This is a genomic window from Sulfitobacter sp. S190 (assembly GCF_025141935.1).
Taxonomy (GTDB): Bacteria; Pseudomonadota; Alphaproteobacteria; order Rhodobacterales; family Rhodobacteraceae; genus Sulfitobacter.
Genome location: NZ_CP081120.1, coordinates 3,217,501 through 3,443,339 on the forward strand (window position 1 = coordinate 3,217,501; position 225,839 = coordinate 3,443,339).

At 61.8% G+C, this 225,839-nt stretch carries 225 protein-coding genes, 1 tRNA gene and 1 riboswitch (1 of these 227 running past the window's edge); of the genes, 105 read left to right on the forward strand and 121 right to left on the reverse strand.

Translation table 11 applies throughout. The features are described from left to right. Nucleotides 1–423: 423 nt before the first annotated feature. The 3 genes from msrQ to K3756_RS16000 all read right to left on the reverse strand — a co-directional run bounded on the left by msrQ (nt 424) and on the right by K3756_RS16000 (nt 2,787). Complete coding sequence (gene msrQ / locus K3756_RS15990; protein WP_259989118.1) at nt 424–1,032, reverse strand: protein-methionine-sulfoxide reductase heme-binding subunit MsrQ; 609 nt, start codon at nt 1,030–1,032, stop codon at nt 424–426. Between the two features lie 84 nt (nt 1,033–1,116). After that, a complete protein-coding gene (gene msrP / locus K3756_RS15995; RefSeq protein WP_259989119.1) occupies nt 1,117–2,025 on the reverse strand; it encodes a protein-methionine-sulfoxide reductase catalytic subunit MsrP in 909 nt (302 codons plus the stop codon). A 114-nt stretch (nt 2,026–2,139) separates the two neighbouring features. Continuing rightward, nucleotides 2,140–2,787 (reverse strand): HAD family phosphatase, encoded by a 648-nt coding sequence (locus K3756_RS16000; protein WP_259989121.1) that lies wholly within the window; start codon nt 2,785–2,787, stop codon nt 2,140–2,142. Between the two features lie 242 nt (nt 2,788–3,029). On the opposite strand from K3756_RS16000, the gene K3756_RS16005 reads away from it, so the two are divergent. After that, entirely contained in the window at nt 3,030–3,509 is a 480-nt protein-coding gene (locus tag K3756_RS16005) for a fasciclin domain-containing protein (RefSeq protein ID WP_259989122.1), read from the forward strand. A 139-nt stretch (nt 3,510–3,648) separates the two neighbouring features. On the opposite strand, the gene clpB is transcribed toward K3756_RS16005, so the two are convergent. Further along, on the reverse strand, nt 3,649–6,264 hold the full coding sequence (gene clpB / locus K3756_RS16010; protein ID WP_259989124.1) for an ATP-dependent chaperone ClpB: 2,616 nt from the start codon (nt 6,262–6,264) through the stop codon (nt 3,649–3,651). Between the two features lie 371 nt (nt 6,265–6,635). On the opposite strand from clpB, the gene K3756_RS16015 reads away from it, so the two are divergent. Together K3756_RS16015 and pyrF are read left to right on the forward strand one after the other, a co-directional pair. Continuing rightward, entirely contained in the window at nt 6,636–6,950 is a 315-nt protein-coding gene (locus K3756_RS16015) for an orotidine 5-phosphate decarboxylase (RefSeq protein ID WP_259989126.1), read from the forward strand. Nucleotides 6,951–7,182: 232 nt separating this feature from the next. Continuing rightward, complete coding sequence (pyrF, locus tag K3756_RS16020) at nt 7,183–7,878, forward strand: orotidine-5'-phosphate decarboxylase (protein WP_259989128.1); 696 nt, start codon at nt 7,183–7,185, stop codon at nt 7,876–7,878. A 158-nt stretch (nt 7,879–8,036) separates the two neighbouring features. Here the strand turns inward: pyrF and K3756_RS16025 are convergent, their stop codons facing one another. Beyond that, nucleotides 8,037–8,474, reverse strand: a complete 438-nt coding sequence (locus K3756_RS16025; RefSeq protein WP_259989130.1) for an NUDIX hydrolase — start codon at nt 8,472–8,474, stop codon at nt 8,037–8,039. 62 nt (nt 8,475–8,536) lie between these two features. On the opposite strand from K3756_RS16025, the gene K3756_RS16030 reads away from it, so the two are divergent. Next, nucleotides 8,537–9,790, forward strand: coding sequence for a DNA polymerase IV (locus tag K3756_RS16030; protein WP_259993582.1), 1,254 nt, complete (start codon nt 8,537–8,539; stop codon nt 9,788–9,790). A 6-nt stretch (nt 9,791–9,796) separates the two neighbouring features. Here K3756_RS16030 and K3756_RS16035 read toward each other — a convergent pair whose 3' ends face one another. Beyond that, nucleotides 9,797–10,657 carry an N-formylglutamate amidohydrolase gene (locus K3756_RS16035; RefSeq protein ID WP_259989132.1) on the reverse strand — a complete coding sequence of 287 codons (861 nt, stop codon included), beginning with the start codon at nt 10,655–10,657 and terminating at the stop codon, nt 9,797–9,799. A gap of 152 nt (nt 10,658–10,809) precedes the next feature. On the opposite strand from K3756_RS16035, the gene K3756_RS16040 reads away from it, so the two are divergent. Both K3756_RS16040 and ykgO read left to right on the forward strand, forming a co-directional pair. Continuing rightward, nucleotides 10,810–10,884: transfer RNA gene (locus K3756_RS16040), tRNA-Val, on the forward strand. 72 nt (nt 10,885–10,956) lie between these two features. Further along, complete coding sequence (ykgO, locus tag K3756_RS16045; RefSeq protein ID WP_005850168.1) at nt 10,957–11,082, forward strand: type B 50S ribosomal protein L36; 126 nt, start codon at nt 10,957–10,959, stop codon at nt 11,080–11,082. Between the two features lie 78 nt (nt 11,083–11,160). Here the strand turns inward: ykgO and K3756_RS16050 are convergent, their stop codons facing one another. After that, the gene (locus K3756_RS16050; protein ID WP_259989134.1) at nt 11,161–11,874 is read right to left on the reverse strand and encodes a hypothetical protein; all 714 of its coding nucleotides are present in this window, start codon (nt 11,872–11,874) and stop codon (nt 11,161–11,163) included. A gap of 147 nt (nt 11,875–12,021) precedes the next feature. On the opposite strand from K3756_RS16050, the gene yghU reads away from it, so the two are divergent. Next, complete coding sequence (gene yghU, locus K3756_RS16055) at nt 12,022–12,882, forward strand: glutathione-dependent disulfide-bond oxidoreductase (RefSeq protein WP_259989136.1); 861 nt, start codon at nt 12,022–12,024, stop codon at nt 12,880–12,882. A gap of 103 nt (nt 12,883–12,985) precedes the next feature. Here the strand turns inward: yghU and K3756_RS16060 are convergent, their stop codons facing one another. The 8 genes from K3756_RS16060 to K3756_RS16095 form a co-directional block, all read right to left on the reverse strand. Then, the gene (locus K3756_RS16060) at nt 12,986–14,650 is read right to left on the reverse strand and encodes an iron ABC transporter permease (protein ID WP_259989138.1); all 1,665 of its coding nucleotides are present in this window, start codon (nt 14,648–14,650) and stop codon (nt 12,986–12,988) included. A gap of 46 nt (nt 14,651–14,696) precedes the next feature. Continuing rightward, on the reverse strand, nt 14,697–15,917 hold the full coding sequence (locus K3756_RS16065) for a phenylacetate--CoA ligase family protein (protein ID WP_259989141.1): 1,221 nt from the start codon (nt 15,915–15,917) through the stop codon (nt 14,697–14,699). Nucleotides 15,918–15,965: 48 nt separating this feature from the next. Further along, nucleotides 15,966–16,802: an ABC transporter ATP-binding protein gene (locus K3756_RS16070; protein WP_259989143.1), complete on the reverse strand. Its 837-nt coding sequence runs from the start codon at nt 16,800–16,802 to the stop codon at nt 15,966–15,968. A gap of 73 nt (nt 16,803–16,875) precedes the next feature. After that, nucleotides 16,876–18,159 (reverse strand): ABC transporter substrate-binding protein, encoded by a 1,284-nt coding sequence (locus tag K3756_RS16075; protein WP_259989144.1) that lies wholly within the window; start codon nt 18,157–18,159, stop codon nt 16,876–16,878. A 96-nt stretch (nt 18,160–18,255) separates the two neighbouring features. Next, nucleotides 18,256–19,368, reverse strand: coding sequence for a branched-chain amino acid ABC transporter permease (locus tag K3756_RS16080; protein ID WP_259989146.1), 1,113 nt, complete (start codon nt 19,366–19,368; stop codon nt 18,256–18,258). 75 nt (nt 19,369–19,443) lie between these two features. Beyond that, nucleotides 19,444–20,451: a branched-chain amino acid ABC transporter permease gene (locus K3756_RS16085; protein ID WP_259989147.1), complete on the reverse strand. Its 1,008-nt coding sequence runs from the start codon at nt 20,449–20,451 to the stop codon at nt 19,444–19,446. A gap of 185 nt (nt 20,452–20,636) precedes the next feature. Further along, on the reverse strand, nt 20,637–21,455 hold the full coding sequence (locus K3756_RS16090; protein ID WP_259989148.1) for an ABC transporter ATP-binding protein: 819 nt from the start codon (nt 21,453–21,455) through the stop codon (nt 20,637–20,639). Between the two features lie 84 nt (nt 21,456–21,539). Further along, nucleotides 21,540–23,528, reverse strand: a complete 1,989-nt coding sequence (locus K3756_RS16095) for an AMP-binding protein (RefSeq protein WP_259989149.1) — start codon at nt 23,526–23,528, stop codon at nt 21,540–21,542. A gap of 191 nt (nt 23,529–23,719) precedes the next feature. On the opposite strand from K3756_RS16095, the gene K3756_RS16100 reads away from it, so the two are divergent. Genes K3756_RS16100 through K3756_RS16110 form a run of 3 tightly spaced genes read left to right on the forward strand, consistent with a single transcriptional unit; the run spans nt 23,720 to nt 26,615 of the window. Next, entirely contained in the window at nt 23,720–25,630 is a 1,911-nt protein-coding gene (locus tag K3756_RS16100; RefSeq protein ID WP_259989151.1) for a PAS-domain containing protein, read from the forward strand. Beyond that, entirely contained in the window at nt 25,627–26,328 is a 702-nt protein-coding gene (locus K3756_RS16105; RefSeq protein WP_259989153.1) for a response regulator transcription factor, read from the forward strand. The genes K3756_RS16100 and K3756_RS16105 overlap by 4 nt, the downstream gene beginning before the upstream one ends. 41 nt (nt 26,329–26,369) lie before the next feature. Continuing rightward, entirely contained in the window at nt 26,370–26,615 is a 246-nt protein-coding gene (locus K3756_RS16110; RefSeq protein WP_409202406.1) for a WGR domain-containing protein, read from the forward strand. Nucleotides 26,616–26,676: 61 nt separating this feature from the next. Here K3756_RS16110 and fdhF read toward each other — a convergent pair whose 3' ends face one another. Continuing rightward, a complete protein-coding gene (fdhF, locus tag K3756_RS16115; protein WP_259989155.1) occupies nt 26,677–29,445 on the reverse strand; it encodes a formate dehydrogenase subunit alpha in 2,769 nt (922 codons plus the stop codon). Between the two features lie 186 nt (nt 29,446–29,631). On the opposite strand from fdhF, the gene K3756_RS16120 reads away from it, so the two are divergent. Both K3756_RS16120 and K3756_RS16125 read left to right on the forward strand, forming a co-directional pair. Then, nucleotides 29,632–30,285 carry a histidine phosphatase family protein gene (locus tag K3756_RS16120; protein ID WP_259989156.1) on the forward strand — a complete coding sequence of 218 codons (654 nt, stop codon included), beginning with the start codon at nt 29,632–29,634 and terminating at the stop codon, nt 30,283–30,285. An 11-nt stretch (nt 30,286–30,296) separates the two neighbouring features. Beyond that, nucleotides 30,297–30,914 (forward strand): glutathione S-transferase family protein, encoded by a 618-nt coding sequence (locus K3756_RS16125; protein WP_259989157.1) that lies wholly within the window; start codon nt 30,297–30,299, stop codon nt 30,912–30,914. Between the two features lie 83 nt (nt 30,915–30,997). Here K3756_RS16125 and K3756_RS16130 read toward each other — a convergent pair whose 3' ends face one another. From K3756_RS16130 to K3756_RS16150, 5 genes are read right to left on the reverse strand one after another with little or no spacing between them, the layout of a single operon-like run. Then, on the reverse strand, nt 30,998–31,729 hold the full coding sequence (locus K3756_RS16130; RefSeq protein ID WP_259989158.1) for an SDR family oxidoreductase: 732 nt from the start codon (nt 31,727–31,729) through the stop codon (nt 30,998–31,000). After that, nucleotides 31,726–32,292 carry a DUF3833 domain-containing protein gene (locus tag K3756_RS16135; protein ID WP_259989159.1) on the reverse strand — a complete coding sequence of 189 codons (567 nt, stop codon included), beginning with the start codon at nt 32,290–32,292 and terminating at the stop codon, nt 31,726–31,728. Before K3756_RS16135 ends, K3756_RS16130 begins: the two co-directional genes overlap by 4 nt. Beyond that, nucleotides 32,292–33,530 (reverse strand): MFS transporter, encoded by a 1,239-nt coding sequence (locus tag K3756_RS16140; RefSeq protein ID WP_259989161.1) that lies wholly within the window; start codon nt 33,528–33,530, stop codon nt 32,292–32,294. Before K3756_RS16140 ends, K3756_RS16135 begins: the two co-directional genes overlap by 1 nt. Next, complete coding sequence (locus K3756_RS16145) at nt 33,527–34,288, reverse strand: DUF1365 domain-containing protein (protein WP_259989162.1); 762 nt, start codon at nt 34,286–34,288, stop codon at nt 33,527–33,529. Before K3756_RS16145 ends, K3756_RS16140 begins: the two co-directional genes overlap by 4 nt. Further along, nucleotides 34,285–35,604 (reverse strand): NAD(P)/FAD-dependent oxidoreductase, encoded by a 1,320-nt coding sequence (locus K3756_RS16150; RefSeq protein ID WP_259989164.1) that lies wholly within the window; start codon nt 35,602–35,604, stop codon nt 34,285–34,287. Before K3756_RS16150 ends, K3756_RS16145 begins: the two co-directional genes overlap by 4 nt. A 276-nt stretch (nt 35,605–35,880) precedes the next feature. Here K3756_RS16150 and K3756_RS16155 point away from each other — a divergent pair, with 276 nt between their 5' ends. Then, entirely contained in the window at nt 35,881–36,387 is a 507-nt protein-coding gene (locus K3756_RS16155) for a sigma-70 family RNA polymerase sigma factor (protein ID WP_259993586.1), read from the forward strand. An 8-nt stretch (nt 36,388–36,395) separates the two neighbouring features. Next, the gene (locus tag K3756_RS16160) at nt 36,396–37,049 is read left to right on the forward strand and encodes a ChrR family anti-sigma-E factor (RefSeq protein WP_259989166.1); all 654 of its coding nucleotides are present in this window, start codon (nt 36,396–36,398) and stop codon (nt 37,047–37,049) included. On the opposite strand, the gene K3756_RS16165 is transcribed toward K3756_RS16160, so the two are convergent. From K3756_RS16165 to K3756_RS16210, 10 genes are all read right to left on the reverse strand, one after another. Next, nucleotides 37,050–38,066, reverse strand: coding sequence for a threonine/serine dehydratase (locus K3756_RS16165; RefSeq protein ID WP_259989168.1), 1,017 nt, complete (start codon nt 38,064–38,066; stop codon nt 37,050–37,052). After that, nucleotides 38,063–39,232 carry a DNA recombination protein RmuC gene (locus K3756_RS16170; protein WP_259989170.1) on the reverse strand — a complete coding sequence of 390 codons (1,170 nt, stop codon included), beginning with the start codon at nt 39,230–39,232 and terminating at the stop codon, nt 38,063–38,065. Before K3756_RS16170 ends, K3756_RS16165 begins: the two co-directional genes overlap by 4 nt. Beyond that, complete coding sequence (gene mutL / locus K3756_RS16175) at nt 39,229–41,088, reverse strand: DNA mismatch repair endonuclease MutL (RefSeq protein ID WP_259989172.1); 1,860 nt, start codon at nt 41,086–41,088, stop codon at nt 39,229–39,231. Before mutL ends, K3756_RS16170 begins: the two co-directional genes overlap by 4 nt. 61 nt (nt 41,089–41,149) lie before the next feature. After that, entirely contained in the window at nt 41,150–42,373 is a 1,224-nt protein-coding gene (locus tag K3756_RS16180; protein ID WP_259989174.1) for a urate hydroxylase PuuD, read from the reverse strand. A 155-nt stretch (nt 42,374–42,528) separates the two neighbouring features. Then, the gene (locus K3756_RS16185; RefSeq protein WP_409202407.1) at nt 42,529–43,851 is read right to left on the reverse strand and encodes a uracil-xanthine permease family protein; all 1,323 of its coding nucleotides are present in this window, start codon (nt 43,849–43,851) and stop codon (nt 42,529–42,531) included. 50 nt (nt 43,852–43,901) lie between these two features. Next, nucleotides 43,902–44,390, reverse strand: a complete 489-nt coding sequence (locus tag K3756_RS16190) for an ureidoglycolate lyase (protein ID WP_259989176.1) — start codon at nt 44,388–44,390, stop codon at nt 43,902–43,904. Further along, nucleotides 44,387–45,199, reverse strand: a complete 813-nt coding sequence (locus K3756_RS16195; protein WP_259989178.1) for a bifunctional allantoicase/(S)-ureidoglycine aminohydrolase — start codon at nt 45,197–45,199, stop codon at nt 44,387–44,389. Before K3756_RS16195 ends, K3756_RS16190 begins: the two co-directional genes overlap by 4 nt. Then, entirely contained in the window at nt 45,196–46,611 is a 1,416-nt protein-coding gene (gene puuE / locus K3756_RS16200; RefSeq protein WP_259989180.1) for an allantoinase PuuE, read from the reverse strand. The genes K3756_RS16195 and puuE overlap by 4 nt, the downstream gene beginning before the upstream one ends. A 153-nt stretch (nt 46,612–46,764) precedes the next feature. Further along, a complete protein-coding gene (locus K3756_RS16205) occupies nt 46,765–47,751 on the reverse strand; it encodes a LysM peptidoglycan-binding domain-containing protein (RefSeq protein ID WP_259989182.1) in 987 nt (328 codons plus the stop codon). Further along, nucleotides 47,748–48,368, reverse strand: coding sequence for a rhodanese-like domain-containing protein (locus K3756_RS16210; RefSeq protein ID WP_259989184.1), 621 nt, complete (start codon nt 48,366–48,368; stop codon nt 47,748–47,750). The genes K3756_RS16205 and K3756_RS16210 overlap by 4 nt, the downstream gene beginning before the upstream one ends. A gap of 218 nt (nt 48,369–48,586) precedes the next feature. Between K3756_RS16210 and uraH the strand changes: the two genes are divergently transcribed. Further along, entirely contained in the window at nt 48,587–48,946 is a 360-nt protein-coding gene (gene uraH / locus K3756_RS16215) for a hydroxyisourate hydrolase (RefSeq protein WP_259989186.1), read from the forward strand. Nucleotides 48,947–48,949: 3 nt separating this feature from the next. On the opposite strand, the gene K3756_RS16220 is transcribed toward uraH, so the two are convergent. The 3 genes from K3756_RS16220 to K3756_RS16230 are packed head-to-tail and all read right to left on the reverse strand — an operon-like array spanning nt 48,950 to nt 52,055. Continuing rightward, complete coding sequence (locus K3756_RS16220) at nt 48,950–49,897, reverse strand: ATP-binding protein (RefSeq protein ID WP_259989188.1); 948 nt, start codon at nt 49,895–49,897, stop codon at nt 48,950–48,952. After that, nucleotides 49,885–50,574, reverse strand: coding sequence for a response regulator transcription factor (locus K3756_RS16225; protein WP_259989190.1), 690 nt, complete (start codon nt 50,572–50,574; stop codon nt 49,885–49,887). The genes K3756_RS16220 and K3756_RS16225 overlap by 13 nt, the downstream gene beginning before the upstream one ends. Next, entirely contained in the window at nt 50,571–52,055 is a 1,485-nt protein-coding gene (locus K3756_RS16230) for a DUF4173 domain-containing protein (protein ID WP_259989192.1), read from the reverse strand. The genes K3756_RS16225 and K3756_RS16230 overlap by 4 nt, the downstream gene beginning before the upstream one ends. A gap of 192 nt (nt 52,056–52,247) precedes the next feature. Between K3756_RS16230 and deoC the strand changes: the two genes are divergently transcribed. Together deoC and K3756_RS16240 are read left to right on the forward strand one after the other, a co-directional pair. After that, nucleotides 52,248–53,252, forward strand: coding sequence for a deoxyribose-phosphate aldolase (gene deoC, locus K3756_RS16235; RefSeq protein ID WP_259989194.1), 1,005 nt, complete (start codon nt 52,248–52,250; stop codon nt 53,250–53,252). A gap of 27 nt (nt 53,253–53,279) precedes the next feature. Further along, nucleotides 53,280–55,622, forward strand: coding sequence for an aldehyde dehydrogenase family protein (locus K3756_RS16240; protein ID WP_259989196.1), 2,343 nt, complete (start codon nt 53,280–53,282; stop codon nt 55,620–55,622). A gap of 53 nt (nt 55,623–55,675) precedes the next feature. Here the strand turns inward: K3756_RS16240 and K3756_RS16245 are convergent, their stop codons facing one another. The 6 genes from K3756_RS16245 to K3756_RS16270 all read right to left on the reverse strand — a co-directional run bounded on the left by K3756_RS16245 (nt 55,676) and on the right by K3756_RS16270 (nt 62,921). Continuing rightward, complete coding sequence (locus tag K3756_RS16245; RefSeq protein ID WP_259989198.1) at nt 55,676–57,001, reverse strand: pitrilysin family protein; 1,326 nt, start codon at nt 56,999–57,001, stop codon at nt 55,676–55,678. Continuing rightward, the gene (locus tag K3756_RS16250; protein ID WP_259989200.1) at nt 56,998–58,341 is read right to left on the reverse strand and encodes a pitrilysin family protein; all 1,344 of its coding nucleotides are present in this window, start codon (nt 58,339–58,341) and stop codon (nt 56,998–57,000) included. The genes K3756_RS16245 and K3756_RS16250 overlap by 4 nt, the downstream gene beginning before the upstream one ends. Nucleotides 58,342–58,486: 145 nt before the next feature. Then, nucleotides 58,487–58,990 carry a DUF3035 domain-containing protein gene (locus K3756_RS16255; protein WP_259989202.1) on the reverse strand — a complete coding sequence of 168 codons (504 nt, stop codon included), beginning with the start codon at nt 58,988–58,990 and terminating at the stop codon, nt 58,487–58,489. A 51-nt stretch (nt 58,991–59,041) separates the two neighbouring features. Next, nucleotides 59,042–59,554: a signal peptidase II gene (gene lspA, locus K3756_RS16260; protein ID WP_259989205.1), complete on the reverse strand. Its 513-nt coding sequence runs from the start codon at nt 59,552–59,554 to the stop codon at nt 59,042–59,044. 12 nt (nt 59,555–59,566) lie between these two features. Then, on the reverse strand, nt 59,567–61,153 hold the full coding sequence (purH, locus tag K3756_RS16265) for a bifunctional phosphoribosylaminoimidazolecarboxamide formyltransferase/IMP cyclohydrolase (protein WP_259989207.1): 1,587 nt from the start codon (nt 61,151–61,153) through the stop codon (nt 59,567–59,569). 16 nt (nt 61,154–61,169) lie between these two features. Beyond that, nucleotides 61,170–62,921: a heparinase II/III family protein gene (locus K3756_RS16270; RefSeq protein ID WP_259989209.1), complete on the reverse strand. Its 1,752-nt coding sequence runs from the start codon at nt 62,919–62,921 to the stop codon at nt 61,170–61,172. 126 nt (nt 62,922–63,047) lie between these two features. On the opposite strand from K3756_RS16270, the gene K3756_RS16275 reads away from it, so the two are divergent. Continuing rightward, nucleotides 63,048–63,830: a phosphate/phosphite/phosphonate ABC transporter substrate-binding protein gene (locus K3756_RS16275; RefSeq protein WP_259989210.1), complete on the forward strand. Its 783-nt coding sequence runs from the start codon at nt 63,048–63,050 to the stop codon at nt 63,828–63,830. Here K3756_RS16275 and K3756_RS16280 read toward each other — a convergent pair. After that, nucleotides 63,800–65,074, reverse strand: a complete 1,275-nt coding sequence (locus tag K3756_RS16280) for an RsmB/NOP family class I SAM-dependent RNA methyltransferase (RefSeq protein ID WP_259989212.1) — start codon at nt 65,072–65,074, stop codon at nt 63,800–63,802. The genes K3756_RS16275 and K3756_RS16280 overlap by 31 nt on opposite strands. Nucleotides 65,075–65,225: 151 nt before the next feature. Between K3756_RS16280 and K3756_RS16285 the strand changes: the two genes are divergently transcribed. Next, the gene (locus K3756_RS16285; protein ID WP_259993588.1) at nt 65,226–65,396 is read left to right on the forward strand and encodes a DUF1674 domain-containing protein; all 171 of its coding nucleotides are present in this window, start codon (nt 65,226–65,228) and stop codon (nt 65,394–65,396) included. Between the two features lie 18 nt (nt 65,397–65,414). Here the strand turns inward: K3756_RS16285 and K3756_RS16290 are convergent, their stop codons facing one another. Both K3756_RS16290 and dapB read right to left on the reverse strand, forming a co-directional pair. Beyond that, nucleotides 65,415–65,771, reverse strand: coding sequence for a dihydrodipicolinate reductase (locus K3756_RS16290; RefSeq protein ID WP_259989213.1), 357 nt, complete (start codon nt 65,769–65,771; stop codon nt 65,415–65,417). A gap of 85 nt (nt 65,772–65,856) precedes the next feature. Next, nucleotides 65,857–66,675, reverse strand: coding sequence for a 4-hydroxy-tetrahydrodipicolinate reductase (gene dapB, locus K3756_RS16295; RefSeq protein ID WP_259989216.1), 819 nt, complete (start codon nt 66,673–66,675; stop codon nt 65,857–65,859). A 90-nt stretch (nt 66,676–66,765) separates the two neighbouring features. Here dapB and rbfA point away from each other — a divergent pair, with 90 nt between their 5' ends. The 8 genes from rbfA (at nt 66,766) to K3756_RS16335 (ending at nt 72,986) form a co-directional block, all read left to right on the forward strand. Next, nucleotides 66,766–67,179: a 30S ribosome-binding factor RbfA gene (gene rbfA, locus K3756_RS16300; RefSeq protein WP_259989218.1), complete on the forward strand. Its 414-nt coding sequence runs from the start codon at nt 66,766–66,768 to the stop codon at nt 67,177–67,179. Nucleotides 67,180–67,214: 35 nt separating this feature from the next. After that, a complete protein-coding gene (locus K3756_RS16305) occupies nt 67,215–67,934 on the forward strand; it encodes a phosphodiester glycosidase family protein (RefSeq protein ID WP_259993589.1) in 720 nt (239 codons plus the stop codon). A gap of 81 nt (nt 67,935–68,015) precedes the next feature. Then, the gene (gene truB, locus K3756_RS16310) at nt 68,016–68,927 is read left to right on the forward strand and encodes a tRNA pseudouridine(55) synthase TruB (protein ID WP_259989220.1); all 912 of its coding nucleotides are present in this window, start codon (nt 68,016–68,018) and stop codon (nt 68,925–68,927) included. Between the two features lie 187 nt (nt 68,928–69,114). Continuing rightward, entirely contained in the window at nt 69,115–69,606 is a 492-nt protein-coding gene (locus K3756_RS16315) for a hypothetical protein (protein ID WP_259989222.1), read from the forward strand. Nucleotides 69,607–69,691: 85 nt separating this feature from the next. Continuing rightward, a complete protein-coding gene (locus tag K3756_RS16320; protein WP_259989224.1) occupies nt 69,692–70,201 on the forward strand; it encodes a DUF1643 domain-containing protein in 510 nt (169 codons plus the stop codon). Between the two features lie 102 nt (nt 70,202–70,303). After that, nucleotides 70,304–71,287, forward strand: coding sequence for a calcium-binding protein (locus tag K3756_RS16325; RefSeq protein ID WP_259989226.1), 984 nt, complete (start codon nt 70,304–70,306; stop codon nt 71,285–71,287). Between the two features lie 152 nt (nt 71,288–71,439). Beyond that, nucleotides 71,440–71,709, forward strand: coding sequence for a 30S ribosomal protein S15 (rpsO, locus tag K3756_RS16330; protein WP_259989228.1), 270 nt, complete (start codon nt 71,440–71,442; stop codon nt 71,707–71,709). 161 nt (nt 71,710–71,870) lie between these two features. Beyond that, entirely contained in the window at nt 71,871–72,986 is a 1,116-nt protein-coding gene (locus K3756_RS16335; RefSeq protein ID WP_259989230.1) for a serine/threonine protein kinase, read from the forward strand. Here the strand turns inward: K3756_RS16335 and K3756_RS16340 are convergent. Beyond that, nucleotides 72,983–73,213 carry a hypothetical protein gene (locus K3756_RS16340; protein ID WP_259989231.1) on the reverse strand — a complete coding sequence of 77 codons (231 nt, stop codon included), beginning with the start codon at nt 73,211–73,213 and terminating at the stop codon, nt 72,983–72,985. The two genes, K3756_RS16335 and K3756_RS16340, sit on opposite strands and share 4 nt — an antisense overlap. Nucleotides 73,214–73,374: 161 nt before the next feature. Further along, a complete protein-coding gene (locus K3756_RS16345) occupies nt 73,375–74,541 on the reverse strand; it encodes a sugar-transfer associated ATP-grasp domain-containing protein (protein ID WP_259989232.1) in 1,167 nt (388 codons plus the stop codon). A 319-nt stretch (nt 74,542–74,860) separates the two neighbouring features. On the opposite strand from K3756_RS16345, the gene pnp reads away from it, so the two are divergent. Beyond that, nucleotides 74,861–76,996 (forward strand): polyribonucleotide nucleotidyltransferase, encoded by a 2,136-nt coding sequence (gene pnp, locus K3756_RS16350; RefSeq protein ID WP_259989234.1) that lies wholly within the window; start codon nt 74,861–74,863, stop codon nt 76,994–76,996. Nucleotides 76,997–77,207: 211 nt separating this feature from the next. Continuing rightward, nucleotides 77,208–77,780 carry a L,D-transpeptidase gene (locus K3756_RS16355; RefSeq protein ID WP_259989236.1) on the forward strand — a complete coding sequence of 191 codons (573 nt, stop codon included), beginning with the start codon at nt 77,208–77,210 and terminating at the stop codon, nt 77,778–77,780. Between the two features lie 56 nt (nt 77,781–77,836). On the opposite strand, the gene K3756_RS16360 is transcribed toward K3756_RS16355, so the two are convergent. Next, nucleotides 77,837–78,490, reverse strand: a complete 654-nt coding sequence (locus K3756_RS16360; protein ID WP_259989238.1) for a peroxiredoxin — start codon at nt 78,488–78,490, stop codon at nt 77,837–77,839. A 156-nt stretch (nt 78,491–78,646) separates the two neighbouring features. Here K3756_RS16360 and K3756_RS16365 point away from each other — a divergent pair, with 156 nt between their 5' ends. Then, complete coding sequence (locus K3756_RS16365; protein WP_259989240.1) at nt 78,647–80,074, forward strand: aldehyde dehydrogenase family protein; 1,428 nt, start codon at nt 78,647–78,649, stop codon at nt 80,072–80,074. Between the two features lie 228 nt (nt 80,075–80,302). Here K3756_RS16365 and K3756_RS16370 read toward each other — a convergent pair whose 3' ends face one another. From K3756_RS16370 to K3756_RS16405, 8 genes are all read right to left on the reverse strand, one after another. Further along, nucleotides 80,303–80,950, reverse strand: a complete 648-nt coding sequence (locus K3756_RS16370) for an RluA family pseudouridine synthase (protein WP_259989242.1) — start codon at nt 80,948–80,950, stop codon at nt 80,303–80,305. 42 nt (nt 80,951–80,992) lie between these two features. After that, entirely contained in the window at nt 80,993–81,913 is a 921-nt protein-coding gene (rarD, locus tag K3756_RS16375) for an EamA family transporter RarD (RefSeq protein ID WP_259989244.1), read from the reverse strand. Nucleotides 81,914–81,982: 69 nt separating this feature from the next. Further along, nucleotides 81,983–84,424 (reverse strand): FAD-dependent oxidoreductase, encoded by a 2,442-nt coding sequence (locus K3756_RS16380; protein WP_259989246.1) that lies wholly within the window; start codon nt 84,422–84,424, stop codon nt 81,983–81,985. A gap of 12 nt (nt 84,425–84,436) precedes the next feature. After that, entirely contained in the window at nt 84,437–85,312 is an 876-nt protein-coding gene (locus tag K3756_RS16385; protein WP_259989248.1) for a homocysteine S-methyltransferase family protein, read from the reverse strand. Further along, complete coding sequence (locus K3756_RS16390) at nt 85,309–87,762, reverse strand: FAD-dependent oxidoreductase (RefSeq protein WP_259989250.1); 2,454 nt, start codon at nt 87,760–87,762, stop codon at nt 85,309–85,311. Before K3756_RS16390 ends, K3756_RS16385 begins: the two co-directional genes overlap by 4 nt. Beyond that, the gene (locus K3756_RS16395) at nt 87,759–88,139 is read right to left on the reverse strand and encodes a GFA family protein (RefSeq protein WP_259989252.1); all 381 of its coding nucleotides are present in this window, start codon (nt 88,137–88,139) and stop codon (nt 87,759–87,761) included. The genes K3756_RS16390 and K3756_RS16395 overlap by 4 nt, the downstream gene beginning before the upstream one ends. 1 nt (nt 88,140) lies before the next feature. Further along, nucleotides 88,141–88,761, reverse strand: coding sequence for a LysE family translocator (locus K3756_RS16400; RefSeq protein ID WP_259989254.1), 621 nt, complete (start codon nt 88,759–88,761; stop codon nt 88,141–88,143). Between the two features lies 1 nt (nt 88,762). Continuing rightward, entirely contained in the window at nt 88,763–89,335 is a 573-nt protein-coding gene (locus tag K3756_RS16405; protein ID WP_259989255.1) for a helix-turn-helix domain-containing protein, read from the reverse strand. A gap of 205 nt (nt 89,336–89,540) precedes the next feature. On the opposite strand from K3756_RS16405, the gene K3756_RS16410 reads away from it, so the two are divergent. Beyond that, a complete protein-coding gene (locus tag K3756_RS16410; RefSeq protein WP_259989257.1) occupies nt 89,541–90,116 on the forward strand; it encodes a stealth family protein in 576 nt (191 codons plus the stop codon). A gap of 144 nt (nt 90,117–90,260) precedes the next feature. Then, nucleotides 90,261–90,476, forward strand: a complete 216-nt coding sequence (locus tag K3756_RS16415) for a hypothetical protein (RefSeq protein WP_259989259.1) — start codon at nt 90,261–90,263, stop codon at nt 90,474–90,476. A gap of 9 nt (nt 90,477–90,485) precedes the next feature. On the opposite strand, the gene K3756_RS16420 is transcribed toward K3756_RS16415, so the two are convergent. Both K3756_RS16420 and K3756_RS16425 read right to left on the reverse strand, forming a co-directional pair. Next, complete coding sequence (locus K3756_RS16420; RefSeq protein ID WP_259989261.1) at nt 90,486–90,944, reverse strand: GAF domain-containing protein; 459 nt, start codon at nt 90,942–90,944, stop codon at nt 90,486–90,488. 85 nt (nt 90,945–91,029) lie between these two features. Next, nucleotides 91,030–92,202, reverse strand: a complete 1,173-nt coding sequence (locus K3756_RS16425) for an acetyl-CoA C-acyltransferase (RefSeq protein WP_259989263.1) — start codon at nt 92,200–92,202, stop codon at nt 91,030–91,032. Nucleotides 92,203–92,284: 82 nt separating this feature from the next. Here K3756_RS16425 and K3756_RS16430 point away from each other — a divergent pair, with 82 nt between their 5' ends. From K3756_RS16430 to K3756_RS16440, 3 genes are all read left to right on the forward strand, one after another. Continuing rightward, nucleotides 92,285–92,623 carry an STAS domain-containing protein gene (locus tag K3756_RS16430; RefSeq protein WP_259989265.1) on the forward strand — a complete coding sequence of 113 codons (339 nt, stop codon included), beginning with the start codon at nt 92,285–92,287 and terminating at the stop codon, nt 92,621–92,623. An 8-nt stretch (nt 92,624–92,631) separates the two neighbouring features. After that, the gene (locus K3756_RS16435) at nt 92,632–93,093 is read left to right on the forward strand and encodes an ATP-binding protein (RefSeq protein WP_259989267.1); all 462 of its coding nucleotides are present in this window, start codon (nt 92,632–92,634) and stop codon (nt 93,091–93,093) included. Between the two features lie 218 nt (nt 93,094–93,311). After that, nucleotides 93,312–94,889 (forward strand): gamma-glutamyltransferase family protein, encoded by a 1,578-nt coding sequence (locus K3756_RS16440; RefSeq protein ID WP_259989269.1) that lies wholly within the window; start codon nt 93,312–93,314, stop codon nt 94,887–94,889. Nucleotides 94,890–94,946: 57 nt separating this feature from the next. Here K3756_RS16440 and hspQ read toward each other — a convergent pair whose 3' ends face one another. Then, the gene (gene hspQ / locus K3756_RS16445) at nt 94,947–95,273 is read right to left on the reverse strand and encodes a heat shock protein HspQ (RefSeq protein ID WP_259989271.1); all 327 of its coding nucleotides are present in this window, start codon (nt 95,271–95,273) and stop codon (nt 94,947–94,949) included. A gap of 84 nt (nt 95,274–95,357) precedes the next feature. On the opposite strand from hspQ, the gene K3756_RS16450 reads away from it, so the two are divergent. Both K3756_RS16450 and K3756_RS16455 read left to right on the forward strand, forming a co-directional pair. Continuing rightward, nucleotides 95,358–96,239: an AEC family transporter gene (locus tag K3756_RS16450; protein ID WP_259989273.1), complete on the forward strand. Its 882-nt coding sequence runs from the start codon at nt 95,358–95,360 to the stop codon at nt 96,237–96,239. A 75-nt stretch (nt 96,240–96,314) separates the two neighbouring features. Next, nucleotides 96,315–96,902: a lytic transglycosylase gene (locus K3756_RS16455; protein WP_259989275.1), complete on the forward strand. Its 588-nt coding sequence runs from the start codon at nt 96,315–96,317 to the stop codon at nt 96,900–96,902. A gap of 76 nt (nt 96,903–96,978) precedes the next feature. Here the strand turns inward: K3756_RS16455 and K3756_RS16460 are convergent, their stop codons facing one another. The 4 genes from K3756_RS16460 to K3756_RS16475 all read right to left on the reverse strand — a co-directional run bounded on the left by K3756_RS16460 (nt 96,979) and on the right by K3756_RS16475 (nt 103,453). Continuing rightward, nucleotides 96,979–97,569 carry an outer membrane lipoprotein carrier protein LolA gene (locus K3756_RS16460; RefSeq protein ID WP_259989278.1) on the reverse strand — a complete coding sequence of 197 codons (591 nt, stop codon included), beginning with the start codon at nt 97,567–97,569 and terminating at the stop codon, nt 96,979–96,981. A gap of 185 nt (nt 97,570–97,754) precedes the next feature. Further along, nucleotides 97,755–100,793, reverse strand: coding sequence for a DNA translocase FtsK (locus K3756_RS16465; RefSeq protein ID WP_259989280.1), 3,039 nt, complete (start codon nt 100,791–100,793; stop codon nt 97,755–97,757). Between the two features lie 15 nt (nt 100,794–100,808). After that, nucleotides 100,809–101,996 (reverse strand): aminotransferase class I/II-fold pyridoxal phosphate-dependent enzyme, encoded by a 1,188-nt coding sequence (locus K3756_RS16470; RefSeq protein ID WP_259989282.1) that lies wholly within the window; start codon nt 101,994–101,996, stop codon nt 100,809–100,811. A 122-nt stretch (nt 101,997–102,118) separates the two neighbouring features. Then, complete coding sequence (locus tag K3756_RS16475) at nt 102,119–103,453, reverse strand: amidase (RefSeq protein WP_259989283.1); 1,335 nt, start codon at nt 103,451–103,453, stop codon at nt 102,119–102,121. A gap of 85 nt (nt 103,454–103,538) precedes the next feature. On the opposite strand from K3756_RS16475, the gene K3756_RS16480 reads away from it, so the two are divergent. Continuing rightward, nucleotides 103,539–104,765 (forward strand): FAD-dependent monooxygenase, encoded by a 1,227-nt coding sequence (locus K3756_RS16480; protein WP_259989284.1) that lies wholly within the window; start codon nt 103,539–103,541, stop codon nt 104,763–104,765. Here the strand turns inward: K3756_RS16480 and K3756_RS16485 are convergent. The 5 genes from K3756_RS16485 to K3756_RS16505 all read right to left on the reverse strand — a co-directional run bounded on the left by K3756_RS16485 (nt 104,762) and on the right by K3756_RS16505 (nt 108,304). Further along, nucleotides 104,762–104,947, reverse strand: a complete 186-nt coding sequence (locus tag K3756_RS16485; RefSeq protein WP_259989285.1) for a Trm112 family protein — start codon at nt 104,945–104,947, stop codon at nt 104,762–104,764. The genes K3756_RS16480 and K3756_RS16485 overlap by 4 nt on opposite strands. Then, nucleotides 104,944–105,588 (reverse strand): LON peptidase substrate-binding domain-containing protein, encoded by a 645-nt coding sequence (locus K3756_RS16490; RefSeq protein ID WP_259989287.1) that lies wholly within the window; start codon nt 105,586–105,588, stop codon nt 104,944–104,946. The genes K3756_RS16485 and K3756_RS16490 overlap by 4 nt, the downstream gene beginning before the upstream one ends. Before the next feature lie 26 nt (nt 105,589–105,614). After that, entirely contained in the window at nt 105,615–106,529 is a 915-nt protein-coding gene (locus K3756_RS16495; RefSeq protein WP_259989289.1) for a co-chaperone YbbN, read from the reverse strand. 54 nt (nt 106,530–106,583) lie between these two features. Beyond that, complete coding sequence (locus K3756_RS16500; protein WP_259989291.1) at nt 106,584–107,372, reverse strand: exodeoxyribonuclease III; 789 nt, start codon at nt 107,370–107,372, stop codon at nt 106,584–106,586. A 245-nt stretch (nt 107,373–107,617) separates the two neighbouring features. After that, nucleotides 107,618–108,304 carry a response regulator transcription factor gene (locus K3756_RS16505; protein ID WP_259989292.1) on the reverse strand — a complete coding sequence of 229 codons (687 nt, stop codon included), beginning with the start codon at nt 108,302–108,304 and terminating at the stop codon, nt 107,618–107,620. Nucleotides 108,305–108,463: 159 nt separating this feature from the next. Between K3756_RS16505 and ribA the strand changes: the two genes are divergently transcribed. Together ribA and K3756_RS16515 are read left to right on the forward strand one after the other, a co-directional pair. After that, complete coding sequence (ribA, locus tag K3756_RS16510; RefSeq protein ID WP_259989294.1) at nt 108,464–109,543, forward strand: GTP cyclohydrolase II; 1,080 nt, start codon at nt 108,464–108,466, stop codon at nt 109,541–109,543. Then, nucleotides 109,540–110,034, forward strand: a complete 495-nt coding sequence (locus K3756_RS16515) for a L,D-transpeptidase (RefSeq protein ID WP_259989296.1) — start codon at nt 109,540–109,542, stop codon at nt 110,032–110,034. The genes ribA and K3756_RS16515 overlap by 4 nt, the downstream gene beginning before the upstream one ends. Here the strand turns inward: K3756_RS16515 and K3756_RS16520 are convergent. Beyond that, on the reverse strand, nt 110,031–110,684 hold the full coding sequence (locus K3756_RS16520; RefSeq protein WP_259989299.1) for a YggS family pyridoxal phosphate-dependent enzyme: 654 nt from the start codon (nt 110,682–110,684) through the stop codon (nt 110,031–110,033). The genes K3756_RS16515 and K3756_RS16520 overlap by 4 nt on opposite strands. A gap of 114 nt (nt 110,685–110,798) precedes the next feature. Next, a complete protein-coding gene (locus K3756_RS16525) occupies nt 110,799–111,791 on the reverse strand; it encodes a porin (protein ID WP_259989300.1) in 993 nt (330 codons plus the stop codon). A 270-nt stretch (nt 111,792–112,061) separates the two neighbouring features. Between K3756_RS16525 and K3756_RS16530 the strand changes: the two genes are divergently transcribed. The 5 genes from K3756_RS16530 (at nt 112,062) to K3756_RS16550 (ending at nt 117,271) form a co-directional block, all read left to right on the forward strand. Further along, on the forward strand, nt 112,062–112,547 hold the full coding sequence (locus tag K3756_RS16530) for a DUF3576 domain-containing protein (RefSeq protein WP_259989302.1): 486 nt from the start codon (nt 112,062–112,064) through the stop codon (nt 112,545–112,547). 85 nt (nt 112,548–112,632) lie between these two features. Further along, nucleotides 112,633–115,194 carry a leucine--tRNA ligase gene (gene leuS, locus K3756_RS16535; protein WP_259989304.1) on the forward strand — a complete coding sequence of 854 codons (2,562 nt, stop codon included), beginning with the start codon at nt 112,633–112,635 and terminating at the stop codon, nt 115,192–115,194. Beyond that, nucleotides 115,181–115,666: an LPS assembly lipoprotein LptE gene (lptE, locus tag K3756_RS16540; protein WP_259989306.1), complete on the forward strand. Its 486-nt coding sequence runs from the start codon at nt 115,181–115,183 to the stop codon at nt 115,664–115,666. The genes leuS and lptE overlap by 14 nt, the downstream gene beginning before the upstream one ends. Beyond that, a complete protein-coding gene (locus K3756_RS16545) occupies nt 115,663–116,661 on the forward strand; it encodes a DNA polymerase III subunit delta (RefSeq protein WP_259989308.1) in 999 nt (332 codons plus the stop codon). Before lptE ends, K3756_RS16545 begins: the two co-directional genes overlap by 4 nt. Before the next feature lie 19 nt (nt 116,662–116,680). Next, complete coding sequence (locus tag K3756_RS16550) at nt 116,681–117,271, forward strand: glutathione S-transferase family protein (protein ID WP_259989310.1); 591 nt, start codon at nt 116,681–116,683, stop codon at nt 117,269–117,271. On the opposite strand, the gene K3756_RS16555 is transcribed toward K3756_RS16550, so the two are convergent. Together K3756_RS16555 and K3756_RS16560 are read right to left on the reverse strand one after the other, a co-directional pair. After that, nucleotides 117,268–118,443 carry a TIGR03862 family flavoprotein gene (locus tag K3756_RS16555; RefSeq protein WP_259989311.1) on the reverse strand — a complete coding sequence of 392 codons (1,176 nt, stop codon included), beginning with the start codon at nt 118,441–118,443 and terminating at the stop codon, nt 117,268–117,270. The genes K3756_RS16550 and K3756_RS16555 overlap by 4 nt on opposite strands. Further along, nucleotides 118,440–119,774: a mechanosensitive ion channel family protein gene (locus K3756_RS16560; protein WP_259989312.1), complete on the reverse strand. Its 1,335-nt coding sequence runs from the start codon at nt 119,772–119,774 to the stop codon at nt 118,440–118,442. Before K3756_RS16560 ends, K3756_RS16555 begins: the two co-directional genes overlap by 4 nt. A gap of 74 nt (nt 119,775–119,848) precedes the next feature. Here K3756_RS16560 and K3756_RS16565 point away from each other — a divergent pair, with 74 nt between their 5' ends. Further along, complete coding sequence (locus K3756_RS16565) at nt 119,849–120,166, forward strand: HNH endonuclease (protein WP_259989313.1); 318 nt, start codon at nt 119,849–119,851, stop codon at nt 120,164–120,166. A 9-nt stretch (nt 120,167–120,175) separates the two neighbouring features. On the opposite strand, the gene K3756_RS16570 is transcribed toward K3756_RS16565, so the two are convergent. Both K3756_RS16570 and K3756_RS16575 read right to left on the reverse strand, forming a co-directional pair. Next, a complete protein-coding gene (locus K3756_RS16570) occupies nt 120,176–120,787 on the reverse strand; it encodes an enoyl-CoA hydratase/isomerase family protein (protein ID WP_259989315.1) in 612 nt (203 codons plus the stop codon). Then, complete coding sequence (locus K3756_RS16575) at nt 120,784–121,533, reverse strand: SDR family oxidoreductase (protein ID WP_259989317.1); 750 nt, start codon at nt 121,531–121,533, stop codon at nt 120,784–120,786. The genes K3756_RS16570 and K3756_RS16575 overlap by 4 nt, the downstream gene beginning before the upstream one ends. Before the next feature lie 133 nt (nt 121,534–121,666). Between K3756_RS16575 and K3756_RS16580 the strand changes: the two genes are divergently transcribed. The 6 genes from K3756_RS16580 (at nt 121,667) to lpxK (ending at nt 128,001) form a co-directional block, all read left to right on the forward strand. Next, a complete protein-coding gene (locus K3756_RS16580; protein WP_259989319.1) occupies nt 121,667–123,214 on the forward strand; it encodes a DUF2125 domain-containing protein in 1,548 nt (515 codons plus the stop codon). A gap of 132 nt (nt 123,215–123,346) precedes the next feature. Further along, the gene (locus K3756_RS16585; protein ID WP_259989320.1) at nt 123,347–124,693 is read left to right on the forward strand and encodes a TldD/PmbA family protein; all 1,347 of its coding nucleotides are present in this window, start codon (nt 123,347–123,349) and stop codon (nt 124,691–124,693) included. Then, nucleotides 124,680–125,462 (forward strand): 3'(2'),5'-bisphosphate nucleotidase CysQ, encoded by a 783-nt coding sequence (locus K3756_RS16590; protein WP_259989321.1) that lies wholly within the window; start codon nt 124,680–124,682, stop codon nt 125,460–125,462. The genes K3756_RS16585 and K3756_RS16590 overlap by 14 nt, the downstream gene beginning before the upstream one ends. A 63-nt stretch (nt 125,463–125,525) precedes the next feature. After that, complete coding sequence (locus tag K3756_RS16595; RefSeq protein ID WP_259989322.1) at nt 125,526–125,768, forward strand: DUF4170 domain-containing protein; 243 nt, start codon at nt 125,526–125,528, stop codon at nt 125,766–125,768. 14 nt (nt 125,769–125,782) lie between these two features. After that, the gene (locus K3756_RS16600; RefSeq protein WP_259989324.1) at nt 125,783–127,003 is read left to right on the forward strand and encodes a 3-deoxy-D-manno-octulosonic acid transferase; all 1,221 of its coding nucleotides are present in this window, start codon (nt 125,783–125,785) and stop codon (nt 127,001–127,003) included. Further along, entirely contained in the window at nt 127,000–128,001 is a 1,002-nt protein-coding gene (lpxK, locus tag K3756_RS16605; protein ID WP_259989325.1) for a tetraacyldisaccharide 4'-kinase, read from the forward strand. The genes K3756_RS16600 and lpxK overlap by 4 nt, the downstream gene beginning before the upstream one ends. Here lpxK and K3756_RS16610 read toward each other — a convergent pair. The 3 genes from K3756_RS16610 to K3756_RS16620 are packed head-to-tail and all read right to left on the reverse strand — an operon-like array spanning nt 127,998 to nt 130,346. Continuing rightward, nucleotides 127,998–129,110, reverse strand: a complete 1,113-nt coding sequence (locus K3756_RS16610; protein WP_259989326.1) for a CaiB/BaiF CoA-transferase family protein — start codon at nt 129,108–129,110, stop codon at nt 127,998–128,000. The two genes, lpxK and K3756_RS16610, sit on opposite strands and share 4 nt — an antisense overlap. Then, on the reverse strand, nt 129,110–129,787 hold the full coding sequence (locus K3756_RS16615; RefSeq protein WP_259989327.1) for a DsbA family protein: 678 nt from the start codon (nt 129,785–129,787) through the stop codon (nt 129,110–129,112). The genes K3756_RS16610 and K3756_RS16615 overlap by 1 nt, the downstream gene beginning before the upstream one ends. A 49-nt stretch (nt 129,788–129,836) precedes the next feature. Further along, complete coding sequence (locus K3756_RS16620; protein WP_259989328.1) at nt 129,837–130,346, reverse strand: DUF721 domain-containing protein; 510 nt, start codon at nt 130,344–130,346, stop codon at nt 129,837–129,839. 101 nt (nt 130,347–130,447) lie between these two features. Here K3756_RS16620 and mutY point away from each other — a divergent pair, with 101 nt between their 5' ends. From mutY to K3756_RS16635, 3 genes are all read left to right on the forward strand, one after another. Continuing rightward, nucleotides 130,448–131,554: an A/G-specific adenine glycosylase gene (gene mutY / locus K3756_RS16625; protein ID WP_259989329.1), complete on the forward strand. Its 1,107-nt coding sequence runs from the start codon at nt 130,448–130,450 to the stop codon at nt 131,552–131,554. A 25-nt stretch (nt 131,555–131,579) separates the two neighbouring features. Then, nucleotides 131,580–132,731, forward strand: a complete 1,152-nt coding sequence (locus K3756_RS16630) for an alkane 1-monooxygenase (protein ID WP_259989331.1) — start codon at nt 131,580–131,582, stop codon at nt 132,729–132,731. Nucleotides 132,732–132,797: 66 nt separating this feature from the next. Continuing rightward, entirely contained in the window at nt 132,798–133,223 is a 426-nt protein-coding gene (locus K3756_RS16635; protein ID WP_259989333.1) for a response regulator, read from the forward strand. A gap of 120 nt (nt 133,224–133,343) precedes the next feature. Here the strand turns inward: K3756_RS16635 and K3756_RS16640 are convergent, their stop codons facing one another. The 3 genes from K3756_RS16640 to K3756_RS16650 form a co-directional block, all read right to left on the reverse strand. Further along, the gene (locus K3756_RS16640; RefSeq protein WP_259989334.1) at nt 133,344–134,444 is read right to left on the reverse strand and encodes a site-specific DNA-methyltransferase; all 1,101 of its coding nucleotides are present in this window, start codon (nt 134,442–134,444) and stop codon (nt 133,344–133,346) included. A gap of 107 nt (nt 134,445–134,551) precedes the next feature. Next, nucleotides 134,552–135,166 carry a ribonuclease HII gene (locus tag K3756_RS16645; protein ID WP_259989336.1) on the reverse strand — a complete coding sequence of 205 codons (615 nt, stop codon included), beginning with the start codon at nt 135,164–135,166 and terminating at the stop codon, nt 134,552–134,554. A gap of 162 nt (nt 135,167–135,328) precedes the next feature. Then, complete coding sequence (locus tag K3756_RS16650) at nt 135,329–135,880, reverse strand: hypothetical protein (RefSeq protein ID WP_259989338.1); 552 nt, start codon at nt 135,878–135,880, stop codon at nt 135,329–135,331. Between the two features lie 170 nt (nt 135,881–136,050). Between K3756_RS16650 and K3756_RS16655 the strand changes: the two genes are divergently transcribed. The 5 genes from K3756_RS16655 (at nt 136,051) to K3756_RS16675 (ending at nt 140,768) form a co-directional block, all read left to right on the forward strand. Then, nucleotides 136,051–136,341: a hypothetical protein gene (locus K3756_RS16655; protein ID WP_259993590.1), complete on the forward strand. Its 291-nt coding sequence runs from the start codon at nt 136,051–136,053 to the stop codon at nt 136,339–136,341. A gap of 1 nt (nt 136,342) precedes the next feature. Continuing rightward, nucleotides 136,343–137,017: a transcriptional regulator gene (locus K3756_RS16660; protein WP_409202445.1), complete on the forward strand. Its 675-nt coding sequence runs from the start codon at nt 136,343–136,345 to the stop codon at nt 137,015–137,017. 80 nt (nt 137,018–137,097) lie between these two features. After that, complete coding sequence (locus K3756_RS16665) at nt 137,098–137,874, forward strand: HpcH/HpaI aldolase/citrate lyase family protein (RefSeq protein WP_259993591.1); 777 nt, start codon at nt 137,098–137,100, stop codon at nt 137,872–137,874. A 133-nt stretch (nt 137,875–138,007) separates the two neighbouring features. Next, nucleotides 138,008–139,030 carry an aspartate-semialdehyde dehydrogenase gene (locus K3756_RS16670; RefSeq protein WP_259989341.1) on the forward strand — a complete coding sequence of 341 codons (1,023 nt, stop codon included), beginning with the start codon at nt 138,008–138,010 and terminating at the stop codon, nt 139,028–139,030. Between the two features lie 103 nt (nt 139,031–139,133). Next, nucleotides 139,134–140,768, forward strand: coding sequence for a DUF4139 domain-containing protein (locus K3756_RS16675; RefSeq protein WP_259989343.1), 1,635 nt, complete (start codon nt 139,134–139,136; stop codon nt 140,766–140,768). 183 nt (nt 140,769–140,951) lie between these two features. On the opposite strand, the gene K3756_RS16680 is transcribed toward K3756_RS16675, so the two are convergent. Genes K3756_RS16680 through K3756_RS16690 form a run of 3 tightly spaced genes read right to left on the reverse strand, consistent with a single transcriptional unit; the run spans nt 140,952 to nt 142,907 of the window. Continuing rightward, on the reverse strand, nt 140,952–141,263 hold the full coding sequence (locus tag K3756_RS16680; RefSeq protein WP_259989345.1) for a P-II family nitrogen regulator: 312 nt from the start codon (nt 141,261–141,263) through the stop codon (nt 140,952–140,954). Between the two features lie 3 nt (nt 141,264–141,266). After that, nucleotides 141,267–142,247: a sodium-dependent bicarbonate transport family permease gene (locus K3756_RS16685; protein ID WP_259989347.1), complete on the reverse strand. Its 981-nt coding sequence runs from the start codon at nt 142,245–142,247 to the stop codon at nt 141,267–141,269. A gap of 9 nt (nt 142,248–142,256) precedes the next feature. Then, nucleotides 142,257–142,907, reverse strand: a complete 651-nt coding sequence (locus K3756_RS16690) for a carbonic anhydrase (protein ID WP_259989349.1) — start codon at nt 142,905–142,907, stop codon at nt 142,257–142,259. A gap of 144 nt (nt 142,908–143,051) precedes the next feature. Between K3756_RS16690 and K3756_RS16695 the strand changes: the two genes are divergently transcribed. From K3756_RS16695 to K3756_RS16705, 3 genes are all read left to right on the forward strand, one after another. Beyond that, nucleotides 143,052–143,432, forward strand: a complete 381-nt coding sequence (locus tag K3756_RS16695; protein ID WP_259989351.1) for a hypothetical protein — start codon at nt 143,052–143,054, stop codon at nt 143,430–143,432. Between the two features lie 68 nt (nt 143,433–143,500). Then, on the forward strand, nt 143,501–144,877 hold the full coding sequence (locus K3756_RS16700) for a M17 family metallopeptidase (RefSeq protein ID WP_259989353.1): 1,377 nt from the start codon (nt 143,501–143,503) through the stop codon (nt 144,875–144,877). After that, a complete protein-coding gene (locus tag K3756_RS16705) occupies nt 144,874–145,662 on the forward strand; it encodes an NlpC/P60 family protein (RefSeq protein ID WP_259989354.1) in 789 nt (262 codons plus the stop codon). The genes K3756_RS16700 and K3756_RS16705 overlap by 4 nt, the downstream gene beginning before the upstream one ends. Here the strand turns inward: K3756_RS16705 and K3756_RS16710 are convergent, their stop codons facing one another. Continuing rightward, on the reverse strand, nt 145,663–146,019 hold the full coding sequence (locus K3756_RS16710) for a DUF2794 domain-containing protein (RefSeq protein WP_259989357.1): 357 nt from the start codon (nt 146,017–146,019) through the stop codon (nt 145,663–145,665). It abuts the gene before it with no gap. Between the two features lie 114 nt (nt 146,020–146,133). Here K3756_RS16710 and paaI point away from each other — a divergent pair, with 114 nt between their 5' ends. After that, on the forward strand, nt 146,134–146,571 hold the full coding sequence (gene paaI, locus K3756_RS16715; RefSeq protein ID WP_259989360.1) for a hydroxyphenylacetyl-CoA thioesterase PaaI: 438 nt from the start codon (nt 146,134–146,136) through the stop codon (nt 146,569–146,571). Next, complete coding sequence (paaK, locus tag K3756_RS16720) at nt 146,571–147,884, forward strand: phenylacetate--CoA ligase PaaK (protein ID WP_259989362.1); 1,314 nt, start codon at nt 146,571–146,573, stop codon at nt 147,882–147,884. Before paaI ends, paaK begins: the two co-directional genes overlap by 1 nt. Here the strand turns inward: paaK and K3756_RS16725 are convergent, their stop codons facing one another. Continuing rightward, nucleotides 147,885–148,163 (reverse strand): I78 family peptidase inhibitor, encoded by a 279-nt coding sequence (locus K3756_RS16725; RefSeq protein ID WP_259989364.1) that lies wholly within the window; start codon nt 148,161–148,163, stop codon nt 147,885–147,887. It abuts the gene before it with no gap. Next, nucleotides 148,160–148,786: a TetR/AcrR family transcriptional regulator gene (locus tag K3756_RS16730; protein ID WP_259989366.1), complete on the reverse strand. Its 627-nt coding sequence runs from the start codon at nt 148,784–148,786 to the stop codon at nt 148,160–148,162. The genes K3756_RS16725 and K3756_RS16730 overlap by 4 nt, the downstream gene beginning before the upstream one ends. 147 nt (nt 148,787–148,933) lie before the next feature. Between K3756_RS16730 and K3756_RS16735 the strand changes: the two genes are divergently transcribed. The 6 genes from K3756_RS16735 to K3756_RS16760 all read left to right on the forward strand — a co-directional run bounded on the left by K3756_RS16735 (nt 148,934) and on the right by K3756_RS16760 (nt 153,698). Beyond that, nucleotides 148,934–149,863 carry an AEC family transporter gene (locus tag K3756_RS16735; protein ID WP_259993592.1) on the forward strand — a complete coding sequence of 310 codons (930 nt, stop codon included), beginning with the start codon at nt 148,934–148,936 and terminating at the stop codon, nt 149,861–149,863. Between the two features lie 71 nt (nt 149,864–149,934). Continuing rightward, nucleotides 149,935–150,768, forward strand: a complete 834-nt coding sequence (gene fghA / locus K3756_RS16740) for an S-formylglutathione hydrolase (RefSeq protein ID WP_259989368.1) — start codon at nt 149,935–149,937, stop codon at nt 150,766–150,768. Then, on the forward strand, nt 150,765–151,220 hold the full coding sequence (locus K3756_RS16745) for a YaiI/YqxD family protein (RefSeq protein WP_259989370.1): 456 nt from the start codon (nt 150,765–150,767) through the stop codon (nt 151,218–151,220). The genes fghA and K3756_RS16745 overlap by 4 nt, the downstream gene beginning before the upstream one ends. 29 nt (nt 151,221–151,249) lie before the next feature. Next, entirely contained in the window at nt 151,250–151,870 is a 621-nt protein-coding gene (locus tag K3756_RS16750; protein ID WP_259993593.1) for an HAD family phosphatase, read from the forward strand. Beyond that, nucleotides 151,867–152,787 (forward strand): ornithine cyclodeaminase family protein, encoded by a 921-nt coding sequence (locus tag K3756_RS16755; RefSeq protein WP_259989372.1) that lies wholly within the window; start codon nt 151,867–151,869, stop codon nt 152,785–152,787. The genes K3756_RS16750 and K3756_RS16755 overlap by 4 nt, the downstream gene beginning before the upstream one ends. After that, nucleotides 152,784–153,698 (forward strand): alpha/beta fold hydrolase, encoded by a 915-nt coding sequence (locus tag K3756_RS16760; RefSeq protein ID WP_259989374.1) that lies wholly within the window; start codon nt 152,784–152,786, stop codon nt 153,696–153,698. The genes K3756_RS16755 and K3756_RS16760 overlap by 4 nt, the downstream gene beginning before the upstream one ends. 3 nt (nt 153,699–153,701) lie before the next feature. Here K3756_RS16760 and K3756_RS16765 read toward each other — a convergent pair whose 3' ends face one another. Next, complete coding sequence (locus tag K3756_RS16765) at nt 153,702–154,952, reverse strand: MFS transporter (RefSeq protein WP_259989376.1); 1,251 nt, start codon at nt 154,950–154,952, stop codon at nt 153,702–153,704. 113 nt (nt 154,953–155,065) lie between these two features. Between K3756_RS16765 and zapE the strand changes: the two genes are divergently transcribed. Then, nucleotides 155,066–156,148, forward strand: a complete 1,083-nt coding sequence (zapE, locus tag K3756_RS16770) for a cell division protein ZapE (protein ID WP_259989378.1) — start codon at nt 155,066–155,068, stop codon at nt 156,146–156,148. On the opposite strand, the gene K3756_RS16775 is transcribed toward zapE, so the two are convergent. The 5 genes from K3756_RS16775 to K3756_RS16795 all read right to left on the reverse strand — a co-directional run bounded on the left by K3756_RS16775 (nt 156,145) and on the right by K3756_RS16795 (nt 162,758). Then, entirely contained in the window at nt 156,145–156,366 is a 222-nt protein-coding gene (locus K3756_RS16775) for a hypothetical protein (RefSeq protein WP_259989380.1), read from the reverse strand. The genes zapE and K3756_RS16775 overlap by 4 nt on opposite strands. A gap of 118 nt (nt 156,367–156,484) precedes the next feature. Beyond that, nucleotides 156,485–157,759 (reverse strand): folylpolyglutamate synthase/dihydrofolate synthase family protein, encoded by a 1,275-nt coding sequence (locus tag K3756_RS16780; RefSeq protein WP_259989382.1) that lies wholly within the window; start codon nt 157,757–157,759, stop codon nt 156,485–156,487. Next, nucleotides 157,756–158,697, reverse strand: a complete 942-nt coding sequence (gene accD, locus K3756_RS16785; RefSeq protein ID WP_259989384.1) for an acetyl-CoA carboxylase, carboxyltransferase subunit beta — start codon at nt 158,695–158,697, stop codon at nt 157,756–157,758. Before accD ends, K3756_RS16780 begins: the two co-directional genes overlap by 4 nt. 60 nt (nt 158,698–158,757) lie before the next feature. After that, nucleotides 158,758–159,663: a CPBP family intramembrane glutamic endopeptidase gene (locus K3756_RS16790; protein WP_259989386.1), complete on the reverse strand. Its 906-nt coding sequence runs from the start codon at nt 159,661–159,663 to the stop codon at nt 158,758–158,760. Beyond that, the gene (locus K3756_RS16795) at nt 159,660–162,758 is read right to left on the reverse strand and encodes an ABC transporter transmembrane domain-containing protein (RefSeq protein WP_259989388.1); all 3,099 of its coding nucleotides are present in this window, start codon (nt 162,756–162,758) and stop codon (nt 159,660–159,662) included. Before K3756_RS16795 ends, K3756_RS16790 begins: the two co-directional genes overlap by 4 nt. A gap of 141 nt (nt 162,759–162,899) precedes the next feature. Here K3756_RS16795 and ilvD point away from each other — a divergent pair, with 141 nt between their 5' ends. From ilvD to K3756_RS16820, 5 genes are all read left to right on the forward strand, one after another. Beyond that, nucleotides 162,900–164,666 carry a dihydroxy-acid dehydratase gene (gene ilvD / locus K3756_RS16800; RefSeq protein WP_259989390.1) on the forward strand — a complete coding sequence of 589 codons (1,767 nt, stop codon included), beginning with the start codon at nt 162,900–162,902 and terminating at the stop codon, nt 164,664–164,666. A 139-nt stretch (nt 164,667–164,805) separates the two neighbouring features. Beyond that, nucleotides 164,806–165,255: a hypothetical protein gene (locus tag K3756_RS16805; protein ID WP_259989392.1), complete on the forward strand. Its 450-nt coding sequence runs from the start codon at nt 164,806–164,808 to the stop codon at nt 165,253–165,255. A 123-nt stretch (nt 165,256–165,378) separates the two neighbouring features. Beyond that, complete coding sequence (locus K3756_RS16810) at nt 165,379–166,152, forward strand: DUF6478 family protein (RefSeq protein WP_259989394.1); 774 nt, start codon at nt 165,379–165,381, stop codon at nt 166,150–166,152. A gap of 12 nt (nt 166,153–166,164) precedes the next feature. Beyond that, the gene (locus tag K3756_RS16815; protein ID WP_259989396.1) at nt 166,165–166,533 is read left to right on the forward strand and encodes a hypothetical protein; all 369 of its coding nucleotides are present in this window, start codon (nt 166,165–166,167) and stop codon (nt 166,531–166,533) included. Next, the gene (locus K3756_RS16820) at nt 166,520–167,239 is read left to right on the forward strand and encodes a hypothetical protein (RefSeq protein ID WP_259989398.1); all 720 of its coding nucleotides are present in this window, start codon (nt 166,520–166,522) and stop codon (nt 167,237–167,239) included. The genes K3756_RS16815 and K3756_RS16820 overlap by 14 nt, the downstream gene beginning before the upstream one ends. A 71-nt stretch (nt 167,240–167,310) precedes the next feature. Here K3756_RS16820 and K3756_RS16825 read toward each other — a convergent pair whose 3' ends face one another. Genes K3756_RS16825 through gpmI form a run of 3 tightly spaced genes read right to left on the reverse strand, consistent with a single transcriptional unit; the run spans nt 167,311 to nt 171,296 of the window. Beyond that, nucleotides 167,311–168,645, reverse strand: a complete 1,335-nt coding sequence (locus K3756_RS16825) for a S41 family peptidase (protein ID WP_259989400.1) — start codon at nt 168,643–168,645, stop codon at nt 167,311–167,313. After that, nucleotides 168,646–169,782, reverse strand: a complete 1,137-nt coding sequence (locus tag K3756_RS16830; protein WP_409202408.1) for a murein hydrolase activator EnvC family protein — start codon at nt 169,780–169,782, stop codon at nt 168,646–168,648. Beyond that, the gene (gene gpmI, locus K3756_RS16835) at nt 169,779–171,296 is read right to left on the reverse strand and encodes a 2,3-bisphosphoglycerate-independent phosphoglycerate mutase (RefSeq protein WP_259989402.1); all 1,518 of its coding nucleotides are present in this window, start codon (nt 171,294–171,296) and stop codon (nt 169,779–169,781) included. Before gpmI ends, K3756_RS16830 begins: the two co-directional genes overlap by 4 nt. A 155-nt stretch (nt 171,297–171,451) precedes the next feature. Here gpmI and K3756_RS16840 point away from each other — a divergent pair, with 155 nt between their 5' ends. The 4 genes from K3756_RS16840 to K3756_RS16855 all read left to right on the forward strand — a co-directional run bounded on the left by K3756_RS16840 (nt 171,452) and on the right by K3756_RS16855 (nt 175,760). Next, complete coding sequence (locus K3756_RS16840; protein WP_259989404.1) at nt 171,452–171,631, forward strand: zinc-finger domain-containing protein; 180 nt, start codon at nt 171,452–171,454, stop codon at nt 171,629–171,631. Between the two features lie 53 nt (nt 171,632–171,684). Then, nucleotides 171,685–172,263, forward strand: coding sequence for a DUF2459 domain-containing protein (locus K3756_RS16845; protein ID WP_259989406.1), 579 nt, complete (start codon nt 171,685–171,687; stop codon nt 172,261–172,263). Nucleotides 172,264–172,332: 69 nt separating this feature from the next. Then, a complete protein-coding gene (gene polA / locus K3756_RS16850; protein ID WP_259989409.1) occupies nt 172,333–175,125 on the forward strand; it encodes a DNA polymerase I in 2,793 nt (930 codons plus the stop codon). A gap of 5 nt (nt 175,126–175,130) precedes the next feature. After that, entirely contained in the window at nt 175,131–175,760 is a 630-nt protein-coding gene (locus K3756_RS16855) for a glutathione S-transferase (RefSeq protein WP_259989411.1), read from the forward strand. A gap of 6 nt (nt 175,761–175,766) precedes the next feature. Here the strand turns inward: K3756_RS16855 and K3756_RS16860 are convergent, their stop codons facing one another. Genes K3756_RS16860 through K3756_RS16870 form a run of 3 tightly spaced genes read right to left on the reverse strand, consistent with a single transcriptional unit; the run spans nt 175,767 to nt 177,362 of the window. Beyond that, nucleotides 175,767–175,994: a DUF2798 domain-containing protein gene (locus K3756_RS16860; RefSeq protein ID WP_259989413.1), complete on the reverse strand. Its 228-nt coding sequence runs from the start codon at nt 175,992–175,994 to the stop codon at nt 175,767–175,769. Beyond that, nucleotides 175,991–176,746, reverse strand: coding sequence for a hydroxypyruvate isomerase family protein (locus K3756_RS16865; RefSeq protein ID WP_259989415.1), 756 nt, complete (start codon nt 176,744–176,746; stop codon nt 175,991–175,993). The genes K3756_RS16860 and K3756_RS16865 overlap by 4 nt, the downstream gene beginning before the upstream one ends. A gap of 34 nt (nt 176,747–176,780) precedes the next feature. Further along, nucleotides 176,781–177,362 (reverse strand): DUF1285 domain-containing protein, encoded by a 582-nt coding sequence (locus K3756_RS16870; protein WP_259989417.1) that lies wholly within the window; start codon nt 177,360–177,362, stop codon nt 176,781–176,783. A gap of 69 nt (nt 177,363–177,431) precedes the next feature. On the opposite strand from K3756_RS16870, the gene K3756_RS16875 reads away from it, so the two are divergent. Genes K3756_RS16875 through K3756_RS16890 form a run of 4 tightly spaced genes read left to right on the forward strand, consistent with a single transcriptional unit; the run spans nt 177,432 to nt 184,139 of the window. Next, nucleotides 177,432–178,454, forward strand: coding sequence for a MoxR family ATPase (locus tag K3756_RS16875; protein WP_259989419.1), 1,023 nt, complete (start codon nt 177,432–177,434; stop codon nt 178,452–178,454). After that, complete coding sequence (locus K3756_RS16880) at nt 178,451–179,335, forward strand: DUF58 domain-containing protein (protein WP_259989422.1); 885 nt, start codon at nt 178,451–178,453, stop codon at nt 179,333–179,335. Before K3756_RS16875 ends, K3756_RS16880 begins: the two co-directional genes overlap by 4 nt. Then, the gene (locus K3756_RS16885) at nt 179,332–182,100 is read left to right on the forward strand and encodes a DUF4159 domain-containing protein (protein ID WP_259989424.1); all 2,769 of its coding nucleotides are present in this window, start codon (nt 179,332–179,334) and stop codon (nt 182,098–182,100) included. Before K3756_RS16880 ends, K3756_RS16885 begins: the two co-directional genes overlap by 4 nt. After that, on the forward strand, nt 182,097–184,139 hold the full coding sequence (locus tag K3756_RS16890; protein WP_259989426.1) for a hypothetical protein: 2,043 nt from the start codon (nt 182,097–182,099) through the stop codon (nt 184,137–184,139). Before K3756_RS16885 ends, K3756_RS16890 begins: the two co-directional genes overlap by 4 nt. 10 nt (nt 184,140–184,149) lie before the next feature. On the opposite strand, the gene K3756_RS16895 is transcribed toward K3756_RS16890, so the two are convergent. Beyond that, nucleotides 184,150–185,064 (reverse strand): AEC family transporter, encoded by a 915-nt coding sequence (locus K3756_RS16895; protein WP_259989428.1) that lies wholly within the window; start codon nt 185,062–185,064, stop codon nt 184,150–184,152. Between the two features lie 104 nt (nt 185,065–185,168). Here K3756_RS16895 and K3756_RS16900 point away from each other — a divergent pair, with 104 nt between their 5' ends. Next, nucleotides 185,169–187,322: an ATP-binding protein gene (locus K3756_RS16900; protein WP_259989430.1), complete on the forward strand. Its 2,154-nt coding sequence runs from the start codon at nt 185,169–185,171 to the stop codon at nt 187,320–187,322. Here the strand turns inward: K3756_RS16900 and yaaA are convergent. From yaaA to K3756_RS16915, 3 genes are all read right to left on the reverse strand, one after another. Further along, complete coding sequence (yaaA, locus tag K3756_RS16905; protein ID WP_259989431.1) at nt 187,297–188,076, reverse strand: peroxide stress protein YaaA; 780 nt, start codon at nt 188,074–188,076, stop codon at nt 187,297–187,299. The two genes, K3756_RS16900 and yaaA, sit on opposite strands and share 26 nt — an antisense overlap. A 64-nt stretch (nt 188,077–188,140) precedes the next feature. Next, nucleotides 188,141–190,186, reverse strand: a complete 2,046-nt coding sequence (gene recQ / locus K3756_RS16910; RefSeq protein ID WP_259989433.1) for a DNA helicase RecQ — start codon at nt 190,184–190,186, stop codon at nt 188,141–188,143. Between the two features lie 116 nt (nt 190,187–190,302). After that, nucleotides 190,303–190,590, reverse strand: a complete 288-nt coding sequence (locus tag K3756_RS16915) for a YggT family protein (protein ID WP_259989435.1) — start codon at nt 190,588–190,590, stop codon at nt 190,303–190,305. Between the two features lie 124 nt (nt 190,591–190,714). Between K3756_RS16915 and K3756_RS16920 the strand changes: the two genes are divergently transcribed. After that, on the forward strand, nt 190,715–191,257 hold the full coding sequence (locus K3756_RS16920; RefSeq protein ID WP_259989437.1) for a thioesterase family protein: 543 nt from the start codon (nt 190,715–190,717) through the stop codon (nt 191,255–191,257). A gap of 4 nt (nt 191,258–191,261) precedes the next feature. Here K3756_RS16920 and K3756_RS16925 read toward each other — a convergent pair whose 3' ends face one another. Then, the gene (locus tag K3756_RS16925) at nt 191,262–191,588 is read right to left on the reverse strand and encodes a BLUF domain-containing protein (protein ID WP_259989439.1); all 327 of its coding nucleotides are present in this window, start codon (nt 191,586–191,588) and stop codon (nt 191,262–191,264) included. A 166-nt stretch (nt 191,589–191,754) separates the two neighbouring features. On the opposite strand from K3756_RS16925, the gene K3756_RS16930 reads away from it, so the two are divergent. From K3756_RS16930 to arfB, 5 genes are all read left to right on the forward strand, one after another. Beyond that, on the forward strand, nt 191,755–193,122 hold the full coding sequence (locus tag K3756_RS16930; protein ID WP_259989441.1) for an MFS transporter: 1,368 nt from the start codon (nt 191,755–191,757) through the stop codon (nt 193,120–193,122). Then, entirely contained in the window at nt 193,119–194,066 is a 948-nt protein-coding gene (mepA, locus tag K3756_RS16935; protein WP_259989443.1) for a penicillin-insensitive murein endopeptidase, read from the forward strand. The genes K3756_RS16930 and mepA overlap by 4 nt, the downstream gene beginning before the upstream one ends. Next, complete coding sequence (locus K3756_RS16940; protein ID WP_259989445.1) at nt 194,063–194,938, forward strand: esterase-like activity of phytase family protein; 876 nt, start codon at nt 194,063–194,065, stop codon at nt 194,936–194,938. Before mepA ends, K3756_RS16940 begins: the two co-directional genes overlap by 4 nt. Nucleotides 194,939–195,028: 90 nt before the next feature. Further along, nucleotides 195,029–195,646 carry a queuosine precursor transporter gene (locus K3756_RS16945; RefSeq protein ID WP_259989448.1) on the forward strand — a complete coding sequence of 206 codons (618 nt, stop codon included), beginning with the start codon at nt 195,029–195,031 and terminating at the stop codon, nt 195,644–195,646. A gap of 292 nt (nt 195,647–195,938) precedes the next feature. After that, entirely contained in the window at nt 195,939–196,358 is a 420-nt protein-coding gene (gene arfB, locus K3756_RS16950; protein ID WP_259993595.1) for an alternative ribosome rescue aminoacyl-tRNA hydrolase ArfB, read from the forward strand. Here arfB and cobF read toward each other — a convergent pair. Genes cobF through cbiE form a run of 7 tightly spaced genes read right to left on the reverse strand, consistent with a single transcriptional unit; the run spans nt 196,355 to nt 201,786 of the window. Continuing rightward, a complete protein-coding gene (cobF, locus tag K3756_RS16955; protein ID WP_259989450.1) occupies nt 196,355–197,101 on the reverse strand; it encodes a precorrin-6A synthase (deacetylating) in 747 nt (248 codons plus the stop codon). The genes arfB and cobF overlap by 4 nt on opposite strands. Then, nucleotides 197,098–197,403 (reverse strand): DUF1636 domain-containing protein, encoded by a 306-nt coding sequence (locus K3756_RS16960; RefSeq protein ID WP_259989452.1) that lies wholly within the window; start codon nt 197,401–197,403, stop codon nt 197,098–197,100. The genes cobF and K3756_RS16960 overlap by 4 nt, the downstream gene beginning before the upstream one ends. Continuing rightward, nucleotides 197,400–198,125: a uroporphyrinogen-III C-methyltransferase gene (gene cobA / locus K3756_RS16965; RefSeq protein ID WP_259989454.1), complete on the reverse strand. Its 726-nt coding sequence runs from the start codon at nt 198,123–198,125 to the stop codon at nt 197,400–197,402. Before cobA ends, K3756_RS16960 begins: the two co-directional genes overlap by 4 nt. Then, on the reverse strand, nt 198,122–199,447 hold the full coding sequence (locus tag K3756_RS16970) for a cobyrinate a,c-diamide synthase (protein WP_259989456.1): 1,326 nt from the start codon (nt 199,445–199,447) through the stop codon (nt 198,122–198,124). The genes cobA and K3756_RS16970 overlap by 4 nt, the downstream gene beginning before the upstream one ends. Continuing rightward, entirely contained in the window at nt 199,444–200,229 is a 786-nt protein-coding gene (cobM, locus tag K3756_RS16975; RefSeq protein WP_259989458.1) for a precorrin-4 C(11)-methyltransferase, read from the reverse strand. Before cobM ends, K3756_RS16970 begins: the two co-directional genes overlap by 4 nt. A gap of 1 nt (nt 200,230) precedes the next feature. Then, nucleotides 200,231–200,623 carry a cobalamin biosynthesis protein gene (locus tag K3756_RS16980; protein WP_259989461.1) on the reverse strand — a complete coding sequence of 131 codons (393 nt, stop codon included), beginning with the start codon at nt 200,621–200,623 and terminating at the stop codon, nt 200,231–200,233. Beyond that, nucleotides 200,605–201,786, reverse strand: a complete 1,182-nt coding sequence (gene cbiE, locus K3756_RS16985; protein WP_259993596.1) for a precorrin-6y C5,15-methyltransferase (decarboxylating) subunit CbiE — start codon at nt 201,784–201,786, stop codon at nt 200,605–200,607. The genes K3756_RS16980 and cbiE overlap by 19 nt, the downstream gene beginning before the upstream one ends. A gap of 1 nt (nt 201,787) precedes the next feature. Here cbiE and K3756_RS16990 point away from each other — a divergent pair, with 1 nt between their 5' ends. Further along, nucleotides 201,788–202,534 carry a cobalt-precorrin-6A reductase gene (locus K3756_RS16990; protein ID WP_259989463.1) on the forward strand — a complete coding sequence of 249 codons (747 nt, stop codon included), beginning with the start codon at nt 201,788–201,790 and terminating at the stop codon, nt 202,532–202,534. Here the strand turns inward: K3756_RS16990 and cobJ are convergent. Genes cobJ through K3756_RS17040 form a run of 10 tightly spaced genes read right to left on the reverse strand, consistent with a single transcriptional unit; the run spans nt 202,510 to nt 211,784 of the window. Continuing rightward, nucleotides 202,510–203,244 (reverse strand): precorrin-3B C(17)-methyltransferase, encoded by a 735-nt coding sequence (cobJ, locus tag K3756_RS16995; RefSeq protein ID WP_259989465.1) that lies wholly within the window; start codon nt 203,242–203,244, stop codon nt 202,510–202,512. The two genes, K3756_RS16990 and cobJ, sit on opposite strands and share 25 nt — an antisense overlap. Continuing rightward, nucleotides 203,241–203,972: a precorrin-2 C(20)-methyltransferase gene (gene cobI / locus K3756_RS17000; RefSeq protein WP_259989468.1), complete on the reverse strand. Its 732-nt coding sequence runs from the start codon at nt 203,970–203,972 to the stop codon at nt 203,241–203,243. The genes cobJ and cobI overlap by 4 nt, the downstream gene beginning before the upstream one ends. 1 nt (nt 203,973) lies before the next feature. Beyond that, entirely contained in the window at nt 203,974–204,603 is a 630-nt protein-coding gene (locus tag K3756_RS17005; RefSeq protein ID WP_259989470.1) for a precorrin-8X methylmutase, read from the reverse strand. Then, the gene (gene cobG / locus K3756_RS17010) at nt 204,604–205,731 is read right to left on the reverse strand and encodes a precorrin-3B synthase (RefSeq protein WP_259989471.1); all 1,128 of its coding nucleotides are present in this window, start codon (nt 205,729–205,731) and stop codon (nt 204,604–204,606) included. Next, nucleotides 205,728–208,961 carry a cobaltochelatase subunit CobN gene (gene cobN / locus K3756_RS17015; protein ID WP_259989472.1) on the reverse strand — a complete coding sequence of 1,078 codons (3,234 nt, stop codon included), beginning with the start codon at nt 208,959–208,961 and terminating at the stop codon, nt 205,728–205,730. The genes cobG and cobN overlap by 4 nt, the downstream gene beginning before the upstream one ends. Nucleotide 208,962: 1 nt before the next feature. Next, nucleotides 208,963–209,997 carry a cobalamin biosynthesis protein CobW gene (gene cobW / locus K3756_RS17020; RefSeq protein ID WP_259989473.1) on the reverse strand — a complete coding sequence of 345 codons (1,035 nt, stop codon included), beginning with the start codon at nt 209,995–209,997 and terminating at the stop codon, nt 208,963–208,965. Continuing rightward, on the reverse strand, nt 209,994–210,368 hold the full coding sequence (locus tag K3756_RS17025; protein ID WP_259989475.1) for a DUF1636 domain-containing protein: 375 nt from the start codon (nt 210,366–210,368) through the stop codon (nt 209,994–209,996). Before K3756_RS17025 ends, cobW begins: the two co-directional genes overlap by 4 nt. Before the next feature lie 51 nt (nt 210,369–210,419). Further along, entirely contained in the window at nt 210,420–210,899 is a 480-nt protein-coding gene (locus K3756_RS17030; RefSeq protein ID WP_311201703.1) for a hypothetical protein, read from the reverse strand. Between the two features lie 27 nt (nt 210,900–210,926). Beyond that, entirely contained in the window at nt 210,927–211,610 is a 684-nt protein-coding gene (locus K3756_RS17035) for a CbtA family protein (protein ID WP_259989477.1), read from the reverse strand. 3 nt (nt 211,611–211,613) lie between these two features. After that, nucleotides 211,614–211,784: a CbtB domain-containing protein gene (locus tag K3756_RS17040; protein WP_259989480.1), complete on the reverse strand. Its 171-nt coding sequence runs from the start codon at nt 211,782–211,784 to the stop codon at nt 211,614–211,616. A gap of 35 nt (nt 211,785–211,819) precedes the next feature. After that, nucleotides 211,820–212,019, reverse strand: a riboswitch (cobalamin riboswitch). 78 nt (nt 212,020–212,097) lie between these two features. Between K3756_RS17040 and K3756_RS17045 the strand changes: the two genes are divergently transcribed. Continuing rightward, on the forward strand, nt 212,098–213,003 hold the full coding sequence (locus K3756_RS17045) for a DMT family transporter (RefSeq protein ID WP_259989482.1): 906 nt from the start codon (nt 212,098–212,100) through the stop codon (nt 213,001–213,003). On the opposite strand, the gene K3756_RS17050 is transcribed toward K3756_RS17045, so the two are convergent. Continuing rightward, nucleotides 213,000–213,428, reverse strand: coding sequence for a Fur family transcriptional regulator (locus K3756_RS17050; protein WP_259989484.1), 429 nt, complete (start codon nt 213,426–213,428; stop codon nt 213,000–213,002). The genes K3756_RS17045 and K3756_RS17050 overlap by 4 nt on opposite strands. 157 nt (nt 213,429–213,585) lie before the next feature. On the opposite strand from K3756_RS17050, the gene K3756_RS17055 reads away from it, so the two are divergent. The 4 genes from K3756_RS17055 to K3756_RS17070 are packed head-to-tail and all read left to right on the forward strand — an operon-like array spanning nt 213,586 to nt 217,011. Further along, a complete protein-coding gene (locus K3756_RS17055) occupies nt 213,586–214,476 on the forward strand; it encodes a metal ABC transporter substrate-binding protein (RefSeq protein ID WP_259989487.1) in 891 nt (296 codons plus the stop codon). Continuing rightward, nucleotides 214,473–215,330, forward strand: a complete 858-nt coding sequence (locus tag K3756_RS17060) for a manganese/iron ABC transporter ATP-binding protein (protein ID WP_259989490.1) — start codon at nt 214,473–214,475, stop codon at nt 215,328–215,330. Before K3756_RS17055 ends, K3756_RS17060 begins: the two co-directional genes overlap by 4 nt. Beyond that, on the forward strand, nt 215,327–216,184 hold the full coding sequence (locus K3756_RS17065; protein WP_311201704.1) for a metal ABC transporter permease: 858 nt from the start codon (nt 215,327–215,329) through the stop codon (nt 216,182–216,184). The genes K3756_RS17060 and K3756_RS17065 overlap by 4 nt, the downstream gene beginning before the upstream one ends. After that, the gene (locus tag K3756_RS17070) at nt 216,184–217,011 is read left to right on the forward strand and encodes a metal ABC transporter permease (RefSeq protein WP_311201705.1); all 828 of its coding nucleotides are present in this window, start codon (nt 216,184–216,186) and stop codon (nt 217,009–217,011) included. Before K3756_RS17065 ends, K3756_RS17070 begins: the two co-directional genes overlap by 1 nt. Before the next feature lie 84 nt (nt 217,012–217,095). On the opposite strand, the gene pncB is transcribed toward K3756_RS17070, so the two are convergent. After that, nucleotides 217,096–218,388, reverse strand: a complete 1,293-nt coding sequence (pncB, locus tag K3756_RS17075) for a nicotinate phosphoribosyltransferase (RefSeq protein ID WP_259989492.1) — start codon at nt 218,386–218,388, stop codon at nt 217,096–217,098. 69 nt (nt 218,389–218,457) lie between these two features. Between pncB and K3756_RS17080 the strand changes: the two genes are divergently transcribed. Next, nucleotides 218,458–218,946, forward strand: a complete 489-nt coding sequence (locus K3756_RS17080) for an NYN domain-containing protein (RefSeq protein WP_259989494.1) — start codon at nt 218,458–218,460, stop codon at nt 218,944–218,946. Here K3756_RS17080 and pncA read toward each other — a convergent pair. Next, on the reverse strand, nt 218,943–219,536 hold the full coding sequence (gene pncA, locus K3756_RS17085) for a bifunctional nicotinamidase/pyrazinamidase (RefSeq protein WP_259989496.1): 594 nt from the start codon (nt 219,534–219,536) through the stop codon (nt 218,943–218,945). The genes K3756_RS17080 and pncA overlap by 4 nt on opposite strands. Nucleotides 219,537–219,627: 91 nt before the next feature. Between pncA and K3756_RS17090 the strand changes: the two genes are divergently transcribed. The 6 genes from K3756_RS17090 to K3756_RS17115 form a co-directional block, all read left to right on the forward strand. Then, on the forward strand, nt 219,628–220,515 hold the full coding sequence (locus tag K3756_RS17090) for a rhodanese-related sulfurtransferase (RefSeq protein ID WP_259989498.1): 888 nt from the start codon (nt 219,628–219,630) through the stop codon (nt 220,513–220,515). 121 nt (nt 220,516–220,636) lie between these two features. Further along, nucleotides 220,637–221,482 (forward strand): flagellar motor protein MotB, encoded by an 846-nt coding sequence (locus K3756_RS17095; protein WP_259989500.1) that lies wholly within the window; start codon nt 220,637–220,639, stop codon nt 221,480–221,482. Nucleotides 221,483–221,587: 105 nt separating this feature from the next. Then, nucleotides 221,588–222,889: a flagellar hook protein FlgE gene (locus K3756_RS17100; RefSeq protein ID WP_259989502.1), complete on the forward strand. Its 1,302-nt coding sequence runs from the start codon at nt 221,588–221,590 to the stop codon at nt 222,887–222,889. 46 nt (nt 222,890–222,935) lie between these two features. Then, nucleotides 222,936–224,375, forward strand: a complete 1,440-nt coding sequence (gene flgK, locus K3756_RS17105) for a flagellar hook-associated protein FlgK (protein ID WP_259989504.1) — start codon at nt 222,936–222,938, stop codon at nt 224,373–224,375. Nucleotides 224,376–224,377: 2 nt separating this feature from the next. Beyond that, a complete protein-coding gene (locus K3756_RS17110; protein ID WP_259989506.1) occupies nt 224,378–225,382 on the forward strand; it encodes a flagellin in 1,005 nt (334 codons plus the stop codon). After that, nucleotides 225,379–225,839: the 5' end (the start) of a flagellar basal body P-ring protein FlgI gene (locus tag K3756_RS17115; protein ID WP_259989508.1), read on the forward strand. It continues 652 nt past the right edge of the window; the window shows 461 of its 1,113 coding nt (coding positions 1–461); it begins with the start codon at nt 225,379–225,381; its stop codon lies off the right edge, out of view. Before K3756_RS17110 ends, K3756_RS17115 begins: the two co-directional genes overlap by 4 nt.

Consider the following 225,839-nt stretch of genomic DNA (forward strand, 5'->3'; position numbering starts at 1 on the left):
GAGACAAAAACCAACAAGATGCGCCCTAACTTAACGGCGCGCCTCGCCAACTCTTACTCTGATATTCACCCCGAAGACACTCCGAAGCATCCGCTCCGTCCCGCCTCCGTGGCGCCCCGGTGCGCCTCAGCGCCGCCGGTGAAGGGGGTTCTAAGCCCAACAAACAAAACCCGCAAGCGCTTTTTTAATGGAAAATGCAGTTTTTCCAAACTTTCTGTTTTTCCCATAAAAACAAGGCTTTTCTTGGCGTTGATTGCGCAAACGGGCCTTGAAACGAATGGAATGTTACCCTGACCATGGGTCACTGCTTTTGCCCCATCATCCACATCTGGTGCCGCCGCACCAGCGCGGCACAAAGACATTAGGGTTGAGGATGCAAAAAGGGGCGATTCAGTGTGAATCGCCCCCTCCGAGTCGGACCTGTCAGGCGACTCGCGGCCGCCTTTTGATGACCCGCAGTGCCAACAGCCCCAAGATCACCGCCATATAAAGCATCGGTTCAAGCTGGAAGCCTTTCGAGAGCCACAAGAAGTGCACCCCGCCCAGCAGGACCGCCAGATATGTCAGCTTGTGAAGCTTCCGCCATGCGGCACCGCCCAATTTGCGCACAGAAGCATTATTCGATGTCGCCACCAGCGGCAGCAGCACAACAAACCCCGCCATGCCTACGGTGATGTACGGACGTTTGAGAATATCCGCCCACATCTGGCCCCACAGCAGGCTCATATCGAGAACGACCCAAACAAACAGATGCAGAGCAACGTAGACAAACGCCAGCACACCGAATGCTCTGCGGAACTTCATGAGGTTGAGACCAAGGTATTGGCGCAGGGGCGTGACACACAGCCCGATGATCAGGAGCTGCAACGCAATCTCGCCTAACTCATGCTCCAATGCCTTGATCGGCTCGCGTCCCAGCCCGCCCGTTTGCGCGAGATAGAGTAGGTAGGGCACGGGTAGCAGGTACACACTATATACAACCCACGTCGGGATTCGGCGCAGCACGCCATTCAAGCGGTCTGTAACTGTCATATTATCAGCTCCCGTCGCCATGCCCGGACTGAGTGCGGTCCCGGACAGCAGATCGCCCGGCCCGCACAAAGACCAGATCGGCGACTAGATAAATTTGCTCAGGTCCATACCGTCGTACAGATCGGCAACTTCTTCTTCGTAGCCGTTGAACATCAATGTCGGCTGGCGCTTCGAGAACAAGCCGCCTCCGATGACGCGTTCGCTGGCCTGTGACCAACGCGGGTGATCCACCGTCGGGTTCACGTTGCTATAAAAACCGTATTCCCGTGCGTTGGCTTTATTCCAGCTTGTGGGCGGCTCTTTGTCGGTCAGGGTAATGCGCACGATCGACTTGATCGATTTGAACCCGTATTTCCATGGCACCACCAATCGCAGCGGTGCGCCGTTCTGGTTGGGGATGTCTTTGCCATAGATTCCCGTGGCCATGATCGTCAGCGGATGCACCGCCTCATCAAGCCGGAGACCTTCGACATAGGGCCAGTCCAGCACGGGAAAGCGCACGCCGGGCATTTCATCGGGCCGCAGGGCCGTCTCGAACGCCACGTATTTGGCCCCCGACTGGACGCCGGCCATATCCAGCAGGTCTGCCAGTTCGAAACCGTTCCACGGTATGACCATCGACCACGCCTCCACACAGCGGAAACGGTACAACCTGTCTTCGATGGTCATGGCGGCCATGATGTCTTCAAAGGCGTAATCGCCCGGCTTGTCGACCATCCCGTCGATCTTGACCGACCACGGCTCGGTGGTGAGCGTGTGCGCGTTTTGCGCCGGGTCCGTCTTGCCGGTCCCGAATTCATAGTAGTTGTTGTATTGCGTGATGTCCTCGTAGGGGTTCGGCTCCAGCGTCTCTTGCGCCTGCACGGCACTCCCCATGATCGAGCCGAGGCCAAGACCCGCGGCAGCGCCGCCCATGATCTGGCGCCGGTTGAGATAGACAGCCTCATCCGTGACGTGATGGTCCTTGAGCGTGTTCTTCCAGCGCATAGCCATGGCGCGTCTCCTTCATCTGAGTTGCCTCATAGGTAGGAGTAACGTCGCAACGGACCAAACAGTTTCGCCCGACATTACAGACAAGACACCGCTTTGTCAGAATAGCGACAGGTTTCAGATGCCCCAGCGGTCCGCCAATTCGGCCAGGGTTTCAACCACATCATTGCTGACAGGCATCAGCGCGGCGCGCGTTTCATCCGTGGCCAGCCCGTGGACACGCATGCCCGCGGCCAGACCCGCGCGCGCGCCCGATGGGCTGTCTTCGACCACGGCACACCGCGCAGGAAGCATCGCAGCCTCACGCGCGGCCCAAAGATACACGTCAGGCGCAGGTTTTGGCGCGGCGCAATCGTATGCACTATACACACGGCCCGACAAAGCACCGCTCAACTCGCAGACCCGCAACGTGATATCCATCTTTGCGGTGGGTCCGTTGGAGCATACCGCATACCCGATCCCTGCCCGATCAAGACGGGCCAGCAGATCATGTGCCCCGGCAATCGGCTGACACTCGGTTTCGAGCACGTCAAACATCCGCGCATAGATATGGTCGAGCCATGTATCGGGCAATTGCGCCCCCATCGCCCGCGATTTTTCCATGACGCCTTTCATCGTGCCGCCCACAAACAGCCGGAACATATCTTCGGCGGGCAAGTCCAGACCATGATCGGCCAGATCATCCCGCAGCACAGCATTGGTCAACGGCTCGCTGTCCACCAGCACACCGTCGCAATCAAAACACACAAAGTCAGGCTTCCACATACAGCTTCTCTATACGACAAGGGCAACGGATGAAATGCCGCACCGACCACGTGCGAACTGGCGGGGAGCTGCCAAGACTACGCCCCCGTGCGCGCGATCCCGCCCGTTTCGCACCACTTGGTCGCCAACCCCGCAATTCAAGCCGATTTTTCCAACAAATTCAGTGAACCAAAGCCCGCGGGCGGCGTATCCCCTACGATGCACAAGGACGCATCGGTAAACTTTTCTGAAGGAGTAACACCATGTTCCGCACAACTGTACTGGCACTGACCACAGCAACCGCCTTTGGCACCGCCGCATATGCCGCGTCCGACGCCGACATCGTCGAAACCGCGACAGCCGCAGGCGATTTCGAGACCCTGCTCGCCGCTGCCGCAGCCGCCGATCTTGTCGATACGCTCAAGGGCGATGGTCCGTTCACCGTATTCGCGCCCACGGACGCAGCATTCGCCGCACTGCCGGAAGGCACTGTCGAGGAACTGCTCAAGCCCGAAAACAAGGACCAGCTTGCGGCGATCCTGACATATCACGTCATCCCCGGCAAAGTGATGTCGACCGACCTGCAAGACGATATGGAAGCGGCAACCGTCCAAGGTGACACCGTGATGATCGATCTCGACAGCGGCGTGATGGTTGATGACGCAAACGTCGTCTCTGCCGACATCGAGGCAAGCAATGGCGTCATCCACGTCATCGACAAAGTGATCATGCCGGAAAGCTGAAGATCCGCCAGTTGATTGACCGGATACGCGCCCCGCTGGCGCTTGCGTTGCCAGCGGGACCTATCAGGTCCAGAGCGCTTGGACGCTTCAAGCGAAACGCCAAAAAAAGGCCGGTGCAGTGCACCGGCCTTCCTTGTTTTTAATGGACAGTCGCGTCATCCGGTTTGGGGCGATTACTGGGCGACACGCGATCACCGATGATCAACCCGTCCGCACCCGCACTGACCGGAATAACGGACCCGTCGGCAATATCCCCCGCGAGCAACATCTCGGCCAACGGGTTTTGCAGCGCCGACTGGATGACCCGCTTGAGAGGACGTGCCCCGAACACAGGATCATAGCCTTCGTCCGCCAGCCACTTGCGGGCGCTCTCATCCAGCTCCAGCTCGATCTTCCGGGCGGCCAACCGCTTCAGCAGGCGCGCCATCTGGATGTCGACAATACCGTCCATGTTCTCGCGGTTGAGGCGATCAAAGATGATGGTCTCGTCGAGACGGTTCAGGAACTCGGGCCGGAAATGGGCGCGCACGGCGTCCATCACATCACGGCGTGCGCCAGCCATATCGCCGTTCTCGGGCAACTGGCTCAACGCCTGCGCGCCCAGGTTCGACGTCAGGATAATGAGCGTCTGTTTGAAATCGACGGTACGGCCCTGACCATCGGTCAGCACACCGTCGTCCAGCACCTGCAACAGCACGTTGAACACATCGGGATGCGCCTTTTCGACCTCGTCAAACAGCACCACCTGATAGGGGCGGCGGCGGACGGCTTCGGTCAGCACCCCGCCCTCGTCATATCCGACATAACCCGGAGGGGCACCGATCAGACGCGCCACCGCGTGCTTCTCCATGAACTCCGACATATCGACACGCACCATCGCGCTGTCGTCGTCGAACATGAATTCCGCCACAGCTTTGGTCAGTTCGGTCTTGCCGACACCGGTGGGGCCGAGGAACAGGAAACTGCCCAAGGGGCGGTTTTCGTCGTTCAGACCCGCACGGGCCCGGCGCACGGCGTTGGCCACCGCTTTGACCGCGGCGTCCTGACCGATAACGCGGGCGTGCAGCTGCTCTTCCATCCGAAGCAGTTTGTCCCGCTCGCCTTCCAGCATCTTGCCCGCCGGAATGCCGGTCCAGCGCTCCACCACGGAAGCGATCTGATCCGGGCGCACCGCCTCCTCGACCATCATACTGTCGTCACGGCTTTCGGCTTCCTGAAGGTCGCGCTCCAGTTGCGGGATGACACCATAAGACAGCTCGCCCGCACGGGCCAGATTGCCGTCCCGTTTGGCGATATCCAGATCGGCGCGCGCGCGGTCCAGCTTTTCCTTGATGTCGCGTGCACCGGCCAGCTTGTCCCGCTCGGCCTGCCATGCGGCGGTCATCTCGGCGCTGCGTTCCTGCAGATCCGACAGCTCTTTCTGGAGGGTCTCGAGCCGATCCTTGCTGGCCTGATCATCCTCGAGCTTCAGCGCCTCTTCCTCGATCTGCATTTGCAGAACCTGACGGTCCAGCGCATCGAGTTCTTCGGGCTTGCTGTCTACTTCCATGCGCAGACGACTCGCGGCCTCGTCTACCAGATCGATCGCCTTGTCCGGCAAAAACCGGTCCGTGATATAGCGGTGGGACAACGTAGCCGCCGCCACCAACGCGCTGTCGGAAATACGCACACCGTGGTGCAGCTCGTACTTCTCTTTGATGCCGCGCAGGATGGACACGGTGTCCTCGACCGTAGGCTCCAGCACCATCACCGGCTGGAACCTACGGGCCAGCGCCGCGTCTTTTTCGACGTATTTGCGATATTCGTCCAGAGTAGTGGCACCTACGCAGTGCAACTCACCGCGCGCCAGCGCAGGCTTGATCAGGTTGGCCGCGTCCATCGCGCCATCCGCCTTGCCTGCGCCTACCAGCGTGTGCATCTCATCGATGAAAAGGATGACCTCACCGGCGGCTTCGGTCACCTCCGTCAGAACTGCCTTCAGCCGTTCCTCGAACTCGCCCCGATACTTTGCACCGGCGATCAGCGCGCCCATGTCCAGCGCCAGCAGACGTTTGTTGCGCAGACTTTCGGGCACATCACCGTTGATGATGCGCAGGGCGAGACCCTCGGCAATCGCGGTTTTACCCACGCCCGGTTCCCCGATCAGAACGGGATTGTTCTTGGTGCGGCGGCTGAGCACCTGCATGGTGCGGCGGATTTCCTCGTCGCGGCCGATGATGGGATCAATCTTGCCCGCCTCTGCACGCTCCGTCAGATCCTGCGCATATTTCTTCAGCGCATCATACCCGTCTTCGGCGCTTGCACTGTCAGCCGTCCGGCCTTTGCGCAGATCATTGATCGCACCGTTCAAACCCTGCGCCGACACCTTACCGGCCTCGAGCGCGGTTTTCGCGGCGGATTTGACCAGCGCCAAAGCGGTCAGCAACCGTTCAACGGGCACAAAACTGTCGCCCGCCTTCTTCGCCAGCGCCTCGGCTTCGGTCAGGACACGCGTTGTGCCACCGTCAAGATACGGCTGCGCCCCGTCGCCCGTGACCTTCGGGATTTTTCCAAGCGCCAGATCATTGGCCTGACGCACTTGTGCGGCATTCCCGCCGGATGCAGCGATAAGGTTGCTTGCAAGCCCCTCTTCGTCGTCCAGCAATGCTTTGAGTAGATGTTCGGGTGCCAACCGCTGGTGGCTTTCCCGTGTGGCGATCGTCTGCGCCGCTTGCACAAAACCGCGCGACCGCTCCGTGAACTTGCTCAAGTCCATGGTGTTCTCCTTTATGATAAGCGTTTTGCTGTGACCCCACCCGCCCGGCGGCATGGGATCGTGAAAACCTTGCTTCATATTTGGGAACGGGGTGCCGCCGATCAAGAGGCCGGCGGGTGGATTTCTCTCGGCGGTGTGAAGAAGCGTGAACGCAAAAATCTACGTTTCAGGGGCGATTTTGCGCCCGTCGGCTAAAATATGCCGATATTAACACATTGTTAATGTTCAATTTTCGAGATTTTTTGATTCTACCCGCTGAAAAAAGAAACTATTTTTAACCTCGGGCGTTTAATTTTTGAAAAACGTGGTCAAATAATCACAAGAGCACAATGAAGCCTGGAAAAAAAGTTTAGGCACATGAGGTTAGAGCAATGACGAACACGACGGTACATCTTGGCAACGTGGTCTACAATGCAGCAACGCAATCCTTCGAAGCCGTTGCAACAGTACACGAAGGCGACGTTACCAAAAATTATCCCTGCGCAATTGACGCCCCGATCACCATGAGCTTCGAAGACGCCGCGCGCGGTCTGAAAAAGCATGCCCTGCGTCGGCACACTGCCGGGTCGGGTCTTTATTCGCAGATGCGCCGCCACGCCCCACGCCTACGGGCCGGTCGCGCAACATTCGATCCACGTACCTGGCTTGCACAGCTGGGCCTGATGTCCAACCGCGACGTCGCTTGAAATACCGATATTGTGGCGTGGCCACATGACCTCATGCTTCCTGTCCCCGCATGACGTCGGCCCCACAATGACAGAGACGTTTGCCTGCCTGCACTGTCTCTGATGACTGGCCCGGTCCGCACTTGCTGCGTGATCGGGCTTTTTTTGCGCTGCGCCGAGACACAGCATCGTGGACAGTCCCCCGCCGAGCGCGTATCTGCTGACCTGTTTGTCACATTCGCAGGAGCCCGCCATGCCAGATGATCGCCTCATAGTCGCCCTTGATGTCCCGAACGCAGTCGCGGGATTGGCGCTGGCCGAAAAGCTGGGCGATACGGTCGGGTTTTATAAAATTGGCCTCGGGATGCTGACGGGTGGCGGTCTCGCGTTGGCCAATGAGCTCAAGCAGGAACACGGCAAACGCATCTTCTTGGACATGAAACTGTTCGACATCGGCGCAACCGTCGAAGCAGCCGTGCGTGGCCTCGCCCAGTTCGATCTGGATTTTCTGACGGTCCACGGGGACCCGCACGTCGTGCGCGCCGCCAAGGAAGGTGCCGCCAACAGCGACATGAAAATACTCGCCGTGACCATCCTGACCTCATTGGACCGCGAAGACCTAGACGACAGCCTGATCCGCGAAGGTGACGTAGCCGAACTCGTCGTCAAGCGTGCAATTCACGCTTTTGAAGCTGGCGCCGACGGTGTGATCGCCTCTCCGCAGGAAGCAGCCCTCATCAGGGCGCAACCTGAAGCTGAAAACAGGTTGATCGTGACGCCCGGCGTACGCCCGCAAGGCGCGGCGCTCGGCGACCAAAAGAGAGTGCAAACCCCTGCAAAAGCAATCGAAAATGGCGCGGATCACATCGTGGTCGGACGTCCGGTATGGCAGGCAGAAGATCCTGCCGCCGCGGCATGCGCCATTACGAACGAGCTGATTCAACCATAGCGAATAACCTTGTGATTGTGCCGAAAACACAACACACCGCCGCGATCCCGAAAGGTCAGGTATCCCTTACTATGTCTTTTCAGGCAATCGTGGTACGGTATTTATGGTGATACTCCCCGACGGACCGGACTTCCTGAGGTTCGTCACCTCCCCCCGCATCAAGCTGCGGGGGGCTTTTCTGAGAGCAACTCCTTTTTTCGCAAAACCTGCCAGAGCCTGATCCGGGCCTGAAATGACGCGATCCCCATCGGATGCGCGATATAGGCATCCTCTGACATCAGGCACCATTCCTGCCCTTCCGACCCCAACGTGATTTCTGCCGCCGCGGTCGCTTCGATTTCGGCCACGAAAAACCACCGTACAGTGCTCTTGCGCATGAAAGCCTGTTGCCACCGGATCGCCGACGGCGGCACGTGTAATGCAAGCTCCTCGCGCGTTTCGCGCAGGGCACAGGCAAGCGGCGTCTCGTCACCCTCGCGCCCACCGCCGGGCAAATCCCAATGATCGGGATAAGGCAGGCCGGGAAAAGTGTCGCGCCGGATCACCGCAAGGTTCCCCCCGACATAAAGCGCGATCTTTGACCCGATGAAATGCATGGCCCTCTCCTTTGACCACAGGTATGATGGCTGCATTCCAATCCTACAACCGCGCCTGTCCCATGCCCGCACTCTGCCGTGATTGCCTGACCCAATTCGATGACGCGCGCCGGTGCCCTGCCTGCGCCAGCCCCCGCGTCACGCGCAACGATGAATTGTGGGATCTTTCCATCGCCCACATGGATTGCGATGCCTTCTACGCCTCTGTCGAAAAACGCGACAATCCCGATCTTGCCGGCAAACCGGTTATCATCGGCGGCGGTAGACGCGGTGTGGTGTCAACGGCCTGCTACGTTGCCCGAATCCGCGGCGTGCGCTCGGCCATGCCGATGTTTCAGGCGCTCAAACTCTGCCCCGAAGCGGTTGTGATCAAACCCCGCATGGACGTCTACGTCGAGGCATCCCGCGCCATCCGCGCCATGATGGAAGAACTCACCCCCGCGATCGAGCCGCTGTCGCTGGACGAGGCGTTTCTCGACATGACCGGCACCGCCCGCCTGCACGGTGCCCCACCGGCGGTGATGCTGGCAGGTCTTGTGCGCCGCATGAAAACGGAACTGGGGCTTACCGGATCCATCGGGCTCAGCCACAACAAATTTCTGGCCAAAGTCGCGTCCGATCTGGACAAACCCCACGGGTTCTCGGTCATCAGCAAAGCGGGCACGCCCGCGTTTTTGCGCGACAAACCGGTGCGGATGATCTGGGGCGTCGGCGCCGCAACACAATCCTCTTTGGACAAGGCCGGAATCCGGACCTTCTCGGACCTTTTGCGCTGGGAAAAGACCGATCTGGTGGCGCGGTTCGGTGGCATGGGCGAACGGCTCTATTATCTCGCCCGCGGTCAGGACAGGCGCCGCGTTTCCGCCCACGCCCCGATGAAATCCATCTCGAATGAAACGACATTCGGGGAAGATACCAACGATCCCGATATTCTCGATGGCCACCTGTGGCGCATGGCCGAAAAAGTCGCCGACAGGGCCAAGGCGAAAGGGCTCGCCGGGCGGGTGGTGACGTTGAAACTCAAACGGTCCAACCATTCCCTGTTGTCGCGGCGGGTCGCTCTGACCGACCCTACCCAGTTGGCGGACCGTATTTACCGCACGGCGCGGGGCCTTTTCGATCAGGTCGGCAATCAGGGACCGTATCGTCTTTTGGGGTGCGGCCTGTCCGACATTAGCGCTGCGGTGGACGCGGACAAACTGGGCGATCTGCTGGACCCGCAAGCTGGCCAGCGCAGCAAGGCGGAAAAAGCAACCGATGCCATTCGCGACCGCTTTGGCAGCCGGGCCATCGTGAAAGGGCGCGCCTTGCGTTGATGCGGGCTATTCGGCGGCCAATGGCACGCGCCCTTGCCCGATCTGAGCCACTTCTGCCACCACAGACTGAAGCGCGGCCTGCACTGTTTCGAAATCACCATTTGGCCGGATCAACTGCTCGTTCATGTAAAGAGAGCGATCAATTTCAACTTGTACAGCATGCTGACCCTTTGCGGGTTTGCCATAGGCCTGCGTGATATAGGCCCCGGCAAACGGGGCATTGCGCGTGACCGTAAACCCCGCCGCAGAAAATGCGGCCTCGATCCGGTCGACGACCTCACCGCCCGCTGCGGCCCCAAACCGATCACCAAGCACCACATCAGGCCGTCGCATGCCCTTCCGGACAACACCGTCCATCGCCTCGTGGGGCATGGAATGGCAATCAATCAAAACGGTCTGCCCATGACGCGCGCGCGCCGCATCCAGAAGCGCCTGCAGCTTGTCGTGATAGGGTGTCCAGACCTTCGCAATGCGGTCCTGCGCTTCGTGCAGCGTCATCTTTCCGCGGTAGATCGCACGCCCATTGGCGACAACGCGTGGAATGATACCGAGGCCGGATGCCACACGCGGATTTTGCCCCACGCGGCGCACACCTTCGATCAACGCAGGGTCCAATTCATCTGGCGACCGGTTCAGATCGACAAAGGCACGCGGCGCCCCTGCCTGGATAAACGCCGCCCCGTAAAGCGGAGCACAGGCGTAAAGCTCATCGACAAAAGCATCTTCGGACGACCGGATCGCGTGTTCGTTCAAAACGGTCTTGCGCAGGAAGGACCACGTATAATCGCGCCCCGAATGGGGCGATGCAAACACAACGCATGACGTTGGCTTGGCGGGCAGCGACACATCGTAAGCGGCCGATGGCATAGGACGTCCTCCTGGTTGACAAAAAACATAGCCCGGAAAGATAGAAAGCCAAAAGGCCTTGATCACCGTCGCGACTCCTTTTATACGGCCACGACGGCGCGGCGATGACGCGCCCCATTTTATTTGGGGTGACTGTCTAAGTGCCTGAAAGTGGGTGATTAGCTCAGCGGTAGAGCACTTCGTTGACATCGAAGGGGTCACTGGTTCGATCCCAGTATCGCCCACCACGTATTCACCGGCCCTTCGGGGCTGCCCGTAACCCGGCGCTGGCCCGCGCCACAACTGGAAGGATGGAACTGATGAAAGTTCGCAATTCGCTCCGCTCGCTCAAGAACCGGCACCGCGACTGCCGTGTTGTGCGTCGCAAAGGCCGCGTTTACGTAATCAACAAGACGCAGCGCCGGTTTAAAGCCCGCCAAGGCTGAACCGCACGCACACCAAGTTGCACAAAGGCCGCTCCATTCGGGGCGGCCTTTTTCTGTTGCACGATGGGCGATTGCGTCTCAACAGGGCCGGCTTTGGACCCTGCGGCTCTCGGCCTGACGCAGTCGTTCGATTTCCGCGCCCTGATCAAATCCACCAAACCGCCGGTCGACCCGCGGTGCCCGGCGATAGGTATCCACCCCTCCCGGCCCCCGCCACCCGGGCAAGGCAGCAAAAGGCCGGCGCGGGCCATACCCGTCGGTTTCGCCTAAATAATCGAACCGTTCCAACCGGTTGACATCGGCCTGTGCCCCCGAAAACGCAAACCTTTGGCAATCAAAGGACGGTTTTACATCGACCTGCGCCACCTGTCCCGGCCCTGCGTCCCTGATATCCACCAGATGCCCGCCCTTCACGGCGAACCCGCGCACCGCAAACGTCAGGGGCGCCTCAAGATCGATAACTCCGGTGTCCGGGCCGAAAAACGTGTCTTCGCTCTGCCATTCCTGCCCGTAGTAGAACCGGACCCGGAAAGACCCCGGCGGAACCAGAACCCTGAAAACCGCCCCGCCCTCAAAGAATGCGGCCAGCGCGGGCGCGTCCGTCTCGCTATCACGCAATACCACCATGTAACTCTGACCGAACGCCGACTTGACCAGCAGGGGAAACACGGCAGGCAGACCGGTCCGGTTCCACATCAATCCCGATCGCGGCGCAGTGGTCTCGGCCCGCACGCAAGAGGCACCAAACAACATTCCTGCGCACAGCAGCGCGATATAACCAACCCGTAGCATGGCTTGAACATATGCCGATTTGCCTTGGTGGCAAAGCCACACATTCGTGCGATCACGTGGCGCATTCACCTCCCGCCCCTTGCGGCTGCCCCTAGATGACATACCTGAAACCAATCCGATGCATAACAATCCACAGAAAGTCCGCGTATGACCGAGTACACTCCCCCCAAAGTCTGGACCTGGGACAGCGAAAGCGGCGGTAAATTCGCCTCCATCAACCGCCCCATCGCCGGTGCTACCCATGACAAGGACCTTCCGGTCGGAAAACACCCGCTTCAATTGCACTCGCTTGCAACGCCCAACGGGGTCAAGGTGACGATCCTTCTCGAAGAATTGCTCGCCGCTGGCCACGAAGGGGCGGAATACGACGCATGGCTGATCGACATCGGCGAAGGCGATCAATTCGGCTCCGGCTTTGTGGAGATCAATCCGAATTCGAAAATTCCCGCGCTGCTCGACCGGTCGGGTGATACGCCACAACGGGTATTCGAAAGCGGCGCAATCTTGATGTATCTGGCGGAAAAGTTCGGTGCGTTCATGCCCACCGATCCCTCTAAACGCACCGAAATGCTCAGCTGGCTTTTCTGGCAAATGGGCTCGGCGCCGTATCTCGGCGGCGGATTCGGCCACTTCTACGCCTATGCACCGGAAAAGTTCGAATACCCGATCAATCGTTTCTCAATGGAGGCCAAGCGCCAGCTCGACGTGATGGACAAGCATCTGGCCAGCAACGAATGGTTCGCCGGTGACTATTCCATCGCAGATATCGCGATATGGTCGTGGTATGGCCAACTTGTACTTGGGCGTCTCTACGACGCTGCCGAATTCCTCGACGTGCAAAGCTACATAAACGTAACACGGTGGGCCAAAGAAATTGATGCACGTCCCGCGGTCCTGCGCGGACGTATGGTCAACCGGCCCTTCGGCGAACCCGAAATGCAATTGCATGAACGTCACGACGCATCCGATTTTGAAAACCGGACCCAGGACAAGATCGGCAAATCCTGATCTACCCGCGCGCGGTCGGGCTGACCTCGACCGCGCGCACCCGCTTCATCTTGCTCTTTAAACTCACTGCGCAACCGCAGGGCAAACCCGACGCCTGAGAATGCTAGCGCCGTCCCACCTGGCGGCAAATCAGGATCACCGGCAACAGCCCCATCGCAACGATCACAAGGCTGGGCACCGCGGCACCTTCCAGCCGTTCATCACTGGCCAGCCGGTAGGCCTGCACGGCCAATGTGTCGAAATTGAACGGCCGCATGATCAGCGTCGCGGGCAATTCCTTCATCACATCGACAAAAACAATAAGTAGTGCCGTCAGAAGGCTAGGCGCGAGGATCGGCAAATGCACCCGCCGCAGCGTGCCGATAGGCGTCTGCCCCAATGATCGCGCGGCGGCGTCCATGTTTACATGTACCATCGCCTGTCCGCCTTCATAGGCCCCCAGCGCTGCCGCCAGGAACCTGACCATATAGGCTGCGACCAGCAACCAGATCGACCCGGTGATAAGCAGTCCGGTCGAATAATCGAACGTCTCGCGCATCCACGCATCCAGCGCATTGTCGAAGGCCGCGAACGGCACGATAAGACCCACAGCGATGACGCCGCCCGGCACAGCATAGCCGAGCCGCGCAACATAGGCCGCAGACCTTGCCATGCGCCCCCCGTCCAACCGGCGAAAAAACCCGACAGACACCGCCGCCAGCACGGTGACGACAGCGGCCACTCCGGCCAGCGTGGCGGAATTCTTGATGAAACCCAGATAGCGGGCACTCAGCAGATTTTGCTCCGATCCGAGCCCCATGCTGAACAGGACAACGATTGGCAGCACCGCACCCAGCATCACGGGGATGGCGCATAACGCAAACGCCCCGACCGCGCGCCATCCACGCAACTCGGCGGCCATCACGGACTTCGACTGCCGCGCAGGATCATGGTATTTCGCAGACCCCCGCTGATACCGCTCCAGCATCGCCAGCAACAGAGCAAAGCTCAACAAACACAAGGCCAACTGGGCCGCACCCGCACGATCGTACAACGAGAACCAGCTGGTGTAGATGCCCGTGGCAAAGGTCTGCACCCCGAAATAGGCAACCGTTCCGAAATCGGCGATCGTCTCCATCACCGCGAGCAGAACACCCCCCGCAATCGCCGGGCGCGCCAAAGGCAGGCTCACGCGGAAGAACGCGGCAAGCGGGCTAGAACCAAGAGCCCGCGCCGCGAGAAAAGTCGTACCGCTTTGCTGCAGGAACGCGGCCCGCGCCAGAAGATAAACGTAAGGATACAGCACAAGGATCAGCATGACCGCAGCACCGCCAAGAGACCGGATCTCGGGGAACCAATAATCGCGCGGCCCCCACCCCGTCGCATCACGCAGCAATGTCTGTACGATCCCCGGATGGTCCAGAATATGGGTATAGGCGTACGCTAGGACATAGGCGGGAAACGCCAAGGGCAGAACCAAAGCGATTTCCAAAAGCCGCACCATTGGAAAGCGGGTCATGGTTACCAACCACGCAGCCCCGACACCAACTGCAAAGGTGCCACTGCCGACCAGAAGCACCAGAGCAAGCGTCGCACCCGCGTATCCCGGCAAAACCGTCCCCAGCAAATGGCTGATGGTGTCAGTCCCGCCCGACAGGGCCGCCACCAGTACCGCCAACATCGGCAGCCCGCAGACCGCCGCCACCCCCAAGGCAATACCCGACAGGGCGCGTAGACCGTCACGCGCGGGTTTGCGCGATACCGCAGATGTGGTCGATACGTGGCTCATGCCTCTATTTCGACTATTTCACTCAGAATTGCCAGAGGCGCGTGGCTCAGTCGTAGGACCGCTGATCCTCGATCACCAACCCATCCCGCGGCAGGCTGCCCGGCGCAACCACCTCAATGCGGCCTTTCATCTTGAGCAATTGCTGAACTGACGCGCCATAGGCTTCCTCGTCAGGCGTGTCGCTCTCGATATGGACCGTCATCAAATCCTGCTCGCCCTCGCGACTGGCCACAACACGGGCGCGTGTGATTTCGTCGTGGTGCGCGACCAGCTGGGCCACCTGTTCGGGGCGCACGAACATGCCTTTGATCTTGGTCGTCTGGTCTGCACGGCCCATCCAACCCTTGATGCGCAGGTTGGTCCGACCACACGGCGATGCGCCTTCCATGACAGCACTCAGGTCACCGGTTGCAAAGCGGACAAGCGGATAGTCGGGATTGAGCGTGGTCACGACGACTTCGCCGACCTCGCCCGGGGCAACCGGATCACCCGTACCGGGGGTCACGATCTCGACGATGACGTGCTCATCCACGATCATGCCCTCTGCCGCGGGGCTTTCGTACGCGATATTGCCCAGATCGGCGGTGGCATAGCACTGCAAGCAAACGATGCCGCGGGCCGCATACCATTCGCGCAGCGACGGAAACAGCGCACCGCCCCCCACCGCCGCCCGCGTGATGCCCAGCACGACACCCATTTCATCCGCTTTCTCGAGAATGATCTTTAGGTAATCGGGCGTACCGGCATAGGCGGTTGTCCCGATGTCGCGCGCGGCCATAACCTGCAATTCGGTCTGCCCCGTACCCGCAGGCAAAACGGCGGCCCCCACCGCCCGCGCACCACTTTCGAAAATCATTCCCGCAGGGGTCAGATGATACCCAAAGCAGTTGTGCACGATATCGCCCGAACCGATGCCCAAAGCATGCAGAAAACGGCCCATCCGCCACCAATCCGGATCCGTGCTTGATGGTTCGTAAATCGGACCGGGGGACTGGAACACATGGCTGAATTCGGACGCCGACTTGGTGGTCAGACCGCCAAAGGGTCCGGCTTTGGCCTGCGCGGCGCCCAGATCGGATTTCCGCAAAACCGGCAGACCGGCCAGATCTTCCACACGCGTGATCTTGGCAGCGGCGACCGCGTCCAAAGATCCCGCATAACCCGGCAAAGCCTGCGCGCGTGCAATCTGTTCGGGCAGACGCTCGGCGATATCGGCGGCGCGCGCCTCGGCGCTGCGGGTCTCTAACGCGTCAAAGAACTGGGTCATGGCACACTCACGAAAATCGGGATGGGATTGAAAACAACGCCTGTCGGCTCAGCTCAGCCAACGCTTGCGGCGCCGGTAGCTGCGCACATCGCGGAACGACTTGCGGCCTTCGTCGGACATACCGAGATAGAATTCCTTCACATCCTGATTTTCGCGCAAATCGGCGGCGGGGCCGTCCATGACCACACGCCCTGATTCAAGGATGTAGCCGTAGTGCGCGAATCGCAGGGCCACGTTGGTGTTCTGCTCGGCCAGCAGGAAGGTCACACCTTCCTTCTCGTTGATCGTTTTGACGATCTCGAAAATCTGTTCGACCAGCTGCGGTGCCAGTCCCATCGAAGGCTCGTCCAGCAGGATCGTTTCAGGGCGGCTCATCAAGGCGCGGCCCACGGCGCACATCTGCTGCTCGCCGCCCGAGGTATAGCCAGCCTGGCTCTTGCGGCGTTCGCGCAGACGCGGGAAATAATCGTAAACCATCTCGAGATCCTGCGCGATGGCGGCGGCGCCATCGGTCCGGGTGTAGGCCCCGGTCAACAGGTTTTCCTCGACGGTCAGGTGTTCAAAGCAGTGGCGGCCTTCCATGACCTGCACCACACCCGTTTTCACGGTTTCGGCAGGATCGGCGTGCTGAATCTGCGTCCCGCGGTACTTGATCGACCCTTTGGTGACCTCGCCCCGTTCGGACGCCAGCAATCCCGAAATCGCCTTGAGCGTCGTCGTCTTGCCCGCCCCGTTGCCCCCCAAAAGGGCCGTGATGCCTCCTTTTGGCACATTCAGGCTGACGCCCTTCAACACGAGGATCACATGGTTGTAGATCACTTCGATGTTGTTGACCTCAAGCACGGTATCGGACTGCGTTTGCGGGGTCGTGGCATCATCCAGCATGGCGGGACCTTCATTCATCTATCAAAAGGGTCCGGCCGCCCCACTTCAGCAGGGCGGCCGGGTCGAGCGCTGCTTACTTGCAGCCGACCTCGATGTTGTTTTCCGACGCGTAAGCGGTGGAATCTTCGTCGATCAGCGGCTGGATCACCTCCATATCGGACTCGGAGAAGTCGGAGATCAGGCTCCACTCCTTCGCTTCCGCGTCCCACTGGGTCATCCCGACAAGACCGGCCCCACCGTGGTTCTCACACGACACGTTGAATTCCGGACCAAAGTTCGGCAGGCCCAGATCGGCCATCTTGGCTTCGGTGATTTCCAGCGCTTCCATGCCGTCGCGCATCATCGCGGGCGTGATATCGGCCACACCGTGGATTTCCTGCGCCGTTTTCACAGCCTCGGCCGCCAACATCGCGGCGTAAAGGCCACGGTTGTACAGAACGGTGCCGATCTGGTCACCTGCGCCCGCGGCTTTGCCGGTATCGACGACATGTGTCTTGATGTCATCGAAAACGGGGAAATTGTCACCCACACCGTGGAACGTCAACGCTTTGTAGCCATCAGCCGCAGCACCCGCCGCCAGCACGTCGTTCTCGGAACCGGACCACCAGATGCCGATGAAGTTCTCCATCGGGAACCGGATGTTGGCCGCTTCCTGCACGGCCACCTGGTTCATCACGCCCCAGCCATACATGATCACGTTGTCAGGACGATCGCGGCGGATCTGGAGCCACTGGGACTTTTGTTCCTGACCGGGGTGGTCGACCGGCACGAGGCTCAGCTCGAAGCCGTGCTTCTTCGAAAGCTCTTCCAGCGTGCGGATCGGCTCCTTGCCATAGGCCGAGTTGTGGTAGACCAGCGCGATTTTCTTGCCGTTCAGATCACCGCCGTTCTCGGACAACAGATAGTTGATCGCACCCGACGCACCATTCCAGTAGTTGGCCGGATAGTTGAACGTGTGGCTGAACACTTCGCCATTGGCAGCGGATGTCCGGCCATAACCCATGGTGTGCATCGGAATGCCATCGGCCGTTGTCTTCGGGATCAGCTGGTACGTGATGCCCGTCGACAGCGGTTGATAGACAAGGCTGCCTTCACCCTTCGTGGACTCGTAGCACTCCACACCCTTTTCGGTGTTATAGCCGGTTTCGCATTCGATCACGCGCGCCATTTCACCGCCGATGCCGCCATCGCGCTCATTCAGCATGGTGAAATAATCCTGATAGCCGTCCGCGAACGGGATACCGCCAGCGGCATAAGGCCCGGTGCGATAGCTCAGCGACGGAAACACAAGATCCGCCATCACGGGGCTTGCTGCCATCAGGCCTGCAACGGCCAGTGTACCTAGTTTGTATGTCATCGGTTTTCCTCCCTTGGATATGATCCGACTTGTTACGCTTGGTGTCGGACGGGGTTCGCCCCGTCTCCGTTTGTTGCGTCTTGATGCGTGGCGCCCCTAGTGCGGGAACGGCCACAGTCTCAGTTTCTCCTTCGCGACACGCCACAGCTGGGCAATCCCGTGCGGCTCCGCGATGAGGAATACGATAATGAGCAGGCCCACGATGACCAGCTGCAAATGTGCCACGATATCGGTGGGCCAGCCGAGCCAATCCACACCGACCACCTTCAGCAGGACAGGCAGCAGCACCAGAAACGCGGCCCCCGCAAAGGATCCGAATATGCTGCCCAGCCCGCCGATGATGATCATGAAGAGGACCAGGAATGACTTGGTGATGCCAAACGCCTCGCCGACTTCTACCGCGCCGAGGTACACCGCGAAAAACAACGCCCCCGATATGCCGATGAAGAAAGACGAAACGGCAAAGGCCGTCAGCTTGGCGCGCAGCGGATTGACCCCGATGATCTCGGCCGCGATATCCATGTCACGGATCGCCATCCACTTGCGGCCCGACGCACCCCGCGTGAGGTTGCGCGCAATCACCGCGCTGACAATGGTGAAAAACAGGCAAAACAGATAGGTGGCCCATGGCTCCGTCGAGGGTCCTGTGATCAGAACACCCAGCAAATCACGCTCGGGCGCGTTGATCTGACCCGAAGCGGAGTAGTTGTAGAACCACGACACCCTGTTGAACAGCCACACCAGGAAAAACTGCGCCGCCAACGTGGCAACCGCCAGATAGAACCCCTTGATGCGCAGGCTCGGCAAACCGAACAGCACCCCGACGAGGGCCGTCATGACGCCGCCCATGATGACGGAAAAGAAAATGTTGAATTCCGGCAGCCGGAAGAGCAATTCGCCCCCCCACCAGATGTCGACGCCGGTCATGAACTTGTAACAGGCATAGGCCCCCACAGCCATGAAGCCCCCGGTACCAAGGCTCACCTGACCGCAATACCCCACCAGAATGTTCAGACCGATGGCCGCAATCGCGTAGATCAGGAACGGCAGCAAAAGACTGTTCGCCCAGTAATCATTGATGAAAAAGGGCACCACCACAATCGCGATGAACAACACGACGTAATAGCGCCACCGATCGAACTTGATCGGAAAGGTCTGCTGGTCCTCGGCGTAGGTCGTCGAAAAATCGCCTGCTTCACGGTAGAACATCAGCCGCGGCTCCCTGCTTCATCTTGCTTCAAAAACTCCGGGGTCCGGGGCTGGCCCCGGTCCGGCATCACCACGCTAGACCCGTTCAATGATCTTCTCCCCGAACAACCCCTGCGGGCGGAACACCAGAAACAGCAGCGCCAGCATATAGGCAAACCAGTTCTCCGTGGCCCCGCCAAGGAAAGGCGCACCGATCAGGAACTCAAAGAGCTTCTCCCCCACCCCGATGATCAACCCGCCCACGATGGCCCCCGGGATCGAGGTAAACCCACCCAGCATCAGCACAGGCAAAGCCTTCAGCGCGATAAGAGACAGCGAAAACTGGACCCCCGATTTCGCGCCCCACATGATCCCCGCCACCAAAGCGACAAATCCGGCGAGCGACCAGACCAGGATCCAGATGAAATTCAGCGACACCCCGACGGACAATGCCGCCTGATGGTCATCCGCCACGGCCCGCATCGCGCGGCCCTGTTTGGTGTATTGGGCAAACATCACCAACCCGATCACCAGAAGCGCCGCGATCACGCTGGCAACGATGTCGAGGTTATCGATAAAGATGCCCGTCCCGAATGCCGTAAATGTTGTCTCGTCCAGCCACAGGTTCATGCCCTGCGGCAAACAGGCCCCGTCCGCCGCACATACGTTCAGCGCCTTCAGCTCTGACCCCCACATCAGATCCGCGACACCTTCGAGAAAATAGGCCAGACCGATGGTCGCCATGAACAGGATGATCGGCTCCTGCCCTACCAGATGGCGGAACACGAACCGCTGCACCGCCCAGGCCAGCGCAACCATCACGACAACCGTCAGCGCAATGGCGATAAAGCTATGAACCGACCAGCCGAATTTATGCACATCGGTGCCGAAGATCGCGTTGATGAGATGGGCAAAGGGCACCTGACCGTTCTGGATGCCGACCAGCGTCATCGCCGCAAAAAGCGCCATGACCCCTTGGGCATAGTTGAAAATCCCCGACGCCTTGTAGATCAGGACAAATCCCAGCGCCACAAGCGCGTAAAGCACCCCCGCCATCAACCCGTTCAGAAACACTTCGACCGTAAAAACAAGCTGCTCAGGCATCCGTCAGACCCTCCGAAGGAACGCTAAATGAAAATTTGGGGGCCTTGGAAATCCGGTCGGCTCCATGTTGAAACCCCCCGAAGGTGCCAAAGCGCGCATGCCGCCCGCGGCTCTCCGGCACGCCGATCGTCCCCGCAAATGTACCGTTCAGGAAGCCCGGTATCCCACGCCCGCGTGCGACCGGCCTAGTCATGCGCCACCCCCAGATAGGCGTCGATGACCTCTTGATTGTTGCGCACTTCACTTGGGGTCCCGTCGCCGATCTTGCGGCCGTAATCCATGACAACCACCCGGTCGGACAAATCCATAACGACGCCCATATCATGCTCGATCAGCGCAATGGTGGTCCCGAATTCATCATTCACATCAAGGATAAAGCGGCTCATGTCCTCTTTCTCCTCCACGTTCATGCCCGCCATTGGCTCATCCAGCAGCAAAAGCGACGGCTCCGCAGCCAACGCGCGCGCCAGTTCCACGCGTTTTTTCAACCCATAGGGCAGCCGCGCAACGGGCGTTTTCCGGATGGCCTGGATCTCCAGAAAATCGATGATGCGTTCGGCCACTTCGCGGTTGGCCACTTCCTCGCGCTCCGCAGCGCCCTTCCAGAACGTCTGCGCAAACATCCCCGTCTTCATGTGGGTCAAACGGCCCGTCATGACATTGTCGAGCACACTCATCCCCTCGAAGAGCGCGATGTTCTGAAACGTGCGTGCAATGCCCTGCTGGGCCACCTGGAACGGCTTCATCGGCGGGCGCGGCGCTCCCTTGTACCAGACCTCGCCTTCCTGCGGCACGTAGAACCCCGAAATGACGTTCAGCATCGAGGATTTGCCCGCGCCGTTCGGCCCGATAATCGCGCGGATCTCGCCCTCACGAATATCGAACGAAATATCCTTGATCGCCTCCACCCCGCCAAACCGCAGGGTGATGTTCTTCATCTGCATGACGACCGGACCAATCGTGCGGCCGTCATCCGTGACGTAACTGTCGACGCTATCTTTCACGCACGTCCCCTGTCTTCATCTTGCCAAATAAACTCATTGCACCGCGCTGCCGCCTGCACGACACGGACGTTTGCAAACGCGCTTTCATTCCGCGGCCAACTTCTTGGTGCTGGCCGGTACCACCGCCGCATCCCGCACCTCGAGCGTGGCTTTGATGCTGCCCTTGCGCCCGTCCTCATAGGTCACTTCCGTCTCGGTGCTGACCTGCTTGGACCCGTCGTAGAGGGCCGCGATGATATCGTCGTATTTCTCGCCGATGATCTTGCGGCGCACCTTGCGGGTCCGCGTCAACTCGCCATCATCCGCATCAAGCTCCTTGTGCAGCACGACAAAGCGATGGATCTGGCATCCCGACAGCATCTCGTCCTGCGCAACTGACGCGTTGACCTCCTCCACGTGGGACTGGATCGTGTCCATGACCTGCGGATGACGGGCAAGCTCCTGGTAGGATGCATAGCCGATGTTGTTGCGCTCGGCCCAATTGCCCACGGCCGTCAGGTCGATATTGATAAAGGCCGTACATTCCTCGCGGCCATTGCCGAACACCACTGCCTCGAGAATGTTGGGAAAGAACTTCAGCTTGTTCTCGACGTACTTTGGCGCAAACAACGATCCGTCAGCCATTTGCCCCACGTCCTTGGCGCGGTCGATAATCCGCAAATGACCGGTGTCATCCTCGATAAAGCCCGCATCACCCGTCGCGACCCAGCCTTCGGCGTCCTTGGTGTCGGCCGTGCTTTCGGGGTTCTTGTAGTATTCGACAAACACGCCGGGCGAGCGATAGAAAACCTCGCCGTTTTCGGCAATCTTCAGTTCCACGCCGGGGCATGTGACGCCTACCGTGTCACTGCGCACTTCGCCATCGGGTTGCGCCGTGATGAAAACGGTAGCCTCCGTCTGACCGTAGAGCTGCTTGAGATTGATCCCCAGCGAGCGGTAGAAATCGAAAATCTCCGGGCCGATCGCCTCACCGGCGGTATAGCCCACACGCACACGGCTGAAGCCAAGCGTGTTCTTCAACGGGCCGTAAATGAAATACTCGCCCAACCGGTACTTCAGCCTGTCACCAAAGCTGACGGACTTGCCGTCGAGGATTGCGGGCCCGACCTTGCGGGCATGCGCCATGAAGGTGTCGAACAACCACTTCTTGAAGCGGCTCGCGTCCTCCATACGGATCATCACATTCGTCAGCTGTGTCTCGAACACGCGGGGCGGCGCAAAGTAATACGTCGGCCCGATCTCGCGCAGGTCAACGTGCATCGTGTCCGCGCTCTCGGGGCAATTCGTGCAAAAACCGGTCCACAGGGCCTGCCCCACCGAAAAAATGAAATCCCCCACCCAGGCCATCGGCAGATACGCCAGAATATCGTCGCTCTGGCGCAACCCGTCAAATTCGGACGACGACTTTGCCGTCTCGATGATGTTGCGATTGCTCAGCACCACACCCTTGGGCTTGCCGGTTGTCCCCGATGTGTAGAGCATGACACCGGTTGAATCGTAGTCCAGCTTGGCCTGACGGGCCTCCATCTCCTTGAGATGCGTGTCGCGGGTCGCACGGCCACGCTCCTGAACGTCGGTGTATTTATCCAGATGGCTGTGGTCGTATTTCCGCAATCCCCGCGGATCGAGGTAAATCATCCGCTCGAATTCGGGCAGCTGCTCCTGCACCTCGATGATCTTGTCGACCTGCTCCTGATCGCCCACGACCGCAAAGCGCGCGCCACAGTGGTTCATCACGTAGGCCATCTCTTCGGCATTCGCATCCTGATAAAGCGGCACAGGCACGGCACCACACATCTGCGCCGCCATCATCGCCCAATACAGATACGGACGGTTGCGCCCGATCACGGCAACAAAATCGCCCTCGTTCAGGCCAAGCTCCATCATGCCCAGCGCCAGCGCCTCGACCTCGTCGCGGGTCTGTGACCAACTCCAGCTTTGCCAGATGCCGTATTCTTTTTCGCGGTACGCCGGCGCGTCGGCAAAGCTCTTGGCGTTGCGGTGCAGCAATGCAGGAACGGACGTCGGTTGCCCCGACAGGGCTTCGGTCTTGGCCAAGTTGTATCCTCCCATTGTCCGCTCGCTCCGAGACGGACCCGACCGCGTTAGGCGCGATTCAGTATGCCATTCACCATGGCAGGCTCAGCCTCGGCGTCAACTTTTTCGTAAAGATTGCCTAATCCTTACGAATTGTAACAGCCCGGGGTTTCCGCTTTGACAGCCCCACGGCCCGGTGCAAATGTGACTGTCCAACCGGAGGCGACATGCAGATCAAGGACGACCAGAGCCGGGCCATGACGATCGCGGGGCTGAACCTGATCGCTCAGGCCCTGTCGATCTACAACAACGATTTGCGGTTGGTGATCAGCAACGCGCCCTTCCAGACCATGTTCGATCTGCCGGATGCCCTCGTCACCCCCGGCGCCACTTTCGAAGACACCATTCGCCACCTCGCGACACGCGGCGAATACGGCGATGTCGCCGATATCGAAAGCTTCGTGGCCGAGCGCACTGCGCAAGCCCGCGCGTTCGAGCCGCACTACATGGAACGCACCCGCGCGAACGGCCGCACCATCAGCGTTGAAGGCTCGCCGCTGCCGGGCGGCGGCTGGGTCACGGTCTATACCGATATTTCGGCCACCAAACGACAGGAAACGCTTCTGCGTGCGCGGTCCGACGCGCTCAGCGATCAGGTTCTGGCGCATACCGAAGAGCTCAGCAAAACCAACCGCGAACTGGCCGCAATGATCACAACACTCGAAGCGACCAAGCGCCAGCTTACCGCTTCCGAAGCCCGCACCCGCCTGACCACCGAAATGATGCCCGCGCATATCGCCCATATCGACGGCAACGGAATCTACACCTATTCCAACAGGCAGCTCTCGGCGGTTTTGCCCGATCGCCCCTCCGACATTATCGGGCTGCACATTGCCGACGTACTGGGTGAACAGGTTCACTCAAGGCTCGCCGCGGGGCTTAGTGCCGCCATCGACGGCGCGGGATCGGTTCAGGAATTGACCGATGAAAGGACCGCGCGGCGCATCCGCGTGGCCCTTACCCCCGACATGCAGGGCGGCACCTATATCCTGTCGATGGATGTGACCGAAGAAACGCAGACCCGCGCCGCCTTGCAGCAAACCCGCCGCCGTGCGCTCGCGGCCCAGATGATTTCCGGTCTGGCGCACGACTTCTCGAACTTGCTGACCATCATTCTTGGCCTGCAGTCACGGCTGGGCCGCCTACCGGATACGCCCGCCGCCGCGACCCCCCTGATCGAGGGCACCCTTGCGGCCGCCCGGCGCGGCGGGGCGCTGCTCGACAGCATCGCGCAGGTCACCGATCCACGCACGCTCCGCCCCGTCGCCAGTGACGTCCGCGCGGTGATGCGCGATCTGGCCACGTTGGCCCAGCCCACGTTGCCCCAGGCCGTGACACTCGACATCGACGTCGATGCCGGAATGGGGTCCGTACTGTTGGATCACGGTATGCTGCACGACAGCCTGCTGAACCTCATCCTGAATGCGCGCGACGCCTGCGGCACGGCGGGTCGGATCGGCATAACCGTCCGCCGCGTGCACGACACGTGGATGGAATGGCGGGTAACCGATACCGGTCCGGGGTTTTCCGCAACCGCGCTGGAGCATGGCCTCGATCCGTTCTTCACGACCAAGGGCGCCGAAGGCACCGGCCTCGGGCTGCCCATGGTCTACGACAGCACCAAACTTGCGGGCGGAAGCCTGCGCCTGTCCAATACGGACACCGGCGCCTGCGTCACCCTGCGCCTGCCCTACCGCGCCGCCGTACCCGCCACGACCGGGCTTGCCCTGCTTGTCGAAGACGACGACAATCTGCGCGCCGTGGTGCGTGATATGCTCATGGGTCTTGGCCACTCCGTCATCGAAGCCGCAAGCGCCGACGAAGCGACCGCTTTGCTGGCAGATCTACCCGACATTGCCTTCATCCTCTCCGACATCCAGCTCAAGGGCGAAGCCACCGGCATTGATCTGATAGGCCGTCTTGGCACCGACGGGCCGCCCCTGGTGCTCATGACCTCCCTTCCGGGCGATGCCGCCTTGTTCCTCGAAGCGCAGAAACACGCGCCCGTTCTGCAAAAACCATTCGACCCCGATGCCCTCGCCGCTCTCATCGGCCCCCAGACACAGGCCGCCCAATGACCAGACCGCTCATTTCGATCCTCGACGACGAACCCGAAATCCGCACCCTGCTGGCCGATGTGCTCGAAGAAGCAGGGTTCGATACCCAAAGCTTCGGGCGCGCCAGCGCCTTTGAGGCCGCCCTTGCCAAACGCACGCCAGACGTCTGCCTCGTGGATCTGTCGCTGCCCGATACCGACGGTTTGACGCTGGTGCACCGGCTCGCCCTCGAGCGCGGGGCCGTTGTGATCATCATTTCGGGCCGGGCACAGGTACAGGACCGCGTGACCGGGCTTGAACTGGGGGCTGACGACTACATCTCCAAACCCTTCGATCCCGCCGAAGTGGTCGCCCGCGTGCGCGCCCGCCTGCGCGGCGCACGACCCGCAGCACACCCCGGCAACCGCGCAAACTTCAACGGGTGGACCGCGCATTTCGACCGCTACGTGCTGGAAGATGCCCAAGGAGCCGAAACACCGTTCAGCCACGCAGAAGGCGAAGTGCTGAGGCTCTTTCTCGAAGCCCCCCGCCGCCTGATCAGCCGCGCACAGATGCAGGAGACACTCGGCGGTGCCGCATCGGAAAGCTTTGACCGGGCCATGGATGTCCGGATCAGCCGCTTGCGCACAAAATTGCGCGAAGACCCGAAGAACCCGCAACTGATCAAAACGATCTACGGCGCAGGCTACATCTTTCTGGGGGATGTGGCGTGGGCATGATGCGACCCGCCCCAAGGTAAACCCTTGATACCGGACAGTGTTTGGCACACCATTGCGGTATGCTCGACTGCCTGATGTACCGCACCAGCAGCGCCCAACGCGCTCTTTTCTACCGCGTCGAAATCGCGATGACCCTGTTCTCGGACGTGTCGGTCACGCGCGAATGGGGTGTGGCAGGCGGCAAACCCCGTCGGGTCCTGCACCACTTCAACAATTGGCGCGACGCCTCGCTTGCCGCTGATGCGGCCCGGCAAAGGGCGCAGAAACGCGGCTACGCCAGAAACTGACGGCACCTCTTCATCTTGCCCCAAAACTCTGGGGAGTTTGAGGGGCAAAGCCCCTCATTCTCTACTCCGCCGCAATCTCCGCCCGCGCGGCCTCGACCCGTACGGCCGAAAACTTGAACTCTGGGATCTTCCCGTAGGGGTCCACGGCCGGGTTCGTCAGGATATTCGCCGCCGCCTCGACATAGGCAAAGGGCAGGAACACCATGTCGGGCGATACCGCCCTGTCCTCACGGGCCATGATCTCGATGGTGCCGCGTTTTGTCGTCAGGCGCACGTTCTCTCCCGGTGCCACACCCAGCTTGCGCAACGTGGACGGATGCAGCGAACAATTCGCCTCCGGCTCAACCGCATCCAGCACGGTCGCACGGCGCGTCATGGAACCGGTGTGCCAATGCTCCAACTGGCGCCCCGTGGTCAGGATCATCGGATAGTCGGCATCGGGCGTATCATCGGGGGCGATGATGCTTGCCGGTGTAAACCGCGCCCGTCCGTCGGCGCGGGGGAAACCGTCGGCAAAGACAATCCGCTGGCCGGGGTCCTCGGGCGACAACGACGGATAGGTCACCGCGTTCTGCATCTCCAACCTGTCCCACGTGATGTTGTCGAGCGATTTCATGTTCAGCTTCATCTCGGCAAAAACATCTGCCGGGCTGTCATAGGTCCAATCCAGCCCCAGCCGCTTGGCCAATTCGACCTCTATCCACCAATCCTCTTTCGCGTCACCAGGAGGTGGCACGGCCGGGCGGCCCATCTGGACCTGCCGGTTCGTATTCGTCACCGTTCCGGATTTCTCGGCAAAGGCGCTCGCGGGCAGGATCACGTCGGCGAAATTCGCGGTTTCGGTGATGAAAATATCCTGAACAACCAGATGATCGAGCTTGGCCAGCGCATCGCGGGCGTGGGCGACATCGGGGTCCGACATGGCGGGGTTCTCGCCAAGCACATACATGCCCTTGATGTTGCCCGCATGCACCTCGTCCAATATCTCCGTGACAGTCAGACCGCGCTCGTTGCTGAAATCCTCCGACCCCCAGACCTCGGTGAACGCGGCGCGCACGCCGTCGTCCACAACCGGCTGGTAATCGGGCAGGAACATCGGGATGAGGCCCGCATCAGACGCCCCTTGCACGTTGTTCTGGCCGCGCAGCGGATGCAGTCCCGCCCCGGGACGCCCGACCTGCCCGGTCATCAACGCCAGCGAGATCAGGCAGCGCGCGTTATCGGTCCCGTGGATGTGCTGGCTCACCCCCATGCCCCAGAAAATCATTCCCGCATTGGCACCGGCAAAGGTACGCGCCACATCGCGCAGCGTGTCCGCATCGATCCCGCAAACCTGCGCCATCTTCTCGGGTGTGAAATCCGCCAGATGCGCCTTCTCGGCCTCCCAGTTCTCGGTATAGGCCTCGATATACTGTTTGTCGTAAAGGCCTTCCTCGACGATCACATGCATGATCGCATTGAGCATCGACACGTCCGTACCGGGGCGGAACTGGCACATCTGGTAGGCAAACCGCTTGAGCGCCTGCCCCCGCGGGTCCATCACGATCAGCTTGCCACCCCGTTTGGTGAATTGCTTGAAATAGGTCGCCGCAACGGGATGGTTCTCGATCGGATTGGCCCCAATGACGATCGCGACATCGGCGTTTTCAATCTCGTTGAACGTCGCCGTCACCGCGCCGGAGCCCACATTTTCCATCAACGCAGCCACCGACGACGCATGACACAGGCGGGTACAGTGATCGACGTTGTTGTGGCCAAATCCCTGACGGATCAGCTTCTGGAACAGATAGGCTTCCTCGTTGGTGCATTTGGCCGATCCGAAGCCCGCAACCCCGCGCCCCCCGATCGCACGCAGCCCGTTGGCCGCGGCATCCAGCGCCTCGTCCCAGCTGGCCTCGCGAAAAACATCCTGCCAATTGCCCGGATCGACGTTCATGCCCTTTGCCGGCGCATCCTCGCGCCGGATCAAAGGCTTGGTCAGCCGGTGATTGTGATGGATATAGTCAAAGCCGAACCGCCCTTTGACGCACAGACGCCCTTCATTGGCGGGGCCATTGATGCCCTCAACGTATTTGACCTTGTCGTCCTTGATCTTCATGGAAATCTGGCACCCGACACCGCAGAAGGGGCAAATGCTCTCGACCTCGCGGTCAAAATCGGCACTGTCGCCGCGCTGCTGCGCGTCCACCACCGTGGAGGGCAGCAAAGCGCCAGTGGGGCAGGCCTGCACACATTCGCCACAGGCCACGCATGATGACGCGCCCATCGGATCGGCCATGTCGAATGTCGGATAGCTGTCGGCGCCGCGGCCCGCCATGCCGATCACATCATTAACCTGTACCTCGCGGCACGCCCGCACGCACAGGCCGCACTGGATACACGCGTCCAGATTGACGCTCATGGCGACGTGGCTGTCATCGAGCAGCGGAATACGGCCCTCTTCCAGCTTCGGAAAACGACTTGCGTCAACGCCGTTCATCTCGGCCATGTCCCACATGTGGCTGGACCGGTCATGTGCGTCCGCACGCTCGGGATGATCCGCCATCAAAAGCTCGACCACCATCTTTCGGGCCGATGTAGCGCGCGCGCTGTCGGTTGTGACGACCATGCCGTCGCTCGGCTCGCGGATACACGAAGCCGCCAGCGTGCGCTCGCCCTCGATCTCGACCATACAGGCGCGGCAATTGCCGTCGGGCCGGTACCCCGGGGCCGGTTTGTGGCACAGGTGCGGGATTTTCAGACCGCGGCCGTTGGCCACTTCCCAGATGGTCATGCCGGCATCGGCCGTGACCTCTTTGCCGTCCAACGTGAATGTCACCTGTTGTGCCATGGGGCCCTCCGCCACTGTCTCCCCGCGTTCTTAGCCCTCCGTTCATCGCTCGGAAGGGCGTATTCCGACACGAAGGCCAACATTTCCGCCACTGCGGCCCCTGCGGGTTTCCGATCTGCGCCATCGGGGCTTTTCGTGGCTGGTCCGCTCGCCTATCACTTGGGCCAAAGCACCGCAGGAGCATGCATGACCACCATCACCCTTGTTCGCCACGGACAGGCCAATTCCGGCGCCAAAGACGAGCAAAGCTACGACCGGCTGAGCGATCTTGGTCACCAGCAGGCCCGCTGGCTCGGCGACCACTTCCGCGCGCAGTCCACGCATCATACACGGCTCTACACCGGCACCTTGCGCCGCCATGTCGAAACGGCAAACGGGATCGACTGCGGCCTGACCCCGCACCGTGATGCGCGGCTGAACGAACTGGAGTATTTTACGCTCTCCACACTGCTTGAACAGCAACACAATATCCCCTTTCCCAGCGAACAGGGCGCTTTCGTGACCCACCTGCCGCAGGTTTTCAGCTACTGGCGGGATGGCCGGATCGAAGGCGCTCCCGAATCCTATTCCGATTTCCAGACACGGATCGAAGATGCCATTGCCGAGATTTCGGCGGGAGACGGGCCTGCGCTGGTGGTGACATCCGGCGGGCTGATCGCGCATGTCATGGGCCAGACCCTCGCGCTGGATGTACCGGCCCGCGCGCGCATCGCGATGGCCATTACGCACACGTCGCTGCACCATTTCTTCCCGATCGGCGGCCACCTGTCGCCCGTCGGTTTCAACGCGACGCCACATCTGGACCACCCCGACCGGGCAGCCAGCAAAACACACATCTGATCGGAGCAACCATGCAGCTTTATTACGCCAAGGGCACCATCGCCATCGCCGCCGCCATCGCCTTGCAAGAGGCGGGGCTGGACCACACGACCGCGCGTCTCGATTTCGGCAATGCAGACCAGACCGGCGCGGATTACCTGCGTACGAACCCCAAGGGGCGCGTACCCGCACTGGTGCTCAATGACGGGACGGTCCTGACAGAATGCGGCGCGATCCTCGAATTTATCGCCAGCCAGTCCCCGCGGGCCGATCTCGTTCCCGATGATGCAATTGCCGCGGCGCACATGCGCATGGTGATGTACTACCTTGCGTCCACGATGCACGTCGCCCACGCCCACAAGATGCGCGGCAGCCGCTGGGCCGATGCGCAAAGCAGCTTTGACGACATGAAGAACAAGGTCCCCGAAACGATGCGGGCCTGCGCCCGCTACGTCGAGAATGAATGCCTGCGCGGCGACTATGTGCTGGGCGACAGGTTCAGCATCGCGGATTGCTACCTGTTCATAGCCTGCGGATGGTTGCCCGGTGACGGTGTCGATCTGGCCGAGTTCCCCAAGATCACGGCCTATCTCGACCGTATCAATGCCCGCGACAGCGTTAAGGCCGTGCGCGCCGCGGATATGCTTTGAGGGATGGTGCGGGCCGCGACCCCAGCGTCGCAATGCCAGCGCTAAAAATGTAGCGTCGCCCCGTCAGGGGCGACACCGCAGGATCACGAAAAAATCCGGAAATAGATCGAATCCGGCAGGAATTGTGACAAGCGGAACACCAAAGAGAACATCCACGGAAAGCTCTTTTTGAACTTGTCGTCGTTCATGTGCTCGAACACCTCACGCGCGGCATCTTCGGGCGTCATCAGGAACGGCATCTTGAAATCGTTCTTGTCGGTCAGCTGGGTCTTGATGAAACCGGGGTTGATGACCTGCACCTTGACCCCTGTCTTGCGCAGATCGGCATACATACATTCCGCGAGCGACATGGTTGCCGCCTTGGACGCCGTGTAGCCGATGCTGCCCGGCAACCCGCGAAATCCGGTCAGGCTCGATGTGATGACGATGTGGCCGGCGTCCTTGTCGACCATATTCGGCACAACCTGCCCCATCACCCGCATCAGGCCGGTGAAGTTGATATCCGCCATCGCGTTGGCCTTGTCGGCATCCCATTCCTTGGCGCCAAACGGCCAGTACACGCCTGCGAGAAACACGACCCCGTCGATCTCGCCCACCTTGGCGGCGGCCTCCTTGACGCTGTCGTTGTCGGACACATCCATCGTCACGACATCGGCTTTGCCCGGCAGGCTGTCCGCGACATCGCGCAGCTTGTCTTCAGAGCGCGACGACAGAACCACATCTGCCCCTGCCCGGCTGATTGACGCGGCAAGTGCTGCACCCAGACCATCGCTTGCGCCAACCAACCAGTACCGTTTTCCTTGCCATGTGCTCATGCGGTGTCCGCCTTTCTGATCGTGGCAACCAACTCTGCCACCTTGAACCCGAACTTGCGAAACTGGCTTCGGTTAACCACTGTCCCGTTGGGGGCCAGATACATGCAGTCAAAGGCGTTCAGCGTGAAACCGCCCGCATCCTGCGGCAGCGTGATCGGATACCGGAACAACACCGCGGACCCCGATACATTGCCCTTCCCCTCGCCCGGCACATCGTCGGCCAGCGCCTTGAAGCTGCCGTCGTCGTTCAATTCGATCGTCCAGGCGCGGTTCTGCGTGGATCCATCGTCGTAACGGAACTCTTCGGCAATATGGCCGGTATTGCCGTCCCAACTGACGTTGAAATCGGCGACAAACGTGCTGGTCATCCGGCCCAGCGGGCCAAAGATGACACCTTCGCACACCATCGGGCCAAGCAGGTGCTGGCGCATATCGAAATGCGGATGCGCATCGACATAGTCCTCCGCGCTCTGGCCCCGAAAATCGGCAAACCGCGCACGGACAAAGACCGTGATGATGACCAGCGCCATCCCCAGACAGAAATAGAAGAAAGCATCGCTCATCAGATGTCGTCCTCTTGCAACTCGGTGCGCCACAACAAAAATATCGCAACGCATTTCAAAACACATGGGACGGCCGCGTAAAGCAGCCGTAACAAATCAAGCGCGGATTCGGGATTGTCTCCCGACCCGCTTTCGAAACCGGCCCCCTGCAACATAGGCAGCAACGTCGCAGCGGCGAGGGCCAGCGTAAACTTGGACACGAACGACCACAGCCCGAACCCTTCGGCCGCGGACGGCGAAATCCGCGCCATACGTGTCGCGAACAGCGCAGGCAGCAGCGTCAGATCCGCCCCCATCGCAGCACCCGACGCAATGCAGACAACCGCGAAAATCCACACGTCACCGGGGCCCAGAAAGAGCGCGCCGCCAAAGGCCAGGATGGCAAGCACCATTCCTGCCAGAAGAACACGCTTCGTCCCAAATCGTTCCGCCGCGGCGCCCCAAATCGGCGCAGCACCCGCCGCGCTAAGGAAAAACAGCAGCAAAAGCGGTCCTTCCCAGCCAACCGCATCCAGCGCACTTTCCACGTAATACAGAAACAGGGTCGAGCTCACCGCGACGGGCGCCGCGTTCAAAAGCGCGATAATCAGCAACCGTCGCGCCAAAGTGTCGCGCAGCACGGTCGCAAAGCCGGTGCTTTGCGGCAGGTCCGTGCTCATCCATTCGGGGCGCATCGCCCACGCCGCCGCCAGCGCCAGCACCGCAAACCCGACGGCAAAGCCGGTGAACGGCACCCCCGTCACGGCACCGAGCGCAACCGGCACCACGGACGCCACGCAGACCCCCAGCAAAGCGCCCGTTTCGCGCCACCGCGCCAGCCGCAAGTGTCCCTTGCCCACCATGCGATCGGCCTTGGCCACCCCTTGCGCGTAAAAACAGATGGTGAGAAAGCTGAACGCCGAGAACACCAGCGTCAGCATCAATCCGAACCAGACCAGCGGAGCGACAGGTGGTGTGACGGCAAAAAGGCCGAGCATGGCCGACGCGATCACAGCGCATCCGATGGCCACCGCCGCGCCCCGCCTGTCGCGCAGCCGCTCCGACAGGCGCCCCAGCAGCGGATCCTGCACCACATCAAGCAAACGCAGCCCGCCCAGCACAGCGCCCAGCGCGGCCAGCGACACGCCGAATTCGTCAACGTAGAATTTCGGCGCATGGATATAGATGGGCAGCCCGGCGCAGGCCAGCAACGCGGCAAACAGCGCATAGGACGGCAGACGCTCGGCGCGCCCTGTCATCCCTTGGTGACCTCTTGATCGGGTGGCGTGGGCTGGCTGCGAAACGTCGCCCCCTTGATCCACAACTTCACCGCCTGCCAATGGATCAGCGCCAGCACACGCCGTGCCCCCAGAGGCCTGCGCAGCAGGCTGCGCAGGATGCTGCGATTGCTCAGCGGCTGCCGCTTGCCCGTCAGCGTCGCAATCAACCCGCCTTTTTCACGCCCGTAATCGATCCAGATCCCGATCCTGCTGTCTGTGATGTCGAAGCGGAAGGTATACGTGCCCTCCACCGGCTGGAACGGCGACACATGCAAGATCTTTCTCGCCTTCAACTGGTCACTGGGCAAAATCGCGCGCCCGTCGGAATGGTGGCACAGATAACTGTGGCGATCGCCAAAGGTGTTCGTCACCTCGGCGATGACCGCCAGCAGCCTTTCGTCCCACGCGCGGCACAGCCAAAAGCTGACGGGATTGAATACATGGCCGAACACACGCGGCTGGGTCAGCAGATCAATGCGCTCCACATCGGTGACCTGATGCTGTTGCAACACGTCGCGCACCCATGCCGGGCCGCGCCCCTCACCGGGGGGGCCACCGTGGTCGCGGTCCAGCACCGAGGTCACACCGCGGCCATTGCGCCGGAACAGACGGGGCACCCGAAGCTCCGCTTCCGCGTCCAGCAACAGGTAATCCACCGAGTAGCGGAACGCGTTCTCGACTGCACCCTTGCGGCCGTGGAACGTCTGGCCGACGATATGATCGACGGTGGCCGTCATTCCGCCGCCAGAGCCATCGCGCGTTTCGCTTCAAGCGCCCGGACAACCGACACGGCACTGGCCAGCCCGTCTTCGTGGAAACCGTGGCGCATCCATGCCCCACAGAACCACGTGCCGTTCTCGCCGTTGAACGCGCGCACGTCCTTTTGGGCCGCCAGCGCCGCCAGATCGTAGACCGGATGACGCAGCGTGACCTGATCGTAAATCAACTCCTCGCGGATGGTGCGCTTGGTATTGAGCGTCACGAAATGCGGATCGTCCTGCGGGATCGGCTGCAGCGAATTCATCCAGTAGGTCAGATCGATCCTTTCGGAGCGGTTGTCGCGGTCCTCGGTATAGACCCACGAAGCCCACGTCGCGCGGCGTTTGGGCATGATGTCGGTATCTGCATGCAGGACGATGTCGTTCGGCTGGTACCCGATGGCCCCCAGCGCCGCCGCTTCCTTGGCGGTGGGATCAGCGAGCATCGACAGCGTGTCGTCGGAATGGGTGGCAAAAATGACCTCGTCAAACCGCTCCCAATCGCCCCCCGCGGTGCGCACATCGACGCCGATACCGTCGCGGCGTACCGCAGCGATGGGTGCCTTGACGCGGATGTCGACCCCGTGACGGCGCATCGCCGCCTCCAGACGGGTGACATAGGATGCCGAACCGCCCTCGACGGTGTACCACTGGTGCTGGCCGGAATAATTCAGCAGCGCGTGGTTCTCGAAAAACTGGATCATCGCATGGGCCGGAAAATCCATGATCTTTTCCGTCGGCGTGGACCAGATGGCACCGGAAAGCGGCAACAGGTAATAATCACGGAAATAATCGCCGGTCCCCATCTTCGCCAGAAACTCCGCCGTGCTCAGCGACGTATCCTGCGCCACGTCGAGCGCGGTCTTGTTGAATTTCACGATGTCGCGCAGCATCCCGATAAACTTCGGATTAACGAGGTTGCGCCGCTGTGCGAACATTGCGTTGAAACTGGTCAATGCGTATTCGAGCCGCCCGCCGTCGATCGACGCGCCAAAGCTCATGTTCGACTTCACCACCGGCACGTCCAGCTCGTCGAACAACTCTGCCAGATGCGGATAGTTGGCGTAGTTGAACACGATGAAACCGGTATCGACCGGCTGGTCGCCGTTCTTGCCCGCCACAACGGTGCGGGCGTGCCCGCCGATCCGGTCGCCCGCCTCGAAAAGGGTCACGCGGTTGTGCGGCGCCAACTTGTAGGCCGCGCCCATTCCTGAGATTCCCGCGCCAATCACGGCAATGCGTCTGCTCTTGGGCGCAGAGTTCGGGTCAAACCCGTCGGCGGTTTCAAATGGCATATAAGGGGGGTGTCCTGCGATTTTTATATTCGTTCAGCTATACGGCTCAGAAGCGGCTTTGGATGTAAATGAATTCCATAATTCTTTTTTGATCCAGTCGGGGCCTTGCAGCGTACCTTTTGCATGTTAGCCTTTGATCAATCCTCACCGTCCAGCGCTCCTTTTGACAAACGTCGATTGGTGTCGTTTCAGGCGAGGCCCTGTAACACCAAGAAACGAACTGGCGTGATCAGCTCTAAAGACAACAAAAAGAAACGGGCGTTGTGGGTCGATGAGATGGTCAGGGTACGTGACCAGCGCGACCGGAAGGCGTTTGCGGCCCTGTTCGAGCACTTTGCGCCGCGCATCAAAGGCTTCCTGATAAAGTCGGGATCAGACGCCGCAACCGCCGAGGAATGCGCGCAGGACGTGATGACAACACTTTGGCGCAAGGCCGATCAGTTCGATCCGGCGCGGGCATCGGTCTCCACATGGATATTCACCATTGCGCGCAACCGGCGCATCGACATTTCGCGCCGCGAACGTAGACCCGAGCCCGAAGAACTGACCTGGGGACCAGAACCCGAACCCGAACAATCCGTCGTTGTGGAAATGCAGCAGGAAAGCGCGCGTCTCGTGGACGCCATCGCCGCCTTGCCCAAGCCGCAGCGCGACCTGATCGAACAAGCCTATTTCGGCGATCTCACCCAATCCGAGATCGCGCATATCACCGGTCTGCCACTTGGCACGATCAAATCCCGTATACGTCTGGCGCTGGACCGCTTGCGCCACTCCATGAAGTGACCCGAAACATGACCGACAGAAAGATCAAACACCATCTCGACGATGCCACCTTGCTTGGCTACGCGACGGGCAACCTGCCCGAAGCGTTCAACCTGCTTGTGGCTGCCCATATCTCCATGTGCGACGACTGCCGTGCCGCGGCGGCGTCCTTTGACGCCATCGGTGGTGCGATGATGGGCGATACGGATGCGGCCGCCATGACCGCGGGCAGCTTTGACAAGGTGCTTGCCGGCCTCGATGACGCGCCCTTGCCGGCACCGGCTTCTGCCCCGCGCGTCGCCTCCGCCCTGCCCGCGCCGCTGCAGGACTACGTGGGCGGCGATCTGGACAGCATTCGCTGGCGGACCGTCGGGATGGGGGTGAAACAGGCGATCCTAAAAACCTCCAAGACCGCGACAGCACGGTTGCTCTTTATTCCGGCCGGTGCCGCGATGCCCGACCACGGACACAACGGCAAGGAAATGACGCTGGTTCTGCAAGGCGCGTTCGTGGACGAAGATGATTACTTCGGCCGCGGTGACGTTGAAATCGCGGACGCCGATGTGCAGCACATCCCCGTTGCCGACATCCACGAAGATTGCGTCTGTCTCGCCGTTACCGATGCGCCGTTGCGGTTCGACGGGGTGATCCCGCGCATCTGGCAGAAATTCGCACGTATCTGATCAGTCGCCTGTCAGGGGCTCAAGCGCCGGAAGACCCCGGTGCATCAGCTTCAGATAGGTTTCGGCGTCTATATTGGCGCCACAGACGACCACCCCGACCCGTAGCCCCTGCAGGCGGTGTCGCAACGGCCCCATAACGGCGGCCAACGCGGCACCGGCTGCAGGTTCCACGGCCAGCTTCGCTTCCTGCTGGAAGGCCACCATTCCCGCACAGATCGCGTCATCATCGAGCAACACGATATCGTCCAGATACGTGGCACACAGCGCGTGGCTGAACGGCAGCGACATCGGCGCGCCCAGACTGTCGGCGACCGTATCCACCCGGTCGAGCTGCAGCGGCGTTCCCGCGGCCAGCGATTGCGACATCGACGCCGCGCCTTCGGGCTCCACCCCGTAGACCGCGCAGTTCGGATTGATCTGTTTGACTGCCGCCGCAATCCCGCTGATCAGACCGCCCCCACCGATCGACACGACAACCGCATCCAGATGTCCGGCGTCCTCCAGCATTTCCAGACCGACGCCCGCGGTACCCAGCGACGTGCGCGGCCCTTCAAAGGGATGGATGAAAAACCTGTCCTCCTCGCGCACCAGACGCTCGGCCTCGGCAAATGTTTCCGCCCCCGGCGCCTTCATGACGACCTCGGCCCCTTCGGCGCGCGCCATGGCGACGCGAAACGGATTTGCGTTCGACTGGATCACCACTTTCGCCGATGCGCCAACCTGCCGCGCGGCCCAGGCCGCCGCAATCGCGTGGTTTCCCGCGCTTGCCGCCGTGATGCCCTGCGCCCGCTGGTCCGGCGTCAGATTGCGCGCCACCGACAGCGCGCCGCGGGCTTTGAAGGTGCCGGTATGCTGCAACGATTCCAGCTTCAGAACCACCTCGCCCCCACCCAACAACCGCGTCATCAACGCAGAGCCAAGCGTATACGTCGGTGTGCGCACCACCTGCCCGGCGATGGCCGCGGTGTTGGCCCTGATCGCGTCAAGCGACAGCGCGTTGATATCGGGTGTCGTCATTCCGGAACCGTCCTTGCCGTCGCGCCCAGTGGCAAGGGCGCGGCATTGTCATCCACATCGACTTCTTCGAAATCGAAATTATCCAATCGGGCGGCCCGCTTTCCCGCGCGCTCTGCCGCTGTGCCGATGCCTTCCAGATCGCTGCGGGCCTGCCGGAAATGCGTGTCCAGCTTGCCCACCCGCTCCACGACAAGTTCCACATCGCGGTGCAGCATCGCCAGCGTTTTTCTGATCTCGCCCGCCTGCGCGCGCATTCGCGCATCCTTGAGAATCGCTCGCATGGTATTGAGCGTGGCCATGCAGGTGGTCGGCGACACGATCCAGACTCGACGGTCGAACCCTTCGCGTACCAGTTCGGGGAAATTGGCATGCAGCTCGGCATAGACCGCCTCGGAGGGCAGGAACATCAACGCACCGTCCGCCGTTTCCCCCTCGATGATGTATTTGTCGGCGATATCGCGGATGTGCTTGCGGACCGATGTGCGCATGTTGGCCACCGCCGATTTCAGCGCCCAGTCGGTATCGGCGCGGTGCAGCGCCTCGTAGGCCTCAAGCGGGAATTTACTGTCGATCACGATCGGGCCGGGCGGGTTTGGCAGGTGGATCAAACAATCGGCGCGCCGCCCGTTCGACAGGGTCTGCTGCATTGCATAGCTGTCAGTCGGCAGCGCCTTGGACACAATATCGCGCAGCTGTATCTCGCCGAATGCGCCCCGCGTCTGCTTGTTGCTCAAGATGTCTTGCAGGGACAAAACATCGCCCGACAGTTTGGTGATGTTGTCCTGCGCCTTGTCGATCGCTTTCAACCGCTCCTGAAGCTGCGTCAGGCTCGTCGTGGTGCGCTGGGCGTTGCCGTGCAAACTGGTGTTCAGCCGCTCCTGCATCTCCGCCAGCCTCTGCTGCATTTCCAGCTGCACGGTGTTCAGCCGGATCTCCATCGTCTGCATCAGTTGGTTCTGGGTACTGGCCTGCGTCTCGGACACGGTCTGCAATCCGCCGCGCAGCTGCTGCTGGCCCGCACCAAGATGGCCCAGCTGCGCCACCACCGCCGATGGCAACCGCGCGGGCCGCAGCAAAAGCGCCACCAGCAGCAACACGATCAACACCAGAACACCGCCCGCAATCCACAGGATCTGCTCGGGGTTCAGGCTGTCGAGGGCGCTCATGTGCGGCCGAACAACCGCTCGATGTCGGCCAGCTTCAGCTCGACATAAGTGGGCCGCCCGTGGTTGCACTGGCCTGAATGGGGGGTCGCTTCCATTTCACGCAACAAGGCGTTCATCTCCTCGCCCCGCATCCAGCGGCCCGACCGGATCGATCCGTGGCAGGCAACGCGGCTCAGGATCGCCTCGATCCGCGCTTGCACCAGCAGGCTCTCGCCCTCGCCCTCCAGCTCGTCCAGAATGTCACGGATCAGCGCCTCTGCGTTGACCTCGCCCAGAATAGCGGGCGTTTCACGCACGGCGACGGCATCGCCGCCAAACGGCTCCACCGTCAGACCAAAGCGGGCCAAATCATCGGCCACGGCCAAGAGCGCCGCACGATCATGGGCGGACAGCTCGATGATTTCGGGGATCAGCAACGCCTGCGCCGCGACGCCGTTCTGCGCCATCTGTTTTTTCAGCTTTTCGTACACCAGCCGTTCGTGCGCGGCATGCTGGTCCACAATGACCATGCCCGTTGCGGTCTGCGCGATGATATAATTTTCGTGCACCTGCCCCCGCGCGGTCCCCAGCGGGAAGTCCTGCGGTTCGGGTGCTGCGCTGTGCTCCGGGGATGGCGGCGCGGGGGTTTCCACGCGCCCCCACATCCCGCGCGTTTCGGCGAAACCGGCACCTTGTTGCGGCTCTGCCACCGGTGGCACGGGCCGAGGCGCAAAACCGGCACGGTCCATCTGGTAGATGCGCGCCTCTCCGGCGGGCTCCGCCCGCATCGCGCCCAGCGTGGCATTGGCCACGGTGGTCGACGCGCGGTGCCCTGCTTCGGCCAATCCGTGGCGCAACGCCGACACGATCAGTCCCCGCACGAGCCCTGGATCGCGGAACCGCACTTCGGATTTCGCAGGGTGGACATTCACGTCCACCAATGTCGGGTCGCAATCTACGAACAGGGCCGCCGCCGGATGGCGGTCACGGCTCAGAAAATCGAAATAGGCACCGCGCAGGGCCCCGGTCAGCATCTTGTCCTTCACCGGACGGCCATTCACGAAAAGATACTGCGCAACGGCCGATCCGCGCGAATAGGTCGGCAGTGCGGCAAAGCCCGACAGGTGGAACCCTTCACGCTCGGCATCGATAGGCAGGGCATTCTCGGCAAAGTCGCGGCCCAGAACCTGCCGCAACCGGCCGTGCAGCGCATCGAACAGATCCCCCTGTTCGGCCTCGACGCGAAACACCTCGCGGCCGCCACCGTCACCCGACACGTCGCGCAACACGAAACGCACGAACGGCTCGGCCATGGCCAGACGCTTGATGACATCCCCGATCGCCTGCGATTCGGCGCGGTCGGTGCGCAGGAATTTCAGCCGCGCGGGCGTGGCATAAAACAGATCGCGCAGGGTGACGACCGTACCACCGTTCAGCGCCGCGGGCCGGACGGGCTGCGCCGTGCCGCCTGACACGTTGATTTCCGCACCGTCGTGGCCGCCTGCACGGCTCGTGATGCTCAACCGGCCGACGGCCCCGAGCGATGGCAGCGCCTCGCCACGGAAACCGAAGGAATGAATGTTCAACAGATCGGTGCCGTCAATCTTGGACGTCGCGTGGCGCGACAGCGCCAAGGGCAGATCCTCACCCGCGATGCCGCAGCCGTCGTCCGTCACGCGGATCAGCGTCTTGCCGCCGTCGGCGTACTCCACCGTGATCCGGCGCGCCCCTGCATCGATCGCGTTCTCGACCAGTTCCTTGACCGCAGAGGCAGGACGCTCGACAACCTCACCGGCCGCGATACGGTTGATCGCCGCTTCGTCCAACTGCCGGATGACGGGCTGTGAAGCCTCTATATTGCGGTTTGTCTGTGCCATAGCGCAATACCTAGCATGGGTCGCAGTGATTCCGCTAGCCGCGCAGAGCGCTTATCCCCAGCTAATTCGCGGTGGCGTCGCGGTACCATGCGACGATCTTTGCCCGTTCCGCCGGCTGCATATAGCTCAGGTTTGCGGGCGGCATGGCATAGGTCAGCCCCGCCTGAAGATAGATCTGCGTTGCCGCCTGCGCGATCTGGTATTCCGTCTCGAGACGCACGCCTTTCGGCGCCCACAGCAGCCCGTCCCAAGACGGTTCTGCCGCGTGGCACATCGAACAGCGCCCCAGAACAATGTTGTGCACATCTTCCCACCCTTCGGCCTGTGCAAAACGCACGCCCGCGCCCCGCGCCTCTTCGGGTTCGGCCGCGCGGAACATCGGGGCGGTCGACAGCCAAACAATCGCGACGAAAAGCAGGCTGGTGGCAAGCCACGTCCAGTGTTTCTGACCCGCCCGCGCGTGCATGCTGTTAAAGTAATGCCGGATGGTGACCCCCATCAGGAACACCAGTGCCGCAATGAGCCAGTTCATTTCGGAGGCAAACGCCAACGGATAGTGATTGGACAACATCAGGAAGATCACCGGCAGCGTCAGATAGTTGTTGTGGGTGCTGCGTTGCTTGGCGATCTTGCCGTATTTGGCATCGGGTGTACGCCCCGCCTGAAGGTCCGCCACCACGATACGCTGGTTCGGCATGATGATGAAAAAGACGTTTGCGCTCATGATGGTGGCGGTAAACGCCCCCAGATGCAGAAGTGCCGCGCGCCCCGAAAAGACGGAAGTGTAGAAGTAGGCCATCGCCACAAGGATCACATACAGAAGGATCATCAGGCGTGTGTTGTCATCGCCGAAGCGGCTTTTGCAGATGAGATCATACGCGACCCAGCCAAAGCCCAGCGAGGCGAGTGAGATGGCGACAGCCTGCCAGACCTTCAGATCGGCGACCGCAGGATCGACCAGATAGAATTCCGCGCCGAGGTAATACACCAGGATGAGCATGGCAAAGCCCGAAAGCCAGGTCGAATAGCTTTCCCATTTGAACCACACCAGATCACCGGGCATCTGGTCCGGGGCAACGAGGTATTTCTGCACGTGGTAGAAGCCCCCCCCGTGCACCTGCCATTCCTCGCCATCCGCACCGGACGCAAGGTTGCGGTCACGGTGCAACCCCAGATCAAGCGCGATGAAGTAGAACGAGCTGCCGATCCAAGCGATGGCCGTGATGACATGCACCCAGCGCACTGCGAATTCGAGCCAGGAAGAGAGGGCGGCAAGATCGTACATTCGGGCTCCTGAGAGATGTGGCGTCCGGGGTGACCGGCGGATGTGAGTTTATGGGCAAGATGAAGCCTTGCGCAGTGGCCGAACGCAAGGTCGCACGTGGCGGCATCTGCGCGCATAACCGCGCGGCGACCGGGTGTGGCCGCCGCGCGTGAGGATCAGATTTCGTCAGGCAGGACGAGGTTCAGCACGATCGCCACAAGCGCCGTGGGGGCCACCGCAGATGTCGCCAGCGTTTTGACCACCCCCGGCAGGTATTGCACGGCGGTCGGCACAAGGTTCAGGCCAAGTCCTGCAGCGAGCGAGACCGCGATGATCACCATGTTGCGGCGGTTCATCTTCACTTCGGTCAGCACGTTGAGCCCCGCCGCGGCAACCATGCCGAACATCACGATCACGCCGCCGCCCAGCACAGGCAGGGGCATGGAAGCGATGAGGGCGCCGATTTTTGGCACCAAACCGCACAGGATCAGAACCAGCGCACCGATTGTGACCACGTGGCGGCTCATGATGCCGGTCATGCCGACGATGCCGACATTCTGGCTGAACGATGTGTTGGGCAGGCCGCCGAAAACGCCGGCCACGGCCGTGCCCAGACCATCCGCGTATGTCGCGCCCGCGATTTCCGCATCCGTTGCTTCGCGGTTTGCGCCTGCCTTGGTTGTGGCGGATGTATCGCCGACTGTCTCGATGGCCGAAACGATCGAGACCAGTGTCACTGCGACCACCGCGCCGAGCGAGAATTCAAATCCGTAGGGCAACGGCTGGATCGACGTGATCCATGACGCATTGTCCACGGCGCCGAAGTTCACCATGCCGAAGGCCAGCGCCAGCAGATACCCCACGATCAACCCCACGAGGATTGCCGCGTTGCTGAGCGTGCCCTTGGTAAAGAACTTGAGGACCAGCGCCACGATCACAACCGACAGCGCCACCGACCAATGCATGAGCGACCCGAAGCTTTCGGCTTCCATCTGGAACGATGCCGCGCCACCTGCGGCGTATTTGATCGCAACGGGGATGAGGTACAGGCCGATCGCGAGGATCACCAGACCGGTCACAAGTGGCGGGAACAACCAGCGCAGATGCTGTATCACCGCGCCGAGAAAGAAGTGGATGACCCCCGCCACGATGCAGGCGCTGAGGGCGACGTTGAGGCCCTGGGTCGCGGCGATGCCCGCCAAGACGCCCACAAAAGCAAAGCTGGTGCCTTGCATGATCGGCAATCTTGCCCCGATCGGCCCCACGCCCACCGTCTGGAACAGGGTCGCCACACCGGCAAACAGCATTGCCATCTGGATCAGGTACACCTGTTCGGGGCCCCCGAAGGCAAGCCCCGCAGCACCTGCCACGATGATCGACGGGGTCACGTTGGAGGCAAACATCGCCAATACGTGCTGCAGCCCGAGGGGCACGGCCTGTGCAAGCGGCGGTGTGTCGTTCGGATCGCGAAAATCGTTCGCGCCAGTCATATCTGTCATTTCATTGTCCCTGAAGTCGTTTTGATCCGCTCTGACGGCGGCTTTGCGGACTATGGGACTACAATATATGCCCGATCAAGGAAAAACTCTTCCAGATTTGGTGTTTCCCCGATGCGGTCGACAACTGCGAATATTCCGGGCGCCGCCAGCGGGGTCAGAACGCCGTGCCATACCCCGCAGTGCAGGTTGATGCCCTGATGCGGTCCGGTACGAAACGCCCGCGGTCTGCCCGGCACGCCCCCCTCGTCCGGCGCCACGATCACCAGAAATGGATTGGCCGTCATCGGCACGAAAGCCTGGCTGCCCTCGGGATGGCGTTCCAGCAGATCGAAGGTATAGGGCAAGGTGCGGGCCTGCGCGTTGAAGACCGAGATCCCCGCCCGACCGCCCTCACCGAAATCAAGCCGCGCGCGGTCGTGATGCCGCCCGCACAGGCCCGCATTGATCATCCTGTCCGGTTCTCCCGCAGCGTCCAGCACATCGCCAAAGGGCGCAAATGCTTCTGCGCTCAGGGGCTGGATCGCGATCTCGCGGGTCATAGCGGCATGTGACGGTTCACGTCCTTATACAGCAGATAGCGGAACGGCTCGTCTCCCGTTGCGATACAGGCCTGCGGGCAAAAGGCGCGCAGCCACATGAAATCGCCCGGCTCCACGGACACCCAATCGCGGTTCAGCAGATACTCCGCCGTTCCCTGCAGCACATAGAGCCCGTGTTCCATCACATGCGTTTCGGCAAAGGGAATGCGGCCGCCGGGCTGGAAGGTCACGATGTTGACATGCATGTCGTGGCGCAGGTCAAGCGGGTCGGCAAACCGTTGCGTCGCCCATGCCCCGCCGGTTTCGGGCATCGGCACGGGGCGCACGTCGCGGTCATGCGTGACCATCGGAGGCGGGGGCGTCAGCCCGTCCGCGCCGACCCACCGTTTGCGGATCCAGTGAAAGCCCGCGACCACATCGGCGGTGTTGAAGATCGTCCATTTCGACCCTGCCGGCAGATAGGCATAGCTGCCCGGCTCGAGCGCATGAAGATCCGCGCCGATCTTCAACTGCAACGTCCCGTGGGTGACAAAAATGACGCTTTGCGCGTCGCGATCGGCATCGGGCGCGTTGCTGCCCCCCGCGGGCTGCAACTCCACCGCATACTGGCTGAAGGTTTCCGCAAAACCCGACAGGGGCCGCGCGAGAACCCACATCCGCATGCCCTGCCATCCGGGCAGGAACGACGTCACGATATCGCGCTGGGTACTTGCCGGCAGCACGGCGTAGGCTTCGGTGAAAATCGCAGCACTCGCAGGATCGACATCCTGTGCAGGCAGACCACCGGGCGGAAAAGCGTAGCGGGTCATAGCATCTGTTCCAGTCTCAGGCGGGCGATCCGTTCGACCTGGGCGCAGGCCGTGGCAAATTCGGCATCGGTATCATTGGCGATGCGGGTCTCGAACTGGCGCAGAATACCGTCCTTGCCGTGGTCCTTGACCGCGATGATGAAGGGAAAACCGTGTTTGGCCACATAGTCGGTGTTCAGCTGCGAGAACCGCGCACGTTCCGCATCGGTCAGCGCATCCAACCCCGCGCTTGCCTGCTCCGCGGTGCTGTCTGCGGTGAGCCTCTTGGCTGCGGCCAGCTTGCCTGCCAGATCGGGGTGCGCCGTCAGCACGCCCAGACGCTCTTCCCTGCTCGCCGAGCGGAACATGCGGGCCAGCGCGTTGTGCAGCCCCGCAGGGCTGTCATGCGCGGGGCCCAACTCCAGATCGAACGCCCGCTCCGCGATCCATGCGGAATGCTCGAACACCCCGCCGAAGGCAGCGATGAACTCGTCGCGGTCCATCAGGCTTGGCCGCGGTCCGCGGGCCTGTGGCGGGTGGGTCGTGCGCCAGTGATCGGCAATCTCTATACGCCGCGGCGTCCAGACACCTTCGAACCCCTTGATATAGTCGATGAACCGCGCCAGCGCCTGTATCCGCCCCGGACGCCCAACCAACCGGCAATGCAACCCGACCGACATCATCTTGGCCTGTCCTGCCGCCCCTTCGGCATAAAGCGTGTCGAAGGTATCGCGCAGATAGGCAAAGAACTGGTCGCCCGAATTGAACCCCTGCGGTGTCGCGAACCGCATGTCATTGCAATCCAGCGTGTACGGAATGATCAGCTGGTCGGTCTGGGCGATATTGCTCCAATAGGGCAGATCGTCATCGTAGGTGTCCGAGATGTAATCAAAAACGCCGGTTTGCGCGGCCAAACGGACGGTGTTGGCACTGGTGCGCCCACAGTACCACCCGCGCGGCGGGGTGCCTACCACTTCGGTATGCAGGCGGATCGCTTCGTCCATGTCGGCCTGTTCGGCGTCCGCGTCGTGATCGCGGTAATCGATCCACTTCAATCCGTGACTGGCAATTTCCCAGCCTGCGTCCTTCATCGCCTCGACCTGTTCGGGCGCGCGGGCCAGCGCCGACGCCACGCCATAAACCGTGACCGGAACCCCTGCCCCCGTGAACAACCGGTGCAACCGCCAGAAACCGGCCCGCGCCCCGTAGTCATAAATGCTTTCCATGTTCCAATGGCGCTGGCCGGGCCACGGCGCGGCCCCCACGATTTCGGACAGGAACGCCTCGGATGCGGCATCGCCGTGCAGCAGGCAGTTCTCGCCGCCCTCTTCGTAGTTCAACACGAATTGCACCGCCACACGCGCCCCGCCCGGCCATGCGGCATCGGGGGCGTCGGGTCCGTGGCCGCGAAAATCTCGGGGATAGCGTTGCATGGGTTATGTCCTTTGCGATCGCGCGATTGGGTCGCTTATTCATTGCGGCGACCGGCGGGAAAATGAAAGCCCCCAAATGACAGTCGGGCCAGACATTGCTGTCTGACCCGCTGCTCGACCGACCGTCACTGAGACGTCTATTATTGTTTATTATCAGCTGGGTATCTTTAACCGCTGGCCTATCTGGAGCTTGTCGGGCGATTGTAGCGTGTCACGGTTCGCTTCGAAAATCCGTTGGAATTCGCTGGGCTTGCCGTAAAATTGCAGTGAGATGTAAGCGAGACTGTCGCCCGCTTCGACGGTATAGACGCGCGCGCCTGCCACATCGGTCGTCTTGGCGTTGGAGGCAGCGAAGGCGCGGCGGGACATTTCGCGCGCGGCCTCGGCGCCCTCTGCGGTGCCGTCATTGGCCAGCGACGTCTGCACGAGATTGAACATCATCGTATCCATGTCGATGCCGCCTTCCGACGTGCTGAGCGAGGCCGGAATTTCGATGCGCCCCTCGTCGGATGCCTTTCGAATGATATCGGCCATCAGCTCCGCCGTAACTTCGGCGTTGACCGTATTGAGCTTGATCCGCCGCTGGCCGTTCTCGTTGACCGCCTCGACCGAATAAATACCCGCCAGCACACCTTCACGCAGCATGCGCAGCTTGTTGTTCTGCACGATCGCCTTGGCCTCTGCCGCTTTCTGGGCCAGCTCGTCTTCGGTCAGCTTGCCCACCGTCGGCTGCGGGGTCAGCCCTTCCAGCACCGCGACCGCCAGATCGGCGACCAGCGGGTTCTCTGCGGCAGGCGCCGTTGCTCCGCTGATGTCGGACAGCGCGGGCGCCACCGCACGGGTCACCGTGTCGTCCAGCCCCTTGGCATAGGTCACAGGCGCAGGCGCGGTTGCGGTCTGCCCCGATCCGCCCATGAAAATAACGGCCGTCATGATCCCCAACACGAACGTCAGCACAAAGATGCAGCCCACCGCGAGCGGCAGCGCATTGCGCGTGACAAACCCCGAAACCCCGGCATCGGACGGGGCCGCAGGCGCCGCCGCAACATAGGCAGGCGCTCGCGCCGGCGCGGCCATCGCAGTGGCCGGTGCAGCCTGCTGTTGGGTGGTGAACGTGATGCGGGGTTTTCGGGTCGTCACGACATATCTTCCTGAATGGTGAGGCCCAGAACGGACCAGACTTGCATGCCACCGCGGTAATAGCGGATCTTCTGCGGCGGATAGCCTGCGGCAAGCAGGTTGCCGATCAGCTTTTGTGCATCGTTCTGCGTGGGCCCGGCATCGAATACGACCAGCGCCTGCGCATCGGAAAAGTTGTAGAGGTCCTCGAACACCCGTACGCCCAGCGCCTTGAGGATCTCATCGCGGTAGCGGTTGTCGGCAGCGACTGTCTCGTGGGGCAAGCTGACCGAACCGGGAATGAACCCCGCGGCACGGCCCTGCGGCATCCGTGCGTCCACCATCAACCCGTCGTTCTGGCCGACCACTTCGACCAGAAACGCCAGTACGGCCGCTTCGTCGACGGTCTCGACATCCTTGGCGGCGGGGCCGGTCGACAGGCAGGCGGGCTCACACACCGGCGGCAGGGCCGCAAAGCGCGCAGCATACATGCCGGCCTGCGGATTTCCGGGCGCTATGGTGATCCGCGCCCCGTTGAATATGAAAGACGCCTGCGCCTGCGCATAGCTGTCGGCAGCCCAGCCGAAGGCGGGCAAAAGCGCCATCGTGGCCGCGCAAACTGCTGCTGTCGGTTTCATATCGCCCCCTACCCCGGATACCCTATCTCGTCGTCCGCGGCAGCAAACGTGGCATCTCTTGAGTTGTGATCCAGATATAGGCCGAGAGTGATTCGCGGGTCAAAGCAAAAACGAATCGGTTCGATAAATTTTCCCGAATCGGTTGCAGTCCGCACGAATCGAACGCCAAACTGCGGGCCAGACCCCCGCTGCCGCGCCAGCCCGACAAAGGAATACACATGCCCGAAGGTTTTCTGACGACCCACGTTCTCGACACGGCGCGCGGCGTGCCCGCGGCGGACCTGCACATCACGCTTTACCGGATCGACGGGGCGGACCGCGTCGAATTGGCCCAAATGCGCACCAATGCCGATGGCCGCACCGACAGCCATATCCTGCCCGCCGATCGTTTTGCGCCCGGTGTGTACGAACTGGAATTTGCGGCGGGCGATTATCTCGACGCCATCGGCACCCCGCCCGAAACCCCGCGCTTTCTCGATGTCGTTCCCATCCGTTTCGGGATTTCGGAGGCGGACGCGCATTACCACGTGCCGCTGCTGCTGTCGCCATTCGGCTATTCCACCTATCGCGGCAGCTAGCGCTCAGAACCGGATCTCGAAGGCCGCCCCGCCATCCGTGTCGGCCAGCGCAATCCGCCCCCCGCGCGCCAGCAGCAACGTGCGCACAATGCTCAGACCCATGCCCGTGCCGCCGGTGTCTCGGCGCGTGGTGAAGAACGGATCGAACACGCGGCTGCGGTTGCCCTCGGCGATGCCGCGCCCGTTGTCGCTGATCCGCAAAACGGTTCCGTCGTACTGCACCGTCATCGCATCCGCCCCATGGGCCACTGCGTTCTGCGCCAGTTGTGTCAGCACCAGCAGAAGATCGGCAGCAGGCAACGGCACCGTGCCATCCTGCCTGACATCGATGGCCAAACCGGGCTGCACCACCCGCTGCGCCGCCTCGCCCAGCACACTTTCGGCGGGATCTGCCTGCTGGGCCGCCCGCGCGTGGGCGCGCAGATCGTCCAGCAACCGCTCCATCCGCGCCGACGCTTCGGCCACCGTCGCGGCCAACTGCGCCCTGTCGTTCTGCGGCATGTCGTGCTGCAACAGCTCCGCCGCCCCCGCGATCGCCGTCAGCGGAGATTTCAGCTCGTGGGTCACGTGATCGGCATAGGCCTGAAGACTGTCGGCACGGCTGTGCAAGGTCGCCGCCATATCGCCCACCGCTTCGCCCAATTCACGAAATTCCGGCGTACCGAAATGATCGGGCACCGGCGCATCGCGCATCCCGCGCCGCACCGCACGGGCGTGCGCGGTCAGGGCATAGACAGGCCGCAACACCAGCCGCCACAGCAGAAACCCCAGGATCGCCGTACACAACAACGCCAGCGCAAAAATCAGCATGGTGGTTTCCGCCGCGTTCAGCAGGTTGCCCGCCAGCTTGAAATACCCGACCCCCAAAAGCGGCAGGCAGAACACCCCCGCCAGCGTGCCGCCCACCACCAGCCCCAGCGGCGGACGCCATTTCGACCCTACCCGCCGCATGCGCCCATCCGGATGCCAACGCCGTGCACCGTCTCGATGGCGTTATCGCATCCCGCGTCCGCCAGCTTGGCCCGCAGATTGCGCAAATGACTGTCGAGCGTGCGGTCCGACACCTGTATATGTGCGCCGTAAACCGCATCGGTCAGGGTGGGCCGCGCAATGACCTGTTCGGGGCGGCCCATCAACTGCTGCAATATGGTCATCTCCCGCGCGGTCAGTGCCACGGACACCCCGTCAATCTCGCAGCTGTGCCGCTCCGGGGTCAGCCGCAACCGCCCGTGTTTCAGCTGCGCCGCAGGGGCCGCGCTGCGCCCCGCGGACCGTCTGAGTATCGCGCGGATGCGGGCAATCAACTCTCGCGGCGAAAACGGCTTGGTGACATAATCATCCCCGCCCAGCTCGAACCCCAGTACGCGGTCGATCTCGTCCTCGCGGGCCGTCAGAAACAACACCGGTGTGTCCCGATCGTTGCGCAGCGCGCGGCACATGGCCAGACCGTCCATTTCCGGCAACCCGATGTCCAATACGATCAGGTCGAACCGTCCGGTCTGCGCCTTGCGCAGCCCTTCCGCGCCGTCGCCTGCCTCCTCGACGCGCATACCGGCCTGCGTCAGCGCGATGCGCAGAACGGACCGGATTTGCGGATCATCGTCGGTGATCAGGATTGTCGGCGTCATTGAGGGGCTCCCCGGGGTACCCGCGCCAAGGTATGGCGGGCGCGGAAATTGCGAAAGCCCCATTCGCGCAGATCGCGAGGCGCGGCAATAAACTGGTGCCTCATTCCGCAGGTCAAACCGGCGCCATGCGCGGCGATGACGGGGGTGGCCGCCTCGCCCAGACGGCACAGATAGCGCGGATCAGGCACCACATCCGCCGTCAGATTGTGCCGCGCAATCACCGCATCAAAGCTGACAAAAGCGCACAAATACAACGTCGCGACACCCAGCAAGCCGCACCGCGCCAGCAGCCAGCCAGTGTCACGGTTGGCCCAGATCTGCCACACCGTCAGCCCCAGCCCCGTGGCGACAACCGCCATCCAGATCGCCGCCGACATGCGCAGCCGTGTCAGCCCGTAGATGTCCACATACATCTCCAGCCGCACGAGCGAGCTGATCACCAGCAGCACGTTCTGGACCACGAAAACCACCAGCATTCCGCGCAACAGCGGCGATGCCGCGGCCCACGGCCTGCTTGCCACCGCGAACCCGCCCGCCAACAGGGCCGTCACCAAGAGCGGATAGGCCCCGCGCTGCGCATAGGCGGCATAGCTGATGCCATCGGGCAGCCCGACACCGCCGTACAGATACACCGCATCCATGACCGTCTGCACCGCAAACAGCGCGTTGAAAACCACCAATGCGCGCAGGATCGCGGGCGCGTTCAGCACATTCTGACGCACCGGCCCGATGAACGGACTTGCCTTTTGCGGGGCGGCGCGCAGCCGCTCGACCATCGCGCCCAACCGCACTACGGTCCAGCAGATCGGTGCCAGCACCAGCCACAGAATGATCCGCAACGGCGTTTCCGGCCCCAGCCTGGGCAGCGCGGTAATCGCGGCGTCGATCACCGGATTGGCCACCGCGAGCAGTGCAATGAAAACGCCCCCCAGCCCAAGCGGTAAGACCCAGCCCATAATCAGCCCTTCAAGCGTGGCCCCCCGTGTAAGGGAGCGCGACGCCCGCAAGGGTCCGGCCATATCCCGGCCCGACTGCATCATCCCCAAGGGCCAAAAGCGCAACGCCGCCCGCGCCCACATGGCGGGCGCGATGTTCAGCAAACTGACCAGGGCCACAGACACACCCGCAAGAGCCAGTACGACCGAAATCCCCTGCACCAGCTCCACCAGCGGCAGCACCGCAATCGCCGCTATGGCCATGGCGGTGGCACGGCGGCGCGGCGTCGTGCGGGGCCACGTCATCCAGAGCGCGGCCCCCACAAGCGCCAGCAGGAACACGGCCAGCGACAGACCCGGCACCACGCCCCAGAACATCAGATCGCCCAACACCAAAAGCCCCAGAAGCACCGCGCCACGGGCCCCGCCCGCATCGGCGGCATGGCTACCTCCGCCCCTTGGCGGCGGCGAGGGCGGCCCGCCCGACAGCCACCATCCATCCTGCACCACACTGCGCGGCACGCCCTGCATCAAACACATCTTCATCGCCGTTCTCCTGCCCTGTCATTCATGCTGATCCCGTTATGACGCCGCGATGTGCAGGGCCGCGCGGGCGTTTGTGCAGGTTTTGCGCAGTTGAAGGCGTGCCGCGTTCTTGCTATTGCCTGTGCCTTCGCACGGGTAACACTCCCTGCGGACCCTGATACGTGACCCCCGACCGGAAAGGTGCTGCTGCCCATGTCCATCGACACAACAACATCCACCGCGACGCCGCAGGCATCGCATCTGCCGCAGGTGACCGAACCGCGCAATGACGGCATGCCGCTCGATCTCAACTGGGTGCTTGGGGCGCAGGCCAACACCTCCGCGATCGAACGCCGCGCGGCGAGCCTGCCCGCCCGCCGGTCCGTCAAGAAAGAGTATCAGGCCGCGTGGCTCCTGCGGGCGGTGACCTGCATGGACCTCACAACCCTGTCGGGCGACGACACTAACCGCCGTGTGGCCCGCCTGTGCGCCAAGGCCCGCCAGCCGATCGCCGCGGCCACGCTCGACGCGCTGGGCATGGCACCGATCACCACCGGCGCGGTCTGCGTCTACCACGAAATGATCCCCGCCGCAGTGGAGGCATTGCGCGGCACGTCAATTCCCGTCGCCGCCGTCTCCACCGGCTTTCCGGCGGGTCTGTCGCCCTTCCCGCTTCGCATCGCCGAGATCGAACAAAGCGTGGCCGCCGGCGCCCACGAGATAGACATCGTCATTTCCCGCCGTCACGTGCTGGAGGGCAACTGGCAGGCGCTCTATGACGAGATGAAAGCGATGCGCGAAGCCTGCGGCGATGCGCACGTGAAGGCAATTCTGGCCACCGGCGAATTGGGCAGCCTGCGCAACGTGGCCCGCGCCAGCCTTGTGTGCATGATGGCGGGGGCGGATTTCATCAAGACGTCCACCGGCAAGGAAAGCGTGAATGCGACGCTTCCGGTCAGCCTCGTGATGATCCGCGCGATCCGCGATTACCACGACCGCACCGGCCTGCGCGTGGGCTACAAACCCGCGGGCGGCATTTCCAAGGCGAAGGACGCGGTGACCTATCTGGCGCTGATGAAGGAAGAGCTGGGCGACCGCTGGTTGCAGCCCGACCTGTTCCGCTTTGGCGCGTCATCGCTGCTGGGCGACATCGAACGCCAGCTGGAACACCATGTCACCGGCAGCTATTCCGCCAGCTACCGCCACGCCACAAGCTGATCCGCAGTTTCGCAGAAAGACACCAACATGACCGTATCCGAGATTTTTGACAGCATGGACTATGGCACCGCCCCCGAATCCGCCGCCGAAGCCCTCGCGTGGATCGCGAAAACCGATGGCACCTTCGGCCATTTCATCGACGGCAGCTTTACCCGACCGGGCGAAACCTTCGCGAGCCGCAATCCCGCCACCGGTGACACGCTGGCGCAGATCAGCCAGGGCACACAGTCCGACGTGGACGCCGCCGTCAAAGCGGCCCGCCGCGCACAGCCAAAATGGGAAAGCGCGGGTGGTCACGCGCGGGCAAAGGTGCTCTATGCGCTGGCCCGTCTGCTGCAAAAACACAGCCGTCTCTTTGCCGTGCTCGAATCCCTCGACAACGGCAAACCCATCCGCGAAGCGCGCGACATCGACGTACCGCTGGCCCAGCGGCATTTCTACTATCACGCGGGCATGGCCCAGCTGATGGCGTCCGAACTGCCCGATGCGGCAGCACTTGGCGTGTGCGGTCAGGTCATCCCGTGGAACTTCCCGCTGCTGATGCTGGCGTGGAAAATCGCGCCAGCGCTTGCGATGGGCAATACCGTGGTGCTGAAACCGGCCGAATATACATCGCTGACGGCGCTTTTGTTTGCGGACATCTGCGCGCAGGCAGGCGTGCCCAAGGGGGTCGTGAACATCGTGACCGGTGACGGGAGCACGGGCGAGATGATCGTGGCGGCCGAGGTCGACAAGGTCGCCTTCACCGGCTCCACCGCCGTGGGGCGCCGCATCCGCGAAGCGACCGCAGGCAGCGGCAAGGCACTGACGCTCGAACTGGGCGGCAAATCTCCCTACATCGTGTTCGACGATGCCGATCTGGATTCGGCTGTCGAAGGGCTGGTTGACGCGATCTGGTTCAATCAGGGGCAGGTCTGTTGCGCGGGCTCGCGTTTGCTGGTGCACGAACCCGTCGCGGACGCGTTCCACGCCAAACTGCGCGCGCGGATGGACAAGCTGCGCATCGGATCACCGCTCGACAAATCCATCGACGTGGGCGCCATCGTCGATCCCAAACAGCTCGACACGATCCGGTCGCTCGTCGATGCGAACACCTCCGGCACGACCCATGTGGCCGCCTGCGATCTGCCGACCGAAGGCAGCTTTTATCCCCCCACGCTCATCACCGATCTGCAGCCCGCCGATACGCTGATGCAGGAAGAAATCTTTGGCCCCGTACTGGTCTCCACCACCTTCCGCACACCCGCCGATGCCGTCAGCATCGCCAACAATACCCGCTATGGTCTCGCGGCCACCGTGTGGAGCGAGAACATCAACCTCGCGCTCGACATTGCGCCGAAACTGGCGTCCGGCATTGTCTGGATCAACGGCACCAACATGATGGATGCCGCCGCGGGCTTTGGCGGGGTGCGCGAAAGCGGCTTCGGGCGCGAAGGCGGCTGGGAAGGTCTGGCCGCCTATACCAAACCCAAGGACAGCGGCAAAAAGCTGTCGGTGCCCGCCGCGATGACCGGCGATGGCGGCCCCGCAGACGGGATCGACCGCACCGCCAAACTCTATATCGGTGGCAAGCAGGCACGGCCCGACAGCGGCTATTCCGCGCCGGTCTATGCCAAGAACGGCACGCTGCTGGGCCACGCGAGCCAGGCCAGCCGCAAGGATGTGCGCAACGCGGTCGAAGCGGCGCACGCCGCCAAGGGCTGGAGCAAGACCACCGGTCATTTGCGTGCGCAGATCCTCTACTACATCGCCGAAAACCTCGGCGCGCGGGCAGATGAATTCGCCGCCCGTCTCGACGCGATGCAGGGCGGCAAATCCGGCTCGAAAGAGGTCTCTGCCACGCTCGAGCGGCTGTTCACCTATGCCGCCTGGGCCGACAAATACGACGGGCAGGTGCACGGCGTGCCCATCCGCGGCGTGGCACTGGCGATGAAGGAACCGGTCGGCGTGATCGGCGCGCTTTGCCCGGCCAAAGCGCCGCTGCTGGGGCTGGTGTCGGTGATGGCGCCCGCCATCGCGATGGGCAACCGGACCGTGCTGCACGCCTCCGAACCTTTCCCGCTGGCCGCCACGGATTTCGTGCAGGTGCTTGAAACCTCCGACGTGCCCGCAGGCGTGGTCAACATCCTGACCGGCCCGGTCAAGGACACCGCCGAACACATGGCGCGGCACATGGACATCGACGCGGTATGGTCCTTTGCCGATCCCGCCCATGACGCGGTGATCGAAGCGGCCAGCGCCAGCAACCTCAAACGCACGTGGGTCCAGAACGGCCGCGCCACCGACTGGTCGGGCACACAGGGCGAGGGCCGCCGGTTCCTGCAACAGGCCACCGAAGTGAAAAACATCTGGGTGCCTTACGGCGAATAACGAAAAAGGGCGGGCCACACGGACCCGCCCTTTCCTTTACCTCTACCGCGCGGTCATTCGGTGGCGGGGTTCAAGCCTTCGGGCTTGCCGACCACCACAAAATACAGCCCCTCGGGATCGAGCAGCTCTGCTGCGACGCGCTGCACGTCCTCCAGCGTCACCGCCTCCACCCGTTCGTTGCGGGTGTTGACATAATCAGGCTCCAGCCCGATCTGCTGCATGCCGACGAGAATACCCGCAATCGTACCATTGCCGTCAAAGCGCAGCGGATAGGCACCGGTCAGATACGTCTTGGCGTCCTGCAGTTCTTCGGCGCTGATGCCCTCGGTCGCGGCCTTCGCCCACTCGTCGCGGATCACCTCGATGGCCTCGGCGATCCGGTCATTGGCCGAACTCACTTGCCCCATGTACATATTGGCCAGATTGCGGCTCGCCAGATAGGAATAGACTCCATAGGTCAGGCCACGCTTTTCGCGCACCTCGGTCATCAGACGGCTCTCGAACGATCCACCGCCCAGCACCTGGTTCAACAGAACGGCCGCGAAATAATCGGGATCGTCAAAGGCGATGCCGGTATGACCAAACAGCGCCACGGACTGCGGCGTGTCGAATTCGACAACCTTCACGCCGGTGGGCACGTCCGGCACGATCTCGGGCGGCATCCGCGCGCCCGACTGCGGCAGATCCCCCAGCAACGCATCCAGCATATCGCCCAACTGCTCGGGCGTGATGTCGCCCACGGCCCCAACCATCACACGGTCGCGCACCAGCACATTGGCATGCGCCTCGACAATATCGTCACGGGTCAGCGCGGTGACACTCTCTGTCGTGCCCTCTTCGGGGGTGCCGTAGGGGTGATTGCCATAAACCGACTCCGCGAAACTGCGGCTTGCGATTTCGTTGGGGTCGTTCTGGTCAAAGCGCAAACCGGACAGCACCTGCGCGCGGACCCGCTCAACGTCCTCCTCGGCAAAGCGCGGCTCTTGCAGCGCGGTCCGTAGCAAGGCGACCGATTCGTCGAAGTTCTCGGTCAGGAAACGCGCCGACACGGTGAAACTGTCGGGGCTGGCCGAAAATCCGAACGATGTGGCCAGCTCCTCACTGCGCCGTGCAAAGGCCCGCGCGTCCATGTCGCCCGCCCCTTCCTCCAGCAATCCCGACATCAGGTTGATCGCGCCGCGCTTGCCCTCGACGTCCAGCGATGTGCCGCCCTCGAATGCGATCTCCAGCGCCACAAAGGGCAGCGAATGCTCCTCGACCAACCACGCGTTGATACCACCGGGGGAGGTGATCGCCTGAATGTCGACCTCCGCCTGTGCGGGCAGCACGCATGCCGTCATCAGACCGGCGGACAGGGCGACAGATTTGAAAAGGCTCATTGTGTCTCTCCTTCGGGGCGCATCAGGTAACCGGTCACGGACGCCTCGCGGCGCAGCAGTTTGGCGGCGGCGATCACGTCCTCGCCCGTCACCGCATCCAGAACATCGGGCCAGTTCTGCACATCCTCGATCGTCAACCCCGAGGTCAGCGCACGGCCGTAACGGTTGGCGATCCCGTCCACATTATCCTGCGCATAAATCTCCGAGGCACGGATCTGCAGCTTGATCCGGTCGAGCTGTTCGGGGTCCACACCTTCCTCGATGAAATCGGCCAGCGCCTGATCCATCGCGGCTTCGGCTTCTTCCAACGATACCTCGGGCGCGGGCACCACGATCATCCGGAATGTCGTGTCATCCAGACTGACCGAAGAATAGAACGCGGTCGAATAGGTCACGATCTGGTTTTCGAACTGCAACTTGTCGGCCAGATAGGATGTCGTGCCACCCCCCAGTATCTCGGCCAGCATCGTCAGCGCCGCGGCGGTTTCCTGATCACCGGGGTCGCGCTCGGGCACAAGATAGCTGCGCGAAACATAGGGTTGGGCCACACGGGCGTCGCGGAAAATGACACGCCGTTCGGCGTTCTGGCGGGGTTCTTCCGTGCGCAGCCGCTCCGGCAGATCGGGATTGGCCGGGATCACGCCGTAGTATTTCTCGGCCAGCGTGCGGACCTCTTCGGGCTCCACGTCCCCCGACACCACCAGAATGGCGTTATTGGGCGAATAATACAGCTGGTAGAAATCCAGCGCATCCTCGAGGCTCAGCTCCTCCATCTCGTGCATCCAGCCGATGATCGGGGTGCCGTAACGGTGGTTGAGGTACTGCGCCGCGTTGATCTGCTCGCCAAACAGCGCCTGCGGATTGTTCTCGGTGCGCTGGTTGCGTTCTTCGATGATGACCTGCCGTTCGGTTTCAATGTTCTCGGGCGTGATGCGGATGTTCTTCATCCGGTCGCTTTCCATCGACATCATCAGCTCCAGCCGGTCGGCGGCGATACGCTGGAAATAGGCGGTGTAGTCGTGGCTGGTGAAAGCATTGTCGCGGCCCCCGTTGGCCGCCACGGTTGCCGACAGCTCGCCAGCCTCCAGCTTGTCGGTGGCCTTGAACAACAGGTGTTCGAGGAAATGCGCCACGCCTGACGCGCCCTTGGGCTCATCCGCCGATCCCGCGCGGTACCACACCATATGCTGGACCACCGGTGCGCGGTGATCTTCGACGACCACCACCTGCATCCCGTTATCGAGCGTGAAGTCGGTTACACGGTCGGTGATGTCTGCACTGGCGGCAAACGGGGTGACAAGCGCGGCCAAAGCGGCAAAGCGCCGGGCAAATCGGATCATGAAGGCGGTCCTTTTCATCAGGTCTATCAGCGGAACGGATGTGCAATAGGTACGCCCCGCCCGCGCAGGATCAAGACGCGGGACGCAATATCACACAGATGTAAAGGAACGTGCAGGCAGCCGCCGGTGCGGCGGGCCTGCGGGCTCAGTTTGCGGGGGGGGCCGACGGCACACGCGCGCCCGCCCGTTTCCACCGCTCCAGCTCGTCCTGCGGGTCCAGCGCCAGCGCCTCATAGGCCTGTGCATAGCGGTCGACCGGCAGGATGCGATACTGCGCAAAGCGCGCCTTGCGGCGGCGGAAGTCGGCATCTTCGGCGGCCAGTTCGGCGCGGATACCGGCCTGCACGCCCAGACGGCTGGCGTATTGCACCAGCCCCCCGTCACGGGCCGGGATGGGCCCGTTGGGATCGGTCGCGCGGCCCCCGACGGCGGCAATGCCCTCGGCGCGCGGATCACGATCGGCGCGGTTGGAACGGCCCGGCGTCGGTGGGGGCAGATCGCTGAAGCTGTCGGGCTGTTGCAGGGATTTTACCGGCTGGATGCCGAATTCATCGGGGCCGTCATCGTCACTGCGCAGATCGCGCAAACCGACGTTGGCACACCCCGCCAGAAGCAAAGCAGTCACCACAAGCACACCAGTTGAACGCATCACACCTCTCCCACGCCGTTGCCCTTCAATATCGCAGGGGGCATGGCAATGTCACCCAGCTTTTTTGCGGCCCTTGCGCGCGGCGGCCTTCGGGCCCTTTGCACCGTTGTCATCGGCGAAAAAGATCAGGCCCAGCGCCCCTGCGAAGATAAAGATGTCCGCGATGTTGAAAACGAACGGATTGTTGATCCCGCAGCACGACATATTGAGAAAATCAAGCACGTAGCCATAAAGCAAACGGTCCAGCACATTGGCCAGCGCACCACCCACCAGCATCCCCGCGCTCAACTGCGCAATCCGGCCCGTGGCATTCTTGCGCGCCCAGATCAGCACCGCGGCACTGATGACCACGGCCAGCCCGATCAGAACCCAGCGGCTGGCCTCCGATCCATCACCCAGCAGGCCAAAGTTGATCCCGCGGTTTTCGCCGTAGCGGAAATTCAGCAATGGCGGAAAGACGTCGATGGACCGGATCCGCGCAAGGTCCATGCTGTGGATCACAACATATTTGCTGACCTGATCGATCAAAAAGGCCCCGATGGCCGCGCCGAGAATGATCCGCATTGCCCGATCTCCCTAGTGGCGGAAGTGGCGCATGCCGGTGAATACCATCGCAAGCCCCGCTTCATCCGCGGCGGCAATCACCTCGTCGTCGCGCATCGACCCGCCCGGCTGGATCAGCGCGGAGGCCCCGGCTTCGGCCGCGGTCACAAGCCCGTCGGCAAAGGGGAAGAACGCATCCGACGCCACAACGGATCCTTGGGTCAGCGGCGCGGGCAGCCCCATCGCCTCGGCCATGTCCTGCGCTTTGCGCGCGGCGATACGGGTGCTGTCCACACGGCTCATCTGGCCCGCGCCCACGCCCACGGTGGCGCCGTCCTTGACGTAGATGATGGCGTTGGACTTCACGTGTTTCGCGACGGTCCACGCAAACAGCATATCCGCCATTTCCTGCTCCGACGGCGCACGTTTGGTCACCACCCTCAGGTCATCGCGGCTGATCCGGCCGACGTCGCGGTCCTGCACCAGCCACCCGCCCGACACCTGGCGCGGGGCCAGACGCGCGGCGGTCGGGTCTGCTAATCCGCCAGTGGTCAGAAGCCGCAGGTTTTTCTTCTTCTCGAACATCGCGATGGCCTCGGCGGTCGCATCGGGGGCGATGACAACTTCGGTAAAGATACCCGTGATGGCCTCGGCGGTTTCCGCGTCCAGCGTCTGGTTCAATGCGATGATGCCCCCAAAGGCGGAGGTCCGGTCACAATCGAACGCGCGGGTATAGGCCTGCGCCAGCGTGTCGCCCGTCGCGACACCGCAGGGGTTGGCGTGCTTGATGATCGCCACCGCGGGGCCGTCCGCGGGCGCGAATTCCGACACCAGCTCGAACGCGGCGTCCGTGTCGTTGATGTTGTTGTAGGACAGCTCCTTGCCCTGATGCTGGGTCGCCGTGGCCACGCCCGCGCGGGACGACCCATCGCTGTAGAACGCCGCCGATTGATGCGGGTTCTCGCCATAGCGCAGCGTCTGGGTCAGCGTGCCGCCAAAAGTGCGGCGGCGCGGCGTGCCGCCCACGGCATCGGCCATCCATGTGCTGACGGCGGTGTCATAGGCGGCGGTGCGGGCATAGGCCGTCTGCGCCAGCCGCTGGCGCAGGGCATAGCTGGTCTGCCCGTCGTTGGCCTCCATCTCGGCCAACACCACATCGTAATCCTCTACATCAACGACGATATTGACGAACCCGTGGTTCTTGGCCGCCGACCGGATCATCGCGGGGCCGCCGATGTCGATGTTCTCGATCACCTCGCCATAAGGGGCGCCCTTGGCGACGGTTTCCTCGAACGGGTACAGGTTCACCACCACCAGATCGATCGCGCCGATGCCGTGTTCGTCCATGGACGCCACATGCCCCGCGTCATCGCGCAGCGCCAGCAACCCGCCGTGGACAACGGGGTGCAAAGTCTTGACCCGGCCGTCCATCATCTCGGGAAAGCCGGTCACCTCCGACACGTCGCGCACGTCCAGCCCCGCCGCGCGCAGCGCCTTGGCGGTGCCGCCCGTCGACAGCAGCTCAACCCCCCTTGCCGCCAACGCCTGTCCGAAGTCAACCAGCCCGGTCTTGTCGGAAACCGAAAGCAGCGCGCGTTTAACGGGATAGAGATCAGCCATGAGCAGGGTCCTTTGGTCAGTCGTTCTCGAGGAACGGATCATCCCGTTCCAGATCGCGCACGGCAATCGCAGTTTCCTGCGCTTTTGACAACGACCAACGCACGCGGGTGGCCTGATTAATCACTCTTCCGCTCAAAACGATCTGCTTGGAGGCCCGCGGCTTGAGCCGTGTCGTCTCGAGATAGACACTGCGCTCGAGGCTGAGTTTCTGGGTGCCATCGTGGCGGAACACCCATATCTCGCCGGATTTCAGCGCCATCGACACTGCCGCCCCGCCCAGATCGAGCGTCGCATCGACCTCCGGATGCAGATGCAGCCGTATCTCGAAACCGATGCCGCGCAGCTTGGTGGCATCCAGCGCCTTGTCGAACCGGCGGCGGTCCGCGTCCTCAACGGCCACCAGCATATCCTCGCCCGCCATGGCCCGCCCGTCGTTGGTCAGCTCCAGCGTGCGCGCGTGGGTCAACCCGTGGGTCAGGACAAAACCGTCGTGGCCGCCCTGAAACTTCAATCCGTCGGACACCGGCGTGATTTCCACCGGCACGCGGCTTGGCCCGTCGATCAGCGCCTCGGCACCGGTGCGCCTGTCGGCCGTTTCCAGACGGGCGCTGGAATATCCGCCCAGACACAAGGAAGAATGCGACGGCGTGGCCCGCCCCGCACGGCGCCATTCCAGCCCGAAGCTCGTGCCCGAGCCACAGTTGACGATCAACGGCCTGCGCCCCGATGTCAGCTCGAAGGCAAGCGTGGACGCATGGGCATTGATTGACGCGGCCCCGCCCGGCGGCGGGCTGGCATCGATGATGACGCTGGTGCGCCCCGCCGACAGCCGCGCGTATCCCATCGCCAACCCGTCGGCCTGGCTCGAGCGGACCCGCGCCGACGCCAACGCATGGTCCAGCCACCCTTCCGCCCCGCGCCCGCCACCGTGAAACCGTGCAAGACCGCCGTCGGCATGGCGCAGACTGCGCAGGGTGGGCGCGATCCGCTCGATCGCGGCCAGATGCGGGTTCGGGGTGCCGCGCCCGGCATCCGACAGGGCCGCCGCCGCCCACGTCAGCGACGTGAACACCGCCAGCAATTCTTCTGGGTTGCGAGTGGGCAGCCCGCCCTGCGCGTCGATCTGGGCATCGCATTCGCGCGCCAGCGCACGGATCGCCGGATCGGCCAACGCCTCGAGCCCCTCCAGCGACAGGCCGGCGTAGATCAGGCCGGTCAACGCCTCGAACCGGGGCAACCCCGGCGCCGCCGCATGCCAGCGTCTGGACAGGAACCGCGTTTGCTGGGTCAGAGAGCGGTAGAATAGGGCGCTGTCGGGCGCATCGGTGCTACCTTGCAACATGAACAAGGCGTGGTTGATCCACCGGATCAGTCGCCGGCCCGTCAGATCGGGCGTCCATCCCGGGCCCCGCCCCTGCCCGTATCGCTCGATCCACTCCCACAACCAGCGTTGCGCCGCCTGACGCGCCGCCAGATCGCCCACCGCGGCCAGATCGTCGAGCCAAGAAAACCCGTGCAGCGCCTCGGCAAAGGCGAGGTCGGGCGGGGTCACCTGCCACGGCGACTGCCCGTCGGCGCTGACCAGACTGCCCGCAAACAGGTAATTCCCCGCGATCAACTGGCGGCCCCGCGCAAAGGATCCGATGGTCCGCGGTTCGGGCGAGGATACGAATCCGCGGGCCTCCGCCCTGCCACGGGTCGCAGACCGCGCATGCCAGCGGTTCAACAGATGCGTCTGCCGCGCCTTGAACTGTGGAAATAGGGTCATATGCTCTGCCTATACGCTCTCATGGCGCCTGACGAGGTTCTAACCCGCGCAGGCTCCGGAGTCACCGTTTTTCGCGGCCCATGCCGCCCCGCGCGGCGAAATCCGCCCCCCGAAGGACCACCGCAGATGCCCGCAAGCCTGCCAATGTATGAGCGCCCCGAGGTGCAAGACGCGCATGACCGCTACTGGGCGTTGATCCGTGATGCGCTGGCACTGCGCGGCGTGACGGCACCCGCCCGGCTACAGCGCGGCGGCGATGATGCTGCCATCTGGCGCGACCCGGGGCTGGTGTTGTCACAGACCTGCGGGCTGCCCTACCGCGCGGCGCTGCACGGGCGCGTGCACCTCGTGGGCACGCCTGACTACGGCCTGCCCGATTGTGCGCCGGGCACCTACCGCAGCGCCCTTGTCGTTCACCGCGACAGCACCGCCATCCGGTGTGCCGACCTTCCGGCCCCGCGCTTCGCCTACAACAGCGTGATGTCACAATCGGGCTGGGCGGCCGCACAGACGCATCTGCCCCCCGACGGGCGCGCATTTGCGCAAACCCTTGAAACCGGCAGCCACATCGCTTCCGCCCGCGCGGTCGCACAGGGCGCGGCGGATATTGCCGCGCTGGATGCGCAGACATGGCGGATGATCCGGCGGTATGAACCGTGGTCCGACCGGCTGCGGATGCTGGAGTGGACGGCGCCGACCCCGGGCCTGCCCTATATCACCGGGCCGGAACAGGACGCGGACGCGGTATTCGATGCGGTGCAGACCGCCATCGCCGCGCTCACGACTGCAGACCGGCAGACCCTCGATCTGCGCGGCATCGTGCGGATTCCGGCCGCGAGCTACCTCGCCGTCGGAACACCCGCATCAGACGCCGCCGCTCAGGCCGCCTTGCGCAACAGCGCGATATAGAACCCGTCCATGCCACCGATGTCGGACCAGTAATCGGGCCGCAACCGCAGGCCGCCCTCCGAAGAGATCCACGCCGGATCGATCCCCGGCAGGTCCAGCGCATCCGCATCCACCCGCATGTCCGCGTGCCGCTCCAGCGCCTCGTCAATCTGGACCTCGCCTTCGTCAGGCAGCAGCGAACAGGTGCAAAACACCATCCGCCCGCCGGGCTTGAGCATCGACCACGCATGGTCCAGCAGTTCTTCCTGCAACGCCATCAACCCCGCAAATTCGGACCCGTCCTTGGCAAACGGCAGATCCGGATGGCGCCGGATCGTACCGGTGGCCGAACAGGGGGCATCCAGCAATATCGCGTCAAACTCGCCCTTGAACTGTCGGGCGTCCTTGATGAAGGTCCGCGCGCGCAGCCCCGTGCGGGCCAGATTTTCCTTCACACGTCCCATCCGTGACGGGTTGTCGTCAACCGCACGCACCTCGGCACCCGTGGTGGCCAGCTGCATGGTCTTGCCCCCCGGTGCGGCGCACAGATCGGCGACCAGCTCATCGGGCTGCGCGTCGAGTATCATGGCGGGCAGCGCCGCCGCGGCGTCCTGCACCCACCATGCGCCCTCCTCGAACCCCGGCATCGCAGAGACCTGGCCCGCGTTCGGCACACGGACGCTGCCGGTGGGCAGAACTTCGGCACCGTCCAGCGCCGCGGCCACGGCCTGCGCATCGTCGCGCGCCGTCAGATCCAGCGGCGCGCCGGCAAAATGCACCTTTTCAATCGCGGCAATCGCATCTGCGCCCCATGCCTCGACCAAGGGCCCGCGCAGCCATTTCGGCATCCGCGGCGCACGGCGCGCGACCCAGACATCGGGCGCTTCCGCCGCGACCTTGCGCAACACCGCATTCACCAACCCCTTGATATGCCCCAGACGTTTGTGGCCAGAAACAAACGTGACCATCGCATTGACGACGCCATGCGCCGCCGTGCCGGTGCATAGCTCGACCGTGCCCACCCGCAGCGCATTGCGCACGGTCAGTGGCGGATATTTGGTCAGGTGCTTTTGCAGGATGCGGTCGGCGCGCTCCAGCCCCCGCAGCGTGTCCTGCGCCAGCCGTTGGGCGCGGGCGCGGTCATCCGCGGGCAGATGGTCCAGCGCCCCCGCCCCCAGAAGTTCGGACATCAGTTTGCCTTCGCCCAGCACCTGATCCAACAGATAAACAGCAGATTTGCGGGCATTTACGCCGGTGTCAGACATTGTGTCGCTTCTCCGAATGGGGTCTGGCGGTTGTCTGGGCCATTAGGGGCCGTATATCAAGGGGACACAGCACAGGAGCACTGCAATGGCCAAGGACCCGTCCCCGCGCGAAAAGCCGATCCCCCAAGACGCCCCGCAACCCGATCCGCCAATGCCCGAACCCGATCTGCCGCCCGCCGCCCTGCGCGCGCTGGCCGAAGCCGCCGAACGCCGCGCGGCACGTACAGAACTTGACCTGCCCCCCGAACGGGGCGGCAGGCAGGGGCCGGAGCCCGTCCGCTATGGCGATTGGGAGAAAAAGGGGCTTGCCGTCGATTTTTAGACCGGACCGGCCGCACCATCAGCGCAGGTTGAAATCGGCGCTGCGGCCCGCACCCTGATCCGACGTGAACCGTATTTTCTGACCCGATGCGGTCACTTCCTGACAATTATATCCCAGATCATCGCCCCCCCATTCGAGGCTGCGACAAAAATATCCGTTCTTCCATGTCCAGTTGCCCGAAACGGCCCAGGCCGCTCCGGTGCCGCTGATCGCCCCGCCGGGGCTGACCTCCAGCTTGACGAAGGGGCGCGTCAGCGTCTTGCCGACGACAAGCGATTTGAACGCATCGGCGCTCTGAACCTTCTGGAATTCGGCGAACGCGGGGACGGCGGCTGTCAGGCCGACCGCCACGCTTGCGGCTAGAATGAGCTTCATTGCAAATCTCCCGTGGTCATCTCTTTAGGGATATACGCAGCCTGTCCGCCTTTGGTTCACTTTTCGTCTGTTCCGGTGGCAGGGATCAGCCGTCGGACAGGCCCAGAACATCAAGCATATCGTAGCTGCCCGGCGTTTTGCCCTGCCCCCACAAAGCCGCCTTGATGGCGCCGCGGGCAAAAATGCCGCGGTCCGTCGCCAGATGGCGCAGCACGATACGCTCGCCGGGGGCCGCAAACATCACGTCATGTTCGCCCACGATGTCGCCGCCGCGGATCGCGGTAAAGCCGATGTCCCCGCGGGTTCGCGCCCCGGTGATGCCGTCACGCCCGCTGTCGCGCACGTCCGACAACGCAACACCGCGCCCTTCGGCAGCGGCCTCGCCCAGCATCAGCGCCGTGCCCGAGGGGGCATCGACCTTGTGATGGTGGTGCGCCTCGATGATCTCGATGTCGAAATCCTCGTCCAACGCGGCGGCCACACGTTTGGTCAGCTGGGTCAGCAGATTGACACCAAGGCTCATGTTGCCCGCCCGCACGATCACCGCATGGCGCGATGCCGGCTCCAGCGCGGCAATCTCCGCGTCGCTCATGCCGGTGGTGCCGATCACATGCACGGCGCGGGCCTGTGCGGCAATCTCGGCAAACTCCAGCGTCGCCGCGGGGGCGGTAAAGTCGATGACCGCCTGTGCCTGCGCGATGGCCTCCAGTGCATCGTCGGTCACCGCAACGCCCAACGGTGCGCCGCCCATCATCTCGCCCACGTCCTGCCCGATCCACGCATGGCCCGACCGCTCGATCGCCCCCACCAGACGGGTCTTGGCGTTGGCCTGCACCTCGCGGATCAACATCTGGCCCATACGGCCCGAAGCCCCGGTGACGGCAATAGCGATGGTGTCGGCCATGGAATGGTCCCTTTTGTTGACGCTGCGGCCTTTGGTTTAGCCTGCGCCACCCCGCTTGGCAAAGGCGGATGTAACCCTTAGATGGAGGATATGGGTAAGAACAAATTCCACGAGGGCGCAGGCCCGTCTCAGCGCCAGCTTCGGGTGGGCGAAACCATCCGCCGGGCGCTGTCCGAAGTGCTCGCGCGCGGCGATGTGCACGATCCCGAACTCAACGCCATGTCGATCACAGTGGGCGAAGTGCGCACATCGCCCGATCTCAAAATCGCGACCGCCTATGTGCTGCCCCTCGGCGGCAAGGGGCAGGATGATGTGCTCAAGCTGCTGAGCCGGAACAAGGGCGAGCTGCGGCGCATGACCGCCAAGAAGCTGACGCTCAAATTCGCACCCGACCTGCGCTTCCGGCTGGACGAAACCTTCGACCAGATGGACGATACCCGCCGCATGCTGTCCGAAGACCGGGTCCGCCGGGATGCCGACGCCGCCGGGGAAGGTGACGGGTGAGACCGCTGGCGGCACTCGCGGGGTTGCTGTGTCTGATGGGCCCCGCCGCGGCCAGCGCCGCCGAGTGCCGGACAGACCGCTACGACGGGGCGGAATTCACCATCTGCGAGGTCGATCTGACCCGCGAGGACCTGCGGCTCTTTCTCTACGACGCGGATGACCGCCCCTACGGGTATTTCGGCACGCTCGATCAGGCGCTTGAAGAAACCGGCCAGCGGCTCGGCTTTGCCATGAACGCCGGCATGTACCACGACGACCGCCGCCCCGTCGGCCACTACGTCGAGGACGGCACCGAATTGCAGCGCGTCATCACCAGCGACGGGCCGGGCAACTTCGGGCTGTTGCCCAATGGTGTGCTGTGCCTGCGCGACGGGCGGGCCGACGTGATCGAAACCCGCCGCTTTGTGCAAAGCGCCCCCGCCTGCCGCTCGGCCACGCAATCGGGTCCGATGCTGGTGATCGACGGCGACCTGCATCCGCGCTTTTTGCCCGACAGCACATCGAAATACGTCCGCAACGGCGTCGGCACCTCGCCCGACGGCACCACCGCGACCTTTGCGATCTCCGACCAGCCGGTGAACTTCCACCATTTCGGGCGGTTGTTTCGCGATCATCTGCAGCTCGATCAGGCCCTCTATTTCGACGGCAATATCTCGCGGGTGCGCGCCCCCGATCTGGGCCGGTCCGACATCGGGTTCGGGGCCCTTGGCCCGATCATCGGCGTGGTCGAGCCGATGGCAGAAACACAGAACTGACGAAACCGCTTGGCCCGCAGCCCAAGCAACGGTAGAGAGCGCGCCAATCCGCCTTTCACTCAGCAATTTCAGGGGTCGTGCATGGGACGCAAACGCAAGGGACGTGACATTTCGGGCTGGGTCGTGATCGACAAACCCGCAGGCCCCACGTCCACCGCCGTGGTCAACAAGGTCCGCTGGGCGTTCGACGCCAAGAAAGCGGGCCACGCAGGCACGCTTGACCCCGATGCCACGGGCGTTCTGGCCGTCGCGCTGGGTGAGGCCACGAAAACCGTCCCCTACATCACCGACGCGCTGAAGGCCTATGTCTTTACCGTGCGCTTTGGTGCCTCGACCAATACCGACGACGCCGAAGGCGAGGTGCTCGCCACCTCCGACGCCCGCCCCACCGACGATGAGATCAAGGACGCGATCGCCGGATTTATCGGCGACATCGAACAGGTGCCGCCGCAGTTCTCTGCCGTCAAAATAGACGGCGAACGCGCCTACAAGCGGGCGCGCGACGGCGAACAGATGGAACTGGCCGCACGGCCGCTTTATGTGGACAGCCTGCTTCTCGTGGACCGGCCCGACGCCGACCACGCCACGCTGGAAATGGTCTGCGGCAAAGGGGGGTACGTGCGCTCCATCGCCCGCGATCTGGGCGAAACGCTGGGGTGCCTCGGCCACGTGCGCGAACTGCGGCGCACATGGTCCGGCCCTTTCGACGTCGAAGGGGCGCTGACGCTCGATCTCGTCGATGACCTCGCAAAGACGCCCGCGCTCGACGCACATCTGCGGCCGCTCGAGCTGGGGCTGGACGATCTGCCCATGGTCACCGCCAGCGCTGAGGGCGCGGCCAAGCTGCGCAACGGCAATCCCGGCATGGTTTTTGCCAAGGATGTCGAATACGGCGATGAGTGCTGGGCCGCCCACGACGGACGCGCCGTGGCCGTCGGACGCTTCAAATCGGGCGAACTGCACCCCAGCCGGGTGTTCAATATTGGGGACTAATCGGTCCCTAATGTTACAGACCGTCACGCTTTTCACGCCGATGTCAGCCTGACGGGGCGTTTGTTTCAGCAATTGTTTCAGAACCGCGCCCCGTGATCAGGCTGGCGTGAGCCCCCTTTCGCGGGCCGTCCTGCCACGCCAGATTGATGTCAACGCACCGACATTGATCCAACAGTGGAGCTTACAGATGAAACAGACAGTCTTTACCATTCTCGCCTCCGGCGCTCTCGCAACCGTCGCCTTCGATGCCTACGGGCAGGCGATCAGTCCGCTTCTGGGCATGGCCAAACTGGCCCCCGTCGGGCTGGCCCAAAGCACGCTGAAGGAAGTGTTCGGCGCGGCCCCCTCCGGCGCGGCGCACCTGCTGCATGTGATCACCGGCATGGTGTTCTACGTGCTGGGGTACCTGCTGATCGCACGGCCCGTGCAACGCGCCGTTCTGCCCGCCCTGCCGTGGGTCGTGACCGCCGCCGTCTACGGCGTGGTGCTGTGGGCCTTCGCGCTTTACGTCATGGCGCACCTCGTGGCCGGGCTGCCTGCATTCCTTGGCTTTTCGGGCATCACATGGGTAGCCCTTTATGGCCACGTGATCTACGCCCTCGTCGCCGCATGGGTGCTCGAAGCCCGCGGCCTGTCCTTTGAACTCCCCAAGGCGCGCAGCACCGTCACCATCGGCTGATGCACCGCCCCTCCCCGCTGCCGCCGCGTGCCCCCCCGCACGCGGCGGTTTGCGTTTCGCACTGCAGGTTGCCAAAAGGGGCCGCATGATCACCCGCCACCATACCAAGGGCGACGCGCCCTCCACCGCCGTCTATTCCGACTGCGAAATCTACCGCTACAGCCTCGGGCGGGAATGGAACGGCGCGGGCCCGCGCGTGGCCTTCGTGATGCTCAACCCCTCCACCGCTACCGAAGTACAGAACGACCCCACCATCGAGCGTTGCGAAAGGCGGGCGCGCACGCTGGGGTTCGGCGGTTTTCGTGCCGTGAACATCTTTGCCCTGCGCGCCACTGATCCGCGCGACATGAAGCGGGCAAATGATCCGAATGGCCCCGAGAATGACGCCGCGCTAATAGGCGCCGCAGAATGGGCAGACCGGATCATCTGTGCGTGGGGGGTGCACGGGGCGCACCGGGACCGCGGCGCGCAGGTGGCGCAAACCCTGCGTAATACCGGGCGCGATCTGTATCATCTCGGCCTGACCAAGGCCGGGCATCCGCGCCATCCGCTCTACCTGCCCTACACCGCGCAACCGCAGATCTGGCATCCCTGATCGGGGGTCACGCGCCGTTAACCTTGGGGGCGTTAGAGTTTTGACGATTCGCGCGAATGCTGCGCATAGTCGGTAGGGTAATTCAGGGGCGGTGTAGGCGCGATGTTGTGGTTGGCAGGATTGATGGGGCTGATGGCCGTTGGCTCGGCAAGCATTATGGCCCCCTTGCCCGCAGGCGATGATGACGACGCGTCCAACGATGACCGTCCACCGGATCCGCTCGGGGGCGATGATCAGGGATTTCGCGGTGATCTGCTGGCCCCCGAAGGATCGGAAATCACCGTTCAGGAAGGTGGCGATGGGGCCGACACCCTCGACGGGGGCGAGGGCCGCGACCGCATCGGCGGCGATGACGGGGCAGACACGATCGCGGGCAACGAGGGCGACGATGAACTGCGCGGCGACCGTGGCGGTGACAGGCTGCTCGGCGGCGCAGACAATGACACGCTGCACGGCGGCAACGCGGACGACCTGCTGCAGGGCGACGCGGGCGACGACAGCCTCATCGGCAACAATGACAATGACACGCTGATGGGCGGCGATGGCGCAGATGCCCTGCAGGGGTCGGCGGGCGACGATCTTCTGCGTGGAGACGACGGCGACGACGTGCTGCAGGGCGGCTACGACGACGACACGCTCGAAGGTGGGGCGGGGGCCGATACGCTCTTTGGCGGCTGGGGCAACGATCTGGTCGACGGACGTGAGGATAGCGACACCGACGCCGGCGATTATCTCAACGGCGGTCAGGGCGACGATACACTCGTCATGGACGCCGCCGATACCGTGACCGCAGGACCGGGCAGCGACCAGATCGTGCTGGGCGACTGGATGGCCGAAGGCTCCGGCGCGCTCATCACCGATTTCGAAGCCGCCGACGACAGTCTCCTGCTCGTCTGGGACGACAGCGGTGATGCGGCCGAAGAACCCGAGGTGAGCCTGCGCATTGATCCCGAACAGGACAACCAGACCCAGATCCGCCTGAATGGCGCTGTCGTGGCACAGGTCAACGGCACCGATATCGCGGTCGACGACATCGCGCTCATGCCACTCAGCGTGGCCGCCGTGACGGGGCTTGCCATCTTCTGACCCGCCGTCAGACGCAATAACCCTTTGCACCTTCCCCCGAATTTGCCTATACGCCCGCATCTGCCGCCGACTCGCGGCAGACCCTCCATGGGCCTGCGCTGGACGACATCCCGGCCTGTGCCATCACACAAACCTTCGAAAAGGAGACCCCGATGTCGATTACAACAGAAGAAAAATCCCGCCTGATCAAGGAATTCGGCGCCAAAGACGGCGATACCGGTTCCCCTGAAGTACAGGTCGCCGTGCTCAGCTCGCGTATTTCCACGCTGACAGAGCACTTCAAGACCCACAAGAAAGACAACCACGGCCGCCGTGGTCTGCTCAAGATGGTCGCGACACGCCGTAAACTCCTCGACTACGTCAAGTCCAAGGACGAAGCGCGCTATCAGGACCTGATCAAGCGTCTGGGCCTGCGCCGCTAAGGCCAGCCAACCCGAACCGGATCAAGCCGCGCAGCCCCACAGGATGCGCGGCTTTTTTCTTTTTGCGCCGCTCCCTTCGCCCCGGCGCATCGACCCACTTGCAGAGGCCGCAAAATGACCCTACGGATTTGATCAAATGATCCACCGGGGAGGCTCTGATCATGCAAAAGACCGTCGTAAACAGCTGGAACGAGTGGGACCCGCTGCACCATGTCATCGTTGGCCGCGCTGACGATTGCCACATCCCGCCGGAAGAACCCGCGCTCGATGCGAAAGTCCCCGAAGACAGCGATATGCGCGGTCAATGGGGCCGTCGCCCCCAAGATACCATCGACCGGGCGAACGAACTGCTCGACGGTTTCGCAAAACAGCTGCAGGACCGCGGTATCCGCGTTGACCGCCCCGACAGCATCGACCACTCCAAACCCGTCACCACGCCCGATTTCCACACCGACAGCCAGTTCGGCTGCATGCCGCCGCGCGACGTGCTGCTGACGGTCGGCTCGGAAATGCTCGAGGCCACGATGAGCTACCGCTGCCGCTGGTTCGAATACCTCAACTACCGCCCCCTGATGCAGCGGTATTTCAATGAGGACCCTAATTTCCGTCACGAATCCGCCCCCAAACCGCGGCTGACGGACGCGGATTACCACCCCGATTACCTGTCGGAGAAAATCGGCGATGCAAAACGGCTCGAATGGGCCGCCAAGAAATTCTTCGTCACCACCGAAGAAGAACCGCTTTTCGACGCGGCGGACGTCCTGCGCTTTGGCCGCGATCTGGTGGTGCAACACGGGTTCACCACCAATCTCAAGGGCATCGAATGGCTGCGCCGGCACTTCCCCGACCACCGCGTGCACACCGTCAACTTCCCCGGTGATCCCTACCCGATCCACATCGACGCGACATTCACACCGCTGCGGCCGGGCCTGATCCTCAACAATCCGCAGCGTCGCCTGCCCGACGACCAGCGCGCGATGTTCGAGGCAAACGACTGGGAAATCGTCGATGCGGCGCAGCCCGCGCACAACACGCCACCGCCGCTGTGCTACTCTTCGACATGGCTGTCGATGAACGTGCTGGTGCTCGACCCGAAAACCGTCTGCGTCGAAAAATCCGAGGTCTATCAGGCCGAACAGATGGACAAACTGGGCATGAACGTGGTCGAGGTCGACCTGCGCGATGCCTACGCCTTCGGCGGCGGTCTGCACTGCTGCACCGCCGATGTGTACCGCGAAGGCACCTGCGAAGATTATTTTCCGTCGCTCTCCGGCTAGATCGGCATGTTGTCGAACATGTCGTCAAACGCATCGTCGTCCAGCCGCCGCTTCATCCGCTGAAGCCGCGGCGGGACGGGGTCGCCGCTTACGATCAACTTCGACATCAGCCGGTTCACATCCGCGCGCAGGCGCAAATGCTGGCTTGATCCGGCCTGTGTCGTGCGCCGTTCCAGCGCGTCGAGTGTTTCGATCAGTTTGGAATTACACGTATCGATCCGCATCATCGTTCCTCCCCAGGCGATTCTACCCACAGTTTAACCGCTATGGCGGGTCCATGCGTTAACGTTTCCACCAATCTGCGGCGATTTGCCGACCGCACACGGCACGGGGCGCGGCCCCCACCGGCACCGCGCCCCGAAAATCCAGCTGACCCAACAGCTTGCGGCTACCGGCGGCCGAAAAGCCCGCGTTTCGCTTTGCGCTCCGCCCCGAAATCGTAGCCGTGGCTTTCGAAAAACGCGCGCACCTGCGGTGTCAGCATGCCGCGCCCGCTGGCGTATTGCGGCAGATCAAACCCGCCACCGTAGTTCAGCTCGACAATCATCGGCCCGTCGGGCGTGATGGCGATATCCGTGGATTGATAGGCGATGGGCGCAAACAGAGATGCCGCCTTGGCGTTGATCTCGCGCAGCGTGTCCCAATGCGGCAGCGTCAGCCCCATCAACCCCGCCACCTGCGGATGGTCCTCGTGGAATGTGACCTCGAACTTGCCGCGCTCCGCCACGGTGCGGATCACGCCGGTCTCCACGTCCACGTCGCACGCCAGATTGCCCGGCCGCCAGAACGCATCGGCGATGTTGTCGCCCTGCGGCAGCTTGATCACCGCCTGCGGGCAATGGATCCCGTCATCGGTGACCAGATTGATCATCCGCACCGTGGCAAGGGCACCGGCATAGGCCGCGAACCCCTCGTGATTGCGCAAGGTCCGCTGCAACACATAGGGATTGTCGCCCACGAAATCGGACATGAACGCCTCATAGCGCATCGGCGCATGACCCGCGCAGGTGATATGCGTCTGGTCGGCGTCCGTGACATGGAACACGCCAAAGCTGACCATACCGCCAAGGATTTTGCCGAAAATACCGCTGTCGGCGTGGGCCAGCACCAGATCGCGCAGGGCATCTGCGGTCGTGATCTTGTCAATCGACGGATAGCTGCGCGCCGATCTGTCGATCACGCCCACGATCCCCGGCACGGGCACGCCGCCCGCCTCCATCAGCATCGTGGCCAGCACCTTGTCCTCTGCGGCACCGCTCCAGCTTTGGTCGTTGCAGGCATGTGCCATCGGCCAGTGCAGATCGTTCGAGATATAGGCGGCGCGGTCCGCATCGCTGTGCGCGTCGGTGCGAAACAGCCCGTTGCGGATGTACTCGACCATGTTCAGACGGCTGTGCGATTTGGAGATCTGTCCGAAATCACGCTGGATCTGCAGGGGCGACCGGCCGCTTTCGCGCGCCGCATAGATCAGCAGATCCTTGTGGTCGTTGTCGCGTGCGGCGTAATAGCTGCTCTTGTCGAGATCGGCGGCGCTAATGGGCGTTTGAACGTTCATTTTCTGATCCAGTCCATGCAATTCAATAGGTTTGTTCACGATATGGCATCAATCATCGGGGCAGAGTTGGGCGAAAATAGGGCGATTTGTCGGATTATTCGGTAATTTCGCGCAATCCGGCGGCGAAGTGCCCCTGCGGCACCCTGCGGCGCGCCGCTCTCTTTCCATCGGTGGTGTTCTGATGTATGCGCGACCCATCAGAAGAACGGCGCCCGGACCCCAGCGCCTGCAATGACGTGGTGCCACATGACTTATGCACCGGGGTCAGAGGGAATACGCCCTCTATGCAATGGCCAATGGGCCAACACAGGAAACGATGATGTTCAACGAAGTGAAGAAAAGCATGCAGTGGGGCGAAGAAACGCTCACACTCGAAACAGGTAAGGTTGCACGCCAGGCAGACGGCTCGGTGATCGTGACGTACGGCGAAACCTCCGTCATGGCCAACGTGACATTCGCCCGCCAGCAAAAACCCGGTCAGGATTTCTTTCCGCTGACCGTACACTACAACGAAAAATATTACGCTGCGGGTAAAATCCCCGGCGGTTTCTTCAAGCGTGAGGCCCGCCCCACCGAGAAAGAAACACTCACCAGCCGCCTTATCGACCGTCCGATCCGCCCGCTGTTCGTCCCCGGCTTCAAAAACGAAGTTCTGGTGATGTGCACCGTGCTGAGCCACGATCTGGTCAATGACCCCGACATGGTTGCGATGATCGCCGCCTCCGCCGCGCTGACCATCTCCGGCGCGCCGTTCATGGGTCCGATCGCGGCCTGCCGCGTGGGCTTCGAGGGTGGTGACTACATCCTGAACCCCGAAATCGACGACATGCAGGACTTGCGCCTGAACCCCGATCAACGCCTTGATCTGGTTGTCGCGGGCACCAAAGACGCCGTGATGATGGTCGAATCCGAAGCCTACGAGCTGACAGAAGCCGAAATGCTGGGTGCGGTGAAATTCGCGCACGAGCAAATCCAGCCCGTCATCGACCTGATCATCGATCTGGCCGAAGATGCCGCGAAAGAGCCGTTCGACTTCCAGCCCGTTGATTATTCCGACCTCTTCGAGGCCGTGAAATCCGCAGGCGAAGAAGAAATGCGCGCCGCTTTCGCCATCGCCGACAAGCAAGAACGCACCGCAGCCGTTTCTGCCGCCCGCGACACCATCAAGGGCAAGCTGTCGGACGAGCAACTGGAAGACGCCAACCTCGGCTCCGCCATGAAAAAGCTCGAAGCCTCCATTCTGCGCGGCGACGTTGTCAAAACTGGCACGCGGATCGACGGGCGCAAAACCGACGAAATCCGTGACATCGTCAGCCAGACAGGCCTGCTGCCCCGGACCCACGGCTCCGCGCTGTTCACCCGTGGTGAAACGCAAGGTCTGGTCGTGACCACATTGGGCACCGGCGACGACGAGCAGTTCATCGACGCGCTGCACGGCAACTTCAAATCCAACTTCCTGCTGCACTATAACTTCCCGCCCTATTCGGTTGGCGAAGTGGGTCGCGTGGGCCCTCCCGGCCGCCGCGAAATCGGTCACGGGAAACTGGCGTGGCGCGCGCTGCAGGCTGTCCTGCCCGCGGCAACCGACTTCCCCTACACCATCCGCGTCGTGTCCGAGATCACTGAATCGAACGGCTCCTCCTCGATGGCGTCGGTCTGCGGTGGCTCCTTGTCGATGATGGACGCGGGCGTGCCGCTGAAATCCGCCGTGGCCGGTGTTGCCATGGGTCTGATCCTCGAAGAGGACGGCTCCTACGCGATTCTGTCCGACATTCTGGGTGACGAAGACCACCTGGGCGACATGGACTTCAAAGTGGCGGGTACCGAAAACGGCATTACGTCGCTGCAGATGGATATCAAGGTCGCAGGCATCACGCCCGAGATCATGGAAAAAGCGCTGGCACAGGCCAAAGACGGCCGCATGCACATCCTTGGCGAAATGTCCAAAGCCATCACCGGCGCGCAGGAATTCTCCGTGCACGCACCGCGCATCGAAACCATGCAGGTGCCAACGGACAAAATCCGCGAAGTCATCGGTTCGGGTGGCAAGGTCATCCGCGAAATCGTCGAAGTGTCCGGCGCCAAGGTCGACATCAACGACGACGGCATCATCAAGATCGCAAGCCCGAACGGCGACGCGATCAAGAAAGCCTACGACATGATCCACTCCATCGTGGCCGAACCCGAAGAGGGCGCAGTCTACACCGGTACAGTGGTCAAGATCGTCGATTTCGGTGCCTTCGTGAACTTCTTCGGAAAACGCGACGGTCTGGTGCACGTGTCCCAGATCGAGAACCGCCGCCTGAACCACCCTTCGGACGTTCTGAAGGAAGGTCAGGAAGTCAAAGTCAAACTGCTCGGCTTTGACGACCGCGGCAAGGTGCGCCTGTCGATGAAAGTGGTCGATCAGGAAACCGGCGAAGAAGTCAAAAAAGAAGAGAAAGCGGACGACTAAACGTCCCTCTTCCGATGTGACAGATCAAAGGCCCCCGGCGCCCGCCGGGGGCCTTTTTCGATCCCCGACCGGCCCCGCCGCACGCCCGCGAAACCCGGCGATATTCGCGCAACACTTCCCCGCTCTCGGGATCGTGAGTGCATTTGCATGCAACTTTTTGGCGATACCGGCGTTAACTTACGATTCTTGTATTTTGACGAGGGACACTGCCATGTCTGCGATGAACCGCCGTACACTTCTTGCTTCCGGCCTTGCCACGGGCGCTGGCGCCCTGATGTCGGGCCCCGCCTTTGCCGCCGCTCAGGGATATCAGGTCCCCGACCACCACGCCCCGCGTCTGGTGGACATCCGGTCGCAATTCCAACCCTACGAAATCCACGTCGATCCCGGCCAATACGCCCTCTACTGGACCCTGCCCAACAACGAGGCGATCCGCTACGTGGTCGGCATCGGCCGCGAGGGGCGCTACACACCCGGCACCTTCCGCGTGCGGCGCAAGGCCGAATGGCCCTCCTGGACCCCGACCAAGGCCATGATCCGCCGCGAGCCGGAGATCTATGCCAAACACGCCGGCGGCATGCCCGGCGGTCCCGGCAACCCGCTCGGCGCGCGCGCGCTTTACCTGTATAAAGGCAACCGCGACACGTACCTGCGTATCCACGGCACACCCAATCCCCGTTCCATCGGCACCCGTGTGTCAAACGGCTGCGTGCGGATGGTCAATTCCCACGTGGAACAGCTTTACGAATACGTGCCCAACGGCACCCGCGTTGTGCTGCACTAACAAAAAAACGGCCGCAGCGCTGCGGCCGTTTTTCGTTTCTGGCCCCATGGCCGGTATCAGCTTGGCGCTTTGGTTGTGCGCAGATACGGCAGAACCGTCGTGAACTCGCCGAATTTCGCCTTGGCATCCTCGTCCGACACGGTCGCGGGGATGATCACATCGTCACCCACATTCCAGTTCGCAGGCGTCGCAACACCCTTGCCCGTTGAGGTCTGCAACCCGTCCAGCGCACGCAGCACTTCGGCGAAATTGCGGCCCACCGTCATCGGATAGGTCATCGACAGCTTCAGCTGCTTGTCCGGTCCGATGATGAACACCGACCGCACTGTCGCGCTGTCCGCAGGGGTGCGGCCATCGGGCATGTAAGCTTCGGCAGGCAACATATCAAAAGCCTTCGATACCGTCAGATCGCCATCGGCGATGATCGGGAAACCGGCGGTCGTGCCGGCGACCTTCTCGATGTCGCCCTTCCACTTCTTGTGGTCCTCGACACCGTCCACCGACACGCCGATCACCTTGGTGCCGCGCTTTTCCCATTCGTCGCTCAACTGTGCCACGGCACCGAATTCGGTTGTGCAAACGGGCGTGAAATCCTTGGGGTGGGAAAACAGGATGGCCCAGCTGTCGCCGATCCATTCGTGCAGGTTGAACGTCCCCTTGTCGGTTTCGACCTTCAGGTCAGGGATAGTATCGTTGATGCGCAAACCCATCTCAGGATCCTCCTTAGCAATTGCGTTGCCCCTAACCTAGTCATTTGACCGGCAAGTTGCATCCCCTCTCTTGCCCGCGCCCTGCGCGCCTGACAGAGTGCGCGCAAACCACCGTCGCACACGCCCGGTAACCGACATTCATCAAGGAGCATCACCATGCTGGAGAAACGCAACTTCTACATCAACGGCGCGTGGGTCGCCCCCGCCAAAGCCAACGACTTTGCCGTGATCGACCCCTCGACCGAAGAACAATGCGCCGTCATTTCGCTGGGCGATCAGGCCGACACCGACGCCGCAGTCGCCGCCGCCCGCGCCGCCTTTGACGGCTGGTCACAAACCCCCAAGGAAGAGCGCGCCGCACTGATCCAGAAACTGGCCGAGGTCTATGACCGCCGTCAGGAAGAAATGGCGCAAGCCATGTCGATGGAGATGGGCGCCCCCATCAACCTCAGCCGCGCCCAACAGGTCGGCGCAGGCAGCTGGCATATCGGCGGCTTTCTCAAGGCCTTCGAGAATTTCAGCTTCGAGCGTGATTTCAACGCCACCGAAAAAACGCTGCTGGAACCCATCGGTGTCTGCGCCCTGATCACCCCGTGGAACTGGCCAATGAACCAGATCATCCTCAAGGCGATCCCGGCCATGGCCACCGGCTGCACCATGGTGCTCAAACCCTCCGAGATCGCACCGCTCTCCGGTCTGCTTTTTGCGGAATTCGTGGACGAGGCCGGCTTCCCCCCAGGTGTGTTCAACATGGTCAACGGCGACGGCGCGGGCGTGGGCAGCCAGCTCTCGGCGCACCCGCAGGTCGATATGGTCAGCTTTACCGGGTCCACCCGCGCGGGCATCGCGATCTCCAAGGCCGCCGCCGATACGCTCAAACGCGTCAGCCTCGAACTGGGCGGCAAGGGCGCCAACATCATCTTCGAGGACGCCGACCCCAAAGCCGCCAAAGCCGGCGCAATCCGCTGCTTCCGCAACTCGGGCCAATCGTGCAACGCACCGACCCGCATGCTGGTGCATAAATCGCGCTACGACGAAGCGGTGGAAATGGCGTCCGAGGTGGCGACAAACACCCACGTCGGCCCCGCTTCCGAAGAAGGCAAACACATCGGCCCCGTCGTGTCGGAACTGCAATTCAACAAGATCCAGACGCTAATCGAAAAAGGTATGGAAGAAGCCCGGCTCACAGCCGGAGGCCTCGGCCGCCCCGACGGGCTCAACCGCGGATACTACGTCAAACCCACAGTGTTTGCAGACGTGACGAACGATATGACAATCGCGCGCGAAGAAATCTTCGGGCCGGTCCTGTCGATCATCCCCTTCGAAACCGAAGAAGAAGCCATCGCCATCGCCAATGACACCCCTTACGGCCTCACCAACTACATCCAGACCACCGACGACGAAAAACGCCGCCGCGTTGCCCGCCGTCTCCGGTCGGGAATGGTAGAAACCAATGGGCAGGGCTTTGCGCAGGGCTCTCCTTTCGGTGGCTATAAGCAATCAGGCAACGGCCGCGAAGGCGGTATCTTCGGGCTCGAAGAATTCTGCGAGGTCAAAGCAGTCTCAGGCTGGGCCGCCGAGTAATCTCCTTAAGGCGCGGCGCATGGTTGCAAATGTGGATTGAGTTTAAGAGCAAGGCGAAGCCGCTGCGGCAGCGTTTAATCGTATCTTAATCATCCAGCCGCACTGTCGGAACGCGCGGACAGCTGGAGAGCGACCCCGCGTGCAAGGTGAAGCCCCGCTTTTGTCAGATCACGGCAAAAGCGGGGTCATCCCTCACTTCATCTTGCCCTTTAAACTCATTCCGACCTGTCAAAATGGCGCCGGGGTCCGAATTTTGACCGACCGGCCACCCTCGGGGTGCTTGAAGCGCAGCTCTTCGGAGTGCAGCATCAACCGGTCGAACGCCCGCGCGGGGCCAGTGGCATAAAAAGGATCACCCAGAATCGGATGCCCGAGCGCGAGCATATGCACCCGCAGCTGATGGCTGCGGCCTGTATGCGGGGTCAGCCGGACGCGGGCGGTGGTCTGCTCGTCTTTCACAACCCGCCAATCCGTCTGCGCCGATTTTCCCGTCTCGTGGCACACTTTTTGCAGCGGCCTGTTCGGCCAGTCCACGATCAGCGGCAGATCAACTGTCCCTGTCTTCTCCGCGGGCACACCCCAGACCCGCGCGACATAGGTCTTGCGCGTCATGCGCTTTTCGAACTGCAGCCCCAGATGCCTTTGTGCGTGGGGCGTCAGCGCAAAGATCATGACGCCCGATGTGTCGCGGTCCAACCGGTGTACCAAAAGCGCGTCGGGAAATGCGGCCTGTACACGGCTCAACAGACAGTCGGCCAGATGCGGGCCCTTGCCGGGCACCGACAGCAAGCCGCTCGGCTTATCCACCAGCACTACCTGGCTGTCCTCGTGCAGGATTTCGAGCGGGCCATCCGGCGGGTCATACAGAGTGTCCATGCCCCCCACGTCTCAGAATTCAGGGGCCGGTGCAACCCGCAGCTACCGCGCTGCGGCACCGCGCATCTGGCGCACCATGGCGCCGGTGTACACGATCAACGCAAGCCAGATCAGCGGAAAGGCAATCATCCGTGCGCGGCCCATCTCTTCACCGAACACAAACACCGCCGTCAGAAAAATCATGGTCGGCGCGACGTACTGCAAAATACCGATGGTCGACAGGCGCAGCAGTTTCGCACCGTTGGCATAAAGAAGCAAAGGCACTGCTGTGACCGCGCCGCATCCCACCAGCAACCATGTCGTCGGCAGATCGCCAGCCGTGAAATGGCTTTGCCCCGTTGCCTGTAGCACCCCCAGATATCCGAGCGCCGGACCCAGCAGGATCAGAACCTCAAGCAAAAATCCCTGGTTCGGTCCGATGGGCAGGCTCTTTTTCGCGAGCGCGTAGAAGCCCCAACTCAGCATCAGCGCCAGCGCGACCCACGGCGGCCTTTGCGCATCAAGCAGCAGAACCAGCACGGCAACCCCCGCAATCGCGACCGCCACCAGCTGCGCCCGGTTCAGCCTTTCACGCAGCACCACCGCCGCGAGAAAAACGCTGAACAGCGGATTGATATAGTATCCGATCGCCGCATCCAGCGCCTGACCGGCGGCAATGGCATAGACATACACGCCCCAGTTCAACGAGATCAGCGCCGCGGTCACGCATCCCATCAGCAGCGTGCGCGGTGACGACAGCGCCGCACGCACGCTGGCCGTGCGGCCCAGCACCACAAGAACCACCAGCGCAATCGGCACCGACCACAGGATGCGGTGCGCCACGACTTCGGCCGCGGGCACATGGCTCAGCGCCTTCATATAAAGCGGCAGGAACCCCCACAGCACATAGGCTCCCATCGCAAAGGCCAGCCCCTGCGGTGTGTCCTGATCCTGTGTCGGCAAGCTGGTGGTGGGGCTGCGCATCCGGTGTCTCCGATCTGACCCAAGAGGTAGGTCAAACCGCAAATCATAGAAAGCGCTAGATTGTACCCGTTACACCTTTACCCGTTCGGACGCGGGATCGTACATCGGCTTGAGCGAGACCTCCGCCTGCACCCGCGTTCCCGCCACATCGATCTCGTAGCGCGAACCAAGCACATCGGCGGGCCGCTCTCCCGGGCAGGGCACATACCCCAGCCCCATCGCCCCACCCAGATGGTGACCGTAGGCCCCGGACGTCAGGTAGCCGACAATCTCGCCGTCGCGCAGAATCGGTTCATTGTGGTACAGCAGCGGCTCGGGATCGGTGAGCCGGAACTGCAGCAGCCGCGATTGCAGCCCCGTTTCCTTTTTCTCCAGCACCGCAGCGCGCCCGATGAAATCGGGTTTGGCGGTTTTCACGGCAAAGCCCAGACCGGCCTCCAGAACGTGGTCTTCCGAGGTGATGTCATGGCCGAAATGCCGGAACCCTTTTTCGATACGGCACGTGTCCATCATGTGCATCCCGCACAGGCGCATGCCAAAGTCCTGTCCCGCCTCGAACAGCGTCTTGAACACATGGGCGGCCTGATCGGCGCTGACATAGACTTCCCAACCCAATTCGCCCACATAGGTCACGCGGTGCACCCGCGCCATCCCCATGCCGATCTCGATCTGCTGTGCTGTGCCAAAGGGGTTCGCCGCCGTGCTGAAATCATTGGGCGACACCGCCTGCAACAGCTCGCGCGACCGTGGTCCCATCACCGCCAGCACGCCTTCTCCGGCCGTCGTGTCGGTGATGACCACGTTAAAATCACCGAGGTGGCGGCGCATCCACGTCTCGTCGGCCAACCGTGTCGCCGCCGGCGTCACCACCAGATAGGCAAATTCCGACAGGCGCGTCACGGTGACATCCGCCTCGATCCCGCCCCGCTGGTTGAGGAACTGGGTATAGACGATCTTGCCCACCGGCACCGAATAATCGCCGCCACCCACGTGGTTCATGAAGGCCTCCGCGTCACGGCCTTCCACACGGATCTTGCCGAAGGACGACATGTCGTAAAGGCCCACGTTCTGGCGCACTGCCAGATGTTCGTCGCGGACGTTGGTGAAAAAGTTCTGGCGTGCCCAGCTGTACTGGTAGGCGCGCTCCTGACCAGGCCGGGCGAACCAGTTGGCGCGCTCCCACCCGGCCAGCTCTCCCATCACCGCACCTTGCTCCAGCAACTGGGTGTGGAACGGGGTGCGGCGCACGCCCCGCGCGGTTTTCTTTTGCAGATAGGGATAGTGATCGGCATAAAGCAGGCCCAGCGTTTCGGTGCTGCGTGCCTGCAGATAGGTCCGGTTGCCCTGAAACGGCTGCATCCGGCCAATGTCCACATCGCCCAGATCGAACGGTTTCTGGCCCTCGTCCATCCACTGCGCCAGCGCCATACCCGCGCCACCCGCCGACTGGATCCCGATGGAGTTGAACCCTGCCGCGACCCAGACATTGTCCATTTCGGGGGCTAGCCCTAGGTGATAGGCGTCGTCGGGCGTGAACGATTCCGGTCCGTTGAAAAACGTGTGTATCCCCGCTTCGGCCAGCATCGGCATCCGTTCGACCGCCCGTTCGAGGATCGGCTCGAAATGGTCGAAATCCTCGGGCAGCTGGTCGAATTCGAAATCCTTCGGAATATCCAGCGTCCACGGCTTGGCCACCGGTTCGAACGCGCCCAGCAGCATCTTGCCCGCGTCTTCCTTGTAGTAGGCGCATTCATCGGGCACCCGCAGCACCGGCAACTGGGTCAGACCGGGAATGGCCTCGGTCACGATGTAGAAATGCTCGCAGGCATGCAGCGGCACGTTGACGCCCAGCATCCGGCCCACCGAATGGCCCCACATGCCGCCACAATTGACCACGTGATCGGCGGTGATGTGGCCGGTCTCGTCGCCGCGCTGCCAATCGACACCGGTGATGCGGCGGCCATCGCGGGTCACGCCGGTGGCGGCGGTCCGCTCGATCACCCGTGCGCCCCCCTGCCGCGCGCCCTTGGCCAGCGCCAGCGCGATGTTGGCCGGATCGCCCTGCCCGTCCTTGGGCAGATACACCGCCCCCGTGACGCCCTCGATGTTCAGATGCTCATAGCGTTGCTTGACCTCGGCGGCGCTGATCTCCTCGACCTCGACACCGAAGGCCCGCGCCATCGCGGCCTGCCGCAGGATCTCCTCATGCCGTTCGCCGGTGAGCGCTGCGGTAATCGATCCAACCCGCTTGAACCCCGTCGCCACGCCGGTCTCGGCCTCCAGATTGCCGTAGAGCTCTTGGGAATACTTCGCCAGCTTGGTCATGTTGGCACTGGCGCGCAGCTGCGCGATCAGACCCGCCGCGTGCCATGTCGTCCCCGACGTCAGCTGCTTGCGTTCCAGCAGCACAACGTCCTTCCACCCCAGTTTCGTCAGGTGATACGCCACCGAACAGCCGATAACGCCACCCCCGATGATGACCACGCGGGCGTGGGCCGGAACATCTGCCATGAGCTTGCCTTTCTAAACGATCGTGTATCCCGCGCCCGTCAGGCGGCGGTTGATTTCGGCGATGTGGGCGGGCCCCACTTCACAGCAGCCCCCCACGATTGTGGCCCCCGCATCGACCCAGCGCATGACCTGATCGGCATAGCGCGCGGGCGTGAAATCACGGCGCAGACGCAACGCGGCGACGGTTGGATTATCCTCGAGAAACCCGTCCGTAATCCGCTCGAACCCGTTGGCGTAGGCGCCAAAGGGCAATCCCCGCCCGGCGAGGATGTCCAGCGCCGCGGGGATCGCTTCGGGGGTGGAGCAATTGACCAGCACCGCATCGGGATCAACGGCGGCCACCGCCTCCTCCAGCGGCTCGCCAGAACGCAGCGCGGTGCCGTCCTCGTCGCTTACGGTAAACGCGAGCCAGACCGGTTTGCCCGCCGCGCGCGCGCCCTCCAGCACGTCGCGGCCATGGGCGATGGACGCCACGGTTTCGCACAGCATCAGATCACAGCGCGGCGCCAGCAGCGTGGCCACTTCGGCAAACAGCGGCACCGCCTCTTCCGGCGCGGGGTGCAGATCGGGGCGGTAGGACGCCCGCAGCGGCCCGACAGACCCGGCAATCCGGGCCGATCCGCAGTCCGCCGCTTCCTCCAGCGCCTTGGCATGCAGCGCCTCGAACCGGTCGTGCAGCGGCGTCTGCGCCAGCCGGTCGCGGTGAATGGCATAGGTGTTGGTGGTGGCCACCGTGGCACCCGCGCGGGCGAAATCGCGGTGGACTTCGGCCACCATGCCGGGGTGATCCACCATCACTTGGGTCGACCACAGGGGCGTCGGGGTGTCGGGGCTGCGGTGGATCAGTTCCTGACCCATGCCGCCGTCCAGAAGGGTAATTTCAGTCATGCTTTTATCCGTGTGTTTTCAGGGTCCCAAAGGGGCTGATCGGGCTCTACCACCGCACGGCGCAATTGACCAAAGACGTTTATCTCCACCTCGGTGCCGGGCTGGGCCAGATCGGCACGGATGGTGCCCAGCGCGATGGCCTTGCCCACCCGGTGACCCCAGTCGGCGCTGGTGGTTTCGCCCACCACCTCGCCGCCGTACACCACCGGCGACATATAGGGCGCGTCCTGTTCGCCCGCCTCCACCGTCATCGTGACAAAGCGTTTGGCCACACCGGCATCGCGCTCGCCCACCAGCGCCGCCTTGCCGCGGAAATCCTGCGGCTTGTCGAACTTGACCCAGCGGTCCAGACCGGCCTCCAGCATCGAATAGTCGGTGGACAGATCGCCCTTCCACGTGCGGTATCCCTTTTCGATCCGCATGGAATTGAGCGCGTACATCCCGAAAGGCGCCGCACCCGCCGCACGCACCGCGTCATAAACGGCGGCGCTGTCGTCAAAGGCGGTGTGCACCTCCCAGCCCAGCTCACCGGCAAAGGACACGCGCAACAGCTTGGCGGGTTTGCCCGCAACGGTCGCATCCTGCACCGACATCCATGTGGCGTGCAGATCGGCGCCCTCGGTCAGCCCGTCAAGCACCGCGCGCGATGCAGGGCCGGTCACCAGCAACGTCGACCAATCCCGCGTAATGTCCGACAGGCTCAGGCTCCCGTCCGCGGGCAGCGCCTTTTGCAGCAGCTCGAAATCGTGCCACAGGGCCACCGCCGCCGTCATCAGCCAGAACTCGTCCTCGGCCCAGCGGATCACGGTCATCTCCGTCAGGATACGGCCCCGCGTGTCGGTGAAATAGGCCAGGTTCATGCGGCCCACCTTGGGCAGCGCACCGGTGATCTGGCCGCGCAGCCACTCTGCCGCGCCCGCACCCGACAGCGCATACCGCGAAAATCCGGGCATATCCAAAACGCCCGCGTGGTCGCGCACTGCCGCCACCTCTTCTGCGATGCGCGGCGCCCACGGGCCGTTGCGGTCCCAGGTCTGGGTCGCCTCTTCGGATGTGTCGTCACCGGGCTTGGCAAACCAGTTCGCCCGCTCCCACCCGTTATAGGCCCCCATCTGTGCACCGGCGTCCAGCAGGCTCTGGTGGTTCGGCGACAGCTTCTTGTCGCGGCCCGCGGGCCATTCGTGATGCGGGAAATGCATCGCGTATTCGTGGCCGTAGGTCTCCAGCGCCTTGGCGTGACAATAATCATGGTCGCAATAATCGGTATAGCGGCGCGGATCGACCGACCACATGTCCAGCTCGGTCTCGCCGTGCATGATCCATTCGGCCAGCACCTTGCCCGCGCCCCCGCCCTGCGCGATGCCAAAGGTAAACGAATGGCCCTCGAACGCGTTCTTGACGCCGGGCATCGGGCCGATCATCGGCAATCCGTCGGGGGCATAGGGGATCGGGCCGTTGATGTTGCGCTCCACACCGCCCTCTCCCAGCAAGGGCAGACGCGCCATCGCGTCCTCGATATAGAACTCCAATCGCTCCAGATCATCGGGGTACAGCTGGAAACTGAAATCCTCGGGCATCGGATCGTCGGGCGTGACCCAATGCGCCTTGCAGTTGCGCTCGTAGGGGCCAAGGTTCAGCCCGTGTTTGTCCTGCCGCAGGTAATAGCTGATTTCGGGGTCGCGGATCATCGGCATCTTCTGGCCGCGCTCCTTGGTATAGGCCTCCAGCTCTGGCAGCTGCCCGGTCAGGAAATACTGGTGGCTCATCACCACCATCGGCACGGTGCGCCCGCCGAACGGCTTGAACATCTCGCCCACGCGTTGCGCGTAATAGCCCGCGCAGTTGACGACATACTGGGCGCGGATCTCGCCCTTGTGGGTCTTGACGATCCACTCGTCACCGTCGCGGTCCAGCCCGGTCAGGGGGCAGAACCGCTCGATCCGGCCACCGGCATCGCGGGCCCCCTTGGCCAGGGCCTGCGTCAGCTGCGCGGGGTCGATATCACCGTCCAGCGGATCCCAAAGCCCGCCCGCCAGATCATGGGTCTCCATGAACGGATTGTGGGCCTTCAACTCATCGGGCGAGCAGATATCCATCGTCAGCCCCTGCGCCGCCGCCTGTGCCGCGATCTTCTCGAATTCCTGCATCCGCTCCTTGGAGTGGGCCAGCCGGATCGCGCCGGTGACGTGGTAGTTCATCGGATAATCCACGTCCTCGGCCAGACCGCGGTACATCTCGGCGCCGTAGCGCTGCATGTTCATCACCGCCCAGTTGGGCGCAAAATTGGGGCAATTGCCCGCCGCATGCCACGTCGATCCCGCGGTCAGCTCGTTCTTTTCGAGCAGCACACAGTCGTCCCACCCCGCACGGGCCAGATGGAACAGGGTCGAGGTGCCGACAACACCGCCCCCGATGATGACGACACGGGCCGTGGTTGGAAAATCGCTCATGTTTCTTGCTCCTCCTGACGGACGTCGTCCGTGATGTCGTAGTAATCGCCCTTGTCGGCGGTAAAGATATGGCGCTCCAGCCGCAGACCGGTGGGACCGTCCAGCGCGCCAAGGGCCACGCCGGTGTCGGGGTCCGCATGACCCTTCCAGAACAGGAACGATCCGCAGGTGGGGCAAAAGCCGCGCCTTGCCTGCGGACTTGCGGCATACCACGCGGGTGTGCCGGTGATGCGCAAATCGGCGTCCATGACCTGAACCGCGGCCCAGTAATGGCCCGACTGCTTGCGACACTGGCCGCAGTGACAGGCCGCCGGATCCCGCGCGGCGCCGGACGCCTCAAAGGTGATGGCCCCGCACAAACAGCTGCCTTTCAGCATCTCACGTTCTCCCCGGCGTGGCGGCACTGCCCAGCAGCAGACCGTAAACGATGAAACAGGCGCCCATGACGCGGCGAACCCAGACGTTGAAAACCGCCCCCAAAGCGGCCCGCCCGATCCCCGCGCCCAGCGCAGTGAAACCGGTATAGCTGAGCGCGGTCAGGGTCAGCGCCGTGGGCACGATCACCCCCATCTGGCTCCAGATCGGCACATCGGGCTGCACGAATTGCGAAAACGCCGCGAGATATCCGGCCACGCTCTTGGGGTTGATCGTCGCGATGGCCAGCGCCCGCAGATACACCGACGACGCGGGGCGGCTGTCTACGGCGACGGGACGCTTGGCCATGATCCAGCCCCGCACCCCCAGATAGATCAGAAAAGCCGCACCCAGCAGTTTGGCCACGGTAAACGCGGCGGGCGATGCCGCAATCAACGCGGTCACGCCCAGCGCCGACAGGCCCAGAAACAGCGCCGCCTGCGTCAGGATCGCCAACACCCCCACAAGCGCCCGGCGAAAGCCCAGCGTCATGCCGTTGGTGATGCAATTGACCGCATTGGGACCCGGCGTTGTGACAAACACCAGCCAAAACAGGGCAAATACGATCCACGCGTCCCAGCTCATGTTAATACACCGGCGGGGCGATGACCCAGATCGCAACCGCCTCGCGGTCGGACCGGTTTGCCCAGCGGAACGGCTCTCCACGGATGCGGAAACTGTCCCCTTCGGTCAGGCTGTGCACCGTGCCGTCAATCTCGATCTCCAGCGTGCCGGCAAGCAGATATCCGACCTCCTGCGTGGGGCGCTGCACCGTTTCCCTGATCCGGCTGTGCGGCATGAAGGTGGAATGGACCACCTCGAAATCATCGGTCAGATCGGGGGACAGAAGCTCTTCGACCAGACCGGCCGCGCGCGACCCGATGGGCCTGCGCCCCTGCGCGCGCACGATGAAATCCTGCTCCTGCACGCGCCCGGGGTTCTGGCGGAACAGGCTCGACAACGAGACATCCAGTGCGCGGGCGATCAGACGCAGATCTTCCATCCCCGGCTCGGACATGCCCCGCTCGACCTGGCTGAGCCATCCCACGGACCGCCCCAGCACATCGCCCAGCGCGCTCAGCGTCAGGCCCCGCGCCTTGCGCAGGGCGCGCAGATCGGCACCAAGCGTCTGGGGCTGTGAGGGATCGGAATGGATCATCGCATGGCTCGTCTTCGCGCTGGTGAAAATTTCACCCGTTTTTTCATCGCTAATGGATATGGGGCGAGTCGCGCAAGAGGTTTTTGGGTGACAGGTTGACGTGACGTTCACAAACACAGGTGACAGGCCGGACCGCCGTTCCCTAAGTTCTGCCAACGACCCAAAGCGCCGATCAACGGGGCATGGTATTGAGCAGGACATATACATGAACACTGGAATTGACGTCGTCATCCCGTGGGTGGACGGCAATGACCCCGCCCATGTGGCAAAACGCAAACGCTACGCCGACACGGGCAAGGCCGACAGCAACGCAAGCCCGCCCCTCGAATATGATCTGGACGTGCGGTGGGACAACTTCGATGAAATCACGATCTGTCTGTGGTCGATCCACAATTTCATGGGATGGGTGCGGCGGATCTGGATCATCACCGACAATCAGACCCCCGATTTGAGCAGCCTGCCCCCCCGGTTCCGCGACAAGATCACCATTGTCGACCACACCGAGATCTTCGCGGGCTTCGAAGACGTGCTGCCGACCTTCAACTCCGCCACCATCGAATGCGGCGCCCTGCGCATACCCGGGCTCGCCGACCACTTCATCCTGTTCAACGATGATGTATTCGCCACCGGACCGCTCAGCCCAGATGATTTCATCAAGGACGGCAAGATCGTCGTGCGCGGCAAGCCGGAGCAGCGTCTGGGTCGGGGCGAAACGCTCTGGTCCAAACAGATGCGCAACAGCGCGATGCTCGCCGGGATCGATCCGCAAAAAGGGTTTTAGGCGGCCCATATCTGCCACCTGCTCGACCGGCCCCTGCTCGAGGCGCATTTTGCCGCCAATCCGGGCCAGTTCGAACGCAACATCCGGCACCGGTTCCGCCATCCGGACCAGTTCTACCTCGGAGGGCTTGGGGTCAGCCTGATCGTGGAAAGGGGCGACTACGTTCTGGCACCCCCGGATGCCTACATCCACGTTCCCGCGTTTTTCATCGAACAAAAGGCCCCCCAACGCCTGCGCAAGATGCTGGCGCGGCTCAAGGATCCGCAGGTCAAACTGGCCTGCGTCAACAATCTGCGCGTCGCGTCCGAACGGCTGCCCCGCACAATGGAAATCCTGCGCGGCGCGATCCGGTTTCCCTGACCGCCCGCATCAGGCCACGGGGGCGAAAACCTGCGCCAGTATCCGCTCGAGCGCCTCGGCGTCGCGGGCGGTGAAAGCGTCCGGCTGGTCGCTGTCGATATCCAGCACCCCAAGCAACCGGCCCGCGCCATTGCGCACCGGCAGCACCAGTTCCGACCGTGTGGAACTGGCGCATGCGATGTGGCCTTCGAAGCTGTCGACATCTGCGACACGCTGGATTTCCCCCGTCCGCGCCGCAGCGCCGCAAACCCCCCGCGCGAACGGGATGACAAGACACCCGTGCCCGCCCTGGTAAGGTCCGATTTTCAGCACTTCAGGCGCGGTGACGCGGTAAAAGCCGGTCCAGTCAAAGCGCGAATCGCTGTGGTGGATTTCGCAGGCCAGCGTCGCCATCAGCGCCACGGCATCGGTTTCGCCCTCCGTCAGCGACGTGATGGTTGTGGCCAGCGTCCGGTAGTCAACGTGCATGTTGCGTGTCCTGCGAGTGTCGGCGCGGCCCATGGCCGCGTGAGTTTAAAGGGCAAGATGAAGCGGGGCGGTCGCTCGCCGTCGGTCAGGGGCGTTCTATGGCGATGGCCGTGCCTTCGCCACCCCCGATGCAGATCGCCGCGACACCGCGTTTGAGGTCCCGCTTTTCCAGAGCGTTCAACAGGGTCACGATGATCCTTGCGCCCGATGCGCCTATGGGATGCCCCAGCGCACAGGCGCCCCCGTTGACGTTCACGATGTCGTGGCTCACGCCCATTTCGTGCATGAACGCCATGGGTACGACGGCAAACGCTTCGTTGACCTCCCACAGATCGACGGAATTCACGTCCCAGCCGATGGCATCGAGGAGTTTGCGGGTGGCGGGCACGGGGGCGGTGGTGAAAAGCCCCGGCGCCTGCGCATGGCTTGCGTGGCCGACCACATGCGCACGCACGCGCAGCCCCTGCTCTTGCGCGGCGGATTGTGACGCCAGCACCAGCGCCGCCGCCCCGTCCGAGATCGACGAGGCGTTGGCGGCCGTGACCGTGCCTTCCTTGCGAAAGGCGGGTTTGAGGGTCGGGATCTTGTCAGGGCGGGCATTGCCCGGTTGTTCATCCGCATCGACTTTTACCGTCTGGCGACGGTTCGCCACCTCGACCGGGATGATTTCGCCGTCGAATGCACCGCTGTCTTGCGCAGCAATCGCGCGGGACAGGGACGCCAGCGCATATTCGTCCTGCCGTTCGCGGGTAAACTGGTAGGTTTCCGCGCAGTCTTCGGCAAAGGTGCCCATCAGCCGGCCTTTGTCATAGGCATCTTCGAGACCGTCGAGAAACATGTGATCGATCACCTGCCCATGCCCCAGCCGCGCGCCACTGCGCATCTTGGGCAGCACGTAGGGCGCGTTGGTCATCGATTCCATCCCCCCTGCCACCATAACGGCGGCATGGCCCGACGCGATCTGGTCGAACGCCATCATCGCGGCTTTCATGCCCGAACCGCACATCTTGTTGAGTGTGGTCGCAGGCACCTCTTCGCCCAGACCGGCGGCGAAACCGGCCTGCCGCGCGGGCGCCTGCCCCTGCCCTGCGGGCAAGACACACCCCATCAGCACTTCGTCGACCGTTTTGGCCCCCGCGTTCTCGAGCGCCGCGCGGATCGCGGCCCCGCCCAGTGCGGGTGCGGTCATGTCCGCGAATGCGCCCTGAAACCCGCCCATCGGGGTCCGGGATGCCCCTGCTATCACGACCTTTTTCATCACTCTGTCTCCCACGGGGTTACCAGTTCTTAGCTTTTGTGTCCTAGCCCTGTCTAAGAGGCAATGTTTTCAGGAATGTATCATGGAGCTGATCAGTTCAAAAGAACCGCAGGCGCAGGTCATCGCCGTGCGCGAGGACCGCATCGATGCCGCCGTCGCGCTGGCGTTCAAGGACCGTATTCGCGAATTGACCGCCGGGGAAACCGATCCGGTGCTGCTGGACCTGACGCAGGTGGGGTTCATCGATTCAAGCGGGTTGGGTGCGATTGTCGCCGCGATGAAGCATCTCGCGCCGCAGCGGTCGCTGATGCTGGCGGGGCTGACCCCGTCGGTGGAGCGTGTCTTCCGGCTTACCCGCATGGACAGCGTGTTCGAAATCCACACCACCGTCGAGATGGCCCTGTCGTCACGCGCGGCCTGAGCGGGCGCATGCAGCAGAACGATCCGCCCCTCGAACTGGTCTGTTGCGCCCGCAGCTCTGATGCAGCGGCGCGGCAAATCCTGTCGAAAACGCTCGAGGGGCTGGCCCCGATGCGGCTGTCGCGGGATGCGCTGGAATCGGTGGAGCTTTTGCTGGCCGAGGTCATCAACAACATTGTCGAACACGCCTATGCCCCGCCGCAGGCACCCGGGCCCATCACGCTGCATTGTTCGGGGCAGGCCGGTGCGCTGCATTTGCTGGTGGAGGATCATGGCAGGCCCATGCCGCACGAGCAGGCCCCCCGCCACACGGCGCCCGATCTGGACGTTGAGTTGATGGCGCTGCCCGAGGGCGGGTTCGGCTGGCATCTCATCCATACGCTGGCCTGCGATGTCCACTACGAGCGGTGCGGCCATACCAACCGGCTGCGTCTGGTGCTCAACCTGCCGCCGGACACCCCTGACCGGTAAGCGCCGGCGCCGAATTCCCTCAAACCGCCGCCTCACGATCACATTGTTGCCACGCTTTGGGATCAAATACACAGGCGTAGCTGCATATAGCTTCCTCCGGCGTCGTGTTTTATTGCCCCCACCCAGTACACGGCGCCGGAGCACTTCATTTACCTGCATTGGCATCTCCCCGACTTCGGACTAGGTTTCGCGCACCCCAAGTCAGAGGCGAGGTTCTTATGCGCGATTTCCATCTTCCCGGCCGTTCTCCGGTGCTTGCCACCAACGGCATGTGCGCCACGTCGCATCCCCTGGGGGCGAAGGCCGCGATCGACGTGTTGGAACGCGGCGGCAATGCGATGGACGCCGCCATTGCGGGTGCCGTGCTGCTGGGCATTTGCGAGCCGCAGATGACGGGCATTGGCGGCGATTGTTTTGTGCTGTGGTCCGATGGTCCCACCGGAAAGATCAACGCGCTGAACGGGTCGGGGCGTGCGCCCGCCGCGCTGGACGCGGCCGATCTGCGCCGCGATGGCGAAACATCGGTTCCCCTGCACAGTGCCCATGCGGTGACCGTCCCGGGCGCGATAGATGCCTTTTGCCACCTGTCCAATACCGTGGGCAAACTTGGGCTCGATGCGGTGCTTGCCCCCGCGATCCACTATGCGGAAACGGGTGTGCCTGTGGCCGCGCGCGTGGCCTTTGACTGGGCCAATGACACCGATACGCTGCAAGGATCCGCCCGCCAGCACTATCTCTTCGATGGCAAACCGCCCACCGCGGGGCAGATCTTTCGCGCCCCCGGTCAGGCCGAGGTGCTGCGCCGCATTGCCCGCGACGGGCGCGATGCGTTCTACACCGGCGAGGTCGCCGACGACATGCTGGCCGTTCTCAACGGGATGGGGGGCAAACACACCGCCGATGATTTTGCCGCCGTGGCCTGCACGGCGACAGATCCGATTGCCGGCAGCTACAAGGACATCGACGTGGTCGAGCATCCGCCAAACGGTCAGGGCGCGACCGCGATCCTGATGCTCAACATCCTCGCCCAGTTCGACATCGCGGGCATGGCCCCTTTCGGTGCCCAGCGTGTCCATATCGAGGCCGAGGCCGCCAAGCTGGCCTATGACGCGCGCAACCGCTTTATCGCAGATGCCGATCACACCACCCGCGCCGACTACATGCTCGACATGGATACCGCCCGCAAACTGGCCGCGCTTATCGATCCGGCCAAGGCGATGCCGGGCGCTGCGGCCCTCACCGAAGCGGTGCACAAGGATACCATCTATATCACTGTCGTTGACGGCGACGGGATGGCCGTGTCGCTGATCTATTCCATCTTCCACGGTTTCGGCTCCGGTATCGCATCCGAGAAATTCGGTCTGCTGATGCAGAACCGCGGCGCGGGTTTCACGCTCGAAGAGGGCCACCCGAACGAGCTGAAGGGCGGCAAGCGTCCGATGCACACCATCATCCCCGGCATGATCCGCGAAAACGGTCGGGTCACGATGCCCTTCGGCGTCATGGGCGGCGCGTATCAGCCCAACGGCCACGCGCGCTTTGCCAGCAATCTGGTGGATTTCGGCATGGACCCGCAAACCGCCATCGACGCGCCGCGGTCGTTCTCCGACAGCGGCACCCTCAACGTCGAGCGGGGCTACGGCGACGATGTGCGCGCGGCGCTGTCTGACATGGGCCACAAGGTGGCGATCCCGGACACAGCGATCGGCGGCGCACAGGCCATCCGCATCCACGACAGCGGCGTGCTCGAAGGGGCCAGCGATCCGCGCAAGGACGGCTGTGCCTTGGGGTACTGACCGGTGTACGTGCTGTGCACATCGTGTGCACAGTGTGTGACTCCGCCCCGCAGGGCGTCAGTTCAGCTGGAAATGCAGCGGATATGATCCATTCTCGAACGGGCCGAACAGGTCGTCGATGTCCGGATGATCCACCGGTTCGCCCGAATAATCAGCGACAAGATTTTGCTCTGACACATAGGCGACGTAATAGGATTGATCGTTTTCCGCCAGCAGGTGATAAAACGGCTGATCCTTTACGGGACGGCTTTCTTCGGGGATGGCCTGATACCATTCTTCGGTGTTCGCGAATTCAGGATCGACGTCAAAAATCACACCCCGAAAGGGATGTTTTTTGTGACGGACAATTTGGCCCAGGTGATATTTGGCACGTGTTCTGATCATGACATTGCGGTCCCTACGCTTCGTTTCTACCCGAAACAAGGGCAATTTGTCCATCAAGCGGGCCGTACAAATAGGAAACAGACTGTGAACTTGACTCTGACGGTTCTGGAAGTGGTGGCCCCGGTTTTTCTCTTGGCCGCGGTTGGTTTCGTCTGGGTCAAGCTGGGTTTCGAATACCGTATCCAGTTCGTGACCCGGCTTGCCATGACGCTTTCGGTGCCCTGCCTGATCTTCGTCTCCCTGATGCAGACGCAGATTGACCCGACCGCCCTCGCCGCGCTGTCACTGGCCAGCGTCGCCGCCTATCTGGGGGTTTCGGTGGTGGCCGCGCTGGTGGTGCTGGGCCTGCGGCTCGACCGGCGCACGTATCTGGCACCGCTCATCTTTGGAAATACCGGAAATCTGGGCCTGCCACTCGCGCTTTTTGCGTTTGGCGACATAGGGTTAAGCTATGCCGTGGTTGTCTTTGCAATCATGGCGATCTGGTCCTTTACCTTCGGGATCTGGCTGGTGGCCGGGGCCGGTAGCGCGGGAAAAGTGCTGCGTGAACCGTTGGTCTGGGCGACGCTTCTGGGCGGTCTGTTCCTGTGGCAGGGCTGGCAAACGCCGCGTTTTCTGACCAACACGCTCGACCTGATCGGGCAGATGGCAATCCCGATGATGCTGATCACGCTGGGCGTCGCGGTAGCGCGATTGTCGCCCGGTGGCGTGGGACGCGCGGTTTTATTGTCGCTGGTCAAACTGGCATTGTGCGTGGCCATCGCATGGCTTGCCGCCACGTGGTTCGCGCTCGACCGTGTGGCGTTCGGGGTGTTGGTGCTGCAAATCGCCACACCGGTCGCCGTGACGTCCTATTTGCTGGCCGAGAAATACGGCGCAGACGCCGAGGCTGTTGCCGGACTGGTCGTGGTATCGACATTGATATCGGTCGGCGCATTGCCGCTATTGCTGGCGGTATTGCTTTAGATTTGCGCTGGGAAAATGCGTGGCACTAGGCTAAACTGGAAAAAAATATAAAAAACTAATTGAGGCACGAGGCAGATGAAAAACTCCCTTCGCGCATTGATCGTTGTGCTTTTGGTTGCGTCCTGTGGCGGGTCGGCGAAATCGCCTCCGCGGGATCTCGACAATGCCTGCACAATTCTCAAACAGCGCCCCGAATACCACCGCGCATTCAAGGCCGTCGAACGCAAATGGGGCGTGCCCGTGCACGTCCAGATGGCCACGATCCATCAGGAAAGCAAGTTCGTTTCCGATGCGCGCACCCCGTTCAAATACGTACTGGGCGTGATCCCCATGGGCCGCCAGTCCAGCGCGTTTGGCTACAGTCAGGCCCTTGATGCGACGTGGGATGAATACCGCGACGACCAGCGCCGCCGCGGGGCCAAGCGGGACCGGATCAAGGACGCCACCGACTTTATGGGGTGGTATATGAACATCACCCGCGAACGGAACGGGGTGCCACTCACGGATGCGCGCAATCAGTATCTGGCTTATCACGAAGGCCACACCGGGTATGCGCGGGCCAGTTACAACCGCAAGCCGTGGCTCGTGGGCGTGGCGGGCAAAGTGGAGGCGCGGTCCTTCATGTACCGTGACCAGATCGCGGGCTGCCGCCTGCGCCGTTGAGCCGGAAGACAGCTGAAACAATGACGCCCCCGCTGCACCAGCGGGGGCGTTTTTCGTTCGGCCTGTCAGCCGGTGCCTAGTTGCGCGCCGCCTCAATATCAAAGAGGCTGCGGCCAAAGCTGCCGCCTTTTTTCAGATCGCCCAGCACAACCGTTGTCTGCGAACCTGACCCGTCGTTGATAACCCACTGGCGCAATTCGACCGGGTTGCCGGTGAACTTCATCTGGATGTTGCCGTTGCCGGGGTTCTGGGGGTCCTGCGCCGTGACCACGGTCGCCGTGCCGTCAAAGCTGTGGCCGGTCACCATGCTTGCCTGACCAAGGTTCACGTTGCGTGCCAGAATGATCGACAGGGGCGTGCGCGACAGCGGGTACACTTCCGCCGGCTGGTTCGATTTCAGGTCACGGATCACCACGGTGCCGTTGCTCGCAACCACCAGCCCGGTTTCGGGTGCGTTGTATTCGAACCTGACCTTGCCGGGGCGGCTAATATAGATGGTGCCGGTGCTGATCGACCCGTCGCCGTTGATCTGGGTAAATTCGCTTTGCACGGTTTTCAGACCATTGAGATACTGAGAAAGCGTGTTGAGCGGCAGCTTGTTGGCCAGTGCGGGCATGGCAGCAAGGGCAAAGCCCACAGCCAGCGTGACGGTTTTCAATGGGCGCATAGGGGTCTTCCTGTATTGCTCGGATCGTCCCTCAATACATAGGGTCGAACCGACTGATATGCGATATCAACCGCCCCCGCGCGCCATTCGTTCCCCATAATCCACCTAAAACGGGCCGCAGAACGCAAAACGGCCCCTCACCCGCGTGAGAGGCCGTCCGCACGAGGTATGCCAGGCAGCTGTCGCTATCCCTGTTCCGGCACGAGAATTTCGCGTTTGCCCACGTGGTTGGCGGGCGACACAAGGCCTTCGTCCTCCATCTGCTCCACAAGGCGCGCCGCCTTGTTGTAGCCGATGGCAAGCTTGCGCTGGATATAGGAGGTCGAGCATTTGCGGTCCTTGATGACCACCTGCACGGCAGTGTCATAGAGCGCATCCTCACCGTCGGTATTGCCGCCGGTGTTGAGACCCAGCACCGCGTCAAGATCGGCTTCCTTATCCTCGGTCGGCCCTTCGACCACGCCGTTGACATAATCAGGCTCGCCGAACTGCTTGAGGTGATTGACGATTTCCTCGACTTCCTCGTCGCTGACGAACGGTCCGTGGCAGCGCACGATCTTGGAGCCGCCAGCCATGTACAGCATGTCGCCCATGCCCAGAAGCTGCTCGGCGCCCATTTCACCCAGAATGGTGCGGCTGTCGATCTTGGACGTCACCTGAAACGAGATCCGCGTCGGGAAGTTCGCCTTGATCGTGCCGGTGATCACATCCACAGACGGGCGCTGTGTGGCCATGATCAGGTGGATGCCGGATGCACGCGCCATCTGGGCCAGACGCTGGATGCAGGCCTCGATCTCCTTGCCCGCGACCATCATCAGGTCGGCCATCTCGTCCACGATCACAACGATGTAGGGCAGCGTTTCGGGTGTTGTTTCTTCCGTCTCGAAAATCGGCTCTCCAGTGTCGTCGTCGAACCCGGTCTGCACGGTCCGCTCGAAAATCTCGCCTTTGGACAGGGCTTCGCGGACGCGACCGTTATAGCCTTCGATGTTGCGCACACCCATCTTGGACATCTTGCGGTAGCGGTCTTCCATTTCACCCACGGTCCATTTCAGCGCAACGAGCGCCTTTTTGGGGTCCGTCACAACGGGCGACAGCAGGTGCGGAATGCCGTCATAGACGCTGAGTTCCAGCATCTTGGGGTCGATCATGATCATCCGGCATTCTTCGGGCGAGAGCTTATAAAGCAGCGACAGGATCATGGTGTTGATCGCCACGGATTTACCCGAACCGGTTGTCCCCGCGATCAGCAGGTGAGGCATCTTGGCGAGGTTGGCCACCACCGGCTCACCGCCGATATCCTTGCCCAAAGCGAGGGGCAGGCGTTGGTTGCCGTCGCCGAAATCACGGCTCGCCAGAATTTCGCGCAGCACGACTTTCTCGCGGTTTTCGTTGGGTAGTTCGATGCCGATGACACTGCGGCCCGGCACGGTAGACACACGCGCCGACAGAGCCGCCATCGAGCGTGCGATGTCGTCCGCCAACCCGATCACGCGGCTGGCCTTGAGGCCCGGCGCGGGTTCCAGCTCGTACATGGTCACAACCGGACCGGGGCGCACGGCGACGATCTCGCCTTTGACGCCATAGTCATCAAGGACGGTTTCCAGCATGCGCGCGTTTTCTTCCAGCGCCTCGTCACTCAGATGCAGTCGCTGCACCTCGTCGGGGCTTTCCAGCAAGCCCAGCGGGGGCAGCTCGAAACCGGGGTGTGTGTCTTCGAACCGCAGGGCGGGTTGCGCTTCGGCCTTGGCTTGCTTGCTGGGCACGACGGCCCTGCGTGCGGGCTGCTGCACCACGCGTTTTGGCTCGGCCGTGGGGATCGGCGGCAGATCAGGCGCGACCGTATCGGACAGGGGCAGTGGCTCCGGCTCTTCGGTGACGGGGGCGGGCATGTAGGGTTCCGCGACAGGATCGGCTTCGACGGCTGCGGGCTGCATCAGACTGCGGGCTGCCTCCATCGATGCGGCAACCGGTGCGGCGGCGACGGCTGTGGCTGTCAGCGGCGGTTCGGCTTTCAGGGTCGGTGCCTGCCCCGTCGCCGTCAGCGGCGGTTCCGCACGGGTTGTATTCAGGACAAGCGGATCGGGGCCACGCCCGCGCCCTTTGGTCAGCGGCGCGGTGGCGGGCACGTGAACAGCGGTGGTCGACCGAACGCGGTTCTTGATTACGTCCGAAATCTTGGACTTGATCCGGTCGGCATCGGGCAAATCGTCAAAAACGGCATCCGTCTGCGTTTCGACCAGTTCGGGCTGCGGCATCGGATCGGCGGCCCGCTTGATCAGGCCGGGCATCCGCGCCAGCAGACCCTGCTTCGGCTCCGCCTCCGGCTCGGTTGCGTAAACCTCTGCCGCGTCTTCAAAGACCGGATAGTCCTCCGGGGCCGGTGCCGGCGCGGCGGTCCGGCTTGCAATTATTGCGGGGCGACGGGCGTCTGCGGCCATCGGTACCTGCGCTTCGGCTTGCGTCTGGGCATCTGCGTAGGCGGCGTATTCCGCGGCCTCTTCCGCGCGGCGCTGGCGGCGTTCGGATTGTTTGGCCTGCAAAGACTGCGCCGTGGCAACGGCCCCCTGCGCGCCACGGCCCAGAAGGTTCATCAGGCCCGCATAAGCAACAATGGTCCCTACCAGCAAGAACCGCCCGATCCGCGCCAGTTCCTGACGGGTAAAGCCCAGAACAAAGGCACCCAGCGCCAAAATGCCCGCACCCATGACAAGCGACATGAATTTCACTGTAAAGGTGGACCCGATGGGCAAGACAGTCAGGATGGCACCCATGACCATATCGCCCAGCAGGCCGCCGAGGCCGAAGTTGTGGGTATGCAGCCATGCGTCATCGGGCGTCAGTGTCGCGGCATAAACGGCGCCAAGCGCAACGGCGATGGGTGCAAAAATAACGCGCCCCATGGCGCGGTCTTGACCGCGGTGCAGCGCGAAACGCACCCCCCACGCCAGCAATGCGATGGCCACGCCCCACGCGCCCCATCCGACGATCATGAACAGCGGGCTGGCCAGCGATGCGCCCACGCGCCCCAGCCAGTTTTGCACCGGCGCGTCCGTCGCCAGCAACCAGTTGGGATCATCGGGCGTGTAGCTGCCGATCATCATGGCGGCCATGACGCCCAGCGCAATCAATGTCACGCCCAGCAATTCCTTGCCGCGCTTTTCGATTGCTTCGGTCATTGTGCTGTCCAGCAGCGGATCGCGCCCGCGTGTCTGATATGCCATGCTCTGTCCCTCGTCCTAAACCGCGTACAGACAGTCGCGGATCGCCTGAAGGCCCCGCTCCGTCTCTTCTTTGGGTGCCACAAGGGCGGCCCTTATATATTTCTTGCCGGGGTTTTCCTGCCCCGGTACGTCCTGCGCGAGATATCCGCCCGGCAGCACCTTCACGCCCGTTTCACGCCAAAGCTTGACCGCCGCGGCCTCATCGTCTTCGACGGGCAGCCACAGGAAGAACCCCGCTTGCGGGCTTTCGTAGCCCGGCACATTGCCGAATATCCGGTCGGCAATATCGAACTTTTCCGCGTACAGGCGGCGGTTTTCCGCAACATGCGCTTCGTCCTGCCACACGGCAGCAGCCGCGGCTTGCAGGGGCAGCGGCAGGGGCGCGCCCGCGTAGTTGCGCAATTGCTTGATCTCGCAGATCGCCTCGGCGCCCGAGGCAACAAAACCGGAGCGCAGGCCCGGAAGGTTTGACCGTTTGCTCAGCGAATGGAAAATTACCACCCTATTCAGATCGGCGCCCATGTCATGTGCCACCTGCAGGGCACCCACGGGTGGATCGGTGCGGTAAATTTCGGAATAGCATTCATCCGCGAAAATGCGGAAATCGTGTTTCTCGGCCAGCTTGATCAGGTTTTCCCAATACACCCGGTCGGCCACTGCACCCTGCGGATTGGCGGGCGAACAGATGTAGACGGCGCCGGTGCGGTCAAGCGTCGCGTCATCCACGGCGTCGAAATCAGGCAGGTGACCGGTTTGAGCGGTCGCATTCACCATCACCGGATCACAGGCCCCGGAAATCGCCGCAATCATGTACACCTGATAAAACGGGTTCGGCATCAGGATCGCCGGCGTCTGGCCGTTCTTGGTTTCGGGCACCAGCGCGATGACAGCATTGTAGAGCCCTTCGCGCGTGCCGTTCAGCGCCATGACCTGCGTGTCTGCATCCATCGGCACGCCGTAGCGGCGCGTGATCCATTCGGCAATTGCCCCGCGCAGTTCGGGCGATCCGTCATTCGGCGGATAGCTGTTAAACCCCGCAGCGTTTTGAGAAATCACATCTGTGACCCACGCCGGAAACGCATGTTTCGGCTCGCCAATGGTCATCTGGATCAAGGGGCCACCGCCTTCGTGCACGTCCAGAAGGGCGCGCAAACGGGGCCACGCATGAGCCGGAAGGTTCGAAAACCGCTCAGGAAAATTCATCAAAACTGCCTCGGATCGGGATCGTTATCGCCCCGTTTGAACCCAAGGTAACGTAACCGTCGGGGGGGCGTCCAGAAAAACCGCAGCAGATTGCGCGCTTTGTGGCTTTTTGGTCCCTGCCTCTAGGGCATTTTCAGGGCGCGTTCCGCGGCGGCCCCGACGCGCAGCAACGCGCGGTCCTGATCGGGGGCGGCCATCATCATCAATCCACAGCTTGGGGTACCGGTCGGCAGGCTCAATCCGCACAGCCCCATCAGATTGCCGATCCGCGTGTTGCGCAGTGCCAGCAGGTTCTGCTGCAGGTAATAGTCGGGATCGGTGTTCAGCCTTTCCAGATCGGGCGGCATAATCGGAGCGGTGGGCATCACGATGGCATCATACCCCGCCGTCGCCGCATCATAAGCCACGCGCGCGGCTTCGAGCTTGGCCCAGGCCGCGACATAATCGGGGCCCGAGTGATCGCGCCCGAGCCGGAAACGCTCGAGAATCTGGCTGTACATCTTGTCGGGCGCCGCTTCGATCACGTCGCGCCACAGACCGTAGGCTTCGGCAGTATAAAGACAGCCCGAGAGCGGCATCGCATCCTGCACTGCCGGAATATCAACCCGGTCAATGGTTGCGCCTGCATCGCGCAACCGATCGACGGCCTCTTCGAACGCCGCCAAGGGAGCCGCGGCCATATCGTCCAGCGCCACCGTTTCAAGAATGGCAAAACGTGCGCCCGCCAATGTCGCCCCTCGCAGATCCGCGGGGCTGGCCCCTTCGAGGGCCGCGAGCATCAACGCGGCATCCTCGACCGAACGGCACAGCGGACCTACCGTATCAAACCGCAACGCCAGCGGGACCACCCCTTCGAGGGACAGCCGACCGTGCGTTGTCTTCAGGCCGACAAGGTCATTCCACGCCGACGGGATACGCACCGAGCCGCCCGTGTCGGACCCCACGCTTGCCGCAGCGAGGCCGAACGCCACCGAAGCGGCGGAGCCGGATGACGATCCGCCGGGCACTGCACCTGCATCGTTCACGCAAGGCGGCGTGGCCGTGGACGGGTTGTGGCCCAATCCAGAGAATGCCAGTTCGCTCATGTGTACCTTGCCCAGACAGACAAGCCCCAGCGCCGTCGCGTTGGCCAGCACGGTGGCATCTCGTTGCGGCACACGCCCCTGCAGCAGATTGGACCCTGCCTCCGTACCGATATCGGCGCTGTCGAAAAGGTCTTTCCAGCTGATCGGCACACCGTCGAGAGGCGACAAGCGCCGCCCGGCCTGTGCCCGGTCGCGTGCGGCCCCCGCTTCGGCAAGAGCGCGTGTGGCAGTGACACGTGCATAGATCTTGTCGCGTAAGGGGTGTGCATCGATGGCATCGAGATAGGTCTGGCACAGCTTGACAGGATCAATGCCACCTGCCGCGATGCCGCGCCCCAGATCCGCCGCCGTCATCTTCAGCCATTCCTGCATCGCCCGTCCTTTCGCATTGTTCCCGAGGACGGTAGCGGCGCATCGGCGCATGGACAATCCCCGCGCGCTGACCATATCTAGGAGCATGGAATATGATACCGACATTGCGATCGTGGGCGGCGGGCTGACCGGGCCGGCATTGGCGCTGGGTCTGGCCCGTTCGGGCCTGAGCGTTACTCTCGTCGACGCACTGCCGGAGCAGACACGGCGCATGCCGGGGTTCGACGGGCGATCCTATGCGTTGGCGCTGACTTCGGTGCGTATGCTGGAGGGTCTCGGCGTATGGGAAGCGATCGCCGACAACGCGCAGCCGATGCTGGAGATCAAGGTCACGGACGGGCGCGCCGGTGAGGGGCCTTCGCCCTTTTTCATGCACTTCGACCATGCCGAAATCGAAGAAGGTCCCATGGGGCATATGGTCGAGGACCGTCATCTGCGCACCGCCCTGATGGATGCGGTGGCGCAGACCGGCGGGATCACCGTACTGCATGGCGCGGAAGTGGTCGCACAAAGGCCGGACACGACCGGCATCACGCTCGATCTGGCGACCGGTCAAAGCCTGCGTGCCCGGCTGTGTGTCGGGGCGGATGGCCGCGGATCGGGCACCGCGGAGCGTGCCGGGATCAAGCGGACCGGCTGGGCCTACAGCCAGACTGCGCTGGTCTGTGCGGTGGCCCATGAGAAACCCCACAACGGCATCGCGCACCAGTTTTTCATGCCGCCGGGTCCCTTGGCGATCCTGCCGCTGACGGGCAATCGCAGTTCGATTGTCTGGAGCGAGAAGGCGCAGGACGCCGCGCGCATTCATGGTCTGCCGGACCCGGAATACCTTGATGTCCTGCGTCCGCGGTTCGGTGATTTTCTGGGCCGGATCGATCTGGCGGGCGCCCGCTATTCCTATCCTCTCGGGCTGTCGCTGGCCCATGCGATGGTCGCGGACCGCGTCGCGTTGGCCGGAGACAGCGCACACGGGGTGCACCCGATTGCAGGTCAGGGGCTGAATGCGGGGTTCCGCGACATCGCCGCGTTATGCGAGGTGATCGTGGATGCGCACCGGCGCGGCGAGGACATTGGCGGTGCCGTCGCCCTGACGCGGTATAAGGAATGGCGACGTTTCGACAACGCCTCGCTGGCGCTGGCGACCGACAGCTTCAACCGCCTGTTCTCAAACGATAACACCTTTGTCCGCATCGCGCGCGATATTGGCATGGGGGTGATAAATGCCCTGCCCGGTCTGCGCCGGACGTTTATCCGCGAAGCTGCGGGGCTGAACGGCGATCTGCCCCGCCTGATGCGTGGCCACCCGCTTTAGTTCAGGCTGCGGGCCTCATCGACCAACATCACCGGAATACCGTTCCGGATGGGGTAGGCAAGACCCGCTTTCTCCGAAATCAGCTCCTGCTTTTCCGCATCATACCGCAGGGTCGTTTGCGTGCGCGGGCACAGCAGTGCCTCCAGCATACGGCGGTCAAATTGGACGGACGCATCGCTCATTGGATCATTTCCCCTTCGTTGCCGCCACGCAGGGCGTATTCGATCAGCGTGATCAGCGTTTCGCGCCGCGTGCTGAGTGACGGCGCTTCGAGCAGCGCCTGTTTGTCTTCCTGATCAAAGTCGAGCATCATGGACAGGGAATTGATCAGCAGTTCATCCTCTGCATCCTTGAGCGTTTCCCAGTCCGCCGACAGGCCGCGTGCATCGAAATAGCGGCCAAGTGTGTCAAGAAAGGGTTGGCGGTCAAAATCGGTATCCGCTTCTTCCTTGCCCAGATCGCGCGCAAATCCGTCCCAGCTCACTTCGCATTTGCGGTAGGGGTGAAAGCCTTCGACCTCGGAGACGACCCTGAACCGCGACACACCCGCAAGCGTGACCATGTAGCGACCGTCCTCGGTTTCGGAAAACTGGGTCACGCGGCCCGCGCAGCCAATGGTGTGCAGACCGTGACCATCCCGGCCCGGTACGACATTCGGCTGCACCATCCCGATCAACCGCTCCGGTGTTTTCAATGTATCTTCGAACATCTGCAGATAGCGGGGTTCGAAGATATGAAGCGGCAACCGGGACCGGGGCAACAACAGCGCCCCGCCAAGCGGAAAAATCGGGATCGTGTCAGGCAATTCTGAGTGTTTGATCATTCAAGAGAGATAGCGCGGGCAGCCCCTCAGGCAAATATCATCGAGCTCAATTTGCGGCGACCGTTCAAGACAATTGGATCGTTTGGCTTCAGCGCGTCAAATATCGTGAAAAGCTGGGTTTTCGCGGCGCCATCGTTCCACTCGCGGTCCCGTTTGAACAGTTCGAGCAGCTGATCGACGGCAGCCCCGGCTTCGCCTTTGGCGTAAAGGGCCTGTGCCAGATCGAACCGCGCCTGATGATCTGTCTCGTCGGCTTCGACCGCTGCGGTCAACTCGGCCACGGGGCCTGCGTCTTCGGCCTGACGCGCGAGCTCGAGCTGTGCATGGGCGGCTTCGAGTTCCGGGGCCTTGGAAATTTCAATCGGCGCACCGTTCAGCAAACCTTCGGCCTGATCCAGCTCACCCATCGCGATGTGGGCCCGCACCATGCCACCATATGCCGCGGCGTGCATCGGGTCTTCTCCCAGAACAGCGGCAAAGGTTTGGGCGGCGTCGGCTGCGGCCCCTTCGCCCAACATTTCCTCGGCTGCCTCGACCGCTTCGTTCAGACCGTCACCGGGGGCTTCGCCGCCTGCCGCCTTGATGACCCGTTCGACAAACGCCTCGATTTCGGACTGGGGCAGCGCGCCTTGAAAACCGTCGATGGGCTGCCCCTTGTGGAAGGCATAGACTGTCGGGATCGACTGGATCTGCAACTGGCCGGCGATCATCTGCGCTTCGTCCACGTTGACCTTGACCATCTTGACCGCACCCTTGCCAGCCACCACGGCGGCCTCCAGCTGGGGACCGAGCGTTTTGCACGGCCCACACCACGGCGCCCAGAAATCGACGATAACCGGCACCGTCTGCGATGCTTCGACCACGTCGGCCATGAAAGTCGCTTCTGACCCGTCCTTGATCAGATCCTCGGCGGGTGCGGCGGCAGAAAGATTAAGCTCCATGGGTTTTGTCCCTTATTGATCGACATCGCTTTATATGTGTTCGATGACCGAACTTCAAAGGTCGAAAGTTGCAAATACAGGCGCGTGGTCGGAGGGTTTTTCCCATCCGCGGGCATCACGCAGTACATGGCTGCCGTGGGCAGCGGCAGAAATGTCCGGCGTGGCCCAGACATGGTCGAGCCTGCGCCCCTTGTCCGCGGCATCCCAATCGCGGGCCCGATAACTCCACCAGCTGTAAAGGCGGCCATCGGGGATATCCTGCCGCGTGACATCGATCCACTTGCCCGCATCTTGCGTTTGCGCAAGCGCTTCGACCTCGACCGGGGTGTGGCTGACGACCTTCAGCAGCTTCTTGTGATCCCACACGTCATCTTCGCGGGGGGCGATGTTCAAATCACCGACCAAAATTGATTTCTGCGGCGCGTCCGCATGGAAAAAGTCGCGCATCTCGGTGAGGTAATCGAGCTTCTGGCCGAATTTCTCGTTCACCGCCCGGTCCGCCACATCGCCCCCCGCAGGCACATAGAAATTGTGCACGGTGACGCCATTCTCCAATCGGGCGGCCACGTGGCGCGCGTGTCCGAGACTGGCAAAATCCTTGCTGCCCGCATCTTCGAGCGGCAGCTTCGACAAGATCGCGACCCCGTTATAGCCCTTCTGCCCTTGCGCGACCATGTGACGGTATCCCAGCGCCGCAAAGGCCTCGGTCGGGATCTTGTCGACAGGGCTTTTGCATTCCTGCAGGCAAAGAACGTCCGGGCCGTGCTCTTCGAGCAGCTTGCACACGATGGGTTCGCGCAGGCGGACGGAATTGATGTTCCAGGTGGCGAGGGTGAAGGACATGTCGAGGGCTCCGCTGGGGGGATATTGCGCGCACCCTACCGCGCCTTTGATCCGGCAGCCAGTGGGCGACAGCCGTATCGCTGCCTAAAAAAAGACCGGGCACGAAGGCCCGGCCAAGTCCAACAGGGAGGTAAAGTATCTGCAAAACCCGGATACTTATCGTCGGGCAAGAGGCGGGCGATACTCTCAAAATCGACCGCCGCTGTCAGGTGAACGTCAAAACCGCGACTCCGGTTCCACGCAAATTATACCATCAGACGGTAACCGCCCGATTCCGTCACCAGAAGCCGGGCATTTGATGGATCGGGTTCGATCTTCTGACGCAAACGGTAGATGTGCGTTTCCAGCGTATGGGTCGTCACACCCGCGTTATAGCCCCACACTTCGTGAAGCAGCACATCGCGCGGCACGACCCCGTCGGTCGAGCGGTAAAGAAACTTCAGAATGTTGGTCTCTTTCTCGGTCAGACGGACTTTCTTGTCGTCCTCGGTGATGAGCATCTTCATGGAGGGTTTGAACGTGTAGGGCCCGAGCTGGAAGATGGCGTCTTCGGATTGCTCGTGCGTTCTCAGCTGGCTGCGGATACGCGCGAGCAAAACCGGAAATTTGAAGGGTTTCGAGACATAGTCGTTGGCACCGGCGTCCAGACCAAGAATGGTGTCTGCATCACCGTCATGGCCGGTCAGCATCATAATCGGGCTCTTGATCCCCTGCTTGCGCATCAGACGGCACAATTCGCGGCCATCGGTATCGGGCAAACCCACGTCGAGGATGATCAGATCGTAAAGCGCCTCTTTCGCGCGGGCCATCGCGTCGGCACCATCGCCCGCTTCGAAAACATCGAAATCCTCGGTCATGATCAGCTGTTCACTGAGCGCTTCGCGCAGGTCTTCATCATCGTCCACCAGCAAGATTTTCTTGAGCTGCGCCATGCGATTGTCTCCGTTGTTGCTGAATTCAACATACGAACCGCATCGATTGGAACAAGGCACCTCACACCGACGTGTCGTCAGACCGCTCAAATGTTTCAATTCGCCTGAAACTGACCTAACTGTGTGTCAATCCGTACCGAAAACTGTAACACATTGCCTATGACCTTCGCCCCCGACACCATAGAGACCATCGCCCGGGCTCGCGCGGATTTACGCATGGGTGTGGCGGTTGTGATCGGCGATGCCGTCGTTCTGGCCACCGAAACGCTGGATGCACAGCGGCTGCGCGACCTGCTGGCACTGGGCGGCACACCCAGCCTTGCGATCACGGGTCGCCGCGCCGAGACGCTGAAAGCACGCGCCTACGATGGCGATCTGGCCCGCGTCATACTGCCGCCGGACGCAACACTGGCGTGGGTGCAAAGCATCGCCGATCCGGCCGATGATCTACGCAACCCGATGAAAGGCCCGCTGGCAACCGAGCGCGAAAGCGATTGCGCGGCACACCGCGTTGCGCTTGATCTGTGCAAATCGTCCCGCCTATTGCCTGCTGCTGTCGTGCTGCTGATCGAGGACGGCCCCGGATTTGCCGAAAACAACCGGTTGACCTGGATCGATCTGGAAACTGCCGCAGGACATCTGCAAAACCGCAGCCCGCTGCACCCTGTGGTTCAGGCGCGTTTGCCAATGGAGGTATCCGAGGCGGGACGGTTGCACATCTTCCGACCCGAAGATGGCGGCGAAGAGCATTACGCGATCGAGATCGGGCGGCCCGACCGGTCGCAGCCTGTCCTGTGCCGGCTTCATTCGGCCTGCTTCACCGGTGATCTGATGGGCAGCCTGAAATGCGATTGCGGCCCACAGCTGCGCGCGGCGCTGGCGCAAATGGGCCATGAAGGCCACGGGGTGCTGCTTTACCTCAACCAAGAGGGCCGCGGCATCGGTCTGACCAATAAAATGCGGGCCTATTCCCTGCAGGACCAGGGGTTCGACACCGTCGAGGCCAATCACCGGCTCGGTTTTGAAGACGACGAGCGCGATTTCCGGCTGGGTTCCGATATCCTGAAATCGATGGGGTTCAGCGCCGTCAGGCTGCTGACCAACAACCCGCGCAAGGTCGAGATGATGCGCACAAGTGGCATCGAGGTCGCAGAGCGGGTGGCGCTCGCGGTTGGAGAGAACCGCCACAACGCCGCATATCTTGCCACGAAGGCAAAGAAATCAGGCCATCTGCTGTGATGCCTTACGACATGGTTCTGACGCCAAAGGGTGTGCGGTTCATGGGGCAGATGTATCCGTGCACGGTTGGTCGTGGTGGCATTACGTCCTCCAAATGCGAGGGCGACGGCGCAACGCCGCGCGGGGTCCACCGCATTGTCGGGATGCTGTACCGACCTGACCGTATTAAGCGGCCTGCGCCTTGGGCTCTTCCCATCAGGCCGGGCGATCTGTGGTCGGATGATCCGTCAGATGCAGGCTATAACATGATGGTGCGCGCGCCCTATCCACACAGCCACGAAAAGCTGAGGCGGGCCGATCCGCTCTATGATCTGATTATTCTCACTGACTGGAATTGGCCCTACGCAGTTCGTGGACGGGGATCAGCGATTTTCCTGCATCAGCACCGCCGCCCCGGATTTCCAACCGAAGGGTGCGTCGCCTTTTCGCGTAGGGATCTGCACCGCATCGCGCCGCGCATCCGACTGTCGACGCGATTAATCGTACCCTAGGACGCGACCCGTTCCCCGAAGATGGCCGACCCGACCCGCACGTGGGTGGCGCCCAGAGCGATCGCTTTTTCAAAATCAGCGCTCATCCCCATGGACAATCCCTGCAGGTCATTGCGCGCTGCGATTTTTGCGAGAAGCGCGAAGTGCAGGGAAGGCTCTTCGTCAACGGGCGGGATGCACATCAACCCTTCAATCTGCAGGCCAAGCCCGTGGCATTCGGCGATAAACGCATCGGCGTCGGCTGGGAAAACCCCCGCCTTCTGCTCTTCCTCGCCGGTATTGATCTGGATGAACAGCTTGGGGCACCGGCCCTCTTCGTCCGCAATACGCGCAATGGCTTTGGCCAGCTTGGGCCGGTCGAGGGTATGGATCGCGTCGCACAACTGTATCGCCTGCCGGACCTTGTTGGATTGCAGCGGCCCGATCAGGTGCAGGTCGATCCCGTCATAGGTTTCACGGAAATTGGGCCATTTTCCTGCGGCTTCCTGAACCTTGTTTTCTCCGAAAACGCGGTGGCCTGCTTCTAGAACCGCTTCGACGCGTGCGTTGGGCTGGACCTTGCTGACGGCGATCAATGTCACACTGCCCGCGGGACGGCCCGCAGCTTTTTCGGCCGCGGCGATTTTGCTGGAGATTTCGGTCAGGGACATAGGGGGGCTCCGGCGCTGGTGATCCTTGTGCCGACTAACCACACTTCGATGCCAAAAGAAAAGAGGCGACATCTTGCGATGCCGCCCCTCTTTTAGACAGGTATGTCGATCAACTTAGAAGTTGAAGACAACACCCATGTCCGCCAGTGTGTTGCCCTGAACTTCGCCGATGCCGGCTTTCAGAGTAACGCCACCACCCAGCGAGTGGTTAACGCCGATGCCGTATGCATCTTCGTCTTCCAGAGCAGGGTTACCCGAGTTGGAGTAAACGCCAACCAGAGTTGTTGCAGCGGAGATGTCGTATGTTGCCGACACACCGTAGGAAGTGTCCCAACCGTCTGCGTCCACATCTGTTACCAGGATGGAGAAGCCGAACGCGCCCAGGTCACCGGAGAACGATGCTGCGACGTAGTCTTCGTCAAACAGACCGGATTCGTCGACGTCTGGTGTCGCTGGGTTGTCAACAGTTGCGGTGAAGCCTTCGGTGTTACCGAACGCGATACCCGCTTTGTAGTTGCCGAATGCGTAGCCGAAACCAACTTGGTATTCGCTGTTGTCGCCTTCGTTTGTACCTTCAACGCTCGTGTCATCGGTAACCGATGCGGAGAATGTGAAGCTGTTGATTTCGTAACGCAGCTTGATTGTTGGATCAACTGGGCTGTCGCCTGTGCCGAAACCGGAAGCTGGCAGACCGTGGCCTGTCGACTGTTCGATGGACGATGTCAGACCAACGCCGGAACCGTAGTAGTTCACAACATCGCCGGAGTCGATCACGTCGGACACGTGGCCAACGTCAACACGCAGACCGCCGTATGTCACAGCGAAACCAGCTGCGGAGTTGTTAGCAACGTTCGACTGGCCGTTGGCTTGGTCGTCTGTTTGGAAACGGATACGGCCTTCGAAGCCTACGCCACCGTCTGTTTCAGTTTGACCGGTTACGGTCAGACGGAAACGCTGCTCAACGCGTGCTTCGTCTACGGAGCCGTCGCCACCGTCGTTTTCAAGATAGAACACACCAAAGCGACCGAAGCCGCCAAAGGATACGTCTGCTGCTGCGACGCCGGCTGTTGCAACCAGAGCTGTCGAAGCGAAGAGAATCTTTTTCATCGTTTTTCCCTCAGTTTCATTTCTTACGCCCAAACCGGGGAATCCGGTAAGGAGATGAATGCTGTTTCGACCATTTGCCCTGCCACCTCAAGCACCACCAAACGCGGTCACTTCATTTGGGAATTCATGGTGCAGCTTTGCCACACCCGTTTTTCGCAGCGATTGTCGGGTTCTGTATAAGGCCAAGCAATTAAGAGCGCGACGATCTCTTGAACCACGGGGCCAAGTTGGGTAGCACTTTGCAGCAAGGCATCAGGGTGGAACAACGAAATGACCGTCACGCGTAAAATAACAGCCATGATTGCGGCCGGCGCCCTTATGGCCCTTGCGGCCTGCGATCAGGAAAAAACCACCGATGCGTTCGATCCACTTGATACCGGAGGCACCTCGCGGGAACGCGACGTGACCGAAGGCACATCGATCTTCGATGCCTTCCGCCGCAGCAACAACGACACCGAAGTTCAGGTGAACCGCTACATCTGGAACGCCTCGCTGCAAGTTCTTGATTTCCTGCCGATCCAGTCCGTCGATCCTTTCACCGGCGTTATCGTGACGGGGTACGGTACACCGCCCGGCAGCGGCCGCGCCTACCGCGCGACGGTCCTGATCAATGATCCCGCCCTTGATGCGCGTTCGCTCAATGTTGCCCTGCAGGCCCGCAACGGCGGCGCAGTCGACCGTGCAACCACCCGCGCCGTCGAGGACGCAATTCTTTCCCGCGCGCGCCAACTGCGGGTCGCCGACGGGCGGCTCTGACACCACTCAACCGACACTCACCTCTCTCAGACGCCGGGCCTTGTGAAAATCACGCTCGGCGTTTCCGCGTAAAAAGGTCTTTCGCATGACGCGCTATACCCCATCCGAAATCGAAACCCGCTGGCAGGCTGCCTGGGAAAAGGACGACATCTTCAAAGCTGTCCGCGCCGCCGACAAGCCGAAATACTATGTGCTTGAGATGTTCCCCTATCCTTCGGGGCGCATCCACATGGGGCACGTGCGCAACTACACGATGGGCGATGTCATCGCGCGCTACAAGATGGCGCAGGGGTTCAATGTATTGCATCCGATGGGCTGGGACGCATTTGGCATGCCCGCCGAGAATGCCGCCATGGCATCGGGCGGACACCCCAAAGACTGGACCTATGCAAACATCGCCGACATGCGCGCCCAGATGAAGCCGTTGGGCCTGTCGATCGACTGGAGCCGTGAATTTGCGACCTGCGATCCGGAATATTACGGCCAGCAGCAATCCCTGTTCCTCGATTTTCTCGAAGCCGGGCTGATCTACCGCAAGAACGCCGTCGTCAACTGGGATCCGGTCGACATGACCGTGCTGGCCAACGAACAGGTCGAGGCGGGGCGCGGCTGGCGTTCGGGTGCGCTGGTCGAGCGGCGTGAGCTGACGCAGTGGTTCTTCAAGATCTCCGATTATTCCGAAGAACTGCTGAGCGCGCTGGACACGCTTGAGAACTGGCCTGCAAAGGTCCGCTTGATGCAGGAAAACTGGATCGGCAAATCCCGCGGTCTGCAGTTTGCGTTCTCGACCGTGGACGGGCCCGAAGGTCATGACCGGATCGAAGTGTACACCACACGCCCCGATACGCTTTTGGGCGCGTCGTTTGTCGGCATTTCGCCCGATCACCCGCTTGCCAAGCTGCTGGAGCGTGACAACGAAGAGGTGGCCGCGTTTGTTGCCGAATGCCGCAAGGGCGGCACCACCGAAGAAGCGATCGAGACGGGCGAGAAGCTCGGTTTCGATACCGGCATCCGCGTGCGCCATCCTTTTGACACGGCGCATGAGTTGCCGGTTTATATCGCGAACTTTATCCTGATGGATTATGGCACGGGTGCGATTTTCGGCTGCCCCGCGCATGACCAGCGGGATTTTGAGTTTGCAACCAAATACGATCTTCCGATCATTTCGACCTATCTGCCGTCCGAAGATGCGGACGAGGTGCTGACGGAAGCATTTGTGCCCGCGAAAACGGAAAAGGTTTTCTACAACCGTGGCTTTGCGGGCGAGGCATGGCAAACGGGGCTCGAGGCGATCGATGCCGCGGTGGATTTCTGCGAAAAGCAGGGCGTCGGTCAGGGTGTCACGAAATACCGGCTGCGGGATTGGGGCCTGTCCCGGCAACGCTATTGGGGCTGTCCTATCCCCGTGGTGCATTGCGATGCCTGCGGTACGGTGCCCGAGAAGAAAGAAAACCTGCCCATCGAATTGCCGGATGATGTGAGCTTTGACATTCCGGGCAATCCGTTGGATCGCCATGACAGCTGGCGCAAGACGTCCTGCCCTGCCTGCGGAAAGGACGCGCTGCGCGAGACGGACACGATGGACACCTTTGTGGATTCGTCGTGGTATTTCGCACGGTTTACGGCCCCGCGCGCCGAGACACCGACGGTGATGGAAGACGCAGAATACTGGATGAACGTCGACCAGTATATCGGCGGCATCGAACACGCGATCCTGCATCTGCTCTATTCACGGTTCTTTGCGCGGGCCATGCAGATCACGGGGCATCTGCCCAAATCGGCATCCGAACCGTTCGATGCGCTATTCACGCAAGGCATGGTGACGCACGCGATTTACCAGACGCCCCAAGCGGGCGGGCGCCCCACCTATCACTATCCCGAAGAGATCGAACTGCGGGATGGCAAGGCGTATCTGAAAGATGGCGGTGCCGAAGTCGAAGTGGTGCCGTCTGCAAAGATGTCGAAGTCCAAGAACAACGTCGTCGATCCGCTGCATATCATATCGTCTTACGGGGCGGATACCGCACGGTGGTTCGTGTTGAGCGATTCGCCCCCCGAGCGGGATGTGGAATGGACGGCATCGGGTGCCGAGGCTGCGTACAAGCACCTGTCGCGCGTCTGGAACATCTGCGACCGGATTGCTCAAATGGACGACGATGCTGCGGGCGAGGGTGGTGAGGACCTCCTGCGCGCCATGCATAAAACCATCCACGACGTCACGATGGGCGTGGAATCGTTTGGGTTCAATGCTGCGATTGCGAAGCTTTACGGCTTCACGGCCGTGTTGCAGAAATCGAAAGCGCCCAAGGCCGCGCAGCGCGAAGCCATTATGACACTTGCACAGCTGATGGCCCCGATGACCCCGCATCTGTCCGAGGATATCTGGGCGCATCAGGGCGGCGAGGGTCTGATAGCAAAGGCCCCGTGGCCGGTGGCGGACGAAACTATGCTGGTCGACGACACGGTCACGCTTCCCATTCAGGTAAACGGCAAACGCCGGGCCGAAATTCAGGTGCCGGCGGATATGTCCAAGGATGACATCGAAAAAGCCGCACTTGCCCATGAGGCTGTGATCCGTATCCTTGACGGCAGAACCCCCAAAAAGGTCATCGTCGTGCCCGGTCGGATCGTGAATGTCGTTGCTTAACCGTCGTCTCTTGATGCTTGGTCTGCCGCTGGTCATTGCGGGCTGCGGTTTTGCACCGGCCTATGCCCCGGGCGGCACCGGTGCCGCCCTGCGCGCGGCCGTGTTGGTGCAGGAACCCTCGACCCAAGAAGGCTATCTGCTTACGCGGCATCTTGAGACACGTCTGGGGCGGGCCAACGCGCAACGCTATGCGCTGGATTTGCAGATCAAGACACAGAGATCAGGTCTGGATGTGGCCGAGGACGATGACATCAACAGGTTCGGGCTGCGCGGACAGGCCGATTATGTGCTGCGCGATGTCGTGAGCGGTACGGTCGTTACATCCGGCATGGTCGAAAACTTCACGGCGTTTTCGGCCACCGGCACGACCGTTGCCACCCTTGCCGCCGAACGCGATGCCATGGAACGTCTGATGACGATTTTGGGCGATCAGATTTTTGCGCGGTTGCTCGCGGCCGATTTGCCTGCATGAAACTGACGCGACGCGACGCCAGTGGCATCATCGCCAAACCGCCGCACGACAAACTGGGCCTGCTGATTTACGGCGCGGATGCGATGCGCGTCGCCATCAAGCGGCAGGAATATCTGCGTGCCCTTCTGGGCGCCGGTGCCGAAGAGGAGATGCGCCTGACCCGTATCCCTGCGGGTGACCTGCGCCGCGAGCCTGCCCTCCTGATGGATGCGATCAAGGCGGTGGGCTTTTTCCCCGGCCCGCGTGCGGCCTTTGTCGAGGGCGCGAATGAGCTGGTAGCAAAGACAATCGTCGATACATTGAGCGACTGGCAACCGGGTGACGCGCAAATCATCGTCACCGCAGGCGATCTGAAAAAGACCTCCAAACTGCTCAAGGCATTCGAGGCGCACCGCGATGCCTATGCGCTCGGGCTTTTCGATGATCCACCCGACCGCGCCGAGATCGAGCGGCTTCTGACGGAAGCGGGCCTGCAGGCCGAAGGGCCGGTCATGGGCGCGCTCGAAGATCTTGCCCGTGCGCTGGCGCCCGGTGACTTCCGCCAGACGCTGGAAAAGCTGTCACTCTACAAATTGAGCGATCCGCAAACGCCGCTTGGGCTGGATGATATCTCAGCCTGCGCGCCTGCGTCGGTGGAGGCGGCAGTGGACGATATCCTGAATATCGTGGCCGAGAAACGGGCCACCGCTATTGGTCCGATGATGCGTCGATTGCAGAGCCAGGGCGTCAACGCAGTCACATTGTCCATTCAGGCCATGCGCCATTTCCGCGCGCTTCATCGGGCAGCGTGTAATCCCGGCGCGCCGATCTATGGCTTTCGCGACCGCGACCGCATGATGCGTCAATCGCGTGATTGGGGCACGCACAAGCTCGAAGCGGCCTTGGGCATGTTGACCGATACCGACCTGCAATTGCGCTCGGCGGGTCAGACCGCCCCGGCGCTGGCCATCATCGAACGCACCTTCATCCGGCTTGCCATGTTCGGCGCCAGCTAACCGCAAAAGGATTCCCCCGATGTATCAAGTGATCGGCACTGCCAAGACCCGCGCGTTTCGCGTGATGTGGATGCTCGAGGAACTGGGCCAGCCCTATGAGGTCATCCCCGCTGCGCCCCGTTCGGATGAGGCAAAGCAGTACAATCCATCGGGCAAGATACCCGCGTTGGTCGACGGCGCGCATGTGTTGACGGATTCGGTTGCGATCATGCAATACCTTGCCGACAAACACGGGCGCCTGACCGCGCCTGCGGGCACCCCCGACCGCGCCCGTCAGGATGCGATGCTGTTCTGGTTGATCGACGAGTTCGACGCCATTCTCTGGGCGGCTGCGAAACACAGCTTTGTTTTTCCCGAAGACCGTCGTGTGCCTCAGATCAAGGACAGCCTGAAAGCCGAATTTGCACAGGCCGCGATGACACTTTCCGAAAGGCTGGAGGGGCCGTTCCTGATGGGAGAGGAGATCAGCGTGCCTGATCTGTTGGCAGTGCACTGTCTGAATTGGGCCATCGGCGCAAAGTTCCCCGAAGTCGACGAGCGTCTGGCCAAATGGGCGTCACGCTTGCGGGACCGGCCCGCGTTCAAGGCGGTGCGCGCGCGGAGCGCCTAGGCCAAGGCGCGCGCCGCGGCCTGTCCGGCCCAAGCGCCGGTCGCCATGCATCCCGTAATGAGATAGCCGCCTGTCGGCGCTTCCCAGTCGAGCATTTCGCCCGCGACCCATGTATTCGGGATCGCATGCAACCGCAGGTCTTCGTCCACACTCGACCAGCGGACACCACCGGCGGTGCTGATCGCTTCGTCCATCGGGCGCAGACCCTCGTGGCGTATGACAAGCCCCTTGATCATCTGCGCCAGCGCATTCGAATCGTCTGGCAGCGGGTGCTGCATATCGCGCAGCAGTGCGATCTTGACGGGATCCAGACGGCCCGCCTTGCGCAGATGATTGTTCAGGCTTGTCTTGCCGCGCCGGTTGTCCAGCCTTTCCACAAGCTTTTGCAGTGCCACGTCGGGGGCGAGGTCGATGGTCAACTCATGCCCCTCCCGCACGCCGCGCGAGACGCTATAGACGCCGCCACCCTCGAGTCCGCGTTGTGACACGACTACCTCGCCACGCGAGCGGTATGGCCCGCAGCGCAGGGCTATCGCCTTGACCGGGCCACCCATGAACCGTGCCATATGGTCGGACCAGTCCACCCGCAGCGCCGCGTTTGCGGGCGCGAATGCAGCAACCTCGACACCCCGCTGGGCCAAAAGCGGTGCCCACGCGCCATCCGATCCCAACCGGGACCAGCTTGCACCACCAAGCGCCAGCACTGTTGCATCCGGGCGGAAAACCTCTGTGCCATCGGGTGTTGCGAATAAAAGCGCTCCGTCCTGCCAGCCGATCCAACGCATTCGCGTACGAACCGTCACCCCAAGATCGCGAAGCCGGGAAAGCCATTTGCGCAGCAAAGGTGACGCCTTCATGGCGGTCGGAAAGACACGGCCCGTCGAGCCGGTAAACAGCGGCTCGTCCAGACCGGCCGCCCACTCCTGCACCTCTTGCGCGCCAAACGCGTCCAGCATCCGCTGCATGGGCGCTAGCGCCTCGGTATAGGCGGCCTCGAACCGGGCGTGTTCTTCGACCTTGGTCAGATTGAGACCCGATTTTCCAGCCATGAGAAACTTTCGGCCAACGGAAGGTTTGGCTTCGAAGATCGTGACCGAAACGCCTGCCTGCGCCAGACGCTCGGCTGCCATGAGCCCGGCGGGACCGCTGCCGATGACGGCGGCAGTGCTCACGCGCTCTGTGTTCCGGGCAGGCCGCCTTTGAGTTCCACAACGCGCTGCGGGAACGGAATTTCGATATTGTGGTCGCGCAGAGCGTTCCAGATGAGGAACAATACATCGGACGTATATTTATTCGGCCCGTCATCGATGCCGTTCACCCAGAATTCGACCGCGAAGTCGATGCCACTGTCGCCAAAACCGCGCAATTCGCAATCGGGTGGATACGGCAGGTCAAGCACTTCGGGATGGGCCGCGACGGCGGCTTCGATGATCGCCGGCACCTTGTTGATGTCGGTATCGTAGCTGACGGAGAAAGGCGCCTCATACCGGTTGGCCGACCCGCTGTCAGAATAATTCACCACGCGGGTGGTGATGAAATCCTCGTTTGGCACCACGATCCAGCGTCCGTCGTATGTTTCCAGAATGGCCGCGCGGGCCATCATCTTGACGATCGTGCCCGCTTCGCCGCCGTCAAGTTCGACGTAGTCGCCAACAGTCGCCTGCCCTTCGACAAGCAAAATCACACCGGAGATGAAATTCGAAGCGATCTTCTGTAGCCCGAAGCCCAGACCGACACCGATCGCCCCGCCCAGAACGGCAAGCGCACCGAGATTGATCCCCATGATGTTCATCAACAGGATGAACGCGACACCGAAAATGGTGAATTCCACGGTTTTGAGCAGCAGTTGCCGGATCGAGGGCCGCATTGCCTCCTGCTTGGCGATGATCGTGGCCGTTTGGGTATTTGACCATTGGCCCAGCCAGAACAGGATCGCCCCCGCAATTACCCCGCGCACGATGCTGATCAGGGAAAACTGGATATTACCCACCCCGACAATCGTCTCTGTCAGGATGGTGTTGACCGTATCCAGAAGGCCCAGAGCATAGAGCGCCGCAATCGGCAGAAGGATGACCCGCCCCAAGGTGCGCAAAAACGGGTCTGTCAGAATGTCGCGGACCAATGCGCGGACCGCGAGAAACAGGAACACACGTTTGCCGAACGCGATAACCGACCCGCTGTCGAACATGGATCTGACGACCTGCTCACCGATGCCCGTCAACGCATAGGCAAGCAACGGCAGGATAAGCGGCAAGAAGCGCAGCACGAAACGGCGGGGCGCGGCAAACATGTTCTGCGCATCACCCGGGTCGATCAGGCGCGAAAGGGCGGGACGCAATCGGCGGGCGATCAGAACCGCCAGCAGATAGGCCACGACCAGCAAGGCAAATTGCGACCAGGCCGCCGGGCTCAGCAACCATGTCAAGGCAAGCTCATACCCCTGCAAGCCGTAGTCTGCGGCTTGCTGCACGATGGGTGGATATTGCGAAAGACCGAAATCCATGGTGTCCGCTCTTGTCAGTGGGGCGATACGTGCCACCCTCTTGCCTGCCAAGCCTGAAAGGATCAAGTGTTCCGATGCCCCGCACGCTCGATGAACTGACCCCGGACCCGATCTGCCCGTTGTGTGGCAGGCCGATCCCCCCCGACGTGCCCCAAAGCCTGCATCACCTCATTCCCAAGCTGAAAGGCGGTAAGGGCGGTCCGACCGTGCTCATGCATCACATCTGCCACCGCGAGGTGCATGCCAGCCTGACCGAGGCCGAACTTGCGCGCGACTACAACACACCAGAAGCGCTGCGCGCGCATCCGCGACTTGCGAAATTCGCGCAGTGGGTCGGCAAACGGCCTGCGTCTTTCCGGTCAAAGGTGCCGGGCGGAATGCGCAAACGCTGAACCCGCCCTTTACACGTTGCACAAGCCCTTGATCGCGTGCGCGATGTCACGGGACGCGGCGACGGTATCAGCGCAGATTTCATGCGCCACATCCAGCAAGTCATTCGCGGCCACGATGCGATCCACGAGCCCCCACGCCAAAGCATCCTCAGCGGTTACTTTCTGGCCGCCCATCAGGATCATCTTGGTCCGGGACGGTCCGACCAATTGCGCCATGCGGCGCGGATCACTCGGTTGCGGCAGAAATCCCAGCTTCATCACCGGATAGAAAAACTTGGCCGTCGGTACGGCAAGCCGCAGATCGCACGCCAGTGCCATGCCCGTCGCACCGCCTGCCAACGTCCCGTTGAGCGCCGCAACCGTCAGTCCCGGCAGCCCCGCAATCGTTGCCGACAGTTGCTCCCACAGTGGCGAGGTCGCAAGCCCTGCGCGCGCGGCCTCAAGATCGGCACCGGCACTGAATACCTTGCCCTGCCCTGTCAGGATCACCGCGCGGGCTTCGGTTGCACGCTGCATCACGTCGCACAGTTCAACGAGCATCGGTTCGGTGAGCGCGTTTGCCTTGTCCGGCCGGTTCAGTGTGACGGTCCAAATGCCGCCTTCCTCTTGCAAGTCAATCATACAAGACCGACCGCGCGGCGGATATCTTCGTCGCGCAGTGAGATTTCTTCACCGCAGAACCGGTCGGCTTCCGGACCGCACATCCACAACAGACACCGTGCGGGCCAATCGGCAGGGATGTGGTCTTCCCAGTCCAGCTTGCTGACGGCATTGATGCCCGACGCCTTGATCGTACGTTGCATTTCAGTAGCGACTGTCCCGGGCGACAGGCCAATCGCGCGGATGCCGTTCGCTGCTTCCTCGAGGTGCAGGGAGCGGTTCATCATGTTAACGGCGGCCTTGGACGCGCAATAGGCGCTCCAACCCTCGATCGCGTTATGCGCAGCACCCGAGCTTATTGTCAGGACAGACCCGCCGCCGCCCGCTCGCAGCGCAGGCGCCGCGGCGCGAATGCCGTTGAAGACGCCCTTGACGTTGATGTCGATCAGTTGACCCCACGCATCTGGATCCTGCTCGACCATGGCACCGATCGGATCGATGACCCCTGCGTTGTTGATCAGAACGTCGAGCCCACCGAACGCCTGTACAGTGGTTTCAACGGCAGACGATACTTCCATGAACCGGGCGACGTTGCACGGGATCGCGATGGCCTGGCTGCCGATTTCACCGGCGAGTTCAGCGATGCTGTCCTGAGAACGGGCCAGCAACGCCACATTCGCGCCCGCGTCGGCAAAGGTGCGTGCGGCGGCGGCGCCTATTCCGCGGCTTGCCCCGGTGATGATCACTGTCTTGCCGGTCATATCCATGTCGCTGTTCCCTTGCTGTTGGTGCCTCTGCTGCCAGACCTAATGCGTCGGGCCCCAAAGGACCAGTGCGCGCCCTTGACCCTGCCAGCCAATTGGCCGACCCTTGCCATCTCGTCATTCAAAGGATCATTCCATGTTTCGGACCCGCCCCATCGTCAGCGCCACGGCTTTGAGCCTTGCCATCGCGACACCGCTTTCGGCAGACGTGACAACGCAACAGGTCTGGAACAACTGGAAAACCGGTCTCGAGAGTTTTGGCTATGTCGTTGAAGCGGAGCGGAGTTCCGATGGGGATACCCTATCTCTCGACGATATCGTCTTGCGGTTCGAAGGGTCGGAAGAGACCGCATCGGTTACGATGTCTGTGGGCAGCATGACGCTCGCGGCGCGTGACGACGGGACAGTGCGCGTCACGATGCCGCCGCAGATGACGGTACGGGGCGAAATTGTCCCGCCTTCCGGCGCGCCGGACGATGATCCGGTATCGTTTGCGATAGACCTGATGCAGGCCGATCAAGCCATCATCGTGAGCGGTGACCCCGAGACGATGGAATACGACTATTCCGCGAGCCGCCTCGAGATGGCGCTTGCAGAGCTTGTTGTCGGTGCTGATCCCATTACTGATGACATGGTCCGGGCCAGCATGGTCGCAGAAGGCGTCAATTCGCGGACCGTCGCCAGCCAGGGTGACATGCGCACCTACGACCAGACGATGCAGATCGACACTGTGCAGTACAGCTTGTTCATCACAGACACCGAAACTGCCGATGTTCCCGAAACGATGACGATCAACGGCACGGCCGGGCCGATCACCATGGCCTCCACCAGCACGGTGCCGGACCAACCTGTCGACACCGCAGCGACAAATGCCTTCATGGCAAACGGATTTGCGACCGACGGCACCTTCAACAGCACAAACTCAGTTGCCGAAATCGAGGTGCTGAATGCGCAGGGCACCAGCAAGATCAAGACCGAGACCGCCAACGGGTCACTTGCGATCGCGGTTGGTCCCGATGGCGCGTCCTACGGATTGGAGCAAAAGGACGTGCAGATCGGCGCCCAGCTTGCCGGTATTCCCTTCCCGGTCTTTCTGGAGATGGCGAAGAACGGCCTGAACCTGCGTATGCCGCTGGAGAAGCGCGAGGAGCCGCAGAATTTCGCGGTCGGGTTCAATGTGACCGATTTCTCCATGTCCGATATCATCTGGTCGCTGTTCGATCCCGAAGCCAAACTGCCCCGCGACCCCGCGACAATTGCATTGGATTTGACGGGCAAGGCGCGGCTTTTGTTCGACCTGATGAACCCCGAGGATGCCGAGCAATTGGCGCTGAGCGGCGCCACGCCCGGTGAATTGCGATCGCTCAACATCGAGCAATTGAAGGTCGACGCGGTCGGCGCAAGGCTGGAAGGTCAGGGCGCGCTGACGTTTGACGATCCGTCGAAAATGATCGCGCCCGGCCTGCCAGAGCCTTCGGGCGAGATCAATCTGGCGCTCGAGGGTGGCAACGGGTTGTTGGACACGTTGGTTGGGATGGGTTTCGTGCCGCAGGATATGGCGATGGGCGCGCGCATGATGATGGGCCTTTTCGCGGTGCCTGGCGATGCACCGGATACGCTCAGCTCTAAAATCGAGTTCACCGACGACGGCCAAATTCTGGCCAACGGCCAGCGCATCCGCTGATGGCACTGCTGCACCGGTCCTAGTGACCGTATGCAAGGGCGGTCCTACACGGGCCGCCCTTTTTGCGGTGCTGTCCCTTGCAGCGATGGGGCCGCGCCGCTACCTCTTGGCCGACCCCAACCGGAGAACCCCATGAACCAGCCCCTCGACGCGCTGAACGCCGATCTGTTGAAAGCAGCCAAAGACGCCGGTGCCGATGCCGCGGATGCAATGGCCGTTCGCGGGACATCCTTGTCGGTCGATGTCCGCGCAGGCGCCTTGGAAGAAGCGCAGCGTGAAGAGGCCACCGATATCGGCCTGCGCGTATTTGTTGGACAAAGGGTCGCTGTGGTTTCGGCATCGGACACCTCGCAAAGAACGATCGGGGAAATGGCGCAGCGTGCGGTCGCGATGGCGCGTGAGGCCCCTGAAAACCCCTATGCCGGTCTCGCAGATCCGGACCAGTTGGCGGTGGAGTGGAACGCTCAGGCGCTTGAGTTGAGCGATCCGGCAGAAGAGCCGAGCCCCGCCGCGCTGCACGATGACGCGGCACGGGCCGAGGCAGCGGCGCTGGACGTAGACGGCATCACGCAGGTTCAATCCGCATCCGCAGGATACGGCGCGCGCGACGTTCATCTGGCCGCATCAAACGGGTTTTCCGGTGGCTACAGGCGCACGGACAGGGGGCTCAGCTGTGTCGCGATCGCGGGCTCGGGCGTATCCATGGAGCGCGATTATGATGGCGACAGCCGGATATTCCAAAGCGATTTGCGCAGCCCCGAGGATATCGGCACACGTGCCGCAGAGCGTACGATTGCCCGCCTTGACGCACGCAAACCGCCAACCGGCAGTTTTCCGGTGCTTTACGATGAACGCGTTGCCTCCAGCCTGATCGGGCATTTGTTGTCGGCCGTGAACGGATCGGCCATCACGCGCGGGTCATCGTTCTTGCGCGACGCGCTGGATACAGCCGTTCTGCCCGACGGCCTGTCCCTTGTCGAAGATCCACACCGCCCCCGCGTTGGTGGTAGCCGTCCTTTCGATGCCGAAGGATTGCCGACGGCCCGTCGCAGCATTGTAGAGGATGGTGTTCTGCAGGGCTGGACGCTCGATCTGGCAACCGCGCGGCAATTGGGGATGCAATCGACCGGAAATGCCGCGCGCGGCGCGGGCAATGGACCGTCTCCCAGCAGCTGGAATGTCGCCTTGACCCAAGGTACCGCCAGCCGCGACGACCTGATCCGGGACATGGGCACCGGATTGTTGGTGACGTCGATGATCGGATCGACGATCAATCCGAACACAGGCGACTACTCCCGCGGAGCGGCCGGTTTGTGGATCGAGAATGGCGAGATAACGCATGCGGTCAATGAATGTACGATCGCGGGAAATCTGCGCGACATGTTGCGGGCGATCGTGCCAGCAAATGATGCACGGCCGCATGTAGGTCGGGTTGTGCCGTCTCTTCTGGTTGCGGGAATGACCCTTGCCGGCAACTGATCTTCCGCTTTTGATGGACGCGGCGGCACTGGCCGGTCGCATTGCCACCAGCTTTGTCGGGAAAACGGCCCGGCGCTGGGACAAACCCGGCGATGCAGGCCCCGTGACCGAAGCCGATCTGGCCGTGAACGACATGCTGCAATCGACGCTTTTGCTGGCGCGCCCGGATTATGGCTGGCTGTCGGAGGAAACAGAAGACAGCGATGTGCGGCTGGACCAGGAGCGCGTGTTCATCATCGATCCCATCGACGGTACCCGCAGCTTTACGGAAGGGGCAAATACGTGGGCGCATGCGCTTGCCGTGGCCGAACACGGGCAAGTGACGGCCGCCGTTGTCTATCTTCCGCGGCGCAACATGATGTTTACCGCGGCGCGCGGCGCGGGCGCGCAACTGAATGGCGAACCGATCACCGCATCACAGGTGGCCCTGCTGGCGGATTGTACCGTGCTTGCGGCCAAGCCTGTTCTGGATCCGTCGCTTTGGCAAAGCGGCGTGGTCCCTGACTTCGCCAGAGCGTACCGCCCGTCGCTTGCCTACCGGCTGGGGCTTGTGGGGAACGGACGGTTTGACGGCATGCTTACCCTGCGCCCGAGTTGGGAGTGGGATATCGCAGCCGGTGCATTGATCGTGGCCGAAGCGGGCGGCAAGATCAGCGACCGTATCGGCAAACCGCTGGTGTTCAACAATCCCGATCCGCGTTTGAACGGCGTGGTGGCCGGGGGTGCGGGTTGTCACGCTGCGCTGGTGGAAAAGCTGGCAAAGGTCTAGGGTCCGCTTGACCCCATTGCCCCTTTGCGGGCAATGACGCGTCGGCAACAAAGGAACTGACCCATGACACAACGTTTGCATCTGGTTTTTGGCGGCGAACTGGTAAACCCCTCCAATACGGTTTTCAAGGATGTGGACGATTTGCACATCGTCGGCATTTTTCCCGATTACGCGACGGCTTATGATGCGTGGAAGAACGAAGCACAGCGCACTGTAGACAACGCGCATATGCGGTATTTCATCGCCCATCTGCACCGTTTGCGGGATGAGGAACAGCCCGCTTCCTCGACCGAAGAACTCAGCTGACAGGTGCGGGGCGGATGGCGTCATCGCTTGGACTGACCGCGTATCGCGCGCTGGCACGCCGGGGGGAGCCGGCCTATGCCGCGCCCGATGCGCATCCGCCACGCGGCGAACTGGTCTGGCTGCACATCGCCAATCGCGAAACACTCATCGCGGCACAGGACCTGGCGTTGCGACTGATCAATGCCCGCCCCGGCACGCATGTGCTTATCACGCTGACTGTGCCGCCCCCACCAAACACCCCCACACGCGAAGGCCTGCATTTCGGTCTCATTCCCGACGATCATCCGGAAAGTGTGCAGAAGTTTTTTGAGTATTGGCAGCCCGATACCTGTTTTTGGTTCTGGGGCGATCTGCATCCCAACCTGCTGCTGGCGATGGCCGACAGTGGCAAACCGATGTTCCTGATCGACGCCGATGCCAAGGGCTTTGACGGGCGGCGCGACAGGTGGCTGCCCGATGTCTCCAAATCGCTGCTGCCGCTGTTTTCGACCGTTATGACCCGCAACGCCGAAGGCGCGCGGCGGCTGACCCAACTGGGCTTGCCGCGCAAGGACATCGACGTGACGACCCCCCTACTCGCCGGCGGACAGGCATTGAGCTGCAACGAAACCGATGAGGCAGAGCTTTCGCAGGCGTTGGTCGGGCGGGCAGTCTGGTTCGCGAATGCGGTGCAGGAACAGGAGCTTTCGACCGTTTTGGCAGCGCACCGTCACGCGCTGCGTCTGTCGCACAGGCTGCTTTTGCTGCTGCGCCCCGCGGGGGATCTGACAGCGCAGGCCGCCGCCGATCATGCCCGCGTTCAGGATTTCCGCGTGCTCAGCTGGGCGGACGGCGAATACCCTGACGAATCCACCCAGATACTGTTGACCGACGACGCAGAGGATATCGGTCTTTTCTACCGGCTGGCCCCGGTTTCATTCCTTGGCACGTCCCTGACGAAAGCTCCCGGCGCGTGCGATCCGTTAGAGGCTGCGGCGCTCGGGTCTGCCGTCCTCTATGGGCCGAAGGTGGGACGCCATTTGCAATCGTATTCGCGGCTTGCCTCGGCTGGGGCTGCGCGCATCATCAACGACGGTGTTGCGCTCGGCAACGCGATATCGCGCTTGGTTGCACCGGATCAGGCGGCCTTGATGGCGCATGCCGGTTGGGATGTGGTCAGCCAGGGCGCCGCCCTGACGGACAGGATTATCGATCTCGCTCAGGATGCGCTCGATGTGCAAATGGGCCTGACATGAGACGCGCGCCAGAGTTCTGGCACAAACCCCGCCCCGATCTGCGGGCGCAGCTCCTCCGGCCGCTCGGTGCGCTTTATGCCGCGGCGACCGCCCGCAGATTGGCAAAAGGCAAGCCGCAACGCTTGGGCATTCCGGTGATTTGCGTCGGGAACATAAACGCGGGCGGTACCGGAAAAACGCCGACGGTCATCGCGATTCTAGAGGCATTGCGCGATATGTATCTGACACCGCACGTCGTCTCGCGCGGATACGGCGGGTCGATTCAGGGGCCGGTTCAGGTCAATCCTGCGCAACATACGGCAACGCAGGTTGGCGATGAACCGCTGCTGCTGTCGGCTTTCGCAGACGTATGGGTCGCAAAAGACCGGGCTGCGGGTGCACAGGCCGCAGAAGAGGCCGGTGCGGATGTTATCGTTCTCGATGACGGGTTTCAGAACCCCGCGCTGGCCTATGATCTGAGCATTGTTGTCGTTGATGCGCAAAAAGGCTTTGGCAACGGCCTGTGTATCCCCGCGGGCCCGTTGCGCGAACCGGTCGAAGTCGGCTTGGCGCGCGCCGATATGATCGTTTCCATCGGAGATGCGGCGGCGCAGATGGCGTTCAATGTCACACCGTTGCCGCCCGCTTTGCCGCATGTTCGCGCCGCGCTGGAACCTTTGCAGACGGGAATGGACTGGACCGATACGCCGCTACTGGCTTTTGCCGGGATCGGGCACCCGGAGAAGTTTTTCGCCACGCTGCGCAGGCTGGGCGCGACGCTGGTGCATGCCGAACCTCTTGAGGATCATCAAACGCTGACTGCCGCGCTTCTGGGTCGACTTGAAGCGGATGCAAAAGCCCGCGGTGCCCAATTGGTCACCACCGAAAAGGATGCCGTGCGCCTGCCTGCGTCATTCAGGTCCAAGGTCATCACATTGCCGGTACGGCTGCAGTTCAAGGATTTTGCGCCACTGCAAAAGGCCCTTGAGCGGATCACAAGGACAGGCTCTGCGCTCTAGTCGTCTTCTCCGAGTGCAGGAGACGCGCGATGCAGCGCGAGTGTTGCATCCGAAAACCGGAAGGGCGAACGGATCCCCGGAATACCGTCGAGTTCGATCTGCATCCCGCGGGCCTTGACGTGAGGATCGTCGAAAACATCGTCCATTGCGTTGATCGGTCCAGCGGGGACGTTGTGCGCTTCGCACGCGGTAAGCAGGTCATCGCGGGTACGCGTCGCAGTGGCCGCGTTGAGCGCCGCCATCATCGCAGGTCTATTGGCCACCCGATCGGCATTGCTGGCAAAGTCGGGATCATTGGCCATGCCATCAAGGCCCAGCAGATTGCACAGCCGCTGGTATTGCCCGTCGTTGCCGGTCGCGATGATGAGATGCCCGTCAGCACAATCAAAGACCTCGTAAGGGGTCAGGTTTGGATGCGCGTTGCCCATGCGCCCCGGCGGGTTGCCGGTGGTCAGGTAATTCATCGCCTGATTGCCGGTGATTGCCACTGCGCAATCGAGCAGGGACATATCGATATGTTGCCCTCTGCCAGTGGATTGACGCTGGTGCACGGCGGCCAGAATGGCGGTCGTTGCATAGACGCCGGTAAAGATATCGGTGATTGCCATTCCGTGCTTTTGCGGCTGCCGGTCCGGCTCTCCGGTGATCGACATCAGGCCGGACATGCCTTGGATGATAAAATCGTAGCCTGCTCTGTGAGCGTAAGGCCCGTCCTGCCCGAAGCCGGTGATCGAGCAGTAAATCAGTCGTGGATATTTCGAATGTAGGCTGTCGTAGTCCATCCCGTATTTCGCCAGACCGCCGGTCTTGAAATTCTCGATCAGGATATCTGCATCTGCCAGCAGCGCGTGCAGCTTTTCGCGGCCGCGTTCGGTTTTCAGGTCGACTGTGACCGACGCCTTGCCACGGTTCGTCGAATGGAAATAGGACGCCGACCGATCGCCGTCCTTGTCGATAAACGGGGGTCCCCACTGGCGCGTGTCATCGCCAGCGGGGCTTTCAACCTTGATGACCTCGGCGCCCAGATCGGAGAGCGTCTGGCCCGCCCAGGGCCCCGCCAGCACACGAGCCAGTTCAATGACCTTGAGACCCTCAAGAGGGGCAGACATCAGGCGCCCAGCGCTTCGTCGATGATGGCCTTCATATCGCTGTAGGCCATGTTGGAATATCTTTCACCGTTGATCATGAACGTCGGCGTGGACTCGATACCGTCGGCCTCGGCGTTCTGCTGATACCACGCAACCATCTGTTGCGCGCGCTCACCGTCCTGCAGACACGCCTCGAGGGTTTCGGTGTCCAGCCCGGCGAGCCGGCCTATCCGGCGCAGCTCCTCGACGATCGCGGCGGGCTCCCCGGCGCGGGACCATGTTTCCTGGTTCTGGTAAAGAAGATCGGTGATGCCAAAGAATTTTTCGGGTCCGCCACACCGTGCCACCAGCGAGGCCCAGAGCCCGAACCGGTCAAAGAAAACCTCGCGGTAGACGAATTTGATCTTTCCGGTATCGATATAGTCGGCCTTCAACTGCTTGAACGGACCTGCATGGAACGACGCGCAGTGGGGGCATGTGTAGGATGCGTATTCAATAATCTCGACCGTGGCGTCGGGATTGCCTGCAACCATGTCGGCGATGCCGGAGGTATCGATCTGCTCATCGCTCGTTTGCGCATTGGCAGCGCCGGGAAGGGCGGCATCGGGGTAGGTGGTCGCGGACCGATTGCTGGTGAGGTACCAGCCACCCAGACCCAATACGGCAAATCCACCAAGCAGGACGTTTCTACGGTTCATAACTTCTTTCCTCTGTCTGTATGTCAGCTTGCCGAAGGTCGGTCCGGCCTCAGCGCGATTGTTTTGTCAAAATATTGGTGCCCAACCGTTCCAGCGCAGCACGCAATCCGTCATCTGCCACGGGCGCGGCGGTGTGGGCTGCTTGCCGCACAAGCTGCGGATCGGGGGGCAGCGTGCCTTTTTCGGGGGCGTGTTCGAATGACACTTGCCCTTCGGCAAAACCGGTTGCAGCGGTCTGCGTGATCCGAATGCGTGCAATGGCATTGTAGCCATAGACACCGTTCACGCGCGCACGCAGATTTTCCTTCTGCATCTCGAGCATGGGCGCATTTGCCCCGGTGGTCAGCAGCGTCAGCGTCGCCCCCATGCCCTGCCTGCCATAGCTCACTTCAACAGGTCTCGAGATCGCAGCGGCATCTTTGCCGACCACCTCGGGCCAATGGGTCAGCAGCCGCGACTGCGCAAAGCCGCGCTGCTCGGTGGCTTTGCGTATTTTTGACGATACCAGGTTGCCTGTGCGGGCAAATCCCTTGGTCGTGGCGCGGCGGCGGGGTGGCATGGCTACCTTTCGTGTGAATCATGACCTATGTGATACGCGACAGACCATAGCGCAAGCCTTGCCAAGGACCATCACTCGAAACAAAGGGATTCGCGTCAACAATGCGTGACATTGATAACATGCCTGTAATCTTGCTGGACTGGTACGATCGCCATGCCCGCAAGATGCCATGGCGGACATCGCCGGAGGCCCGCAAGCAAGGTGTCCTTCCCGATCCCTACGCCGTCTGGATGAGCGAAATCATGCTACAGCAGACCACCGTGGCGACCGTGAAGGATTATTTTGTCCGCTTTATCACGCGCTGGCCTACTGTGCGTGATCTTGCCGCGGCCGAAGATGCAGCCGTGATGGCAGAGTGGGCAGGTCTGGGGTATTACGCACGAGCGCGCAATCTTCTGAAATGCGCACGGGCCGTTGTGGAGGATCATGGCGGCACTTTTCCCGCCGATCACGCCGCCCTTTTGAAGTTGCCGGGGATTGGCCCCTATACTGCGGCGGCTGTCTCATCTATCGCCTTTGATCTGCCCCACGCCGTTCTGGATGGCAACGTGGAACGCGTCATGGCGCGCCTGCACGATGTTCATACCCCCCTGCCGGCGGCGAAGCCGGAACTGATGGCCCACGCCGAAGCTATGACACCCCAAGACAGGCCCGGTGATTATGCGCAGGCTGTGATGGATCTGGGCGCGACAATCTGCACACCGAAATCGCCCGCTTGCGGGATTTGCCCATGGCGCACGCCCTGCACCGCACGGGCGGCCGGTACGATGGCCGAATTGCCCCGAAAGACACCGAAAAAGGCCAAACCCGTACGGCATGGGGTCGTCTATGTCGCGCAGCGCGATGACGGTGCATGGCTCCTGGAAACACGCCCCGAAAAGGGGCTCTTGGGCGGCATGCTGGGCTGGCCCGGAAGCGTGTGGGTCGATACATCCGAGGACGTTCCCCAAACACCTCCGCCCGCATCGGGACAGTGGCAAAGGGTCGAAGGAGAAGTCCGCCATACCTTTACGCATTTTCACCTGGTCCTGCAGGTCTGGACCGCGATGCTGCCTGCAGATGCGGAGCCGTTGCAGGGCCGATTTATGGAGCGTGACGCATTTGGTCCGACGGATTTGCCCACTGTCATGCGCAAGGCGTTCGATCTGGTCCGGCAGGACCATGCGTCACATATGACAGATGGTATCCGAGGTGATAGGGTGCTGTGACGTAGCCAACGACGAGACTGTAACTATGACTGACGCATCCGCCCCCGTGACGCCAACCGAGCTGGGCAAACTGAGCCGTGCTCTTCCTTTCTGGCTTTCACTGGGGCTGGTGCCGCTTGTCTGGCTGACGGCAATCTACGGTGGCTGGACTTTGGTGCTGGTACCGCTTGCTACCTGGTATCTTTTCTCCGCACTGGACGCTGCCTTGGGCGTCTATACCGGAAACGCGGATCTGGATGCCTCCGATGACGATATGTTCTGGTACCGCGCCATCACCATCATATGGACCCCGGTGCAGGTTCTGATGCTGCTGTCGCTTCTGTGGTACGTCCCGCAGGCAGAGCATCTGAGCGGCTGGGAGAAATTCTGGGTGTTCTTTGGTGTGGGTGTCATCACCGGCACTGTCGGCATCAATTATAGCCATGAGCTGATGCACCAGAAATCCAAGCTCGAGCGACGCATGGCCGATATCCTGCTGGCCACGGTGTTGTATTCGCACTTCCGTTCCGAGCATCTGCTGGTCCATCACCGCTATGTCGCCACACCCCGCGATCCGGTCACCGCTCGATATAACGAGAGTTTTTTCCGGTTCTATCCGCGCGTGCTGAAACAGTGCTGGCATTCGGCCTTCAACGCAGAGAAAGCCATGCTGGCGCGCAAGAAGCTGGCCTGGACCGATCGTTCCAACCCATTCTGGATGTACTGGATGCTGCAGGCAGGGTTTGCGATCGCAGCAATTGCGCTGGGTGGGTTCACCGGCCTTGCGCTCTTCCTTGTGCAGGCAGGCGTTGCCATATGGCAGCTGGAGCTGGTGAACTTTATCGAACATTACGGCCTGACCCGCAAACATCTGGGTGATGGTAAATACGAGCACGTTCAACCACGCCACAGCTGGAATGCCGCGCACAAGGCGTCGAACTGGCTGCTGATCAACCTGCAGCGCCATTCGGATCACCACTACAAACCCGATCGCCGCTTTCCGGTGCTGCAAACCTATGGTCCGGACGAAGCGCCGCAGCTGCCGTTTGGCTATCCGGTGATGACGATGCTCGCCATGGTCCCACCGCTCTACCGGCGTGTCATGAACCCGCGTGTGCGCCAGTGGCGCGACAAATACTATCCGGAGATCACGGACTGGCAGCCCTATAACAAGTCCACCAATCCCCATCCGCGCTAAGCGCAGGGGAATCTTAACTCCTTCCTGCGATACCTCCTCACGCCACAGACCGCGTGAGGATAACGTATGCAGCAAAACGTCGTAGCGGCGGCCCGACATCGGGGCCAGACCTGTCTCATTATCGAAGACAGTCAATTTGACCAGCAGATGATGACGCGGGTCATGACGCGCAATTATGGCCATATCCGTGTCGAGGTGGCCTCAACCCTCGAATCGGCCCGCACAGCGCTGAAGCGGGGCGGCGTGTCTCTGATCCTGCTCGACAATAATCTGCCTGACGGGATCGGCGCGAACTTTGCTTTGGAGCTGGCCTCCGACCCCGCGTTGGGCCGTATTCCGGTCATCATGGTCAGCGATTTTCCGACGCCGTTCATGTGGGAAAAGGCCGCATCGGCCGGTGTGCTCTATGTGGTCAACAAGTCGGAATTCGGCGCCCGCTATGTCGCGGAGGCCTTGGGCAGTGGTGGCCGGCGGCGCGCCGGCATGAACTAGACCGCGTGCGTTGAACAAAAAAAGCCCCGCCATAAAGGCGGGGCCAAGGTGAGTGTCATCAATGCGCATCCTCTGTTGAGGGCGCAGTGACACTGGCGGTGTTCGAATGGGGTGGGTAGATCAGGCGCGCATTTCGGCCCTGATCTGTTGTCGCAGGACATCTATGGGAACGCGTTTGCCTTCTTTCTTGTAGCACCAATAGGTCCAGCCGTTACAGCTGGGCGCATTTTCATACGCCGCACCGACCTGATGGATTGATCCTTTGATGTCGCTGCCGATGAGTGTGCCGTCGGCGCGTACTTTGGCCTTGTGGCGACCATTGATGGAGTAGAGTTGTTCTCCCGGGCGCAGCATGCCGCGCTCGACCAATTGACCGAAAGGCACCCGCGGCTCCGCGCGTTTGGATGTTGTCGTCTGCAGCGCATCGGCGTCGAACCTGCGCACTGCCTCGATCCGTTTGGCGGCAACCTTGCGGTACGCCTTCTCGCGCTCGATACCGATGAAATCACGGCCAAGCATCTTGGCCACCGCGCCCGTGGTTCCGGTGCCGAAAAACGGGTCGAGCACGACATCACCGGGATTGGTGGAGCCTACGAGAATACGGTGCAGCAGGCTTTCCGGCTTTTGGGTCGGATGGGCCTTTTCGCCGTTTTCATCCTTGAGCCGCTCGTGACCGTTGCAAATGGGAAGAACCCAGTCGCTGCGCATCTGGATGCCCTCGTTCAAAGCCTTCAGCGCTTCGTAGTTGAAGGTGTATTTCGCGTTCTCGTCCTTGCCTGCCCAGATCATTGTTTCATGGGCATTGGTAAAGCGCTTGCCGCGGAAATTGGGCATCGGGTTCGATTTACGCCAGACGACATCGTTCAGGATCCAATAGCCCTGATCCTGCAAGGCCGCGCCGACGCGGAAAATGTTGTGGTAGCTGCCGATCACCCAGATAGCGCCGTTTGGCTTGAGCAGTCGACGCGCGGCCTTCAGCCACGCACGGCTGAAATCATCGTATGCCTGAAAGCTGGAAAACTGGTCCCAGTGGTCGTCTACCGCATCGACTTTAGAATTGTCGGGGCGGTGCAAATCGCCACGCAGTTGCAGGTTGTAAGGGGGGTCCGCGAAGATCAAATCCACGCTCGCCTCGGGAAGCGCGTTCATCGCCTCGATACAGTCACCGCCAAGGATCGTGTTTAGGGGAAGCGCTGCCGCTTCCGTCGTTTTGCTCGTCATATCTCTGCCTCTGTCCACGGTGCATTTTTTGCACTCATTGGTTGCCTTCAAGGATGGGCGAGCAGTGAATCCGGGTCAATTTCTTTTTTGAATCAAAAGTTTAAGAATTAATCTTGCCACAAGATATTGTGTACGGGTTTGAAAGTACGTCTATGGTGTGGGGTTACGCCCAATTCTTGCAGCGCAGACATGTGGCTTTTCGATCCATAACCCATGTTGGTTTCCCAGCCGTAGCCGGGGTGCTGTTGCGCCAATGACAACATGACATAATCCCGACATATTTTAGCCATAATTGAAGCCGCCGAAATGGAAACAGAACGCCCGTCGCCTCCGATGATTGTTTCCGAAGGGAGCGTTAAACCGCGCGGGACCATATTTCCGTCGATCAGACAATAGTCGGGTGGTGTCTCGAGCCCTTCGACGGCTCTCACCATCGCGATATGACTGGCGCGCAGGATGTTGTGCTCTTCGATTTCGGCCACTGATGCGTGCGCGATGCTGACGTCTGCCGCATCCATGATCTGATCGTAGAGCGCTTCGCGCCGTTTTCTTGTCAGCTTCTTGCTGTCGTTAAGCCCTTCGGGAATGCGGTTCGGGTCCAGGACAACTGCGGCAGCGGTGACCGGACCGGCCAATGGCCCGCGTCCCACTTCGTCGATCCCGGCGATTCGGGCGTAGCCCCGCGCCTTGGCGGCCAATTCGAATGAATAATCAGGTTCCATAGGTTTTGGGAAAACCGATCTGTGCCCTTATGGCAAGAGCATAAAGAAAGAGAGGAGATGCCCGAACATCTCCTCTCTCCCCTTGCGATCCCCGTGGCAGGGACATGCCCCGGGGATCATGGCGCCGTCAGGATGTGATACTCCCGCATGGCGCCAATTCGGTTAGCCCCGTGCGAGGCTGTATCCGTTGCGGCGCAAGCAGCGCGCGTCATACCCGCGGCGGTTGCCGTCAAAGGTGCGCAGCGTCTGGCCGCAGTTCTGAGGCAAGCGATCTGCGTGGCGGTAATTCCGCTCGAGGCAACGACGACCGAACATCAGATACTGCCCCTGACGGGTGTCGTAGCTGCGGAAGCATTTGCGTGGCAGAAGTTTGCGATCGACGCGCTTCGGAATTGGCCGCGGTTCGACCTTGTTTGTCCGGTGGCGGTGTTCGAATCGCCCGTTGTCATGGCTGTGCGCATAGCCGTCGTGATGGTGCCGGTTTCCTTTATGCACGTGGTTCTTCTTCACCTGCTTGCGGGCTTTGTCGCGCTTTTTGTCTTTCTTGTTCTTGTCGTGAATGATCTTGCCCACCACTGCCAATCCAAGGATCGTCGCGATTGCGCGCGCGGCACGGTCGTCATCCGCGTAGGCAGGCATTGCGCTGAAACCGGAGATCGCTATTGCGGCGGCGACGAGCGTCATGGTGAACCTGTTGGCATGTAACTTGAACATTGGCGTGATCCTTTACCTTTGGGGGTGCGACATCGTGGTGTCACGGCATGGGATCAACATCGGGCCAGCCTGCCCGGACAGGCAATAACAGCGCCCTGTTATCCGATAACGGACTGCAGAAACCCCGATCGATATTGAATATCACCGCGTCCCGGCGCATGTTCGGCTCTATGAAAAATGCACTTCTTTCCTTGTGCGCGGTTGCCGCGTTAAGCATGGGCAGCCCTGCCATGGCCGCCGATTGCTATGCCGATTATAAGGCCAAACAGGACGATCCCCTGCGCCTGCACTACGGTGTGGCCGAAATCAGGGGCGCTTGTGACAAACGGTCGGCTAAATCCGAATTGGCCGGGCGCTTGTCCGGCGCGGGTTGGACATTGTTGAACATCGTTTCGGTCTTTGGGCCTGACGGTCTGGAAAGTAGGAAAGACAGTGCAGGATCAAACTTCCTCCGCTTCTGATGTGCGCAAATCCGGTGCCCGTTTTGTCATCGTCGGGATCAGTGCGATTGTCGCACTGTTGCTGATTGGTGCGGCGGTCCTGTTCTGGGCATTGCCCGATGCCAATGTATTCAACGAACGTGTCGAACGCATTTTTATAGAAAACGATGACCTGACCAGTGCCGCCGAAATAAAGCTGCTGGAGATCCTCGCGCAATCCGGCACCGCATTTTCCGATACGCTCTCGGGCTACCGGGTCTTGATTTCGGTTCTTCTCGTCTTTGCCTCTGCCTTGCTGATTGCGTCTGTGGTTTTCTTGGTGATGCTCATCAGCTTCAACCGCCGCATGGCGCAGATTGAACGCACGGGGATCCAGGTCAGCTCGCTTTTGATCAGCCGCGAAGAGAACAAGGTCTATCTCAACAATCTCGGGTTCAAATTGACAGATGCCGCGATGGAAACACTTTCGGTACTTGCCGAGGCGCGGATGGATGACGACGTGCTATCGGGTGCCGAAATCGAAGGTATGATTTCCGGACGCGCCTCGAGCGATTGCGAAGAAGCCGCGGGGGCCACGCGCATCAAGCGGCTCCGCGATACGCTCGGCAACCAGATGGTCAGCGAGCTTCTGGTGAAAAATATCGCGCGGCGCGGCTATATGCTGGCGATCGACAAGGATGTGATCAAGGTCATGTAAGTGGCATTGCGCTGTTTCGGCGCTGGTCATCCTGTGCCACAGGACGCTAGTCTGTGGCGACCCGAACCGAGGACTATGCCATGCCCGCTGCGATCAATACCTTCAAGAAAGCCCTCGCCGAAGGGCAGACCGTTTTCGGATGCTGGCTGGGCCTTGCCGACACGTTTTCGGCGGAGCTGATGGGACAGGCGGGTTTTGACTGGCTCGTGATCGACGGCGAACACGCTCCGAACGATCTGCGGTCCATTCTCGCGCAGCTGCAGGTGCTCGCGGCGAGCGATAGCCACCCCGTCGTACGCGTACCCATTGGCGAAACCTACATTCTCAAGCAGGTGCTGGACGCAGGCGCGCAAACCGTTCTGGTGCCGATGGTGGAAAGCGGCGCTCAGGCACAACAGCTGGTGCGCGATGTGTCCTACCCGCCGCATGGTGATCGGGGTGTGGGGTATGCGCTGACGCGGGCGGCGCGGTTCGGGACGGTCGCGGATTACGGAACGACCGCAGATGCCCAGACCTGCCTTTTGGTTCAGGTCGAGAATCGCAAGGGGCTGGCCGCACTTGACGATATTCTTGCCGTTGACGGGATTGACGGCGTTTTCATCGGCCCCGCCGATCTGGCGGCGGACATGGGCCATATGGGCGACAGCCTGCATCCCGACGTTCAAACCGCCATTATGGACGCTTTGTCACGTATTGCCGCGGCGGGCAAAGCGCCCGGCATCCTGTCGACCGATGATACCATGACCCGCAATGCCATTGACGCAGGGGCCCGATTTGTCGCCGTTGGCGCGGATGTGCTTCTGCTGGGCGCAAGCGCGCGGGCGCTGGCCAGCACGTGGAAGTCCACCAAGGAATGATGCCTGCAAAACGGGCGCGCCCCTGACATGACCGCGCGGGGATAGGCAACCGCGACCGCCTGCCCCTTTCCTTGCCCGTCAAAGCGGTATAACAGGCCCGCACCATCAAACACGTATATTGGAGAGAAACGAGATGGGTTATCGCGTCGTCATCGCTGGTGCCACAGGTAATGTGGGCCGCGAAATGCTGAATATCCTGGCCGAGCGCCAGTTCCCCGTGGATGAAATCGCAGTACTTGCCAGCCGCAAGTCGCTGGGTACGGAGGTCAGCTTTGGCGACAAGACACTCAAGACGAAAGACCTTGATACGTTTGACTTTGCTGGCTGGGACATGGCGCTTTTTGCCGTAGGCTCGGAGGCGACCAAGAAGTATGCGCCCAAAGCGGCGGCTGCCGGATGCACCGTCATCGATAACTCTTCGCTCTATCGCTATGACGCGGAAATTCCGCTCATCGTGCCCGAAGTGAACCCACAGGCGATCCACGACTACGCCAAGAAGAACATCATCGCGAACCCGAATTGTTCGACTGCGCAGATGGTTGTCGCGCTCAAGCCGCTGCACGACCGTGCGCGGATCAAGCGTGTCGTGGTCAGCACTTACCAATCCGTATCCGGTGCGGGCAAGGAAGGCGCCGACGAGCTGTGGGACCAGACCAAATCGATCTACAATCCAACGTCGGACGTGCCTCCGTCAAAGTTCACCAAGCAGATCGCATTCAACGTGATCCCGCATATCGATGTGTTCATGGATTCGGGTGAAACCAAAGAAGAATGGAAAATGGTCGCGGAGACGAAAAAGATCGTCGATCCCAAGATCAAGGTCACGGCAACCTGCGTGCGCGTGCCCGTTTTTGTCGGACACTCCGAGGCAGTGAACATCGAGTTCGAAGATTTTCTGGACGAAAACGAGGCCCGCGACATCCTGCGCGAAGCCCCTGGTGTGATGGTCATCGACAAGCGTGAGGACGGCGGCTACGTCACGCCGATCGAATGTGTCGGCGATTTCGCGACCTTCATCAGCCGCATCCGTCAGGACAGCACCATCGACAACGGCCTGAACCTGTGGTGCGTTTCGGACAACCTGCGCAAAGGTGCCGCACTCAACGCGGTGCAGATCGCGGAGTTGTTGGGCCGCGAGGTTCTCAAGAAGGGCTAATTCTTGCCGAGATGAGTGGCGAACGAAGGGGGGGCAGAAGGCTCCCCTTTTTCTTTTGGCGCAGGCAGGGCAATCTAAGCGCATAAAAGAAAAGGAATATCCCATGCGCCTTGCCGTTCTCGGTTTTGTCCTGCTGCCTTGCTCTGCCCTTGCTGACACTTTCACGCTGCGCTCTGCGCCGGATGCGGTCACCGTTTTCCCCGGCATCGCACAGGTGAGCCGCACCGCGGCAGTTGATCTACCTGCCGGCCGCCATGAGATCGTGCTCCCGGATCTGCCTGAGTGGGTCGATGCCAATCGCTTACGTGTCGCTGTCGATGGCGCCGTGCTGGCAAGCACAAAGCTACGCAATGATGCGCTGCCCCCTGTACCCGATACGGATAGCCCTGCGGTCATTGCCGCAAAGGCCGCCATTGACGCAGCCGAGGCCGCGATTGTTGCGCTCGATGACGATGTCGCTGAAGCGCGGTTGGGTGTGCGATCTGCCGAGGCACAACTGGATTTTCTCGAAGCGTTGGGCAACAACCAGTCCCTGCCATCGACGGCCGCGGATCTCGCCGCTGTGGGTGCAATGATCGCCGACGAAACGCGCGCGGCCGAGGTAGCGCGCCTGACGGCGCAGCGCCAGATACGGCTGATCGAAGAAGGCCGCCCTGCGCTGACCCAGAACCTCGTCGATGCGCGCGCTGCACTGGCCGCGTTGACCCCGCCGCGAAAACCGAATGCACGGCTGGCGCTGGAGGTTCAGGCGGAAACAGAAGGCACGGTCGAAGTAACCGTGCGCTATCTGGCAAATGCGTCATGGCGTCCGACCTATGATCTGTTTCTGACGCGTGGAGAGACACCGACAGTCGCGCTGCAGCGTGCCGCGCTCGTCCGTCAGGACAGTGGTGAGAACTGGCAGGACGTCACGCTGACCCTGTCGACCCTTGCCCCGACGGGCCAGACCGATCCCGGCACAGTCTATGGCCAACTGTTGCGGATTGAAGACCCCGCCGAACGCAAAGCGATCCTGAATAGCGCGCAAATGGAGGCCCGCGTGGCGAGCGCCGATTTCGCGGCGGCACCCGTGGCAGTCGAAGAAACCATCTCGGCCAGCTTTGAGGGGCCGGGTGTCAGCTATGTCGCGCAAGGCAAGGTCACGGTCGCCCACGGCGCGGATGCGGCACGGTTGGCGCTGGACACGCTGACTTTCGATGCACGCGTCTTCGCCCGCGGAGTTCCCGCCCGCGACAACACCGCATTCATGATGGCTGAATTTGTCAACACGACCGACGAGCCGCTGTTGCAGGCTGATCAGGCGCAGGTGTTTGTCGATGGCGCGTTGGTTGGCGCAAGCTGGTTCCCCGAAATTCCTGCAGGCGAGCGTGCGACGAAATCCTTCGGGCCGATCGAAACCCTTCGGCTGGAACGGACCGTCCTTGATCGCAACGCGGGCGACCGCGGCATCATAAACCGCAGTAATGCGCAGTCACTGGCTGTCCGGCTTGATGTCACGAACCTTGGCAAAGAGAATTGGGACGTCGAGGTGATGGAAAGCGTCCCCTATTCCGAGCAGGAGGATCTGGTAATCGACTGGACGGCAGATCCGCGTCCCGACCAGATCAACGTCGATGACAGGCAGGGTGTGTTGCAGTGGGATCTGTCCGTCTCGGCCCAATCCGATGTGCAGATCACTGTCGAACAGGATATTCGCTGGCCCGAGGGGCAGGTCCTGATCGAGCGCCCATTTCCCTAGGTCCCGCGGACGGTATTGAGGTGGACTTTTGCGATAGTGTCCGCCTCACCCGAGCGGTCTGAACCAGAGCATGCGCCAGCTGGCCAAGCCGTACCGGCTCCGGTTGGTCGTCTGTCCCTGCAAGATTAGGCACCGATTCTTCTCTCATCGGTGCAGGTTGCTCCGAGTGTGGTTAAGGTGCTGTTAAAACCGCTCTGCCCTCAGCACATCGCAATCGACGACGCTGACTACACCGATGTGGCGTTCGACGACCGAAAAGGCTGCCTCGAGCAACGCATCAAGCCGGTCAGGGCGGATAATGCACACGACCTGAACCATACCTTGCGCCCGGCTGACCTGCCCCGAACGGCTCCACTCGCCAGAGCGCCCCGAGCCACCCAGCACCGGCAACACGGTGTAGCCGGTTACGCCTGCCTCTTTCAGCGCATCGGTGAGGCGGGATTGCATGACGTTTTCAATGGTGATTTCGACACGTTTTGCGCGATGTGTTTGCATGGGTCAGCCTCCGGTAACAGCCATGGCGACCGCTACGTAAAGCGGAATGCCGAGCGTGAGATTGAAAGGGAATGTCACCCCCAGCGACAGCGTAAGATAGAGCGAAGGGTTGGCCTCGGGTAGCGCCACCCGCATGGCAGCGGGCACCGCAATATAAGACGCGGAGGCCGACAGAACCATCATCAAAACCACGCCGCCCGCACTGAGCCCCAAGAGCATGCCCGTCGCCAGACCGATGCCTGCGCCGATCACCGGCATGAGCACACCAAAAGCCAGCACACCGGGGGTCAGCACCTTGCCTCCACCGCGCAGCCCCCGCCCCGCAACGAGCCCCATGTCCAGCAAGAACAGGCACAATACACCTTTGAAGGGGTTTACGATGAAGCTGCTGATCTCGGCCAGCCCGTCCTCGCCCGTGGCCCAGCCGATCATGAACGCGCCGATCAACAGTACAATCGACCCGTTCAGCATGATTTCCCGCATCAAGGCGCTGTCCATCTGGCGGGGGCTCTCTCCGCCCTTTGAAATCAGCCACAGTGCCGACAGGATCGCGGGCGCCTCCATCGCGGCGGCCACTGCGACCATGTAACCTTCGGCGCTGATGCCGCGCCCTTCGAGCACCGAGGTCGCAGCCACAAATGTCACGATGGAAATAGAGCCGTAGTGCGCGGCCACGGCGGCGGCATCGAGCCTGCTCATCCCCGTCATCACCTTGAGCAGCCCGAAGGCGATCAGCGGCAGAAGTGCCGACAGGATCACACCTGCCAAGAGCGAGAACCCGAGCCGCGCATCAAGCCCGTAAGATGCGACACTTGCCCCGCCTTTGAAACCGATGGCGAACAGAAGATAGATCGACATGCCCTTGGCGACCGCTTCCGGTATCGTCAGATCCGATCGCGCCAGCGACGCGAACAGCCCCAGCACAAAACTCAGGATGATGGGAGACAGCAGGTTTTGGCCCGCGAGGCTGAGAAGGTCTGCCATTATATATCCTTAAACGGGCTGGAAGCTGTCGGTCTCGGGGGCGTAGTGTTCCAATCCGCCTTCGCCGATGTCTGTCCACATGCCGTGCAGTGTCAGCTCCCCCGAAGTGACCTTTTGCGCCAGCCAGGGGAACGTCATCAGATTTTCAAGCGACATAAGCACCGCGTGTTTTTCCAGCGCACGTACCTGTTCGGTCGTGTCTGTCATATCGGATACCAGCGCGTATTTGGGTCGCAAGATGTCCATCCAGCGCCCGACGAAACTGTCCTTGCTCTCGAGTTCGGGCGCTTCTCCCTGACACATGCTCAGACATCCCTGAACGCCCCCGCACTGCGAATGGCCCAACACGATAAGATGCGCGACTTTCAATACGTTGACGGCATATTCCACAGCTGCGGAAGTGCCGTGCTGCAACCCGTCAGGATGGTACGGCGGCACCAGATTGGCGATATTGCGGTGTATGAAGAATTCGCCCTGATCGGCGCCAAAGATCGAGGTGACGTGCACACGGCTGTCGCAGCATGAAATGACCATCGCGCGAGGATGCTGCCCGTCGCTGGCCAATTTTCTGTACCACGCCTGGTTCTCGGCATAGCTGGTCGCCTTCCACCCATGGTAACGTTGCAGCAGATACGTCGGCAGCGGCTTTGCTTCTTTCATGGGGGCTATTTCCTTGCTTCGCTTCAGCCCGAATAGCGGGGTTTTGAACGAAATTCGAGTGAAAAGGCTGTGGGCAAGCAACCATTTGCAAACTTTGATCACGAATAAGCGGGTAAGCCGTGGGGGCAAAACGAAGGGTGAGTCATGGGTGTAGTATTCAAGATGCGGCTGGCCGAGCCGATCAAAGTGGACCAAAGCCGCCTTGGCGCGCTGTACGAGCAACTGGGGGAAACGGGTGCGGAGGATGTGGTCTGCCGCGCCATGGAAGAACTGGCCGTGCGGATGGCGCAATGCGACCGGCTGTACAAGGCGCGGGATCGCCCTACCCTGCGCAAGAACGCGCGGTCCCTGATCGCGATTGCAGAACAGATCGGGATGTACCGGCTTGCGCAGGTGGCGGCGGACGTCACGCGTTGCATCGACGACGAAAACGAGATCGCGCTGGCCGCAACATTGTCACGTCTGCTGCGTATCGGGGATCAATCGCTTTCGGCCATTTGGGACACGCAGGATCTCGATCAATAGGGTGCGCTTGCTTAGCTGCGTGTATGGGATAGGTTGCCGTTGCACGGCACAGAATAGAAAGGCCCGTCATGACGCTCAGCTTTGCTCCCGATGCGACATCCGCCATACCCCTGCACATCGTGGCACAAGATGCCTTTGGTGCATGGGTCAGCGAACGGTCGCAGCAGGATCGTGACTGGATGTCCTTGCATGGCTTCAAGGGCGCGCTGGGGCAGGCATTGGTATTGCCCGGCAGTGACCATGTCGAAGCGGTCATCGGATATGGCACCCCGACAAGCCGTGCGAGGGGCCGCTTCGCGCTTGCCCGAGGAGCGGCGCGCCTCCCCAAGGGCACGTACAAAATCGCGGATGGATTGCCCGACGAGACTGCCGAACAGGAAACGCTGGGCTGGCTGCTGAGCCAATACGCGTTCGACACCTATGCAAAAAACACCGGCATCGCCGCCCGGCTGGTTGCACCCGCGTCCGTCAATGTTGACCGGGTCGAAGCGATCGCACGCGGCGAAGCGCTGACGCGCACGTTGATCAATACGCCGGCATCCGACATGGGGCCGACCGATCTCGAGAACGAGGCGCGCGCCCTGGCCAAAACACATGGCGCATCGATCGAGGTCATCGTTGGTGACGAGCTGCTGGAAAAGAACTTTCCGATGATCCATACGGTTGGCCGCGCCGCAGACCGCGCGCCGCGCCTGATCGACATGCGATGGGGTAACAGCGGGCGGAAATTGACTCTTGTGGGCAAAGGGGTGTGCTTTGACACCGGCGGTCTGAACCTGAAACCCGGCGCGTCGATGGGATTGATGAAGAAAGACATGGGCGGCGCTGCAGCCGTGCTTGGTCTGGCTCATATGATCATGGCGACCAATGCACAGGTGCAGCTGCGTGTACTGATCCCCGCCGTCGAAAACGCAGTCGCCGGTAATGCGTTCCGACCGCAGGACATCCTCACATCGCGCAAGGGTCTGACGGTCGAGATCAACAATACCGATGCCGAAGGCAGACTGGTCCTTGCCGATGCGCTGGCCTATGCAGACGAAGAAAAACCCGATCAGATCATTTCGATGGCGACCCTGACCGGCGCCGCGCGGGTTGCTGTAGGCCCTGACCTTGCGCCCTACTTCTCCGACGATCCGCTATTCGTCACAGCGCTGGAGGCGGCGGCCGTTGCGCAGGCCGACCCTGTGTGGCGGATGCCGTTTCACACGCCCTATGAGCCTATGATCGAACCGGGGATTGCCGATCTCGATAATGCGCCAAAGGGCGGTTTTGCGGGTTGCATCACAGCGGCCCTGTTCCTGCGCCGCTTCGTCACTGAAAGCAAATACGCCCATTTTGATATCTACGGCTGGCAACCGAGCGCGGCGCCGGCTCGCCAAAAGGGGGGCGTCGGTCAGGCAACGCGCGCGCTTTTGGCAGCTCTGCCTGAGATCCTTGCCCGATGAGTGACCCGCGGCTGACACCTGATCCGACGCGCCAGACCCGGTCAGAGCCTGCGCGTGTGGTGCAACCCGTAACCGATCTGCTACGCCATCCCGGTGGACCCCGCGACCGCCAGCTTCTGCTGGGCGCAGAGGTGACGGTGATGGACGATAGCGACGGATTTTCCTACGTCCAAAGCGCGCACGACGGGTATTGCGGTTTCGTGCGCACGATCGATCTGCAGCCCCCCCTTCCGGCGACCCACAAAGTAAGCGCAGCGGCAACGCATGCGTACCTAGACCCTGACTTTAAATCAGCCGACCGTATGGCGCTGAGCCACGGATGCCGCGTCGCGGTTACGGGTACCGCGAATGGTTTCGCAGGCACGATATTTGGACATATACCCGAGCAACATCTTGCCCCCCTCGCGCAGGTCGAGAAAGATCCGGCCGCAGTCGCGGCGCTCTTTTTGGGAACGCCCTATCTGTGGGGCGGAAACAGCCGCGCGGGCATTGATTGCTCAGGTCTGGTTCAGGGCGCGTGTGTCGCCTGCGGCCTCCCCTGTCCGGCCGATAGCGATATGCAGGAACGCACACTCGGTTCCGCGATGCTGAACGACGAAAGCTATCGGCGCAATGATCTGTTGTTCTGGAAGGGTCACGTTGCCTTGGTGTGGGACGCGAAAACGCTGCTGCACGCCAACGCGCACGCGATGGCTACGGTGTTCGAGCCTCTTGAGGAGGCGATTGACCGGATCGCCCTTACCGACGGACCCGTGACAATGCACCGACGGCTTGGCGTGTTGTAATCAATCTACCGCCCGGATCAATTTACGCTCCAGCACTCTGAGAACCGCACGCAAATCCGACCCACGTTTCAGAACTTGTCCGTTCAGTCCGATCACGGCGTAGATCCCCTGCTTGCCCCGCAGCTTCGGCCGCTTTTCGATCCGGTACAGAGGCATTTCTGCCGTGCGCCGAAAAACACTGAAAACGGCGACATCCCGCAGACACGAAATGCCGTAGTCGCGCCATTCGCCCGCCGCAACCATACGACCGTACAGGGATAAGATGACCGACAACTCGGTCCGGTGAAACGCAACCTGCTCGGTCACGCGTTGCGGACCGGACCCGCCCGGCTGACTTGGAATGGTGGGAATGTTCATACCTTGAATTTTGCGATGTTATGCCCGCAAATCAAGGGCGAAGGCGCAAAACTCTTGATTGCGTTACAAAAGAGGGTATCAATTTTTGATTATGAAACACGTTTTATCACTCCCGTGACTCCTCAGGAACGCGCGGAGAAATGCGCTGAATTGATGATGCAGCACGATGCGGCCACGCAGGGTCTTCGGATGCATTTGGATGCCATCGGCCCCGGCACGGCAACGCTTTCGATGTTGGTCACGGCAGAAATGCTCAATGGCCACGGCATTTGTCACGGCGGATACATCTTTACACTCGCCGACAGCGCATTCGCCTTTGCCTGCAACAGCTACAACCGCACGGCTGTCGCACAGACCAACCAGATCACCTATGTCAGCCCCGCGCAGGTCAACGAACGTCTGTGCGCAGAGGCCGTAGAAATTGCACGGTCAGGCCGATCAGGCACATATGATGTTATGGTCACGGGCGCCGACAATCGCAAAATCGCCCTGTTCCGCGGCTTGTCACGCACCATCAAAGGCCAACACTTCCCAGAGCCCGGAGACCCCTGATGAAAGACCTAACACCGGACCGTGCCAGTCTGGACCCCATCGAAATCGCGAGCCGTGACGAGATCACAGCGTTGCAGATCGACCGGCTGCGCTGGTCTCTGCGCCATGCCTATGACAACGTCGCTTTCTACACGAACAGCTTTGACGCCGCTGGCGTGCATCCCGATGATCTTGTTGACCTGAGCGATTTGGCAAAATTTCCGTTCACGGTGAAAACGGATCTGCGTGACAACTATCCCTTCGGAATGTTCGCCGTACCGCGCAACCAGATCCGACGCGTGCACGCATCGTCGGGGACTACGGGGCAGCCGACGGTCGTAGGATACACGGCGCAGGATTTGCACCATTGGGGTGCTGTGGTGGCGCGGTCGCTGCGTGCGGGTGGGATGCGTCCGGGCGACATGTTGCACAACGCCTACGGCTACGGGCTCTTTACTGGCGGTCTGGGCATTCATCTTGGCGCGGATGCGTTGGGTCTCATCACCGTGCCCGTGTCAGGCGGCATGACACCGCGACAGGTCCGATTGATCGATGACTTCAAGCCCAAGGGCATCACCGTCACGCCGTCCTATGCCCTTTCCGTGCTGGACGAGTTTCATGCAGAAGGTATCGATCCGCGAGACACGTCGCTCGAGGTCGGTATTTTTGGCGCGGAACCCTGGACGAATGCCATGCGTCAGGAAATTGAGCAGGCCTTTGATATGCACGCCGTCGATATTTACGGATTGTCCGAAGTCATCGGGCCGGGCGTTTCCATGGAATGCGTTGAAACCAAGGATGGTTTGCACATCTGGGAAGATCACTTTTACCCTGAAATCATCAATCCCGAAACCGGGGAGGTCTGCGCCGAAGGAGAGATGGGTGAGCTGGTGTTCACGTCACTGACCAAGGAAGCGTTTCCGATCATTCGCTACCGCACCCGCGATCTGACGCGGCTGCTTGCGGGCACGGCACGCAGCATGCGCCGGATGGAAAAGGTCACCGGGCGCAGTGACGACATGATCATCCTGCGCGGCGTCAATGTTTTTCCAACGCAGATTGAAGAGATCCTGATGCGCCAGACTGCGTTGTCACCGCATTTCCAGATTGAGCTGACCCGCCCCGACCGGATGGATCAAATGCGCGTTGTGGCCGAGATCGCGCATAAGGGTGTCACGCATACTGACCGCGACACGGCGGCACGGGCGCTCGTCGAAGGGATCAAGCAAAGCATCGGCGTCACGGTCGATGTGCATGTCGGAAATGTCGGCGACGTCCCGCGCTCGCAGGGCAAGGCAGTGCGTATCATCGACAGGCGTTCGAACTCAGGCTGATCAGCCGCAGACGACGGCCACGATGGTATCTGTATTATCGAGCTGAACGTTCACGCGGTTGGCCAGAAAATCGGCCGTTACGGCATCCTCGGGGCCGTAAACGCGCTTTGGTTCCGGTACGATCAGCGCTTGCGCCGCGTCCTGCCCGATCAGGTTTTGATACGCGGCAGCCCCGCAGGTATCAGGGCCGGGGGCCGTATCACCGCCCGTGCGCGCTTGTGACAGCGGTGTTCCGCAGGCCGCAAGAGACAGCAGAAGTGGAAGGGTTGCGTATTTCATGCAGCGTACCTCGCTAGAAAAGTTTCAACCGCACTCCCGACAATCCGATCGATGTCGGCGGCAGTGGTAGATTGCGTAATACCGAACAGGCGGCGCATCCAGATGTCGGCCTTGCACAGCTCACCGAATTGGTCGGCCGCAAGTTCGAAATCATCGATCTTGAGTTCGCCGCGCGCGCAGGCCGCGGTAAAATAGGCGACCATTTCGCCGCGCATGACAGCGGGCCCGGAGTTGTAGAAGTTCTGTCCAATCTCGGGAAACCGGTCCGATTCCGCCACGCAGATCCGGAAAATCTGCTGGCCAAAATGGCTCGTGATGAAGCCGAGGAAGTGGGTTCCGACGGCGCAAAGCACTTCGCGTGGCGGGGCCTGCATGTCGATGCTGTCAATCGCATGGCGGGATTGGCGCAGGCATTCGGTATTTGCGACTTCCATGAAAAGCACCCGCTTATCGGGGAAGTATTTGTAGAGCGTCGCTTTTGAAACGCCCCCCGCGCGAGCGATATCATCGACGCTCGCGCCTTCGAACCCGTCGGACATGAATACCTGTCGTGCGCCTTCAAGGACCTGATCATACTTGCGGCCACGATGTATGTTGTCCTGAACGGGGATTACGGCGGTCATCTTGTCTCCTTGCACGGTATCACACCCTATGGGCGGACGTGATGTGAGCCAAGCCGAAAATACCCGACATTTGCATCGCTTTGCATGGCGTGCAGCTGGCTCACTTTGGGCTAGCGCAGATCAATGTCCTTGGTTATCCCTATGCCCATGCTGGCGATCTTCCTAAAAACACTGCCATTTTTCGCTTTGATCGGGCTGGGTTACTGGGCGGGACGCAGCCGGTTCTTCTCTGCCGAGGCAACGGCCTATCTCACGAAATTCGTGTTCTATTTTGCGCTCTCCGCCATGCTATTCCGATTTGCGGCCAACCTTTCATTGGCGGATGTCTGGGATGGCCGGCTGGTGGCGGCCTATCTTTGGGGAACCGCATTCGTCTACGCAATCGCGACACTGGTGTGTCTGCTGCGCGGAGTCAGCATGGAAATTACGGCGATCGAAGCGCAATGCGCCGTGATCGGAAATGTAGGGTTTCTCGGGGTTCCGATGCTCACGCTTCTGCTGGGGCCGCAGGCAATCGGACCGGTCATGCTGGCGCTCGCGATCGATCTGATCGTATTTTCATCGTTGATCGTCATCCTGATTACGCTGTCACGTGACGGTCGGATGAACCTGTCGGTGCTCAAGGTGGTGGGATTGGGACTTTTGAAAAACCCGATGATCGTGGCGATATCATTGGGGCTTATGTGGTCGGCGTTGCAGATACCGATCCCTGCGCCGCTTAACGAATTCTTGGCGATCCTCGGCGGGGCCGCGACCCCCGGCGCGCTCTTCGCGATTGGCGCATCGCTGGCTTCCAAATCGGCGGAGCGTTTGTCTGTCGCGGGATGGCTGAGTTTCTGCAAGCTCGTGCTTCATCCCGCATTTGTGGCCTTTGCCGCGCTCGTCCTGTTCCATGTTGACCCCTACAAAGCAGGCGTGATCATCGCGGCTGCGGCTCTGCCTGTCGCCGGAAATGTCTACATACTTGCGCAGCACTACAACGTGGCGCCCGCCCGCGCATCGGCTGCGATACTCGTGTCGACAGCGCTCAGCGTGCTGACCGTCAGCGCGGTGATCGCCTGGGTGACGGGCGCCTGACACGCTCGCCTCTTGCTGCATTGGGCCTTGATCGCTACCCAAGTATACAAATGCTCCCGAAAGGAACTCGAATGAACATCCAGTCCTCCAACGCCTGTCACGGCGGTATCCAGCACGTTGTTACCCACGCATCGACCGCTACAGGGGGTGATATGACCTTCGCGATTTTCCTGCCGGCTGAGGCAAAAGACGGGCCTGTGCCGGTTCTTTGGTTTCTTTCGGGTCTGACCTGTACCCACGAGAACGCGATGGTCAAAGCCGGCGCGCAGGCGTGGGCGGCGGAGCAGGGAATTGCACTGGTGTTTCCCGACACCTCCCCCCGCGGTGAAGATGTTGCAGACGATGAGGCCTACGATCTGGGTCAGGGAGCAGGGTTCTACGTGAATGCGACACAGGACCCATGGGCCCCGCATTTCCAGATGTGGCAGTATGTGTCCGAAGAGCTGCCCGCGTTGATCGGCAAGGAGTTCGCTCTCGATATGGACAGGCAGGCCATCACCGGCCATTCGATGGGCGGTCATGGCGCGCTGACGCTTGCCATGTCTTTGCCCGGCCGCTTCAAGTCGGTGTCGGCGTTCGCCCCGATTGCCCACCCGACCGCCAGCGACTGGGGCCGCAAACAGCTGACAGCCTATCTGGGCAGTGATGAAAGCACGTGGGCGGCCCACGACAGCACCCTTCTGATGCGCGCGCACGGATTTGACGGGCCAATCCTGATCGATCAGGGCACCGATGATCAGTTTCTGGATCTGCTGATGCCCGAAGCCTTGGCCGACGCGATTGTGAAACGTCGCCAAAATGGCATCTTCCGCATGCAAAAGGGCTATGACCATAGCTATTTCTTCATATCGACCTTCATGGAAGACCACGTCAATTTCCACGCCGAAGCGCTCTGGTCCGCATGACGGCCGTTTACGTTGACGCAGATGCCTGTCCGGTAAAGGCAGAGGCGGAAAAAGTGACGACGCGGCACGGCCTGCAGCTTTTCATCGTGTCCAACGGCGGCCTTCGGCCGTCGCCGCATCCTCTTGTGCAAACGGTTATCGTTCCCGATGGTCCGGACGTTGCGGACATGTGGATTGCCGATCGCGCAGGGGTCGGCGACGTGGTCGTAACCGGTGACATACCTCTGGCGGCAAAATGCGTGGAGGCCGGGGCACGGGTTCTCAAACACAACGGCGAAGCCCTGACCCGCGCAAATATCGGGAATGTGCTGGCGACGCGTGATCTGATGACGGACCTGCGGGCGGCAGACCCCTTTCGGCAAGGGGGCGGCAAAGGCTTTACAAAGGCGGACCGGTCGCGCTTTCTGGAGGCGTTGGAGCGCGAAATCCGCGCAGCCCAGAGGGACAGCTGAACGCGCAAGCTATTGCGGAAAGGATGACTATGACGCCCGAGGCGGTAGTATTTGATATCGGAAACGTCCTGATCGAGTGGCAACCCGAACGCTTTTTCGATGTGGAAGTCGGCCGTGAACGCCGCATTGCCATGTTTGACGCAGTCGATTTGCATTCGATCAACGACCGGTCTGACATGGGCGAGGATATCGCAGTTGTTATCGCGGAAGCGGCTGACCGATACCCCGAATTCCGCGACGAAATTCTGTTGTGGAATGAGCGGTGGATCGATATCGCCTCTCCCGCTATCGACCATTCGGTCCGACTGATGAGCGCCCTTCAATCGAAGGGAATTCCTGTATATTCGCTTACCAATTTCGGGATGCAGACCTATGATATCGCGGCGCGCAAATATCCGTTCTTGCGTCAGTTCGATCGCGATTTCATCTCCGGCCACATGAAGGTGATCAAACCCGATCCCGCAATCTACCGGATGCTCGAAAAGGGTTCGGGGCTGAGCGGCGGCGCGCTCTTGTTCGCCGACGACCGCAGCGACAACATTGAGGCTGCGGCCGCGCGGGGATGGCAAACCCATCTTTTCGAGACTCCGCAGGGCTGGGCCGACCGACTTGTCTCGGCAGGACTGTTGCGCGCGGACGAAGCGGCATGAGCCGTATTCCGATCATTCCCTTTGAAGCGGGTGAGGCTCTGATGGACTGGCGGGCGCTGACCGACGCCTTTGTCGCTGGGCATAAATTTCCGGAGGCCGAGATCGGCGATACATTTCTCTACCGCGATCCGGATACGCTGCTCAGCCGCGCAGCATGGATTGATGGTCTGGGCATGGCGGTCAAATCTGCGACGGTCTTTCCCGGCAACACCGCCCGGGGCAAGCCGAATATCAACGGTGGCGTCAGTCTTTACAGCGATACAGACGGCACGCTCGAGGCAATTGTCGACTTTCATTTGGTGACCAAATGGAAAACTGCGGGCGACAGTCTTTTGGCCGCGCGAAAGCTCGCCCGTCCGGACAGCCGCACGATCCTTCTGGTCGGTGCCGGATCTGTGGCGCGGTCTTTGCACGCGGCGTACTCGGCAATCTTTGCCGACGCGCAATTTCTTGTCTGGAACCGGACCCACGCCAAGTCGCAGGCGTTTGCCGACAGTCTGGATCGGACCACTGCGAGCAAAGACCTGCAGCAGGCTGTCGGCGACGCTGACATCATCGGCAGCGCGACCATGACAACAGAACCCGTAATCAAGGGCGATTGGTTGCAGCCGGGCCAGCATATTGATCTGATTGGCGCGTATCGCCCTGACATGCGCGAAGTTGATGACACCGCCCTGTCCCGTGCGCGTGTGTTTCTGGACAGTTTCGCGACCACCATCGGGCATATTGGCGAAATCGCGATCCCCCTCGCCTCGGGCGCTTTGAAGCGTGATGACATCGTGGCAGATTTTTACGATCTCGATTCATTTGTCCGCCATGATCCGTCAGAAATCACCTTGTGCAAAAACGGCGGTGGTGCACATCTCGATCTGATGACCAGTCGGTATATTCTTGACCGCTGGAACGCGACACGGTGATCACAGCACTGGTCAGCCTTGCACTGGTCCTTGCCATCGTAATCTGGCCGTTTTACCGCGAACGCCTGCGCCCTGAAATGGACGACAGCCTGCGGGGCCGCGCGGTTGGGCAGTTTGCGGAATTACCGGCAGGCACCACGCATTTTCAGTTTCTCGGACCGGAAAACGGCCCCTTGGTCGTTTGTGTTCATGGTCTGACCACACCGTCCTTCATGTGGCATGCTATCGCCAAATCGCTCGCGGATGCCGGAGCGCGCGTCCTGATCTACGATTTGTACGGTCGCGGATATTCGGCGCGTCCCGAGGGCGCACAGACAACCGCGTTCTTCGTGACGCAATTGACCCATTTGCTGGACCACGTAAATGCGCGGCAGCATATGACTTTGCTGGGATATTCGATGGGCGCGCGCATTGCTGCGAACTTTGCCGCGCAGCACCCCGACCGCACGGATGCAATTGTCATGGTCGCACCTGCTCTTTCAGGGATAGTAGAGAACAGGTTTCTGGAAACGGTACGCCGCTGGCGGTTTTTTGGCCGGTGGCTGATGCTCGCAGATTATCCGCGCCGCTTTCGCAGCCAGATGCGCCGGGACGCAGCCGCCCCGCAGGCGATCGTCGACCAGCAGATCGCACAGCTTGATACAAAAGGATATCTACCGGCCATCCGTTCAAGTCTGCGGCACGCGCTGCGGCATTCGGCGCAGGGCGACATCCGGCGCATCGCCCGCGCAGGTATTCCTACGCTTGCCATCTGGGCGGAGGATGACGCTGTGATACCGCGCACGACGATCGGCGATCTGACAGAATGGTACCGTGATGCGCAGCATACGGTTGTAAAGGGCGCGGGCCACGGTCTGCCCTATACGCATCCGAACGCGGTGGCGGACGCAATCATCGGTCAGTTGGACTGACGGCTACGCTGACGCAGGCAGTCCGACGGGCCGTTCGCGTACGGGCAGATGGACAATCGCACTGAAGGCACCGACCGCCACACCAATCCACCAAACCGTGGTGTAGCTGCCGTAGGCGTCGTACATCCGTCCGCCCAACCACACACCGATAAAGCTGCCGAGCTGATGGCTGAAAAAGATGATGCCATAAAGCGTGCCCATGTACCGCAGCCCGTAGATATGCGCGACCAGACCCGATGTCAGCGGGACAGTCGCCAGCCAAAGCGACCCCATCAGGATCGAAAAGACGATAACCGAAACCGGCGTGATCGGCAGAATGATGAAAACCGCCGCAACGATGGTCCGGCCCGTGTAGATGCCGGCCAAGAGGTACTTGCGCGAGTATCGCTTACCCGCCCAGCCCGCCAGCAACGTGCCCCCCACATTAGCAGCCCCTATCAGCGATATCGCAACCGCGCCCAACGCGGATGTCGACGTGATGCCGATGTTGTGCAGAACGCCGCCCGGCATAATCGGCCCGCACATCTCTGTCACGAAGGCCGGGAAGTGTGCGGTGATAAACGCCAGCTGATAGCCACACGAGAAAAAGCCGAGGAAAATCAGCGTATAGCTGGGATCGCGCAGCGCCCGCCCGACAATGGTGGACATGCTTTCTTCCAGCTCGGTCCGCGTGGCGGTCTGTGGCGACCGCATAAAAGGCAGCGTCAGGATCATCGACAAAATGACGACGGCGAAGACGGTGAACACCATTTGCCAGCTCAGAAAGCTCAACATCCATTCGGCTACCGGTGCGCCAAAAATCTGTCCGGCACTGCCCGCGGCGGTCACGATTGCGAGCGCCATGGAGCGGTTGTCGTCGGATGCCGCACGCCCCACCACCGCCAGTATCACGCCAAAACCTGTCCCCGCGATCCCGAAGCCCACCAGCCACGCGTATGTCTGATGGGCGATTGGCGTATCGGAGCCCGCGGAGAGGATGAGACCTAGCGCATATATGACCGCGCCCATGATGATGGCTTTGCGGTCCCCGATCTTTTCCGCAATCGCACCGAAAATCGGCTGGCCGATGCCCCACGCCAAATTCTGGATCGCGATCGCAAGCGAGAATTCCGCGCGCAGCCACCCGAATTCCTCTGCGATGGGGATCTGGAAAACCCCGAAAGACGCCCGAATGGCAAAGCTGACCATGATGATGACACACCCGACGACCAGCACGGGCGAGAAAAGCGATGCAGGTTTTGTGTCGGTTGTCATCGTGTCAGTCTCGTTCAGGGCGCAGATCAGTTTGCACCGCGCTGGTAGGTCGTCAAGCAATCGATTGTATGCACACACTTTCCAACGATCTCCTGCGCGGGTAGGACAGTTTCATGACCAGTTTGCGCCGCACATATGAAGACCTGATCGCCGAAGGAAAGCTGCAGCCTGATCCCGCCCAGGAAGCAGTCATGCCGGAATTCGACCGCATCCGCGACGCGCTGATGGTGCCCGTCAAAAAGGGCCTGTTCCGACGCGCGCCGGAACCGCCGAAAGGTCTTTACCTTTGGGGTGGTGTGGGGCGCGGAAAATCGATGTTGATGGATCTCTTTGTCGACAGCCTCGATGATATTCCCGCGCGCCGCGTCCACTTTCACGCTTTCATGCAGGAAATTCACGCGGCGATGCACGAGGTCCGCAAAACCGGCGCAGATGACGCAATTGCGCCTGTGGCCGACGCTGTCGCCAAATCTGTCCGGCTGCTTGCATTTGACGAGATGCAGATCACCGACATCACCGATGCAATGATCGTGGGGCGGCTGTTCGAAAAGCTGTTCGCTGCCGGTATTGTGGTCATCACCACGTCGAACCGTATTCCGGATGATCTTTATAAAGATGGATTGAACCGCAATCTGTTTGTGCCGTTTATCGAGCTGATCAAGGACCGTATGGTCGTGCACGAACTTGCCAGCCCTACGGACTACCGGCAGGACAGATTGGCGGGCAGTCCTGTTTACTTCACCCCCGCCAATGCCGAGGCCCGCACCGCGATGGCTGCCGTTTGGCGCGATCTGACAGGCGGAGAGGCCGAACCGCTGACCCTGACGGTGAAGGGCCGCAGCGTGACGCTGCCGGGGTTCCGCAATGGCATCGGCCGGGCGCGTTTCCATGATCTGTGCGGGGTACCCTTGGGACCTGCCGATTACCTTGCCGTGGCCGAAACTGTGCGGGTTCTGGTGCTGGATGATATTCCGACCCTTGGACGGAGCAATTTTAACGAAGCGAAACGTTTCGTCACGCTGATTGACGCTCTTTACGAGGCAAAAGTCCGGCTCATCTGTTCGGCTGCGGCGGCGCCGGAAATGCTGTATCTTGAAGGTGAGGGCACGTTTGAATTCGAACGCACCGCGTCACGCCTGCGCGAAATGCAAAGCGAAGACTGGGTGCAGCGACCCGACAGCGAGATCGGGCGCTAGTTTCCTGCGGAAACGTTCAACAAAACGGCATCGTCCCGGCTTACTTCGTCGTCCATGTCGTACGGCACGTCACTGAAATCAGCGGGATGGTACGGAGCCTGCATGTTCAGCAGTGTCAATGCACCTGCCGCCATAACCGCGAGTGCCGCGGCAATAACGATCAATTGGCGCCCGAACGCCGGACGGTTTTCGCCTGGTGTAATCTGCTGGTTGCTCATCGTGTTTCCTCGGTCTTGTCCGGTGGCCTGCCTCTGGGGCGCCTACCTTGTCGTTGGGTCAAGATATAGAAGCCACGCCGCGTTCCGGTCAATATCGAGTAGATTGATGAAGGAAACTCTAAGCGTTCTCGCGCAGGATGTTGCCAGCAAGATACAGCGAACCGCAGATGAGCACCCGCGCATCGGGATTGATCGAAAGGATCGCTCCGAGCGCGTTTGAGACGGTGTTCGAAACATGGGCATCCATTCCGACGCCCGCGGCCATCTTTGCCGTCTCGGATGCTTCAAGGGTTGCCGCTTCCCCCGGGATCGATACTGCAAAAAGCCCTTCGACCTGCGTGGCGAGCGGGGATAGGTACCCTGCGGTATCCTTGGTATTGAGCATGCCACAGATCAGATATGTCGGTCGCCGTGGCAGCTCTTGCAAAACCTCGGCGAGCGCGTGCCCCGCGGCCGGGTTGTGGCCACCGTCGAGCCAGATATCGGCGTTTCCTGCCTGTTCAACCAATGGCCCCTCCTTGAGAAGCTGCATTCGTGCAGGCCAATACGGCTTGGAAACGGCTGCTTCGCACGCGTCCTCGCCGCATCCCAACTGGCGCAATACGTTCAGCGCCATGCCGGCATTCTGGACCTGATGCGCACCGGGCAACCGCGGCAAAGGAAGGTCCAGTAATCCGGTTTCATCCTGATAGACCAGCCTGCCCGCTTCACGGGAGACCTGCCAATGCTGGCCGAAAATTTGCAACGGCGCGAAATGGCGTGCGGCAACCGCCTCGATCACGTCCAACCCTTCGGAGGCCTGCGGACCCACGACACACGGCACCCGACGTTTGATGATGCCCGCCTTTTCGCCAGCAATCTCGGGAAGTGTGTTCCCCAAAAACTGCTGATGATCCAGCGACACCGGGGTGATTACCGTCATGACAGGATCATCAACCACGTTCGTGGCATCCAGACGGCCGCCCAACCCGACTTCGAGCAGGGTATAATCCGCCGGTGTACGGGCAAAGGCCAGCAATGCAGCGCAGGTCGTGATTTCGAAATAGGTGATTTCGGCATCGCCATTCGCGGCGTAGCACTCGTCCAACACAGCGCTGAGCGCGTCCTCTTCGATCAGCTCTCCGGCAAGGCGAATGCGTTCATTGAAGCGAGCAAGGTGGGGCGAGGTATAGGCATGCACGCGTTTGCCCGCGGCCTCCAATCCCGCGCGGATCATCGCTTGGGTGGACCCTTTGCCATTTGTTCCCGCGATGTGGATCACACCGGGCAGATCGTCTTGCGGGTTCCCGAGCGCTTTCAGCAGGCAGTACATCCGATCCAGCGTCAGATCGATCACCTTGGGGTGCAATGCCATCATCCGCTCGAGGATGTGGTCCGATGTGCGCGCCGTCATTTTGTGTCGGCTTCGGCATCTTCCGCCGCAGCGATGTCTGCGTCGCTTTCGGGTTTTGCAGGCGCAGGCAGATCACCCCAGACCGCCGGCGGCATGCCCAAAAGCATGCGGGTGATGGTGATCAGTTCGCGTCGCATGTCGGTGCGTGGCGTCACACGGTCCAGCATCCCGTGCTCGAGAAGATATTCCGCGCGCTGGAAGCCTTCGGGCAGCTTTTCCCGGATCGTCTGTTCAATCACCCGGGGACCGGCAAAACAGATCAGCGCGTTGGGCTCGGCGATATGGACATCGCCCAGCATCGCATAGCTGGCTGTCACACCGCCTGTCGTCGGATGTGTCAAAACAACGATGTAGGGCAGATTTGCTTCTTTGAGCATCTGGATCGCCACGGTGGTACGCGGCATCTGCATCAGGCTGAGGATGCCTTCTTGCATGCGGGCCCCGCCGGCCGCCGAGAACAGCACCAGCGGACGGTGCAGCTTCACGGCTTCTTCGGCCGCGGCGATAATCGCGTTGCCGACATACATCCCCATCGACCCCGCCATAAAGCTGAAGTCCTGCGCGCAGGCCACGATCGGCGTGCGCCCGATTTCCCCCGTCGCAACCAGCATCGCCTCGGCTTCACCGGTCTGCTTTTGTGCAGCGCGCAACCGGTCCGGGTATTTCTTCTGATCGCGGAATTGCAGTGGATCGGTGGTCGGGGCGGGTACCGCGACCTCGTTGAAGATGCCGCCATCGAACAACGCACCAAACCGCGCCCGTGGGGTGATGTGCATATGGTGGCCGCAGTTGGTGCAGACGTTGAGATTATCCGCAAGTTCCCGGTGGAACAGCATCGTGCCGCAATCGTCGCATTTCGTCCAAAGGTTCTCGGGCGTTTCGCGACGCGAGAAGATCGAATTGATGCGCGGACGCACGTAGTTGTTGATCCAGTTCATGCTGCACCTTTTCGCATCTGGGCTTTGCACCCAGATAAGACGCTGCGTCAGGAAATGCAATCAACGGCGCAGGGCCAGACGCGCGCCAAGCCAGAACACGACCATCATGGCAAAATCCACCGGCAACCACGCCCGCAACGCTTCCTCGTCACCCAGACCGAAAGGCGCAAGGAAAAGAGCAAGACCTGACAGGCTGTCGGGAACCGAAGTGATGAGCATTGCCACGACGTTGTTCAAAAAGTGCACAACGAGCGCAGGCCCCAAACTGCCGGCGCGCGCGGTGAGGTCTGCCATCAGCATGCCGAACATTCCCGCCCACAAGGTGATGAGCAGCGCATTGGATCCCGCTTCCGATGGTTGGTAATGGCCGATCGCAAACAGCGCCGAGGGCACGACCATCCAGATCAACGGAGAAGAAAACCGCGCGGCAAGCTGTTGCTGCAAGAACCCCCGAAACAGAACCTCCTCGGCGCTGATCTGCACAAAAACCGCAAGCAACGATATCGGCAGCAATGTCGCCCAAAGCCCCGGCGCCATGTTCGGCGTCAGCGGCCCCCCCATGTCATAGGGCGGCAAAACGGCCAGGGCGATCATCAGAACCAGCAAGACAACAAAGACCCGTGCCATCTGCGGCAGCAGAAGATCGAGACGCCCCAAAACGCTGATCCCTGCGCGGCGGTGCACGGTTTGCGTGACAAACACCACTGCTGCGGTAATCAGGCCAAAGCTGAACAGGATCCAGTACATTGCCTGCGGTGTGCTGCCTGTTTCAAGCGTTTCGAGGGCGGCAAAATCGCCAGCAGCCCACAGGAATAGGAACTGCTGATACACGATGCCCAGCAACAGATAGAGCACGACCATCGCGGCAAGCCCCAACACTGTGCGCCAAAGCTCGGAAGTTGGCAGGGCCACGCCGTAGTGGGCAGGATGCGCGGCATAACCTGCATAGGACCGCGCGTCGGTCACAGTGACCCCTCGTCAGGATCAATGGGCGGAAGGGGCGGCCCCATTTCACGCGGCACTTCGATACCCGAGCTGCGGATCAATTCGGCCGCCCCCGATAGATGACCCGCAACCGTCCGCAGCAAACTCATTAGAACCTCCCGGTCATTTTCGACAACCGAGCGGAACTGCTCGGCTCCGATGCGCAGGAAGGTCGTGTGCTCCAAAGTATCCAGATCAACTTGGCGCGGTTCGCGCACAATGATGGCGAGATCCCCGATGACGCGACCGGGCTCGACCGTGGAAATATGCTGCCGGTCGCCGTTGGCATCAAGGAACGTCAATTCGGCAAGACCTGACAGGCACAGATAAACCGCATCGGCCTGCTGACCCTCGCTGAAGATGCGCGTGCCGGGCTGCGCTTCGTACCATTGCGCGGCAAAGGCCAGCAGCCGCTGGCTGCGCGCATCCAGATTGTGAAACAGCTCCGCCCGCTGGATGGCACCGAGCTTGCGTCGCAAATCCGCCGAAGCGGTCTGTTCCGTGCCGTGACGTTCCGACTTTTCAACACCGTCCACCTGCCCATGCATGATCTCAACGTACATGTCATAGGTGTCAGTTTCATCGAACCGTTCGTTGAGAAAGATCAGCGTCGTGTCGGGGAGCAAATTGCGCAGGCGCTGGCGCGTCACTGCCAGTTCACTGCCCGCGAGAGCCTGATCAAAGATCAGAACATCCGGTTTCTTGATCGTTGCGCGGCTGAATGCGGCGCGTTCGTGCACCACCTGCGGCAGGTTCGCACCACCGATTGTCGTGCGCACGTCAAACACGTTCGTCGCGACCGGCTGGCGCAGATCATGGGCCCGTAGAATGTCCGATACCGCATCGACAATAAGGTCTGTCTGCACGCCTGCGATGCTCGACACACGGCCATAGATCAGGTTTTCCAAAAGGGTCAGGCGCGGCAGATAGTTGCCCGGATCAATCGGCACGAACATCTCTTGCGCACGCTCGCGCAAGGCGGCAGCACGGCTGCGACGGATGTTGAGAATTTCTTCCTTGAAGCTTTCGGGGAAGGCCGGGCCGATCTGCTCTGCGGTAAAGGCAAAAGGAACGGTGAGAAGAAGTGCAAATTCTTCTTCGTCCAGCGAACCATCTCCCTTGTCCCTGCGCCGCTGCGCGATATCCACCAGCTTTTCGTAGAGTTCTTCATCGATCCCGAGCGCCGTAAAAAGCGGATGACTGGTGCCATCGCGCCCGAATGTTTCGTGCAGGGTTTCAACCAGCGTTTGCGAAATGGCGATGGCCTGTTCGGCCAATCCCTGTTCGATGATCATCGACAAGAACGCTTTTTCGGCCGCCAGACCCTGCTGGCTGATGTCCCGCCTCGGTGCCGCGAACATCAGGTTGCCCCCCAGCGGGACCGCCGGGTTGAAGGCATCGGGGTCGAAACGGTAGATCGCCTTGTCCAGCCCCTCTTCGGCCAAACGCTCGGCCACTTCGTCGCGCAGGCCGACGATCTTCATTGCCAGCTCAGGGTGTCGGCCGGGATCCATCCGCGAACCCAGCATCGCACGGAACATCTGCTCGTCCGTGCCCAGCGTGCGGGACAGCTCGAACCACCACTTGTTGATGTCGTCCCGCGTTGCCAGTCCGGCAAGCTCGGGATCGAGCCACTCGGCCTTCAGGCTGTCGCGGCTGTTGCCCGAACGCTCCGCTTCGATCCCGTCGCGGTCACGGTGGTTGGGATCCCACAAAACGGTCTTGGGGCTGGTACGCAATGACATCAAGAGATTGTCGCCAACGGTACCGCTGAAAAGATAGGGCTGCGGCTGCACATAGCCGATCCGCGCGGCAATCACCGTTTGATGCAGGGTCGCGATATCGTGGCCCGCCATCCGCACACTGCCACGGGCAGGGATCACTTCGCGGGTCAGCAGTTCGGCCACTGCGCGCCGTTCCGATTGGGTCGACGCCTTGATCGCGACCTGCGCACCGGAAGGGATTTCGAGACTAAAGCCATCGAGCACGGCGTTTCCGTCGGCATTTCGCACAGTGACGGTGTCGATTTCGATCCGTCCCTTGAGGTGCGGTATCTCCTCGGGGCTGCCCACAAACAGGCTCTCGTCGATCATCCCGCGCGGGGCAAAACGCTCAACCACCACGTCCCAGCGCAGCGCCATATCCTGTGTCTGGTTGTAATAGGCAAGCAGTTCCTTCCAAGGGCTGCTGAGGTCCTTGTATGCTGCAAGTGCCGCGACAAGTGCACCCACCGTGATTTCGCCGCGGATGGCGAGAATGCCGCCGACGAGATAGAAAAAGAAGGGCGTCAGCTGTGTGATGAAGTTGTTGAGAAACTTCATGAAGAACTTTTTCTGGTAAATCTTGAACCGGATGTTGAACAGAATACCCAACCGGTCGGTGAAGCCCGCCAACCGGAACCGCCAACCGCCATTGGTGCGCAAATCGGTAATGCCCGCGGCCGTCTCTCCGATCTCCGCTGACAGATGCCGGACTTCCTTGATCCGCTCTTTGTTGAGCAGATTGATCTGCCGTTGCAGCATGGGAATGATGTAGGCCTGCAACGGGATCAGCGCGATACCGGCCAGACCGAACCAGACCGACTGCAGGAACAAGAAGACCACGATGATGAGCATCTGGCCTGCCTGAAATACCGGCTGCGCAATAAAATCGCCCATCAGGCCGCCCATGGGTTCGGCTTCGGAGGTCACCATGCTGACCATTTCGCCCTGGCTGGTGGTTTCGAAATACCGTTTGGGGAACCGCATCATCCGGCCAACCAGCTTGTAGCGGAAACGTCGCAACATGCGCTCGGCCAGAACACCCTTCATGGTATTGAGCCGCATCTTCAAAAGCCCGTGGACCAGCACCGCACCCAGATAGCCAAAGCACAGGGCGGCCAGAAACTGGATCTGGCTCATCTCGTAGCCGAGTATCTCGATACTGTCGGATTCCGCGCCAATGGCATCGTTGATGATACGCTTGGGCAACTCGAGCGTGGCGTACAAAAAGGGAAACGTGAAAAGGGTAAAGGCCAACAGGCCCAACTGCTCGCGCTTGGAGTATTTCCAGATAAAGGCAAACAGGCTGCGTTCCATGGCGCGACTTTCATCTGACAGGGCCTGTCGCAACTTAGAGTTTCGCACAGTGGTTTACAACGTGCCACAGGCGCAGGACGCTTGCAGCAAACGCAATGCGCCAGTATTGCGGTAACAAACCAGATCGCCAGGGAGCTACCGATGTCCACCAACGCCCGTTTCGACAAGTCCAGATTGCCCAGCCGCCATGTCACCGAAGGCCCCGCGCGCGCACCGCACCGGTCTTACTATTATGCGATGGGCATGACCGAAACAGAGATTCACCAGCCTCTGGTCGGCGTTGCGACCTGCTGGAACGAAGCGGCACCCTGCAACATCGCGCTAAACAGGCAGGCCCAATCGGTCAAGGTCGGTGTGGCCAATAACGAAGGAACACCGCGCGAGTTCACCACAATCACCGTCACCGACGGCATCGCGATGGGCCACGAAGGCATGCGGTCCTCACTTGCGTCGCGTGAGGCGATTGCCGACACGGTCGAGTTGACAATGCGCGGTCACTGCTATGACGCGCTTGTCGGGCTGGCCGGCTGTGACAAATCGCTCCCCGGTATGATGATGGCCATGCTGCGTCTGAATGTGCCTTCGGTCTTTATGTATGGTGGCTCCATCCTTCCGGGCAAAGCGCCCAAAGGTGCCGATGTGCCCGAAGGGTTTGCCGACCGCGATCTGACGGTTCAGGACATGTTCGAGGCGGTCGGCAATTTCCAGAATGGCACGATGTCCGAAGCGGCACTCGAGGTGCTTGAACGGGTGGCGTGCCCGTCCGCGGGCGCGTGCGGCGGCCAGTTCACCGCCAACACGATGGCTTGCGTCTCCGAGGCGATCGGCCTCGCCCTGCCGAATTCTTCCGGAGCGCCCGCCCCTTACGAAAGCCGCGACGAATACGCCCGCGCATCGGGTGCGGCCGTCATGAACCTGATCGAAAAGAACATCCGCGCCCGCGACATCTGCACTCGTGAAGCATTTGAAAATGCGGCGCGTATCGTGGCTTGCACAGGCGGCTCGACCAACGCGGGCCTGCACCTGCCCGCCATGGCCCACGAGGCCGGCATCGAATTCTTCCTCGAAGATGTCTGCGATATTTTCCGTGACACGCCCTACTTCGTCGACATGAAGCCCGGTGGCCAATACGTCGCCAAGGACCTTTACGAAGCGGGCGGGGTGCCGGTTGTGATGCGCGAATTGCGCAAGGCCGGCCTGATCCACGAAGACTGCATGACCGTCACCGGCTACTCGATGGGCGAAGAGCTGGACAAGATCGAGCGCGAAGCAGACGGCAAGGTCATCCATTCTGTCAAAACGCCCCTGTCGACCACCGGCGGTGTCGTTGGCCTGAAAGGCAATCTCGCCCCCGAAGGTGCGATCGTGAAGATCGCGGGTATGGGCGAAGAAGACATCGTGTTTACCGGCCCGGCGCTCATCTTCGAATGTGAACAGGACGCGTTTGAAGCGGTGCAGAACCGCACGTATTCCGAAGGCGATGTATTTGTCATCCGCAATGAGGGTCCGCGTGGCGGCCCCGGTATGCGCGAGATGCTGGCCACCACGGCGGCGCTTTCGGGTCAGGGTATGGGCAAGAAGGTCGCGCTGATTACTGACGGTCGGTTCTCCGGCGCCACGCGCGGCTTCTGTGTCGGCCACGTGGGACCGGAGGCTGCGATGGGCGGCCCGATCGGCCTGCTGAAGAACGGCGACATGATCACGATCGATGCGATCACCGGCTCCATCTCTGTCGACCTGAGCGATGACGAACTTGCCGCGCGCAAGGCCGATTGGAAGGGCCCGCGGGAGACAAACTATGCCTCCGGTGCGCTGTGGAAGTACGCCCAGTTGGTCGGACCGACCTATCTTGGCGCGGTCACGCATCCGGGTGCTGCGAAAGAAACGCATGACTACATGGAGCTGTAAGGCGCTTGGCGGGCTCGTTGCTGCAGTTTTCCTGAGCGCCTGTGAGCCGGGCGCCGGCACGCCCGGTTTTCTTTCTGGGCTTGCCTTACCTTCAGGGGCACAGACGCCTGCCAAACCGCCATTGACACAGGCCCGCATGATGGGCGGGGATATTGCATTGGTCCCGCCGGACGGGTTCTGCATCGATCCTCAAACCCTGCGGCAGGAGTTCGCATTGCTGGCCCGCTGTGACGTACTCGGCGCGCCCACAGGGGCCGCCGGAGCGCCGCTGGGTGTCATGACGCTGAGCCTGACGCGGGTGGGGCGCAATGCACGGCAGCCCACGCCGCTGGAAATCAGTGCGGCTGCCGGTGTGTCGGCCCCCGCGGACGTGGTCACAAAGGGAGATGTTGTCCTTTACAAGACACGCGGCACGCCCCCTGTCGATGGCATGGACACAGCACATTGGCGCGCGTTGTCGCAGGTGGGCACTGTGGTGATGGGTGCTGCGTTTTACGGGCCAACGAACGGGCGCGCAGTTTCGGCCGAAGGCGCGCTCATGATCCGCCGCATGTTCGCCGCAACCGCCGCGAAATCAGCGGCTGAATGATCTGCGCCGCTTGCGCGATCCCCTCGCAAAATGCAATTGTGACCCAAAGGCGCAGGCCCGTTCAGTTGATCGAAACCACCGGGCTGGCATAAAACAACGCACGACAGGCAACAGGGCTCGGGCATGGCCAAAATCGGCAGCAGCATTTTCGACAGCGCGTTCTACGCACGCACACTCGCAAAGTGGGCGCGTGTCGCGCGGCTGGCGCGGGCATCCGATCTGGCAGCTTTACGCCGCCAGCGCCTGCGCGCACGACAGCTCAAGGCGCATCTCGACGAGTTGATCCATGTCGCGGACGAGCGGTTGGCCTTACCGCTTGTCGGCTCCAGCAGCTTCCCCAAACCACACAACGCCGACTGGGCATGGCGCCCTGAATTGTGGCGCGGCCCCTTGCCGAAGCCAGGTATCAGCAGCGTGCAGACCCGCTCGATGCTGGGCGACGAAGTAACGCTCTTTCACGATTGCGCCTATTCCGAACTGACCCTGCGCCAATTGCGCAATTTGCGTGAAGAGGATCTTGCGCCCTACGGATTGCGCATGGACGTCTTCCGGTTTGACGGATCATTCCTGTCGCTGGTGCTGGATTTGCCGACGGACGGGGTGACCGGTCTGAAAAAATCACACCTGGTGCGAATGGACGCGATCATCGAGCTCGAAAAACCGATCGAGATCTTTGCGCGGCTGAACATCAAAAATGGCCCGAACACAGAACAGCTGGTCCGCGAGCTGCCCATGAACGCACCGCAGGTGACGGTTGAATTCGATCTCGCCTATTCGAACCTGAATGAACGCCGTGTCGAAAGCGCTTGGATCGATCTGATATTCGAGGGCCCCGAGATGAACGAGGTGACCCTGCGCGATCTGACATTCTCGCGCCGGCCACGTGCCCAGATCTGAGGAGCCGGTTGAATGACAGATCTGACATTGACGAAAACGCAGATGCGGCAAGGCCTTTGGGAAGGTGTGCTGACCGGTTCGGCCGATACGCCGAAGCTGAAGGTAAGCCATGCGGGGCGGGCCGTGGATGGCGTGCAGATCGCGGCCATGGAGAACGATGCCGGCTTTGCCGTCCAAATCCCGATCCCTGCGGAAGCGATTGCCGATGGGATGCAAACCATCGTCATTGCGGATGCGTCATCCGATGACCAGATCGGCGCGATCACCTTGATGGCGGGCGAAGCACTCGCCGATGATATGCGCGTCGAAGTCGACCTGCTGCGCGCCGAACTCGACATGCTGAAACGGGCCTTTCGCCGCCACTGTCTTGAAACAGATTGACGACCGCGCCCTGATCGGCGCGCGCAACAACGCCGATCTTTATGAGGCCGTGTTCCGGGCACACGGACTACGCTTTCGGCGACCGCCACACGCGTTCTTCGCAGTGGACAAACCCCCACCCTATTACGCAACCGTCTCTCTGACCGCGCCGATCGATCCGGGTTCCTTTCTCGCTGAGCTTGCGGACACAGCATCGCTGCATGGGCGGACCCTTACGGTCAAAGACAGCTTTGACCAGCTTGATCTTGGTCCTTTCGGTTTTGAGCGGCTGTTCACCTCACAGTGGATTTATAGACGAGCGCAACCTGTTGCGTTACCCGACGGATGGCGCCTTATTGCGGATGCAGATGAATTGCGCGCATGGGAAGCGGGGTGGCGCGGGAGCCCGCTGGACACAGACGCGATGTTCCCGCCCAATCTGTTGGACCTCGCCGATATCCGGTTTTTGGGCCGGGCAAACGATGGGAACTTCAGAGCCGGTTGCATCGCGAATTTGTCGGCGGATTGCATCGGTCTGTCCAACGTTTTTGACACGGACAAAAGCCCGGAAATGTTTGCCGAAGCGGCATTGGCGGCAGGATCGTTGGATGGAAATCGCCCGGTTGTCGGATACGAGCGCGCAGACACTCTCGATTCTGCACGGCGCATTGGTTTCGATGCCGTCGGCCCGCTCACTGTCTGGTCCAGCAGCAATGCCCAGTTCTAGGGGCGTTCTGCCTCAAAAGAAAAGGCCGCCCCGGTCCGGAGCGGCCTTTTCCTAGTCTATCCAGCGAAAATTTACTCGCGCGGGCCCAGAGCGGTCAGACCTTTGAGAATATCGATGGCGTAGGCCAGTTGATAATCCTCTTCGCGCAACTCGGCAGCTTGATCCGCCTTGGCGCGATCCGCTTCGATCTGCTGGATTTCGTCTTCGGTCAGGCTGTCGTTATTCAGGCTGCCGCGCAGATCCGCTTCCGAGCGGGACGGACGCAGCGCCGATTCTTCCTCTTCGACTTCCGGCCGGCGCTGCGGTTGGGCAACCACGATATCGGGGGACACGCCCAGCGACTGGATTGAGCGGCCGGATGGGGTGTAATACCGCGCTGTCGTCAGGCGCATGGCACCCTGGCTGCGCAGCGGCATGACCGTCTGCACCGACCCTTTACCAAAGCTCTTTGTGCCGATCACGATAGCACGGCGATGATCTTGCAATGCCCCGGCAACAATCTCGGACGCCGATGCCGAGCCACCATTGATTAGAACAACGATCGGCTTGCCTTCGGCCAGATCACCGGGTTTGGCGTTGAAGCGGTCGCCGTCCTCGGCCTGACGGCCACGGGTGCTCACAATTTCGCCTTCCTCGAGGAAAGCATCGGACACGGCAATCGCCTGATTGAGCAATCCGCCGGGATTGTTGCGCATGTCGATGACAACGCCGTTCACATTGTCCATACCGCCCAGCGCTTCGACCTGCTTTTCCAGACCTTCCTTCATCTTCGGATAGGTCTGCTCATTGAAGGTGGTCAGACGTAGGACCACGCTGTCGCCTTCCACGCGGCTGCGCACGGCGGTCAACTGGATCGTGTCGCGCACGATCGAGACATCAAACGGTTCCGCTTCGCCCTCGCGGACCACGGTGATGATGATTTCGGACCCGACCGGCCCGCGCATCAGTTCGACCGCATCGTCCAGCACCAGCCCCAACAGGCTCTCGCCGTCCACATGGGTGATGAAATCACCCGCTTCGATACCCGCTTCGTCGGCGGGTGTGCCATCGATCGGGCTGACAACTTTTACAAAGCCCTCTTCCTGCGTCACCTCGATGCCCAGACCGCCGAATTCGCCACGGGTCTGTTCGCGCATCTTGGTCGCGTCCTTGGGCGACAGATAGCTGGAATGCGGGTCGAGCGATGTCAGCATTCCGTCAATCGCCGCCTCGATCAGCTCACCGCTGTCGACCTCTTCCACATATTGGGCACGGATACGTTCAAAGATGTCCCCGAACAGGTCCAGTTGTTCGTAAACATTCGATGTCCGTTCGGCTTCCTGCGCCAACAACGGTCCCACGATCTGCGTTGTGGCCACAACGGAGGCAAATGTGCCGCCCAGTGCTGCCATGACAAATTTCTTCATCTACTCACCATCCTTATCGGTTCTGAACCAGGCTTCGGGGTCCTGGGGAACGTTATCCTGTCTTACTTCCATATAGAGCGTTTCTGAACGCGCAGCGCCAGTGCCATCACCATCTGTTGACAATTCCCCGCCGACCGCTCCTCCCATGAGGCCCAGCGGGGTTTGCGCCGCAATCACCTGTCCTGCAGAACCATAGACCGTCTCCAGCCCTGCCAGCACGAACAACGTGTCCGCCCGCGGCTCAAGGATAATGACATTGCCAAAATCAAGCAGCGGCCCCGTGTACCTGATCGTTGCGGCAGTGGGCGATGTGACAATCGAGCGCGGGCGCGTCGCGATCAGGATACCGGGGCGCGCGATGCCAGCGGCGTCGGGCTCGTTCATGCCGCGCAAAACAATCCCCTGCACCGGCAGACCAATCGTGCCGATCTCGGCGGCTATGGAAACGGGCGTTTCCACGGAAAGGTTCTCTTCGGCCACGATTTCCGACAGTCCTGATGCAAATCCCTCGAGCGTTTCGGTCGACGCAATCAGGATCGCTGTCGAAACCGGATCTTCTGTGAAACGCCTGGGCAGATCCGTACGGTTCGCCATTGCCTGATTGAGCGCGGTGCGCGCGGCCTGTATTTGGGTCAACCCGTTGCGCAGGCGTTCGGCGGCATCGGTCTGCAGGATACGAAGGGTCTGCACGTCGTCCAGATCCTCGCGCAACTGGTCTGCGCGGGTGTTGAGCGCCGGTGTCAGTTCCGCGAGCAGAAGCCCCGCGCGGGCCGTGCCTGTCGGACCGTCAGGATGCAGAAAGCTGGTCGGGTTTCCGGTGGCGCTGATGCTTTGAAGCACGGCAAGCAGTTGCGCCACTTCTTCTTCGCGGGCCTGCAGGCGTTTGCTGAGTTGACGCTCCCGGATCGCCGCCTGACGCAGGCCGGTCCGCATCGCGGCAAGTCCGGTCTCGAAGGCCTGTATCGTCTCTGTCAAAGCGCGGACGCGGTCACGGGCGCCTTCTGCTGCGTCCAGCTGCGCACTCGCATCTTCGAGCAATGCCATCGCCGCCCTCGCTTGTGCGGCGGCATCATTATCCTGTGCACCCAAAGGGCTTGCGCACAGCAGACATAGAAACATGGCTTGCAAGGTTCTCATGACAGCAGGTTCTCTCCGGTCATCTCCTCAGGCACATCAAGCTCCATCAGCCTCAGCAACGTCGGCGCGAGATCGGCCAAACGGCCGTCACGAAGAGCTGCACCTTCGGGCCCGCCAACGATAATCACGGGTACAGGATTGAGCGTGTGGGCCGTATGCGCACCGCCGGTTTCAGGGTCGATCATGGTTTCGCAATTGCCGTGATCCGCACAGACAATCATTGCACCGCCGACGTCCTTCAACGCCTTGACGGCCTGCCCCAGACCTGTGTCGACGGCCTCACATGCAGCGATAGCAGCGTCCAGATCGCCCGTGTGGCCCACCATATCGGGGTTTGCATAATTGACGACGATCAAATCATAGCCAGCTTCGATCGCAGCCACGAAGCGCTCCGTCACTTCGCCCGCAGACATCTCGGGCTGCAAATCATATGTCGCCACGTCCGGAGATTTCGGCATTGTCCGATCTTCGCCCTCTTCGGGCGTTTCCTGCCCCCCGTTCAGAAAGAACGTCACATGGGGGTATTTTTCGGTCTCGGCGAGCCGGAACTGTCGCAATGCTTTTGAAGCGACCCAAGCGCCCAATGTATTTCTGATCTCGGGCTTGGGATACATCGTGGTCATGTAGGCCGCGTGGTCGGACGAATATTCCGCCATCCCCATCACCGCGGCCCAGTCAATCGGGTCCGGGCGGTCAAAGCCGTCGAACTCGGGTGCCGCCAATGCTGCCATGATCTCGCGGGCGCGGTCCGCCCGAAAGTTGAGACAGAAAAAGCCGTCTCCGTCCGCCGCGCCGGTGTAGCCTTCGATCACGGCCGGTTTGACGAATTCGTCGGTTTCTCCCGCATCATAAGCCGCACTCAAAGCGGCCCGCGCGGTGGGGGCAGCTATGCCCTCGGACTTGACGATCGCATCATAGGCTTTTGCGACACGGTCCCAGCGATTGTCGCGGTCCATTGCGAAATAGCGACCGGCGACAGTGCCGATGCGAACACCTTCGGGCAGTGCGTTTTCAAGTGTCTCGAAAAATGCCTCCGCCGACTTTGGCGCAACATCGCGACCGTCGGTCAGTGCATGGATCACCACGGGAATACCGGCTTCATCAAGCGCCTTAACCGCGGCAATCATATGGTTGATATGCCCGTGCACGCCTCCGTCCGACACGACCCCCATCAAATGCGCGGTGCCGCCGGTCCGTTGAAGCGTTTCGACAAACGCGGTCAGCGGCGGGTTCTTGGCAAAACTGCCCTCTTCGATTGCCAGATCTATCTGACCCAGATCCATCGCCACGACCCGCCCGGCGCCGATATTGGTGTGGCCCACTTCGGAATTGCCCATCTGGCCGCGCGGCAACCCCACGTCGGGGCCGAACGTGGTCAGCGTCGCATGCGGATTGTCTGCCATCAGCCCGTCTATCGTGGGCGTTCGGGCCAGTAGCGGCGCGTTGCCTTCACGCGCATCGCTCAGCCCCCAACCGTCGAGGATGCACAGAACAACGGGCTTCGGGGCGGGCATGGGCATCTCTCCGATGGCGGTATTATTGAGTGCCTTTTAACGATTGTAGCCGCTGGCGTGAACCTTTTTTCGGAGGGTTCTGCCCCTTGCGGCGGACGGGGCCTTTGGTCATAACAACACCCATTGGACCGCATGCGCACACAAGGATCTTCAACATGACCGCCCAGATGCCAGAAACACGGATCGTGACGACCAACCGCGTGGCTTGCGACGGCGGTGAAGGCGCATTAGGTCACCCGCGCGTATGGCTGCAAATCCCCGCCGACAAAGGCTATGTCGAATGCGGGTATTGCGATTGCAAATTCATCCTTGAAGGGTTTGAGGGCAAAGTCTGAAGCGGGCTCTCCTTCTGATCGTCACACTGCCGATCCTCTACCTCGGTGCAGCGATGGCCGGGGCCCTCGACTGGGGCGCCCGCACTTCTGATCAGCCGATCGGCAAGAACCCGATCTACCTGCTGAACGGTCCGATACATTATGACTTTGTGCTGCCACTTGATGGGTCGACGCGGGCGGCGATGGCCGAGCTTTTGCCCGATCAGCCCGGTGCCGAGCACCTGATCGTGGGATACGGCGCGCGCACGTTCTATACCACGGTAGGCGGGTATTCGGACGTGACGCCGCAGGCCATTCTGCGCGGAATTTTCGGAGATAGCGCCGTGATGCGCTTGGATGTCGCAGGACCGCTTCCACCGGCACACGGGATGCGAACCCTGTTGCTGAACGATGCCCAATATGCCGATTTGTTGGCAGAAATCGTAGGCAGTTTTGCAAGTTCCGAGCCGGTGCTCATCGCGGGCTTTACACCGACAGACAGGTTTTTTCCCGCCTTTGGACGCTTCAATATCCTGCGGACCTGCAACGTCTGGGTTGGCGATACGCTGCGCGCGGCAGGCGTGCGCTTTGGTCGCTGGACACCCTTGCCGGCGTCCGTCTCCCTGTCCCACCGGCTTTATCACACACGCTGACGCGTCTGCCCTCTGGCAGAGGACCGCGCGGCGTGGCAGAAGGAAGGCCACACCAAGAAGGAGCGCGCAATGGCATTCGGCAAAGGGCACCACCTGCATCTGATCGACGGATCAGCCTTTATCTTTCGGGCCTATCACGCCCTGCCGCCACTGACGCGCAAGTCGGACGGCCTGCCGATTGGTGCGGTATCAGGCTTTTGCAACATGCTGCAGCGTTACGTCGAAGGGAACACCGGCGCAGATGCTCCAACGCACGTCGCGGTGATTTTCGACAAGGGCAGCCACACCTTTCGCAACGACATGTACGACCAGTACAAGGCCAACCGCGAAGCCATGCCCGAAGACCTGCGCCCCCAGATTCCTCTGACCCGGGAGGCGACAATCGCCTTCAACATCGCGTGCGAGGAAATGGAAGGTTTTGAGGCCGACGATATGATTGCGACGCTTGCCGTTCAGGCGCGTGCAGCCGGAGGCCGCTGTACCATTATCAGTTCCGACAAGGACCTGATGCAGTTGGTCGGCGGCGGTGTCGAGATGTACGATGCCATGAAAAACAATCGCATCGACCGCGATGGCGTGCACGAAAAATTCGGTGTCTTCCCCGAAGGCGTTGTCGATGTGCAGGCCTTGGCGGGCGATTCGGTGGACAATGTGCCGGGTGCGCCGGGCATCGGGATCAAGACAGCCGCGCTGCTTATCAACGAATACGGCGATCTGGAAACCCTTCTGGACCGCGCCGAAGAGATCAAGCAGCCCAAGCGCCGCCAAACCCTGATCGAGCATCGCGCACAGATCGAATTGTCGAAACGGCTGGTGCAGCTCGATGAACAGACGCCCCTGAAGTTTACCATCGACGATCTGGAGGTGCGCGAGCCCGATCCGGACAAATTGCTCGCGTTTCTGACAAAGATGGAGTTCCGCACGCTGACCAAGCGCATTGCCGACGCGCTCAAGGTCGAGGCCCCCGCGATACCCGAACCTGCACCGGCGGAAGACGCGCCGCAGGTCGAAGCAGTTCCGTTTGACAAAGCCACCTATACCCGTGTCGGCGATGCCGAGGCGCTGCAGGAGTGGATCGACAAAATCTATGATCGCGGGCATGTGGCCGTCGATACGGAAACCACCGGTCTTGACGAGATGACTGCCGATCTGGTGGGCGTATCCCTTTGCGTGGATGCCGGCGAGGCGTGCTATATCCCGCTCATTCACAAGGCCAACCGCGGCGATGATCTGTTTGGATCCGATGATCTGGCCGAGGGGCAGATGAACACCGAAGACGCGTTGCGGATGCTGACGCCGATGCTCGAGGATCCAACGATCCTGAAGATTGGCCAGAACATGAAGTACGACGCGAAGATCTTTGCCCAGATCGGCATCACGGTCGCGCCTATCGATGACACGATGCTGATGTCCTACGCCCAACACGCAGGATTGCACGGTCACGGCATGGACACCCTGTCTGAGCGATACCTCAACCACACACCAATTCCGATCAAACCGCTTCTGGGAACCGGAAAATCGGCCATCACCTTTGACAAGGTTCCGTTGGAAGACGCGGTGCCTTATGCCGCCGAGGATGCGGATATCACGATGCGGCTGTGGCAGACGTTGAAGCCGGGGCTGCACCGCGCACAGACGACGCGGGTGTACGAAACGCTCGAACGTCCCCTTGTCCCGGTTCTCGCAGCGATGGAGCGTTCGGGGGTCAAGGTTGACCGCGACACGCTGAGCCGCATGTCGAATGCGTTTGCCCAGAAGATGGCCGGTCTGGAAGACGAAATTCATACACTCGCAGGCCGCAGCTTTAATGTCGGCTCTCCCAAGCAGTTGGGTGAAATCCTGTTTGACGAAATGGGCATTGAAGGCGGCAAGAAAGGCAAGACAGGAGCCTATGCGACAGGCGCCGACGTGCTAGAGGATTTGGCGACGGAGCATGATCTGCCCGCGCGCGTGCTTGACTGGCGTCAGCTGTCGAAGCTGAAATCGACCTATACGGACGCCTTGCAAGATCACATCAATGCCGACACGGGCCGCGTTCACACGTCTTATTCGATCACCGGCGCGTCGACAGGCCGGCTCGCGTCAACCGACCCCAATCTCCAGAACATCCCGATCCGCACCGAAGAAGGCCGCCGCATCCGCGAAGCCTTTGTGGCGGAAGAAGGCAAAACGCTTGTTGCATTGGACTACAGCCAGATCGAGCTGCGCCTGCTGGCGCATATTGCCGATATCCCCGCGCTTAAGCAGGCGTTCGCGGAGGGGCAGGACATCCACGCCATGACCGCATCGGAAATGTTCGATGTACCGCTCGATGAAATGACATCGGACATCCGCCGACAGGCCAAGGCGATCAATTTCGGGGTGATCTACGGCATTTCCGGCTTCGGGCTGGCCCGCAACCTGCGTATCCCGCGCGCCGAAGCGCAAGGATTTATCGACCGCTATTTCGAACGGTTTCCCGGCATTCGCACCTACATGGACGACACCAAGGCTTTCGCCAAGGAACACGGGTTCGTGCAAACGCTGTTCGGGCGCAATATCCACACACCGGAAATTGCTTCAAAAGGACCGCGTGCCGGATTTGCCGCGCGCGCCGCGATCAACGCGCCCATCCAAGGTACCGCCGCGGACGTCATCCGCCGGGCGATGGTGCGGATGCCCGACGCCATCGCCGAACTTCCCGCGACAATGTTGCTGCAGGTCCATGACGAGCTGCTCTTCGAAGTCGAGGCAGGCGCAGAGGAAGACCTGATCTCCACGGCACGCGCCGTCATGGAAAACGCCTCCGACCCGGTGGTAAAGCTGGACGTGAAATTGTCGGTCGATGCAGGCACGGGTCAAAACTGGGCGCAAGCGCACTGACCCGCATGCCCGACCCGATCCTCTACAGCTTTCGCCGGTGTCCTTACGCGATGCGGGCGCGACTGGCGATTGCGCAAGCAGGGCTGCCAGTGGCCCTGCGCGAAGTGGTACTGCGGGACAAACCGGCAGCATTTCTGGAGGCCTCCCCAAGCCACACGGTGCCCTGCCTTGTTCACGGACCAAATGTCATCGACGAAAGCCTCGACATCATGTTCTGGGCATTGGGGCAAAATGATCCCGACGGGTGGTTGATCATGCCGGATACGGGGCGCGCCTGGATCGCGCGGGCGGATGGGCCGTTCAAACACGCGCTCGACCGGACAAAATACGCGACCCGCTATCCGGAGGAAAACGCCGCGGAGCATCGTGCCAGCGCGATGACATTCCTGTTCGAACTTGAACGCCAAATCGACACCTGGATATTTGGGCGGCCGACGGTCGCGGATTTCGCGATCCTGCCGTTTGTCCGCCAGTTCGCATTCATCGATAAAGAGTGGTTTGACGCTCAACCGCTGCCAAAGGTGCAGCGCTGGTTAGACCAATTTCTGCACAGCCATGATTTTGCGCGGATCATGCACAAATACCCGCAATGGGCCCCCGGCGATGCGATCACCAAATTCCCACCGACCGGCTAAACCTACTCAGGGGTGACGCACCAGCAGCGCCACCAATTTACGTGTCAGCGGTGCGACGATCAACACGACAGGAAACGCGACGGCCCAGCTTGTGAGCCACGCGCCGAACCAGTTGCCAGCAAAGCCGTCAGTCAATCCGATTGCCCGCAGGGTCGCAATGCCGGACACGATGAATGACATCAGCCCCGACAATAAAAATCCGAACAGGATCGGGGCGAAACGGGCCGGGATCATAGCGCTTCCATCCAGCCAAGTGTGTCCTCGGTTTCGGTGCCGGGCGTGTATTCACCGCTGACATACCCAGCGTAGCCATGCGCCCGCATCGCTTCGAACAACGCGGCAAAATCGACGGTTCCCGTGCCGGGTGCACTACGGTCGGGGGCATCGCCCAACTGCACATGGCCAATGATTTCGCGGAACCGCTCGTAGGTTTCGGCCGCGTTGCCATGGATCATCTGCGCGTGAAAGCTGTCGAATTGCAGCGCGAGGTTCGGCGCGCCCACCTGGGCGATTATGTCTGCGGCGAGTTCATAGTCGTTCAGGAAATATCCCGGCTGCGCCACGTCGCACAGCGGTTCAATCGTCAGGGTGATGCCGTCGGGTGCCTCGGCACAGGCGCGGCGCAAGTTATCGGTCATCGTTTGCTGCGCGGTCTCTCCCCGCCCCGGTCCCGCCATGACGTGGATCATCGGGACACCGAATTCACCGGCAAACCGAAAGCTGCGGCGCATGTCACGGTCGAACCGGTCGACCACATCAGGATCGGCTGCAAACCCTTGCGGCCCTCCGGTAAAATTCGGCGGGGGCGCGTTGATGAGCACAAGCTTCAGCCCCCCTCTCAAGAGCGCGCGTTTGAGATCCCGCGCTGGCTGGTCGTAGGGAAACAGCACTTCAACCGCACCAAAACCGGCGGTCGACGCAGCATCCAGTCGATCAAGGAAGGGCAGTTCAGGCCAAAGATGGCTGACATTTGCGGCAGGGATCATGGTTGTTCTTCCAGAAACTGGTGGACCCGCGGCCTTACGTGTCGGGCAATTCGTCTGACGGAATGATCGCAAAGAAAGTACCACCGGACCACACGCCAAAATTGCCATCGTGATGCACGCCCAGATCGACAAGCCGGTAAAAGCTCTTGCGGTCAATCAGCGCCTCGAGATTCCTGCGCACGCGAACGTAGGGTGCAGGCTCTCCCGTGGTGTCATCGCGCGGCACCCGCAGGGGCAGATCCGAACCGGCTTCGGCCCGGTCGCCAAGGTTCGTGACAAATATCAGCTTCTGCGCCTCGCCAGCGCCTTCAACATCAAAATCCACAGCCACGAACGGAGCGTCCTCCACCCGGATACCGACCTTTTCGACGGGGGTGACGAGAAAATATTCATCGCCCTCGCGGATCAGGATCGACGCAAAGAGCGCCACAAGCCCCGGACGCCCGATTGGCGTGCCTTCATAAAACCACGTCCCGTCACGCCGAATTTCCATATCGATGTCGCCACAAAACGGCGGGTTCCATTTTTCGACCGGCGGCAATCCGCGTGTATTGGCGGCCTTGACCGACTGCATCAGGCTTTCTGCCGAGGGTTTCACGGTTTTTTGTCCGCTCATTGCTTTTGCCATTTCATGGAGCTGCGTTACCTTTACACTCAGCCATATAACCTGATGAGCGGAGAAGTCATGACCCAAGACCAAACAGACGCGGCCGAGGACATGATCGCCCAGATCGAAACACTCGGCGCCAAGCTGACCGAAGCCCGTAAATCCATCACGTCGCGGTTCATCGGTCAGGAACGCGTGGTCGAATTGACGTTGACGGCCTTGCTGTGCGGTGGACACGGATTGCTGATCGGATTGCCCGGTCTGGGCAAGACGCGTTTGGTCGAAACCCTGTCCACGGTGATGGGCCTCAATGGCAAGCGGGTTCAGTTCACTCCCGATCTGATGCCCGCAGACATCCTCGGCTCCGAAGTGTTGGACACCGGCGCCGATGGGGCCCGCAGTTTCCGGTTTATCGAAGGGCCGATTTTCTGCCAGCTCATGATGGCGGATGAAATCAACCGCGCAAGCCCCCGCACCCAGTCCGCCTTGCTGCAGGCCATGCAGGAAAAGACCGTGACCGTCGCCGGGCAAGACCGCCCCCTTGGCGTTCCGTTTCATGTGCTTGCGACGCAGAACCCGATCGAGCAGGAGGGCACATACCCGCTCCCAGAGGCACAGCTTGACCGCTTCTTGGTACAGATCGATGTGCTCTACCCCGATCGGGATACAGAGCGCGATATCCTGATCGCCACCACGGGCGAAGCAGAGGGCGAATCTGTTCAGGTCTTCACCGCCGGTGAACTGCTCGATGCACAGCGTCTTTTGCGGCGGATGCCCGTCGGCGACAGCGTTGTCGAAATGATCCTCGATCTCGTCCGCGCCTTCCGGCCCGGCGAAGATGGCGCCAGCCAACGTGTCAGGGAGACAGTCGCATGGGGTCCGGGACCCCGCGCCGCGCAGGCTCTGATGCTGGCGGTGCGCGCGCGCGCTTTAATGCAGGGTCGGTTTGCGCCCTCGGCAGAAGACGTGATCAACATGGCCCGACCGGTACTCAGCCACCGGATGGCGCTCAACTTTGCCGCCCGGGCACGTGGCGACAGCCTGACCGACCTGATCGACGAAACAGCGGCGGGTCTGGCGGGATCGCGGGCCGCAGCGTGACAGACCCCCGCGCCCTTCGAGCATTGTCAGAGGACGAAGCCGCACGGCTGCCTGCATTGCTCGCGCGGGCGGAGCATCTGGCCGGAACCGTCCTTCTGGGTGCGCACGGGCGCCGGCGTGCGGGCACGGGTGATGACTTCTGGCAATACCGACCGGCACAGATCGGTGACAGTCGCCGCGCTGTCGACCACCGTCGCAGCGCAATGGGCGACACGGAATTCGTGCGCGAACGCGAGTGGCAAATTGCGCAATCCGTGATGCTTTGGGTGGATCAGGGGGCGTCCATGCGGTTCGCCTCTGACCCGCAGGTCCCGCAAAAGTCGGACCGCGCGCGGATACTTGCCTTGGCCCTCGCGATCCTTCTCAACCGCGGTGGTGAACGCGTGGGTCTGACGGGGACGGCCCTGCCGCCCCGCTCGGGCCGGGCGCAGATTTTGCGGCTTGCCGAGCTTTGGTGCCGCGACGACGCCGCGGAATACCAGCCCCCCGAACACCGCGCGATGATCCCGCACGCACGCGCGGTTTTCATCAGTGACTTCATGGGCGATATTGACGGCGTCCGCACCGCGCTGACCAAGGCGGCGGATCGCGGCGTGCGCGGCGTTTTGTGCCACGTTCTTGATCCCAGCGAGGAGGCATTTCCCTTTGCGGGACGGACCATTTTCGAAAGCGTCGGTGGCACACTCAGCCACGAAACGCTCAAGGCGAATGATCTGCGCGACCGGTATCTTGAACGACTGGCGGCCCGCAAGTCGGAGCTGGCACAACTGTGCCGCCTGACCGGTTGGCACTACGGCACACACCATACAGACGGGACCGCGCAAAGTGGTCTTTTGTGGCTTTACGGCGCGCTTGATGCGCGGGCCGGGGTCGCGGCATGACCGTTCTGGGCGGCATCGGCTGGACCGCGCCATGGTTGCTTCTGGCTTTGGCTGCGTTGCCGATCCTGTGGTTATTGCTGCGCGCCGTACCACCGGCCCCCATCCGCCGCCGCTTTCCGGGTGTGGCGCTATTGCTGGGCCTCAAAGACGACGAAACCGTTTCCGACCGGACGCCGTGGTGGCTGCTCTTGCTGCGCATGCTGGCCCTTGCGGCCATCATCATCGGGCTCGCGGGCCCCGTTCTGAACCCCGAAGCAGAACAGGCCGAAGGGAACGGTCCGTTGCTGTTTGTACTGGACGGATCATGGGCAGGTGCAACACGCTGGCCGCAGCAGCAAGAAGCCATTGCAGCACAGCTCACCCGCGCGGGGCGTCAGGACCGGACCGTCGCTATCATTACGCTCACACGCCCCGAAGCACCTGTTTTCCAATCTGCCGATGCCTGGCTTTCACGTTTGCCCGGCCTGCAGCCCGCGCCGTGGCAACCCAGCGCCGAGAACCTCGCAACAGCAGCAGATGCCCTCGCCGATGCAGGCACTTTCGATACCCTCTGGTTCAGCGACAATCTCGCCTATGAGGGCCGCGACACGTTCCTTGCATTGTTGCAGGACCGTGGCGATGTCGAGGCCTATCAGACCGCGCTTAACGTGCTGGCGATTGCGCCCGCGACATTCGATGACGGTGCCGTCCAGTTGCGGGTTCTGCGCGCGGCACCCGGTCAGGAACGCGAAGTCATAATTCAGGCGCAGGGCCGCGATCCGGCAGGCAATGCCCGCATCCTGGCTTCGGTCCCTGCCGTTTTTGAAGACGGCGCAACAGAAGCGACGGCTGCATTGTCCCTACCCGCTGAATTGCGGGCCAGAATAACACGGTTCGACATTGCCGGTCAGCGGTCCGCTGGCGCCACGACGCTCAGCGACGACGGATTGCGCCGCCGCGAAGTCGCGCTCATTTCCGCGCGAGAGAGCCGTGAAGGTTTGGAACTGCTGTCGCCCCTGCATTATATCGAACAGGCGCTTGCCCCTTCCGCCGAACTGCTTGACGGCGCTTTGGCCGATGTCCTTCCTGCCAATCCCGATGTGATCGTTCTCGCCGATGTGGCCACGTTGTCAGAGGCGGAGGCCGCGCCCCTGACCGAGTGGATCGAGAAGGGCGGCATGTTGGTGCGGTTTGCGGGGCCGCGTGTCGCCGCGAGCGACATCAGCCGCATAGACGAAGACCCGCTGATGCCCGTCCGCCTGCGAGCCGGTGGGCGTAGCGTCGGCGGCGCTATGAGCTGGGGAGAACCGAAGTCTCTCAGCCCGTTTTCGAACAGCTCTCCATTCTTCGGGCTCGCCGTGCCCGACGATGTTACGGTCAGTGCACAAGTCGTCGCGCAACCGGATCCGACGCTGGCAGAACGGGTCATCGCCTCGCTCAGCGATGGTACCCCATTGGTAACCCGCAAATCCGTGGGTCAGGGTCAGATCGTTCTGTTTCACGTGACCGCCACGGCGGAGTGGTCCAGTTTGCCGTTGTCCGGCCTGTTTGTCGAAATGCTCGAACGATTGGCCGTTTCGGCCTCTGCCGCCAGCGCGGATGTTACGGCTCTCGAAGGCACCACATGGCAAGCGTTGCGCGTTCTGGACGGATTTGGCACGCTCGATGACGCGGGCGCCCTGCCCGGTGTCGATGGACCTTCGCTTGTGACGCAAGCGACCGGACCGATGATGCCACCGGGGCTTTATGCGTCGGCAGATCGACGCCTTGCGCGCAATGTCCTCACCGCTGACAGCACGCTCACCCCCACAAGCTGGCCCGCTGACATTCCAGTAAGGGGGCTGGCCGTAGCACCTGAACAGCCGGTCGCGGGCTGGCTGCTCAGCTTTGCGGTTCTGCTGTTGCTGGCCGATGTGGTCGCATCATTGGCATTGTCGGGCCGACTGCTGGGGCGCAGCAACGCAACGGTCGCCGCCATCCTCATCTCGCTGGCGACACTCCCCGGCACCGCCGACGCCCAGAGCGAAGCCGAGGCATTTGCCCTCAACGCAACGGCGGAAATGGTATTGGCCCATGTCATCACCGGCGACGCGCAGGTAGACGAAATCGCGTTGGCTGGCTTGACGGGTCTGAGCGATACACTGTTTTTCCGCACCTCCGTTGAACCCGCCACACCGGTCAGTGTCGATCTGGAAACCGACGAACTGGCGTTTTTCCCGATCCTGTACTGGCCCATCACACCGCGCCAGCCGACACCCTCGGCCGAGGCCTACGCCAAGCTGAACGCCTATCTGCGTTCCGGCGGGTTGATCCTGTTTGATACACGCGATGCGGACGTTGCCAGTTTCGGCGCCTCCAGCCCGAACGGCCGCAAATTGCAGGACCTCGCCGCGCCACTGGATATTCCGGCCCTCGAACCGATCCCGACCGATCATGTGCTTACGCGCACCTTCTACCTCCTGCAGGACTTTCCGGGCCGTCACCTGAGCCGCGATGTCTGGGTCGAGGCATCTGACCCCGCGGCCGAACAGATCGAAGGGATGCCCTTCCGTGATCTGAACGACGGTGTCACGCCCGTTGTGATTGGCGGAAACGATTGGGCTTCGGCGTGGGCCGTGACATCCGGCGGTGCGCCGCTGTTGCCTGTCGGACGGGGATATTCCGGCGAAAGGCAGCGCGAAATCGCGTACCGCTTTGGCGTCAATCTGGTGATGCATGTGCTGACGGGCAACTACAAATCCGATCAGGTCCACGTGCCCGCTCTTCTCGACAGGTTGGGCCAATGACCTCCACAATCGTCTTTGATCCCCTTATCCCGTGGCCCCTCCTGCTGATGGTTGGTGTGATTGCCGCGATTGGTGTCATGCTGGCGATTGTTCGGGGGCTGCGCGGCTGGGCATTGCGCGGGCTCGCCGCTGCGGTGGTTCTGGCGGCGCTTAGCGGGCCGAGTTTCCAGAGCGAGGACCGCGCGCCCCTGACCGATATCGTCATGCTGCTCGAAGACCGCAGTGCCAGTCAGCGACTTTCGGACCGCGAGGCGCAAACGCGCGATGCCGCCGACGCGCTCGAGGCGCGCATCATGGCGCGTGACGACACCGAAGTGCGCCGCATCGTCATTCCCGATGGCGATGGCGACGCGGGCACACGCCTGATGAGCGCTTTGGGCGAAGCGCTTGCCGAGGAACCGCGCAGCCGCGTTGCGGGCATCATCGCCCTTACCGATGGACGGATACACGACGCCGACCTGCCTGTTGACCTGCCCGCACCGATGCATGTGCTGCTGAGTGGTCGAGCGGATGACTGGGACAGACGGCTGTCGGTTCAAAATGCGCCTGCATTTGCCATCATCGGCGAACCGGTTACGCTTACGCTGCGCGTCGATGATTTGGGCGCAGCCCCCGAAGACGCGGCCTTTGCCGAACTGGACATCTCTGTTGACAGCGACGCACCGCAACGCTTTCAGGTGCCCATCGGCGAAGACCTGGAACTGCCGATCACACTCCCTCATGGCGGGCGCAATGTGATCCGTTTTGCGGTCCCCGAAGCCGAAGGCGAGCTGACCGACCGCAACAACAGTGCCGTCATACAGATGAACGGCGTGCGTGATCGCCTGCGTGTGCTCTTGGTCAGCGGAGAGCCGCACCCTGGCGGCCGAACGTGGCGCAATCTTCTGAAATCCGACAGCTCCGTCGATCTGGTGCATTTCACCATCCTGCGCCCACCCGAGAAGCAGGACGGCGTGCCCGTGTCGGAACTGTCGCTGATCGCATTCCCGACGCGCGAGTTGTTCATGGACAAGATCGACGACTTCGATCTGATTATCTTTGACCGCTACAAGAGGCGCGGCATCTTGCCCTCGATATATCTCGAGAACATCGCGAACTACGTGCGCGACGGGGGCGCGGTGCTTGTGGCGGCTGGCCCTGATTTCGCAAGCGCGGACAGCCTGTTCCGCACACCCCTAGGCACCGTTCTGCCGGGTACGCCCACTGCGCGTGTGATAGAAGAACCCTTTTTGCCGGTCGTACCCGAAATTGGCGAACGGCATCCTGTTACGCAGGATCTGGGCCAAAGCGGCGACTGGGGCAGATGGCTGCGCCAGATCGATTTGATGCCCCAGTCGGGCAATGTGGTGATGACGGGGGTCGACGACCGGCCGTTGCTGATCCTCGACCGTGTGGACGAAGGACGCGTGGCGCTTTTGGGATCTGATCAGGCGTGGCTGTGGGATCGCGGCTATGAAGGGGGAGGTCCGCAACTCGAATTGCTGCGCCGCCTTGCACATTGGATGATGGGAGAGCCGGAGCTCGAGGAAGAGGCGCTCACGGCCACGGCCGAGGGGCAGACCATGCGCATCGAACGCCGGACATTGCGCGAAGACGTGCCGCCGCTGGTGATCACCGGCCCCGATGGCGAAGCCGTCGAGCTACAGATGGCTCCGGCGGGACCGGGCCGTTTCGCTGCAGAGTTCACAGGTCCCGAGATCGGGCTTTACCGTCTGGAAAATGGCGATCAGGTCAGCGTGATCGGTCTTGGCCCTGCCGCCCCGCGCGAATTCATCGAGACCATCGCGAGCGCCGATACGCTCGAGCCGGTGATTGCGTCCCTGCGCGGTGGAGCGTTGCGGCTGGAAGACGGGCTGCCCCGCATCCGTAACGTGCGGGCGGGCCGCCCCGCGGCGGGTCGTGGCTGGATCGGGCTGACGCCGCGCGCCGCCTATGAAACACGCGACGTGCGTCAGACCCCGATCCTGCCGGCATGGCTTGTCCTTTTGCTCAGCGCTGGCCTGATCACGGCCGCATGGCTGCGTGAAGGCCGCCGCTAGGGAACCGGGGTCAAAGAAGGACGGACGCCCAGATGGGCAGCGCTAGCAGACTGAGACAAACCTGCCACGTCAGGACATCTGCATAGAGCTCCGCATCCCCGCCCATTTGCTTGGCCACAATGTAGCCGTTCGATGCCGCAGGCGCTGCAAAGACCAGAACACCGGCCATCAATTGCGCCTGACCCAACCCGACCCAAGTACCCATCCCCACGAAAACGGCACTGGCCAGGAACGGCCGCAAGAACGCTCCGGCCAGCACGACCAAACGCACACGGGCGAGCCTTCGCAGACTGATACCGGCGCCGATGGCCATCAGCCCCACGCCCAGCGCACCCCGTCCGATCATGTCGAGCGTGGTCGCCAATGTGGCGGGTATTTCAATGCCCGATTGGTTGATCGTCAGGCCGACCACGCAGGCCTGTACCAGCGGATTGCGGACAACCGTAAACACTATGGTCTTGAGGCCCGCACGCGCAGGGCCGAAACTGGCCAGAACGACAATGCAGACGATGTTGATCAGGGGTATCAAAACCGCGATGGCCACCGCAATGACGGCCAAGCCACCTGTCAGGAATTGCTCAGCCGCCGCCAGTGCAACAAATGCATTCCAGCGCAAAGTCGTCTGGAATAGCGAAGTGAACGTCGAATTGGCGAGCGCGGTCAGCGGCACCGCAATCCGCCAGACCAACAGCCCCACCGCCAGCACGGCCAGAGTACCCACCAAAACACCGCCGAACAGCCCAAACCGGTCCAATGACAGATCGGACCGCGCAATCGCAAGCACGAGCGTCGCGGGGATCAGGACGCGAAACGACAGCGTTTCGATTGCCCCCCACTGCCCGCGCGCAATGATGCCAGCCTTCGCCAGACCGTAGCCGGTGCAGATCATCAAAAGCAAAGGCAGTACGGCATAGGCAAACGCCATCGCGGAATCCTTTCATCACTCTTCAGCGTGCAAGTGCACACAGGTTAAGCCGATTTTTACCCTGTTCCCGGAAACAGGTCGGGTCAGACCGTTTCAAAGGCCTTATGAACGACATTGCAAATAAATTGATAGCCGAGCGACGCGGGCGTCTGGCTGCGGAGCGATTGCTTGAACAAAAGCAGGCGGAGCTTTTTGCCGCCAATCGCAAGCTCAATCACCACGCCCGACAGTTATCCCACGAAATCACGGAGACACGCGCCGAGGTCGAGGTGATCCGGGGTGAAAACAAGCGCGTCAAATCCGATCTGAACGCCGCGCAGGAAAAGATCGCAGTGGTCGAGCGGCGCCTTTGGCATTCGATTCGGACCATCAAGGACGGCTTTGCCTTTTTCGACGCGTCCAATCGCCTGATCATGGCAAACGAGGCCTATCTCTCCGTGTTTGAAGGCATCGATATTGTCGAGACGGGTGTCGAGTACGCGACCATTCTCGAGGTGCTGACAGACGAGGGTATTGTCGATCTGGACGGGACCAACGCCGCGGATTGGCGCACCATGATGCGCGCCCGCTTTGATCTGGATACGCCCCCCCCCATTGAACTGAAGCTCTGGAATGGCCGCTCCGTAAAACTGGTCGATCAACGTGGACCCGGTGGAGATGTGGTTTCGCTCGGGCTCGATATCACCGAAACGGTGCGGTATCAGGCGCAACTGGCCGACGCCCGCGAAGCCGCCGAAACGGCCAACCGCGCGAAATCGGCGTTTCTTGCCAACATGAGTCACGAAATTCGTACCCCGATGAACGGTGTCGTCGGCATGGCGGATATGCTGGGGGATACGGGCCTGACGGATGACCAGAAACTCTATGTCGATACCATAAAAAGCTCCGGAGAAGCATTGCTGGTCATCATCAATGACGTACTCGATTACTCGAAGATCGAGGCGGGGCACCTTGACCTGCACATCGCACCCTTCGATCTGGAGCGGGCGTTTCAGGATGTCACGCTGCTTTTGCAACCGATGGCCCAGGCGAAGGGGCTGTCGCTGGTACTCGAGTACGATTTGTTTCTGCCGAGCATGTTGGAGGGCGACGCGGGTCGCTTGCGTCAGGTGCTGACCAATCTTGTCGGGAACGCGATCAAATTCACGGCGGCGGGTCACGTGCTGGTTCGTGTCACCGGTGTGCCTGACGATGTGACCCGCCGCCTCGCGCTGCATGTGGTGGTCGAGGATACCGGGATCGGCATTGCAGAGGATGAAATCGATCACATCTTTGGCGAATTCACCCAAGTGGAAAATGAACGTAACCGCCAATTCGACGGAACCGGGCTCGGCCTGTCGATTACAAAGCGTCTGGTCGAAATGATGGGCGGTGATATCTGGGTCGATGCGGTCGAGGGTCAGGGCAGCAGCTTTGGCTTCCGGCTGACACTTGATGTCACCGAAGGATCGGTGGCGCCGTTGATCGTTCCGAAACCCCTGCGCCGGATCATTCTGGCGGGACCGGACGAGGTCGCAATGGCAGCCTTGGCCCGACAGCTGCGGCAAGGTGGGCCTCAGGTGGATGTGCACACATCGGTCGCTGGTTTGCTGAATTCGGTCACCGCCGCGGACTGCGTCATCATCGACGAAAATATTCTGGCCGATACGGCACCGATATGGTCAGACCTACACCAAACCAGCCCCGAAACGGCCTGCGTTCTTTTGTGCAAGAGCCCCGACCAGATGCGCGCCGACGCGGATGTGCCGGATGACAGTATCTGCATCGCAAAACCCTGGTCGCGCCAATCGCTCATGACCGCCCTCGGTACAGCAGCGGACAGGATCAAACCACCGGCGGACACGGCGCGGCGGATGCGGGTCCTTGCCGCAGAGGACAACAAAACAAATCGGCTCGTATTGGAGAAAATGCTGGGCAAACTGAATATTGACCTGAAGTTTGCCTGCGACGGTACAGAGGCCGTTGAGCTTTGGCGCAGCTTTGCGCCCGATCTCGTCTTTATGGATATCTCGATGCCGCGAATGGACGGCAAGGCCGCGACAGCCGCGATACGTGCAGCGGAACAGGGAACCGGCGAACACGTTCCCATCGTCGCGATGACGGCGCACGCACTCGAAGGGGACAAGGATCAGCTGCTGGCCGCTGGTCTCGACCAGTATCTTGCAAAACCCCTGCGGCGCACTGCTCTGGAGGAACAGCTGCGCAAGGCGTTACCGCCACATGCCGCTGCCCTCACGCAGACGGATAGTCACGAATGAATACCGGACTGTAGGGCGTGGATTGTTCGGCGCGGTAGGCATAGCCGCCCGTGTCGAAATCCCGCAACGCGGTTTCGTCTTTCACCCTGTTCTGGACGATAAAACGGGCCATCGCACCGCGCGCTTTCTTGGCAAAGAAGCTTACGATCTTCGGCCCCTTGCCGTCGTGCTTGTCTTCCATGAACTGAGGCGTAATCACCCGTGGCTTCAGGGCTTTCAGATCAACAGCGCCGAAATATTCCCGACTGGCGCAATTCACCAACACATCGCTCTCCACCGCTTTCGCCTGTTGGTTCAGCGCCTTTGACAAATCGGTGCCCCAATAGTCATAGAGGTTCTTGCCACGCCGCGTTTTCATCTTGCTCCCCATCTCCAGCCGGTAGGGCTGGATCGCGTCAAGCGGGCGCAGCAGTCCATAAAGCCCCGACAGGATGCGCAAATGATCCTGTGCAAATGCCAGTTCATCCGGATCAAGCGTTGATGCCTCGAGCCCCTGATACGTATCACCCGCAAAGGCAAGCGCCGCCGGGCGGGTCATCTGTGCATCGGCGTCATCGGCAAAGGCGCGAAAACGATCACGGTTCAGGCGCGCCAGATCGTCGCTCAGGCCCATCATCGATCGCAGATCACCCAGCGTCAGGTTTCGTGCCGTTTTGACCAACCTGCGGGCATCATCCAGATGGTCAGGCACCGTCATTTCGACGTTCCGTTCGGCCCAGTCCAGACGTTTGGCAGGGGAAATCACAACAAGCATGAAAAGCTCCTAAAAACTCGTTTCGTCATACCTAAGACGCGCAGCGACGATTGCCAATCTTGCGCTAATCCGTCGCGCGCAGGACATCCATGAACGCCGCGCCAAACCGCTCTGCGCGGCGTTCGCCGAGCACCCGTTCAAGCGCCGCATCATCGGGATCGCGCAGTTGCGCCACCTTCGCCAACAATGACGCGGAACAGCTGAGCGGGCGCTCTGTTCCCAACGCACCGCGCGACAGATCGGCCTGAACCTCCAGCAACCGGTCGTACACGCTGCCCGCTGACCGGCCCGCCAGTTTCCGGCGCTGGGGGTGCATCACCTCGGCCGCGCCGTTGATCACCTCCAGAAATGCCGCGCCATAGCTTTCGAGCTTTTTCGCGCCGATCCCGCCTATGCGCGCCATTCCGTCCAGATCGGCAGGCCGCGTTTCGGCCATTTCGATCAGCGTACGATCCGTGAAGATAATGTACGCCGGTACCTTTGCGGTCTCTGCCAACGCGCGGCGTTTTGCCTTGAGCGCGGACAGCAATGGTGCGTCTTCCTCATTGACCATGGCCTTGACGGCGGGGCGCCGTGTGCCGCCTGCCGCCTTGATGCTGTCGCGCCGCAGCGTGATCTTTGCTTCGTCGCGCAAAATCGGTAGCGCCCCGTCCGTCATGCGCAATGCGCCATGTCGTTCGGGATCGGGGCGCACCAGATCGTGCCCCATCATCTGCCTGAAAATCGCCTGCCATTCGGGTTTCGAATACTCCTTGCCGACCCCGTAAGTCGGCAGGTTTTCGTGACCTCTCTGGCGGATTTTATCGGTCTGCATGCCGCGCAGGATGTCGATCAAATGCCCCGATCCGAACCATTCGTCGGTGCGCAGCATGGCTGACAACGCCTTGCGTACCGCCGTGGTGCCGTCGAACGTATCGGCTGGCGTATCACACAAATCACACCGCCCGCATTTGACTTCCGTTTCTCCGAAGTAGCCCAACAACGTGCTCCGGCGGCACTCCAGCGCCTCTGCCAACCCCAGCAACGCATTCAGCCGACCGTGATCCGCACCGCGCCGTTCGGCGGGGGCCAGTCCTTCGTCGATCTGCGTGCGCCGCAGACGGATATCGTCGGGTCCATAAAGCGTAAGCGTCTCGGCCGGAGCGCCATCACGGCCCGCGCGGCCGATTTCCTGATAGTAGGCTTCGATCGATTTCGGCAGATCCGCATGCGCGACCCACCTGATATCGGGTTTGTCGATCCCCATGCCAAAAGCGACGGTTGCACAGACAATCAGCCCATCTTCGCGCTGGAACCGCGTTTCGGCGATCCGGCGGTCCTCTGCTTCCATGCCGCCGTGGTAGTGTATGGCCGTCTGCCCTGCCTCGTTGAGCGCCCGTGCGATGCCTTCGGTCTTGGCCCGCGTTCCGCAGTAAACGATGCCCGATTGTCCGCGACGGGCCGCTGCGAAATTCAGGATTTGCGCGCGCGGCTGGTTCTTGGCCGCAAAAGCCAGATGGATGTTGGGACGGTCAAAGCCACGCAAGAACGCACGGGGCTGTGCGCCCGCAAACAGTTTCTGCACGATTTCGGCCTGGGTTTCGGCATCTGCCGTCGCGGTGAAAGCGGCGAGCGGCACGTCAAGCGCCTGTCGCAATTCGCCGATCCGCAGATAGTCAGGCCGGAAATCATGGCCCCACTGGCTCACACAATGCGCCTCATCAACGGCAATCATGCGCACGCCCACGCGCTTGAGCATGCCGAAAACCGATCCCGCCGCCAACCTTTCGGGCGCCATGTACAGCAGCTTGAGCGTGCCCGCCTCCAACGCCTCCCAAACTGCATCGGTTTCTTCGGGTGTATTGCCGGATGTCAGCGCGCCAGCACCGACGCCGAGTTCCTGAAGCGCCCGCACCTGGTCACGCATCAGCGCAATGAGTGGAGAAATGACAACGGTGACCCCGTCCCGCAGCAACGCCGGCAACTGGAAGCACAGCGATTTGCCCCCACCCGTCGGCATGATCGCCAGCACGTTCTCGCCTGCGGTAACTGCCTCTACGATTTCCTGTTGGCCAGGCCGGAAATCGTCAAAGCCGAATACATCGCGAAGCAGCGGTGAGGCGCTGGTCATTGAGGGCAACCTTGCGTGAGAAAATCAGTCGGCCCAGAATCTCACAACGCCGCCACGGGGGCAAGCGGGCTCGTCCCTCGCGCGCCCGTTTCGATGGTCGAATTTGCGAAGCTGCGTCAGTAGAACGCGGCCGCGTTGTTGACCAACACGATACGCGCCATCGCCACCGCGATCAGCACCGCCAAGGGCGCCAGATCAAGCCCCCCCATGTTGGGCAGAACACGGCGTATCGGACCGTAAAGCGGTTCAAGCAGACGGTTGAGGCCATACCAGATTTGCGACACCAGCGGCTGGCGCAGGTTGAGAACCTGAAAATTGATCAGCCACGACATGATCACGTGGGCGATGATGAAAAACCACACGATGTTCAGCAGAAGCATCAGAATTTCGAAGATGGATGCCATCGGTACGCCCTCTTGATTGACCTGCAAAGCAGTTAAGCGTCACGGCGCAAAAGGACAAGGGTGCCGCAAGGTCTTGGTTGACGCTTTGGCCCGTAGGGTCAACTTCAGCGCAAAGGAGTTGCCCATGTTTCCGTTTTTCCGCCTTTTCAAGGACGTCGCGCTTGCCAGCCGTCAACCGGATTTTCAGTCATTGACCGACACGCACATCAGCCGCCACATCTGCTGGCCCCACGATCTGGATGTGTTTCTGGAGCTGAACAACGGACGCGCCCTGACCCTGTACGATCTGGGCCGCACCGCGATGGCCCAGCGGGCGGGATTGCTGGCCGTCCTTCGGCGCGAAAGCTGGGCTTTGACCATGGCGGGATCGAGCGTGCGGTACCGTCGCCGCGTGCGCGCATTCGAGCGTTTCGAAGTGCGCAGCCGTGCAGTGTGCTGGGATGACAAGTTTACCTATGTCGAACAGTCGATGTGGAAGCGGAACGGCGAATGTGCCAGCCACGTCTTGTTCCGGTCCGCAGTCACCGACAAGAAGGGGATTGTTGTGCCCCAACGCGTGCTCGCGGCCTTGGGGCAGGATGTCACCTCGCCGCCGATGCCGGACTGGATTCGCGCGTGGATCACGGCCGAAGCGACACGCCCGTGGCCCCCGATGCAGGACGCCTGACGCTTCAGGCGTTCATCGCTTTCATGGCGTCGGAAAAATCAAGCTGATCCACCGACGAAAAGGCCCAGTCGTCGAAATGACGCTGTTCGATGACTTTCTCGTCGAGAATTTTAAAACCCGCGTGCCTTTTGTCGGTACGGATTTTTTCGACGAGGCTGTGCACCGCGTCCTCATCGCCTTCGATGATCTGGCAGAAGTTGCGCCCGTTGAATGCAAGCATCCCCGTGACGCCGCGCGCGCGGTTCGTATCGGCAGAACGCTCCAGTATGTCCTGAACGTCTCTTCCACTCATATTTCCGGTGGCAGTGCTGAAATATGTCAATCGGATCATACCGATTCCTCCGACGGATAGGGCGCCTCGACCGCCGAGGTTGTGTATCGTGCAATGGCTCCCCCTAAGGTAGACCTAAATATTTGATCGGTCAACGCAAAAGCTTCTCTTGCGTCAGGCAAACGGTGCTGCTCTACATCTGCAAAGGGTGGATCGGGGGTTGATTATGGTGTCAAAACGCAAGCGGATTTGGGGCTGGTACTTTTTCGATTTTGCCAGCCAACCCTACAACACCCTGCTGCTGACCTTCATCTTCGGTCCCTACTTTGCCAAGGTCGTCACCGGTATTCTGATCGACGACGGAATGGCCGAAGGCTTGGCCAAAGCGCAGGCTCAGGCCTATTGGGGCTGGGGGTTGGCCATAACCGGCATCGCCATCGCCATCCTCGCGCCGATACTGGGCGCCATTGCCGACAATTCCGGGCGCAAACTGCCGTGGATCTGGGCATTTTCGTTTCTATATTTCGTGGGATCGGGCGCTCTTTGGTGGACCGCGCCACAGGATTTCAGCGTGCTATGGGCGCTATTCTTCTTTGGTATCGGCCTGATCGGGATGGAATTCGCCACGATCTTTACCAACTCCTATCTGCCCGAACTCGATGACGATCCCGATGAACTCGGCCGCATTTCGGGATCCGGTTGGGCCTTTGGTTACATCGGGGGATTGATCACGCTCGGCATCATGCTTGCGGTGTTTCAGGCAGGCGACAGCGGGCGCACTATGCTGGGGTTTGAACCGCTTTTCGGGCTGGACCCCGCGACCGAAGCACCAACGCGCATTGTCGGACCGCTCAGTGCCGTCTGGTTTGCCGTCTTCATGATCCCGTTTTTCGCCTACACACGGGACCTCGACAAAATTATCGCCACGCGTTTGTCCATCGGCAAGGCCATGCGTGACCTGCTGGGAACAATCCGGCGCTTGCCGGAAACGCCATCGCTGATGGCATATCTGGGGTCGTCGATGTTCTACCGTGACGCGCTCAACGGGATGTACACATTCGGGGGCGTTTATGCCGTCGGGGTTCTGGAATGGTCGGTGTTTGAAATCGGCGTTTTCGGGATCGTCTCCATCATCGCGGGGGCTGCATTTGCGTGGCTGGGCGGTCAGGCGGATCGCAAATTTGGCCCAATGCCCGTGATCAAGGTAAGCTGCGGGGCGCTGATATTTGCCGGTTGTCTGATCATTTCCATTTCGCCCCAAGGGATCGCAGGCATTGACCTTGGCGAAGGCTCTGCCCTCCCCGATATTGCCTTCTATGTTGCGGGCGCTCTCATCGGTGCGGCGGGCGGAAGCCTGCAGGCGTCATCGCGCAACATGATGACGCGGCAGGCAAATCCGGAACGCATGACCGAAGCCTTTGGCCTTTATGCCCTATCCGGCAAGGCCACGTCATTCCTCGCGCCCACACTCATCGCATTCGCATCACAAACGACCGGAAGCCAGAGATTGGGCATCACCCCCGTCGTAGGGCTATTCATTATCGGTCTGATCCTGTTAGCATGGGTCAAACCGAAGGGAGATTTCGGCAAATGAATTTGAAGAAAATCCTCACCCTTTCCGCTTTGGCGCTCGCATTGGCCAGCTGTGGCGGCGGATCACGCGACATCAGCGGCGAACGCACACAGGCGGCCCCCCTGCCCACCATCGGATCCTCGGGCGGCGCGCTCAGCAATGTGCAGGCCAAACGCCTGTTCGGCGCCAAGACTGCGGGCAGCAATCAATCCTCGGCGGCATTTGGTGGTTATGCCAAAGGCTGTCTGGCCGGCGCGGAGCAACTGCCCGAGACCGGACCCACATGGCAGGCCATGCGCCTGTCACGCAACCGCAACTGGGCGCATCCCGACACCATCGACATGGTCAAGAAACTCAGCCAGTTCGCGGCGCAGCAACCGGGTTGGAACGGGCTTTACGTCGGCGACCTGAGCCAACCCCGCGGGGGCCCGATGCTGACCGGTCACCGCAGTCACCAGATCGGTCTCGATGCCGACATCTGGATGTTGCCGCCCACGTCGCTGTCCCTGTCGCGTCAGGACCGGGAGCGGATTTCGTCCATTTCGATGCGGCGGGCCAAGGGAGCCTATGTCAATTCCAGCTGGACCCGCGCGCATCATGAAATTCTCAAAGCGGCCGCCAAAGACCCCCGCACCGCGCGCATTTTCGTGTTTCCGGGCGCCAAGGTGCAGATGTGCGACGATGAGCGCGGCGATCGCAGCTATTTGCGTAAGATCCGTCCGTGGTACGGGCATCATTACCACTTCCATGTACGACTGAAGTGCCCCCGCGGGGCCGCAGGATGCGTGGATCAGAACCCGCCGCCCGCGGGTGATGGATGTGCAGATGCGCGTCAGTGGCAGGCGAATATCCTGAACCCGCCCAAGCCGAAACCGGGCGCGAAACCTGCACCGGCCAAGCCACGGCGCGAATTGGTACTGGCAGACCTTCCTGCCCAATGCAAAGCGGTGCTCGATACCAAGTGACCCACCTGATACGGGCCGTAACGCTACTGGCGTGCCTTGCCGCGCCGGTCTTCGCAGAACCACATCTGACGCTCACCTCCCGGATAACATGGGAGGCCAGCGCAGACTGGTTTGGCGGCTGGTCCGGTACCGAGGTCACCGATGACGGTCAAACGATTGTCCTGATCAGTGACAAGGGCCGGATGGTGCGAACAGCGATGCAACGCGACGCCGACGGCGTTCTGAGGGGATTATCACAGGGACAAAGCAGCCTCTTGCGTGCGCCGGATGGCTCTATACTTACCGGCGAATGGTCGGATGCCGAAGGGTTGGCCATCGCCGGAAATGGCCGTGCATTCATCTCTTTCGAACACGCCCACCGCGTCGCTCCCGTAAGCATCGACACCGGCAAGACCGGGGCCGCCTTGCCGCTGCCATTTCAGGACGATCTCCAACTCAATTCCGGGTTGGAGGCGCTGGCAATCGACACCGATGGCACCGTCTACACCCTGCCCGAACGCTCCGGCGCCAAGCGCAGGCCCTTTCCGCTTTACGCCTACAAAGCCGGGCGCTGGCAAACGATTGGCAAGCTGCCGCGCCGCGGTCCTTTCCTCCCTGTGGGTGCAGATTTTGACGACACGGGCCGCTTCTGGCTGCTTGAGCGTGCCGCAACGCCGCTGGGGTTTCGCAGCCGTATCCGCCTGTTCGATCTTACCCGAGACGATTTGACAGGCGCCACGGTTATGACCACCGGCCCAGGGCAATATGATAACCTCGAAGCGATCAGCCTGTGGCGCTCGGACAGTGGGCAATTGCATGTGACACTTGTCTCCGACGATAACTTTCTGCGTATCCAACAGACCCAGATCGTCGAATTCGCCGTGACGGAATAACTTGCGTTGCGCTGTGATCGCGCCTAATGACGCCCGGTCTGCGATCCCCGCAGGCCAAGTCGCCGCACCCTTGCAAAAACGGTTAATTTTATGACACGCACACACCTTCCCGGTATTCTTGCCATGGCTGCCATCGTTGTGGCCTCCAATATCCTTGTACAATTCCTCTACGGGAACTGGCTGACCTGGGGGGCCTTCACCTACCCGCTCGCCTTTCTCGTAACCGATGTGATGAACCGCGTTTACGGAACAAAGGCCGCCCGCCGCGTCGTGCTGGCGGGTTTCGTCGTGGGCATCGTATGCTCGCTCATCGGCACCCAGATCATGGGTGAATTCGGTCCGCTGGTTACCGTACGGATCGCGATCGGCTCAGGGCTGGCATTCCTCGTCGCCCAACTGCTGGACGTCGGTATTTTCGCGGCCCTGCGCAATGGCGCATGGTGGAAAGCACCTCTTGTATCCACGCTCATCGGCAGCACCGTGGACACCGCAATCTTCTTTTCGGTCGCGTTTTCCGGCGCGCTGACATTTGTGCATCCTGAAACCGATGTCAGCTGGGCCGCTGAGATGTTGCCATTGTTGGGTATGGGGCCGGTAGCACCGCTTTGGGTATCGCTCGCTGTTGCGGACTGGTCGGTCAAACTGGGGCTGGCACTGCTTGCCTTGATACCGTTTCGGATCATCACTGCGCGCTTGCGTGCCGCCTGATGAGGCACGTTTAAAAAACGACACATCGGTTCGCAGAAAACGCTTTGCGATTTGGGAAACTTGTGAGACGATTCTCTTGAGTTCAACAAATGAAAAGGAGGTGATCTAGTGTTTAGAAAAGTACTGGAGAAAGGTGTCGAGACAGCTTTGGAGGTCACTAGCTAGGGCAGCCCCTGGCGTGCTGAAAACCAAGGTGGACAGGCAGTCTAACCGACCCACCTCCTTACAATTCGATTGGGCCACTTCGGAACTCGGGGTGGCCCTTTTTGCATCTGCGGCTATGTTGCGCGGTATGTTGCGGATTAATGACACCATCACGATACAGGATTGGGAAATCACCGAAAACTTTGTCAGGGCGTCCGGCCCCGGCGGGCAGAACGTGAACAAAGTGTCCTCCGCTGTCGAATTGCGGTTCGAAGCGGCGACCTCCCCGTCGCTTCCTCCCCCGGTCAAAACACGCCTTAAACGTTTGGCGGGCCGCCGCTGGAGCACCGAAGGCGCGTTGATCTTGCAGTGTGACGAAACCCGCAGCCAGGCCCGCAATCGCGAAATTGCCCGCATACGCCTGAAAGAATTGATCGAAAAAGCGCTGGTCAAGCCAAAGCGCCGCATCCCCACACGCCCCACGTTAGGGTCAAAAAAGCGGCGATTGAAGGAAAAGAAAGTCCGGGGAGAAGTGAAGGCCCTGCGCGGCAAAGTCGATCCGAACTAACCGCGTTTGAGCATGTAGATGTCCATGATCCAGCCATGATCGGCCCGCGCGCGGGCGCGCGTTTCAACGATACTCTCGCGGACGTCCAGCAGTGGCCCTTCGATGATGATCTGCTCTTTCATCCCCACGTAGGCGCCCCACCAGATATGCACCCCGATCGGGTCAATCGCCTCGAACGCGCCGCCTGCGTCCAGCATGACGACGACTTTCGCCGCGCCCTCGGGCCAGCCTTCGTCGCGCAGGCGGCGACCGGTGGTGACGACAAAGGGCGCACCGATGTCGTTCAACACCGTCGCATGGGCGGCCGTCAGGGTCTGCACCGATGTAATGCCCGGGATCACGGTCAATTCTGGAGCCGGGTCCAGCCGCCCGGCAATCCGCAACGTGCTGTCGTAGAGCGCAGGATCGCCCCACACAAGCAATCCGACCCGATCCGCACCGCCGTGCGCAAGAATTGTCGCCTGCCATACTGCTGCGATCGCGTCGTGCCAGTCATCGACACGCTTGCGGTAATCCAGAGTGGTCTCATCGCGCACGGGCAGATCAAATTCGACGATGCGTGTGGTTTCGCTTGTCAGCACCTCGGCGCAAATATCACGCCGCAGTTGCGCCAGATCGTCCTTTCCCTTGCCTTTGTTCGGGATCAGGATGAGATCCTGCGCATTAATCGCACGTATCGCCTGCAGGGTCAGATGCTCGGGGTTGCCCGTACCGATACCGATCAGCGTCAGGGAAAGGGTCATGCCGGTATCCTCGCGATCGCCTTGTGCCGCAACGCACCCAATACCCGCGCATCGGCGAATGTCCCATCGGGCGACGCGGCATAAAGCTTGGCGAAAGTCTCTAAAGCGGGCAAATCATCGTCCGTAATCTCGCCAAAGAGGTACGCAACCTTGCCACTTTCCCGAAAAGCGACCGCTTGTTCGCGAGCGCACCCCGACATGCAATCGATCCCCTTTACCGAAACATCGGGTAAATATGCGCGGACCCTTTCGATGAATCCGTCGCGGCCCAGATGGCAGGTCGAGCACACAAAAAGCGTCACTGCGCAGGCTCTGCCAAGGGGCCGTAGAAGATCAACGCAGGCGTACTGGTCGACAGCCCCTGCAGGTGGGCGGCCAGCGATGCGATCGTGAAGCGTTCAAGCCGTTCGGCCGGTGTGCTCACAGCCTCGGCCAGCATCGCAGGCGTGTCGCCCGGCAAGCCATGCTCGATAAGCCGCGCAACCAGCCCGGCAAACGTGCGCTTGCCCATGTAGACGACGGTCGTTGCCATCGGGTCGGCCAACGCAGCCATGTTCACATCGGGGGGCAACTCGCCCGTGACATCGGCACCGGTGATGAACTGCACCCGCCGCGCGGTCAGACGCCGGGTCAGCGGCATGCCCGCCGTGGCTGCCGCCGCAGACGCACTTGTCACGCCGGGCACGATATCGAAGGGGATGCCCGCTGCGCGCAGCGCTGTTATCTCTTCTTCCAGCCGCCCGAACATCCCGCTGTCACCCGACTTCAACCGAACGACATTGAGGTCGGCACTCGCGTATTCAACAAGAACCCGGCTGACATGATCCTGCTTGGGCGATGGCCGCCCCGCACGTTTTCCCACACCGATCAGGTCTGCATCAGGCCGGGCATGCTCGAGGATCGGGCCGGAGGACAGATCATCGAACAGCACAACGTCGGCTTGCTCCAGCCGCTTCACCGCCTTGACGGTCAGCAGTTCCGGATCGCCGGGACCTGACGACACAAATGAGACAAATCCGGTCATGCGCCCTCGGCAATCAAATGGAAGAACGTACCGCTCGCCTGACCACCGCCCTCGAATTGTCTGACGCTACCGGTTTCATCAACGGTTACACCGTTGCTGTCTGTAATATCGGCCAGCGGCGCATCGGGTTCGTTGATGATGGTGGCGTAATGGAACTCGTGCCCCCGCAGCTGTGCCCCCGTGTCGCATCCCGGAATTGCAGCTTTCAGCGTGGCGCGCCGGTATCCCAAATGGAACTTTCGTTTGGCAAAAGAGGTCTCTAACCCGAGCAATCCCGACATTTGATGCCTTACGCCCTCCTTGTCGATCAGACCGGAGCCCAGTGCCATGTACCCCCCGCATTCCCCGTGAACACGTTTGGTTTTCGCGAAATCCTGCAGCCCGTCCCGAAACCGTGTCGCTGCGGCCAACACACCTGCATGCAGCTCCGGATAGCCGCCGGGCAACCAGCAGACGTCCGCATCCGCATCCGGCGCTTCATCGGCGAGTGGAGAGAATGGCAAAACCTCGGCGCCAGCCGCGCGCCATCCCGCGATCAGGTGCGGATATACGAAGGCAAATGCGTTGTCGCGGGCAAGCGCAATGCGCTGTCCGGGTGGCGTGATTTTTGCGGGAGCTGTCGTTTCCTCCTGCGCACCCATTGCCGCATCCCGCAGGGCGGCCAGATCGACATGCTCGCTCACAAATGCTGCGGCGTCTTCAAGGATTTGCGACAGGTTTTCCTGCTCGCCAGCCTGCACGAGCCCGAGATGCCGTTCGGGAAGTTCCATTTCCTTGCGGCGCGGCAACACCCCCAGAACAGGGATACCCACTTGATCCATCCCGACACGGATCAACGCTTGGTGTCGCGGGGATGCGACCCGGTTGAGCACGACACCCGCCAAGGCCACATCCGGGCGCATCTTTTGAAAACCCAATGCGGTCGCGGCAATGGATTGCGCCGCACCCGAAGCGTCAAGCACCAGCACAACCGGCCAGCCCATCATCGCCGCGACGTCCGCGCTCGCCCCGTTGCCCGATGCACCCGGAATGGCGACGCCGTCAAACAGCCCCATCGACCCTTCGGCAAGCACCAGATCGGCACCATCCGCATTCGCCAGCAATCCGGCCATGCGGTGCTTCTCCATCGACCAGCTGTCCAAGTTGAAGGACGCCCGCCCGGAGGCCGCGGTGTGAAACGCCGGATCGATATAGTCAGGTCCGCCCTTGAAGGGCTGCACATCGATGCCCTGTGCGCGAAACGCGGCAAGCAGCCCCAGCATCAGCGTTGTCTTGCCGGTGCCCGACGAAGGCGCGGATATCATGAGGCCGGGCGGGATCATTCTGATGTCTCCGGGAAACGAGGCGCTGCGCCGACCGGACGGAACCGCCTGTCGTAATCACCCGCGTAGAGCCTGCTTTCGTCAAATTCATCGGCCCCGATTGCGTGCCCGACCAAGATAAGCGCGGTGCGTGCCATTTCTTCACCAACACTCGTCTTGAGCGTGCCGAGGGTCGCCCTCACCACGCGCTCGTCCGGCCAACTGGCGCGCCAGACCACGGCCACCGGACAATCGGCGCCGTAGTGCGGCGTCAATTCCTCGACCACGCGATCCAGCACGTGCACTGACAAATGGATAGCCAGCGTTGCCCCCGTCGCCCCGAAATTCGCGAGCGTCTCGCCTTCGGGCATCGCCGTGGCGCGGCCCGATGTCCGGGTCAGCACCACAGACTGGACAACACCCGGCAACGTCAGCTCTGACGCGAGAGTTGCGGCGGCGGCGGCAAAGCTCGGCACGCCGGGCGTCACATCGTAAGGGATGCCCAGCGCGCGCAACCGTCGCAACTGTTCCCCCATCGCGGACCAAACAGAAAGATCGCCGGAATGTATGCGCGCGACGTCCTGTCCATCGGCATCAGCGGCGGCGATTTCATCCATGATTTCGTCCAGCGACAGCCTTGCGGTATTCACGATACGTGCGCCCGCCGGACAGTGTTGCAAGATACCTTCGGGGACCAAAGACCCTGCATAGAGACATACCGGGCACGACGCGATCAGATCACGCCCCCGCAGGGTAATCAGGTCCGGCGCGCCGGGGCCTGCACCTATGAAATGAACGGTCACGTCATACCTCTTTGATGTCGGCAATTGCTGCCGTTGCCATACCATCGCCCGACACGACCCGCGCTGCAACCAGCTCTGCATCGGCCCCGGCCGCAACAAGTGCCGCCGCTTCACACAGGGATCCTGTGCCGAACGTGTCAATGATCCGTTGCGATTGCGTCGGGGTCATCATCTGGGCCATATCCTCCGCGCTCACCCCAAGCCCCGGCACACCGAGCACCTGCGCAAGTTCGCGGAATTTCTTTGATCGCGCCTTCGCGCTTTCGGTAACAATCGCATCGACGCCCTTGCCGTCGGATGCGTCAATTGCCTTTTGCAACGCATCACTCAGCGAGGCCATCTCAGCACCCCCGCGAAATCCGATCCCCGCAACCCTCACAGCGTCACGCTCCATTGCACGATTGGCCGCGAGGCGGTCCAACCGCGCATCGGGCCAAGCGGTGTGGCCTGCGCGATGTCCACCCGCATGAGGCTACCTCCACGTTCGGCGTGCTGTTGCGCCAAAAGCGCCTCTGTTTCGAGGGTGACGCCGTTTACGACCAACCGGGTATTGCGGGGAAGTCGCTCGTAAAGAATTTCTAGCAAAGGCAAACGAGCCCCCCCGCCAATGAACACGGCCGCTGGCAATTCTGCGTCCGCAATATGGTCCGCGGCGTTCCCGGCCACGGCGGTCATTCGGTGCGCGATGCCGAAGGTCGTGATGTTGGCGGCGATGTTATCGACCCTGCGCGCATGTTGTTCGAAAGCGATGGCGCGGCCACCGGCAAGGCACCATTCCACCGAAATAGAGCCTGATCCCGCGCCAATATCCCACAAAAGCTCACCCGGACGGGGGGCAAGCGCGCTAAGCGTCAGGGCGCGGACGGGGCGTTTCGTGATCTGGCCGTCGTGCGCAAAGGCATCATCCGGAAGGCCGGAGGCGCGCGACAGGCCGACCTGCGCGGGCAAGGAGACGCCGACCGCGACCGGTGTTTGTATATCGTCGAGATCAAAGGCTTGCGCCGTTGTTGTCCGGATCCGTTGGTGCGGCCCTCCCAGACGTTCCATGACCCAAAGCTCCGCCTCACCTGCGCCAGCACTGGTGAGCCACTGGGCGAGGGCGGCCGGAGCCTTTGCGTCGCGGACCGTGCATATGAGTTGCCCGGAAGGGGATAGCACGCGGGCGAGCTGCTGGAATGGGGCGGCATGCAGGCCATGACAGGTCGTCTGTTCAAGCCGCCATCCGAGTGCTGAAGCCGCCAACGAGAAAACCGACGGCGCAGGAAAACACCTCCATTCGTCCCTATTTAGCGACGAAACGAGGCTACCACCGGCCCCGAACCAGAATGGATCCCCCGATGCAAGAACCGCTGTTTTCCGGCCTCGCTGTGCCAGGACGGGTTCGATCGAGAACGGGACAGGCCACGGCGTGCCGCGGGCGCCGATCTGTGCCAGTTCGAGGTGGCGGGGGGCGCCGATTACGATTTCTGCGGCGTCGAGGGCGGCGCGGCTTGCGGGGGACAGACCGTCGAGGCTATCTTCGTTCAGACCGATAATGCTGAGCCAGGGATCACCCACCATGCGCGTCCTTCTTCTGGGTGGTACCACCGAAGCCAGCCAATTGGCCCGCCTGTTGAAAACCGCCGACATAGAGACTGTTTTTTCCTATGCGGGGCGGACAAATACCCCGATTGAACAACCGGTGCCGGTGCGTGTGGGCGGTTTTGGCGGGGAAGAGGGGTTCGATCGGTATCTGGCGCAGGCCGGTATTACCCACGTGATTGACGCCACCCATCCCTTTGCCGCGACCATGGCACACACTGTGCACACGGTGTGCACCGCGCGTACACTGCCGGTGTTGCGGCTGGCGCGGGCGCCGTGGCAGCCGCAGGCGGGCGACGACTGGCAAAGCGTGCCGGATATCGCCGCCGCAATCGGTGCCCTGCCCGATGCGCCGGCCTCCGTTTTTCTCGCAATCGGCCGGATGCATGTTGACCAGTTCGCCGCAAAGCCTGCGCACCGCTATCTGCTGCGGCTGGTCGATGCACCACAACACCCGCCGGCTTTGCCGCAGCACCAGATCGTGGTGGCCCGTGGTCCGTTCGATGTGGCGGGCGACCGAGCGCTGATGAAAGCCCACGGGGTCACCCATCTGGTCGCCAAGAACGCGGGCGGCACCGGTGCGGTGGCCAAAATCACGGCGGCGCGCGCGCTGGCGGTGCGTGTCATCATGATCGACCGGCCCTATCGCCCGCCGGTCGAAACCGTGACATCGCCGGAGGGCGTTCTGGTGTGGCTGGGTCATTCCGCGGACCGGGGCGTATAGACGTATGGACCGACCCTGCGCGTGCCCGAGTTGCCGACCAGCACCACGGTGCGCATGTCGGCCATATCTTCCGACGCCTCGCCCAGTGTCACGGTCTTGAGCCGTTGATCGGGATGGGTCACGTTGCGGGCAAAGGTGATGAGCCGGTCGGGACCACATTCGGCACGCAGGATGTCGAGCGCCTGACCGAACTGGTGGGGCCGTGATTTGGACCGCGGGTTGTAGAAGGCCATCGCGAAATCGGCCTGCGCCGCGAGCCTGAGGCGGTTTTCGATCAGGGGCCAGGGTTTGAGATTGTCGCTGAGGTTGATCGCGCAGAAATCATGGCCCAGTGGCGCCCCCGCGGCAGCGGCGGCGGCCAGCATCGCGGTGATGCCGGGCAAAACGGTGATGTCCGCGCCCGCGAACTGCGGCTGCGCCTCGAGCGCTTCGAACACGGCGGAGGCCATGGCAAAGACGCCGGGATCACCGGAAGAAACCACCACGACACGCGCACCGTCCTGCGCCAGTTGCAAGGCATGCGTGGCGCGGTCGATTTCGACCCGGTTGTCCGTAGCATGCAGCGTCAGGCCGGGCCGCGGCGCGATGCGTTTGACGTAAGGAATGTAGCCGATCACGTCGGTCGCGCGGTCGATGACATCGCGCACTTCGGTGGTGACGAGCGTTTCGCGCCCCGGCCCCAGACCGACGATGGCGATGCTGCCGCTCACTCTGCGGCCTCGGGGCGGCGGCCCTGCCCATGCACCAGAACAATCGCGAAATAGGGGCAATCATCGTCCGCCGTATCGGCTAGTTTTGCGATCCGCTGGCCGGGCATGGTGCCTTTTTCGACCAGCCACGCATCGTCAAGCCGCCCTGTCGCGGCAAGCGCACGGCGAACCCGCGGCAGGTTGCGCCCCGTTTTCATAATCACGAGCGCATCGGCGCGTTGCATGTGGGTGATCAGGTCATCCTCCGGCAGGGTCGCCATCAGCACGCTGAGCACGTCATCGCCCCATGTGAACGGCGTATCGAGCGCGTTCCAACACCCTACCATTCCGGGGATCGCAGGCAGCACTTCGACCTCCGCCCGGCCCTGAAGCCGGGTGTGCAGGTGCATGAAGGAGCCATAGAAGAAAGGATCACCTTCGCACAGAACGACCACGTCATTGTCGCGCGCCAGCGTTTCGAGCCTGTCCGCCCATTCGGCGTAGAACGCGACCATCAGCGCCTTGTATTCATCCGAGCCGAAATGCAGTTCGGTCGTGACGGGGTATTCCATGGGGTATTCGATCACGTCGTCGCGCAGCATGTCGGCGACGATGGTGCGGGCCTGCCCCTTGCGGCCTTTCTTGCGAAAATAGGCAAGATGTTTGGCGCCGCGGATGGTGCGGTCGGACTTGACGCTCATCAAATCGGGGTTCCCGGGGCCGAGGCCTGCGCAGATTACCTTGCCCATGTTATTCGACCCTGCTGGCGAGCGCGTTGACCGCCGCAACCGTGATGGCAGAGCCGCCCAGACGCCCGCGCACGATCATCGACGGCACGGGGGGGGCCTCCATCAGCGCCTCTTTGCTTTCGGCGGCCCCGATAAAGCCCACCGGGCATCCGATGATGGCAGCGGGGCGGGGGCAATCGGGATCCTCGAGCATGTTGAGCAGGTGGAACAGGGCGGTTGGGGCGTTGCCGATGGCCACGACGGCCCCTGCCAGATTTGGCCGCCACAATTCCAGCGCCGCCGCCGAACGGGTGTTCAACATCTGTTTGGCCAGATCGGGAACGGAGGGGTCACGCAGGGTGCAGATCACCTCGTTTTCGCGGGGCAGGCGTTTGCGCGTGATGCCTTCGCTGACCATATAGGCGTCGCACAGGATCGGCGCGCCGTCTTCGAGCGCCTGTCGCGCGGCGATCGCCATGCCGGGGGTGAAGGCCACGTGCTGTTCCAGGCCCACCATGCCAGCGGCGTGGATCATGCGCACGGCGACGATCTCCTCTTCGGGGGTGAAGCGGGTCAGCGCCGCTTCGGCGCGGATGGTGGCAAAGGACTGGCGGTAGATTTCCGCGCCATCGGTGATGTAGCTGTGGGGCATTCAGATCAGGTCTTTCAGGTCGTCGGGCGTGAGGCCGGTGCGCACAGGCGCGTCGGCGGCGGTGCCGTTTTCGATCAGGTCATAGCCGTCTGGCGTGGCGGTGAGTGTGAGCGGGGCGGGCCGCGGATGCGCGCAGCCCTTGGTGCAGCCCGAGATGTGCAGGGACTGCTCGGGACCCAGATGCGGCGCAAGCGTGCGGCCCAGCGCCCGTGTGGGGGCCAGACCCTGCGCACAACGCGGCGGGCCGGTGCAGGCGGTGATCCGGAGCAGCGGATCGTCGGGGTCGGTGATCACATCGGCGATGTCGGGCAGGGCGCGGGCGCTTTCCACCAGCAGGAGCCGCCACGGTGTCAGCCGCAGCCCGCCGTGCTTGGCAAGCGTCGAGAGTGTTTCGGTCTGCATGGCCCCGAAGGCCAGCCCGACCAGCGACCCGTTGGGCGTATGGCCCGGTTTAGGGACGTATTCCTGTATCTGGCGTGGCACGAAATGGCCGCCGGGGCGGGCGGGGTCGGCGGCCAAGAGCCGCGCCATGCGGGTGTGCGGGCCCCGCCGGTCAGCGAACCAGCGGGCCAGGGCCAGTGCTTCGGTGGTGGCCGTTTCGAGCGTGACAGGTTTGCCAACTGTAGCGCCGTCGGCCACGAGGATCAGCCCGCCGCCCGCGTCGGTTTCGAGCCGGATATCGGCAGAGCCGTTTTGCAGCACCGGCATCCGGCCCGTATCGATCGCGAACCCGAATTTGCCGGGCAGATCGGGAGCGTCATCCGCGGCGACCGCCTCTGCCAGTGCGCCGGCAAGCAGCTCGGTGTCATCGCCGGGTTGCCAGAACGGCATCACCATGATGTTGCGGCGGCTTTCGATGTCGGCGGTGGCGTCGACCAGACCCATGTGGCCGAGACCCTCGATCAGGGCTTCGTGGCGGTCAGGCGTCACACCGCGGATCTGGATATTGGCACGGCTCGACAGGTCCAGCAGACCGTTGCCATGTGCCGCCGCGAGCGAGGCAATACCATCGGCCTGCGCCCGGCGCAGACGCCCGCCGAAAGGTTTGATGCGCACCACCAGCCCGTCGCCGGACATCATGGGGCGCAGGGCCCCGGGGCACCATCCTTTGATCTGCGGATCGCTCATTCGGCGGCCTCCAGTGCGGCAGAGATGGAATTGCGCCGTGTCACCCACAACCCGGCATCGCGCAGCGCGGCGAAGCGGGCACGCATTTCGGCGAGCGCGACGGGGTTTTCAGTCTCTAAAAAGGCGATAAGGTCATCGCGGCCCAGCGTCGCGTCGTAGTAGAGGTCAAACAAATGCGCAGGCACGGCGCGGGTCAAATGCGCAAAGGCGGCCATGTTATCGAGCGTGGCGGCGATTTCGGCGCCGCCGCGAAAACCGTGGCGCATCATGCCATTGGCCCAGTCGGGATTTGCGGCGCGGGCGCGGACGACACGGGCAATTTCTTCGGGCATGGAGCGTGCGCGCGGGGCCCCGACACGGGTGCTGTCGACATGGTACATGGCGGGGGTTTCGGCCCCCAGATGCGCCATGGCAGCGGCAAAGCCGCCTTCGTGCGTGGCGTAGTCGGAGGAAAGCAGAACGTCCGTTTCGGTGAGATCCTGCATGTGCGCAAACCCATCGGCCTGCCGCAACCGCGTTTCCAGCCCCGCACGATCGTGATGCGCGCCACCCTTGGCGTCGAGCGCCCATTCCGAACCTTTGAGCCACGCCTCACCGGCGGCAGAACGCCCGGCATCGGAATAATCCTGCAAGGCCGCGTCCATGTTCAGGCCATAAAGCCCCGGTTTAGGGCCGAATACACGGGAGGCCTGTATTTTATAGGGGTTCATGTCGGCGGCTTCTTCGCGGTCGGCAAGGGCCGTGGTTGCCGCTTCGAACAAACCACCGAGATTTGGGAAAACATCACGGAACAGACCCGAGATGCGCAGGGTCACGTCGATGCGGGGCCGGTCGAGCACGGTGAGCGGCAGGACGTCAAAACCCGATACCCGTTCGGACCCGTCGTCCCACTTGGGCGCGATACCTGCCAGATGCATGGCCATCGCGACCTCTTCGCCCGCGGTGCGCATGGTGGCGGAGCCCCACAGGTCAATGACCAGCCCGCGGGGCCAATCCCCGTTGTCCTGCAAATGGCGCCGGAGCAGTTCTTCGGCCAGTTTCACGCCCTGTGCGTAAGCGGCGCGGGACGGAACGGCACGGGGATCGACCGAGAACAGATTGCGACCCGTCGGCAGGACATCGGAGCGGCCCCGGTAGGGCGAACCGGACGGGCCAGCGGCGACACGCCGCCCGTCGAGCGCGGTCAGCAAGCCATCGGTTTCGCCATCGGCGGTGCCGTAGATGTGCAGCCCGTCGCCGTACTGGCTTTCCTTAATGTCACAGACGAACCGGTCGATGCGGGTGATTGCTTCGGCCTCGCAGGCGTCGGCGGTGAGGCCAAGATCAGTCTCTACACCGGCGGATTTCGCCTCGTCCCGGATGGTTTGCACCAAACGGTCGCGGCGGGCCGGGTCGAGCCCGTCAGCGGTCGAGTATTCATCGAGCAGTCGCTCCAGCCGGATCAGGGCATCGGGCGTTTCGCTGTCCTTGAGCGGTGGCGGCACGTGGCCCAGCGTCACCGCACCGATGCGGCGTTTGGCCTGCGCCGCTTCGCCGGGATCGTTGACGATGAAGGGATAAATGACAGGCAAATCCCTGGTCAGCACTTCGGGCCAGCACTCGTCCGATAGGGCCACCGCTTTGCCCGGAAGCCATTCGAGCGTGCCATGTGCCCCGATGTGGACCAAGGCGTGATGGCCCTGCGCGCGCAACCACAGATAAAACGCGACATAGCTGTGACGGGGGACGCGGGCGAGATCGTGGTAGTCGGTATCGCGCGCCGCAATCGCGCCGCGTTCGGGTTGCAGGGCGACAAGCGCGTTGCCGCAGGCCTGCGCGGGGAACCGAAACGCCCCGTCCTGCACCATCGGATCGTCGGCCACGTCACCCCATGCGGTGTGCAGATAATCGCGCAGGGTTTGCGGCAGCGTTTCGAGCGCGGCACGGTAGTCCGCGACAGGCCAGTCGATATGCGTCTGCGTCAGCGATTTGCCAAAGCCGATTGTGGGCTGCACCGCGTATCCGGCATGCGCCAGTGTCAGCAGCATGTCTTCGGCGCTGGCCAGCGCGTCGAGGCCCACCGCATGCGCGATCTGATCCTCGCGGCCGGGGTAGGTGGACAGAACGAGGGCGATTTTGCGTTTGTCAGGCTCTGTTCTGGCCAGACGTTGCCACCCGTCGATCCGGTCAACGACGGCGGTGATCCGGTCGTCCTGGGCGCGGTGCGAAAAGCGCGAGTATTGCAAATCGGGGTCTTTGCGTTCCGGCGCCTTGAAGCTGACGACGCCCGTAAACAGCCTTCCGTCCACCTCTGGCAGAACCACGTGCATGGCCAGATCGGCGGGCGACAGGCCGCGTTCGCTGTCGGCCCATTCTTTCTTGCGCGCGGTAGACAGGGCCACCTGAAACACGGGGCAGCCGGTGGTATCGAGCGGGGACGTCCCATCGGTGCCTTTACCCGAAAAGGCGGTCGCGTTGACGATGGCCACGGGATCAAGCTGTTTGAGCGCGGAGGGCAGAAAATCACGCGCGACCGGGGATTTCAGAGAGGGGGCGAACAGGCCGACGGCATTGTAGCCCCTCGCGCGCAGTTGCCGGATCAGCGCATCGATGGGCGCGGTGTCGGCGGAGGTCAGGTAGCTGCGGTAGAACGTGACCGCGACGGTGTCGCCATGCGCATCGAGAAACGGCAATATGCCTTTGTCAGGGTCGTAAAAGCCGCAATCGGGGACGGTTTTTGCGCCCAGCACCGGGCCTGCGTAGAGCCCTGCTGCCAGCGCCATTTGCGCGAGTGCCGCCTGTGCCGCGACGGCGCCGCCCGCGTCGCACAGGTGTTGCAGCCGCCGCAGCGTTGAAATGGGCAGGGTCGAATGGGCGTCGAGCGCGGGGTCTTCGCGCCCGTCGGCGGGCAGAACCGCCAGTGCGATGCCGTTGCGGCGCGCGAAATCCTGCACCTGCATGATGCCGTAGGGCCAGTAGTTTTCGCCGCCAATGAGCCGGATCAGGATGCCTTTGGCCCCTGTCAGGGTCGCATCCACGTAGTTGTCGACTGACGCCGGATGCCGCAGCGCCGTCAGGTTGCACAGCCGCAAGGTGGGCAGCGATCCGTCCGCGCGGTGCCAGCCCGCCGCAAAAGCGCCAAGGTCACTGTCGGAGAACGACAACACCACAAGATCCGCAGGCGTTTGCTGCGGATCGAATGGGGTCTCGGTATCCTCGAGCCCGTGGCTTTCACGGAAGACGACGTGCATGTCAGGCGCCAAGGACCTCGCGGATTTTGTCGGGGTCGATGTGGTCGTGTTCGGCAATCACCACAAGCGCGCCGTGGCGCATATCGCTGCCCCAGGGACGGTCGTACTGGTGGCGCACGCGCGCGCCGACGGCCTGCACCAACATCCGCATCGGTTTGCCTTCGACGGCGACGTAGCCCTTGACGCGCAGCACCCGCTGTTCGGTGGCGAGCCGTTTGATCTGCGACACTAACGCTGCAGGATCGGCGATTTCGGGCATGGGGATCACGATGGTGTCAAAGTCATCGTGTTCGTGATCGTCATGGCCATCGTGGTGGGACGGGCGCGCGGCCAGATCGTCTTCGGCCTTGGCATCGAGGCCCAGCACAACGTTGGGGTCGATGACGCCCTCGGTCATTTCGAGAATGGGGATCTGGCGGGGGCTTTCGGCTTCGATGACGGTCCGGGCCTTGGCCAGACCGTCGCTGCCGGCGAGATCGGCCTTGGACATCAGCACGATGTCGGCGCAGGAGATCTGGTCTTCGAACACTTCGGACAGGGGTGTTTCGTGATCAAGGCTTTCGTCGGCTTGCCGCTGCGCGTCGACGGCGGCGACATCTGCGGCGAATGTGCCCGCGGCGACTGCTTCGGCGTCGGCCAGTGCGATGACACCATCGACCGTGATCTTGGAGCGGATGGCGGGCCAGTCGAACGCCTTGAGCAACGGTTTGGGCAGGGCAAGACCGGAGGTTTCGATGAGGATGTGGTCGGGACGCGTGGGCAGGGCCATCAGCGCCTCGATCGTGGGGATGAAGTCATCGGCGACGGTGCAGCAGATGCAGCCATTGGCCAGTTCGACGATGTTTTCGGCGGGGCAATCGGGGATCGCGCAGGATTTCAGGATATCGCCGTCCACGCCGACAGTCCCGAATTCGTTGACCAGAACGGCGAGACGGCGACCGCCCGCGTTCTGCATCAAGTGGCGGATCAGAGTGGTTTTGCCGGCACCGAGAAAGCCGGTGATGACGGTGACGGGGATTTTGGACAGATCGCTCATTCGGCGGCCTCCGCTGGGAGTTTGAGGGCGGGAATACGGGCAAGGCTTTGCTTGCGGAAAATCACGGGGCGTTCGCGCCAGGGCACCAGCCCGTCGTCGGTGGCGGCATAGGCGGCGGCACCGGTCAGAATGTCGGGCGCGTCGGCGTCGGTCATGTGGCCGTAGACGTAGGTCCACTTGCCGGGCTGTGACAAAGCCACGGCGGCACCGGCCTTGCAGGCCGACAGGCATTCCACCGCGACGATCTGCACGTCCTGCGGCGTTTCCAACGCGCTGAGCGCGCGGTGCAGGCGGGCACCGGGGCGCTGGCTGTCGTCTTCGTGTGTCTCACCGGCCTTGCAGGTGGTGCAGACATAAAGCGTGGCGGTCATTGGGGTGGCTCCGTGGGTTGGCGGCAGGCTAACGCATATGGGGCGGCGGCGCTATTCTACCGTGACGTTCGTTGTGGCGGCGATGGCCGAGCCATCGACGCTGAGGGGGCGATGATCGTTGCTGTTGAGGGTGACGCGGATTTCAACGTCACCGGCGGGCAGATTGTCGAGATGCACCCAAGGGCCATAGACGCGGCCCCATTTGTCGCCGTTGATATACACATGGGCGTGGCCACGGCCCGGCGCGTGGTCAAGGCTGGCCGATCGGGGATCAAAGCTGAAGTTACCGGCCATGATGTGCAGGTTGTAGCCCGCCATCGGATCGGCGCTGAGCGCAATGTCGAGCGTGGGCGCATCGGCGGCATCGAGCTCGAGCGGCTGGTCGTGCATCGCGGCATGATCCATTCCGCCGTGGTGGGCGGGGTCGGCGTGATCGTGGCCGTCAAAGGTGATGCCGTTGCCAGCCGCGACCACGAAGCCGCCCGCGGCCCCGAAGACCAGACCGATCACGAAAAGGGCGAATGTGCGCATGATGCTCTCCCGCGCAGCACAGGTCCGTCAGGCGGTCCTGCGCTGCTCCTTGTCCAGAAAATAGGCGGCAAACATGCCCGTGAGTACCCAAGCCGCCAGACCCACGCCAAACGCCCGCGCCGCAAAGAGGGCGCCGATTTCGGTCGGCACGGGGCCGGTAAAGCTGTCGGGTTCGGGGGCGCCCACGAGGTGCGGCGCCAGCAGCAGGATCACCGCCACGCCCCAGAGGGTCCAGTTGCGCCCGAACGCCAGCAGCCACATGGCGATGGCGGCGGCGGCAACGGTGGCAAACCACCAGACCTGGCGCGCGCCCACATCGGCGGCAGCCACACCCGGCACTTCGGGTGCCAGCGAAAAGCCCGGTGCGAAATGGGCCGCGACAAAGCCCGCGACGCCCCAGATGATCCCGGTGCGTGCGTCGATGGTCGCACCACGTTCTTCGGCCAGCAGCATCAGACCCACGAGGATCAGCGCGTAGCCGGTGTAGGTGATCATCGTGAAGGCGATGCTGAGCAGATCGCGTACGGGATCGAAGCCCGGCAGTTCAGGATGGGCAGACACCGCCTGACCGCCGAAGTGGACAAGCGCACCGCTTTCGTACAGCTCGGCGTGCAACAGCACGGGCTGAACAAAGATCAACTGCAGCAGACCGGCGAACAAGCCCGCAGCAGCACCAGCGAACAACGCGCTGGTCAGCAGTTTGGAAAGCATGGCCTAGTGGCAGGGAAAGCCGGTTGCGTGACGCATGTCGTGTGCGGCGTCGTGCAGCGTGGCGGCCTGCAGGTGGCCTGTCAGCGTGATCAGCGCAACGCCCAGAACACCCACGAACAGGGCGGGAAGAGCGGCACTGCGGCTGGCGGCGACTGCTTTGACTTGTGTTTTCATCTTCGGTTTCTCCTGGCCGTCACACCCGACGGCATGATTGATATCACTTGCCTGGCAGGTCTCCTGGCTCGCGGGTCGAAGCCTTTGCCCGCCTTCCCCACCCATCGGGGCAAGTGGCATTCGGGGGCATCGGCTCACCGCTTACAGTCGCGGGGGCGGCTTTGGCATCGGGCGAACCCTGCACCAAATTCCCTTTTGGTCCTGAAAACAGGACACCAAGCCAGATCAGTTACGCGGATTCCCCAACCCCGTGCAAGGAAAAAGCCCCGATGTGCACACGCGTGGCGGATCATTTCTGGTCAGGTGTCGCGCAATGCCGCATAAGCGTCGGATGCGAACGGACCGGACTGCCCTTGCGATTGCCTGCATGCTGATGTCGCTCACGTTATTCGATGCGATGGGGCTGATTATCAAACATTTGTCGCCGCGTTACGGTGTGGCGGAGCTGTCGGCGTGGCGCAATCTGTTCGGGATGATTCCCACTCTGATCGTGCTGTATGCCGCGCGCGACTGGCACGCCCGCGGGCGCATCTGGCGGCTGCGTCAGTGGCGGCTGGCGGTCGGACGCGGTGTGATCCTCGTTTTTGCCCAATTCGCTTTCTACATGTCGCTGGGGATCCTGAGTTTTGCGACTGCCAGCACCATCACCTATTCCAGCGCGCTTTTCATGACAGCCTTTGCCGTGCCGTTGCTGGGCGAGCGTGTCGGAGCGCTGCGCTGGAGTGCGGTACTCGTGGGATTTGTCGGGGTGATCTGGATCATCAGGCCGGGCAGTGACAGCGTGTCATGGGCCGCGCTCTTGCCGCTGTTTGCGGCCGCTTGCTATGCCCTGACCGGCGTGACCGCGCGGTTGATGGATGACGACGTGCCGACCCCCCTGATTAACCTTTATTCCACCGGCGTTGCCGCCATCGGCAGTGTGGTCCTGACCCTGTTCATGGGCGGGTTTTCCCCCGTCGCCTCGCTCTCCGATCTGATGTGGATATGCGCCATGGGTGCCTTTGGCGGATGTGCGGTTTTGTTGCTGATCGTGGCCTACCGGATGACCGAGCAGAGCAATCTCGCGCCGTTCAGCTATTTCGGGATTCCGCTGGCGTTTGTGCTGGGGTGGCTGTTTTTCGACGAAAGCCCGTGGGCGGAGCTGTTTCCCGGGGCGCTGTTGATCGCGGCGGGCGGTTTGCTGATCATCTGGCGCGAACGCCGGTTGGCCCGCGACTAGGAGGCCCCGATCTTGCGGCAATAAAGCTCGAGCTTATGGTGGACCACTTCGTAGCCCAGTTCGCGCGCGATCGCGTCTTGCAGCTGTTCGATCTTGTCCGAGCTGAATTCGATCACTTCGCCGGTGTCCACGTCGAGGATGTGGTCGTGGTGGTCCTGCTGCGTTGTTTCGAACCGCGCGCCCCCGCCTTCAAAGCTGTGTCGGTGCACGACGCCTTCGTCCTCGAGCACCGACAGGGTCCGGTAGACCGTCGCCAGCGACACCGACGGCTCAATCGCCCGGGCGCGTTCGTGCAGCTCGACGGCATCGGGGTGATCCGCCGCATCCGCCAGCACCGCCAGAAGCGCCACCCGTTGCCGCGTGACACGGATACCGGCCTTGCGCAGGGCGGCAGCCATCTTTTCGGTCTTGTCGGTCTCTGCCATGGGCGATGTCCCGTCGGGTTTGGTGCGGTCTTCTCTATCAGGCCAGAGGATTTCTCAAGTAGCAAGTTTAATTGAGAATCACTCTCATTTGTATTTACAGTTAAGAACGGTTCTCATAAAGGTCGGAGAACGACACATCCGAAAGATGAGGACACCGATGCAGCATTCCCTTAAGCGTGTTTTTCTGGCGCTGGTCCTGACGTGTACCGCCGGGGTGGCCGCGGCTGATGATCGTTTCAAGGCGGTGACCACCTTTACCGTCATTGCCGACATGGCGCGCAATGTCGCGGGCGATGCGGCAATCGTGGAAAGCATCACGAAACCCGGCGCCGAAATCCACGGCTATTCGCCGACCCCGCGTGACATCATCCGTGCCCAAGACGCCGATCTGATCCTATGGAACGGGCTGAACCTCGAGCTGTGGTTCGAGCAGTTCTTTGCAAACCTGCGCGAGGTCAACAGCGTGGTCATCAGCGACGGCATCGACCCCATCAGCATCACCGAAGGCGAATACGACGGCAAACCCAATCCCCACGCATGGATGAGCGTTGCTTCGGCGCTGATCTATATCGACAACATCCGCGATGCGTTTATGGCGGGCGACCCCGAAAATGCGGGCATCTACATCGCCAACGCCGAAGCCTATAAACAGCGCATCACCGAGACGATTGCCCCGCTGCGCGAAAAGATTCTGCAGGTGCCGGAGGCGCAGCGGTGGCTGGCCACCTGCGAGGGGGCGTTCAGCTATCTGATCCGCGATTTCGAGATGAAGGAGCTGTATCTGTGGCCGATGAATGCGGATCAGCAAGGCACGCCGCAACAGGTGCGCAAGGTCATCGATGCGGTGCGCGACAACGATATTCCGGCGGTGTTCTGCGAATCCACGGTCAGCCAGTCGCCCGCGCAACAGGTCGCCCGTGAAACCGGCGCGCGCTACGGCGGTGTGCTTTTTGTGGACAGCCTGACCGATGCGGACGGTCCGGTGCCGACCTATCTTGACCTGCTGCGCGTGACTTCGGAGACGATTGCCACAGGTTTGTCGGAATGAATGAAACGCCCACAGGCATCAGCGCACGCGATGTGACCGTCACCTACCGCAACGGCCACACGGCCCTGCGCAATGCCACCTTCGAGGTGCCCACCGGCACGATCACGGCACTGGTGGGCGTGAACGGCGCCGGCAAATCGACCCTGTTCAAGGCGATCATGGGCTTCGTGCCCGCCGCACGGGGAGAAATCACGGTCCTCGGCCTGCCCGTGAAACAGGCACTGGCCCGCAACATCGTGGCCTATGTGCCGCAGTCCGAAGAAGTCGACTGGTCCTTTCCCGTGCTGGTCGAGGATGTGGTGATGATGGGGCGTTACGGCCATATGGGGTTCCTCAGAAGGCCGCGCGCGGCCGATCATGCCGCGGTGAGCGATGCACTGGCGCGGGTCGATATGTCGGACTTTCGGCACCGCCAGATCGGGGAGCTGTCCGGCGGCCAACGCAAACGGGTCTTTCTGGCGCGCGCGCTGGCACAGGAGGGGCAGGTCATTCTGCTGGATGAGCCTTTCACCGGTGTGGACGTCAAAACCGAAGACGCGATTGTCGCCCTGCTGCGCGATATGCGAGACGAAGGGCGCGTCATGCTGGTGTCGACGCACAACCTCGGCTCTGTCCCGGAGTTTTGCGACCGTACGGTGCTGGTCAAGGAAACGGTGCTGGCCTATGGGCCCACGCAGACGACCTTTACCCACGCCAATCTGGAACGGGCCTTTGGCGGGGTGCTGCGCCACTTCGTGCTTGGCGGCTCCGATCTGCACGACGACGACGACGCACGGTCAATCCGGGTCATTACCGATGACGAGCGCCCCTTTGTCGTCTACGGCGAAGAGCCGGACAAGGAGCACGCGGAGTGATCGACACGCTGCTCTTGCCGTTCAGCTACGGCTACATGTTCAACGCCATGTGGGTCAGCGCGCTGGTCGGGGCGGTCTGCGCCTTCCTGTCGGCCTACCTGATGCTGAAAGGCTGGTCGCTGATCGGCGATGCGCTGAGCCATTCGATCGTGCCGGGCGTGGCGGGGGCCTATATGCTGGGCCTGCCCTTCGCGCTGGGCGCTTTTGCGGCGGGCGGACTGGCCGCGGGGGCGATGCTGTTTCTCAACCAACGCTCGGGGCTGAAGGAAGACACGATCATCGGCCTGATCTTTACCTCCTTCTTCGGATTGGGGCTGTTCATGGTGTCGCTGTCGCCCACATCGGTCAGCGTGCAGACGATAACCATGGGCAATATACTGGCCATCACGCCCGAGGACACGCTGCAACTGGCGATCATCGGATTCGTGACGCTGGCGATCCTGCTGGCCAAGTGGAAGGACCTGATGGTTACCTTCTTTGACGAAAACCACGCGCGGTCCATCGGGCTGCGGCCCGGAGTGCTGCGGGTCGTGTTCTTCACGCTGCTGTCGGCGTCCTGCGTCGCCGCGTTGCAGACGGTTGGCGCGTTTCTGGTCATCGCGATGGTAGTGACACCGGGAGCGACGGCCTACCTGCTGTGCGACCGGTTCCCGCGCCTGCTGGTCGTCAGCGTCAGCATCGGGGCCCTGACCAGCTTTGCGGGGGCCTACCTGAGCTTTTTCATTGATGGTGCCACCGGCGGGATCATCGTGAGCCTGCAGACGCTCATTTTCCTTGCGGTGTTCTTTCTGGCCCCCCGGCATGGCTATCTGGCCGCCAAACGCAAAGCGGCCGCCGCCCTCGGGGCACCGTGATGGACACGCTGCTGCAACCCTTCCAGTTTGCGTTCATGAACAACGCGTTTGCGATCATGGCGATCATCTCGGTCCCCACCAGCCTGCTGTCGTGCTATCTGGTGCTCAAAGGATGGTCGCTGATGGGTGACGCCATCAGCCACGCGGTTCTGCCCGGTGTCGTGCTGGCCTACCTCATCGGCATCCCGCTGATCGTCGGCGCGTTTGTGGCCGGCATGGCCTGCGCGCTGGCCACGGGGTTCCTCGCGGAAAACAGCCGCATCAAACAGGATACGGTGATGGGCATCGTGTTCTCGGGCATGTTCGGCTTCGGCATCGTACTCTATACGAAAATCAGCACCGATATGCATCTCGATCACATCCTGTTCGGCAATATGCTGGGCGTTGGCAGTACCGATTTGTGGACGGCAGGCCTGATCGCCGCGTTTGTCGCGGTGATCGTGCTCGCTAAACGACGCGATTTGATGCTGCATGCCTTCGATCCGGTACAGGCACAGGCAGTCGGTTTGCGGGTCGGTTGGCTGCACTACGGGCTGCTGGCCCTCATTTCGCTGACCATCGTGGCCACTCTGTCGGCTGTCGGGATCATCCTGTCGATCGGGCTGCTGATCGCGCCCGGCGCGATCGCGTTTCTCTTTACACGGCAATTTGCGCATATGCTGCCGGTCGCGGTCATGGTCACGCTTTGTGCCGGTGTGCTGGGGGTCTATGCCAGCTTCTATCTCGACAGCGCCCCCGCGCCGACAATCATCCTGATCCTCACGGCAATCTTCATCGCGGCATTCATCCGCAGCAGCCTGCGCAAACGCCCCGGTACCCTGGCCTGAAGCCTATCTTTCTTGGCCGAAAATACTCTGGGGGAATTGCCCTGCCCCGCAGGGCAAGGGGGCAAAGCCCCGCTGCGCGGACAGCTATACCACCACGTCAAGGCGCTCTTGCGCGCCCACGCCGAACACCCGCTTGTAACGCGCGATTTCCTCTTGCGGACCCATGGCCTTGTTGGGGTTATCGGACAGCTTGACCGTCGGCTTGCCATTGGCCTCGACCGCTTTGCACACAAGGCTGAAGGGCGACAGGGCATCATCGGGGACGAACCCGCGGAAATCGTTGGTCAGCAACGTACCCCAACCGAAAGACACCGAGGTCTTGTCCGCGAACATCGCGTGGAGCTCGCGGATCTTGGTGACGTCCAACCCGTCGGAAAAGATAATCCGCTTTTCACGCGGATCCTCGCCGCGGGCTTTCCACCAGTCGATGGCGATGCCCGCCGCCGTCGCGGGATCGCCGCTGTCGATGCGGATACCGGTCCAGCCGGCCAGCCAGTCGGGTGCATTGTCCAGAAACCCCTGTGACCCGTAGGTGTCGGGCAGAATGATCCGCAGATTGCCTTCGTGCTCGTCGTGCCAGTCCGACAGCACGTCGTAAGGGGCCTGAAACAGCGCGTCGTCGTTTTCGGCCAAGGCGGCATAAACCATGGGGAGTTCATGCGCGTTGGTGCCGATCGCCTCCATCTCGCGCTTCATGGCGATCTTGCAATTCGAGGTACCGGTAAACGCCTGCCCCAGACCTTCGCTCATGGCCTGCACACACCAGTCCTGCCAGAGGAACGAGTGACGGCGACGGGTGCCGAAATCGGCAATCGACAGATCGGGGATGTCGCGCAGCGCCTCGACCTTTTCCCACACACGGGTCATCGCGCGGGCGTAGAGCACCTGCAGTTCGAATTTGCCCATCGTGTTGAGGACCGACCGGCCGCGCAACTCCATCAGCGTGGCCAGCGCGGGAATTTCCCACAGCATGACCTCGTGCCATTTGCCCTCGAATGTCAGCTCGTATTGGTCGCCCTTGCGTTCCAGATGGTAGGGCGGCAGGCGCAGGCCTTCGAACCATTCCATGAAATCGGGGCGGAACATCTGGCGTTTGCCATAAAACGTGTTGCCGCGCAGCCAGGTGGATTCACCACGGCTGAGGCTGAGCGAGCGTATGTGGTCGAGCTGCTCGCGCAGCTCGCCTTCGTCGATGAGTTTGGCCAGCGGGACGTGTTTGGACCGGTTGATCAGGCTGAAGGTGACTTGCGTGTCGGGTTTGTTGCGAAAGATCGACTGGCACATCAGCAGTTTGTAGAAGTCGGTATCGATCAGGGACCGGACGATCGGGTCGATTTTCCACTTGTGGTTCCAGACTCGGGTGGCGATATCGACCATGTGCGCTTCCTCATTGCTCGCGGCAATGTGCCAAGGATAGAGCAGCGGGAGCAAGAGGAAAACAGGGCTGTGCAAACGACCTACTGGATGGCGGCAATCGGCTTTGCGCTCTGCGCGGGCTTGTGGGTTCTGGCCCGTCGCAGGCGGGGCAAACTACAGCCGACTGCCGCCCGCAGGCGCATCGTGGTGGACGGCACCAATGTCATGTTCTGGCACGACAACACCGCCAAATTATCGACGCTGAAATCGGTCGTGGGCGCGCTGCGCCGCCGCAATCTGGACCCGGTGGTTTTTCTTGATGCTTCATCGCGCCACCATCTGGGGGACCGGTCGCTTGATGCGGTGAAATTTGCACGCGTGTTGGGGCTGCGCGCGGACCGGGTCGTGGTCTGCCCTGCCCGTACCGAAGCCGATGCTTTTCTTCTGGACTACGCGCGGCGCAACCGACTGGCGGTGGTGTCCAATGACCGTTTCCGCGATCGGCCACGCGCGGCGCGCAATCTGCGTCTGGTCGGGGGGTATGTCGCCAATGGCCGGGTGCGCCTCAAGGGGCTTTAGGCGAATGTCACGCCCGCGCCCTGCATCGCCGTGCGGGCCGCATCGAGCGATCCGTCTATGTCGATGGCGCGGCACAGATCCAGATCGACGGTTACGTCAAATCCTTGCTGTGCGGCATCCACGGCAGAGAAATTCACGCAGAAATCCGTCGCCAGCCCCACCAGCGTCAACAATTTGATCCCGCGGCTGCGCAGAAGCCCGTCGAGCCCGGTCGGCGTTTTGTGGTCATTCTCGAAAAAGGCGGAATAGCTGTCGATCTGCGGATTGTACCCTTTGCGCACAATGGCGTCGGCGCGGTCGGTGTTCAGCAGCGGATGAAAGCGCGCGCCTTCGCTGCCCTGAATACAATGATCGGGCCAGAGCACCTGCGGCCCGTACGCCATGTCGATCACGCTATAGCGATCATGGCCGTCGTGCACGGAGGCAAAAGACGAATGCCCCGCCGGATGCCAGTCCTGTGTCAGGATAACGGCGTCAAAGCGCCCCATCTTATCGTTGATGCCCGCAACGATTTCATCGCCGCCCGTCACGGCCAGCGCCCCGCCGGGGCAGAAATCGTTTTGAACGTCGATGACTATCAGCGCCTGCATGGGTCTGGTTCCTTCATCAGGGATTGGTTGCAGTGGTTTTACCCCACGCGCCCCTTGCGCAACAGCCCTCGCCTGCCTTATCTGCGCTGCCATGTACACCATCGCCGCTCTTTATCACTTTGCCCGCTTTGACGATCCTGCCGCGCTGAAACCGCCGCTGCTGGCCCTGTGTCAGGCGCAGGGCATCACCGGTACGCTTTTGCTGGCGCGGGAAGGCGTCAACGGGACCATCGCGGGAGAGGCTGCGGGGATTGAAGCGGTGATCGCCCATTTGCGCGCCCTGCCCGGCTGTGCCGATCTGGAGTGGAAGATTTCGCACAGCGAAGCGCCACCGTTCGGCAAGATGAAGGTCCGCCTGAAGCGCGAGATCGTCACCATGGGCCAGCCTGACGTCGATCCGCAGGCCGCGACCGGCCATTACGTGGCCCCCGTCGACTGGAATGACCTCATCGGGCGCGACGACGTGGCCGTGATCGACACCCGCAACGATTATGAGGTGGCGATCGGGACCTTCGAGGGTGCCATAGACCCCCAGACCCAGAGTTTCGGTGAGTTCCCCGCGTGGTGGGAGCAGAACAAGCACCGTTTCCACAACAAGAAGATCGCGATGTTCTGCACCGGTGGCATACGGTGCGAAAAATCGACCAACTTCCTGTTGGGACAGGGCGTTGAAGATGTCTACCACCTCAAGGGCGGCATTCTGAAATATCTCGAAGAGGTGCCGCAGGAGCAGAGCACATGGGACGGCTCGTGCTTTGTCTTTGACAACCGGGTGAGCGTTGGACACGGGCTGAAAGAGGGGCCGCACATGTTGTGCCACGGTTGCCGCCGTCCGATTTTGCCGCAAGACACCGCGCGCCCCGAATACGAGCCCGGTGTGAGCTGCCACGCCTGCATCGACGAGACATCGCCGGCCGACAAGGCCCGGTTCCGCGAGCGCCAGAAACAGATGACACTGGCCAGACAGCGCGGCGACTGAGCCCGCGGCGGGCGGGCCTTTTGCGCATCGCACCCACCGACATCGATCCAATTTTATCCGTTAGCCCCATGGTAACGCGCAGCCTGTAGATCGGTGCTGTGTGGAGCAAAGGGTGATGTGAATGAGTGCGGACACCAACAAGGCGCCGGTCATTATCAGGCGCAAGAAAGTGGTGGCCGGTGGCGGTCACCACGGCGGCGCGTGGAAAGTGGCCTATGCGGATTTCGTGACCGCGATGATGGCGTTTTTCATGCTGATGTGGCTGCTGAGTGCGACGACCGAGAAGCAAAAGCGCGGCATTGCGGATTATTTCTCTCCGACGATACCGATCAGCCGTGTGTCGGGCGGGGGCAACGGCGCCTTTGGCGGCGACAGCATTTTTTCGGAAGAAACGCTGCCGCGCAACGGGACCGGGGCCTCCGCGACGCGCGCCGCCGCCGAGAACAAGGCCCGCGGCAGCACCGGCAGCGACCCCTCCGCCGAAGAGCGCGCCGCACAGGACGAAGCGTTTACCGATCTCGAGGCAAAGCTGCAGGGGCGCGGGGGGGAATCGCTTGTGATGGAAAACGCCATGAAGCACATCACCACCCGCATCACCGACGAGGGTCTGGTGGTGGAGGTGTTTTCGCTGGAGAATGCCCCGTTGTTCGAGCCGGGCACGGATGTCGCAACACCGATCCTGCGCGATCTTGCCGCGATCATTTCGGACATGTCCAAGACGGTGACAAACCAGATTGCGGTCGGCGGTCACGTGCGCGCGGCGCCGCTGGTGCTGGCGGAAAACCCGGTCTGGGATCTGTCGCACGCGCGGGCGAGCCGGATGCGCAAACTGCTGGAAGGTGGCGGTATCGCCGAAGCGCGGATGGACAGGGTGACGGGACACGCCGACCGCGAAACGCTCACCCGTGATCCGATGTCGGTCCGCAACGACCGGATCGAAGTTGTTCTGCTGCGAGACGGCAGCTGACGGGCAACCGAATAGACAGAATTTTAGATGTTAGCACCTCCTTAAAGGCGGGGCGCTATTGCAGAAGCCAAGCAGACGGAACCGGAACAGCAGAAAGGTGTGTTCATGACCATTTCTTCATCGCTCAACGCAGGTGTGGCGGGGTTGCAGTCGAATGCGACACGGCTGGCGTCGATCTCTGACAATATCGCGAATTCGTCGACCTACGGCTATCGCCGGGTCCAGACCGATTTCCAGTCGATGGTCATCTCCAGCAGCGGCGGGTCCTATTCCGCAGGGGGCGTGCGGGCCACCACACAGCGCCTGATCGACGAAAGCGGGCCTTTGGTGAGCACCAACAACCCGACCGATCTTGCCGTGCGCGGGCGCGGCATGCTGCCTGTTTCGCGGTTGAGTGATGTGCAGGCGTCAAACGGGGATCCGCAGATGCTGCTTACCACCACGGGGTCGTTCCGGACGGACGCCGAAGGGTTTCTGACGACCCAATCCGGTCTGGCGCTGATGGGTTGGCCCGCGCAGCCCGATGGAACGATTCCGACATTCTCGCGCGATACATCCGATGGTCTGGAACCGATCCAGATCAACGTGAACCAGTTCACCGGCGAGCCGACGACCCGCATCAAGCTGGGCGTGAACCTGCCCGCGACGGCAACCGTTGCCGGTGCTGACGGCACGTCGGAACAGCTGGCCGTGGAGTATTACGGAAATCTGGGCACGTCCGACAACGTGAATGTCACATTCACGCCGACCGTTCCGGCGACCGGTGCGTCGAATGAATGGACGATGACCCTGACCGATTCGATTGATCCGACTGTGACGATTGGTGAGTACACGCTGACCTTTGACGACAGTCGCGCCGCCGGTGGCACGCTTGCCGGTGTCACGACCGTTTCGGGGGGGCCGTATGATCCGGCGACGGGCCGCTTGATCGTTCAGGTGGACGGCGGTCCGATCGAAATCAACATCGGCGTGGTCGGTCAAAGCGATGCACTAACGCAGCTGTCCGATACGTTTGCGCCGGTTTCGATCACCAAGGACGGATCGCCCGTGGGCAACATGACGAGCGTTGAAGTGGACGCAAATGGCTTTGTGCATGCCACGTTCGACACCGGAATCAGCAGAACGATCTATCAGGTGCCCCTCGTCGATCTGCCGAACCCCAACGGCATGATCGCGCTCGACAGTCAGACCTATCAGCCGTCGGTCGACAGCGGTTCGTTCTTCTTGTGGGACGCGAGCAGCGGGCCAACCGGTGACATCGTCGCCTTTGCCAGAGAAGAATCGGCCACCGATGTGGCGGGCGAATTGACCAACATGATCCAGACGCAGCGGGCCTATTCGTCAAACGCCAAGGTCATCCAGACCGTGGATGAGATGCTGCAGGAAACGACGAATATCAAACGCTAACCAATCGGCGGGGTAGCGCTCCGCCTTTCGAAGAGATGAGGTAGATATGTCGATCACAGGTGCCCTGAATTCAGCGATGAGCGGTCTGCGAGCGGCGGCGCGCGGGTCGGAACTGACCTCATCCAATATCGCGAATGCGCTTACTCCGGGGTTTGGCCGCCGCAGCCTTGAGCTCTCGACGCTTGCAATCGGCAGCGGGGGCGTGCGCATCGACGCCGTCAATCGCCATAGCGACGCGGGATTGATCAGTGACCGCCGCCTTGCCGATGCGAGCTCCGCTCACGCGCAAACGACTTCCGACTTTTTTGCGCGGCTGTCTAATTCAATCGGCACGCCCGATACCGCCGGTTCGCTGAGCGCGCGGTTGACTGCGGTCGAGACCAGCCTGATGAGCGCGGCCAGTCGGCCGGATGCCCCAGAGCGGCTGGAGCAGGTCGTCGGCGACGCGCGGGCGCTTGCACAGAGTTTTGGCACCGTGTCGGAGCAGATACAGGACAGCAGAACGCAGGCCGACCGCGACATTGCACGCGATATCGACACCCTCAATACCGCGCTGCAACAGGTCAAGGAACTGAACACGCAAATCCGTACACGTGGTTTCAAAGGCGGCAGTGCGGCGGCGCTTATCGACGAACGTCAGCGCGTTGTGGACCAGATTGGCGAACTGGTTTCCGTGCGCACCGTGCCGCGTGACAATGGCCAGATCGCGATATATTCGGAAGGTGGCGCAGTCCTGCTCGACGGATCGGCGGCGCGTATTGAGTTTGCCGGTGCCAATGTGGTCACACCCTATCAGACACTGGCGGACGGCACCCTGTCCGGAATCAGCATCAACGGATTCGACGTAAAGACCGGCGCGCTTGGCGGGGGTCGGATCGGCGCGAATTTTGCCGTACGCGATGAACATGGCGTGGCGGCTCAGGCCGAGTTGGATGCCATGGCCCGCGATCTGATGACCCGGTTTGAAAATCCCGCACTCGATCCGACGACTGCACCGGGCGATCCGGGCCTGTTTACAGACGAAGGCGCCGCATTCGATCCCGCCAAGGAGGTGGGGCTGGCCAGCCGGTTGGCCCTGAACGCCGCGATTGATCCGCAGGCGGGCGGAATTGTCACGCGCGTGCGCGACGGTCTGGGCGCCGCAACACCCGGTCCGGTCGGAGACGCCACGCTTCTCAACGCCTTCTCTGCGGCGCTATCCGCGCGGGACGCCCCCGCATCCGGGAGTTTCGCCGGCGCCTCACTGTCGGCGTTCGATCTATTATCCAACATTGGCGGTGCGCTATCGCAACAGGCCGCGCGCGCCGACGCAACCCTGAGTTTCGAGGTCGCGCGGCAGAGCGAACTTGCACAGCTCGAACTTGCCCAAGGCGTCGATACAGACACCGAGCTGGGCAATCTGCTCGTGCTTGAACAGGCCTATGCGGCGAACGCCCGAGTGATCCAGGCCGCTGACGACATGCTAGACACATTGATGAGGTTGTAATCATGAATTTCGGATCGATCGGCGATCTCGCCACGCTACAGTCTCGACAGCGTCAGAATGTGGGGATCAAACAGGATATTTCGCGCCTGACACAGGAGCTCAGTACCGGCCTCAAGGCGGACAGGCTGCAGGCGACAAAGGGCAATCTGGCGATCCTTGCCGGGCTGGAAAATGATCTGGCGCGCCTGTCCGGTTTTGAAACCGCCGCGATCGAGGCAAGTGGGTTTGCGCAGGCACAACAGGATGCGCTGGACCGGTTCCAGGACATCGGTCGCAATCTTTCGGAAACGTTGGTCCTCACGAAGGGATCCGGGTTTGCCGAAGCGACCACCCGGATCGCGGACGAGGCGGCACTCGCGCTCACTGCGGGCGTCAGCGCGTTGAACAGCCAGTTTGCGGGCCGGTCGCTTTTTAGCGGGGCCGCCACGGATGCCACGGCGCTGCCTTCCATCGACGACCTTCTGGCCGGGGTGCGCACCGCCGTCGGGGGGCACACCACGGCCGCCGACGTGATCGCTGCGGTCGACCTGTGGCTTGCGGATCCGGCAGGTTTTGACGCAGCGGTATACGGTGGGTCAGATACGCGGCTTGCCCCTATGGAAATTTCGGCAACGCAGAAAGTTTCCTTTGACCAGACAGCGACCGATCCTGCTCTGAAGAACATCCTCGGGCAAATGGCTTTGGGTGCCCTTCTGCAAGATCCGGCCATGACGTTGAGCGAGGCGGAAAAGATCACATTGCGCGACACGCTGACCGGCGGCTTGCTGCAATCAAACGATACGCTGACGAACGACCGGGCCCGCCTCGGCTTCATTCAATCGACAATCGAAACCGTGCAAGTGGAACAGATATCCCAACGCATCGCATTGGACATCACGCGCAGTGACATCGTATCGGCCGACCCATACCAAACCGCGACCGATCTGGAAGCCGCACAATTTCAACTCGAGAGCCTGTATGCGGTGACGGCAAAGATGTCGCGTTTGAGCCTGGTGAACTTCATATGAAAAAATTTGTAGCTCTTGTCGCGCTTTGTATCGTCAGTCTTGTGCTCATGCCGCCCGCAAGTGCGGGGCCGGTGCGTATCAAGGATCTCGTCAACTTTGATGGTGTACGCGGCAACGATCTGGTGGGGTACGGTCTCGTCGTGGGGCTGGATGGCAGCGGCGACGGTCTACGCAATGCACCCTTTACCGAAGATATCATGACCAACATTCTCGAGCGGCTTGGCGTGAATGTTACGGGAGAACAATTTCGCCCGAAAAATGTCGCGGCCGTCCTCGTCACGGCAACACTTCCTCCTTTTGCCCGGGCAGGCAGTCAGATCGATGTGACGGTTTCGGCCATCGGAGATGCAAAGAGCCTGTTGGGCGGCACGCTTATCATGACGCCAATGAATGCGGCGGACGGCGAAATCTATGCTGTGTCTCAAGGGACCATCATCGCGGGCGGTGCGACCGCCGA

Excerpts from the sequence above, each read along its gene's own strand:
- K3756_RS16655 (WP_259993590.1), top strand. The coding sequence starts at position 136,051 with ATGAAAAATGCACTTCTTTCCTTGTGCGCGGTTGCCGCGTTAAGCATG.
- K3756_RS16815 (WP_259989396.1), top strand. The coding sequence starts at position 166,165 with ATGACAGATCTGACATTGACGAAAACGCAGATGCGGCAAGGCCTTTGG.
- cobI (WP_259989468.1), bottom strand. The coding sequence starts at position 203,972 with ATGGGCAAGGTAATCTGCGCAGGCCTCGGCCCCGGGAACCCCGATTTG.
- ribA (WP_259989294.1), top strand. The coding sequence starts at position 108,464 with ATGACCTTCGCCCCCGACACCATAGAGACCATCGCCCGGGCTCGCGCG.
- K3756_RS16065 (WP_259989141.1), bottom strand. The coding sequence starts at position 15,917 with ATGACCCAGTTCTTTGACGCGTTAGAGACCCGCAGCGCCGAGGCGCGC.
- K3756_RS16875 (WP_259989419.1), top strand. The coding sequence starts at position 177,432 with ATGACCCAAGACCAAACAGACGCGGCCGAGGACATGATCGCCCAGATC.
- K3756_RS16155 (WP_259993586.1), top strand. The coding sequence starts at position 35,881 with ATGGTCAGGGTACGTGACCAGCGCGACCGGAAGGCGTTTGCGGCCCTG.
- K3756_RS16680 (WP_259989345.1), bottom strand. The coding sequence starts at position 141,263 with ATGCAAACACATCGCGCAAAACGTGTCGAAATCACCATTGAAAACGTC.
- K3756_RS16530 (WP_259989302.1), top strand. The coding sequence starts at position 112,062 with ATGACCGTCACGCGTAAAATAACAGCCATGATTGCGGCCGGCGCCCTT.
- K3756_RS16690 (WP_259989349.1), bottom strand. The coding sequence starts at position 142,907 with ATGAAAGAAGCAAAGCCGCTGCCGACGTATCTGCTGCAACGTTACCAT.
- K3756_RS16560 (WP_259989312.1), bottom strand. The coding sequence starts at position 119,774 with ATGGATTTCGGTCTTTCGCAATATCCACCCATCGTGCAGCAAGCCGCA.
- K3756_RS16855 (WP_259989411.1), top strand. The coding sequence starts at position 175,131 with ATGCCCGACCCGATCCTCTACAGCTTTCGCCGGTGTCCTTACGCGATG.
- K3756_RS16600 (WP_259989324.1), top strand. The coding sequence starts at position 125,783 with ATGGCGTCATCGCTTGGACTGACCGCGTATCGCGCGCTGGCACGCCGG.
- K3756_RS16915 (WP_259989435.1), bottom strand. The coding sequence starts at position 190,590 with ATGGCATCCATCTTCGAAATTCTGATGCTTCTGCTGAACATCGTGTGG.
- polA (WP_259989409.1), top strand. The coding sequence starts at position 172,333 with ATGGCATTCGGCAAAGGGCACCACCTGCATCTGATCGACGGATCAGCC.
- K3756_RS16000 (WP_259989121.1), bottom strand. The coding sequence starts at position 2,787 with ATGTGGAAGCCTGACTTTGTGTGTTTTGATTGCGACGGTGTGCTGGTG.
- paaK (WP_259989362.1), top strand. The coding sequence starts at position 146,571 with ATGAAAGACCTAACACCGGACCGTGCCAGTCTGGACCCCATCGAAATC.
- accD (WP_259989384.1), bottom strand. The coding sequence starts at position 158,697 with ATGAACTGGATCAACAACTACGTGCGTCCGCGCATCAATTCGATCTTC.
- K3756_RS16410 (WP_259989257.1), top strand. The coding sequence starts at position 89,541 with ATGAACACTGGAATTGACGTCGTCATCCCGTGGGTGGACGGCAATGAC.
- K3756_RS16695 (WP_259989351.1), top strand. The coding sequence starts at position 143,052 with ATGGGTGTAGTATTCAAGATGCGGCTGGCCGAGCCGATCAAAGTGGAC.
- K3756_RS16475 (WP_259989283.1), bottom strand. The coding sequence starts at position 103,453 with ATGCAGGAATGGCTGAAGATGACGGCGGCGGATCTGGGGCGCGGCATC.
- K3756_RS16075 (WP_259989144.1), bottom strand. The coding sequence starts at position 18,159 with ATGACATACAAACTAGGTACACTGGCCGTTGCAGGCCTGATGGCAGCA.
- K3756_RS16025 (WP_259989130.1), bottom strand. The coding sequence starts at position 8,474 with ATGCATTTCATCGGGTCAAAGATCGCGCTTTATGTCGGGGGGAACCTT.
- K3756_RS17095 (WP_259989500.1), top strand. The coding sequence starts at position 220,637 with ATGAGTGCGGACACCAACAAGGCGCCGGTCATTATCAGGCGCAAGAAA.
- K3756_RS16440 (WP_259989269.1), top strand. The coding sequence starts at position 93,312 with ATGCGCGATTTCCATCTTCCCGGCCGTTCTCCGGTGCTTGCCACCAAC.
- K3756_RS16095 (WP_259989149.1), bottom strand. The coding sequence starts at position 23,528 with ATGGGAGGATACAACTTGGCCAAGACCGAAGCCCTGTCGGGGCAACCG.
- K3756_RS16630 (WP_259989331.1), top strand. The coding sequence starts at position 131,580 with ATGACTGACGCATCCGCCCCCGTGACGCCAACCGAGCTGGGCAAACTG.
- K3756_RS16570 (WP_259989315.1), bottom strand. The coding sequence starts at position 120,787 with ATGATTGACTTGCAAGAGGAAGGCGGCATTTGGACCGTCACACTGAAC.
- K3756_RS16165 (WP_259989168.1), bottom strand. The coding sequence starts at position 38,066 with ATGACGACACCCGATATCAACGCGCTGTCGCTTGACGCGATCAGGGCC.
- K3756_RS17055 (WP_259989487.1), top strand. The coding sequence starts at position 213,586 with ATGCAGCATTCCCTTAAGCGTGTTTTTCTGGCGCTGGTCCTGACGTGT.
- K3756_RS16160 (WP_259989166.1), top strand. The coding sequence starts at position 36,396 with ATGACCGACAGAAAGATCAAACACCATCTCGACGATGCCACCTTGCTT.
- K3756_RS16485 (WP_259989285.1), bottom strand. The coding sequence starts at position 104,947 with ATGAGCGATGCGTCCGTCCAATTTGACCGCCGTATGCTGGAGGCACTG.
- K3756_RS16810 (WP_259989394.1), top strand. The coding sequence starts at position 165,379 with ATGGCCAAAATCGGCAGCAGCATTTTCGACAGCGCGTTCTACGCACGC.
- K3756_RS16435 (WP_259989267.1), top strand. The coding sequence starts at position 92,632 with ATGCAGCAGAACGATCCGCCCCTCGAACTGGTCTGTTGCGCCCGCAGC.
- K3756_RS16925 (WP_259989439.1), bottom strand. The coding sequence starts at position 191,588 with ATGATCCGATTGACATATTTCAGCACTGCCACCGGAAATATGAGTGGA.
- yaaA (WP_259989431.1), bottom strand. The coding sequence starts at position 188,076 with ATGCTTGTTGTGATTTCCCCTGCCAAACGTCTGGACTGGGCCGAACGG.
- K3756_RS16685 (WP_259989347.1), bottom strand. The coding sequence starts at position 142,247 with ATGGCAGACCTTCTCAGCCTCGCGGGCCAAAACCTGCTGTCTCCCATC.
- K3756_RS16675 (WP_259989343.1), top strand. The coding sequence starts at position 139,134 with ATGCGCCTTGCCGTTCTCGGTTTTGTCCTGCTGCCTTGCTCTGCCCTT.
- K3756_RS17100 (WP_259989502.1), top strand. The coding sequence starts at position 221,588 with ATGACCATTTCTTCATCGCTCAACGCAGGTGTGGCGGGGTTGCAGTCG.
- K3756_RS16710 (WP_259989357.1), bottom strand. The coding sequence starts at position 146,019 with ATGAACATTCCCACCATTCCAAGTCAGCCGGGCGGGTCCGGTCCGCAA.
- K3756_RS16805 (WP_259989392.1), top strand. The coding sequence starts at position 164,806 with ATGGGCGGGGATATTGCATTGGTCCCGCCGGACGGGTTCTGCATCGAT.
- K3756_RS17045 (WP_259989482.1), top strand. The coding sequence starts at position 212,098 with ATGCCGCATAAGCGTCGGATGCGAACGGACCGGACTGCCCTTGCGATT.
- K3756_RS16580 (WP_259989319.1), top strand. The coding sequence starts at position 121,667 with ATGTTTCGGACCCGCCCCATCGTCAGCGCCACGGCTTTGAGCCTTGCC.
- K3756_RS16080 (WP_259989146.1), bottom strand. The coding sequence starts at position 19,368 with ATGTTCTACCGTGAAGCAGGCGATTTTTCGACGACCTACGCCGAGGAC.
- flgK (WP_259989504.1), top strand. The coding sequence starts at position 222,936 with ATGTCGATCACAGGTGCCCTGAATTCAGCGATGAGCGGTCTGCGAGCG.
- K3756_RS16245 (WP_259989198.1), bottom strand. The coding sequence starts at position 57,001 with ATGAGCCTTTTCAAATCTGTCGCCCTGTCCGCCGGTCTGATGACGGCA.
- cobF (WP_259989450.1), bottom strand. The coding sequence starts at position 197,101 with ATGACCCTTTCCCTGACGCTGATCGGTATCGGTACGGGCAACCCCGAG.
- pncA (WP_259989496.1), bottom strand. The coding sequence starts at position 219,536 with ATGCAGGCGCTGATAGTCATCGACGTTCAAAACGATTTCTGCCCCGGC.
- K3756_RS16495 (WP_259989289.1), bottom strand. The coding sequence starts at position 106,529 with ATGGAGCTTAATCTTTCTGCCGCCGCACCCGCCGAGGATCTGATCAAG.
- K3756_RS16145 (WP_259989162.1), bottom strand. The coding sequence starts at position 34,288 with ATGACGGCCACCGTCGATCATATCGTCGGCCAGACGTTCCACGGCCGC.
- K3756_RS16615 (WP_259989327.1), bottom strand. The coding sequence starts at position 129,787 with ATGAACCGTAGAAACGTCCTGCTTGGTGGATTTGCCGTATTGGGTCTG.
- K3756_RS16385 (WP_259989248.1), bottom strand. The coding sequence starts at position 85,312 with ATGACTGAAATTACCCTTCTGGACGGCGGCATGGGTCAGGAACTGATC.
- K3756_RS16635 (WP_259989333.1), top strand. The coding sequence starts at position 132,798 with ATGCAGCAAAACGTCGTAGCGGCGGCCCGACATCGGGGCCAGACCTGT.
- K3756_RS17070 (WP_311201705.1), top strand. The coding sequence starts at position 216,184 with ATGGACACGCTGCTGCAACCCTTCCAGTTTGCGTTCATGAACAACGCG.
- cobG (WP_259989471.1), bottom strand. The coding sequence starts at position 205,731 with ATGAGCGATCCGCAGATCAAAGGATGGTGCCCCGGGGCCCTGCGCCCC.
- fdhF (WP_259989155.1), bottom strand. The coding sequence starts at position 29,445 with ATGGCACAACAGGTGACATTCACGTTGGACGGCAAAGAGGTCACGGCC.
- K3756_RS16650 (WP_259989338.1), bottom strand. The coding sequence starts at position 135,880 with ATGTTCAAGTTACATGCCAACAGGTTCACCATGACGCTCGTCGCCGCC.
- K3756_RS16505 (WP_259989292.1), bottom strand. The coding sequence starts at position 108,304 with ATGGCGCAGCTCAAGAAAATCTTGCTGGTGGACGATGATGAAGACCTG.
- K3756_RS16290 (WP_259989213.1), bottom strand. The coding sequence starts at position 65,771 with ATGAAGCTCATTCTAGCCGCAAGCGTGGCGGTCGGCCTGACAGCCGCC.
- K3756_RS16545 (WP_259989308.1), top strand. The coding sequence starts at position 115,663 with ATGAAACTGACGCGACGCGACGCCAGTGGCATCATCGCCAAACCGCCG.
- K3756_RS16900 (WP_259989430.1), top strand. The coding sequence starts at position 185,169 with ATGAACGACATTGCAAATAAATTGATAGCCGAGCGACGCGGGCGTCTG.
- msrQ (WP_259989118.1), bottom strand. The coding sequence starts at position 1,032 with ATGACAGTTACAGACCGCTTGAATGGCGTGCTGCGCCGAATCCCGACG.
- K3756_RS16460 (WP_259989278.1), bottom strand. The coding sequence starts at position 97,569 with ATGCGCCCATTGAAAACCGTCACGCTGGCTGTGGGCTTTGCCCTTGCT.
- fghA (WP_259989368.1), top strand. The coding sequence starts at position 149,935 with ATGAACATCCAGTCCTCCAACGCCTGTCACGGCGGTATCCAGCACGTT.
- K3756_RS16395 (WP_259989252.1), bottom strand. The coding sequence starts at position 88,139 with ATGCTGAAAGGCAGCTGTTTGTGCGGGGCCATCACCTTTGAGGCGTCC.
- K3756_RS16275 (WP_259989210.1), top strand. The coding sequence starts at position 63,048 with ATGCCCGCAAGCCTGCCAATGTATGAGCGCCCCGAGGTGCAAGACGCG.
- K3756_RS16320 (WP_259989224.1), top strand. The coding sequence starts at position 69,692 with ATGATCACCCGCCACCATACCAAGGGCGACGCGCCCTCCACCGCCGTC.
- K3756_RS16360 (WP_259989238.1), bottom strand. The coding sequence starts at position 78,490 with ATGGGTTTGCGCATCAACGATACTATCCCTGACCTGAAGGTCGAAACC.
- K3756_RS16230 (WP_259989192.1), bottom strand. The coding sequence starts at position 52,055 with ATGAAGATGTGTTTGATGCAGGGCGTGCCGCGCAGTGTGGTGCAGGAT.
- K3756_RS16420 (WP_259989261.1), bottom strand. The coding sequence starts at position 90,944 with ATGCACGTTGACTACCGGACGCTGGCCACAACCATCACGTCGCTGACG.
- K3756_RS16930 (WP_259989441.1), top strand. The coding sequence starts at position 191,755 with ATGGTGTCAAAACGCAAGCGGATTTGGGGCTGGTACTTTTTCGATTTT.
- K3756_RS16980 (WP_259989461.1), bottom strand. The coding sequence starts at position 200,623 with ATGGAGCGTGACGCTGTGAGGGTTGCGGGGATCGGATTTCGCGGGGGT.
- ykgO (WP_005850168.1), top strand. The coding sequence starts at position 10,957 with ATGAAAGTTCGCAATTCGCTCCGCTCGCTCAAGAACCGGCACCGCGAC.
- K3756_RS16945 (WP_259989448.1), top strand. The coding sequence starts at position 195,029 with ATGACACGCACACACCTTCCCGGTATTCTTGCCATGGCTGCCATCGTT.
- K3756_RS16400 (WP_259989254.1), bottom strand. The coding sequence starts at position 88,761 with ATGAGCTGGGACGCGTGGATCGTATTTGCCCTGTTTTGGCTGGTGTTT.
- cobA (WP_259989454.1), bottom strand. The coding sequence starts at position 198,125 with ATGACCGGATTTGTCTCATTTGTGTCGTCAGGTCCCGGCGATCCGGAA.
- K3756_RS16425 (WP_259989263.1), bottom strand. The coding sequence starts at position 92,202 with ATGAAAAAGGTCGTGATAGCAGGGGCATCCCGGACCCCGATGGGCGGG.
- K3756_RS16070 (WP_259989143.1), bottom strand. The coding sequence starts at position 16,802 with ATGCTGGATGATGCCACGACCCCGCAAACGCAGTCCGATACCGTGCTT.
- K3756_RS16585 (WP_259989320.1), top strand. The coding sequence starts at position 123,347 with ATGAACCAGCCCCTCGACGCGCTGAACGCCGATCTGTTGAAAGCAGCC.
- K3756_RS16120 (WP_259989156.1), top strand. The coding sequence starts at position 29,632 with ATGACCACCATCACCCTTGTTCGCCACGGACAGGCCAATTCCGGCGCC.
- K3756_RS16610 (WP_259989326.1), bottom strand. The coding sequence starts at position 129,110 with ATGTCTGCCCCTCTTGAGGGTCTCAAGGTCATTGAACTGGCTCGTGTG.
- rpsO (WP_259989228.1), top strand. The coding sequence starts at position 71,440 with ATGTCGATTACAACAGAAGAAAAATCCCGCCTGATCAAGGAATTCGGC.
- K3756_RS16195 (WP_259989178.1), bottom strand. The coding sequence starts at position 45,199 with ATGACCCGCTACGCTTTTCCGCCCGGTGGTCTGCCTGCACAGGATGTC.
- K3756_RS16390 (WP_259989250.1), bottom strand. The coding sequence starts at position 87,762 with ATGAGCGATTTTCCAACCACGGCCCGTGTCGTCATCATCGGGGGCGGT.
- K3756_RS16380 (WP_259989246.1), bottom strand. The coding sequence starts at position 84,424 with ATGGCAGATGTTCCGGCCCACGCCCGCGTGGTCATCATCGGGGGTGGC.
- mutY (WP_259989329.1), top strand. The coding sequence starts at position 130,448 with ATGCGTGACATTGATAACATGCCTGTAATCTTGCTGGACTGGTACGAT.
- K3756_RS16885 (WP_259989424.1), top strand. The coding sequence starts at position 179,332 with ATGACCGTTCTGGGCGGCATCGGCTGGACCGCGCCATGGTTGCTTCTG.
- dapB (WP_259989216.1), bottom strand. The coding sequence starts at position 66,675 with ATGGCCGACACCATCGCTATTGCCGTCACCGGGGCTTCGGGCCGTATG.
- K3756_RS16455 (WP_259989275.1), top strand. The coding sequence starts at position 96,315 with ATGAAAAACTCCCTTCGCGCATTGATCGTTGTGCTTTTGGTTGCGTCC.
- hspQ (WP_259989271.1), bottom strand. The coding sequence starts at position 95,273 with ATGATCAGAACACGTGCCAAATATCACCTGGGCCAAATTGTCCGTCAC.
- puuE (WP_259989180.1), bottom strand. The coding sequence starts at position 46,611 with ATGCAACGCTATCCCCGAGATTTTCGCGGCCACGGACCCGACGCCCCC.
- K3756_RS17005 (WP_259989470.1), bottom strand. The coding sequence starts at position 204,603 with ATGCCCCACAGCTACATCACCGATGGCGCGGAAATCTACCGCCAGTCC.
- yghU (WP_259989136.1), top strand. The coding sequence starts at position 12,022 with ATGACCGAGTACACTCCCCCCAAAGTCTGGACCTGGGACAGCGAAAGC.
- K3756_RS16480 (WP_259989284.1), top strand. The coding sequence starts at position 103,539 with ATGGAATATGATACCGACATTGCGATCGTGGGCGGCGGGCTGACCGGG.
- mepA (WP_259989443.1), top strand. The coding sequence starts at position 193,119 with ATGAATTTGAAGAAAATCCTCACCCTTTCCGCTTTGGCGCTCGCATTG.
- K3756_RS16430 (WP_259989265.1), top strand. The coding sequence starts at position 92,285 with ATGGAGCTGATCAGTTCAAAAGAACCGCAGGCGCAGGTCATCGCCGTG.
- K3756_RS16050 (WP_259989134.1), bottom strand. The coding sequence starts at position 11,874 with ATGCTACGGGTTGGTTATATCGCGCTGCTGTGCGCAGGAATGTTGTTT.
- K3756_RS16990 (WP_259989463.1), top strand. The coding sequence starts at position 201,788 with ATGCGCGTCCTTCTTCTGGGTGGTACCACCGAAGCCAGCCAATTGGCC.
- K3756_RS16005 (WP_259989122.1), top strand. The coding sequence starts at position 3,030 with ATGTTCCGCACAACTGTACTGGCACTGACCACAGCAACCGCCTTTGGC.
- K3756_RS16865 (WP_259989415.1), bottom strand. The coding sequence starts at position 176,746 with ATGATCCCTGCCGCAAATGTCAGCCATCTTTGGCCTGAACTGCCCTTC.
- K3756_RS16140 (WP_259989161.1), bottom strand. The coding sequence starts at position 33,530 with ATGACAGGGCGCGCCGAGCGTCTGCCGTCCTATGCGCTGTTTGCCGCG.
- pnp (WP_259989234.1), top strand. The coding sequence starts at position 74,861 with ATGTTCAACGAAGTGAAGAAAAGCATGCAGTGGGGCGAAGAAACGCTC.
- K3756_RS16465 (WP_259989280.1), bottom strand. The coding sequence starts at position 100,793 with ATGGCATATCAGACACGCGGGCGCGATCCGCTGCTGGACAGCACAATG.
- K3756_RS16060 (WP_259989138.1), bottom strand. The coding sequence starts at position 14,650 with ATGAGCCACGTATCGACCACATCTGCGGTATCGCGCAAACCCGCGCGT.
- K3756_RS16775 (WP_259989380.1), bottom strand. The coding sequence starts at position 156,366 with ATGAGCAACCAGCAGATTACACCAGGCGAAAACCGTCCGGCGTTCGGG.
- truB (WP_259989220.1), top strand. The coding sequence starts at position 68,016 with ATGGGACGCAAACGCAAGGGACGTGACATTTCGGGCTGGGTCGTGATC.
- pncB (WP_259989492.1), bottom strand. The coding sequence starts at position 218,388 with ATGGTCGATATCGCCACCCGAGTCTGGAACCACAAGTGGAAAATCGAC.
- K3756_RS16745 (WP_259989370.1), top strand. The coding sequence starts at position 150,765 with ATGACGGCCGTTTACGTTGACGCAGATGCCTGTCCGGTAAAGGCAGAG.
- K3756_RS17110 (WP_259989506.1), top strand. The coding sequence starts at position 224,378 with ATGAATTTCGGATCGATCGGCGATCTCGCCACGCTACAGTCTCGACAG.
- K3756_RS16355 (WP_259989236.1), top strand. The coding sequence starts at position 77,208 with ATGTCTGCGATGAACCGCCGTACACTTCTTGCTTCCGGCCTTGCCACG.
- K3756_RS16340 (WP_259989231.1), bottom strand. The coding sequence starts at position 73,213 with ATGATGCGGATCGATACGTGTAATTCCAAACTGATCGAAACACTCGAC.
- K3756_RS16550 (WP_259989310.1), top strand. The coding sequence starts at position 116,681 with ATGTATCAAGTGATCGGCACTGCCAAGACCCGCGCGTTTCGCGTGATG.
- K3756_RS16180 (WP_259989174.1), bottom strand. The coding sequence starts at position 42,373 with ATGTACGATCTTGCCGCCCTCTCTTCCTGGCTCGAATTCGCAGTGCGC.
- mutL (WP_259989172.1), bottom strand. The coding sequence starts at position 41,088 with ATGGCACAGACAAACCGCAATATAGAGGCTTCACAGCCCGTCATCCGG.
- lptE (WP_259989306.1), top strand. The coding sequence starts at position 115,181 with ATGTCGTTGCTTAACCGTCGTCTCTTGATGCTTGGTCTGCCGCTGGTC.
- K3756_RS16970 (WP_259989456.1), bottom strand. The coding sequence starts at position 199,447 with ATGATCCCGCCCGGCCTCATGATATCCGCGCCTTCGTCGGGCACCGGC.
- K3756_RS16860 (WP_259989413.1), bottom strand. The coding sequence starts at position 175,994 with ATGATCCCGGCCCGTTTCGCCCCGATCCTGTTCGGATTTTTATTGTCG.
- pyrF (WP_259989128.1), top strand. The coding sequence starts at position 7,183 with ATGCCAGATGATCGCCTCATAGTCGCCCTTGATGTCCCGAACGCAGTC.
- K3756_RS16525 (WP_259989300.1), bottom strand. The coding sequence starts at position 111,791 with ATGAAAAAGATTCTCTTCGCTTCGACAGCTCTGGTTGCAACAGCCGGC.
- K3756_RS16490 (WP_259989287.1), bottom strand. The coding sequence starts at position 105,588 with ATGATCAAACACTCAGAATTGCCTGACACGATCCCGATTTTTCCGCTT.
- K3756_RS16700 (WP_259989353.1), top strand. The coding sequence starts at position 143,501 with ATGACGCTCAGCTTTGCTCCCGATGCGACATCCGCCATACCCCTGCAC.
- K3756_RS17060 (WP_259989490.1), top strand. The coding sequence starts at position 214,473 with ATGAATGAAACGCCCACAGGCATCAGCGCACGCGATGTGACCGTCACC.
- K3756_RS16125 (WP_259989157.1), top strand. The coding sequence starts at position 30,297 with ATGCAGCTTTATTACGCCAAGGGCACCATCGCCATCGCCGCCGCCATC.
- recQ (WP_259989433.1), bottom strand. The coding sequence starts at position 190,186 with ATGACCAGCGCCTCACCGCTGCTTCGCGATGTATTCGGCTTTGACGAT.
- K3756_RS16830 (WP_409202408.1), bottom strand. The coding sequence starts at position 169,782 with ATGAGAACCTTGCAAGCCATGTTTCTATGTCTGCTGTGCGCAAGCCCT.
- K3756_RS16645 (WP_259989336.1), bottom strand. The coding sequence starts at position 135,166 with ATGGAACCTGATTATTCATTCGAATTGGCCGCCAAGGCGCGGGGCTAC.
- K3756_RS16920 (WP_259989437.1), top strand. The coding sequence starts at position 190,715 with ATGTTTCCGTTTTTCCGCCTTTTCAAGGACGTCGCGCTTGCCAGCCGT.
- K3756_RS16405 (WP_259989255.1), bottom strand. The coding sequence starts at position 89,335 with ATGATCCATTCCGATCCCTCACAGCCCCAGACGCTTGGTGCCGATCTG.
- zapE (WP_259989378.1), top strand. The coding sequence starts at position 155,066 with ATGACCAGTTTGCGCCGCACATATGAAGACCTGATCGCCGAAGGAAAG.
- K3756_RS16765 (WP_259989376.1), bottom strand. The coding sequence starts at position 154,952 with ATGACAACCGACACAAAACCTGCATCGCTTTTCTCGCCCGTGCTGGTC.
- K3756_RS16780 (WP_259989382.1), bottom strand. The coding sequence starts at position 157,759 with ATGACGGCGCGCACATCGGACCACATCCTCGAGCGGATGATGGCATTG.
- K3756_RS16620 (WP_259989328.1), bottom strand. The coding sequence starts at position 130,346 with ATGCCACCCCGCCGCCGCGCCACGACCAAGGGATTTGCCCGCACAGGC.
- gpmI (WP_259989402.1), bottom strand. The coding sequence starts at position 171,296 with ATGCCCGCCCCGAAGCCCGTTGTTCTGTGCATCCTCGACGGTTGGGGG.
- K3756_RS16225 (WP_259989190.1), bottom strand. The coding sequence starts at position 50,574 with ATGACGCCGACAATCCTGATCACCGACGATGATCCGCAAATCCGGTCC.
- rarD (WP_259989244.1), bottom strand. The coding sequence starts at position 81,913 with ATGCGCAGCCCCACCACCAGCTTGCCGACACAGGATCAGGACACACCG.
- K3756_RS16030 (WP_259993582.1), top strand. The coding sequence starts at position 8,537 with ATGCCCGCACTCTGCCGTGATTGCCTGACCCAATTCGATGACGCGCGC.
- cobW (WP_259989473.1), bottom strand. The coding sequence starts at position 209,997 with ATGAGCGATCTGTCCAAAATCCCCGTCACCGTCATCACCGGCTTTCTC.
- K3756_RS16255 (WP_259989202.1), bottom strand. The coding sequence starts at position 58,990 with ATGCGTTCAACTGGTGTGCTTGTGGTGACTGCTTTGCTTCTGGCGGGG.
- K3756_RS16895 (WP_259989428.1), bottom strand. The coding sequence starts at position 185,064 with ATGGCGTTTGCCTATGCCGTACTGCCTTTGCTTTTGATGATCTGCACC.
- K3756_RS17040 (WP_259989480.1), bottom strand. The coding sequence starts at position 211,784 with ATGAAAACACAAGTCAAAGCAGTCGCCGCCAGCCGCAGTGCCGCTCTT.
- K3756_RS16185 (WP_409202407.1), bottom strand. The coding sequence starts at position 43,851 with ATGACAGATATGACTGGCGCGAACGATTTTCGCGATCCGAACGACACA.
- K3756_RS16575 (WP_259989317.1), bottom strand. The coding sequence starts at position 121,533 with ATGGATATGACCGGCAAGACAGTGATCATCACCGGGGCAAGCCGCGGA.
- K3756_RS17090 (WP_259989498.1), top strand. The coding sequence starts at position 219,628 with ATGTACACCATCGCCGCTCTTTATCACTTTGCCCGCTTTGACGATCCT.
- K3756_RS16595 (WP_259989322.1), top strand. The coding sequence starts at position 125,526 with ATGACACAACGTTTGCATCTGGTTTTTGGCGGCGAACTGGTAAACCCC.
- K3756_RS16315 (WP_259989222.1), top strand. The coding sequence starts at position 69,115 with ATGAAACAGACAGTCTTTACCATTCTCGCCTCCGGCGCTCTCGCAACC.
- K3756_RS16170 (WP_259989170.1), bottom strand. The coding sequence starts at position 39,232 with ATGAGCGCCCTCGACAGCCTGAACCCCGAGCAGATCCTGTGGATTGCG.
- K3756_RS16345 (WP_259989232.1), bottom strand. The coding sequence starts at position 74,541 with ATGAACGTTCAAACGCCCATTAGCGCCGCCGATCTCGACAAGAGCAGC.
- K3756_RS16870 (WP_259989417.1), bottom strand. The coding sequence starts at position 177,362 with ATGAGCGGACAAAAAACCGTGAAACCCTCGGCAGAAAGCCTGATGCAG.
- K3756_RS16755 (WP_259989372.1), top strand. The coding sequence starts at position 151,867 with ATGAGCCGTATTCCGATCATTCCCTTTGAAGCGGGTGAGGCTCTGATG.
- K3756_RS16035 (WP_259989132.1), bottom strand. The coding sequence starts at position 10,657 with ATGCCATCGGCCGCTTACGATGTGTCGCTGCCCGCCAAGCCAACGTCA.
- ilvD (WP_259989390.1), top strand. The coding sequence starts at position 162,900 with ATGTCCACCAACGCCCGTTTCGACAAGTCCAGATTGCCCAGCCGCCAT.
- K3756_RS16335 (WP_259989230.1), top strand. The coding sequence starts at position 71,871 with ATGCAAAAGACCGTCGTAAACAGCTGGAACGAGTGGGACCCGCTGCAC.
- K3756_RS16840 (WP_259989404.1), top strand. The coding sequence starts at position 171,452 with ATGACCGCCCAGATGCCAGAAACACGGATCGTGACGACCAACCGCGTG.
- K3756_RS16640 (WP_259989334.1), bottom strand. The coding sequence starts at position 134,444 with ATGACGAGCAAAACGACGGAAGCGGCAGCGCTTCCCCTAAACACGATC.
- K3756_RS16520 (WP_259989299.1), bottom strand. The coding sequence starts at position 110,684 with ATGTCCCTGACCGAAATCTCCAGCAAAATCGCCGCGGCCGAAAAAGCT.
- K3756_RS16370 (WP_259989242.1), bottom strand. The coding sequence starts at position 80,950 with ATGGACACTCTGTATGACCCGCCGGATGGCCCGCTCGAAATCCTGCAC.
- K3756_RS16085 (WP_259989147.1), bottom strand. The coding sequence starts at position 20,451 with ATGCCTGAGCAGCTTGTTTTTACGGTCGAAGTGTTTCTGAACGGGTTG.
- K3756_RS16305 (WP_259993589.1), top strand. The coding sequence starts at position 67,215 with ATGGGCCCCGCCGCGGCCAGCGCCGCCGAGTGCCGGACAGACCGCTAC.
- purH (WP_259989207.1), bottom strand. The coding sequence starts at position 61,153 with ATGGCTGATCTCTATCCCGTTAAACGCGCGCTGCTTTCGGTTTCCGAC.
- K3756_RS16705 (WP_259989354.1), top strand. The coding sequence starts at position 144,874 with ATGAGTGACCCGCGGCTGACACCTGATCCGACGCGCCAGACCCGGTCA.
- K3756_RS16135 (WP_259989159.1), bottom strand. The coding sequence starts at position 32,292 with ATGAGCGATGCTTTCTTCTATTTCTGTCTGGGGATGGCGCTGGTCATC.
- K3756_RS16280 (WP_259989212.1), bottom strand. The coding sequence starts at position 65,074 with ATGTCTGACACCGGCGTAAATGCCCGCAAATCTGCTGTTTATCTGTTG.
- K3756_RS16845 (WP_259989406.1), top strand. The coding sequence starts at position 171,685 with ATGGCCGGGGCCCTCGACTGGGGCGCCCGCACTTCTGATCAGCCGATC.
- leuS (WP_259989304.1), top strand. The coding sequence starts at position 112,633 with ATGACGCGCTATACCCCATCCGAAATCGAAACCCGCTGGCAGGCTGCC.
- K3756_RS17030 (WP_311201703.1), bottom strand. The coding sequence starts at position 210,899 with ATGCGCACATTCGCCCTTTTCGTGATCGGTCTGGTCTTCGGGGCCGCG.
- K3756_RS16670 (WP_259989341.1), top strand. The coding sequence starts at position 138,008 with ATGGGTTATCGCGTCGTCATCGCTGGTGCCACAGGTAATGTGGGCCGC.
- K3756_RS16270 (WP_259989209.1), bottom strand. The coding sequence starts at position 62,921 with ATGACCCTATTTCCACAGTTCAAGGCGCGGCAGACGCATCTGTTGAAC.
- K3756_RS16325 (WP_259989226.1), top strand. The coding sequence starts at position 70,304 with ATGTTGTGGTTGGCAGGATTGATGGGGCTGATGGCCGTTGGCTCGGCA.
- uraH (WP_259989186.1), top strand. The coding sequence starts at position 48,587 with ATGCCCGAAGGTTTTCTGACGACCCACGTTCTCGACACGGCGCGCGGC.
- msrP (WP_259989119.1), bottom strand. The coding sequence starts at position 2,025 with ATGGCTATGCGCTGGAAGAACACGCTCAAGGACCATCACGTCACGGAT.
- K3756_RS16210 (WP_259989184.1), bottom strand. The coding sequence starts at position 48,368 with ATGAAACCGACAGCAGCAGTTTGCGCGGCCACGATGGCGCTTTTGCCC.
- K3756_RS17035 (WP_259989477.1), bottom strand. The coding sequence starts at position 211,610 with ATGCTTTCCAAACTGCTGACCAGCGCGTTGTTCGCTGGTGCTGCTGCG.
- K3756_RS16100 (WP_259989151.1), top strand. The coding sequence starts at position 23,720 with ATGCAGATCAAGGACGACCAGAGCCGGGCCATGACGATCGCGGGGCTG.
- rbfA (WP_259989218.1), top strand. The coding sequence starts at position 66,766 with ATGGGTAAGAACAAATTCCACGAGGGCGCAGGCCCGTCTCAGCGCCAG.
- K3756_RS16500 (WP_259989291.1), bottom strand. The coding sequence starts at position 107,372 with ATGTCCTTCACCCTCGCCACCTGGAACATCAATTCCGTCCGCCTGCGC.
- K3756_RS16015 (WP_259989126.1), top strand. The coding sequence starts at position 6,636 with ATGACGAACACGACGGTACATCTTGGCAACGTGGTCTACAATGCAGCA.
- arfB (WP_259993595.1), top strand. The coding sequence starts at position 195,939 with ATGTTGCGGATTAATGACACCATCACGATACAGGATTGGGAAATCACC.
- lspA (WP_259989205.1), bottom strand. The coding sequence starts at position 59,554 with ATGCGGATCATTCTCGGCGCGGCCATCGGGGCCTTTTTGATCGATCAG.
- K3756_RS16285 (WP_259993588.1), top strand. The coding sequence starts at position 65,226 with ATGCCCGAACCCGATCTGCCGCCCGCCGCCCTGCGCGCGCTGGCCGAA.
- K3756_RS16130 (WP_259989158.1), bottom strand. The coding sequence starts at position 31,729 with ATGAGCACATGGCAAGGAAAACGGTACTGGTTGGTTGGCGCAAGCGAT.
- K3756_RS16750 (WP_259993593.1), top strand. The coding sequence starts at position 151,250 with ATGACGCCCGAGGCGGTAGTATTTGATATCGGAAACGTCCTGATCGAG.
- K3756_RS16220 (WP_259989188.1), bottom strand. The coding sequence starts at position 49,897 with ATGCGGCGGGTAGGGTCGAAATGGCGTCCGCCGCTGGGGCTGGTGGTG.
- deoC (WP_259989194.1), top strand. The coding sequence starts at position 52,248 with ATGTCCATCGACACAACAACATCCACCGCGACGCCGCAGGCATCGCAT.
- K3756_RS16665 (WP_259993591.1), top strand. The coding sequence starts at position 137,098 with ATGCCCGCTGCGATCAATACCTTCAAGAAAGCCCTCGCCGAAGGGCAG.
- K3756_RS16470 (WP_259989282.1), bottom strand. The coding sequence starts at position 101,996 with ATGAATTTTCCTGAGCGGTTTTCGAACCTTCCGGCTCATGCGTGGCCC.
- K3756_RS17050 (WP_259989484.1), bottom strand. The coding sequence starts at position 213,428 with ATGGCAGAGACCGACAAGACCGAAAAGATGGCTGCCGCCCTGCGCAAG.
- K3756_RS16565 (WP_259989313.1), top strand. The coding sequence starts at position 119,849 with ATGCCCCGCACGCTCGATGAACTGACCCCGGACCCGATCTGCCCGTTG.
- K3756_RS16725 (WP_259989364.1), bottom strand. The coding sequence starts at position 148,163 with ATGAAATACGCAACCCTTCCACTTCTGCTGTCTCTTGCGGCCTGCGGA.
- K3756_RS16190 (WP_259989176.1), bottom strand. The coding sequence starts at position 44,390 with ATGACCCGCGAGATCGCGATCCAGCCCCTGAGCGCAGAAGCATTTGCG.
- K3756_RS16150 (WP_259989164.1), bottom strand. The coding sequence starts at position 35,604 with ATGCCATTTGAAACCGCCGACGGGTTTGACCCGAACTCTGCGCCCAAG.
- clpB (WP_259989124.1), bottom strand. The coding sequence starts at position 6,264 with ATGGACTTGAGCAAGTTCACGGAGCGGTCGCGCGGTTTTGTGCAAGCG.
- lpxK (WP_259989325.1), top strand. The coding sequence starts at position 127,000 with ATGAGACGCGCGCCAGAGTTCTGGCACAAACCCCGCCCCGATCTGCGG.
- K3756_RS16795 (WP_259989388.1), bottom strand. The coding sequence starts at position 162,758 with ATGGAACGCAGCCTGTTTGCCTTTATCTGGAAATACTCCAAGCGCGAG.
- K3756_RS16250 (WP_259989200.1), bottom strand. The coding sequence starts at position 58,341 with ATGATCCGATTTGCCCGGCGCTTTGCCGCTTTGGCCGCGCTTGTCACC.
- K3756_RS16105 (WP_259989153.1), top strand. The coding sequence starts at position 25,627 with ATGACCAGACCGCTCATTTCGATCCTCGACGACGAACCCGAAATCCGC.
- cobN (WP_259989472.1), bottom strand. The coding sequence starts at position 208,961 with ATGCACGTCGTCTTCCGTGAAAGCCACGGGCTCGAGGATACCGAGACC.
- K3756_RS16825 (WP_259989400.1), bottom strand. The coding sequence starts at position 168,645 with ATGAAGAAATTTGTCATGGCAGCACTGGGCGGCACATTTGCCTCCGTT.
- K3756_RS16365 (WP_259989240.1), top strand. The coding sequence starts at position 78,647 with ATGCTGGAGAAACGCAACTTCTACATCAACGGCGCGTGGGTCGCCCCC.
- K3756_RS17025 (WP_259989475.1), bottom strand. The coding sequence starts at position 210,368 with ATGACCGCCACGCTTTATGTCTGCACCACCTGCAAGGCCGGTGAGACA.
- K3756_RS16730 (WP_259989366.1), bottom strand. The coding sequence starts at position 148,786 with ATGACCGCCGTAATCCCCGTTCAGGACAACATACATCGTGGCCGCAAG.
- K3756_RS16735 (WP_259993592.1), top strand. The coding sequence starts at position 148,934 with ATGCTGGCGATCTTCCTAAAAACACTGCCATTTTTCGCTTTGATCGGG.
- K3756_RS16890 (WP_259989426.1), top strand. The coding sequence starts at position 182,097 with ATGACCTCCACAATCGTCTTTGATCCCCTTATCCCGTGGCCCCTCCTG.
- K3756_RS16240 (WP_259989196.1), top strand. The coding sequence starts at position 53,280 with ATGACCGTATCCGAGATTTTTGACAGCATGGACTATGGCACCGCCCCC.